Source organism: Micromonospora sp. NPDC023737 (assembly GCF_040639715.1).
Lineage (GTDB): Bacteria > Actinomycetota > Actinomycetes > Mycobacteriales > Micromonosporaceae > Micromonospora.
Genome location: NZ_JBFAAL010000006.1, coordinates 171,273 through 380,233 on the forward strand (window position 1 = coordinate 171,273; position 208,961 = coordinate 380,233).

General features: G+C 69.9%; 169 protein-coding genes, 2 tRNA genes, 3 pseudogenes and 1 riboswitch (1 of these 175 only partly in view). Of the genes and pseudogenes, 83 read left to right on the plus strand and 91 right to left on the minus strand.

Features of this window, described 5'->3' with window-relative positions:
• Positions 1-2,031, minus strand: partial view of a S8 family serine peptidase gene (locus AB0F98_RS16105; protein ID WP_357735182.1) — the 5' portion only. It extends 1,017 nt beyond the left edge of the window; only the first 2,031 of its 3,048 coding nucleotides appear in the window; its start codon is at positions 2,029-2,031; the stop codon falls past the left edge of the window.
• A gap of 397 nt (positions 2,032-2,428) precedes the next feature.
• Here AB0F98_RS16105 and AB0F98_RS16110 point away from each other — a divergent pair, with 397 nt between their 5' ends.
• Together AB0F98_RS16110 and AB0F98_RS16115 are read left to right on the plus strand one after the other, a co-directional pair.
• Entirely contained in the window at positions 2,429-2,776 is a 348-nt protein-coding gene (locus AB0F98_RS16110; RefSeq protein WP_357735185.1) for a hypothetical protein, read from the plus strand.
• A 189-nt stretch (positions 2,777-2,965) separates the two neighbouring features.
• Positions 2,966-3,787, plus strand: coding sequence for an alpha/beta hydrolase (locus AB0F98_RS16115; protein ID WP_357735188.1), 822 nt, complete (start codon positions 2,966-2,968; stop codon positions 3,785-3,787).
• 145 nt (positions 3,788-3,932) lie between these two features.
• Here AB0F98_RS16115 and AB0F98_RS16120 read toward each other — a convergent pair whose 3' ends face one another.
• Entirely contained in the window at positions 3,933-4,568 is a 636-nt protein-coding gene (locus AB0F98_RS16120; RefSeq protein ID WP_357735191.1) for a response regulator transcription factor, read from the minus strand.
• A complete protein-coding gene (locus tag AB0F98_RS16125; RefSeq protein WP_357735701.1) occupies positions 4,520-5,821 on the minus strand; it encodes a sensor domain-containing protein in 1,302 nt (433 codons plus the stop codon). The genes AB0F98_RS16120 and AB0F98_RS16125 overlap by 49 nt, the downstream gene beginning before the upstream one ends.
• Positions 5,822-5,936: 115 nt before the next feature.
• Between AB0F98_RS16125 and AB0F98_RS16130 the strand changes: the two genes are divergently transcribed.
• Positions 5,937-6,977 (plus strand): acyl-CoA desaturase, encoded by a 1,041-nt coding sequence (locus AB0F98_RS16130; protein WP_357735194.1) that lies wholly within the window; start codon positions 5,937-5,939, stop codon positions 6,975-6,977.
• Between the two features lie 404 nt (positions 6,978-7,381).
• Here AB0F98_RS16130 and AB0F98_RS16135 read toward each other — a convergent pair whose 3' ends face one another.
• The gene (locus AB0F98_RS16135; RefSeq protein ID WP_357735197.1) at positions 7,382-7,585 is read right to left on the minus strand and encodes a cold-shock protein; all 204 of its coding nucleotides are present in this window, start codon (positions 7,583-7,585) and stop codon (positions 7,382-7,384) included.
• A gap of 487 nt (positions 7,586-8,072) precedes the next feature.
• Here AB0F98_RS16135 and AB0F98_RS16140 point away from each other — a divergent pair, with 487 nt between their 5' ends.
• Positions 8,073-9,986, plus strand: a complete 1,914-nt coding sequence (locus tag AB0F98_RS16140; RefSeq protein ID WP_357735200.1) for a transketolase — start codon at positions 8,073-8,075, stop codon at positions 9,984-9,986.
• Positions 9,987-10,283: 297 nt separating this feature from the next.
• Here the strand turns inward: AB0F98_RS16140 and AB0F98_RS16145 are convergent, their stop codons facing one another.
• On the minus strand, positions 10,284-10,742 hold the full coding sequence (locus AB0F98_RS16145; RefSeq protein ID WP_357735203.1) for a hypothetical protein: 459 nt from the start codon (positions 10,740-10,742) through the stop codon (positions 10,284-10,286).
• A 185-nt stretch (positions 10,743-10,927) separates the two neighbouring features.
• A pseudogene (locus tag AB0F98_RS16150) lies at positions 10,928-11,026 on the minus strand (ATP-binding protein); the annotation flags it as partial.
• 154 nt (positions 11,027-11,180) lie between these two features.
• Between AB0F98_RS16150 and AB0F98_RS16155 the strand changes: the two are divergent.
• Positions 11,181-12,335 carry a serine hydrolase domain-containing protein gene (locus AB0F98_RS16155; RefSeq protein ID WP_357735206.1) on the plus strand — a complete coding sequence of 385 codons (1,155 nt, stop codon included), beginning with the start codon at positions 11,181-11,183 and terminating at the stop codon, positions 12,333-12,335.
• A gap of 86 nt (positions 12,336-12,421) precedes the next feature.
• Here the strand turns inward: AB0F98_RS16155 and AB0F98_RS16160 are convergent.
• A pseudogene (locus AB0F98_RS16160) lies at positions 12,422-12,725 on the minus strand (GNAT family N-acetyltransferase); the annotation flags it as partial.
• 136 nt (positions 12,726-12,861) lie between these two features.
• Between AB0F98_RS16160 and AB0F98_RS16165 the strand changes: the two are divergent.
• The 3 genes from AB0F98_RS16165 to AB0F98_RS16175 all read left to right on the plus strand — a co-directional run bounded on the left by AB0F98_RS16165 (position 12,862) and on the right by AB0F98_RS16175 (position 16,452).
• Positions 12,862-14,046 (plus strand): low temperature requirement protein A, encoded by a 1,185-nt coding sequence (locus AB0F98_RS16165; protein WP_357735209.1) that lies wholly within the window; start codon positions 12,862-12,864, stop codon positions 14,044-14,046.
• Positions 14,047-14,328: 282 nt separating this feature from the next.
• Positions 14,329-14,565, plus strand: a complete 237-nt coding sequence (locus tag AB0F98_RS16170; protein ID WP_357735212.1) for a hypothetical protein — start codon at positions 14,329-14,331, stop codon at positions 14,563-14,565.
• A gap of 408 nt (positions 14,566-14,973) precedes the next feature.
• Entirely contained in the window at positions 14,974-16,452 is a 1,479-nt protein-coding gene (locus tag AB0F98_RS16175) for a hypothetical protein (RefSeq protein ID WP_357735215.1), read from the plus strand.
• Positions 16,453-16,597: 145 nt separating this feature from the next.
• Here AB0F98_RS16175 and AB0F98_RS16180 read toward each other — a convergent pair whose 3' ends face one another.
• Positions 16,598-18,136 carry a TROVE domain-containing protein gene (locus AB0F98_RS16180; protein WP_357735218.1) on the minus strand — a complete coding sequence of 513 codons (1,539 nt, stop codon included), beginning with the start codon at positions 18,134-18,136 and terminating at the stop codon, positions 16,598-16,600.
• Between the two features lie 625 nt (positions 18,137-18,761).
• On the opposite strand from AB0F98_RS16180, the gene AB0F98_RS16185 reads away from it, so the two are divergent.
• On the plus strand, positions 18,762-19,715 hold the full coding sequence (locus AB0F98_RS16185; RefSeq protein WP_357735221.1) for a hypothetical protein: 954 nt from the start codon (positions 18,762-18,764) through the stop codon (positions 19,713-19,715).
• Positions 19,716-19,813: 98 nt separating this feature from the next.
• Here AB0F98_RS16185 and AB0F98_RS16190 read toward each other — a convergent pair whose 3' ends face one another.
• Together AB0F98_RS16190 and AB0F98_RS16195 are read right to left on the minus strand one after the other, a co-directional pair.
• Positions 19,814-20,389, minus strand: coding sequence for a DinB family protein (locus AB0F98_RS16190; RefSeq protein WP_357735224.1), 576 nt, complete (start codon positions 20,387-20,389; stop codon positions 19,814-19,816).
• 240 nt (positions 20,390-20,629) lie between these two features.
• Positions 20,630-21,292: a Crp/Fnr family transcriptional regulator gene (locus tag AB0F98_RS16195; protein ID WP_357735227.1), complete on the minus strand. Its 663-nt coding sequence runs from the start codon at positions 21,290-21,292 to the stop codon at positions 20,630-20,632.
• 60 nt (positions 21,293-21,352) lie between these two features.
• Here AB0F98_RS16195 and AB0F98_RS16200 point away from each other — a divergent pair, with 60 nt between their 5' ends.
• Complete coding sequence (locus AB0F98_RS16200) at positions 21,353-21,631, plus strand: YciI family protein (RefSeq protein ID WP_357735230.1); 279 nt, start codon at positions 21,353-21,355, stop codon at positions 21,629-21,631.
• 119 nt (positions 21,632-21,750) lie between these two features.
• On the opposite strand, the gene AB0F98_RS16205 is transcribed toward AB0F98_RS16200, so the two are convergent.
• The 3 genes from AB0F98_RS16205 to AB0F98_RS16215 all read right to left on the minus strand — a co-directional run bounded on the left by AB0F98_RS16205 (position 21,751) and on the right by AB0F98_RS16215 (position 24,463).
• Positions 21,751-22,449, minus strand: coding sequence for a class F sortase (locus AB0F98_RS16205; protein WP_357735233.1), 699 nt, complete (start codon positions 22,447-22,449; stop codon positions 21,751-21,753).
• Between the two features lie 25 nt (positions 22,450-22,474).
• A complete protein-coding gene (locus AB0F98_RS16210) occupies positions 22,475-23,770 on the minus strand; it encodes an endonuclease/exonuclease/phosphatase family protein (RefSeq protein ID WP_357735236.1) in 1,296 nt (431 codons plus the stop codon).
• A 324-nt stretch (positions 23,771-24,094) separates the two neighbouring features.
• Complete coding sequence (locus AB0F98_RS16215; protein WP_357735239.1) at positions 24,095-24,463, minus strand: hypothetical protein; 369 nt, start codon at positions 24,461-24,463, stop codon at positions 24,095-24,097.
• Positions 24,464-24,611: 148 nt separating this feature from the next.
• Between AB0F98_RS16215 and AB0F98_RS16220 the strand changes: the two genes are divergently transcribed.
• Both AB0F98_RS16220 and AB0F98_RS16225 read left to right on the plus strand, forming a co-directional pair.
• Positions 24,612-25,841, plus strand: coding sequence for an erythromycin esterase family protein (locus AB0F98_RS16220; RefSeq protein WP_357735242.1), 1,230 nt, complete (start codon positions 24,612-24,614; stop codon positions 25,839-25,841).
• Positions 25,842-26,129: 288 nt separating this feature from the next.
• Entirely contained in the window at positions 26,130-27,200 is a 1,071-nt protein-coding gene (locus tag AB0F98_RS16225; RefSeq protein WP_357735245.1) for a hypothetical protein, read from the plus strand.
• A 294-nt stretch (positions 27,201-27,494) separates the two neighbouring features.
• Here the strand turns inward: AB0F98_RS16225 and AB0F98_RS16230 are convergent, their stop codons facing one another.
• Both AB0F98_RS16230 and AB0F98_RS16235 read right to left on the minus strand, forming a co-directional pair.
• A complete protein-coding gene (locus tag AB0F98_RS16230) occupies positions 27,495-28,154 on the minus strand; it encodes a dihydrofolate reductase family protein (RefSeq protein ID WP_357735248.1) in 660 nt (219 codons plus the stop codon).
• A 57-nt stretch (positions 28,155-28,211) separates the two neighbouring features.
• Positions 28,212-28,958, minus strand: coding sequence for a helix-turn-helix domain-containing protein (locus AB0F98_RS16235; RefSeq protein ID WP_357735251.1), 747 nt, complete (start codon positions 28,956-28,958; stop codon positions 28,212-28,214).
• A 114-nt stretch (positions 28,959-29,072) separates the two neighbouring features.
• On the opposite strand from AB0F98_RS16235, the gene AB0F98_RS16240 reads away from it, so the two are divergent.
• Positions 29,073-29,966, plus strand: coding sequence for an AraC family transcriptional regulator (locus AB0F98_RS16240; RefSeq protein WP_357735254.1), 894 nt, complete (start codon positions 29,073-29,075; stop codon positions 29,964-29,966).
• On the opposite strand, the gene AB0F98_RS16245 is transcribed toward AB0F98_RS16240, so the two are convergent.
• Entirely contained in the window at positions 29,933-30,505 is a 573-nt protein-coding gene (locus AB0F98_RS16245; protein WP_357735257.1) for a winged helix-turn-helix domain-containing protein, read from the minus strand. The genes AB0F98_RS16240 and AB0F98_RS16245 overlap by 34 nt on opposite strands.
• 83 nt (positions 30,506-30,588) lie before the next feature.
• Here AB0F98_RS16245 and AB0F98_RS16250 point away from each other — a divergent pair, with 83 nt between their 5' ends.
• Positions 30,589-31,173, plus strand: a complete 585-nt coding sequence (locus tag AB0F98_RS16250) for an MFS transporter (RefSeq protein WP_357735260.1) — start codon at positions 30,589-30,591, stop codon at positions 31,171-31,173.
• Positions 31,122-31,499 (plus strand): MFS transporter, encoded by a 378-nt coding sequence (locus tag AB0F98_RS16255; RefSeq protein ID WP_357735263.1) that lies wholly within the window; start codon positions 31,122-31,124, stop codon positions 31,497-31,499. Before AB0F98_RS16250 ends, AB0F98_RS16255 begins: the two co-directional genes overlap by 52 nt.
• Before the next feature lie 120 nt (positions 31,500-31,619).
• Here AB0F98_RS16255 and AB0F98_RS16260 read toward each other — a convergent pair whose 3' ends face one another.
• From AB0F98_RS16260 to AB0F98_RS16280, 5 genes are all read right to left on the minus strand, one after another.
• Positions 31,620-32,456, minus strand: coding sequence for a carbohydrate ABC transporter permease (locus tag AB0F98_RS16260; protein ID WP_357735266.1), 837 nt, complete (start codon positions 32,454-32,456; stop codon positions 31,620-31,622).
• Positions 32,457-32,487: 31 nt separating this feature from the next.
• A complete protein-coding gene (locus AB0F98_RS16265; RefSeq protein WP_357735270.1) occupies positions 32,488-33,420 on the minus strand; it encodes a sugar ABC transporter permease in 933 nt (310 codons plus the stop codon).
• On the minus strand, positions 33,417-34,664 hold the full coding sequence (locus AB0F98_RS16270; RefSeq protein WP_357735274.1) for a sugar ABC transporter substrate-binding protein: 1,248 nt from the start codon (positions 34,662-34,664) through the stop codon (positions 33,417-33,419). Before AB0F98_RS16270 ends, AB0F98_RS16265 begins: the two co-directional genes overlap by 4 nt.
• Positions 34,665-34,691: 27 nt before the next feature.
• Positions 34,692-37,184 carry a glycoside hydrolase family 97 catalytic domain-containing protein gene (locus tag AB0F98_RS16275; protein WP_357735277.1) on the minus strand — a complete coding sequence of 831 codons (2,493 nt, stop codon included), beginning with the start codon at positions 37,182-37,184 and terminating at the stop codon, positions 34,692-34,694.
• 219 nt (positions 37,185-37,403) lie between these two features.
• Positions 37,404-38,030, minus strand: a complete 627-nt coding sequence (locus AB0F98_RS16280; protein WP_357735280.1) for a class I SAM-dependent methyltransferase — start codon at positions 38,028-38,030, stop codon at positions 37,404-37,406.
• A gap of 66 nt (positions 38,031-38,096) precedes the next feature.
• Here AB0F98_RS16280 and AB0F98_RS16285 point away from each other — a divergent pair, with 66 nt between their 5' ends.
• Positions 38,097-38,696: an XRE family transcriptional regulator gene (locus AB0F98_RS16285; protein WP_357735283.1), complete on the plus strand. Its 600-nt coding sequence runs from the start codon at positions 38,097-38,099 to the stop codon at positions 38,694-38,696.
• A gap of 248 nt (positions 38,697-38,944) precedes the next feature.
• Here AB0F98_RS16285 and AB0F98_RS16290 read toward each other — a convergent pair whose 3' ends face one another.
• Together AB0F98_RS16290 and AB0F98_RS16295 are read right to left on the minus strand one after the other, a co-directional pair.
• The gene (locus tag AB0F98_RS16290) at positions 38,945-39,823 is read right to left on the minus strand and encodes an oxidoreductase (protein WP_357735286.1); all 879 of its coding nucleotides are present in this window, start codon (positions 39,821-39,823) and stop codon (positions 38,945-38,947) included.
• Between the two features lie 428 nt (positions 39,824-40,251).
• On the minus strand, positions 40,252-40,620 hold the full coding sequence (locus AB0F98_RS16295; protein WP_357735289.1) for a VOC family protein: 369 nt from the start codon (positions 40,618-40,620) through the stop codon (positions 40,252-40,254).
• A gap of 92 nt (positions 40,621-40,712) precedes the next feature.
• Between AB0F98_RS16295 and AB0F98_RS16300 the strand changes: the two genes are divergently transcribed.
• Complete coding sequence (locus AB0F98_RS16300; RefSeq protein WP_357735292.1) at positions 40,713-41,678, plus strand: WYL domain-containing protein; 966 nt, start codon at positions 40,713-40,715, stop codon at positions 41,676-41,678.
• Positions 41,679-41,849: 171 nt separating this feature from the next.
• Positions 41,850-42,461 carry a DedA family protein gene (locus AB0F98_RS16305; protein ID WP_357735296.1) on the plus strand — a complete coding sequence of 204 codons (612 nt, stop codon included), beginning with the start codon at positions 41,850-41,852 and terminating at the stop codon, positions 42,459-42,461.
• A gap of 181 nt (positions 42,462-42,642) precedes the next feature.
• On the opposite strand, the gene AB0F98_RS16310 is transcribed toward AB0F98_RS16305, so the two are convergent.
• Both AB0F98_RS16310 and eno read right to left on the minus strand, forming a co-directional pair.
• A complete protein-coding gene (locus AB0F98_RS16310; protein ID WP_357735299.1) occupies positions 42,643-42,960 on the minus strand; it encodes a DUF6176 family protein in 318 nt (105 codons plus the stop codon).
• A gap of 314 nt (positions 42,961-43,274) precedes the next feature.
• Positions 43,275-44,582, minus strand: coding sequence for a phosphopyruvate hydratase (gene eno, locus AB0F98_RS16315; protein ID WP_357735302.1), 1,308 nt, complete (start codon positions 44,580-44,582; stop codon positions 43,275-43,277).
• A 144-nt stretch (positions 44,583-44,726) separates the two neighbouring features.
• Here eno and AB0F98_RS16320 point away from each other — a divergent pair, with 144 nt between their 5' ends.
• Positions 44,727-45,149, plus strand: coding sequence for a MarR family transcriptional regulator (locus AB0F98_RS16320; RefSeq protein ID WP_357735305.1), 423 nt, complete (start codon positions 44,727-44,729; stop codon positions 45,147-45,149).
• A gap of 101 nt (positions 45,150-45,250) precedes the next feature.
• On the plus strand, positions 45,251-46,063 hold the full coding sequence (locus AB0F98_RS16325) for an alpha/beta hydrolase (protein WP_357735308.1): 813 nt from the start codon (positions 45,251-45,253) through the stop codon (positions 46,061-46,063).
• 162 nt (positions 46,064-46,225) lie between these two features.
• Here AB0F98_RS16325 and AB0F98_RS16330 read toward each other — a convergent pair whose 3' ends face one another.
• From AB0F98_RS16330 to AB0F98_RS16340, 3 genes are all read right to left on the minus strand, one after another.
• Complete coding sequence (locus tag AB0F98_RS16330; protein WP_357735311.1) at positions 46,226-46,753, minus strand: HAD domain-containing protein; 528 nt, start codon at positions 46,751-46,753, stop codon at positions 46,226-46,228.
• Complete coding sequence (locus AB0F98_RS16335) at positions 46,723-47,298, minus strand: GNAT family N-acetyltransferase (RefSeq protein WP_357735704.1); 576 nt, start codon at positions 47,296-47,298, stop codon at positions 46,723-46,725. The genes AB0F98_RS16330 and AB0F98_RS16335 overlap by 31 nt, the downstream gene beginning before the upstream one ends.
• 365 nt (positions 47,299-47,663) lie before the next feature.
• Positions 47,664-48,320, minus strand: a complete 657-nt coding sequence (locus AB0F98_RS16340) for a nuclear transport factor 2 family protein (RefSeq protein ID WP_357735314.1) — start codon at positions 48,318-48,320, stop codon at positions 47,664-47,666.
• A gap of 591 nt (positions 48,321-48,911) precedes the next feature.
• Between AB0F98_RS16340 and AB0F98_RS16345 the strand changes: the two genes are divergently transcribed.
• The 5 genes from AB0F98_RS16345 (at position 48,912) to AB0F98_RS16365 (ending at position 53,056) form a co-directional block, all read left to right on the plus strand.
• Positions 48,912-49,373, plus strand: a complete 462-nt coding sequence (locus AB0F98_RS16345) for a nuclear transport factor 2 family protein (RefSeq protein WP_357735317.1) — start codon at positions 48,912-48,914, stop codon at positions 49,371-49,373.
• A gap of 10 nt (positions 49,374-49,383) precedes the next feature.
• Complete coding sequence (locus tag AB0F98_RS16350; RefSeq protein ID WP_357735321.1) at positions 49,384-50,061, plus strand: helix-turn-helix domain-containing protein; 678 nt, start codon at positions 49,384-49,386, stop codon at positions 50,059-50,061.
• A 309-nt stretch (positions 50,062-50,370) separates the two neighbouring features.
• Positions 50,371-51,120 (plus strand): DsbA family oxidoreductase, encoded by a 750-nt coding sequence (locus tag AB0F98_RS16355; protein ID WP_357735324.1) that lies wholly within the window; start codon positions 50,371-50,373, stop codon positions 51,118-51,120.
• 139 nt (positions 51,121-51,259) lie between these two features.
• Positions 51,260-52,243 carry an NADP-dependent oxidoreductase gene (locus AB0F98_RS16360; RefSeq protein ID WP_357735327.1) on the plus strand — a complete coding sequence of 328 codons (984 nt, stop codon included), beginning with the start codon at positions 51,260-51,262 and terminating at the stop codon, positions 52,241-52,243.
• Between the two features lie 48 nt (positions 52,244-52,291).
• Positions 52,292-53,056, plus strand: coding sequence for a glucose 1-dehydrogenase (locus tag AB0F98_RS16365; protein WP_357735330.1), 765 nt, complete (start codon positions 52,292-52,294; stop codon positions 53,054-53,056).
• 167 nt (positions 53,057-53,223) lie between these two features.
• On the opposite strand, the gene AB0F98_RS16370 is transcribed toward AB0F98_RS16365, so the two are convergent.
• Positions 53,224-53,571 (minus strand): transcriptional regulator, encoded by a 348-nt coding sequence (locus AB0F98_RS16370; protein ID WP_357735333.1) that lies wholly within the window; start codon positions 53,569-53,571, stop codon positions 53,224-53,226.
• Positions 53,568-54,266, minus strand: a complete 699-nt coding sequence (locus AB0F98_RS16375; RefSeq protein WP_357735336.1) for a hypothetical protein — start codon at positions 54,264-54,266, stop codon at positions 53,568-53,570. The genes AB0F98_RS16370 and AB0F98_RS16375 overlap by 4 nt, the downstream gene beginning before the upstream one ends.
• A 154-nt stretch (positions 54,267-54,420) precedes the next feature.
• Here AB0F98_RS16375 and AB0F98_RS16380 point away from each other — a divergent pair, with 154 nt between their 5' ends.
• A complete protein-coding gene (locus AB0F98_RS16380; RefSeq protein ID WP_357735339.1) occupies positions 54,421-55,155 on the plus strand; it encodes a GNAT family N-acetyltransferase in 735 nt (244 codons plus the stop codon).
• A 142-nt stretch (positions 55,156-55,297) separates the two neighbouring features.
• Here AB0F98_RS16380 and AB0F98_RS16385 read toward each other — a convergent pair whose 3' ends face one another.
• The 3 genes from AB0F98_RS16385 to AB0F98_RS16395 all read right to left on the minus strand — a co-directional run bounded on the left by AB0F98_RS16385 (position 55,298) and on the right by AB0F98_RS16395 (position 57,965).
• Positions 55,298-55,789, minus strand: coding sequence for a hypothetical protein (locus tag AB0F98_RS16385; protein WP_357735707.1), 492 nt, complete (start codon positions 55,787-55,789; stop codon positions 55,298-55,300).
• A 172-nt stretch (positions 55,790-55,961) separates the two neighbouring features.
• Complete coding sequence (locus AB0F98_RS16390) at positions 55,962-56,942, minus strand: nitroreductase (RefSeq protein ID WP_357735344.1); 981 nt, start codon at positions 56,940-56,942, stop codon at positions 55,962-55,964.
• 15 nt (positions 56,943-56,957) lie between these two features.
• Positions 56,958-57,965, minus strand: coding sequence for a nitroreductase (locus AB0F98_RS16395; protein ID WP_357735347.1), 1,008 nt, complete (start codon positions 57,963-57,965; stop codon positions 56,958-56,960).
• A 165-nt stretch (positions 57,966-58,130) separates the two neighbouring features.
• Between AB0F98_RS16395 and AB0F98_RS16400 the strand changes: the two genes are divergently transcribed.
• A complete protein-coding gene (locus AB0F98_RS16400) occupies positions 58,131-58,769 on the plus strand; it encodes a response regulator transcription factor (protein WP_357735350.1) in 639 nt (212 codons plus the stop codon).
• 23 nt (positions 58,770-58,792) lie between these two features.
• Here AB0F98_RS16400 and AB0F98_RS16405 read toward each other — a convergent pair whose 3' ends face one another.
• Together AB0F98_RS16405 and AB0F98_RS16410 are read right to left on the minus strand one after the other, a co-directional pair.
• Entirely contained in the window at positions 58,793-60,463 is a 1,671-nt protein-coding gene (locus tag AB0F98_RS16405; RefSeq protein WP_357735710.1) for a GAF domain-containing sensor histidine kinase, read from the minus strand.
• Between the two features lie 382 nt (positions 60,464-60,845).
• Positions 60,846-64,163 carry a glycoside hydrolase family 97 catalytic domain-containing protein gene (locus AB0F98_RS16410; protein WP_357735353.1) on the minus strand — a complete coding sequence of 1,106 codons (3,318 nt, stop codon included), beginning with the start codon at positions 64,161-64,163 and terminating at the stop codon, positions 60,846-60,848.
• Positions 64,164-64,462: 299 nt separating this feature from the next.
• Between AB0F98_RS16410 and AB0F98_RS16415 the strand changes: the two genes are divergently transcribed.
• From AB0F98_RS16415 to AB0F98_RS16435, 5 genes are all read left to right on the plus strand, one after another.
• Positions 64,463-64,660: a hypothetical protein gene (locus AB0F98_RS16415; RefSeq protein WP_357735356.1), complete on the plus strand. Its 198-nt coding sequence runs from the start codon at positions 64,463-64,465 to the stop codon at positions 64,658-64,660.
• A 168-nt stretch (positions 64,661-64,828) separates the two neighbouring features.
• Positions 64,829-65,593, plus strand: a complete 765-nt coding sequence (locus tag AB0F98_RS16420; protein WP_357735359.1) for a DUF427 domain-containing protein — start codon at positions 64,829-64,831, stop codon at positions 65,591-65,593.
• Positions 65,594-65,824: 231 nt separating this feature from the next.
• Positions 65,825-66,439, plus strand: coding sequence for a TMEM175 family protein (locus AB0F98_RS16425; protein ID WP_357735364.1), 615 nt, complete (start codon positions 65,825-65,827; stop codon positions 66,437-66,439).
• Positions 66,440-66,599: 160 nt separating this feature from the next.
• Entirely contained in the window at positions 66,600-67,355 is a 756-nt protein-coding gene (locus AB0F98_RS16430) for an SDR family oxidoreductase (protein ID WP_357735367.1), read from the plus strand.
• 169 nt (positions 67,356-67,524) lie between these two features.
• On the plus strand, positions 67,525-69,372 hold the full coding sequence (locus AB0F98_RS16435) for a glycoside hydrolase family 15 protein (RefSeq protein ID WP_357735369.1): 1,848 nt from the start codon (positions 67,525-67,527) through the stop codon (positions 69,370-69,372).
• A gap of 375 nt (positions 69,373-69,747) precedes the next feature.
• Here the strand turns inward: AB0F98_RS16435 and AB0F98_RS16440 are convergent, their stop codons facing one another.
• Positions 69,748-69,879 carry a hypothetical protein gene (locus tag AB0F98_RS16440; protein ID WP_357735372.1) on the minus strand — a complete coding sequence of 44 codons (132 nt, stop codon included), beginning with the start codon at positions 69,877-69,879 and terminating at the stop codon, positions 69,748-69,750.
• Between the two features lie 41 nt (positions 69,880-69,920).
• Here AB0F98_RS16440 and AB0F98_RS16445 point away from each other — a divergent pair, with 41 nt between their 5' ends.
• Positions 69,921-70,397: a hypothetical protein gene (locus AB0F98_RS16445; RefSeq protein WP_357735375.1), complete on the plus strand. Its 477-nt coding sequence runs from the start codon at positions 69,921-69,923 to the stop codon at positions 70,395-70,397.
• 33 nt (positions 70,398-70,430) lie between these two features.
• Positions 70,431-72,242 carry a glycoside hydrolase family 15 protein gene (locus tag AB0F98_RS16450; protein WP_357735378.1) on the plus strand — a complete coding sequence of 604 codons (1,812 nt, stop codon included), beginning with the start codon at positions 70,431-70,433 and terminating at the stop codon, positions 72,240-72,242.
• A 382-nt stretch (positions 72,243-72,624) separates the two neighbouring features.
• On the opposite strand, the gene AB0F98_RS16455 is transcribed toward AB0F98_RS16450, so the two are convergent.
• On the minus strand, positions 72,625-73,656 hold the full coding sequence (locus AB0F98_RS16455) for a questin oxidase family protein (RefSeq protein ID WP_357735381.1): 1,032 nt from the start codon (positions 73,654-73,656) through the stop codon (positions 72,625-72,627).
• Between the two features lie 186 nt (positions 73,657-73,842).
• Between AB0F98_RS16455 and AB0F98_RS16460 the strand changes: the two genes are divergently transcribed.
• Entirely contained in the window at positions 73,843-74,814 is a 972-nt protein-coding gene (locus tag AB0F98_RS16460) for an NADP-dependent oxidoreductase (protein ID WP_357735384.1), read from the plus strand.
• Between the two features lie 36 nt (positions 74,815-74,850).
• Here AB0F98_RS16460 and AB0F98_RS16465 read toward each other — a convergent pair whose 3' ends face one another.
• The 4 genes from AB0F98_RS16465 to AB0F98_RS16480 all read right to left on the minus strand — a co-directional run bounded on the left by AB0F98_RS16465 (position 74,851) and on the right by AB0F98_RS16480 (position 79,400).
• Entirely contained in the window at positions 74,851-75,312 is a 462-nt protein-coding gene (locus AB0F98_RS16465; RefSeq protein WP_357735388.1) for a hypothetical protein, read from the minus strand.
• A gap of 272 nt (positions 75,313-75,584) precedes the next feature.
• Positions 75,585-77,324 (minus strand): amidohydrolase, encoded by a 1,740-nt coding sequence (locus AB0F98_RS16470; RefSeq protein ID WP_357735391.1) that lies wholly within the window; start codon positions 77,322-77,324, stop codon positions 75,585-75,587.
• A gap of 179 nt (positions 77,325-77,503) precedes the next feature.
• Positions 77,504-78,358, minus strand: a complete 855-nt coding sequence (locus AB0F98_RS16475; RefSeq protein ID WP_357735394.1) for a nuclear transport factor 2 family protein — start codon at positions 78,356-78,358, stop codon at positions 77,504-77,506.
• A 73-nt stretch (positions 78,359-78,431) separates the two neighbouring features.
• A complete protein-coding gene (locus tag AB0F98_RS16480) occupies positions 78,432-79,400 on the minus strand; it encodes a sigma-70 family RNA polymerase sigma factor (protein ID WP_357735397.1) in 969 nt (322 codons plus the stop codon).
• 202 nt (positions 79,401-79,602) lie between these two features.
• Between AB0F98_RS16480 and AB0F98_RS16485 the strand changes: the two genes are divergently transcribed.
• The gene (locus AB0F98_RS16485; protein ID WP_357735400.1) at positions 79,603-80,058 is read left to right on the plus strand and encodes a GNAT family N-acetyltransferase; all 456 of its coding nucleotides are present in this window, start codon (positions 79,603-79,605) and stop codon (positions 80,056-80,058) included.
• 266 nt (positions 80,059-80,324) lie between these two features.
• Here the strand turns inward: AB0F98_RS16485 and AB0F98_RS16490 are convergent, their stop codons facing one another.
• The 9 genes from AB0F98_RS16490 to AB0F98_RS16530 form a co-directional block, all read right to left on the minus strand.
• The gene (locus AB0F98_RS16490; protein WP_357735403.1) at positions 80,325-81,374 is read right to left on the minus strand and encodes a hypothetical protein; all 1,050 of its coding nucleotides are present in this window, start codon (positions 81,372-81,374) and stop codon (positions 80,325-80,327) included.
• 64 nt (positions 81,375-81,438) lie between these two features.
• Positions 81,439-82,071 (minus strand): hypothetical protein, encoded by a 633-nt coding sequence (locus tag AB0F98_RS16495; protein WP_357735407.1) that lies wholly within the window; start codon positions 82,069-82,071, stop codon positions 81,439-81,441.
• Positions 82,072-82,112: 41 nt separating this feature from the next.
• Positions 82,113-85,292, minus strand: coding sequence for a family 43 glycosylhydrolase (locus tag AB0F98_RS16500; RefSeq protein ID WP_357735713.1), 3,180 nt, complete (start codon positions 85,290-85,292; stop codon positions 82,113-82,115).
• 58 nt (positions 85,293-85,350) lie between these two features.
• Positions 85,351-90,090 carry an Ig-like domain-containing protein gene (locus AB0F98_RS16505; RefSeq protein ID WP_357735409.1) on the minus strand — a complete coding sequence of 1,580 codons (4,740 nt, stop codon included), beginning with the start codon at positions 90,088-90,090 and terminating at the stop codon, positions 85,351-85,353.
• A 178-nt stretch (positions 90,091-90,268) separates the two neighbouring features.
• Positions 90,269-92,203, minus strand: coding sequence for a beta-L-arabinofuranosidase domain-containing protein (locus tag AB0F98_RS16510; protein ID WP_357735413.1), 1,935 nt, complete (start codon positions 92,201-92,203; stop codon positions 90,269-90,271).
• Positions 92,204-92,205: 2 nt separating this feature from the next.
• A complete protein-coding gene (locus AB0F98_RS16515; protein ID WP_357735416.1) occupies positions 92,206-93,117 on the minus strand; it encodes a carbohydrate ABC transporter permease in 912 nt (303 codons plus the stop codon).
• A 5-nt stretch (positions 93,118-93,122) separates the two neighbouring features.
• Positions 93,123-94,040 (minus strand): sugar ABC transporter permease, encoded by a 918-nt coding sequence (locus AB0F98_RS16520; protein ID WP_357735419.1) that lies wholly within the window; start codon positions 94,038-94,040, stop codon positions 93,123-93,125.
• A gap of 122 nt (positions 94,041-94,162) precedes the next feature.
• Positions 94,163-95,461, minus strand: coding sequence for a sugar ABC transporter substrate-binding protein (locus AB0F98_RS16525; RefSeq protein WP_357735422.1), 1,299 nt, complete (start codon positions 95,459-95,461; stop codon positions 94,163-94,165).
• A gap of 631 nt (positions 95,462-96,092) precedes the next feature.
• On the minus strand, positions 96,093-97,019 hold the full coding sequence (locus AB0F98_RS16530; RefSeq protein WP_357735425.1) for a LysR family transcriptional regulator: 927 nt from the start codon (positions 97,017-97,019) through the stop codon (positions 96,093-96,095).
• 72 nt (positions 97,020-97,091) lie between these two features.
• Between AB0F98_RS16530 and AB0F98_RS16535 the strand changes: the two genes are divergently transcribed.
• On the plus strand, positions 97,092-98,048 hold the full coding sequence (locus tag AB0F98_RS16535; protein WP_357735428.1) for an EamA family transporter: 957 nt from the start codon (positions 97,092-97,094) through the stop codon (positions 98,046-98,048).
• On the opposite strand, the gene AB0F98_RS16540 is transcribed toward AB0F98_RS16535, so the two are convergent.
• On the minus strand, positions 98,027-99,961 hold the full coding sequence (locus tag AB0F98_RS16540) for an ABC transporter ATP-binding protein (protein WP_357735431.1): 1,935 nt from the start codon (positions 99,959-99,961) through the stop codon (positions 98,027-98,029). The two genes, AB0F98_RS16535 and AB0F98_RS16540, sit on opposite strands and share 22 nt — an antisense overlap.
• A gap of 467 nt (positions 99,962-100,428) precedes the next feature.
• Here AB0F98_RS16540 and AB0F98_RS16545 point away from each other — a divergent pair, with 467 nt between their 5' ends.
• The 3 genes from AB0F98_RS16545 (at position 100,429) to AB0F98_RS16555 (ending at position 104,807) form a co-directional block, all read left to right on the plus strand.
• Positions 100,429-102,024 (plus strand): hypothetical protein, encoded by a 1,596-nt coding sequence (locus tag AB0F98_RS16545; protein ID WP_357735434.1) that lies wholly within the window; start codon positions 100,429-100,431, stop codon positions 102,022-102,024.
• A gap of 203 nt (positions 102,025-102,227) precedes the next feature.
• On the plus strand, positions 102,228-102,803 hold the full coding sequence (locus tag AB0F98_RS16550; protein ID WP_357735437.1) for an XRE family transcriptional regulator: 576 nt from the start codon (positions 102,228-102,230) through the stop codon (positions 102,801-102,803).
• Between the two features lie 486 nt (positions 102,804-103,289).
• The gene (locus AB0F98_RS16555; RefSeq protein ID WP_357735440.1) at positions 103,290-104,807 is read left to right on the plus strand and encodes an MFS transporter; all 1,518 of its coding nucleotides are present in this window, start codon (positions 103,290-103,292) and stop codon (positions 104,805-104,807) included.
• 173 nt (positions 104,808-104,980) lie between these two features.
• Here the strand turns inward: AB0F98_RS16555 and AB0F98_RS16560 are convergent, their stop codons facing one another.
• Positions 104,981-105,448, minus strand: coding sequence for a MarR family transcriptional regulator (locus tag AB0F98_RS16560; RefSeq protein ID WP_357735443.1), 468 nt, complete (start codon positions 105,446-105,448; stop codon positions 104,981-104,983).
• Between the two features lie 221 nt (positions 105,449-105,669).
• On the opposite strand from AB0F98_RS16560, the gene AB0F98_RS16565 reads away from it, so the two are divergent.
• Both AB0F98_RS16565 and nhaA read left to right on the plus strand, forming a co-directional pair.
• Positions 105,670-106,515 carry an SDR family oxidoreductase gene (locus tag AB0F98_RS16565; protein ID WP_357735446.1) on the plus strand — a complete coding sequence of 282 codons (846 nt, stop codon included), beginning with the start codon at positions 105,670-105,672 and terminating at the stop codon, positions 106,513-106,515.
• Positions 106,516-106,925: 410 nt separating this feature from the next.
• Positions 106,926-108,233, plus strand: a complete 1,308-nt coding sequence (nhaA, locus tag AB0F98_RS16570; RefSeq protein WP_357735449.1) for a Na+/H+ antiporter NhaA — start codon at positions 106,926-106,928, stop codon at positions 108,231-108,233.
• A 386-nt stretch (positions 108,234-108,619) separates the two neighbouring features.
• Here the strand turns inward: nhaA and AB0F98_RS16575 are convergent, their stop codons facing one another.
• On the minus strand, positions 108,620-109,480 hold the full coding sequence (locus AB0F98_RS16575) for an SAM-dependent methyltransferase (protein ID WP_357735452.1): 861 nt from the start codon (positions 109,478-109,480) through the stop codon (positions 108,620-108,622).
• A 317-nt stretch (positions 109,481-109,797) separates the two neighbouring features.
• Between AB0F98_RS16575 and wrbA the strand changes: the two genes are divergently transcribed.
• A complete protein-coding gene (gene wrbA / locus AB0F98_RS16580) occupies positions 109,798-110,397 on the plus strand; it encodes an NAD(P)H:quinone oxidoreductase (protein ID WP_357735455.1) in 600 nt (199 codons plus the stop codon).
• Positions 110,398-110,617: 220 nt separating this feature from the next.
• Here wrbA and AB0F98_RS16585 read toward each other — a convergent pair whose 3' ends face one another.
• Entirely contained in the window at positions 110,618-111,007 is a 390-nt protein-coding gene (locus tag AB0F98_RS16585) for a hypothetical protein (protein ID WP_357735459.1), read from the minus strand.
• Positions 111,008-111,782: 775 nt separating this feature from the next.
• Between AB0F98_RS16585 and AB0F98_RS16590 the strand changes: the two genes are divergently transcribed.
• The 6 genes from AB0F98_RS16590 to AB0F98_RS16615 all read left to right on the plus strand — a co-directional run bounded on the left by AB0F98_RS16590 (position 111,783) and on the right by AB0F98_RS16615 (position 117,791).
• Positions 111,783-112,973: a serine hydrolase domain-containing protein gene (locus AB0F98_RS16590; protein WP_357735462.1), complete on the plus strand. Its 1,191-nt coding sequence runs from the start codon at positions 111,783-111,785 to the stop codon at positions 112,971-112,973.
• A gap of 22 nt (positions 112,974-112,995) precedes the next feature.
• Positions 112,996-113,445, plus strand: a complete 450-nt coding sequence (locus tag AB0F98_RS16595; protein WP_357735465.1) for a hypothetical protein — start codon at positions 112,996-112,998, stop codon at positions 113,443-113,445.
• A gap of 210 nt (positions 113,446-113,655) precedes the next feature.
• Entirely contained in the window at positions 113,656-114,630 is a 975-nt protein-coding gene (locus AB0F98_RS16600) for a hypothetical protein (RefSeq protein WP_357735468.1), read from the plus strand.
• Between the two features lie 78 nt (positions 114,631-114,708).
• Positions 114,709-115,935: a histidine kinase gene (locus AB0F98_RS16605; RefSeq protein WP_357735471.1), complete on the plus strand. Its 1,227-nt coding sequence runs from the start codon at positions 114,709-114,711 to the stop codon at positions 115,933-115,935.
• The gene (locus AB0F98_RS16610; protein WP_357735474.1) at positions 115,932-116,585 is read left to right on the plus strand and encodes a response regulator transcription factor; all 654 of its coding nucleotides are present in this window, start codon (positions 115,932-115,934) and stop codon (positions 116,583-116,585) included. Before AB0F98_RS16605 ends, AB0F98_RS16610 begins: the two co-directional genes overlap by 4 nt.
• A gap of 177 nt (positions 116,586-116,762) precedes the next feature.
• A complete protein-coding gene (locus AB0F98_RS16615) occupies positions 116,763-117,791 on the plus strand; it encodes an SEC-C metal-binding domain-containing protein (protein ID WP_357735477.1) in 1,029 nt (342 codons plus the stop codon).
• Between the two features lie 215 nt (positions 117,792-118,006).
• Here AB0F98_RS16615 and AB0F98_RS16620 read toward each other — a convergent pair whose 3' ends face one another.
• A complete protein-coding gene (locus tag AB0F98_RS16620) occupies positions 118,007-118,675 on the minus strand; it encodes a hemerythrin domain-containing protein (protein ID WP_357735480.1) in 669 nt (222 codons plus the stop codon).
• 236 nt (positions 118,676-118,911) lie between these two features.
• Entirely contained in the window at positions 118,912-122,292 is a 3,381-nt protein-coding gene (locus AB0F98_RS16625; protein WP_357735483.1) for a BTAD domain-containing putative transcriptional regulator, read from the minus strand.
• Positions 122,293-122,721: 429 nt separating this feature from the next.
• Between AB0F98_RS16625 and AB0F98_RS16630 the strand changes: the two genes are divergently transcribed.
• Positions 122,722-123,555 (plus strand): aldo/keto reductase, encoded by an 834-nt coding sequence (locus AB0F98_RS16630; RefSeq protein WP_357735486.1) that lies wholly within the window; start codon positions 122,722-122,724, stop codon positions 123,553-123,555.
• Positions 123,556-123,876: 321 nt separating this feature from the next.
• Here AB0F98_RS16630 and katG read toward each other — a convergent pair whose 3' ends face one another.
• Positions 123,877-126,108 (minus strand): catalase/peroxidase HPI, encoded by a 2,232-nt coding sequence (gene katG / locus AB0F98_RS16635; protein WP_357735489.1) that lies wholly within the window; start codon positions 126,106-126,108, stop codon positions 123,877-123,879.
• 33 nt (positions 126,109-126,141) lie between these two features.
• Positions 126,142-126,573 carry a Fur family transcriptional regulator gene (locus tag AB0F98_RS16640; protein ID WP_357735492.1) on the minus strand — a complete coding sequence of 144 codons (432 nt, stop codon included), beginning with the start codon at positions 126,571-126,573 and terminating at the stop codon, positions 126,142-126,144.
• A 254-nt stretch (positions 126,574-126,827) separates the two neighbouring features.
• Here AB0F98_RS16640 and AB0F98_RS16645 point away from each other — a divergent pair, with 254 nt between their 5' ends.
• Entirely contained in the window at positions 126,828-128,324 is a 1,497-nt protein-coding gene (locus AB0F98_RS16645) for a hypothetical protein (RefSeq protein ID WP_357735495.1), read from the plus strand.
• Positions 128,325-128,528: 204 nt separating this feature from the next.
• Here AB0F98_RS16645 and AB0F98_RS16650 read toward each other — a convergent pair whose 3' ends face one another.
• Positions 128,529-129,161, minus strand: a complete 633-nt coding sequence (locus AB0F98_RS16650; RefSeq protein ID WP_357735498.1) for a transglycosylase family protein — start codon at positions 129,159-129,161, stop codon at positions 128,529-128,531.
• A riboswitch (cyclic di-AMP (ydaO/yuaA leader) is annotated at positions 129,159-129,360 on the minus strand. Its footprint overlaps the gene before it by 3 nt.
• A 295-nt stretch (positions 129,361-129,655) precedes the next feature.
• On the opposite strand from AB0F98_RS16650, the gene AB0F98_RS16655 reads away from it, so the two are divergent.
• The 5 genes from AB0F98_RS16655 to AB0F98_RS16675 all read left to right on the plus strand — a co-directional run bounded on the left by AB0F98_RS16655 (position 129,656) and on the right by AB0F98_RS16675 (position 133,228).
• On the plus strand, positions 129,656-130,672 hold the full coding sequence (locus AB0F98_RS16655) for a methyltransferase (RefSeq protein WP_357735501.1): 1,017 nt from the start codon (positions 129,656-129,658) through the stop codon (positions 130,670-130,672).
• A gap of 258 nt (positions 130,673-130,930) precedes the next feature.
• The gene (locus tag AB0F98_RS16660) at positions 130,931-131,233 is read left to right on the plus strand and encodes a hypothetical protein (RefSeq protein WP_357735504.1); all 303 of its coding nucleotides are present in this window, start codon (positions 130,931-130,933) and stop codon (positions 131,231-131,233) included.
• A gap of 259 nt (positions 131,234-131,492) precedes the next feature.
• Positions 131,493-132,251, plus strand: coding sequence for an N-acetyltransferase (locus AB0F98_RS16665; protein ID WP_357735507.1), 759 nt, complete (start codon positions 131,493-131,495; stop codon positions 132,249-132,251).
• Between the two features lie 42 nt (positions 132,252-132,293).
• Positions 132,294-132,899, plus strand: a complete 606-nt coding sequence (locus AB0F98_RS16670) for a GNAT family protein (RefSeq protein WP_357735510.1) — start codon at positions 132,294-132,296, stop codon at positions 132,897-132,899.
• Positions 132,896-133,228, plus strand: a complete 333-nt coding sequence (locus AB0F98_RS16675) for a putative quinol monooxygenase (protein WP_357735513.1) — start codon at positions 132,896-132,898, stop codon at positions 133,226-133,228. Before AB0F98_RS16670 ends, AB0F98_RS16675 begins: the two co-directional genes overlap by 4 nt.
• Before the next feature lie 125 nt (positions 133,229-133,353).
• Here the strand turns inward: AB0F98_RS16675 and AB0F98_RS16680 are convergent, their stop codons facing one another.
• Complete coding sequence (locus AB0F98_RS16680) at positions 133,354-135,726, minus strand: beta-N-acetylglucosaminidase domain-containing protein (protein WP_357735517.1); 2,373 nt, start codon at positions 135,724-135,726, stop codon at positions 133,354-133,356.
• A gap of 194 nt (positions 135,727-135,920) precedes the next feature.
• On the opposite strand from AB0F98_RS16680, the gene AB0F98_RS16685 reads away from it, so the two are divergent.
• Positions 135,921-138,113, plus strand: coding sequence for an FUSC family protein (locus AB0F98_RS16685; RefSeq protein WP_357735521.1), 2,193 nt, complete (start codon positions 135,921-135,923; stop codon positions 138,111-138,113).
• On the opposite strand, the gene AB0F98_RS16690 is transcribed toward AB0F98_RS16685, so the two are convergent.
• The 8 genes from AB0F98_RS16690 to AB0F98_RS16725 all read right to left on the minus strand — a co-directional run bounded on the left by AB0F98_RS16690 (position 138,046) and on the right by AB0F98_RS16725 (position 144,611).
• Complete coding sequence (locus tag AB0F98_RS16690) at positions 138,046-138,654, minus strand: TetR/AcrR family transcriptional regulator (protein WP_357735524.1); 609 nt, start codon at positions 138,652-138,654, stop codon at positions 138,046-138,048. The two genes, AB0F98_RS16685 and AB0F98_RS16690, sit on opposite strands and share 68 nt — an antisense overlap.
• The gene (locus AB0F98_RS16695) at positions 138,644-139,108 is read right to left on the minus strand and encodes an SRPBCC family protein (RefSeq protein ID WP_357735527.1); all 465 of its coding nucleotides are present in this window, start codon (positions 139,106-139,108) and stop codon (positions 138,644-138,646) included. Before AB0F98_RS16695 ends, AB0F98_RS16690 begins: the two co-directional genes overlap by 11 nt.
• A 28-nt stretch (positions 139,109-139,136) precedes the next feature.
• A complete protein-coding gene (locus tag AB0F98_RS16700; RefSeq protein WP_357735530.1) occupies positions 139,137-139,757 on the minus strand; it encodes an L-threonylcarbamoyladenylate synthase in 621 nt (206 codons plus the stop codon).
• A gap of 47 nt (positions 139,758-139,804) precedes the next feature.
• Positions 139,805-141,109: an MFS transporter gene (locus AB0F98_RS16705; RefSeq protein ID WP_357735533.1), complete on the minus strand. Its 1,305-nt coding sequence runs from the start codon at positions 141,107-141,109 to the stop codon at positions 139,805-139,807.
• A 337-nt stretch (positions 141,110-141,446) separates the two neighbouring features.
• Positions 141,447-142,034, minus strand: a complete 588-nt coding sequence (locus AB0F98_RS16710; RefSeq protein ID WP_357735536.1) for a TetR/AcrR family transcriptional regulator — start codon at positions 142,032-142,034, stop codon at positions 141,447-141,449.
• A gap of 71 nt (positions 142,035-142,105) precedes the next feature.
• Positions 142,106-143,305, minus strand: a complete 1,200-nt coding sequence (locus tag AB0F98_RS16715; RefSeq protein WP_357735540.1) for a hypothetical protein — start codon at positions 143,303-143,305, stop codon at positions 142,106-142,108.
• The gene (locus AB0F98_RS16720; protein ID WP_357735544.1) at positions 143,302-143,640 is read right to left on the minus strand and encodes a hypothetical protein; all 339 of its coding nucleotides are present in this window, start codon (positions 143,638-143,640) and stop codon (positions 143,302-143,304) included. The genes AB0F98_RS16715 and AB0F98_RS16720 overlap by 4 nt, the downstream gene beginning before the upstream one ends.
• Before the next feature lie 59 nt (positions 143,641-143,699).
• Positions 143,700-144,611, minus strand: a complete 912-nt coding sequence (locus tag AB0F98_RS16725) for a nucleoside hydrolase (RefSeq protein WP_357735547.1) — start codon at positions 144,609-144,611, stop codon at positions 143,700-143,702.
• A 466-nt stretch (positions 144,612-145,077) separates the two neighbouring features.
• On the opposite strand from AB0F98_RS16725, the gene AB0F98_RS16730 reads away from it, so the two are divergent.
• Both AB0F98_RS16730 and AB0F98_RS16735 read left to right on the plus strand, forming a co-directional pair.
• Positions 145,078-145,287 (plus strand): YbaB/EbfC family nucleoid-associated protein, encoded by a 210-nt coding sequence (locus AB0F98_RS16730; RefSeq protein WP_357735550.1) that lies wholly within the window; start codon positions 145,078-145,080, stop codon positions 145,285-145,287.
• Positions 145,288-145,298: 11 nt separating this feature from the next.
• Positions 145,299-145,634 (plus strand): annotated as a pseudogene (locus AB0F98_RS16735) (SDR family NAD(P)-dependent oxidoreductase); the annotation flags it as partial.
• Positions 145,635-145,643: 9 nt separating this feature from the next.
• Here AB0F98_RS16735 and AB0F98_RS16740 read toward each other — a convergent pair.
• Positions 145,644-148,763, minus strand: a complete 3,120-nt coding sequence (locus tag AB0F98_RS16740; RefSeq protein ID WP_357735553.1) for an amidohydrolase family protein — start codon at positions 148,761-148,763, stop codon at positions 145,644-145,646.
• A gap of 242 nt (positions 148,764-149,005) precedes the next feature.
• On the opposite strand from AB0F98_RS16740, the gene AB0F98_RS16745 reads away from it, so the two are divergent.
• The 11 genes from AB0F98_RS16745 to AB0F98_RS16795 all read left to right on the plus strand — a co-directional run bounded on the left by AB0F98_RS16745 (position 149,006) and on the right by AB0F98_RS16795 (position 159,465).
• Complete coding sequence (locus AB0F98_RS16745) at positions 149,006-149,797, plus strand: hypothetical protein (protein WP_357735556.1); 792 nt, start codon at positions 149,006-149,008, stop codon at positions 149,795-149,797.
• On the plus strand, positions 149,794-150,669 hold the full coding sequence (locus AB0F98_RS16750) for a maleylpyruvate isomerase family mycothiol-dependent enzyme (protein WP_357735559.1): 876 nt from the start codon (positions 149,794-149,796) through the stop codon (positions 150,667-150,669). Before AB0F98_RS16745 ends, AB0F98_RS16750 begins: the two co-directional genes overlap by 4 nt.
• Before the next feature lie 288 nt (positions 150,670-150,957).
• Positions 150,958-152,355 (plus strand): FAD-dependent oxidoreductase, encoded by a 1,398-nt coding sequence (locus tag AB0F98_RS16755; RefSeq protein WP_357735562.1) that lies wholly within the window; start codon positions 150,958-150,960, stop codon positions 152,353-152,355.
• Between the two features lie 116 nt (positions 152,356-152,471).
• Positions 152,472-153,632, plus strand: coding sequence for an FAD-dependent oxidoreductase (locus AB0F98_RS16760; RefSeq protein WP_357735565.1), 1,161 nt, complete (start codon positions 152,472-152,474; stop codon positions 153,630-153,632).
• On the plus strand, positions 153,629-154,528 hold the full coding sequence (locus AB0F98_RS16765; RefSeq protein WP_357735569.1) for an RNA polymerase sigma-70 factor: 900 nt from the start codon (positions 153,629-153,631) through the stop codon (positions 154,526-154,528). Before AB0F98_RS16760 ends, AB0F98_RS16765 begins: the two co-directional genes overlap by 4 nt.
• A gap of 563 nt (positions 154,529-155,091) precedes the next feature.
• A complete protein-coding gene (locus tag AB0F98_RS16770; RefSeq protein ID WP_357735572.1) occupies positions 155,092-155,754 on the plus strand; it encodes an ABC transporter permease in 663 nt (220 codons plus the stop codon).
• Entirely contained in the window at positions 155,754-156,950 is a 1,197-nt protein-coding gene (locus tag AB0F98_RS16775; RefSeq protein WP_357735575.1) for a betaine/proline/choline family ABC transporter ATP-binding protein, read from the plus strand. Before AB0F98_RS16770 ends, AB0F98_RS16775 begins: the two co-directional genes overlap by 1 nt.
• 1 nt (position 156,951) lies before the next feature.
• Positions 156,952-157,752 carry an ABC transporter permease gene (locus AB0F98_RS16780; protein ID WP_357735578.1) on the plus strand — a complete coding sequence of 267 codons (801 nt, stop codon included), beginning with the start codon at positions 156,952-156,954 and terminating at the stop codon, positions 157,750-157,752.
• A gap of 44 nt (positions 157,753-157,796) precedes the next feature.
• Positions 157,797-158,768 carry a glycine betaine ABC transporter substrate-binding protein gene (locus AB0F98_RS16785; protein WP_357735582.1) on the plus strand — a complete coding sequence of 324 codons (972 nt, stop codon included), beginning with the start codon at positions 157,797-157,799 and terminating at the stop codon, positions 158,766-158,768.
• A gap of 528 nt (positions 158,769-159,296) precedes the next feature.
• Positions 159,297-159,388: transfer RNA gene (locus AB0F98_RS16790), tRNA-Ser, on the plus strand.
• 1 nt (position 159,389) lies between these two features.
• Positions 159,390-159,465, plus strand: a tRNA-Arg gene (locus tag AB0F98_RS16795).
• A gap of 119 nt (positions 159,466-159,584) precedes the next feature.
• Here the strand turns inward: AB0F98_RS16795 and AB0F98_RS16800 are convergent.
• From AB0F98_RS16800 to AB0F98_RS16820, 5 genes are all read right to left on the minus strand, one after another.
• On the minus strand, positions 159,585-160,499 hold the full coding sequence (locus AB0F98_RS16800; RefSeq protein WP_357735585.1) for a serine hydrolase: 915 nt from the start codon (positions 160,497-160,499) through the stop codon (positions 159,585-159,587).
• A gap of 402 nt (positions 160,500-160,901) precedes the next feature.
• Complete coding sequence (locus AB0F98_RS16805) at positions 160,902-161,900, minus strand: GNAT family N-acetyltransferase (RefSeq protein WP_357735589.1); 999 nt, start codon at positions 161,898-161,900, stop codon at positions 160,902-160,904.
• A 220-nt stretch (positions 161,901-162,120) separates the two neighbouring features.
• On the minus strand, positions 162,121-163,125 hold the full coding sequence (locus AB0F98_RS16810) for an alpha/beta hydrolase family protein (RefSeq protein ID WP_357735592.1): 1,005 nt from the start codon (positions 163,123-163,125) through the stop codon (positions 162,121-162,123).
• Positions 163,126-163,139: 14 nt separating this feature from the next.
• Positions 163,140-164,369, minus strand: coding sequence for an SGNH/GDSL hydrolase family protein (locus tag AB0F98_RS16815; RefSeq protein ID WP_357735595.1), 1,230 nt, complete (start codon positions 164,367-164,369; stop codon positions 163,140-163,142).
• Between the two features lie 180 nt (positions 164,370-164,549).
• Positions 164,550-165,896, minus strand: coding sequence for a nicotinate phosphoribosyltransferase (locus tag AB0F98_RS16820; protein WP_357735598.1), 1,347 nt, complete (start codon positions 165,894-165,896; stop codon positions 164,550-164,552).
• Positions 165,897-166,156: 260 nt separating this feature from the next.
• Here AB0F98_RS16820 and AB0F98_RS16825 point away from each other — a divergent pair, with 260 nt between their 5' ends.
• On the plus strand, positions 166,157-167,383 hold the full coding sequence (locus AB0F98_RS16825) for a helix-turn-helix domain-containing protein (protein WP_357735601.1): 1,227 nt from the start codon (positions 166,157-166,159) through the stop codon (positions 167,381-167,383).
• A 17-nt stretch (positions 167,384-167,400) separates the two neighbouring features.
• Here AB0F98_RS16825 and AB0F98_RS16830 read toward each other — a convergent pair whose 3' ends face one another.
• The 3 genes from AB0F98_RS16830 to AB0F98_RS16840 form a co-directional block, all read right to left on the minus strand.
• On the minus strand, positions 167,401-167,574 hold the full coding sequence (locus tag AB0F98_RS16830; RefSeq protein WP_357735604.1) for a hypothetical protein: 174 nt from the start codon (positions 167,572-167,574) through the stop codon (positions 167,401-167,403).
• A 79-nt stretch (positions 167,575-167,653) separates the two neighbouring features.
• The gene (locus AB0F98_RS16835; protein WP_076472788.1) at positions 167,654-167,860 is read right to left on the minus strand and encodes a helix-turn-helix transcriptional regulator; all 207 of its coding nucleotides are present in this window, start codon (positions 167,858-167,860) and stop codon (positions 167,654-167,656) included.
• Positions 167,860-168,294, minus strand: coding sequence for a DUF2975 domain-containing protein (locus AB0F98_RS16840; RefSeq protein WP_357735607.1), 435 nt, complete (start codon positions 168,292-168,294; stop codon positions 167,860-167,862). The genes AB0F98_RS16835 and AB0F98_RS16840 overlap by 1 nt, the downstream gene beginning before the upstream one ends.
• A gap of 336 nt (positions 168,295-168,630) precedes the next feature.
• Between AB0F98_RS16840 and AB0F98_RS16845 the strand changes: the two genes are divergently transcribed.
• Positions 168,631-169,809: a Cmx/CmrA family chloramphenicol efflux MFS transporter gene (locus AB0F98_RS16845; RefSeq protein ID WP_357735610.1), complete on the plus strand. Its 1,179-nt coding sequence runs from the start codon at positions 168,631-168,633 to the stop codon at positions 169,807-169,809.
• Positions 169,810-169,953: 144 nt separating this feature from the next.
• Here the strand turns inward: AB0F98_RS16845 and AB0F98_RS16850 are convergent, their stop codons facing one another.
• Positions 169,954-170,184: a DUF2188 domain-containing protein gene (locus AB0F98_RS16850; RefSeq protein ID WP_357735613.1), complete on the minus strand. Its 231-nt coding sequence runs from the start codon at positions 170,182-170,184 to the stop codon at positions 169,954-169,956.
• Between the two features lie 240 nt (positions 170,185-170,424).
• Positions 170,425-171,732: an MFS transporter gene (locus tag AB0F98_RS16855; RefSeq protein ID WP_357735616.1), complete on the minus strand. Its 1,308-nt coding sequence runs from the start codon at positions 171,730-171,732 to the stop codon at positions 170,425-170,427.
• Between the two features lie 106 nt (positions 171,733-171,838).
• Here AB0F98_RS16855 and AB0F98_RS16860 point away from each other — a divergent pair, with 106 nt between their 5' ends.
• Positions 171,839-172,432, plus strand: coding sequence for a CGNR zinc finger domain-containing protein (locus tag AB0F98_RS16860; protein ID WP_357735619.1), 594 nt, complete (start codon positions 171,839-171,841; stop codon positions 172,430-172,432).
• Positions 172,433-172,582: 150 nt separating this feature from the next.
• Here the strand turns inward: AB0F98_RS16860 and AB0F98_RS16865 are convergent, their stop codons facing one another.
• Positions 172,583-174,496 (minus strand): Xaa-Pro dipeptidyl-peptidase, encoded by a 1,914-nt coding sequence (locus AB0F98_RS16865; RefSeq protein WP_357735622.1) that lies wholly within the window; start codon positions 174,494-174,496, stop codon positions 172,583-172,585.
• A 399-nt stretch (positions 174,497-174,895) separates the two neighbouring features.
• On the opposite strand from AB0F98_RS16865, the gene AB0F98_RS16870 reads away from it, so the two are divergent.
• Genes AB0F98_RS16870 through AB0F98_RS16890 form a run of 5 tightly spaced genes read left to right on the plus strand, consistent with a single transcriptional unit; the run spans position 174,896 to position 179,400 of the window.
• Positions 174,896-175,729 carry a carbohydrate ABC transporter permease gene (locus tag AB0F98_RS16870; protein WP_357735625.1) on the plus strand — a complete coding sequence of 278 codons (834 nt, stop codon included), beginning with the start codon at positions 174,896-174,898 and terminating at the stop codon, positions 175,727-175,729.
• Complete coding sequence (locus tag AB0F98_RS16875; RefSeq protein ID WP_357735628.1) at positions 175,726-177,018, plus strand: sugar ABC transporter substrate-binding protein; 1,293 nt, start codon at positions 175,726-175,728, stop codon at positions 177,016-177,018. Before AB0F98_RS16870 ends, AB0F98_RS16875 begins: the two co-directional genes overlap by 4 nt.
• A complete protein-coding gene (locus AB0F98_RS16880) occupies positions 177,011-178,021 on the plus strand; it encodes an ABC transporter ATP-binding protein (protein WP_357735631.1) in 1,011 nt (336 codons plus the stop codon). The genes AB0F98_RS16875 and AB0F98_RS16880 overlap by 8 nt, the downstream gene beginning before the upstream one ends.
• On the plus strand, positions 178,018-178,899 hold the full coding sequence (locus AB0F98_RS16885; protein WP_357735635.1) for a sugar ABC transporter permease: 882 nt from the start codon (positions 178,018-178,020) through the stop codon (positions 178,897-178,899). The genes AB0F98_RS16880 and AB0F98_RS16885 overlap by 4 nt, the downstream gene beginning before the upstream one ends.
• A gap of 18 nt (positions 178,900-178,917) precedes the next feature.
• The gene (locus AB0F98_RS16890) at positions 178,918-179,400 is read left to right on the plus strand and encodes a hypothetical protein (protein ID WP_357735638.1); all 483 of its coding nucleotides are present in this window, start codon (positions 178,918-178,920) and stop codon (positions 179,398-179,400) included.
• A gap of 26 nt (positions 179,401-179,426) precedes the next feature.
• Here the strand turns inward: AB0F98_RS16890 and AB0F98_RS16895 are convergent, their stop codons facing one another.
• The 4 genes from AB0F98_RS16895 to AB0F98_RS16910 form a co-directional block, all read right to left on the minus strand.
• Positions 179,427-180,398: a hypothetical protein gene (locus AB0F98_RS16895; RefSeq protein WP_357735641.1), complete on the minus strand. Its 972-nt coding sequence runs from the start codon at positions 180,396-180,398 to the stop codon at positions 179,427-179,429.
• The gene (locus AB0F98_RS16900; RefSeq protein ID WP_357735644.1) at positions 180,392-180,724 is read right to left on the minus strand and encodes a PadR family transcriptional regulator; all 333 of its coding nucleotides are present in this window, start codon (positions 180,722-180,724) and stop codon (positions 180,392-180,394) included. Before AB0F98_RS16900 ends, AB0F98_RS16895 begins: the two co-directional genes overlap by 7 nt.
• Before the next feature lie 444 nt (positions 180,725-181,168).
• Complete coding sequence (locus tag AB0F98_RS16905; RefSeq protein WP_357735648.1) at positions 181,169-182,179, minus strand: hypothetical protein; 1,011 nt, start codon at positions 182,177-182,179, stop codon at positions 181,169-181,171.
• 12 nt (positions 182,180-182,191) lie between these two features.
• Positions 182,192-182,758 (minus strand): helix-turn-helix transcriptional regulator, encoded by a 567-nt coding sequence (locus AB0F98_RS16910; protein ID WP_357735651.1) that lies wholly within the window; start codon positions 182,756-182,758, stop codon positions 182,192-182,194.
• A gap of 181 nt (positions 182,759-182,939) precedes the next feature.
• Between AB0F98_RS16910 and AB0F98_RS16915 the strand changes: the two genes are divergently transcribed.
• Positions 182,940-185,339 carry a glycosyl hydrolase gene (locus AB0F98_RS16915; protein WP_357735654.1) on the plus strand — a complete coding sequence of 800 codons (2,400 nt, stop codon included), beginning with the start codon at positions 182,940-182,942 and terminating at the stop codon, positions 185,337-185,339.
• 84 nt (positions 185,340-185,423) lie between these two features.
• On the opposite strand, the gene AB0F98_RS16920 is transcribed toward AB0F98_RS16915, so the two are convergent.
• A complete protein-coding gene (locus AB0F98_RS16920) occupies positions 185,424-188,819 on the minus strand; it encodes a S8 family serine peptidase (protein WP_357735657.1) in 3,396 nt (1,131 codons plus the stop codon).
• A 300-nt stretch (positions 188,820-189,119) separates the two neighbouring features.
• Positions 189,120-191,552: a M14 family metallopeptidase gene (locus tag AB0F98_RS16925; protein WP_357735660.1), complete on the minus strand. Its 2,433-nt coding sequence runs from the start codon at positions 191,550-191,552 to the stop codon at positions 189,120-189,122.
• A 1,083-nt stretch (positions 191,553-192,635) separates the two neighbouring features.
• On the opposite strand from AB0F98_RS16925, the gene AB0F98_RS16930 reads away from it, so the two are divergent.
• Complete coding sequence (locus AB0F98_RS16930) at positions 192,636-193,064, plus strand: hypothetical protein (RefSeq protein ID WP_357735662.1); 429 nt, start codon at positions 192,636-192,638, stop codon at positions 193,062-193,064.
• A gap of 104 nt (positions 193,065-193,168) precedes the next feature.
• Here AB0F98_RS16930 and AB0F98_RS16935 read toward each other — a convergent pair whose 3' ends face one another.
• From AB0F98_RS16935 to AB0F98_RS16950, 4 genes are all read right to left on the minus strand, one after another.
• A complete protein-coding gene (locus AB0F98_RS16935; RefSeq protein ID WP_357735665.1) occupies positions 193,169-197,137 on the minus strand; it encodes a ThuA domain-containing protein in 3,969 nt (1,322 codons plus the stop codon).
• A 97-nt stretch (positions 197,138-197,234) separates the two neighbouring features.
• Positions 197,235-198,434 carry a multicopper oxidase domain-containing protein gene (locus AB0F98_RS16940; protein WP_357735668.1) on the minus strand — a complete coding sequence of 400 codons (1,200 nt, stop codon included), beginning with the start codon at positions 198,432-198,434 and terminating at the stop codon, positions 197,235-197,237.
• Positions 198,431-199,390 (minus strand): sugar phosphate isomerase/epimerase, encoded by a 960-nt coding sequence (locus tag AB0F98_RS16945; protein WP_357735671.1) that lies wholly within the window; start codon positions 199,388-199,390, stop codon positions 198,431-198,433. The genes AB0F98_RS16940 and AB0F98_RS16945 overlap by 4 nt, the downstream gene beginning before the upstream one ends.
• 17 nt (positions 199,391-199,407) lie before the next feature.
• Positions 199,408-202,467, minus strand: a complete 3,060-nt coding sequence (locus AB0F98_RS16950) for a family 16 glycoside hydrolase (RefSeq protein WP_357735674.1) — start codon at positions 202,465-202,467, stop codon at positions 199,408-199,410.
• Positions 202,468-203,379: 912 nt separating this feature from the next.
• Here AB0F98_RS16950 and AB0F98_RS16955 point away from each other — a divergent pair.
• Positions 203,380-204,498, plus strand: a complete 1,119-nt coding sequence (locus tag AB0F98_RS16955) for a DUF4185 domain-containing protein (protein ID WP_357735677.1) — start codon at positions 203,380-203,382, stop codon at positions 204,496-204,498.
• A 62-nt stretch (positions 204,499-204,560) separates the two neighbouring features.
• On the opposite strand, the gene htpG is transcribed toward AB0F98_RS16955, so the two are convergent.
• Positions 204,561-206,474 carry a molecular chaperone HtpG gene (htpG, locus tag AB0F98_RS16960; RefSeq protein ID WP_357735680.1) on the minus strand — a complete coding sequence of 638 codons (1,914 nt, stop codon included), beginning with the start codon at positions 206,472-206,474 and terminating at the stop codon, positions 204,561-204,563.
• A gap of 213 nt (positions 206,475-206,687) precedes the next feature.
• Here htpG and AB0F98_RS16965 point away from each other — a divergent pair, with 213 nt between their 5' ends.
• Both AB0F98_RS16965 and AB0F98_RS16970 read left to right on the plus strand, forming a co-directional pair.
• Positions 206,688-207,173, plus strand: coding sequence for a helix-turn-helix domain-containing protein (locus AB0F98_RS16965; RefSeq protein WP_357735683.1), 486 nt, complete (start codon positions 206,688-206,690; stop codon positions 207,171-207,173).
• Between the two features lie 61 nt (positions 207,174-207,234).
• Entirely contained in the window at positions 207,235-207,933 is a 699-nt protein-coding gene (locus tag AB0F98_RS16970) for an SDR family oxidoreductase (RefSeq protein ID WP_357735686.1), read from the plus strand.
• Positions 207,934-208,961: the final 1,028 nt, after the last annotated feature.

The window sequence follows — 208,961 nt, forward strand, 5'->3', positions numbered from 1 at the left end:
CGTAGCGCAGTCGTCGGCGGGCACCGAGTAGCCCTTCGCGGCCAGCCCGCACAGGTACCTCTGCCAGTCCTGTTCGGTGGAGTCGTAGACGAGACCCGGATCGAACGCATCGCCCGGGTGGACCTCGCCGGCACCGTAGTTGAACGGCGTGGCGTCCGCGTCACCCAGCTTGATCGGGTTTCCCTTGTCCGTGGTGTCCACCGCGGTCGTCATGAGCGCCGACCGGATCGCCGACGGCGACCAACTCGGGTGCTGGGCCCGCAGCAGAGCGGCGATGCCCGCGATGTGCGGAGCAGCCATCGACGTACCTGATTCGAGGGCGAAGTCCTGCCCGCCGATCGCCGGGGAGAACGCCGCCGCGACGTTCACGCCGGGGGCGCTGATGTCCGGCTTGAGCAGGTCGCCGTCGTTGATGTTCGACGGTCCCGCCGAGGAGAAGCCGGCAATCTCCGGCGCTTCGACCGTGGTCAGGAAGCCCGCCGAGAGCGTCGCCGTCGCACCGCCCGCGGCGATGTAGTCGGCGATGGGGCGCGCGGCGGCGTCGGTGATGTGCACCGTGGGCACCGCGTGCAGGTCGGCGTCCAGGGAGTTCACGCCGTCGTTGTACAGCACCATCGCGATGCCGCCGGCCTCCGCCACGGCGGCGCTCTTCGCGACCCGGTCGGTGACCCCACGCTTGCAGAACACGATCGCACCCTTGACCTTCGCCGGGTCGAGGGTGCCGTCCTGGCACAGCTCCGCAGCCTGGCCGGCACCGGGATCCACCGCGCTGGCCTTGGCCGAGACCAGCGGGGCCGGTCCGACGCCGGCCGCGCCCACACCCACGCCCGTGATGGTCTTGCCGTTGCCGAGGGTGAGCGTCCGGCTGAACTGGCGATCGATGGTGCTGGCCGCCACAGTGGTCACCCACGGCGTGGAGTTGTCGATCGTGCCGGCCTCGGGGCCGGCGTTCCCCCCTGCCGCAGCCACGAAGACGCCGGCCGCGGCGGCGTTGAGGAACGCCTCCTCGATCGCGGTGAAGCTCTCCATGTCGTCGCCGACCGAGTAGTTGATGACGTCGACGCCGTCGGCCACCGCGTCGTCGATGGCGTGCACGATATCGACGCCGCTGCCGCTCGCCGAGCCGACGCCGTTGTCGTAGAGCGCCTTGTAGATCGCCAGGCGGGCGGCCGGCGCCACCCCGGAGATCGCACCCATGGACTGGCCGCCGATCGTGGCCGGCACCCCGTAGTCGCCCGCCGCGGTGCTCGCGGTGTGGGTACCATGCCCGTTGCGGTCACGCGGCGAGGAGTACTCGTCGGGGAAGAGCTCGGCGAGGCCGCTGTACCAGCGCGCCCCGATCACCTTGTTGTTGCAGGTGACCGGCGCCTCGATACCGACGTCGCAGGTGCCCTTCCACTTCGCGTCGATGGTCGCCTGGTCCGGGCGCGGAGTGGGCAGCGCAGCGAAACTGGCGCTCTCCGGCCAGAAGCCACTGTCGATGACGCCGATGATGACGCCCTCACCGGCACGGCCGGACCCACCGAACTGCTGCTGCCACACACCCTGTTGGCCGGTCAGCCCGAGGTAGTCCGATGTTCCCGCGGTGTTGGCGTGCACCTGCACGTCCTCGTAGACGGCTCGTACGCCTCGGGTGGCACGCAGCCGGGCGACCTGCGTACGGGTCAATTCGGCGGCGAAGCCGTTGAAGGCGGTGTCGAAGGCAACGTCCGCCTTGCCGGCGGGGACCCGCGCGCCGGTCAGCACGGTCTCGCGCTTCTGGCGCAGGTACTCCTTGTAGGCCCTGGCACTGCTGGACTTCCGGTCGAGCTTGCCACCGGGGGTCGCCTTGGTCGCCGCCAGGCCTGCTACGCCGCCGGCGTAGGTGGCCAACGGCGCCTCCGCGAGCTGGACGAGGTAGCGGGCGGTCGCTCCGCTGCCGGCCGGAGCAGTCTCCGCTGCCGCTGTCCCCGGCGCGCTCGCCAGGCCTGTCGCGGTCAGTGCGACGCCGGCCAGGATGCCGACGAGGCCGCGTCTGACCCGACCTGGCACGGATGGGTTTACTTGTGGCACGTAGTTGTCCTCCACATTCGATGCCGACTGCCACTGTGGTGACGGTCGCCGAAATCTAAGATCAACAACGCGTTGTTGAGAAGTGCCCGTTACGCGACTGTCACCTTGGGAGCACCTCGTGACACGTGGTCTCGGCGCGCTTCCGCTGCGGTGCCGGGCTCGGCAACACCACCCCACCGCGCTGAAATCGGCCCCTTGACGAGGCGGCGGAACCTGCATGCGGCGGGAGTTGGAGTCGGTGGCGGCAGTGCATTCAGGATGACCCCGATATGCGTGATGGAGACCCGCCGTTCGAACTGGTTGTCACGCTGTGGAACAGCCTGATCTCCGACACAGCCTGATCACACAGAGCCCCGCCCTTCGGACCGTCCCTGCCATGGTGGGCGCATGCGTCGTGGGCGGGGCACATGCCGAGATCTACGACGGTCTGCCCGGCTGCGCCAACGTCGGTTTCGTCGTCGACGGCACGGTCTACCACCCGGGCGACTCACCGTTCGTCCCGCCGTCGCCGGTCGCGACGCTGCTCGTGCCGGCTGCCGCACCCTGGCTCAAGCTCTGCGAGGCGTTGGACTTCGTGCGGGCAGTGCGGCCGACGCGGGCGTTCCCGATCCACGACGCCACGCTCAACGAGCTCGGCCAGGAGTACTTCGACGGCTGGTTGGACTTCAAGGGCGGCACCGAGTACGCGCGCACCCCGGTCGGGAAGTCGGTGACAATCCGCTAAGAGCGCGTGTCTCAGCAAGCGGCAATCCGCCCGTCAAGGACATGGCGAAGGTCAGTCGCACTCCCGCTCGTGAAAAGCCGGGCGGATGGGGAACCACCGCGTGGACGGGCTGAGTACGCCCGGCACGGCGTGAACCGATGGCGGAGGTCGTCGGACGTCGGTCACCGGCTCACCAGGTGGGGGGAAGGCATGGGGTTCATCACCGCGAAGGACGGCACGGAGATCTACTACAAGGACTGGGGCAGTGGGCCGGTCGTCACGTTCTCACACGGATGGCCGTTGAGCGCGGACGCGTGGGACGGCCAGATGCTGTTCCTGGCCCAGAACGGGTTCCGGGTCGTGGCCCACGACCGCCGGGGGCACGGCCGCTCCGGCCAGGCCTCGGCCGGCAACGACATGGACGGGTACGCCGACGACCTCGCCGCGGTGATCGAGGCCCTCGACCTGACCGATGCGACGCTCGTCGGGCATTCGACCGGCGGCGGCGAGGTGGCCCGCTACATCGGGAGACACGGCACCGGCCGAGTGGCGAAGGCGGTGCTCATCTCCGCAGTACCACCGATCATGGTGCAGGGCCCGGACAATCCCGAGGGCCTGCCGATCAGCGTCTTCGACGACCTGCGCGCGCAACTGTTCCAGGATCGGTCGCAGTTCTACCAGGACCTGGCGCAGATGTTCTACGGCGCCAACCGGTCCGGCGCCACCGTGTCGAAGGGCATCCTCGACCAGTTCTGGCTCTGGAGCATGCAGGCCGGGATGAAGAACGCGTACGAGAGCATCAAGGCGTTCTCGGAAACGGACTTCCGCGACGACCTCGCCAAGTTCGACATCCCCACCCTGGTGATGCACGGCGAGGACGACCAGATCGTCCCGGTGAAGGACTCGGCACACAAGACCGCCGAACTCGTCGCGAACGCCCAGGAGATCTACTACCCCGGCGCGCCGCACGGGATGACCGCCACGCTTCAGGACCGGATCAACAAGGATCTGCTCTCCTTCCTGCGCAGCTGACCCGCGACCTGTCCGACGGGACGCGTCGGAAAAGCCCGGACGGCCGTCAGCGGACGCCGTCCGGGACGACGCTCCCGTGGCGCCAACGGCGCCGGTCCCGCCGCCCGCCGCCGGTCGCCCGTCGTGCGGCGTCAGGCGGCGGGCGTCAGGCGTTGAGGTATGCCAGAACGGCGAGGACCCGACGGTTGTCGTCGTCGGAGGGCGGCATGTCCAGCTTGGCGAGGATGTTGTTGATGTGTTTGCTCACTGCCTTCTCGGTAATGCGGAGCTTGACCGCGATCGCGGCGTTGGAGCGCCCTTCAGCCATCTTGCCGAGCACTTCACGCTCGCGGGTGGTGAGCACCGCCAGTGGCTCGCGGCGGGCGAGTAGTTGCGAGATCACCTCGGGGTCCATGGCGGTGCCGCCGGCGGCGACCCGGCGGACGGCGTCGACGAACTCGCCGACGTTGGACACCCGATCCTTGAGGAGGTAGCCCAAACCCCCGTCCGGAGTGCTGAGTAGTTCGCGAGCGTACAGGGGCTCGACGTGCTGGGAGAGCATGAGGATCGGCAGGCCGGGCATCTGGGTGCGCGCCGCGATCGCGCATTGCAGACCCTCGTCGGTGAATGTCGGGGGAAGGCGGACGTCGATGACCGCCACCTCGGGCTTGTGTGTGATCAGGGCGGGCAGCAGGGCCGGACCGTTGTCGACGGCTGCGACGACGTCGAAGTCGAAGGCCTGCAGGAGCCGGGTCAGCCCGTCGCGGAGGAGGGCATGGTCCTCGGCGATGACAACGCGCACGGCAACTCCATGGTGATGACGGTCGGGCCCCCGGGCGGGCTGGACAGTGCGATCGTGCCATCGAACGCGGCGAGCCGACGTTCGATACCGCGCAGACCGGTGCCGGCGGCGGGGTCGGCGCCTCCTTCACCGTCGTCGGTGACCACCATGGTCAACGCACCGTGAGCGTGACGCATGGACACCGATGCGGTGTGGGCGCGGCTGTGCCGGATCATGTTGGCCAGCGCCTCGGCGACCGCGAAATACGCGGCCGACTCGACGGGCGTGTCGGGCCGTCCCGGCAGCTCGATGTCGACCGTGATCGGCACCGGCAGGCTGAGCGCGAGCGCACGGACCGCGCCGCCGAGTCCCCGTTCGGCGAGCACCGGTGGGTGAAGACCACGCACGAGGTGCCGCAGCTCGTCCAGCGCCGCGACCCCGGACTCACGCGCCTCGGCGAGCAGCTTGTGGGCCTCGGCCGGGTTCCGGTCGATGAGTGTGTCGGCCAGACCGATCACCATGCTCAGCGCGACCAGCCGGGCCTGGACGCCGTCGTGCAGGTCGCGTTCGATGCGGCGCAACTCGGCCGCTTGCGCATCAACGGTGCCGGCACGCGTCACCGTCAGCTGCATGACGCGCAGCCGGAGCTCGGCGGCCCTGGTGGGCGCGAGGAAGAGCCGGGCGAAGTGGGCATCGACGCGACGCAGCCACGGCGCCGCCCACAGGCCGGCGGCGAGGATGACGGCGCCCTGCGGTACGCAGAGCAAGCCGGCGCTGAACGTGTCGATGGACCAGATGCCGCCGTAGCCGTACCAGCCGGTGCCGAGCCAGATCCACAACGGTGTCAGTGTCAGACCCGCGAGCCCGTACAACGGCACGACCACACCGATCGTCCCGAGCGTGAACCCGACGATCGCGCCCGGCGCAAGCCAGGCGAGGTCGCGCCAGGTGGCCGGGTCCGTCACCGTCCACCGGAAGCGCCGCCAGCCACCGGCCACGGCCCGTTCCGGGGGCGGATGGTACGGACGGGTCACCAGTACACCGGCGCGCGAGGCACTTCTTCGCTCGAGATCGGCGCGCATCCGAACCAGCGTCATCGTCCAGGGCACCAGCGCCAGCCCGAGGAACGGCACCGGTGCCAGGGCCAGCGCGACGAGCGACACGACGAGCAGCGGGATGTTGGTGAGCGCCAGGCCGATCGCGGCCAGGCCGCCCAACCCCGAGCGCACACCGCGCCGAACCCATCGGCCCGTCCGTCCGCCCGCCACGACCATCTCCACAGATCATATTGTGCCCGCCAGTGCTTGGCTCGCATGGTGGTGCCAGCACCCCCATGCCGGAGGGCGTAGCGCTCCTGACGCATCCGATGTCAGGCGCTTTGATAGAAACATGACGATCACCATGGAGCCGCCGCGGACAGCGACCGGCAGTGATTTCGCCGTCCTGTCCCGCCGGATCAACGGCGAGGGGCTGATGCAGCGGCGACCCGCGTACTACGTCGCCCGGCTGAGCGTCGTCACGCTCATGTTGCTCGGCGGTTGGACGGCGTTCGTCGTCATCGGCTCGTCGTGGTGGCAGCTGGTGACGGCCGCGTTCCTCGCCGTCACATTCACCCAGGTCGCCCTCGTGGCGCACGACCTGGCGCACCGCCAGGTTTTCCGCACCAAACGTCCCAGCGAAGTCGCCGGGCGGATCGCCGGGAACCTCGGCGTCGGAATGAGCTACGGCTGGTGGATGGACAAGCACACCCGTCACCACAACAACCCCAATCATGATGACCTCGACCCTGACGTCGCGCCCGAGGTGCTCATCTGGGCCACCGAGTCGGCCCTGGGCCGGCGTGGGCTGAAGGGTTTCGTCACCCGGCATCAGGCCGCGCTGTTCTTCCCGCTGCTGACCCTGCTCGCCATCGACCTGAAGGTCTCCAGCATCAAGTCGCTGCGCAACGGCCTGGTGAAGCGCCCGCGCCTGGAAAGCGCGTTGCTGATCCTGCACGCCGTCGGCTACCTCTCGGCACTGCTGATCGTGCTCTCGCCGTTGCAGGCCATCGCTTTCCTGCTCGTTCACCAGGCGCTGTTCGGCGTCTACCTCGGCATGACCTTCGCACCCAATCACAAGGGGATGCCGCACCCGACCGGCGACGAGGACTACCTGCGCAAGCAGGTGCTGACCTCCCGCAACGTCCGTGGTGGCTGGCTGACCGACGCGGCGCTGGGCGGTTTGAACTACCAGATCGAGCACCACCTGTTCCCCGGCATGCCGACGCCCAACCTGCGCAAGGCCCAGCCGATCGTGCAGGCGTACTGCGCCGAGATCGGTGTCGCCTACGAACAGACCAGTCTGATCACCTCGTACCGCGAAGCCCTGCAGTACCTGCACCACGTGGGCGCACCGGCCCGCGCCGAACACGCCGCACGCCGGGCCGGCTGAACCGCACCAAAGGCTCCCCTGCTGCCCAGAGGGTCGGACGGTTGGGATGACCACCTCTCGCTGTCGGCACAACGAGGTGGTACCCGCACACCAAGCCCCTCCCTCGTACGGCGTTGGAGCCACGGTCGGCGAAGTCTCCTGGTCTCCCCGGCGGTGGCGTCGGGGAGACCATGGCACCACTCGCTCAAGCGGACAGGATCGCTCGTTGCGAAGGTGACCGGCGGCTACCGCTCAGGCGGCGGGGCGGCGGAGCGCAGGTCGACGGCGGTGTCCAGATAGCGGAGGCGGGCCGGCGCCCACCTGAATACCGAGGTTTTCCACTCCGCCTATCTGCGCGGAATTTTGCGATGAGACGCCAAACGGCGGCCTGCTGAACCAGTCAGGCCGCCGCGGCAGAACGTGAATCAGAGCGAGCGGATGTCCGACGCCTGCGGACCCTTCGGACCCTGGGTGATGTCGAACTCCACCCGCTGGTTCTCCTCAAGGCTGCGGAAGCCGCTCGCCGAGATCGCCGAGAAATGGGCGAAGACGTCGTCGCCGCCGCCGTCCTGGCTGATGAAGCCGAAGCCCTTGTCGCCGTTGAACCACTTCACGGTACCTGTAGCCATGTCTACTCCTTCGCAGGCTCTTGGAGACCGCACTATGCGGACTCGTACGCCGCCGCGTTGATCACCCGCGTCGGAAACGACACGAAAACGAGAACGAAAAAAGCGCCTGCGGGTTCTGGATGACCCATCAGGCGCCGAAACGTCAACGGAAATCAAAACTGCAACGCGGTAACCGTAGCACAAAATTCGCCGCGCGCTGCCAGATCCATGCGCGCGGCCTCCGCCACAGCACTTCACCCCGAGGCGCAACTCCGGTCGCTACGACACCTCGGCAGCAGAGTACGACGAGCCGATCCCGTGTGTCGTTGCCGTACTCCCGAATACTGCGAATCACTTTCGGCCTGCGCCGGACGTCCTCGAAGGCGATGTCGAAGGCGTTCAGGGCGGGTATCCCGGCGCGGGCACGGCAGGCCGATGGACGTCTGATCGAGGCCGTCGGGGGTAAGCGCGGCGGCAGCATCCGGTTCGCGCAGTAACAGGAGGCACCGTGACCCTCACCGCGCCCACCGCCACCATCGGCCTCGACACCGCCGCCGACGTGGCCGCCCAGCTCAGGGTCGATTCGATCCGGTCCAGCACCAGCGCCGGGTCCGGACACCCGACCTCCGGCATGTCCGCTGCCGACTTGTTCGCCGTCCTACTGACCCGGCACCTGCGCTACGACTGGGATGACCCCCGCTCGCCCGCGAACGACCACCTCATCCTGTCCAAGGGACACGCCTCCCCGCTGCTGTACTCGCTGTTCAAGGCGGCCGGGGCCATCTCCGACGACGAGCTGATGCAGGGCTACCGCCGGTTCGGGCAACGCCTGCAGGGCCACCCCACGCCCGCCCTGCCCTGGGTCGACGTCGCCACGGGCTCACTCGGCCAGGGGCTGCCCGACGGCGTCGGAATCGCCCTCGCCGGGAAGTACCTCGACAAGCTGCCCTACCGGGTATGGGTGCTCTGCGGCGACAGCGAAATGGCGGAGGGTTCCATCTGGGAGGCGCTGGACAAGGCCTCCTACTACCAGCTCGCCAACCTCGTGACCATGGTCGACGTCAACCGGCTCGGCCAGCGCGGCCCCACCGACCTGGGCTGGGACCTCGACACGTACGCACACCGGGCCGAGGCGTTCGGCGCCCGGGTACTCGTCGTCGACGGCCACGACCTTGCCGCCATCGACGACGCGATGGCCACGGCCGCGAACCCGAGCGGAGACCGACCCACGGTGATCCTGGCCCGGACGATCAAGGGGCGCGGATTCTCCGAGGTCGAGGACAGCAACGACTGGCACGGCAAGCCGTTCCCACCGGACATGGCGGAGCGGGCCATCCGCGAACTCGGAGGCGAACGCCACCTGACGGTGCGGGGGCCACGGCCCGAGCCGTCCTCCGTCGACGGTTCGAGCCCCACCAGCGGCCCGGCGGCCCGTCCCGTCACCACCCAACCGACCGAACCGGCGACGCCCGCCCGGTACGACCTGGGCCAGAAGGTGCCCACCCGCAAGGCGTACGGCGACGCCCTGGTCGCGCTCGGCGCCCAGAACCCGCGCATCGTCGCCCTCGACGGCGAGGTCAGCAACTCCACGTACGCCTTCGAGTTCGCGCGCGCCCACCCCGGACGGTACTTCGAGATGTTCATCGCCGAGCAGCAGATGGTGGCCGCGGCGACCGGGCTCGCGGTTCGCGGTTACCGCCCCTTCGCATCCACCTTCGCCGCGTTCCTGACCCGGGCGTACGACTTCATCCGGATGGGCACCGTCTCCGGGGTCGACCTGTGCCTGGTCGGTTCGCACGCCGGCGTCGAGATCGGCCCCGACGGACCGTCCCAGATGGGTCTCGAGGACCTCGCGATGATGCGCGCGCTGGACGGCTCGACGGTCCTCTACCCCAGCGACGCGACCAGCACAGTGGCCCTGACCCAGGCGATGGCCGTCCTTCCCGGGATCAGCTACCTGCGCACCACCCGCGGCAAGTACCCGGTGCTCTACCCCGACGGAGAGAGCTTCCCGGTCGGTGGGTCCAAGATGCTGCGCTCGTCCGACCAGGACGAGGTGACGCTGATCGGCGCCGGCGTCACCCTGCACGCCTGTCTCGCGGCCGCGGACACCCTGGCGGGCGACGGGATCCGGGCCCGGGTCATCGACTGCTACTCGGTCAAACCGATCGACAACGAGGCCATCGCCGCCGCGGCGGCCACCACCGGACGGATCGTCGTCGCGGAGGACCACCGCGCCGAGGGCGGCCTCGGCTCGGCGGTCAAGGACAGCCTCGTCGCCGACGGGCGCACCCTGCCGGCCCTCGCCCATCTCGCGGTACGCGGCATGCCGGGCTCCGGGTCGAGCAAGGAGCAGCTCGCCTGGGCAGGGATCGACGCCGACCACATCGCCTCCGCTGCCCGGCGCCTGGTGCACGACTGACGCAGCGCCACGCGGACGAGGATCCGTCGCGCCGATCAGGGGACGGACGTCGGACGAATCGGCACGCCGCGGCGCGGCAGCGTGCAGGCCGTGCACGAAAGGCTGACGCGGGCGGCAGGTGCTCGTGCCGGTCGACGGATGCGCCCGACGCGGCGGCAGGTTACCGCCATACTGCATGCGGAAGAGTACGGGTCGCCTACGGTGACGTCCTCTGGCGGCTACCTGGAGCGGCCCTGTTGTCTGCGGCGAGAGCTGTGAGCCTCGCCGGACCGGCCGTCTTTGATCAGCCGGAGCCGGTCACGGCTGGGGTAAGCGAGCAGCCAACTCCGTCGGCAGCACCCGTCGCAGGGCCTCCACCGTCGCCTTCGCTCCGAACCGCTCTGTGGCCAGCCGTTCAGCACGGGCGGACGCGCTGAAGATCTGGTCGACGGGTGCGGCCCGCAGCACGGCGACGATCCAGCCTTCCAGATCCATCACGTCGGCGGGCAGCTCCAGAGCCTCCGGTGTCGGTGCCGGCCGGGGCGCCTGGTCGGGGATCGGTTCGCCGGCTGAGGCGTACCGGCCGGGTGGAAGGCTCACCCGGTAAGGGTGGACGCAGACGGCGACGCCGTCGGTAGTGGCGCGCCACCCGAGGTTCGGGCGGTACGTGAAGTCGGGTCCGGGCCGGTCGGCCACGTCGAACTGACCCGGCCCGAGCTGCTGGCCGGGACACACGACGCAGGTCTCTTCACGCCAGCGCGGAAGCGGCTCGGACATGGCGCCGATCGTACGGCAACCAGGAGGTACCGGGGCATGACGCCCTGCCCCGCAGCCTCGACAATTCGGCGAGGCCAGCGACCATGGCGATTCCGGCAGCACGCAGGCTCGCCATCAGGTTGTCAGGGCTGCTGGACGAGAGGACGTCGCCTGTCAGCGTCTGCCCCGACTCGGAGGCGAGACGGGCGGGTGCCAGCGAGAACCACCGCGCCATGGGCACCGAGCGCCGGCTCGTCGCGGACGAACCAGAACCGGGCCTGTCCAGGAATGCCGAAGAGGTACAGGTAGGGGGGCTAGCCCCATGTCGGGCTTCGGGTTCTCCGGCTGGTGCAGCCATCGGCGACCTTCATACGGTCGAGGCACGCTTTTCCCCTCGGAAGGAGCCTCGACGTGAACGCACGTTCCGCAGTCCGAAGAACGGTGAGGTGGCGCAGGGCCGTGGCGGCCGCGACGGCCGGCGCGGTGCTGGCCGCGGCGATCGGCGGTGGGGTCGGGTGGGCCGCCCCGCCGGCCCCGGACCACCGATCCACGGTCACGGGGCTACAGCAAGGCCTCGACGAACTGCACGGCCTCGGCGTGTCCGGAACGCAGGGCCTGGTCCGCGACGGGGGCCGGACGACCGTGGCCCGCAGCGGCGTCGCCGACCTGGACACCGACGCACCGATGCCGGTCGACGGATACTTCCGTATCGGCAGCGAAACCAAGACCTTCGTCTCGGTGGTGCTGCTACAACTCGTCGGCGAGGGCCGGATCAGGCTGGACGACCCGATCGACCAGTGGCTGCCCGGTGTCGTCGACGGCAACGGCAACGACGGCCGTCGCGTCACCGTACGCCAGGTCCTGCAGCACACCAGCGGTCTCTACGACCCCACCGGTGACCTCCCCGCGCTGCAATCGGCCGACGAGTTCCTGGAGCACCGGTTCGACCACTACACCGCAGCGCAACTGGTGGCGATGGCGATGCAGCACCCGCCACTGTTCGCCGCCGGCACGCACTGGAGCTATTCGAACACCAACTATCTGGTAGCCGGGATGCTCATCGAACGGGTCACCGGACACCGGTGGTACACCGAGGTGCACGCCCGAATCCTGGTGCCGCTGCGCCTGACCCGTACCTTCTACCCCGGCGACCGGCCGACGCTGCCCCAGCCCCACGCCGAGGTATACCAGCAGTTCACCCCGGGCGGTTCGCTGGTCGACACGACCGTCTTCAATCCAACCGTGGCCGCCTCGGCCGGCGGCCTGGTCAGCACCACCAACGACCTGGCCCGCTTCTGGCAGGCATTGGGGCGCGGCCAGCTGTTGCGGCCGGGACAGATGGCCGAGCTGCACCGAACCGTGCTGGCCGAGACGGTCCAGCAAGTCCGGCCCGGAATCGCGTACGGGCTGGGCATCATGTGGATACCCAACCGGTGCGGCGGCTACTGGGCACACTTCGGCGACATGCCCGGGGTGAGCACTCTCAACGCGATCACGCCGGACGGGCACCGCTCGGCGGTCTTCTACCGGGCCACCGTGCTGGCCGACCCGGACCGGGCACCGGCGGTCATGCAGCGGGAGATGGCACTGTTGGACGACCTGATCTGCGCCTGACGGCCGGCGGGCAGGAACGGGGTCGGGGCACCCGGTCGACGGCGAGGATCTTCGTGGCGTCGTCGACCGGGCGAGGGATGTGTTGGGGGCGAAACGCCTGGCGGTTGATATCGCTCGCTGTGGTAGAGGTCGATGTTCCGCAGGCTCTTGGCCCCGGGACGAGCAGGATGCGACGGCAGTCGGGGGCGGCGGCGGCCTCGGCGGTGCGGGCAGCCACCAGCCCAGCCCCTGGCCTCCCAGGTAAGGCACGACGGCGCGCCTACTTACGTGCCGGTCGGTGTCGATGCGACGGGTCCGCACCATGCCCAGTAGTCGGTCGTCCAGCCAGATGCCTGTGGTGTGCCAGGTCGCCAGCCACCCGCGCACCTGCTCCGGCGATTCGTGCCGGGCGTGCTGCGTCCGCGCCACGAGCACGGCGCCGATCACGATTCGCACCATTCCGGGGCAGACCGTCGCAGAGGATGAGAGCATGCAGGACTCGCGATCCCGGCGCACCCGATCGGGGTTCTTCCGATCGAGGACGCCGGTGCTCACCGAGGAGACCCATCGGCCGACGCTCTTTGAGATCTTCTTCGATCTCGTCTTCGTTTTCGCGCTCACCCGGGTCATCGCGTTCATGGATGATCGACTCACGCCTCTCGGACTGGGTCAGGGTCTGATCGTCCTGGCGCTGCTGTGGGTGTGCTGGAGCAACTACACCTGGTTGGGCAACAGTGCCGTTGCCGATGTCGGGCGGATCCGCACCGGCACGACGATCGCGATGGGGGTCGTGTTCGTCGCCGCGCTGGTGATTCCAAACGCCTGGCCGTCGCGGGGTGGATCCGTGACCGGGCCGCTGTTGCTGGTCGGCGCTTACATAGCGCTGCGGGTCGTGCACTTCGTGGTGTTCTTCTCGATCGCCGAAGCGAACCGCAAGCACGCTCTGCTCATCTACCTCATTGTGTCGCTGATCGCTTGGGTGCCGCTGATCGCCGGCGCGTTGCTCGGTGCCACCGCGCAGATAGCGCTCTGGACGGCAGCGATCGTGATCGATTACGCCGGTGCTTTCCTGTCCTCCACCTTCGGCACGTGGACGCTACGCAGCCCCGGCCATTTCACGGAGCGGCACTGCCTGGTTCTGATCATCGCGTTGGGCGAGTCCCTGATCTCGGTGAACTCCGGCGTCGGCTTGGCAATTGTTCGCGGCTCTGTGATCCTCGCGGCGCTGCTGGGTCTCGTGGTCACGATCTGCATGTGGTGGCTGTACTACGAGAATTCGGCGGTGGGGGCCGCAGAGGTGTTGCAGAGGATTCACGGCGCCGCCCGTGATCGAATGGCGGTCAATGCGTACAGCTTGGTTCACTTCCCGATGGTCATCGGTGTCCTGTACATCGCCTTGGGCATCGAGCAAGTCCTTGATCAACTGGCGCACGAGCCGGTCCGGCGCGGGGCCGAGACGCAGCCGAGCTTGATCGACAGCGTGGCACTGTTCGGCGGGACCGCACTGTATTTCGGTGCCCGGCTGATCTTCCTGAAGGTGACTGTCGGCTACTCCATCTGGCGGCAGATCGTCGTGGTCGGCTTGGCCCTCCTCCTGATACCCGCCGCCGCGATTCTGCCCGCGCTCGCCGCGCTCGGCCTACTTACCGCCTTCGTGCTCGCCCTGGTCGTTCGGGAGTGGTTCAGCCCGCCCGGCCGCGACTTACCGCTCATGTCCCGGCGTGGCGCCTGAACAGGCTGCCAGCCTTCCGGCAGCCAGCTTCCACGGCTCCTTGACGAGCCCGTCACGCGAGGTCTCCTCCGCGTCGTACACCCGACGCGGGCCGAGCACTTTCCAGACAGTTAGGGGTTGGTCCGTGGGGGCCAGATGTTTCCCGAGAACCCTCGACCACAACCTCGAAGACCATGGCTGCAGACCCCTGATCTTCGCCACCAATCCGTCATGAGCGGCTTGTCAGAGCCACAAGGTTTCCCACGGTCGGGTTGGAAGCGAGGACCGGTCGCGACGGATGCAGTGCTGGTTGCGCTCATCGCGGGCTTCGTCGTCGAGCAGTGGGACGAGGTGCCCTTCGACCACCGGGCCGACCCGTCGAGCCGGTGGGAGAAGTCGTTCGACGAGATCCTCAACCAGTTCCAGGTACGCGTCTGCCTGGGCACCAGCAGAGAGGTGCAATCTGCCAGCCCAACCGCGGTGGGCCGGGTTCCGACACCGCAAGCGTCCGGCCAACGACTCACGGGTCTCGCGGGGTGAGCCGGGCGGTCAGGCGGTGCGAAACGCCCGCTTGGCGAGCGTCACGATGAGGCCCACCAGCACGCTGGCAAGGACCTCCACACCGATCTTGATGAGGATTGCGCTCATGTTGCTCTACTTTCCTGTGGATTTGGCCTGGTTCAGCGAAAGCTAGCCGAGGCCGGCCAACGGCAGGTGTACGGCCGGCGGCCGTTGGTCAGCAGGAGGGTTCACACCGGTTTGCCATCACCCGCCGCACAGAGCAGGCGGCTCGGGCAGCGGTTCCAGCGGGTACGCCAGCGCCCGCGGGAGACGAGAGACGGTCACGCGTACGTCGACTGAATTCCCCCGAGCAACAGCGGCCTGGTCAAGATCACCGGGACGAACAAGTCGCTGGCCTTCGATATGCGAGCGACGCATCATAGATAGATGCCGTTCGGCCGATGGCGAGCAAAGAAACGCGTGCAGGACGTGCTGGCTGCCGCCCTCTACGAGCGTGACAGACGGGCCCGTGAGCGGATCGACCGGTGGTGGGCGGCCGGTGGAGCCGAGCGCGAGGAGGTCTGGCGCGGTGCATGGTTCCTGCTGATCGAGGCGGACTTCAGGTTCGGCACCCATGAGCGGCCGGAGCGGGTAGCTCCGGTGCTGGAGTTCCTGCTCGAGGCCGACCCCACGTCCCCGTACCAGCCGCAGGTCCGGCTGACTGCCTGTCTCCCGCAGACCGCCGTGGACCCGCCGGTCGGCGTCTACACGGGTGAGCCGAAAGTTCAAGAACTGGTCGACGCCGCGCTGAGCTTCCCTGACCCCGAACTGTGTCAACGGTTGGCTGGCCTGCTGTCCGTCACCGACCAGCCCGGCCTGCTGGACGCCCTCGAAATAGAATTCCGGTTCCGGGCGCAGCCAGGCCCGACCTACGTCGGCGTGGCGCCGCCCGGCCACGAGACGCGGTGCGACCTGTGGCTGGGAGGCGAACCGAATTCCTTCCTGGAGATCGTCAGTGCCAACCCGAACCTGCCCCGGCCACCCGCCGCGCCGGACGACATCGACCTGGCTCTGCTCGCGCTGCTGAAGGACCGGCTCGACCTGCTGCCGGCATTCGACGAGCGCGCCTTGGCCCCGCGGCTGCTGGAGTATCTCGGCACCTGGCTGCCCGAACAGGTTCACGAACGGTGCCGCCGCGCGCTGCATGATCTGTCGTCCCGCGAGGGCGCCGCGGTGGTGTGTGTCCGGGCGCTGCACGGTGACCCCGAAGCCATTGCCGCAGCCCGCGATGCCGGGTACCGGCCGGCCAACCCCGCCTTGGTGCCTGCCTTCCTGCTGCTCACCCGGCAGTTCGCGGAATATCGCGAAGCCGATCCGGACGGGCGAGTCCTGCAACTGGCGTGCTCCGCCGGTGAGCCGAGAACCAAGCTGGACGTCGTCGTCCGCCGGGTCCTGGCGATCCTGAGTACGGACCTGCCGGACGACGTGGCCGCGGCCGTGCGGCGGTCGCTGCGCGACCTCGGCCCGGCAGACGACCCCTCCGTCGACGATCTCGAACGCCGATGGATGCGAAGGGCGATCCTGGATCGCGCTCTCAAGCTCAAGCGGGAGGCCGTCGCCGCCGTGGTCGACGCCGGCTACCTGCCCGAGGACGACGAGCAGGACCTGCTCCCGTTGCTGTTCCTCACCGAGCAGTTCGAACGGTACGACCGCGAAGACCCGGACGGCACGAAGCTACGCGCCGTCCTCGCGGAGCGAGGTCCCGAGTACAAGCGCAAGCATTTCCGGGTCGTCGCGAAACGGGCCGGCCGCCCCGATCCGTGGCCGCCCGAGGAGCCGTCGTCGCCGGGCGACCGGTCGCCGACCTGGCACCCCACCACCTGGCCGAGCAGCCTCACCGGCCACACCTTCGGCGGCCTTTTCTGAGCCAGGTCCCCGCATCGGCACACCCGTGAAAGCGCAGCACGTCGCGGCCGCCCAACGGGATCGCCCGACACAACGGCCAATGCCATCGACAACTGGTTGCGCCACGTGCGGCGTCGGCCTGCTCAGGCCGACGCCGCAACGGACGTCAGAACGGCCACTGGTCGCGGGACCCGGCCTCGATGAGCGGGACCATCGCGAACGCGGCGTCGGACAGACCGCCGAACGTGTGCCGGTTGCCGACTGCCGGCGTATGCCCGACCCGGTAGCCGGCCAGGTTCCAGGTGTAAACCGGCACCCGCGCGGGCACCGCCGCCGCCACATCCTCCGAGCCGTGCCAGTGCGCCTGCTCGTCGGTGAGGATGACCACCCGGTCATGCCGGTCGTAGTGCCACCGCACCGCCTTCTCGGTCTCGGTCCCGCCACCGTAGAAGTAGCCGCCGTCCTTGAACCGGCGCACCGCCGCCAGCACCGACTCACCCGCCACGGCAGGGAACACTCTGCTGGCATTGGAGAAGGACACCACCGTCGCGTCCTGCGCGCGGGCGGCCAGCGCGAGGCCGAACACCGTGGCCGCGTCCCAGCAGCGCAACGTGCCGTCCTTACTGAACGAGCTGGTCATCGACCCGGACGTGTCGATCAGGATCAGGGTCCGCCCGTCCAGGGCCGGCACGTTCACCAGCGCATGCTGCAACGCCTTCTCCAACGGGTACGCCCACCGCAAGTTCGGTGCGGCGTTGTACGCCGACAGGAAACGCATCGGCAGCACCCGTGACTTCGCGACCTCGCCCGGATCGGCCAGCTTCTGCGCGACCGTCTCGGCGACGGCGTCGCTCACACCGGCCTGGTCGAAGTTACGCAGGTTACGCAGCAGCGCGAGGTAACCCATGCTCGGGATTATCGCCTCCCACGCCGCAGCGTCCATGGCGGTCTGCCGCCAACCGGCGAGGGCCTCCCACGTCATCCCGGCTGCGCCGAGCACCGCCGGGTCGATGACAGCCCGGCGCCGCTCGACCGGCATACCCATCAGCTCGGCCCGGGCCGCCAACGTCGTCAGCGACGCCGGTGGCGGGTTGTCGCGCTTGTGACGCCGGTCCAGTGCGTGCCGGAACAGGTCGCCCTGCCGCTCGTCCTTCGCCGCCGGGTGGGTCAGGTCGATGACATCACCGAACCGCACCGCGCTGCCCTCGGAGTCGTACTTGAGCAGGCTGCGCTCGTGATACAGCCGCGCGACGGCATCGGCGATTCCCCGCTTGACCGGCTTCGGCAGCGCCCGACCATAACGGCCCAGCCAGTACGCCAGCGCCTCCCCCGGCTCGTCGGCACGCTGCAATGCTGCGTCCACGATCGTGCGTGAACCCGGAACACCCGCAGCGACCTGCGCACGAGCGCCCTCCAAGGCCGCCACCAGCGCCGCCGAACGCAGCATCGCACCAGTACGCAGCCAGGGTACGAACCGCGCAAACCAGTCGGGGTCGGTGACCGCGACGGCGGCGATCAAGTCACGAAACCGAGCATCCCGGCCGGCGGCGTCCTCGTAGAAAGTGTCCTCGCCGACCATGTTCGACACACTCAGCAGGAAGAGCTCGGCGCGCGGCTCGCGGGCGAACCCTGGCGCTCCCTCGGCGGTCACCATCTCATCGGCCTGGTGCCGGTTCTGGCGCAGCCTGAAGTTGAACTTGCCCATGACGCCCCCATGCCCGTCGAAGACGAGGAGACGCCACCACCGCGCACACCCGAGATCAGAAGTCGGCGACGGACTATGCCCGCTGCTCTGTCCGATTGAGCTATCAGCCCGAAGGCCTCGGGGGACTCGAACCCCCAACCCGCGGATCCGTGAAGTAACCGCTGCCTGCGCACCGGGTGTGCGGTGTGGTGGCGCCTCCCGAGATCAGAAGCCGGTGACGGACGCGCTCTTCACCGAGGCCGTGGGGCCCCTCCAAGATGTAACCGTCACCTTCGCACCGGGAAGTGCGTGCGTGACGCTAACCGCGGCGACTGTGGTCGGGCAACAGAGTTAGCCATCCCGTGATCATGGGCAGAGGTCACGCCGCGTGCCCGAGATCAAGAGTCGACGACGGAAGTGCCTATTGCTCTGCCATCTGAGCTACCAGCCCTTGCAGGCTGGAGGGGACTCGAACCCCTGACCCATAGATTAGAAGTATCCGTCTTCTGCGCACCGGGCTGCGGTGTGCGCGCCTCCCGAGATCGAAGCGGCGACGGAGACTGGCCCCTGCGGGCCAAGGTGACCTGGGCCGCTGGTCGACACCGCCAGAGGGCGGCGGCGGGATTTGAACCCGCGTCTCCCCGTTATGAGCGGAGTATCCGTTGCCTGCGCACCGGGAGGTGCCGAAGGCACGGTATGGGATCCCACGCGCGTCGGCAAGCCGAATTTCGTACGGACAACATGGTTCGAGGCAGCTGACCAGCGCGACCTTGCGATCCTCCACCCCACGCCGTCCGGGCCTTTCACCGGACGATGCTCGTTATCCACCGGTCAGGGCGGACACGCCGACGGGGCAGAGGACGATCCGCCGAACACCGTGACGAGTGCGCCGAGCATTGCCCGCCCCCTTGCCAACCACAGACGCCTGTCGTTGATCTGTCGTTGGGCGGCGATCGTTGCGCGGAGCACACTGACCTCTATGAACGGTCCGGCTTTCTTCCTCGCTGATCCACCGCATGGTCCGGCGGTCGCTGCCGCTTACGACGCCGATGTCATCTCCGACGGGTACGTCAACAACCTCACTCGTGTCTGGTGCTGGCGTCCTGACGTGCTCACGTCCTTCCAGGCTCTGCGTGCCGACCTGCTGGCCGAATCCGGCCTGTCGAGCCGGGAGGTAGCCGTGATGGTCACCGCCACCGCCGCCGCCCGTGGCGACGCATATTGTGCGCTCGCCTGGGGGTCCAGGCTCGCCGAGCTCAGCGACGAGGCCACCGCCGCAAGGGTCCTGCAAGGCGTCGACAGTGACCTGTCCGATCGGGAGGTCGCCCTGGCCGGTTGGTCCCGCCAGGTCGTCCACGATCCGAATGCCACGACCGAGGCCGACCTGGACCGCCTGCGCGATGCGGGTCTCAGCGAACAGGAGATCTTCGAGGCGACGACCTGGATCGCGTTCCGGCTGGCGTTCTCCACCATCAACGACGCGCTGGGTGCACGGCCGGACGCGCAGCTTGCGGAAAGGGCGCCGAAGCTCGTCCGCGAAGCCGTCACCTACGGCCGGCCTGTGGCGTGTCCTGCCGATCTTGTCGTGGACGATCGTTGACGATCTGCCGGTGGCGCATCGTGGTGAGTTGACCGATGAAGCGTGGGTGGTGACTTCGCCGCGGCTCCCTGAGCCGGGGCGGTGGCGGGATCACCGATCTAGATGCTGCGTTTGCTGGCGTCGAGGGCGGCCTGCTCCACTCGCTGGCGGTAATCCAGCCACCATGACTCGCCGGCGGGGGGCAGGTTGTCGTTCCGGGGCAGCAGCCCGGCCGCGCCGTCGATGAGTTCGCGCACGATGTCAGCATGGCCGGCGTGCCGTTGTGTTTCCGCTATGACGTGGACCATGACGTGGTGCAACGTGACCGCTGCGTCGCCCCACCACGGCACGCGGCCGACCTCGTCCAGTGCAAGGGCTTCGATGGTGGCGTCGGCGTGAGCGATCGCGCGACGGTACAGGGAGACGATCTCCTCGCGGGTTTCATCCGCGGTCGCCCACATGTCGGCGTTGGTCTCCGCTCCGTCGCCGACGTAAGGCAGCGCCTGCTCGAACGGCCGGCCGAACACGACACCGAAGTAGAGGGCCTCACTGACCGCCGAGTGTTTCACCAGACCGAGCAGGTTGGTGGCTGTCCGGGTCAGCGGGCGCCGAATGTCGTATTCGCTGAGCCCGTCGAGCTTCCACAGCAGCGCGTCGCGGCCGCCCTTCAGGTAGCTGCGTAGGTCAGCCTTCATGCCGGCACTATGGCATCCGTTGGGTGTCGGCGCTGCCCCGCACGGTCCACAGAGCTCATGATCGACAGTAGCTGCTCCCGGACGCACGCCGCCCCCGTCCCTCGGGCAGAGCAAAGGTTGCCCCCGGTGGCAACACGTCCGCCGGCCACTGTCAGCGGCATGGACCTGCTACCTCGACAGAACGGCCCTCGATTGACGCTCCGGCAGTTCCCCGCACCCGGGGGACGCCAACCGGCCCGCTCAGCCGGCCCGAACCGCGGCGAGCCCCGGCGGATCGAGCACCACCACCGATCCTGGTTCCACCCGGACCAGGCCGGACGCGGCGAGGTCCCGTAGCGCGCGGTTGACGCTCACCCGCGACAGGCCGATCTCCTCGCCGAGACCCTCCTGGGAGCCGGGTAACCCGACCCGGCCTGTGCTCCCCCGGCCGGTCTCGAGGAGCCAGGACGCGACCCGTACGACCGGGCGTCCGGAGGCCCGCCGGATCATGGCCCGCCGGTCCTGGTTCACCTGCTCGGACAGGTGGCGCAACACGTGGTCACGCAGCGACGGCACGGTGTCGATGAGGTGACGCAACAGACTCGCCGGGAGCCGGCGAACCCGGCACGGGGTGATCGTCGTCCAGGTCGCCGTGTGTCGGCCACCGGCCAGCACCGCCGCCTTGTCCACCACCGCTGGCCCGGTGACCGTCGCGAACCGTACCCGGGACCCGTCCCGGCCGTCATGGGCGGCGGACAGGCTGCCGCTCTCGACCACCAGAAGATGTTCGGCCGGGTCGCCGGCGCGGGTCAGCGGGACGCCGGCCGGAACCGACCGCGCCGGGTGCCGCCGGGCGATCTCGTCGAGCCGGGCGTCGTCGAGCGTACGGAACATCGGCGCCCTGGCCAGGCCCTGATCCGTCATTCCGGGGACTGTATCCCGCGATACAGCAGCGGCGACCGTCGGCCGCCTACCGTACGGGTCATGATCTGTGTCGAACTCAGCTTCACCGACGATCCGCGGCGCCTCGATGCCCGTCCGGCCCACCGGGAACGGCTGCACGCCCTCTACGCGGCGGGCGAAGTACTCGCCTCGGGCCCCTGGGCGGACGACTCGGGCGCCCTGCTCGTCTTCATCGCGGACCGGGCGCGGGTGGAGCAGATCCTCGCCGAGGACTCGTACTACACCACCCCCGGCGTCGAAGTGACGTCGGTACGTGAATGGTCGCCGGTGGTGGGGCCGAGCCGGCCGGGACGGCCCTGAGCGGCCGGCACCCGCGTCGCGCCCCCGCAAACGAAGACCCGAACACATCTGCCCTCTGGTGCCACGTCCTGAGGTCCGACGATTCTGGTGAGCGGGGCGGGGGGCAGGCTCCGCCGCGGTCAGTTCGGGTAGGCGATGACGATGCGGTTGAATTCGTAGCCGATCCTCGCACCGAGCCATCGACCACCGCAGGTGACCAGCACGACGCGGTGAGGTCCTTCTTCCCCGAACAGGGTGGGCGCGCGTTGGGGCAGGTCGTCTTTCGACAGTGTGTGTACCTCGCCGATCCGATACCGGCGGGTCTGCCCGTGCTCGTCGACGACGTCAAGGCTTTCACCAGGTTCGGCCCGCCAGAGTTCGGCGAACGGGCCGCTCGCCGACCGCCAGTCCACATGCCCGGCCAGGACCGCCGCTCCTGACCGGGCGCCCAGGCTCACCCCCCACCACGCAGCCTCGCCCACCGAGTCGGGCACGGGCAGGGTGCCGTCCGGACCGACATCACGGCGTACGAGTCGCGCCGTGCCACCCTGCGGCAGTCGCACGGCCGGGCCGGCCAGTTGCGATGGCGTGCTCGGCCGGTTGTCGGCGGTGGAGATCCCGCTGCCCGCCGCGGCCTCGGTGGTCGCCGGCGGTTCCTGCGGACGCACCGACGGCGAGTTCGGCGTGGCAACGGCTTGCGGTGTCACCGTCGGGTCTGCTGCCGGGGCATGGTGGGAGAGCGCCAACGACAGGACGGCGGCGGCGGTGAGGACCACCGCCGCCGCCAGTGCGTGTCCCCGGCGCGCGGTCCGCCGGGACCAGTTCAACGGGCTGTTCATCCGTCGTCGTGTTCCAGCATGACAGTCACTGGGTGGTCGCCTCCTGCTGACGGCTCGATCGCGCGCGTCGACAACTCAACAGGAGGACCAGAGCGGACAGTGCGATCGCCGACCCGGCAAGAGGGCCGGACGCGTTCTCGGGTCGGGTCTGCGCGACCCCGTCTGCCCGAACATCTGTCGGCGCCTGTTCGGCTTCAGGTACACCGGTCGGGGAATCACCAATCGCGTTCAGCGTGGAGCCGTTGCTTCCGTCACCGGCTGGGATCTTGGTGGGCACTTTGGGCTTGAGTCGCAGCAACGCCACCAGACCAGCGTGATCCGATGGCCACAGTCCGTTGGACGTGCGGTCCTGCACCTGCTCTCCAATCAGCCGGGCAGAGATCGCCGACAGGTGTGCCGGCTGATAGAAGACGTAGTCGATGCGCTCACTCAGCTTGGAAGGCAGGTTGCGGAGCTCGGGGTCCTGGGCAGAGGTGAAGCCACCCTTCGGACCGTGGATGATCCGCCAGGCATCGTCGTAACCCTCGGTGGTGAACGTGCCGTACGGGCCGGCCGCTTCAGTGGGCGGGGAATTGAAGTCACCGACAGCGACGACTGGATACGACGATCGTGCCAGCGCGGCATGCAACTCCTGCCCCTGCGCGTTGCGGACGGCCGGGTCCGCGAACTCCAGGTGCGTGGTGGCCACCCGAACCACCCGCTTCTTGGCCAGGCTCACGTCCACTGCCGCCCACCCGCTGGGGATCGTGAAGGTGACACCGAACGGGGTGTTGACAACGAGTTTCGCTGCGAAGACGCGCGACTGAGCGTTCGCGACCCGAACTCCCTCCTGCACGAGGACGACATTTCGGTCCGTGAAGCTCACCTGCTCCGTGGCGCTGATCGGCAGGGCGGTGCTGAACGTCGTGCCGGTCACGGCGGCACGGTAGTGAAGGCCGGCCTTGCGCAGCTCGCGAAGCAGAATGTCCAGGAAGTCGTAGGTGACCTTGAGAGAGCCGCTCAGTGGCCCCTTCTTCCACAAAGCCACCTCCTGCAGGCCGACAACGTGGGGCCGCTCCTGCTTGAGCAGACGCGAAATGGCTCGGGCGCGAGCTGGGAAGTCGGTCGCCACCACCTGGTCGTACGCGAGCCCGGCTCGCCTGACGAGTTCCTCTTGCGTTGGTGCAGTCGCCAAGGGCGCGAAATCGGCTCCGAAGTAGATGTTGTAGGTGGCGACCTTGAGCTGCTGATCGCCGCTGGCCTGGGCCGGTGTCGCCACGCCCACGGCCACTGCGGCGACCAGTCCGATGGCGGAGAGCAGCGCCATGAGTCTTCGTGTCATTGCCTTCTCCTCATCACAGGTTCCGGCCTCGTGCGGCGCGGCTGATGCCACCAGAACCTCCGGCACGACCGTAGCGCCATATCGCCCACTTGACACCGAATTGTGGTGATGAGGGAGCTTTCAGTCGAGCTGCTCTCGTGGCATGTCGAGTCGACTCGCGAGTGCGTGCGGCGGCACTCACCAACCGGTCAGACCGGCGCAGCCCTCACCGTCATCAGCCGCGCGCCCGGCGAGCCGAGGATGACCGTGGCCGACAGCGGGCCCCGGCGGCGATACGGCTCGATCATCTCGCGCGATCGCGCACTGCCCGGCGAGGGCGAGCAGTCACCGCCGGTAGCTGGTCGGGTCGGCGAGGTACCGATCGAGGTCCGGATCTTCATGCACCTCTTTGAAGTCGTTCGCTATGCGCCAACGGTCGCCCAGTTCGGCACACAGTCGGTCGAACACCCGCCGAACAGCTGCATTGAAGACCTGACACTCCGGCTCCCGCCACGGACCTGGGTCAGGCGGGTAGTCCCAGTTCAGGGAGGCGTCGTACCACTCGATCAACTGGGCCAGCTCATCCCGGAGCGCTGCGCTGATCGGCAGCGCCTCCAGGCGCGCCGGATACCCGAAGACCTGTTGGTCCTGCGCGCCAGATGGCCACAGGACCGCCCCAGATCCCGCATCGAAGAAGAACCGAGCGTGCGGCATGGACAGGATCTTGGCACGTGGTGCCGGAAGGCGGCATCGCGCGAGGTCAAGCGAACTCGGCTGCCCGTTACTTTGAGGGTTTCACCTAACTGACCTGAGGAGATTGGTCAAAAGTCTCCACCGGCGGTTCAACGATAGCGTTCATGGCATGACCACTGGCATCACAGAGACCACCCATGCCGTCGACGCCGCTACCGTCATGGGGCTGCTCCCAGCCAAGCCGCGACTGCTCGCCCTGGGCGAGCCCACCCACGGCGAGAACGATCTGCTCGAACTGCGAAACGATCTCTTCCGGCAACTCGTCGAACGGGAGGGCTACCGGACGATCGCGATCGAGAGCGACTGCATGGCGGGTCTGCTCGTCGACGATTACGTCACCTCGGGCGCCGGCAGCCTCGACCAGGTCATGCGCCACGGCTTCAGCCACGAGTGGGGCGTCTTCGCGGGCAACCGCGAGTTGGTGCGTTGGATGCGCGCGTACAACGACGGCCGGCCCACGCCGGAGCAGGTGCGCTTCGCCGGTTTCGACGGCCCGCTGGAGATCACCGCGGCGGCAAGCCCACGGCAGGCGCTCAACGCACTGCACACCTATCTCGCCGCCCGGGTCGACACCGACCTGCTTCCCTGCACCGCGGAAACGCTCGACCGCCTGCTCGGCTCCGACGACCGATGGACCAACAGCGCCGCGATGATGGACCCGACCCAGTCCGTGGGACAGGCAGCCGAGGCCGACCAGCTGCGACTGCTCGCCGACGACCTGGTGGCTCTGCTCGACGCGCAAACCCCATACCTGATCGCGATGTCCACTCCGGACGATTGGGACCGGGCACGCCTGTACGGTCGTACCGCCGTCGGGCTGCTGCGCTACCACTTCTGGATGGCCGACACGTCACCCGGGCGCCTCGCGCGGCTGGTCGGCCTGCGGGACTCGATGATGGCCGCCAACCTGCTCGCCCTCGCCGACCGAGGCCCAACACTGGTGAACGCCCACAACAGTCACCTCCAACGGGATGAGAGCACCATGCGGCTGGGCGATCTGTCGGTGCGATGGTGGAGTGCCGGCGCGATCGTCAGCGCCCGCATCAGCAACGAGTACGCCTTCCTCGCCACCGCGGTCGGCACGATCCCCCACCAGGGGGTCGACGCCCCACCGCCGGACACCGTCGAGGGCCGGCTGTACGCGCTCCCACAGCGGAATTGCCTGATCGACACCCGCCGGCTGGCAGCCGTGCTCGCCGGCACGACACCCGCCCACCGCGTCTCCCCCTGGTACGGCTACGCCCCACTGGACCCCGCCCACCTGGCCAACACCGACGGGCTCGTCTTCGTCAAGGACGCCCGACAGAACCCGATCCTCCAGAGTTCACCGAACACCTGACCACGAACCGGCTCTCGCTCCCGCACCGGCCGGCACAGCCTGCGACCACCCGACAATCTCCCTAGGAACGCGTGGCGAGGGGTGCCGGGCCGATGCTCGTGACAGCACCACGACGACGGTACGTCGGGCTCGGCCGAGCCCGACGTACCGATCTGCCGAGGGAGGCGTCAGAGGTCGGTCAACGTCTATTGACGACCGTACTTTCTCGACAGACCGCTCTCCTGGCGTGACGGCCTGGACTGTCGATCCGGCTATCGCGGTTTTCGATGTCCGCCATATCATTCGTGGATGGCAGCTCAAGGCAGCGCTTCCCAGCTCGTGCTCGTGAACGTCGACGGTCCGCAGCAGAGGACGACAACCTCCTTCGGAATGGATCTGGTCCAGGAGGTAGCCCGTCTGCTCGGTTCGGAGAACATCCGGTCCACCAGGCTCGGTGCTGACCTGACTCTGTGGCACGCCGAAGACAGCCCGGGCCGGCCCCGAGCCGGTCATCCCAACCCTGCCGCGAGCGGGCTCGCCGCCGAGTACGGCGCGCCTCCGATCACCGGCCCCGCAGTCATCACGGGTCCGATCATGAACAACACCATCTATCCCCTGGACACCGATCAGGCCGGGCAGGTCACGATCCGGCTGCGCGCCGGGCTGGAAAACAGGTCGCCGGAAACCGGTACCCCGGCAGCCCCGGCCGACGACTGTACGAGCCACAGCCCGTGCCGCGAGCTGCTGGCGATACCCGCCGCACAGCGTGACTCCCTGCTCCGCCTCATTCCTGCGAGGAGCTCGGACCTCGGCCCGGACGGGATATACGTCTACCTCAATGACGAGGTGGTCGCGCTCCTCGTCGCGATGGGGCCGGACGAATCCGGCCGATTTCAGCAGGCCTATCCCGTCCTCGGCCATCTGACGTCCCGCTGGAACACCTCGCATACCGACTTGATCAGGCGGGCGATCGACAACATGCGGCGCGACGACGTCGTGGTCGAGCCCTACGACCAGGGCGAGTACTCACCGCTGTACGTCATCGTCGATCAGGGCGTATCGGGGGTCGCGCAGCTGGTGCGGCTCAACGAGCTACTGGGCGACGATCTTCCGCACGGAGCGATCATCGGTGTCCCCCGTGAGCACCAGATCATCGCCGTCCCGATCCGCAAGGCTCGTGATCTCGCCACCATCGAGCCGGTACTGCGGCTGGTGCACAACGTCGGCTCGAATGCTCTCGATCGGGTCAGCCTCGACGTGCACTGGTTCCACCAGGGCCGTCTGCACCCTCTGCGTGCCGAGATGAAGAACGGGCAACTGGAGCAGATCTTCCCGCCGGACGAGTTCCACCAGCTCATCGAGCAGTTGCCACGCGACTAAGGCCTGTTTCATTAGGCTCGCCCGAGCGAGCCGAGGCCCAGGCGGCGGTCCGGCAAGGCGGAGGTTCGTCCGGATACCGGTGTTGTATCCGGACGAACCGACAAGACCGCCGGTCGTCGCCCGGGCCGGCACAGCCGGGCACGGTCTCCTGAGATAGGCCGAAGGACGCGTACCGAAGTCGACGTGGTGGTTGAGCTGGCCGGCGGGTTCGGGCGCGTCTGGATGATCGGAGACCGGTGCGGTGACCGACTTCGGCATATTCCTGAGGGCCTCGAATCCGGTCGGGCACCGATGTCAGTCGAGGACCGTCGCCGAGCGCCCTTCGGCCACCGTGTACGCGCCCGCAAAGATCGCGCCGAGGCTCGTGGGCTTGAGGGTCAGCGAGACGACGCCGCCCGGCAGTACGCGCGAGCCCTCCTCGACGGTTGCGAACGCCGCGGGCATCGATCCGTTCGGGAACAGGCGCTTCCCCGTGCCGACGACGACCGGGTACTGGAGCAGCCGGTAGACGTCGACGAGTCCCGCCTGGTACAGCGTCTGCGTCAGCCTCCAGCTCCCGTGAACCTGGAGTTCCTTGCCGGGAAGCTCCTTGAGGCGGCGTACCTCGGCAACGATGTCACCGCGTAGGACGGTCATCGGGCTCCAATCGGCCTCATCGTCGGTCAGCGTGGAGCTGACGACGTACTTCGGCAGCGCGTTGAGCTTGGCGGCAATCAGGTTGTCAGGGTCGGTGACCTTCGGCCAGTATCCGCCGAGTAGGCCGAAGCTGGTGCGGCCGAAGAGGAACGCGTCGGCCTCACGGAACCAGCCCTCCACGACCTCGTTGGTATGCGTCGACGCGTGCGGAACGAGCCACCCGCCGCGGTCGAAGCCGCCAGACCGGTCCTCGTCGGGGGCTCCGGGTCCTTGCATGACGCCGTCGAGACTGACGAAGGTGTTGACGCTGAGTAGCACGGTTCTCCTCTTGATTCGGGTCGCGGACAGCCGGCAAGGTCGGCTGGCAGACGCACGCTAGCTGCCGGCCCCAGGGCGCGTCTTGTACAGGAACGACATCGCGGCGAAGCGGCCCGCCTGCAGCTCGCGTGCGGTGCACCCGACGTAGCGACGCAGCGCATGCGCGAGGTGGGCTTGGTCGAAGTACCCCAACGTCTCGACGACCGTGCGCCAGTCAACGCCGTCACGCAGCATCGTCGCTGCGGCGTTCGCACGGTCGATCTGCCTCACGGCGGTTCGCGACAGTCCGATGATCGCTCGGTAGCGCCGCTGAAGGGTTCGCGCGGCCGGGCCGTCTCCGCGGTGCTCGGCCAACTGCTCCTCGTGCTCGAGACGTGAGCGCACCAGCAGACCCGTGTTCTGCAGCCGCCGGACGAAGTGCTCGACGTTATCGAACGTCGGCGCCTCCCAGCCCTCACCACCGATGACGATCCTGCCCGATTCCGTCACTGGTAACGGCACGTACCCGTCGACCACCGAGGCTGCGGGATGCGGCCGAAGAACCGCGCCGAACGCGAACCGTACCCCGAGGAACTCGGTACCCGGCGGGACCGGTGCAGTGGTCGCCCTCGTCTCAGGCCCGCGCAGGCTGGCGAGTAGGCGTCCCTGCGCCCGCGAGAAGATCAGATGCCAGCAGGTGCGTGCCGCGGAGGTCATCGTCTCCTCCGCGTTGGAGCGGGTGCGCCACACGCGGTCGACAAGGCTCACGTCGATCTCGGTTTCGCGATGCTTGAACCGCAGGGCCACGGCCTCCTCCGTCTTCAATCCGCCGAGGTTCCCTCCTGAGGCTAGCGACGGCGACTATCAGCACCGACACGGCCCCGATGCACAGGAAGTGCGGCATGGACAATCCGCCGGTGAGCGCGCACGATGGCTCCCGTGCCGCTTCAGGAGGGATTTCGGGGGCAACGGTTGGCCTCGGTGCCCCGTCCGCTCGTCGCCGAGGCGCTTCGACGCCCGATCACCGGGCGGCTCCTCGTCACTGACGCCGGGTACTACCCGGATGCCGCTGACCACCGCATGCAGCGCCCCCGAGGCACCCCCGAGGTGGTCCTGATCGTGTGCGCCTCCGGGATGGGCTGGGCGCGGGTCGGGTCGGGTATGCATCGGATCGGAGCCTGGCAGGCGTTGGTCATCCCCCGCGGCGTCCCACACGAGTACGGTGCCGACGATCGCGATCCCTGGACGATCTGGTGGGCGCATCTGATGGGATCCGATGTGTCGAAGCTCGCGGACTGCATGGAGGCCACGACCGAGCGGCCCGTGGTGCCGGTGCGGGCCATCGGTCGGGCGGTGGCGCTGCTGGACGAGATCGTCACCTGCATCGAGCGCGACCAGTCGCCCATCCGCCTGCTGGACGCGGCGGGCACCGCGTGGAAACTGTTGACGCAGATCAGCGTCGACCGGCTGCTTCCCGAACCCGGGGACCCGCTTCAGCGCGCCATGAGCTACCTGGCCGAGCGGCTGGACGGGAAGGTGAAGGTGCCGGAGTTGGCCCGGCTGGTGGGCGTGTCACCCTCGCACCTGAGCACCCTGTTCCGCAGGGCGACCGGAGGCGGGGTGCTCTCGCATCACACCGCGCTGCGGATGGCGAGGGCCCGGCAACTGCTCGACACGACGGACGCGACGGTCACCGAGGTCGCCTCCGAGATCGGCTTCGACGACGCGTTCTACTTCTCTCGGGTCTTTCGCAAGCACCACGGGATGAGCCCGAGTGGTTTCCGCCGCCGGCATGAGGGCTACCAGGTCGCCGATGCTGCCTTCGAGGTGTGACCGGTCGGAGCGTGGATCTGTTCCGACCGGTCAGTAGGGGGCGGCGCCGGCCACGAGCGCTCGGCCGCATCCGTCCACCAGTAGAGGACTTCCCGGCCCGACCGGCGTTTCCGAAGCAGACCGGCCTCCGTGAGGACGCGCAGGTGACCACCGACCGTGCCGAGCGGCAGTCCGGTCGCAGCGACAACCGCGGTCGTGCTAATCGGCTCGGCCGCCTGGACCAGAATTCTGCTCCGCGCGGTTCCCAGCAGGCGGCGCAGCGGGTGTGTGCTGATAGCCGCCTCGGTGAAGATCCCCGTCACCGGATAGACGATCCCGAAGCGGCTGGGCAACCTCCAGGAGATCCAGCCTCCCCGGCAGTGCGCCGCAAAGAACGTGAGTTCTCCGCCTCGCACGTCGCACGCTGGGTAAGGCCGCTCCTCGACCTGCAACCGGCCGTCACCGAGCCAACGGGTGCCCGGCCTGATGTCGTTGATGACCCCGGACCAGCCGCCTCTGCCCAGGCGGGAGATCCGGGACACCACATCGGCGCGCAGCACCGATTGCCGGCGCGGCTAGTCCGGCTCGATCGTGTGGTGCCAGGCCCAGCGCAACAGAGCGGCTGTCCGGCGCGCCGACGCGGATGTCGGTCGTGCCAATGGTGGTACCCGGCAATCGCATGGAATCCGCGTTCGCGAAGTTGACAGCGACCGAGACCGCGGCGAACGAGTTCATCGGACCGCCTCTGGGTGGCCTGCTGGCCGCCGCTGGACTGGCCGTCGCGCTCGGCGCGGGCGGGGTGGGCTACGCAGGCACGCTGCTCGCCTTGGCAACCATGACCGGCCACTACCGCAGCGGCCGCTACCCCGGATCGGCGGCGAGCGCGCTCGGCCTCCGCGCGGATATCCGGGAGGGCATCCAGTACGTGTGGCGGGAGAGAGTTCTACGGACGTTGCTGCTGGTGGCGGGCACGGCAAGCGGATGCTGGGCGGCCTGGACGGCGGTCATCGTCGTGTACGCGATCGTACCCGGACCGTTGGAGCTGAGCCGCTCGGAGTACGGACTGCTGATCGGCGCGCTGGGAGTGGATGGCGTCGTGGGCGCGTCCGCCGCACCCGCCCTCATTCGTCGGCTGGGACGGCAGGTCGTCCTCGTCACGTCGTGGCTTGTTTCGCCGTGCTGCTGGCAGCGCCGGCGCTCTCCTCGTCCGCTCCGCTCCTCGCCGTGACGGCCGTGCTGGGCGGTGCCGGCTCCGGCGCCTGGAACGTCACCTACAGCTCGCTGCGCGCGCTCGTCGTGCCCGACGAGATGATGGGGCGCTACAGCGGGGTCAGCCGGCTGACCAGTTGGGGATCGATGCCACTAGGGGCCCTGGTCGCCGGGTTGACCGCGGAACTGATCAGCGTACGAGCGGTCTTCTGGGGCGGAGCAGGAGTCTGTGTCCTCGTGCTTGCCGTGACGTTGCGGACGGTCACGTCGCCGGAGTTCCGGCGGGTGGAAGCCCGCGCGACTGCCTTTCACGAACCTGAGCCGGCCGAGTCGCGCCGGTCCTGAACGGTCGGGCCCGGGCCACGTTCGGGTCGAGGCAGCGCTGTGGGCGCCGGAGGTGCGCGGCGGCACTGTGAACCGACGACGTCGCCGGTCGGCGCCCGTCCGGCGCCGACCGACGACCGGTCAGCCTTTCAATCCGCTGCTGGCGATACCGGAGAAGAACTGCCGCTGAAGTGCCAGGAAGATGAGGATGAGCGGCAGCGACGCGACGAGTGCCCCGGCCATGAGCGTCGGGTAGTCGGTCCCGAACTGGCCCTGGAGGCCGGCCAGGCCGACGGTGATCGGGCGCCTGTCACCACGCGGGGTCACGATGAGCGGCCAGAGCAGGTCGTTCCAGGAGTAGAGCGAGGTGAGGACGGCCAGCGCCGCCATCGTCGGGCGGGCCATCGGCAACATGACGTACCAGAACGTGCGCAGGGGGCCCGCGCCGTCGAGGCGGGCAGCCTCTTCGAACCCGGCAGGGATCGACATGAACGCCTGCCGCATCAGGAAGATCCCGAACGCGGAGAACATACCCGGGATCGCCAGGGCGGGAATGGTGTCGAGCAGCTGAAAGTCCCGAATGATCTCGAACTGCCCGATGAGGAACAGCTGGCTGGGCACCATGAGCATGGCGATGAACAGCCCGAACAGGAGCCTGCGTCCGGGAAACCGGAGCCGGGCGAACGCGTAACCGGCGAGCGCCGAGACGACGAGCTGCCCGATCACGCGGAGCACGAGCGCGGACAGCGACACGGTGAGCTGCGCCCAGAACGGCACCGAGCCGAAGAACGTGGCGAAGGCGCCTGTGGTCGGGTCCTCCGGCAGCAGCGTCGGCGGCATCTGGGAGGCTTCGCGGTTGGACTTGAAGATGGTGAGCAGTTGCCAGACGAATGGCGCCACCATGACCACCGCCGCGGCGGCGAGGGCGAGATGGATGACCCACTCGCCGTGGCGGGAGGCCTTCGACCCGGCTGCCACGCGCTCCCTGCGCCTGCTTCGCGTCAGCTGATCAGTCATAGAACACCCACCGGCGTTGCAGGCGGAACTGGACGAGGGTGGCGGCCATGATCACCATGAGCAGCACGATCGCGATCGCCGCGCCGTAGCCCTGGTCGAACTCCACGAAGGCCTTCTCGTAGAAGAGGTAGACGATGGTCTTCGAGTCGGCGAGCGCGGTGTTGTTGACGCTGCGGAGCATGACGAAGATCAGGTCGAACATCTGCAGCGCGGAGATCACGGTCAGCACGGTCACCAGGAACACGCTGGGCGACAGCAGCGGCAGGGTGATCCTGAAGAACTGGCGGATCCGCCCCGCCCCGTCGAGCGAGGATGCCTCGTAGAGGTCCTGCGGGATCGACTGGAGTCCGGCGCCGAGGATGATGAGGTTGATGCCGAGACTCATCCAGATGCCGACGACGCCGACCGCGTAGATCGTGAAGGTCGCATCGGCGACCCAGTACTGCCCGGGAACGCCGACCAGGGACAGGACGTAGTTCAGCAGACCGAAGTCACCGTTGTAGATGAAGCGCCAAACCATGCTCACCGCGACGGGCAGGGTCACGACCGGCAGGAAGAACAGGACCCGGTAGAGGGCACGGCCGCGGCTGACCTGCTCGATGAGCGCGGCCAGGACGATCGCGACGGGTACGCCGAGCAGCAGGATCACGGTGTACAGCGCGGAGTTGCGCAGAGCCTGCCAGAACCGGTCGTCGCCGAGCAGTTCGGTGTAGTTGTCGACTCCGGTGAACGTCCCAGGTCCGAAGGCCGGAACGTCCATGAAGCTCTTGCCGAAGGTGGTGAGGAACGGCCACACGTAGAAGGCGACGAGGCCGATGAACGCCGGGGCGATCATCAGGTAGCCCCATCCGGGTGCGGGCAGCAGCCCTCCCCCGCGGCGGCGCGTACGCTGCCGCGTGGGAGGGCTGGCGACGTCGGTGGTCACTGTGCGAGGACCTCGTTGATCGCTGTGTTGTAGGCCCGGGCGGCCTCGGCGGCGCTCTGCTTGCCCTCCCACGCCGGACCGAGGTACTGGGTCTCGAGGCCGGTCCACTTGGCGGCGTCGCCGGCGATCGGCAGCGGCACCGAGTAGTCGACGGCGTCGACGAAGACCTTGAGGTTGAACTCGGGCATCGCGTCGAGCCAACCCTGCTGGGTGTCCTGGTAGGCGGGCAGCACGGCGCCGCTCTCGGCCTGGATGACGGCCGCGTCCTTGCCACTGGCGAAGATGAGGAACTCGGCGAGTTCCTTGGGGTGCTTGGTGCCGGCGTATCCGGCGTTGAGGATGCCGCTGATCATCGTGGCCCGCTGCTTCGCCTTCGGCAGCGGCGCGACACCGACGTTGGGGCGCAGCGCCTGGTCGCCGTAGAGACGCTGGGCCCAGAAGGAGCCGGAGAAGTACATGGCGACCTTCTGGTCCATGAACATCTGCACCGCTTCGGTGTCCGAGAGCTGCTTGAGCGTCGGTGAGAAGCCGTCGGCGTGCATCTGGGTCCAGAACTGCAGGCCGGAGATGGCCTCCGGGCTGTCGATGGCGGCCTTGCCGTCGTCACCGATCACCTTGCCGCCGGCCTGGTAGATGCTGTTGTAGTACCCGCCCTGGCGGTCGATCGGCGCGGCGATGCCCCACACGCCGGCGGCGGGGTTGGTCAGCTTCCGGGCCGCCTCGCGCGCGTCGTCCCAGGTCCAGCTGTCGTCCGGGTAGGCCACGCCGGCCTTGTCGAAGAGGGCCTTGTTGAACCAGATCGCGTTCGTGTCGAAGTCCTTCGGCAAGCCGTAGAGCTTGCCGTCGACGTCGTACAGGTCGAGCACGGCCTTGGGGTAGGCGGCCAGATCGACACCCGCCGCCTTGACCGCGTCGGTGATGTCGAGCAACTGATGACCCTCGGCGTAGGCCGGGAACTGGTCGGCGAGCATCCAGAACGCGTCCGGTGCCGTACGTCCGGCCGCGCCGACCTGCAGGGTCGACCAGTACTCGGGCCACGGCAGGACCTGCACCTGGACGTCGATGTTGGGGTGCTTGTCCTCGAAGGCCTTGGCGATCGCCTCCATGGCCGGCTTCTGGTCGTCGCTCCAGGTCGCGTAGCTCAACGTGACCTTGCCGTCTCCCCCGCCGCTGCTGCTGCAGCCGGTGGCGGTGAGGGTGGCCAGCACGGCCGCGGCGGCGATCCATCTCTTGCCGTGTCGCATGGTTTCTCCTTGGGGCAAGGCCGAGCTTCAGCGCTCGGCCGGGGTGGTGGCGGTGTCGTGGTGGAGGTGGAGGCGACCCGATGCCCAGTCGACGTGGGCCGGCTCCTGGTGGTTGAGCAGGGTGTCCGCGCGCAGGCTCAGCGCGGCGACGCCGCGGATGTCGACGTCGACGTCGAGCGGCGGCTCACCCGAGCGGACGTCGGCGCTGAACAGCTGCACACCGTCGGCGTGCACGCTCATCCGGGCGGCCGTGCCGGGGGTCTCGTCGTCGATTCCGATGCGGGCGGTGAAGCGGGCGGCCGAACCGCCGAGGTAGAGCTCGATCCGTGACGGCGTGGACGCGCCGAGCCCGTCGTCGAACTCCGTCCCCGCGATGCGCATACGGCGGCCGTCGCCCGGGTTACCGCCACCGTTGCTCTGGTCGCGTTCGATCGGGCCGCTCTCGTTGTCGAACGCGACCATCGTCAACGCCGACAGGCGGTGGGATCCGGGCGTCAGCGGCCGGAACAGGCGGGCGTGCGCCACGACCGGGACGCCGTCCTCGCCCGGCGTCTCGACGGTGACCACGCCGGCCCGGCCGGGTGCCAGGGCGGCGGGCGCGTTGACCTTCCAGCGGTCGCCGTCGAGGTGCTGCGCCGACCAGCCGGGCGGTAGCCGCAGGTGTCCGTCGGTCCGCAGGACGGCCGTGCCGTCCGGGCCGAGCAGCTGGACGGCCGGGTCCACCCGCGCGGCGGTGTACTCGGGCCGCTCGACTGCTCGGCGCAGTCGCGTACCGCGAGCGGCGACGATGGCGACGAAGCCGCCGTCGTCCGCCACGTCGACGACCAGTTTGTCGTCGACAGGCCGCCGGTCAGAGACCAGGCCACCCTCGGCGCCGTCGCCGACGACCCACGCGTCGGCCGGCCCGAGTGCCAGCCGGTCGAGCGGGACGGTGAGACGACGCGCCGGGCCGGTGGCGATGCAGCCGACGAACCAGCGGTCGCCGTAACGGCGGGCGATGACGGCCTCGTGGTCGGGGTCGCCGGCGAGCAGCACCGTCTCGTCCCATGCGGGCGCGAGTTCCGCGAGGAACCGCGCGGCGTCCGGTTTGGCGAGATACGCGTCGACGTCGTCGGCGAAGTGGGTGATGCCGCATTCGAACGCGACGCTGAGCGCGAGTTCGTGGCCGTCGCTCGTGGTCCGCCCCGGCGCGCCGAACGCGACCGGCGTGTAGTCCATCGCGCCGACGACGTTGCGGGTGAACGGCTGGATCACGTTGTGCGCGGCGGTCAGGGGCGTGTCCCGGTAGAAGACGTAGTACTCGCTGCCGCGAATGGCTTCGTACCCGATGACCTGCGGCCAGGTCCGCGACCACCCGCGCGGGATCACCGAGCCGTGGAAGTTCACATGCAGGCCGAGCCGGGCGGTCTCGGCGAGGACGGTGTCATACCAGCGGTAGCGGTCCTTCGACTCGGACTCCATGAAGTCGACCTTGATGCCGGCGACCCCCCACGACCGCCACAAGGCGAGCTTCGCCAGATTCTCCGGCCCGTCGAGGTCGTGCCAGACCACCCACAGGTGCACCTGGATGCCACGGCGACTCGCATACGCGACGATCTCGGGCACCCACGTCTCGTCCCAGCCACAGTCGATCAGGAGGTGCTCCCAGCCGAGCCGGGCGGCGACGTCGACGAAGTGCCGCTGCCGGTGCAGCTGCGCCCCCGAATAGAAGTCCGACCACCAGGACCAGGCAGCACGTCCCGGCCGCACCCACTGCGCGCCGGCGAACGAGTCGAGCGGGGCAGGCGCCAACTCGTCCACGAACCGGCTCTCGACGATCCCGGCAAGGTCCCCTATCATGAACACCCGCCAGGGGGTCACCGGGCCGCGGGTGATCTCGACCGGCTCGTCGGCCAGCGCGAACCTCACCTCGCCCCCTTCGTCGACCTCCGCGTGAGCGCCGCTGAACCGGCCGTCGATCGCCGCCTCGGTGAGCAGGACATACACCCCCGCTGCGGACGAGCGGACGAGCAGCGGAAAACCGTAGGCACCGGGACGCAGCTCGGCGACGTCGGCGCCGAAGCGCGGCGTCTCGTACCAGGTCTGATATTCGAGCGCCCAGACGCGGGCGTCGGGTTCGAAGGTGAGCCGGGTGCGGTCGGCGTCGAGGCGACCGTGGCCCTCCAACCGGGCGAGCGCGTAGCGGACGGCCACCCCGTCCCCACCGGCCCGGACGTGGACCTGCCACTCGACGCCGCTGTCGTGGCACAGCTCGTAGACCATCTCGCGGTGCACGTACCGATGGGTACCCGTTGCCTTACCGGAATGGGCGGTCCACTCGTCGGTGATCTCAAGGTCACGGGACCGCAGGAGGACCGCACCGCTGTCCAGGTCGACGCCGTCGACACGGATGCCCAGCCGGATCCCGTCGAGAACGGTCCGGCCGTCGCGCCGCACACGCAGGACGACACCGTCCGTCCGCGTCTCCACCTCAAGCTCGAAGCGCTCGGGCAGCGCCGTCGGGCCCATCTCGTTGACCACATCATCTCCGTGCCGTGCGGGGACCGAACGGGAGGATCCCCTGCTCGGCGGCTTCCGACGCTAAGGTCACGGCAGCCCGCCGGGAATGTTCAATCGAACTCGCGACCTGGACGATTCGCTGCTGTATGGAGGGCCACGCGGCAGCGAAACGCTGCAGGTGGCCTCCTCCACAGGGACGATCAGCGCGCGACGGCGTGGTTCACGTACATGGTGGTGTGATCAGGCGCGCCGGGTGGCGCGGACGACGACGTCGTGCAGCGGGACCGTTCGGCCGGCGACCGTACGGAGCTGTTCCTCGGCGGTGGTGATCTCCCACTGGGCGGGATCCAGGCGGGCGGTGATGTCCGCGAGGGTGATCGAGGCCTCGGCGGGCGGGTGGTGACCGTGCCCCACGGCTGCCGAGGTGTGCAGGTGCCCGACGATCAGCAGGGTGCCGCCGGGCGCCACCCATGCGGCGATCCGGTCGTAGAAGGCCAACTGCGGCATCGTGGGGTGCGCGTAGTGCGTCGTCACCAGATCGAACCGCGTGCCCGGGTCCCAGACGGTCAGGTCCGCCTCGATCCACTGCACGTGCCCGGCCATGCCGCTGTTCGCCGCGCGCTCGGTGGCGACGGCGAGGGCTTCGGCGGCGATGTCGACCGCGGTGACCCGCCAGCCGTGGGCGGCGAGCCAGATCGCCTCGGCGCCGGCACCGCACCCGGCGTCGAGCGCCCTGCCGACCGCCAGGTCGCCAGTTTCCCGTGGGAGGTAGGGGTTCGGCGGTTCGCTTGCCAGGGAGGCGGGCGAGTCGCCGTGTTGCTGGTGCCAGTGCTGGTTCCAGTAGTCCTTGTCGAATGCGTGGGTCATGGGGCGATCCTGACCGCGTACCGGACGTACCGGCAAAGTTCTTTGCCGAATGGAAAACTGGGGAGGATGAACGAGGACGTGGACCGAACGCTCGACGCCGTCGGCCCGAGGCTGAAGCAGCTTCGCGCCCGCCGCGACATCACGCTCACCGACCTGGCGAAGGAGACCGGCATCTCCGCCAGTACGCTCTCCCGGCTCGAGGCGGGCCTGCGGCGTCCCACGCTGGAGCAACTCCTCCCACTCGCCCGCGTCTACGGCGTCACCATCGACGAACTCGTCGGCGCGCCACCGACCGGTGATCCCCGTGTCAACCTGCGCCCCATCGCCACCGGCGACGGAGCGACCATCCTGCCGCTGACCCGCCGGCCCGGAGGAATCCAGGCCTACAAGTTCGTCCTCCCGGCCGGGCGCGACGACCGCGAACCGGACCTGCGCACCCACGAGGGCTACGACTGGGTGTACGTCCTCAACGGCACGCTACGGCTTGTCCTCGGCGAGTACGATCTCATCCTTCGAGCCGGCGAAGCCGCCGAGTTCGACACCCGCACCCCGCACTGGTTCGGGTCCACCAGCGCCGGTCCCGTCGAATACCTCAGCCTCATCGGCAGACAGGGCGAACGCGTGCACGTCCGCGCCGCACTGGGATCAGCTCCGAGACGGCAGTGATCGTGCGCCTGCCGGACAGCCAGCGGCGGTGCGGCAGGCGCACGATCATCAAACGAGGTGGATCAACACCGGGTTCCCGTCAGGGCACCGGCAGGAGCACCGGCAGAATCGTGCGGGTGTCCGGCTCGAGGTGGTTGGCTCGGACGCGCCCCAGGTGTGGGCGGCGCACAGCTCCCCGCGCCGTCGACGGGCAGGCGCCGCGCGAACGCAGCGTCGACCTCGGCCAGGTCGCAACCGCCCGGCGGCCGCTAGTCCAGGCTCGCCAGCTCATCCGCGGACAGGCGAAGCGCCCCGGCGGCCACGTTCTCGACCAGGTGCTCCGGGTTTCCCGTACCCGGAATGGCCAACACGTGCGGCCCGCGAGCCAGCGTCCAGGCGATGCGGACCTGCGCCGGCGTGGCGCCGTGCGCACGTGCGATGGCGAGGACCGCTTCGTTGTCGGCGACACCGCCGGAGTCACGTCCGTCACCGGCGATCGAGTAGAACGGAACGAACGCGATGCCCTGCTCGCCGCACGTGCGGAGGGTCTTGTCGCTGACCCGCTTGTCGATGCCGTATGCGTTCTGCACGCACACGACGGGAGCGATCGCCTGGGCCTGTGCGAGATGTTGCGGGCGGACATTGGAAATGCCCAGATGCCGGATCAGGCCGGCGTCGCGCAGTTCGGCGAGCGCGCCGAAGTGTTCGGCGATCGAGTCGAGGCCGTGCTGGCGCAGGTTCACCACGTCGAGGTGGTCGCGGCCGAGCTGGCGGAGGTTCTCCTCGACGTGCCCCCGTAGTTGTTCCGGCCGGGCCAGCGGCAACCACTCGCCGGACGGATCCCGGCCGGGACCGACCTTCGTGGCGATGACCAGATCGTCGGGGTACGGCGCCAGCGCCCGGTTGATGAGCTCGTTGGCCGAACGCAGCCGGGAGAAGTAGAACGCCGCGGTGTCGATGTGGTTCACACCCAACTCGACGGCACGGCGCAACACGCCGATGACCCGGTCGCGGTCGCTCGGCCTGTCGGCGAGGTCGAACGCGGCGCCGCCCGTCAATCGCATCGCGCCGAACCCGATCCGGTTGACGGTCATGTCGCCGAGCATCCACGTACCCGCAGACGCCGCAGTGATCTCATGAGTAGGCATCGGACGAACATAGCCACGCCCGCTGACCTGCGCAGTCGGTCGCGCGCCCGATGGCGCCACACCAAGATCGCTGTTACGTTACTTATGGGCAGGGAGTGCAGGACGTAGAACATGACGGGCCCCACCGGTTCCCGATGGGCCGATACCGCGACATGAATCGCCAATCAGTGCGCCTTTTCATCGTGACGGCGCGGGTACGGCCCAGTGCAGACCCCAGGTGTCGATACAGGACGAGGCCCAGCCGGCAAGAAAGCGATCGGCCAAGATCGAAAAGCCCCGACCGAGGTGTTTCGGCGGCGGGCCGGTACGGCGGACCTGCGACGTGCGGGTACCCCTGACGTCGGCGGCGACCCGGGCACGGTGTGGGGGCGAAGTTGGACGACGGCAGGCGCGACACCTATCGTGCGCGCCTGTCGCATGGTGGCTGTTCAGTCCTTCGGTGCGACCCGGATACGGTTCCCGTCAGGATCGGCTGCGAGGAAGGTCAGCCCGAACCCCGCATCGCGAGGCTGGTCCAGGATCCTGACGCCCTTGGACTGCCACTGCTTGAAGATCGCGTTGATCTCGTCGGGTCCACCGCCGCTGATGGCCAGGCACACCTCACTGGTACGCGGGACGTCCGGCGACAGGTCCTCGAACTGGCCGGACCACAGAGCGAGGTCAGCGCCTGGTCCGAGGGCGAAGGTGATGTATCCCGGAGTCTCGAGCGAGGGGCTCATGCCGAGGAGGTCGCCGTAGAAACGGGCCGCGGCGGGAGCGTCGTTCACATAGACGATGGACACGACGGATGTGGTCATGGTTGTTCCTTCTCGCGAGTCGTAGGTACGCATCCACCAGCCTGGCCGGAATATGTGCCGCATCGTGTCGCAATTCCTGGAAAACTCGGTGGGTGACCCCGGACCGCTTCTTCGCCCTGATGCTGCTCCTGGAGTCGAGGGATGGCGCGACCACAAAGGAACTTGCCTCGGCGCTCGGGGTTTCCCTGCGAACCATCACCCGGGACCTGAACTGGCTCCGCGACGCCGGTCTGCCGGTGACCGCACACCGGGGCCGCCTCGGCGGCGTGACCATGCTGCCCGGGTCCGGGCTCGACCTCACGCGGCTCACGGCTGACGAGCGTGATCACCTCTCGCTCATTGGGCTGGATGAAAGGCAACGCGCGGAGCTCGACGCATCGGTCGAAAGCCGCCGCGCGCTCGCCAAGATCGCAGCGAAACAGTCACGCCGAGATCAGGAACTCCTGCCGCTCACCGACGTAGTGCACGTGGACAGCCGTCCCTGGCTCCAGACATCAGCATCCGGCACGACTCCGGCTTCGCTGATCGGCTCGGTGCGGCGAGGTCGCCGGCTACGGATCGAGTACGACAGCTCACGCGAGTCATGTCCACGCGACCTGATCGTGGATCCCTACGGGCTGTTCGCCAAGGCCGGCGTCTGGTATCTCATCGCCGACTGTGCCCGGGTGCCACGGATGTACCGACTCGAACGGATCACGACGTGGAAGGAAGTCGATCAGCCACGACGGATCCGCGAGAACCAGACCCTGGCCACCGTCGCTGCCGCGCTCATTGATCAGTGGGCACACAACCACGCGATAGAGGTCAGCGCCACCATCGACCAGTCCCAGATCGAGCGGGCGGAACGGATTTTCGGCCCACGACTCGTCCGGGACGACCGGGAGGAATCCGCCACCGGCCACAAGGTGACAATTCGCTTCCTGCATCTGGAGGACGTGCGAGCATTGCTGCCTTTCGGGGACGCCATCACTGTGCACGGCCCCACCGAAGCCCGGGCTCACCTCCGCGCCCTCGCCACCAACCTTGCCCACCACTATGCGACGTCACCAACGTTCTGACCACCAACACCTAGCCAGCGGGATGAAAGGAACCTGGTTAAGGAGCCTAGCAATATGATTTCTGGGTCTTCCGTCCTCTGTAAAGACGACGTCGCTGTGGTACAGCAGACGGCCGAACGCCGAACGGGATTCTTGCCTGATCGTCGACCCGTTCGGGGCGACAATCAGCGGATGGACAGGGTGGTCACGGTGCTCGCTGGGCTACCACCGCTGCTCGTCCTGGCGTTGGTGCTCGTCCTACCGGCCCTGGAGTCGTCGACCCTGCTCGGGCTGGTCGTACCGGGAGAGACAGCGATCCTCATCGGCGGCCTGGTGGCCCACCACGGCGCGCTGCCGCTCTGGGCGGTGGCCGCCGCCGGGACTGTCGGAGCGTGCCTCGGCGACCAGGCCGGCTACGCCCTCGGGCGACGGTACGGGCCGGGTGTGCTGGCCCACGTCCCTGGGCCGCTGCGGCGTCACCTCGACATCGCGCGGGTCCGCCGCCTGTTCGTCCGGCATGGGACATGGGTGGTGGTGTTCGGCCGTTGGCTCGCGGTCCTGCGGGTGCTGGTGCCCCTGACCGCCGGCACGGGCGGGATGCGCCGGCGGACGTTTCTGTGGGCGAATCTGTCCGGGGCCCTGGTGTGGGCGACCGGAGTCGCCCTGCTCGGCTATCTCGCCTCCGCCTCCTACCACTACCTCGAACGAGAGTTCGGGATCGGCCAGTGGGTGTTGTTGACCCTGATCGGCGTCGCTGCCGCCTTGCGGGTGTGGTGGCATCGACGCCAGGCGCAGACCCGCTGACCCCTCCGGTCATTCCCGCACGAGCAGCGTGGCGGGGCCGCTAGCGTCGCCTCCGGGAGTGGGCGCGACAACCGGACAGCGATTTTCGCAGCCGACGAGGCGGGCGCCGCGGCACTGCCGCGCCAGAGTTCCACCTGCCGTGACCCGCACCGTCACGATGAAAGGGCTCAGTGACAACCGATCAGAGCCGCACATCGATAAGCAGTGGCACGTTCACCTCGCCATCGAGCACCTCGGCCAGGACCGCCTTGTGCTCGGCGTCGATCGGGAACGGCGACTCCTGGAAAGCCCGCACGGCCGCCTCGTAGTCGGCCGATTCCACGGCGTAGACAAAGACCGGCCCATCCGTCGTTTCAAGGATGAAACCCTGTTCGTGGGTGACGCCCTCGTTGACGAACGTCTCCCGGATCTCGTCGGCCCGCCGCGTAGCCTCGGCGAGCCAGGCCTTGAGCTGCTCGACCTTGTCCCGTCGCACCCGGGACACCTTGATCTTGAGCATTGACATCTCCCCCTACTGAGCCCTCACGAGCAACGTTCTGTCTGTCTCACGAGCCCGCCGCGAAACGGTACCCGGGTGTTGCCGTGCCGGGACCAGGCCGTCCTGCTGCTGCCCTCGACGGCCCCCGGGATGCGCCGACCCGTCCGCGACAACCGGATCAGCAACTCGACCGGCTACGACGGCATGAGGCGACGGTCCGGGAAGGCGGACGTGGAACAGGGCGAACAGCCCAGGAAGGCTTGCCTCCACGGCACGGGAGTGGAGCCCCCGATCGTGCTCGGGGGCTCCGCGCAGCCTCCACCTCTACCTGGCGTTCACGCCAGCGGCAGTGCGGAGCGGCCTGCGAAGCGGGCCGAGTCGCCCAACTCCTCTTCGATCCGGATCAGTTGGTTGTACTTCGCCGTGCGGTCGGAGCGGGAGAGTGAGCCGGTCTTGATCTGACCGCAGCCGGTCGCCACCGCCAGATCCGCGATGGTGGTGTCCTCCGTCTCGCCCGAGCGGTGCGACATGACAGCCGTCCAGCCCGCCTGGTGGGCCGTGGCGACCGCGGCCAGCGCCTCGGTCAGGGTCCCGATCTGATTGACCTTGACCAGAACCGAGTTGCCGACGCCGGTACGGATGCCCTCGCGCAGCAACGTCTCGTTGGTGCAGAAGACGTCGTCGCCGGTGAGCTGGCAGCGGTCGCCCACGCGGGCGGTCAGCTCGCGCCAGCCGTCCAGGTCGTTTTCCGCCATCGGGTCCTCGATGGAGACGACCGGGTAGGCGTCGATGAGCTTGGCCAGGTAGTCGGCGTGCTGGGCGGAGGTACGGCGCACTCCCTCGCCCGCGTAGCCGTACACCCCGTCGCGGAAGAACTCCGACGACGCCGGATCCATGACCAGGCCGATGTCCGTGCCGGGACGGTAGCCGGTCCGCTCGATGGCGGCCATCACGAAGTCGAGCGCCTCCTCCGCGGTACGCAGCGCGGGTGCGAAACCCCCTTCGTCGCCGACGCCCGTGGAGTGCCCGGCGGCCAGCAGATCGCGGCGCAGGGTGTGGAAGACCTCGCTGCCCATGCGGACGGCTTCGGCGAAGGTTTCCGCGCCCACCGGCGCGATCATGAACTCCTGGAAGTCCAGCGGATTGTCGGCGTGGGCGCCGCCGTTGACGATGTTCATCATCGGCAGCGGCAGAAGGTGGGCGTCGGCGCCGCCGAGGTAACGGTAGAGAGGCTGGCGGTGGGCCGCCGCGGCGGCCTTCGCGGCGGCGAGGGAGACGCCGAGGATCGCGTTCGCGCCGAGCCGGGACTTCGTGGCGGTGCCGTCGAGTGCGACCAGAGCAAAGTCGAGACCTGCCTGGTCCGCTGCGTTCCGGCCACGCACGGACACCGCGATCTCCCCGTTGACGTGGGCCACCGCGCGGTCGACGCCCTTGCCGTGCCAGCGCGCGGGGTCTCCGTCGCGCAGTTCCAGGGCCTCCCGGGCACCGGTGGAGGCGCCCGAGGGGACAGCCGCGCGCCCCAGGGATCCGTCGGCCAGGACGACGTCGACCTCGACCGTGGGGTTTCCACGGCTGTCGATGATCCGGCGGGCCGTGACGGTCTCGATGGCTGCGTCGACGGTTCCCACTGCCTCTGCGGACATGGGTGTTCCTCCCCGTTGCCGTGTGCCGTGGCCCGGCTGCGACAACGCTGGCGCTGAGCCCGACAGCCGCAAACCCTACAGCAGTGCTGTTCAGTGTTGCTGTACAGGTCAGCTGCACAAACGGCCAGCGAGGTAAAGTGCCGCATGCCCACCCCGGAAGCCGCCACCGTCGCCGCCGAACTGCGCACCGCGATGGGCAAGCTCACCCGACGTGTCAAACACGAGGACCGCATCCCGCTGGGCCAGGTCGCCGTGCTCGGCGTACTCGACCGCGACGGCGCCATGACCACCAGCGACCTCGCCGCCGATCAGCGCGTACGCCCCCAGTCGATGGCCCGGACGGTGGGGCTGCTCATAGAACAGAACCTGATCACCCGCCGGGCGCACCCCACCGACGGCCGCAAGTCGCTGGTCGAACTGTCGGACGCCGGCCGCGCCGCGCTCGAAGCGGAGCGCGGCCGCAGGGCCGGTTGGCTCGCGCAGGCCATCGAGGCCGATCTCACCGATGAAGAGCGGGCATTGCTGGCGCGGAGCGCCGGCCTGCTGGAGCGGCTCGCCGCACACTAGCGGGCCGGAATCCTTTCCTGTCACACCTCACCGGGCTGTTCGGTCTAATGGGTGCAACTCGGCAACTCGGCAACTCGAATGCTCCGCAGGAAAGGCCCCACATGAAGACAATCGTTCTCGTCCACGGTTTCTGGGTGACCCCACGCAGCTGGGAACACTGGATCGACCGCTACCAACGGGCCGGCTACCACGTGGTCGCGCCCGCCTACCCCGGGTTCGAGGTGGAGGTCGAGGCACTCAACGCCGACCCGACGCCGATCGAGGAGGTGACGGCACCGGCGATCATCTCGCACCTTGAGTCGGTGGTGGGCACCCTCGACGAGCCGCCGATCATCATCGGCCACTCCGCGGGTGGCGCGTTCACGCAGGTCCTGCTGGACCACGGTTTCGGCGCTGCCGGCGTGGCGATCAATTCCGCAGCGACCGAGGGCGTGCTCGTCACGCCGCTGACCCAGATCAAGTCGACGTTCCCGGTGTTGAAGAACCCGGCGAACCGGCACAAGGCCGTCGGCCTGACGCCCGAGCAGTGGAAGTACACGTTCGCCAACACCTGCACCGAGGAAGAGTCCCTCGAGCTCTACCAGCGGTACCACGTCCCGGCATCCGGGCGGATCCTCTGGAACAGCGTGCTCGCGAACTTCCAGCCCGGCCCGCAGGACGTCCACGTCGACTACCACAACGACAACCGGGCGCCGCTGCTGTTCGTCTCCGGCAGCGAGGACCACCTCATGCCGCCAAGCGTGCAGCGGTCCAACGCCAAGCACTACAAGTCGTCGAAGACCATCACCGAGATCAAAGAATATGAAGGCATGGCGCACCTGCTGCCCGCGCAGAAGGGGTGGGAGGAGGTCGCCGACGACGTCCTGGCGTGGGCTGTGGAACACGCCGGCTGGCCGGCCGTGCCCGGAGCGTGAAGGACGTCGACGTCCGTTCGACGTCGGACGAACCATCGCGATGACCCACGCGTCGCATCATCCGACGCCAAGTTCCCCTGATGACACTCCATGACGGGTGGTCTGGAGTTGGCCGTCAGGGGACATACGGGAACACTCGATTCGGGGTGAAGGTGCAGGTGATCAAGCTGCGCCTTCGTCCTGCACCAGCCAATGACGGACGGCCGAGAAATCGGCTTCGGTGAGACCCACGTAGGGGTCGATACGGCGTAGCAGCGCCCGCTCCGGGTGATGCGCGGCCACCCATCGGCGGTCGACATCGGTCGTCTCGTCATCGAGCCACACGAATCGGCGCCCAGCTGCCCAGCGGACCAGATGCATGGTCTTCCAGTGCAGGCCGTGCTTCGGATCCTCGTCGCTGTCGGGCCATTCGACAACCGGCAGATCCGGAAGCCCGATCCGTGGTGAGACGACCTCGTTCGCTTCCGCCATCCACGTCGTCGCCCAGACCAGCTGACCTCCGAGAGCCGAGAGCCGGCGCCCGTCATCCGGGTCAAGCCGATCGAGAAGTGGGTTGCCCGCATCGGCCAGCGGCTGCGTGACGGCACGGCGGAAGGAATGCTTGCGGCCGACCAGCCGGGCCTTGAACGGGATCAGCGGCCCGTCCACATCGAGGAATATCAAGGGGCGTCGGGCCGGGCCGGGCAGCACCGGTCGAACGTACCGTGGAACGCGTAACACCGGACGGCGACCGTCTGCTCGGGGCTCCACTGCTGTTCGACCGTGGCCAGCAACTGCCAGCCGAGCCTCTCGTACAGATCCACCGCCGCAGCGTCAGAAGCCACCACGTCGAGCACCGGATGCAAGCCACGATTCTGTGCTTCTCTGACAGCCCGCGCCATCAGCAGCGCACCGATGCCGAGGCCGCGAGCCGACGGAGCGACGAACAGCCGGTTGACCACGACGGCCCCGTCGACACTCACGCCTGCACGGACGGCCCAAAGCCCAGGTGCCGCGTCTCTCGCGTCGCTGCGGGACAAGCCGATGTGGCCGGCTATGCGGCCATCCAGTTCCGCCACCCACGAGGCCATGAGCGTAGGCGGCGTGAGCCATGCGTCCGGGAGATCGGGCCAGTTCATCGGATAGCCGTCGCGCTCATGAACCCCCGCCAACACCCGCACACAGTCACCGAGGTCGCGATCAGTGCGCTGTCGGACACTCGGGTGTACGTCCGCGCCGGACACGTCCTCGTTCATCACCGCGGCATGGAAACACAGCCCAAGGCGGGTGACCAGCGAATTGCACCACAGACCCCAGTTGCGTCGGGGCGGCCCCGAGCACGGGCGGGCGGCAAGCCCGCTCGACACCTGCCAGCCGTGGTCCGCCTTCGTGTGGATCAGCTCGTCGGCGGTGATCCGGGCATCGGTCAGGAATCACGCCGAGCGTTTCGACATGCACCTTCGCCTGCAAAGCGGCGCCCTCGAAGCCCGGCATCAACCAGGTCAATGCAACCGAGCCTGCGCCGCGTCGGGAAGTCCCAGCTGTGCGGCGGCGGCCGTTGAGGTGTGCGGCACGGAAGGTGGTGGCGTGTCAGGCTCGGCAGCCGGACACGCCACGCGCCTCACTTGCCGTTCGTGGTTGCCGGCAGGGTCGTCGTGTTCGAAGGCGTTGTGGTGCTCGGAGGTGTCCAGGCGGGTAGCGGGTCCATCCAGAAGCGGGTCAGCAGCACCGAGTCGATCAGCCACCGCCCGTCGACCTTCCGGTAGGTCTCGCGGTACTGCCCGTAGCCGTTGTGCCCCTCCGGAGCGTCCGGCCCGGCCGGGAAGGTCAGGATGTCTTCCATCGACCAGATCCCGGTTGCGGTGTTCGGCCCCGTGATCGTGATCTCCGGCATGGCTCCCGAGTGGGCCGACGGTGCGGCGCCGGTGAGGTCGCGGATCGTGTACGCGAACTCCTTCGGCGACTTCCACGTGATTCCGTCGGTCACGAGCTTGGCGTCGGGCGTGAACAGCGCGGCCAGCTCATCGTGCTTCTTCTCGTCGACGAAGCGGAAGTAGCGGGCTTTGAGCTGGTGAATCTCCTCGATGTCCTCCAGGCGCTGCACCCGCTCGGCAAGGGACCTGGCGGAGGTGCTCGTCGTCTGGTCGTGCGCGCTGGCGGACGGGGAGGTGAGGGTTACTGCGCCCACCCCGCCGCCGACCAGCAGTGCGGCCGCCGCAACCGCCCCGGCCAGCCGGGAGTGCAGCGTGCTCGCCTTCCGGGTTTCCGGCTTGTTCATGACTTGGTTCCTTTCGTCGCCGCCGTTGATGCCGGAGCATCCGCTGACTTGTCCGCTCCTGAGATGGGGAGTCGCAGACCGGCCCGCGCGACGCTCTCGGCCGTGTGACGCCCGGTGTCCGGGCACTTTTAGACGGACGATGACCGTCCGCTTATTCGACAGTACTCCAAGAGGACGATGGTCGTCCGCTTCCACGGCGGTCAGGCGAAGTGACCCTGACCACCGCCTCGCGGGAGGGCTAAGCAACCCGCGGCGGCCACCACCTCGACGGCCCGGCCCGGCCGCCCGGAAGAGGTGCGGCGCGCAACCCCGGATGGGATCTGAACCCTCGTGGCGGGGCATTGAGTGCCCCGACTCCTGCAGCGCGGTGGGCGACCCGCCAAGCGAGCCCTGGTTTCAGCCCCGAATGCAACTCGCACCCACCAGGCTGATATGTGAGCTTCTGTCCCGAATTGCTCAATGACAGGGATCACATCGGCCAGCCGCGGGAGAAGCGGACGACAGCCGTCCTCTTGGGGTACCTTTCTGCAAGCGGACGACCGCCGTCCGCCCCAGGGTCGGAAAGGGCGCTGAGAGCAAGGAGGCTCGATCATGAATGATCTCGACGACGTCGTCCGACGCCTGGCCGCGCTGGAAGCGATCGAGAGCATCAAGAAGTTGAAGGCCCGTTACTTCCGCTTCGTCGACGAGAAGAAGCACGATGAGCTGGCCGCGCTGTTCACGCCCGACGCCAAGCTCGTGACCGACGGAATCTCGTGGAAGTCGTCGAAGGAGTTCGCGTACACGATCCGCGATCTGACCGGCGCCGCACCGTCCGTCCATCACGGGCACATGCCGGAGATCGAGATCACCGGACCGGGCACGGCGTCCGGGATCTGGTCGATGGAAAACCTGTTGACCTTCCCGGCCGCGCCGGAGGCTCCGGAGGGGCACAACGGCTACGGGCAGTACCGCGAGACCTACCGGAAGGTCGACGGGCGGTGGCTGATCGACTCGCTGCTGCTGACCCGCCTCCGGATGGACCCGCTGGAGAACTGGACTCCCGATGCCTGAGTTGGACTGCGTGCCCGATGCCCGCGGGAGCGCGCCGCGCAGCCGGGGCGAGCCGAACACCACGACGTCTCCGGAGGGCATGCGTGCCGCGCGAGCGGACGCGCGGCGCAACCGACGCCAGTTGGTCGCGACACGTGAGGCGATTGCCTCCCGTGGGCTCGACGTCTCGGCTCTGGACATCGCTACCGGGGCGGGTGTCGGGGTCGGCACGTTGTATCGGCGCTTCGGCAGCAAGGAGGCGCTGTTGGCCTCCGTGGTACTCGGCCTCTACGACGAGTTGCTGGACGTCGCGCAGATGTGCCTCCGGCGGGCAGATGCGTGGGACGGGTTGGCGGAGTTCGTGATGGAACGGGCCGGGGCGCACCGGGACAGCCGCGGCCTGGCTGAGGTAACCGCTGGGTGCGAAGGGCCGCTGTCGCCCGAACGCGCGCAGCGGATCGCGGCACTGCAGGACGCGGTCATCCGGCTGACCGAGCGAGCGCGCACCGCAGGTTACCTGCGCGAGGACGTGACCTGGCAAGACATCCTGATCTGCCCGCGCGCCGGGCTGGACACCGACCACTGCCTGGGGGTCGACGCGGGGCCCGACGGGTGGCGGCGCGTCATCACCATTCTGCTCGACGGGATGCGCGCCCCCGGGCATATCCCACTTGTGGCGCCGAGCCCGCAGGTCTGCCGGACGGAATGACCGAACCCGCGATGGGCGGGGGATTTCCGGATCCTCCGGCCGACCTGAGCACAGGCCACATCAAGCGGGAGAGCCGTTCCTGTTGCGTGGGCTCTCGGGTTGCGTGGGCTCGGGCAAGAGCCGATGCCGGGCGGGCCGCGCGGCCGAACGGGCCGGGGTCGGCTGCCGGGGCTCGTGCGTCTACGCACGGCTGAGGCAAACGCACCGTCCGCTGCCGTGGGAATCGAGGAGAGTCCAGTCGACTTCCTGCGTCACGGAAACGCAATTCAGCTGCAGAAGACAACCCTCTTCCTCGAAGGGAGGAAAATTATGCGCGTCGAAATCTGGTCCGACATTTCCTGCCCATGGTGCTTCATTGGGAAGGCCCGGTTCAAGAAGGCACTCGCCGGGTTTCCTCACCGGGACCACGTCGAGGTGGTGCACCGTTCCTTCGAACTCGACCCGCACCTGGCCCACACTCGCCCGACGACCGGGGCGGCGCATGCGAAGAAGTACGGCATGACCCCGGCACAGGCACGGGCCGCCGAGGAGAACCTCGCGCACATCGCAAGGAAGGAAGGGCTCGAGTACCTCGTCGACTTTCGGGACCACGGCAACACGTTCGACCTGCACCGGCTGCTACACCTGGCCGGAGCGCGGGGCCTGCAGGATGAACTGTTGACGCTGTTCTACGAGGGCAACTTCGCCGCGGAGCGGAGCATCTACGACCTTGAACATCAGGTAGACCTCGCCGTCCGCGCCGGACTCGACGAGGTCGAGGTGCGCGCCGTGCTCGCCGACAAGCGGGCGTACGCCAACAAGGTCCGCAAGGACGAGGCCGAGGCCGCCCAACTGGACGTCACCGGTGTGCCGTTCTTCCTGATCGACCGGAAGTACGGGCTGTCCGGCGCCCAGCCGACCGAGGTCGTCTCCGAGGTGCTGGAGCGGGCCTGGGCCGAGCGTCAACCCGAACTGGTGATCATCGGCGCGGACGACCAGGCCGGGTGCGATGCGGATGGCGCCTGTGACGTGCCGGGCGCGGGCGCGGACGGAACCACCAGGAGACCCGCACTGGCCTAGGCCCCCGGGACGCCTACCCGGCGGCAGCGCGTTCGGACACCCGCCGGACCGCACTCCACACACCGCGAACCTACGGCATTTTCGCCGGCCCGCTACGGGTTCGGCACCACGTAACGAGAGACCACGAGAGGAACAAGTCGTGCGAGCTGTTGGTCTGTATGAGTTCGGAGGGCCGGAGGTGTTGCGGGTCATCGAACTGCCGGAACCGCATGCCGGCCCTGGCGAGGTGCGGATGCGGGTACGGGCGGCCGCTGTGAATCCCTCCGACACGCTGCTGCGATCCGGCACCCACGCCGAGGCGCTGTCCGGAATCCCGGGGCCGTACGTGCCAGGCATGGACGCCGCGGGTGTCATCGACGAAATCGGGCCGGGAACGCAGACCGAGTTGTCGATCGGTGACCCGGCGATGGCGATGCTCCTGCCCGTCACCCCGAAGCCGGATGGCACGCTGGAGAACAGCGGCGGCGGTTACGTGGAGTACGTGGTGCTCCCGGCCAACTGGGTCGTCCGCGCGCCGGCGGGCGCGAGTCACGAGGCTGCGGCAACCCTGCCGATGAACGGACTGACCGCGCTGTTGGCGCTCGATCAGCTAGCCCTCACGCCAGGCTCGACCCTGGCCGTGGTCGGGGCCGCCGGGACACTCGGTAGCTACCTGGTCCAGATGGCCAGCCACGCCGGCCTGAACGTGGTCGCCGACGCCGCCCCGACCGACGAGGCACTGGTCCGCGAGTCCGGCGCGACCCACGTTGTGACCCGGGGCCCCGACCTCGCCGAACGCATCAGGGCCCGCTTTCCCGGTGGCGTGGACGCAGTCGCGGACGTGGCACTGGCCGGACCGCAGCTGATGGACGCCATCCGCGACGGCGGCACTCTGGTCCGGTTCCGCCATCCTGGCGAACCGGGCGGTTATCAAGCCACCAGCACGCGAGGGATCGCGGTACAGGCGCCGTTCGTGCCCGACTATGCCGGCCGGGCAGACAAGCTGGACGAGATCCGCCGTCTCGCCGAGTCCGGTGTACTCATCCCGCGGGTCGCGGAAGCCCTGCCCGCCGCCGAGGCACCCGACGCGCACCGCCGATTCGCGGCCGGCGGCGTCCGCGGCCGGCTCGTGCTCACCTTCTGAGCCACCCTCTCAAACCATCCTGCTTAGAAGACATAGAAGGAATCGACGATGTCCATGCGTTTCACGAACAAGGTCATTCTGGTCACCGGCGCCACCTCCGGAATGGGGCGGGCCGTCGCAGAACGGGTCGCCGCCGAGGGCGCGAAGGTCGTGCTCGCGGCACGCGGCAAGGATGCCGGCGAAGCGTTCGCCGCGGAACTGAACGCCGACGGGCGGGAGGCGATCTTCGTGCCGACTGATGTGACGGTCGGCCACGAAGTGGAGCAGCTGGTCCGGCAGGCGGTCGACCACTACGGCCGGCTCGACGGCGCCTTCAACAACGTGGGCGCGGCCACCGCGTACGGGCCGGTCACCGAGGTCAGCCACGACGCATGGGCTGCCGAACTGGCGCTCAACCTCAACAGCGTCTTCTTCGGACTGAAGTACCAGATTCCCGCGCTGCAGGCGTCCGGCGGCGGCGCGATCGTGAACAACGCCTCCAACGTCGGAGTCACCGGTGCGGCCGGCATGGCCGCCTACAGTGCCGCCAAGCACGGGGTCGTCGGGCTCACCCGTTCGGCGGCACTCGACGTGGCCGCCACCGGGGTACGAATCAACGCGCTCATCACCGGCGGCGTCGACACCCCGCTCCTGCGCGGCGCGATGGGCCCGAACCCGGAGGAGGCCCTCCGTGCCGCCGGAGCGATGCACCCGGTGGGCCGAATCGGCCAGCCTGAAGAGATCGCTGCCTTCGCGGCCTTCCTGCTGAGCGAGGAAGCCAAGTTCGTCACCGGAGCGGCGCTCGCAATCGACGGCGGCCTGACCGCCGCCTGACGACCGACCTGCCGATCCCTGGCGCGTGCAACGTCGTACCGACGACGCCATGGCGTTGCACGCGCCAGAGGTCCCCGCCGGCCTCGCATCACCGGCAGACCAACGACGCAGATGCGAGGCATCGAGCGATGGACACGCGGCGGTGCGTTCAACGGGTGCCGTGGGCGCTACCGGCCGTCGGCCGTCTCGACGCGGACGATGAGCTGCTTGAGCCGGGCGATCTCCTCGGCGAGCGCGGCCTGCCCGGCGCGGGTGAGTGTGATCCAGGTGCGGGCGCGCCGGCCCGCGTAGCCCTTCTCGACCTCGATCAGGCCGGCCGACTCGAGGACGCCGAGGTGTTGGGACAGGTTGCCGGCGGTCAGCGCCAATTGGGTACGCAGGAAACCGAACTCGACCCGCCGCGCCTCGTGGGCGATGGTGAGGATGCCCAGCCGGACCCGCTGGTGCACCACGTCGTCGAGCCCGTTGGCGGGGTGGGTGGCGGTGGTCTCCGGCTCGTCGAGCGGGTCGCTCATCGGTGCTGCCACGGTCGTTGCGCCAGGGCGAAGCCGAGGCCGCCGAGCAGGAGCACGACGCCCTGGATGACCAGCGGTGGCAGGAATTGCCAGTTCCCTCCCCAGTGGGTGCCCCAGCCGAAGTTGACCGGCACCAGCAGCACCGCCAGGTATCCGGCGGTGAACAGCAGCAGCGCGAGGTGGCGTTCCAGCCACGCCAGGACCAGCAGCGCCACGCCGATCGCGGGGCCCCAGTCGATGAGGCGGGTCAGGAACATCGCCAGCCCGTCGGCCCGTTCCAACCCTTCGGGCATTCCCCATCCCTCATTCGCGATGAGCAGCGCCACGACCTGGACCAGGACGTTCAACGCGATGCCCGTGACGACGTATGGCATCACCCGGCCGCCCAGCCCCCGTGCCCGGGCGGACCGCAGGTAGCCATAGGCGATCGCCACGTAGGCCACCGCCGTCGCGACCTGCCAGTAGACGATCAGCACGAGATTGCGTCCGTGGCACAGTTCGCCGTCGGCGACCGGCACGCAGGTGACCTGCCAGCCGTAGCGGTGGGCCGGGACAGCCGCGAACGTGACCGCGGCCAGCACCAGCAGCGGCAGCCAGGTCACCCGCTGGGCGACCCGGACTCGACGCGCGAGGTGCCGCACCTGTGCGAGCAACCGGTGAGGGTCGCCCCCCGCAGCCACTGGGTGAGTAGTCATGCCAACAGGTTTGCATAACAAACCAGTTGGCGCCAGCACTAATCCTGGCTGCGGCCTGAATGCCCCGGACCGACCCCGGCACCCGAGGGCCGCCTCCTGCGGGAGTTGCCCCAGGTCACACCGGTCGCCAGCGGAATCCCGATAAGATCAACTCGTGGAGTCGATTGACACGTTGCTCGCGGCGCACCGGGCGTACATGCTCGGTTGGAACATCGGTGAGGCCGGCGACGCCGACCTGGTCACGTACCGCAGCGACGTGCCGCACCCACCGCTCAACGGGGTGCTCCGCCTGCTCGGGCGCGACCCGGCGGACGCCCTCGCCGAGGCCCGACGCCGCCTCGACGGCGTACCGCGGGTCTGGTGGGTCGGACCGGACAGCGACGCCGGCACGGCCGACGCCCTGGCATCCCTCGGGGCCGTCCCGATCATGTCCCTGCCGATCATGGCGGTGCCGATCGACCAGACCTCCCCCGCCCCCACCCCCACCGGTGTCCGCATCGCGGAGACCACCGACGTGGACGAGTTCGTCACGGCGTACGCCCGGGTGTCCGGCATCCCGGCGGCCGGCGTGCCGACGGCGATCAGCCGAGAGCGGTCGTTCGCCGGGGACGGCTCGCTGGTCAGGCTGGCCGGCCGCCTCGACGACGGCCGGATCGTCGGAACTGCCGTCGCCTGGCTCAGCCACAGCCTGCTCACGCTCTACTACGTGGGCACCCAGCCGGAGTATCGGCGACAGGGCATCGGCGCCGCGATGAGCCGCGCGGCACTCGACCTGGCCCGCGAACGCGGCGTACGCATCGCCGCCCTCACCTCGACCGCCCTCGGCGAGCCCGTCTACCGCAACCTGGGCTTCCGCACCGTGGGCACCTTCCAACTGCTGTCGTTCTGACCACCAGTGGTGCCGATGACGACCGTTGGTGAGCCGAACACCGAGGTCGCTTGGCTGCCCGATGCGGCCGCGGTGTCGGCGCACAGGCCGGCGTTGGCACCACCTGTTGGTGGTGCCAACGCCGGCCTGACGGGACGTCTCGCTACTTGAGCCAGGGACGACGCCGGACGATCGGGAGGCGAGCCCACATCCGACCGAGTCCCCAGGTGTTGCCCGCGCCGGTGAGGGCGAGCCCGGCCAGCATGGCCGCGTTGATGAGGTGGTCGTCGAGGAAGGGATTGTTCTCGGGGGGCAGGACGACCGTCCACATCATGACGTACAGGATTCCGCCGGCCACCGCGGCGACGCGCAGGCCGATCCCGGCGAGCAGTGCGACGGCGATGGCGGCCAGGCCGAGCATGAACAGCGCGTCGACCCAGGCAGTGCCGGCGATGGCGTTGTAGAACCCGGCGAAGGGGCCCTCCGCGCCGAACGCCAGGAATCCCTTGGTCGGGCTGCCGCCGTTGATCCAGGCGGCCTTGCTCTCGGTCTCGTGGCCGAGCCCGAACGTCTTGTCCAGGAACGCCCACAGGAAGGTCCAGCCCAGGGCCAGCCGGATGCCGGCGAAGACGTACCGGGTGGCCTTCTGGGCCATGGTCTCGATACCCGCCTGAGGGGTCTCCGGGACGGTCCGGCGGGTGACGGGCGGCTGGCTGATCGCGGTCATTGTGGCCACGTCCTTTCTGGTCCTCCGCGGTGTTCCCTCGCGGCTGTCTTCATTCGACATCTGCGGCCACCGGTCGGGGCAGGGCCGCCGGACCGTTCGCTCATGGGACCTTGGACCTGTCCTCGCGGGACGTACGGGTCGGGTCGGCGACTGCCGTGGCCGCGGGTGGCTCGCAGGCCGGGCCGGCGTATCCGACCCGGAGCACCATCTGGGGCGTGCCGGAGCGTCCGAGCGCCAGACGGAGCTGCTCCCGCGCCGCCGGCACGTCGATCACCTGAGGTAGCAGATAGGCCGCCAGGTGAACATCGGCGACGGTCAGCAGTACGCGTTGAAGCGCCTGGCCCGCCCGCAGGTCATCGGTGGGAGTGTCCATCGGGCTGCCGAGCACCACCGCCAACGGGTCGCACTCCAACTGGCCGCCGCCAGCCGGGACGAATCCGCGCGCGGACCAGGCCCCGTTCGGCCTGCCCGGTAGCGCGGGGCAGGGATCACGGCCCGGAACCGGGTGTGAGGACACGACGCTCCCCTGTTCGGGCCCGGTCGGGCGTACCCGGGAATGGGCACCGGCCAGAACCTGGTGGGCGGCCACGGCCATCTGGGTCACGGCAGCCACCGCCGAGCGCCCGGTGATGAAGTCCAGCCAACCGTGTTCGGCCCCGGCCACGCCGGCCAGACGCCGCCGGACCTCGATAGGCACGGGAGCCGGGCCGAACGGCACGGGCAGGACCGAGCAACGCGGCACCGCCGCGAGGAGGTTCTGCTCGACCTGGGTAGGCGCTCGGGCAGGGCCGGGTCGTAGCCGGGCTAGCAGGTCCGGTTCGTCGCGGTGCGGACGTAACCGCACGAGCGGCGGCCGGCCGCGCACCGCCAGCGCGAGCCGGGCGTTGAGGATGCCGGCGCCGGCGGCGAGCCGGCCGGCATGCGCGGCGGATTCGGGGTTGACTGCCGCCCAGCGCTGGTCGACGAGCACGTCGATGCCGCCGTCGTGCAGTCGGTACGCCGGCCCGCCGTCGCCCGGTCCGGGCGCCTGTGCGGCGGCGGCTGCCGCGTAGGCCAGGTCCGCCCGCCCGTATCCCGCCACCGTCGGCTCCGAGGTTCAGTTCGGGTCGGTGTACTCGATGACGTCGGCTGCCTGCCGACGCGGCGTGCCCGGCAGCGGACTGCTGTCGGCGCAGAACCCCACCCGGACGACCAGATACGGTTCACCGACGTCGGCCAGCAGGTTGCGCAGGAGCCACCGCGGCCAGTCCAGTTCGATCGGGTCGCTCAGCGGTGCGGTGGCCAGGCCCTCGGCGACCGCGGTGAGCAGCAGCGCGGACAACGCCTCACCACCGGTCAGCAGGTCGCCGGGGCTGTCGTCGCGACCGAAGAGGATGAGGTAGGCGGCACCGCGATCCGTGCCGCGACCCGCTTCCACTCCGGGCGTGCCGCCCAGAGTGTGGTCGCGGATCGGCACCCGACGCGGTACGGGGCGGACCACCACCGAGGCGGGTACCCCGTCACGTCGCTCCGGCGGCCGCGTGGTCCACTGCCGAAGCTCGCCGCGGTATGCCGGGTCATCGAGTTCGGCCGCGGCGGCGTTGGCGGTCGCGACGGCCAGCATCGGTATCTGGTCGGGACGGACCAGATGCAGATACGCGCCCTCGGCCTCCACGACCTGGCGGAGCCGGTGCAGGATCGTCTCGGGCACGGGCCGGTCGTCGAAGGCACGCCGATCGGTACGTCGAAGGCCGGCCGCCTGGTGCTGGCGCAGCTGCTCCGGATCGGGCTCCTGCTGCCCGCTGATCGTGATCTCCGCCAGCAGGTCCGGGTCGGCGTCGTCCGGGAACCGCACGACGTCCGTGCGGTATCCCGCCACCGCCAGCGCCAACCGCGCGTGGTGCAGGGCAGCCCCACAGCTGACCAGCAGCAGCCGGCGATGCGGGTCGGTACGGCGCAACTGCCGGCCGGCGTCGGCCCGCAGCGCCAGCATGCCTCCGGAACTGATCCGCCAGCGCCAGGGTTGGGTATTGAAGACCGACGGCGCGGACAGGGCGTACTCGGCGGCGGCAGCGAGCACGGGCCGAACCTCGCTCGGCTCGGCGCCCGGGTTTGGTGCGATCATCGTCGTTCCTCCTCGCCGGTTGTCTTCAGCAACACTGCGCCGCCGCGAGGTCGCACCGTCAGGGCCGCAGGTCCCGCCACGACAGGCCACATTTCCCGCGCCGCACCCGCCGGCTCGGGACTTTCGGCCCTGCCGCCCGACGGCAACGACGGGTAGGAAGGAGGAGTGATTCGTGTCTTCCTGCTCGACGACCACGAAGTGGTCCGACGTGGCCTGGCCGGCCTGCTCCAGAGCGACGGTGACATAGAGGTGGTCGGCGAGTCCGGCTCGGCGCGGGAGGCCGCGAGCCGCATTCCGGCGCTCCGTCCCGACGTGGCGATCCTCGACGCCCGGCTACCGGACGGCAACGGCATCGACGTGTGCCGGGACGTGCGTGCGGTCGACTCCACGATCAAGGGCCTGATCCTCACCTCGTACGAGGACGACGAGGCGCTGTTCGCGGCGATCATGGCGGGAGCGGCGGGATACGTGCTCAAGCAGATCCGCGGCACCGACCTGGTCGACGCGGTCCGCCGGGTGGCGGCCGGACAGTCGCTGCTCGACCCCGCCGTCACCGCCCGGGTACTCGAACGCATCCGCACCGGTGTGGAGCAGCCCCGGGAGTTCCAATCCCTGACCGAGCAGGAGCGGCGGATCCTGGAGTACGTGGCGCAGGGGCTCACCAACCGGGAGATCGCCGGGAAGATGTTCCTCGCCGAGAAGACCGTGAAGAACTACGTCTCCAGCCTGCTCGCCAAGCTCGGCCTGGAGCGGCGTACCCAGGCCGCGGTGCTGGCCACCCGCCTGCTCGGCGAACGGCACTGACTCCACCCGCGCGCCCCGGGGGATCAGTCGCGCAGCGGCACTCGCCAGATGAGAACCGTACCGCTCGGGTCCGCCTGCTCGATCCGCAGCGTGCCACCGTGCCGTTCCGCGCGTTCCCGCAGGTTGACCAGGCCGCCGCGGGCTCGCGCCGGATCGGTGCCGACACCGTCGTCGGCCACCTGTACGACGAGTTCGCCGTCCCGGACGTCGACAGTGACCGCGATCCGGCTCGCCCGCGCGTGCCGTACCGCGTTCGACAGGGCCTCGTTGAGCACCGCGAGCAGGTCGGGGCGCAGCCCGTCGGGTACAGCGCTGTCGACCGGGCCGGATAGCTCCAACTCCGGACGGAAGCCCAACGCCTCGGCGGCCCCGGCGACCAAGTCCCGGATCTCGGTGCGAAGCGCGGCCGTCATCGGGGTACGCAGCTCGAAGATCGCCCGCCGGATGTCCCGGATCGTGGAGTCCAAGTCGTCGACGGTCGCGTTGAGTCGCTGCCGTACGTCCGGCCGGCTTGCCAGCGGCGCCACCGTCTGCAGCTGAAGGCCCATCGCGAAGAGCCGCTGGATCACCACGTCGTGCAGGTCCCGGGCGATCCGCTCCCGGTCCTCCAGGACCACCAGCAGCTCCCGTTCCTCCTGCGCCCGGGCCCGCTCCAGAGCCAGCGCAGCCTGCCCGGCGAACGTCGCCAGCAGCGCGCCCTCCACATCGCTGCCCGCCTGCTGTCCTGGCGGGTAGGCGATGACGAGGACACCGTGCAGGGCGTCGCCGGCGGTCAGCGGTGAGATCAATGCCGGGCCTGTACCGACCGGCGACGGCCATGGCGCCGCCTTGGCGAGGCTCTCCAACACGGCCTGCCGGCGCCGGGTCACCGGGTCGACGAAATCGGTGTCCGCCGCGGCCAGCACCGCGCCGACCAACTCGCCGGACGCCGCGGCCCCGTCGACGACCTCCACCGTAAACACTCCGGCTTCGTCGTCATAGAGCAGGACCATCGCCACCTCGGCCTCGGCGACCTCCCGGGCCCGCCGCGCGATCAGCCGCAGCGCGTCGGTACGGCGCACCTCGCCCAGCAGGACACCGGTGATCTCGGCGGCAGCGGCCAACCATCGTTCGCGACGATGTGCCACCGCGAACAGGCGGGCATTCTCGATGATCACCCCGGCGGCGGCGGCGAGCGCGGCGACGATCTCCTCGTCGTCGTCGGTGAACTCCGCCGCGCCCTGCTTCTCGGCCAGGTAGAGATTGCCGAACACCTGGTCGCGGATCCGTACCGGAACCCCGAGGAAGCTGTGCATCGGCGGGTGGTTGGGTGGGAAGCCGTACGACTGCGGATGCCGGGTGATGTCCGGCATCCGGACCGGGCGAGGGTCGGCGATCAGCAGGCCGAGCACGCCGCGCCCGTGTGGCAGGTCACCGATCCGCGCCCTCGTCCCGGCGTCGATGCCGTGCGTGATGAAGTCGGTCAGCTCCCGGTCGGCGCCGATGATGCCCAGCGCGCCGTACCGGGCACCGGCCAGCCGGCAGGCCGCGGCCACGATCCGGTCCAGGGTGCTGTGCAGATCCAGGTCGGTGCTGATTCCGACCACCGCGTCCAGCAGCGCACGTAGCCGCTCCCGGCTGGTGACCACCTCGCCGACCCGGTCCAGCGTCTCCTGAAGCAGTTCGTCGAGCCGGACCCGGGACAGTGGGGTGATGCCCAGCGACAGAGGCGAGAAGCCTTCCTCGGCCGGTGGCGTCGACTCGGTCACGCGCTGATGGTATCGGCGGCCCAGGTCGGTCCGGCAGCCCCGATGAGGCACTTCCTGGTCCAGGCGCCACCACGAGCGACGACAGAAGGCCAGCCACCGGCGTCAGCACGGATGTTCACGGACCGCCAGCCCTTCAGTCCGTACTGGAACCGGCCGGGTGGTGAACCTTCCGCCGACGATTGGCACGCTTGGTCAATCACAGCGTCGTCGAAGCCCGTGGCTCGGGACACGCTCTCCTCTGCGTTGGTGGCCGGCGCCTTCGGCCGACCAGCGGGTAGAAACGGCGGGGAGGGCGGACCCGACGGGCCAGCCCTCCCCACCTTGAACCTCATGCTCGCTTGACGACCCCCAGGTCTGGTTCGAGGGTGATCGAGTCGACGTTGACGTTGCCGTCGTCGTTGGGCCCGAACACGATGTCCACGGCGTCGCCGGCGGTGATCGGGAGTGTGACGGTGTGCTCGGACCAGGTGTCCCAGTTCGCGAGGGTCGGCAACTGGAGCACGAGCGACTCGGTTCCGCTGCTCAGGGTCATGGTTCGGGTGTTACCCATGGCGTTGGCGTACCGGATTCGCAGCGTGTAGTCGCCGTCCACCGCCACGGCGGCGTTGAATCGTAGGCCGCTGTCCTTGGTCTTGAGACAGGCCACGAAGCCGCTGCCGGTGTATCCGGTGTGATCGGTACGCCGGCAGGCCGCACCGAGCAGTTGCGCGGCCTCCGCCTCGTGGGTACGGGGACCGGCGGCGATCACGTCGACGGACGCGAGCAGGTCCGCTGCGACGTCAGGGTCGACCTGTCCGGCCGGAGCGGCCGTGATGAGGGCATCGAACCGGTCGAGCGCGTCCCGCATCGCCGCGTTGTCGTTCTCGGATGCCGACCGGGCCGCAGCGGCAATCTCGTCGAGGAGCCGCTGCGACAGTGCTGGGGCGATGCTCCCCTGGTCGGTTGCCAGTCGTACGTTCCCGGCGATCGAGAGCAACCCGCGAGGCGAGCCGAGCCGGATGCTGAGCAGCTCGTCGATCGCGGTCCGCGCCTGCGCACCGACCTGCGGCACCGGCAGACGGTAGAGGTCCATGCGCAGGTCCTGAAGCGCGAGCAGCCGTCCCGTCACGTCTCCGTGACGCAGCTCGGACTCGGCATCGTTGACTTGGCGTTGCAGCGTCGTGAACGCCGTCCGCGTCACCGCGCCCGACTTGTGCAGCTGACGGATCAGCTGCGACATCGACCGCGTCTGCGTGACCCGGGCCGGCTTACCGCGTTCGCCGTTCGGTGAGCCGACGGCGACCGTGAAATCCTGGTCGGGGACCTGGCTCGCCGGCAGGGTCAGCTCGACGGTGCTGCTTCCAGCTCCGGCGATCCGTACGGTCCGCGGTTCGCCGACGGCGCGCCCGTCGAGGACCAGTTGGGTGGGGACAGCCGCCACGGTGCTTCCGGGGTTGGTGAGCGGCGCGGTCACGGTCAGGCGTTGCGTGTCCGCGTCCAGGGTGGCTTGGGCGGATCCGAAGCCGGGGCGGGGTGGGGTGTACCGGTGGAGCGTGCGTCGGTCCTCCTTGGTCGCCGGCCGGATCCGGACCGCTTGCCCGCCTCCGCCGACCAGCGACATGCTGAGCACGGTCGACGGGCGGACGAGCACCTTACTGGTCTCGATCGGCAGTGGACTCCCGCGCCAGGTCGTCTCGGCCGCATCGGCGTAGATTTCGGCCACGTACTCGCCGTGCGCCAGGAACGACAGGGGCATCTGGAGGGTGCGGTCGTTCTCGTCGGTGATCGCGCTGAGGTACCAGGTGTCGCCGTGACGTCGGGCCGCCGTCGTGTAGTCGCCGATCGCGCTGTCGAGGATCCGGCTCTCGTCCCACGTGGTGGGCATGTCCTTCAGGAACGCGAAGCCCGGATGCGCGGCGTAGTTCTCAGGGGTGTCCGCGAGCATCTGCATCGGGCTGTAGAAGAGCGTGGACAGCGCCAACTGGGCAGCCGAGGTGGTCTGGACGCGGGTGCCGAGCTTGGCCGGGTCCCAGGTCACGTTCAGGACACCGGGGGTGTAGTCGGCCGGGCCACCCATGAACCGGGTGAACGGCAGAATGGTGGCCTGCGCCGGTGGGTTGCCGTTCACGCCCTTGTGGTTCTGCTGCTCCATCCCGGCGACGCCCTCACCGGTCATCATGTTGGGGTACGTGCGGGCAAGCCCGGTCGGCTTGATCGCCTCGTGGGCGTCGATCGTGATGTGGTGGCGGGCCGCCGCATCGATCACGCGCTGGTAGTGCCGCACGGCTTCCTGATCGAAGTGGCTGCGATTCACCCCACCCAGCAGGAACTTGGTGGCGTAGCCGGTCTTGATCGCGTGGATCCCGAGTTCCTCGTACCGGGAGAAGATCTCCTCGATGTGCGCGTCGTAGTAGTCGACGTCGCCCCGCGTCTCGTTGTGCGCGACGAACCCGACACCGTTCTGCTCGGCGTACTCGAGCACCGCGGGAAGATCGAAGTCGGGCTGCGGGGTGAGGAAATCCTGGTTCGCCCAGGTGCCGCCGGCGTTCGTGTTCCAACCCTCGGCGAGTACGTACTTGGAACCTGCCCGCTTCGCCAGATCGATGTACTGCTTCACGCGAGCGGTGGTGGCACCGTGGTTCGGTCCGTAGTTCCAGGTGGTCTGGCGGCGCTGAAGCTCCCACCACACACCGACGTACGTGGCAGGCTTGATCCAGGACGTGTCCCCGGCGCAGATCTGGCACGGGTCGTTGAGGTTTTCGATCAGGTGGGACTCGGCCAGGTCACCCGGCCGCTCACCGATGGTCAGGGTGCGCCACGGGGTGGAGAACTCGCCGCGCAGCTTCGCCTTCGTGCCGTCCGGCAGACTGATCAGGTCGCTCGTGAACCGGCCCGGCTGGCCCGGCACCGCCTTCAGCGTCATGCTCGGGTAGTCGGTCAGGTCGGCTTCGTGCACCACCATGTAGGTGTTGCCAGCCGCCAGAGTGATGGGCGTCTGGGCGGTCGGTACGGCCGACAGTGGCTGGTCGCGGTAGTGCTGCTCGTCGGCGTTCCAGTCCGTGCCGGCGGCCAGCGACCAGCTTCGCGAGGCAGGGTCCAAACCGAACTCGGTTCGCTCAGCGGTCACCGTGTAGGCGTCGAGTCCCGGCTGGGCCGGGATGTGGTAGCGAAACCCGACGCCGTCGTCGAAGACGCGAACGATGACGTCCAGACGGAACCCGGTGTCAGCCTGCACGGCGTGGACCGTGAGTTCACCAGCGTGGTTGCGAACCTTGCTGTCAGTCCCCCAAAGCGGCTTCCACGTCTCGTCGATGGTGCGGCGTTGGACGGACTCGATGCTCATGGCCTGGGTCAGGCTGGGTCGTCCCGCGAGGTCGATGCCGAGCCCGGAAGCACCGACGACCACCTTGCCGCGATTCGTGACGCTGTAGGTGAGCCGCCCGCCGTCAACGCTGATCACAACGCCCAGCGATCCGTCAGGAGACTTCACCACCTGCCCAGCGCTCTCAGGCACCGCGACCATAGCTGCCGGTACGACTGGAGCCAGTGGCTCGTTCGCGCGCGCAGGCGCCGCGAGGAGCCCGGCTGAGAGTGCGAGGGCTGTCGTTGCCACCAAAGCGGTCCTCAGCGTCGGCCTTCGGCCAGCACTGTTCATTGTCTGTCCCATCCTCGCCCGAAGCGGCCGTAACCCGACCGAAACAATCAGGGACCCTAGGGATGACGTGCGCCGGTGGTCAACACACAGAATTCCGAGGATTCAGGGCCCTTTACGCTGGAAATGCCGGGCTGCCTGTTGTTATGCGCGTCACCAATCGGCGGGCTGCGCACGGAGAATCGACAATCCGCAAAGGACGGTGGCAGCCGCCTGCGCGACCGCGCGACGTGGCACGTCCACAGTCGCGTCGGCGGGGCGCCGGCAGCGCGGCCGAACCGCGGGCCGCCCTGGCCCCTGACACACTCAGCGGCGTGTTCATCACCGTGACCCTGCGGAACGTCGGTACCGCGGCCATCGTCGTCGGGCTGCTCATCGCCATGCTCACCCTCGGCACGACCACCGACCGTCCATTCATCCTGGCCCTGTTGTTCGTCGTCATCGGTCTCGGCCTGCGGTTGGAGGCAGCCATTCGCGGTCGCAACGGGCCGGACCGAGGCAACGGGCACTGACCTTCCTGGCGGTACATCATCGTTGAGCGGCACGCGCGACACGTCGGCGCGACCACGGCGCCGCTCCAACGTCGGGTGGTCAGCGGTCGACCGGCGCGAGACGTCAAAGGCCTCTTGATCGTTGAGCCGGTGCCACCCCAACCAGGCCCGTCGTGAACTGGAGGAAAGGTGCGAGATTATCCGCAGGCGATCGGCCCGGACGACCGCGTCGAGCCGGTGCCCCGCCGGATCCGCGCGTACCTCGCCGGCGAGCTGGTGCTGGACACGACACGGGCCCAGTACGTGTGGGAGTGGCCCTTCTACCCCCACTACTACATCCCGCTCAATGACGTGAACCGAAGCCTGCTGGTCGATGAACACCGCACGGAGCGGATCCCGTGCGGGACCGGACAGGTGTACGGGCTGCAGGTCGGTCAGACGTCCCGCCCGTCGTCCGCTCGATGCTACGAAGACGACGCGCTGCCCGGACTGGCGGACACGGTTCGATTCGACTGGGCCGCCATGGACAGCTGGTTCGAGGAGGACGAAGAGGTCTTCGTGCACCCCCGCAACCCGTACTCCCGGGTCGATGCACTGCGGTCCACCCGGCACGTCCGGGTGGAACTCGACGGGCTCGTACTGGCCGAGTCGGCGTCACCGGTACTGGTCTTCGAAACCGGGCTGCCCACCCGTTACTACCTCAACCGGACCGAGGTGAACTTCGAGCACCTCGTGGCGTCGAAGACGACGACCGCCTGCCCGTACAAGGGCCGCACGAGCCGCTACTGGTCGGTACGCGTCGGCGACACCGCCCACCCGGACCTGGCCTGGTCGTACGAGTTCCCCACCAGCGCGCTCATCCCGATCGCCGGGTTGGTCGCCTTCTACAACGAGAAAGTCGACCTGGTCGTGGACGGGGAGCGGCTCACCCGGCCGAAGACGCACTTCTCCTGACGACGACCGTCGGCCGGCCGAGCGCGCAGCTCCCAGCGGCGGGTACCCACCGGGTCGCCGGCGCGGCTCGGCCACGTCGTGCCTGCTACACGCGGCCGCATCCCGGCCCGGCCGCTGTGACGGCGAGCACACCTCGTCACGGCCGGCGCCGCAATCCTGTCTCGGCTGCTGGAGAAATCCCCGAAGCCACGACGGCGTCGAGTATCAGCAGGAGAAGGACGGGGTGCCGCGGTGAGGACCGGTCGGCTTGAGGCGTTCAGTGATGGCGTGCTCGCCATCATCATCACGATCATGGTGCTGGAGCTGAAGGTCCCGGAGGGGCACAGCTACTCCGACCTCCTCCACACCAGCGGAGTCGGGCTGCTGGTGTATCTGCTCAGCTTCGTGTTCGTGGGTATCTACTGGAACACCCACCATCAGATGTTCCACCTGGTTCGGCAGGTCAGCGGCGGTGTGCTGTGGGCGAACCTGGGGCTGTTGTTCTGCCTGTCGCTCGTCCCGTTCACGACCGCCTGGGTCTCCGAATCGAGGTTCGAACAGACTCCGGTCGTCATCTACGGCCTGAACCTGCTCAGCGCCGCCATCGCCTACGTCGTACTCCAGACGGTGATCATCCGGCAGGAGGGACCGGACTCACCGCTGCACCGGGCCGTCGGAGCCGACCTCAAGGGCAAGCTCTCCATAGCGTTCGACATCGCCGGCGTCCTCAGTGCCCTGACGATCGACCGGGACGGGCATGTCGGTGTCTGGATCGCCATGACGTGCTTCGTCCTCATCGTGATCATGTGGGTCGTCCCCGACCGCCGCATCTACCGTGCGCTGCATCAGAACGAGGCTCCCGCCTGAGGGCCCACGGCCGGTGAGGCAGGACCCCGCTCACACCGCCGGGACACCGGTAGCGCGCCTATGGGCGGCATTTTTCGGGAGATGTCACAGGCCGGGAGGTTCCCGGTCTTAACTAGTGACCGGATGGCAACTGGTGCCCCGGTCAACAGGAAGGATCGACATGAAGATCGTGGTAATCGGCGGCACCGGCCTTATCGGGTCGAAGCTCGTGACGAAGCTCCGCGAGCACGGCCACGAGGCGGTGCCCGCGTCGCCGAAGACCGGCGTCAACACCATCACCGGCGAGGGCCTGGCCGAGGCGCTGGCCGGCGCGTCCGTGGTGGTCGACGTGGCGAACGCCCCCTCGTGGGAGGACAATGCGGTGCTCGAGTTCTTCAAGACCTCCACCCGGAATCTGCTCGCCGCGGAAGCGGCGGCCGGGGTCGGGCACCATGTGGCCCTGTCGATCGTTGGAACCGATCGACTGCCCGAGAACGGCTACTTCCGGGCGAAGCTCGCACAGGAGAAGCTGATCGAAGAGTCGTCGATCCCGTTCTCGATCGTGCACGCGACGCAGTTCTTCGAGTTCGTCAAGGGCATCGCCGACTCCGCCGCGGACGGCGACACGGTCCGGATGGCACCGGTGCTCTTCCAACCCATGGCCGGCGACGAGGTGGCCCAGGCTCTCGGCCGGGTGTCGATGGGTTCGCCCGTGAACGGTCGGGTCGAGATCGCCGGGCCTGAGCGGCTCCGGATGGACGAGTTCTTCCGGAGCGCCCTGGTTGCTCTGGGTGATCCGCGTGAGGTGGTCACCGACCCGCACGCGCGCTACTTCGGCTCCGAGTTGGACGAGCGGAGTCTGGTGCCGGACGACGGGGCGGTGCTCGGGGAGATCACGTACGCCGACTGGCTGGGCCGCACCGGGTCCGGTAGGTAACGCGACGCCCAGCTGCGCGACCGTCTCGCGGCAGCGGCACGGTCAACCGGGTGTCTCCGGGCTCGGACGCCACCCGGATGCTCCCGTGCTGCTCGTCGAAGACGAACAGGTAGGAGCCGTCCGAGTCGACGCGGTGTGTCACTGCGTTCCGCTCGGGTAGTCCCCGCCCATGAAGGGCGGACGGATCGCGGAGCACGGCTTCCTGGCCGATGGCCGCAGCGCGGTGCTGGTGGACCGCAACGGCTCGGTGAACTGGTGGTGCCCCGCACGGTTCGACGCTCCGTCGGTCTTCGCCAACCTGCTCGACGAGGACGCCGGGCACTGGGAGATCCGCCCGGAAGGCAGGTTCAGCACGGAACGTGCCTACCTGACCGACACGCTCGTGCTTCGTACCGTCTTCACCACCGCGACCGGCCGCGTGGCGGTGACCGACGCGCTCGCCCTGGAACCCGGCGCGCGTGGCCACGAGGTGGGCCTGCGCTCGCCGAGGGTGCTGGCCCGGGTGGTGCGCGGGCTCACCGGCGAGGTGCCGCTACGGATGCACTACCGGCCACGGTTCGAGTACGGCCGGATGGTCCCGCAGCTGGTACAGCAGAACGACGCGCTGGTCGCCACCGCCGCGTCGGCCCAGTTGGATCTGCGCGTGACGATCCCACTGGTCTGCGACGTCGGCGAGGCGATCGGGTCGTTCACCGTGCGGGCCGGCGAGACGCAACGCTTCACCCTGGCGTACGCGCCCGCCTACGACGCGGGCCCCCCGGCGGTGCTCGACGCCGAACAGGTGATCGAGAATGCCGCTGCGGGGTGGCGCTCCTGGATGAGGATGCACGACTACCGGGGCCTCTACCACGACCAGGTGCGACGCAGCGCCCTGGTGGTGCAGGGCATGACCTACCGGCCCAGCGGCGCGGTGGTGGCCGCCCCGACGATGTCCCTGCCCGAGGAACTGGGCGGTGACCGCAACTACGACTACCGCTACGCCTGGGTACGCGACTTCAGCTTCACCCTCGAGGCGCTCTGGCGCGTGACCTGCGTCGACGAGCTCGAACTGCACATCGGATGGCTGGTCCATTCGATGGGCATGAACGAGGGCATCGTACCGATCATGTACGGGGTGGAGGGGGAACGGGACCTCACCGAACACCACCTCGACCACCTGGCCGGCTACGCCGGCAGCCACCCGGTGCTGGTGGGCAACGACGCGTGGCGGCAACGGCAGAACGATGTGCTCGGCGAGCCGCTCAGCGCCTCCTGGCTGATGCGGGAGCATCTCGACCCGATGCCGCCGGGTATCCGCCAACTGCTGCGCGCGATAACCGAGCGGGCCGCGCGGGACTGGCACCTGCCGGACGCCGGCATGTGGGAGGCACGCGACGCCGAACGCCACTACGTGTCGTCGAAGGTGCAGTGCTGGACGGCGCTGGACCGAGCCGTCCGCTTCGGGTCCGATCTGGGTTCCGAAGCGGAGATCGCCGGCTGGGCGGCGGCACGGGACGAGGTGCGACGAGCCGTGCTGAGCCAAGGCTGGAGCGACCGGCTGCAGGCCTTCACCGGGGCGTTCGACAGCGAAGAGCTCGACGCGTCGGTGCTACTGATGCCGTTGGTCGGCTTCCTTCCCGCCGACGACCCGAGAATGCGTTCCACCATCCGCAAGATCGAGGAGAGGCTGTCCGAGAACGGCCTGCTGCGCCGCTGGGAGGGCGACCCCGCCGGCTTCGTGATCTGCTCCTTCTGGATGGTCAGCTGTCTGGCGCTGGCCGGCGAGCGCGACCGGGCCGGGCAGCTCTTCGAGCACCTCGCCGACCAGGTGAACGACCTCGGCCTGCTCGCCGAACAGGTCGATCCACGCAGCGGGCAAGCTCTCGGCAACTTCCCCCAGGCGCTCTCGCACATCGGGCTCATCAACGCCGCCGGAGACCTCACCGACCTGGACGCCGGGCATCAGGACCTGCCACCGGCTCCTGACCGGCGCATCCCCGCAGGGCACGAGAACGAGCGACCGGTGAACGACGGCTGACGACGGTCGGCGGCCACCGTGGGCGGCCCGGCCTCCGGGAAACCAGACGACGCCGTCAGAGGCCCTGCCCGACCTCCACCAGGTATCCGTCAGGGTCACGCAGATAGCAGCGGATCTCCGTGCCGTGATCCTTCGGCTCGAGTCGGGAGCCGGGTTAACCAAGGCCATGACCACCCCCGTGGAAATTCAAGGGGGCGGTGTCCCCGATGCGGATCTGGGGTGACCGTGCTGTCCGCCTCGTGGGTACCGCCATGGCCCGGTTGCGCCGGAAGCAGACCACAGGTCGAAGCTCCGTGGCCTATGGTGAAAAACCGGCGCGCCCGCCGTCGGCCCACGGGCGGCGCGACGCGAGCATTCCGATCACGGCCGTTGACTTCACCTCGTCCAGCCGGAGGGCGGACCGATGACCAAGCTGACGTCGCGGTGCCGGGTGCCGACGGACAACCCCTCCCGCGCCAGCAGGTCGCCCGCCGAGGCCGCCGTCGCCAGCGCCTGCCCGGCCGACACCGGGCCGACACCGCACGCGCCAGTCGTCCACCACTGCTGAGATGGACTGGGCCGGGTGGGCATTGTTCGGGCTGGTCGCCACCACGGCGCTCACCGCGGCGCTGACCGCCGCTCAACTGGCCGGCCTCACTCGTATCGATTTTCCCCTGCTACTCGGAACCCTCGTCACCGAGGACCCCGACCGCGCCCGCATCGTCGGCTTCTTCATGCACCTCGGCGCCGGTCAGGGCTTCGCCCTCGGCTACACGGCCACGTTCGCTCTGCTGCACCACGCCACCTGGTGGATCGGGGCGCTGCTCGGGACCGTTCACGTCGGGATCGCGCTGACGGTGCTCCTGCCGCTGCTTCCGGGCGTACACCCGCGCATCGCCTCCCAGCGGGCCGGCCCGGCCAGCACGGCCGTGCTGGAGCCGCCCGGTCTGTTCGCCCTCAACTACGGCAACCAGACCCCGGCGGTCGCGGCCGTCGTCCACATCATGTACGGGGTGGTCCTCGGAGTGCTTCTCCAGCCGCACTGACCCGCGTTCGGCGACTCCTCAGGAGGCGATCCCATGACCGGCCGGTCCGACACGACCAGTCCCCGATCCCCCACGCCGATCAGCGACTACGGCCTGCTGGGAGACACCCGCACCGCCGCCCTCGTCGCCGGCGACGGCGCCATCGACTGGCTCTGCGTTCCCCGTTTCGACGGCGAGCCCCTGTTCGGCCGGCTGGTCGGAGGCCCGGATGCGGGAACGTACCGGGTCGGCCCGGCCCGACCGGCCACCATCGTGAAACGGCACTACCGCCGGCACAGCGCCACCCTGGAGACGACCTGGGCGGTGGGCAGCAGCCGACTCACCCTCACCGAGGCCATGATCGCCGAGGTCAGCGGCCGCCTGCTGCCCACGACACTGATCGTGCGGCGGCTCTCGGCCGAGGAAGCGGCGGTCGACGCGGTCGTCGACTTCGACCCCCGCGTCGGCGTACGGCACCGCCGACCCCGAGTCCACCACCGGCACCAGGCCCTGGTGTGTCAGTGGGGTTCGCTCGCCGTCTCGCTGAGCAGCAGCCCCACGCTCGCCATCGAACCCGGCCGGCCTACCCTGATCACGGTTCGGCCCGGCCAACCGATCACCCTCGTGCTGGCCGTGGCCCACCGCGAACCGCTGATCCACGTCGAGCCGGCAGCCGCCTGGAAACTGCTCAACGAGGACGAGGACCGCTGGCAAGCCTGGAGCGCCGAGATCGACGAGTCACTGCCCTTCCGGGAACACGTCATACGAAGCCTGCTCACCATGCGGCTGCTGACCTACTCGCCCTCGCGGGCCCCGGTGGCCGCACCCACGACGTCGCTCCCCGAGGATCCCGGCGGAGTGCGCAACTGGGACTACCGCTATGTCTGGCCCCGGGACGCCAGCATCGGTGTCAGCGCCTTCCTCAGCGTCGGCAAACCCGACGAGGCCCGCGGATTCCTCGCCTGGCTGCTGCACGCCAGCCGGCTGCAGCGGCCACGCCTGCCGGCAGTGCTCACCCTGCACGGCCGGCACGTACCGCGGGAACGGGAACTGCCCGGGTGGCCCGGCTACCTCGACAGCGTCCCCGTACGGATCGGCAACGCCGCCGCCGGGCAACACCAACTCGACGGCTACGGCTGGGTGATCGACGCCGCCTGGACGTTCGTGCAGGCCGGGCAGCGCCTCTACAGCGAGACGTGGCGGGCGGTGCGCGGCTTCGCCGACGTGGTCGCCCGATGCTGGCAGGAGCCCGACGCCGGCATCTGGGAGGTCCGCGAACCCGCCCAACACATACATTCCAAGCTCATGGGCTGGCTCGCCCTGGACCGGGCCCTGCGCATCGCCGACACTCACCCCCTGCCCGGCCGGCAACGCCGACGCTGGCAGGAAACACGAGACGCCATCGCCGCCGAGGTCCGGGTATCCGGCTTCGACCCGACAGCGGCCAGCTACGTCCGCGGCTACGGATCCCGGGACCTCGACGCGGCCCTGCTCGTCCTGCCGTTGCTGGGCATGGACAGCGCCGATTCGACCCGGGTGCGGGGCACCATCGACGCCATCCGGGACCGGCTCTCCGCCGGCGGCCCGCTGCTGTACCGCTACCCCCCGGGACGCGACGGCCTCCCCGGTACCGAGGGCGCGTTCCTGCCCTGTTCGTTCTGGCTCGTCCAGGCTCTGGCGAGCACCGGACGCCGCAGCGAGGCGGTCGAGCTGTTCCGGACCATGCTCGACCTCGCCAGCCCACTCGGCCTCTACCCCGAGGAGATGGACCCCGCGACCGGAGCCCACCTCGGCAACTACCCGCAGACACTGACCCACGCCGCGCTCGTCCAAGCTGCACTCGCCATTCGCGACGCACCGTTGTGAGCGAGTGCACTCTGGTGAGCACCCACGTTCACAGTCCGCCGTTACCAGCAGACGCTCCTCGTCTGACCCGCTGACGCGGTGCAAGGTTGACGCTTCACCGACCACAGCCAAGACACGTCCTGGTCTTACACGGTCTCCACGTCCATTCGACCCCGAGCAGGGGTCTGGCTCCCGAGGCACTCCCGGTACCCGCGCATTTCACCTGCCGCCGCAGGGCTCACATGCGTCGGGCAAGTTTGGTTTTCGCCCGCCCGGCGGCCACTACTCTACCCAACGCTTACTTGGGTGTACTAGCGCGCACTCAGACGGCAGTAGCTGACTGCCCCGTTAGCCGGTCGGGAGCCGCCGCCGGCTGCTTGGCGTGACGCGACGAACGAGAACGTCACTCGGCGATCTGCGCCACCGACTGGGCGGCAATGGCGGGCAGGGCCGGATCTCCGGTGCGGGCGTACGCGTCGATGGCGGTGTCGACGAACTTGATCGCGTGAGCGTCCCCGCTGTCCACCGCACGGAGCATGATCTCGTCGAGGTTCAGCCCGCTGCCGACGGTCGGGACAGGTCGCGCCTCGGCCGGGGCGTAGGCGGCGGTGACCGCGGCCGTCGCGGCCCAAGCGGCGGCGAGGCTCGGCTGCCGAAGGGCGGACGGCAGAGCCGGCAGGGCCCGCAGGACGGCGTTCGGCGCGGTGGCGGCGTGTACGAGCATGACCGGGTTGGCGTACCCGTGCGTGCCGTGCCGGGCGACGGCGGCGTCCACGACCTCGGCGAGTCGGGTCGACACGTCGTCGCTGGAACTGCCGGGCACCGCGCCGGCCGCTGCCGGCCAGGCGGCCAGGTCCGCCAGTTGAGCGAGGCGAGCCCGGATGCCGGACCGCTGGTCAGGTACGCGCGGGACCGCGTCGAGCGCGGACCGCGCGTCGGTCGCCCGGTACGGTCCGGCGCCGGGCGGTGCGAGCGGCTGCCACCGCGCGGCCCAGTAGGCCAAACCCTGGCCCAGTTCGGCGACCCGCGGCTCGGTCTCGCCGTCGAGCAGGGCCCGCACGGCGTGGCCGACGCGGATCACTCCGTGGGTGGCGCCCGCGGCGATGCCGGGCAGCAACCGCGGCCACCACCGAACGAGGACCGTTCGCCACTGTTCACCGGCGAGCGCACGGTCGAAGAAGTTCAGCCAGTCACCGGTACGTACCGGGTCGCCGAGCGGATCACGCCACTCGTCCTCCGGGATGGTGCGGATTCCTCGTGGCCGCTCTTCCAACTGGTGGGCGTAGGAGTCGAACCACCGGTGAACGGCCCGCTCGTGGCCGCGCTGCACCAGCGCCTCGGCCGCCATCGGCGCGTGGTTGGACAGCCAGCCGTTCCGCTCCGGGCCGGTGTGGTGCACCCGCTCGTACACCTCGTCAAGCACTGAATCCGTCATGTGAACGACCTTGCAAGCTAAACAATGCTTGAAGTCAAGCCGAGGTCGTCGACCGATCCCCAGGACGCTCCCGGCACCACCCCGTGGGCGGTAGCCCGACCGGGTGAACGGCGCTCAGCACGGACCAGCCGGGATGGGCTTACGGCATGCTGCGATCGACGATGCCGGGGCGGAGAGGAATTCCAGATGGCAGACGGCGACGTGCCCGACCGGATGCAGGCGGCGGCCCTCGACGAGTTCGGCGGTCCGGAGGTGATCACTCCGCGCATCCTGCCCGTGCCGCAGATCGCCGACGACGAGATCCTGATCAAGGTCTGGAGTGCCGGCGTGGGGGTGTGGGACGCCCTCGAACGTGAGGGCATGCTGGTGCCCGAAGGCGCCTCGTTTCCGATCGTGCCCGGCACCGACGGCGCGGGGACGGTCGTCGCCGCGGGCGGTCAGGTGACCAACGTGGCCGTGGGCGACCTGGTCTACGTGTACGACGCCACCCGCCCGAAGGGCGGCTTCTACGCCGAGTACGCGGCGACCAAGGCGCAGTACGCCGCGAAGTTACCGGCGGGAGTGCCGGTGGAACATGCGGGGGCGATGCCCACCGACGCGCTGACCGCGTTGACGGGGTTGGACGTCCTCGGCCTGCCGGCCGGAGCGTGGCTGCTGATCTTCGGCGCGAGCGGCGGTCAGGGACATCTGGCCGTGCAGTTGGCCAAACGGCAGGACCTCAAGGTGATCGCCGTGGCGTCCGGAGCCGAGGGCGTGGGACTGGTGACCCGGCTCGGCGCCGACGTGGCCCTCGATGGCCACGGCGACATCGCCGACGTGCTGGCGCGGATCCGCGAGGTCGCGCCGAACGGCGTCGACGGCCTGCTCGCCATGGCGGGCGGCGAGACGGTGGACCGGCTCAGCGAGACGCTGCGCGACGGCGGCGTGCTCGCGTACGCCAACGGAGTGCAACCGGTGCCGAGCGAGCGGCCCGGCATGACGGTCCAGGCGTACGACGGCCAGACCGGCCCCGATCAGCTGCAGCGCCTCAACCAGCTGATCGAGGCCGGTCCGTTCCAGGTGCACGTCGCCGAGAAGTTCCCGTTGGGACGGGCGGCGGAGGCGCATCGACGCCTGCAGACCTCCTTCCCGGGCAAGCTGCTGCTCACCGTGCGCTGAGAGCGCGTGGGCTGCACCCGGGCCGGATCTGACGGATCAGATCGGTTCTTCGAAGTTCTGCCGCATGGTCATGTCCACGTCCGCACAGACCGGCTGATCATGCGGACAGACAGCGCCGGCTAGCGCAGTCTGCACGATGCTCAGCCCGCCCTTGTCGTACGTCCAGCAGGCCACGCCGCTGCTGTTCAGACAGGATCCCTTCGGCCTGCGCGTCCACCCGGCCGCCGTAATGCGATTGTCCAACTCGCGAACCGCCGCATCCGGGTCGGTGTCGACCCGATAATCGCGTTCCCAGCGGAGCTTGCCTCGCGACCTCTCCCCTTGTCTGCCGCCTCTCAGCTGCCAGCCCGCCGGGATTGTGATCTCGTCGAGTCGGGCCTGCCCGATGGCGAGCAACTCCGCCGTCGAACGCTTTTCGGGCGGCGGGCCGCCGCACCCCGACACGATCGTGACAGCCGCGAGCACCAGGGCCACCAGCCGTCGCCCGTCGGACCCCATCACATGCCTCTTCCCCTGACGCCGCCGGTGCCGGTGCCAGCAGCGCGAGGATTTTGGCACAGCCGGCGTCGGACCACCGGCCCGGCGAGGCGGGGCCGCTCATACCCCCATGCGCTGAGCTTCCCGGAACGAAAGACCGCATGCGCAGCGGTCGAGGCAGCCTCGCGTGGCACCCGCGGCGAGAGAAGCAGTCTGTGGCGTCGTCGAAGGCAGTCCGGAGGCCGGCGGACGAACCGCCGGCCTCTCGGCGCGAACACCGCCGGCCGTACGGCTCAGAGGTCGCCGTAGTCGCCGACCTGCCGTCCACCGACCCAGGTCCGCAGGATCCCGGTCTGCCACATCGCCCGGCTGGCCGGCAGGTGGAACGGGTCCAGGTCGGTGATCACGAAATCGGCCCACTTACCCGGCTCGAGGGTGCCGATCACCCGCTCCTGATGGGCGGCGTACGCGGCGTCCAGGGTGAACGACCGCAGCGCCTCGACCGGCGTCATGGCCTCCTCGGAGTACCACCCGCCGGCCGGTCGACCCTCCCGGTCGGTGCGGGTCACGGCGGCGTGCATGCCCTCGAAGGGCAGGGCCGAGGAGACCGGCAGGTCGGAGCCGGAGGCGATGACGGTGCCCTGGTCGAGCAGCTTGCGCCACGCGTACGCGCCCTTGATGCGCTCCGGTCCCACCCGGTCCTCGGCCATGTTCATGTCGTCGGTCGCGTGTACCGGCTGCATCGACGCGATGAGGTCCAGCTTCTTGAACCGCGGGATGTCGTCGAGCGCGACGACCTGGGCGTGTTCGATCCGGTGCCGCAGCCCCCGGTCCCCGACCTGGCGGAACGCCTTCTCATACGCGTCGAGCACGAGCCGGTTGCCGCGGTCGCCGATGGCGTGGACCGCCACCTGGTAACCCTGGCGGAGGATCGCCAGGACCCGCCGGTCCAACTCCTCGGGCTCGATGCGCAGCAGGCCGGTGTTGGCGGGGTCGTCGCTGTACGGCTGGAGCAGGGCGGCGCCCCGACTGCCCAACGCCCCGTCGACGTAGAGCTTCACGGTGCGTACGCGAAGCATGTCGGCCGCGAACGAGTCCGTGCGGACGTCGGCGCCGATCTCGGTGAACGCGTCCCAGCTCAGGAAGGCGTTCACCCGCATCGTCAGCGTGCCCGCGCCGGCCAGCTCGCGCAGGATCAGGTAGCCGGCGGCGTCGGTCCCGGCGTCGGAGATGGAGGTGATGCCGACGGCGTTGAGCTTCTGCTGTGCGGTGAGGGCGCGCTGGCGTACGTCCTCGATGGTCGGCGCGGGAAGCTCCGAGGAGACCAGCCCCATCGCGTTGTCGATGAACGTCCCGGTCGGGTTCCCGTCCGCGTCGCGGATGATTTGACCGCCGGCAGGGTCCGGGGTGTCCTGGGTGACGCCGGCGAGAGTCAGCGCCGCGGTGTTGGCCACGCCCGCGTGGCCGTCGACCCGGGTCAGCCACACCGGCCGGTCGCTGACGACCACGTCGAGGTCGGCCGCGGTCGGGAATCGCCCCAGTCCCCAGATGACCTGGTTCCAGCCCCGCCCGGTGATCCAGGTCAGGTCCGGGTGGGCGGCGGCGTACGCGGCGAGGGCCTGCTGCGCCTCGGCGAGGGACCGGGTGCCGCTGAGGTCCAGCTCCGAGGCGAGGGCGCCGTAGCTCCACAGGTGGCCGTGGGCGTCGTGCATGCCGGGGAGCAGGACGCGGCCCTTGCCGTTGACGCGTCGTACGCCCCGGCCCGCGTGGGCGTCGAGCCCGGCGACCTTTCCGTCCGGCGCGATCAGGATGCTGGAGAACTCCCGCAGCCGCCCCTTGCGGGTGAGGGTGTAGCCGCGGACGTTCTCCACCAGGACCGGCCCTCGGCCGGTGCCGTGCGACGTGGCGGCCTGGGCCGCGCTGCCGGGCAGTGCCGGGAGCACGGCGGCGCCGACACCGACGCCGAGCAGTCTCAGGAGCTGGGCGCGGGTGAGGGTCGGGCTGGGGGGCGGGGTGGCGCAGGCCTCACACACGGGGACTCCTCGGCGGTTTCGAGCAGCGTGAGTCGTCCACGTGACGGGCGGGCGTTGCAGCCCGGCAGAGGTCCGTCACATCGACGGCTTCCTTCGCGCCGACGCTATCAGCGATCGAAATCGATGGTCAAGATCGGCGGAGGCGGGGCGGGCGGCCTGCCCGGCCCGCCTCCGCGGCGCTACGGCCACGGACTGAGATCGGTGCGGGCGACGCCGTTCTGCGGATCGCAGGGGTACGACAGATGCTGGTGCACCATCAACCAGTCGTTCCCGGTACGGCGGAATACGCGCGTACCTCGGGACCACGTCTCGGTCGCCTGTCCGTCCAGGGTCCTGACTTGGATCCGATTGAGTCCCCACACAACGGCGAGGTCGTCCTTGGCGACGACGGTCATGTCGGGCACCTGCCAGCTCACGTCGCCGGTGCCTGCGTCGAGGCCGCGCTCACATACCCGCCGCACCTGCGCCAGGCCGACATGCTGCAGCGGCGTGACGTGCTCGTAAGAGATGACATCGTCGGCGATGTTCGCCATCAGTCCGTCGAGATCCGCCGCCGCCGTGGCGTCGAACCAACGCTCGTGCAGGGACCTGATCTCCTGCTCCGTCGCCGTGCCGTCGGGCGCTTCCGCCAGGGGGAACGAGTGATGCTCATGGGCGACGACCCACCGCTCGGCTTCCTTGCGCAGGCCGAGTGTGATCCGCAGTCGATGGTCGGCACGGCGGGCGAGATCCTCGGGTGTCCCGCATCGTAGAAGCACCTGAGCGAAAGCCACGCCCACCCCGGCGGTCACCTGAAGGTCGACGATCTCAAAGATCGCGCCGTCGGCGAGCCACCGGAAGAACGGCGGCCAGCTGTCGCGGTAGGCGTCGATGCCCCGAACTCCGTCCTGTGGCGGCGGCACGTCGAACATCACGATGTCGTCGGCGTGGTCGGCGAGAACGCTCTGCAAGTCTGCTGCTCGGATCGCCGCCGCCCACCGCTGTACCAGGTCTGTGATGAGCTTCTCGTCGTCTCGGTGTTTCTGCACAACCATGTGTGCCTCCCTTCACCGGTACAACCCGGCGGCGGAGGCGAATCCATCGCAGTCCGGCAACCGGATTCGCGCCTCATCCCGGGAGGCGGGACGGCAGGCCGAATGCGGTGAAGTCGGCGTCGAGGAAGGACACCACTTCCGCGATGCGATCTCCGCGCAGGGTGAGCACGTCCAGACCCCCAGGCGCGTACCCTGCGTGGTCCTCGCTCCAGCGGTACGTGCCGAACGCCAGCTGACCGTTCGCGCCGGTGGGGACGAACCGCCAGTGACAGGTCAGGGGGCCGTCGAGGAGGAACTCGCGGATGGCATCCCGACCGGCGAACCAGGCCCGCACCGGCGGCATGGAGTATCTCGCGTCCTCGGTGAGCATCGTGACGATGGCGTCGACGTCGCCTGCTTCCCATGCCCGCGCGTACCGTCGGGCCAGGTCACGGACCGCCGAGTCGCCCAGCTCGTGCATCGTCGCCCGCTGCGTCATGGCCGGCAGCGCCGGACGGAGCTGTCTGCGCGCCCGCTGCATGGCGCTGTTGACCGCCGGCACGCTCGTGCCGAGCTGCTCGGCCACCTCGCCGGCCGTGAAACCGAGCACCTCGCGCAGCAGCAACACGGCACGCTGCGTACCGGGCAGTCGCTGCAACGCCGCGACGAAGGACAGTTCGATGCTCTCCCGCATGAGGGCCCGCGGTTCGGGGCCCATCAGGTCGTTCGTGCAGGGCTGCAACCAGGCCACCTCGGCGTCGTCGCCGGCGTCAAGGTCGGTGGGCAGTTCTCGGCGTCCCCGCCGTTCCAGCATCGACAGGCAGCGGTTCGTTGCGATCCGGTACAGCCACGGCCGTATCGATCCGCGCGCCTCGAATCGGTCGAGCGCCTGCCAGGCCCGGACGAGCGTTTCCTGAACGGCGTCCTCGGCGTCGTGGACCGAGCCCAGCATGCGGTAGCAGTGCGCGTGCAGCTCGCCGCGGAACGGGCCCACCACGGCAGCGAACGCGTCCGCGTCTCCAGCCTGCGCCGCCAGCAGGACCGGGTGGGAGCCCGACACCATGGGCCGATCCTTCCACAGATGCTCACCGTGGCTCCCGAGCTGCCAGCTTGGGGATCGGGACGAGATCGGGCCCCGGTACGGCGGTTCTCCCGCTCGGCCTGATCATTGGCGGGCTGGTTGGCGTCCCGCGGCACCGGCTTGTGGCCCACGGGTGCCCCGCCCAAACTGACGCGGATCCTTCTGACTCGGTAGGTTGTCGATCATGGCGGACGTACGGCTGGAGCCGATGACCGAGGATCAGTACAAGCCGTGGCGGGCCGAGGCCGAGGCGCACTACGCGCAGAGCGTCGCCGCGTTGGGCCAGTCGGCGCAGGACGCGGCCCGCGAGGCCGCCGACACCTACGCGCAGCTGCTTCCCGACGAGTTCGCCACTCCTGACCACCATTTCTGGTACGCCTACGACGGCGACCGCCAGGTCGGTTTCATATGGGTCAAAGTCACCCGCGACACCGCGTTCGTCTACAACGTCGCCGTGGAACCCGACGTACGCCGTCAGGGCTACGGCCGCGCGATCATGCTGGCCGCCGAGCGCTGGTGCCGCGACAACGCGCTGACCAGAATCGGGCTGCGCGTCTTCGCCCACAACACCGGTGCCCGGGCCCTCTACGAGCAGCTGGGCTTCACCGAGACCGCCCGCAACATGGCCAAAGACCTGTAACCGCGAGCCGCCCGCCAGCCCGGTCAATCGACCTCCTGCGACCCGTCGGAGGTACTGATTCCCGGTAGTGGACTCGTGCGGCTCCGAGGTCGCGTCGTACTCCTCAGCCCGCCTCTGCCGAAAATCCCCGCGCGGAGGTCAGCGGGGAACTGGTGAAGGGCACGCCGAGGAATCACCAGGACCGGTCAATACCGATTCCGCGCTTCCTCGTGGCCAGCTGGCCGCGCACCGAGCCGCCTGACGGAATCGAACCGTCGACTTACGCATCACGAGGTCTTCGGCGAACCGCCGGTGAGCGCGAAGTCCCGGGCCTCGGCCCGTCCCTCGTCCCTGGCCTGGGCGAGGAGTTGCGCGAGACGCCGCCGACGTCGCCGGGCGATGGTCCGGTACGCGAGGACGAGCACAGCCAGGATCACCAGAAGGGCCACCTGCGGCCAGGGCACGGCCCAGACTGTCACAGTGGCCGAGCCGCGCCGGATCTCGGCGCCCGCCGGATCGCCGGCGAGCACGAAGGGATTGGCCTCGACGGTCGTCCGGACCGGCCCCAGCCCCCACACCCCGGCCACCTGGGCTTCGGATTTCCTGCTGCCACCGGGCAGCAGCTCCTCGACAGCGGTGCGCGCCTTCGGTTCGGTCAGGCCGAACAGTTCGGCGGCGGTCACCCGGCCGCTTCCGGTCACCGCGACGTTGCCCTCGTTCGTCGCGGTGTACGTGACGTGGACGGTGCCCGGCGAGAACGGATTCCACGAACGCTCGTACCTGGCCGCGGCGTCGCCGATCGCCAGGGCCGCCGTGACCGTGCCGGTGGCGCGCATCATGACCCGGAAGCCGACCCGACTCTCGACGGCGACCGTGCCTCCGCTGCTGGTCACCGTCGCCGCGATACCGGCCGGGTGATCGCCCGGGGTGGCATCGTGCGGCACGGTGATCGTGAACGGCACCACCTTCGTCTGCTTGGGCCCGACGGTGACCGAGTCCTGCACCTCGATCCAGGTCCCGCCGTCCACCGACGCGCGGTGGGACGGGAGCATGTTGAACCGTCCCTTGTCGGTGAGGTAGCCGTCGGCCGCCTTCAACGCGAAGACCACCGGCCCGTCGCTGAAGTTGCGCACGGCCAGGTGCTCGGTAACCACCTGCCCGGGATCGAGGGCCACCTCGACCCAGCGGCGGCCGTCCGGCCCCTTCTCGTCGGCCGGTTGCACCGCCCAGGTCAGGGTGGGACTCGTCGGCTGTGCCCGCGCGCCGGCAGGCGCGAGCGGCACGGCGACGAGCACCGCGGCCAGCACGGTGAGCAACCGCGACGCGATTCGGGTCATGACGAGTCCTCCGGGGCAGCGGGGTGGCGGTGGGGGCCGCTGCCGCGCGGCCCCCACCATGCTTCTACTCGAAGAGGGACAGGGTCAACGTCGAGGTGTACGAGCCGGCCGCGACGTCCGCCGGGGTACGCAGGAACAGGTCGGCGTCGACCGTGTAGGCGTCACCGGCCACCGCCCCGGAGTCGAACGTCGACACCAGCAGCTCCTGGTCGACGAGACCCACGTTGTTTCCGGGCTGGGTCGGCTCGTCGAGGACGGTGACGACCTCCTCGCCCTCGGTGACGAGACCGGTGTCGCCGCCGTCGATCAGCTGCGGCTTCCAGCCCAGGTGGCCGGCGCTGATCGGTGCCTGGCCGGCACCGCCGACGAAGTCGGTGGCGCTCCCGAGCACCGCCCACGCCGCGTTGTCGGGCACCTCCTCGGGAGTACGGGTGTCCGTGACCGTCACCGTCGGCAGGGTGCCGACGAACTGACGTACCAACAGGGTCGAGCCGTCCTCCGCCAGCGCGACCGAGTCACCGGCGACCGACATGGCCAGCACCCCCGGTTCCTCGATCTCCTCGATGTCGACCGTCACCTGCACGTCTGTGCTGTCGCCGGGCTCGGCGACGGCCGGCGACTGCAACGCCACGCTTCCTGCCAGGACAGCACCCGCGGCACCCGCCGCGACCCACCGCTTACGACTCCACGTTCTCATTCGACGCTCCGTTGTCGTTGTCGTTACTGGGTTTGAGGGGATCAGCTGGCGCAGTCGACGCCGGGATACTCGGCGGTGCGGACCGTCGTCACGTCGTCGCCGTCGATCGACCCGCTGACGCGGATCGTCGCCGAACCCGCCGCCACTGAGGTCGCCCGGGTGGCGAACGACTGGTACGCGTTCGCGCCCGCGGCGACGTCCGCGAAGGACCGCTCGCCGTACGCGGTCTCCAGCGCGACGTCCATGGGCGCGTCGTGGTCGTTACGGGCCTGCACCGCGACGTACGCCTTGCCGGCGACACACCGGGCCTGCGCGGTCACGGTCACCGGCAGCTCTGGTGGGGCGCCCGGGTCGTCGGCGAAGACCCGCCATTCGGTGATTGCCACCGCCGAGTAGGTGGTGCCGTTGCCGTTGGCCCGGACCGTGGCGCGCACCCGCGGCGTGACGACGGGCTCGAACGTGACGGTGTTGAACGCGGTGGTGCTCGTGCCGTAGGGGGATGCGCCGGGAACGTCGTGCCAGGCCGATACGGCCTCGTCCCAGTACTGCAGCACCCACCCGTCGGGCTCGGCGACGCCGTCGCCGGTGCCGCGGTTGGTGTCCCGCCAGAACTTCAGCTCGGTGCCGGTGAGCCGCACCGGACGGGACCAGTCGTACTGGACCCACTGGGTCGCCGGACGGTTCCCCGACCAGGTGCCCCAGATCTGCGCCTGGCTGGGGTTCGACGGGTCGGTGCCGTCGTTGAGTGCGGTGACGCTGTTCCAGCCCGCCGTGTAGGAGGCGGTAGGCGTCGCGACGGGCCCGATATTGCCGGTGAGCGGCCCGGACAGGTCCGCCGGGATGGTGACCGTCCTGGCGGTCTCCAGGTTCCCGGCCACGTCGAGCGCGCGGAACGCCACGGTCTGCCGGTTGGCGTCGGGTGCCGCCACCGGACCGGTGTAGGCCGTCCACGCCCCGGCGCCGATGGCGTACTCGATTCCGGCGACCCCGGACGTCGCGTCGCTCGCGGTCACCGTGACCGTCCGGGTGTCGGCGTTCAACGTGGCCGCGCTGACCGGTGCCGTGGCGTCGATGCGTACGGCGAGGCCGGCTGGCGCGGAGGTGTTGCCTGCCCGGTCGGTCGCGGTCGCCGTCACCGTGTGCCGGCCGTCCCCGGCGACGTCGACGTCGACCGACCGCACGTCGCGCGCGACGACCGGTTCGCCGTCGTCCACCCGCGACTCGATGGTCATCCGGCCGCCGCGGTCGTCGACGCCGGCGACGCGTACCCGTACCGGGGACCGGAACCAGCCGGCGCCACCGGCGCTGCCGAGTGCGGTGAGCGTCAGCGCCGGCGGGGTCTCGTCGCCGTCGGTGTCGTCCGGTGAGACGACGGTGACCTGCGCGACGACACGTTCGGCGGCGTACCCGAGCACGGTGCCCCGGGTGTCGAACGTGCGAGGCGCCGCGACGTCCTCCGGCCGCACCGGGTCCCAGAGGACCGGTACCCGCAGCGTCTCCGCGCCGAAGGACACCGGAATGCTGTCGGGCAGTTCGGTCTCCCCCACCTCCACCTTGATGGCCGGCGCGGTGACGGCGGACTCCGGCTGCGCGGCGAGGATCTTCCATTCCTCGACCGCCACCGCGGAGTAGGTGCTGCCGTTGGTGGACGCGTCGAACACCGCGCGGACCTGCGTGGTGGTCACCGGGTCGAAGCCGGTGTCCTGGAACCCCCGTGTGCCGGTCGGGAAACCGCTCGGGTCGGGCACGTCGGCCCACTGCCCGGCGTCGAGATCCCAGTACTGGATGCGCCAGCTCGCGGGTGCGGCCACCCCCACTCCGCTGCCCTGCGGGCTGTCGTTCCAGAACTCGATCTGCGAGCCGGAGATCCGCATCGGCTGGTCCCAGGTGTACTGCACCCACTGCTGGGGCGGGTTGTTGCCGGTCCAGGTCCCCCACATGTCCGGCGGCAGCGGGTTGAGCCGGACGATCTCGTCGTTGAGCGCCTTCACCCAGTACTGGGTGGGCACCGGCTCGTTGGAGACGGTGACCTTCGCCGCCTGGGCGATGTTCGGTCGTGGGGTGAGGTCGGGTCCCCGGACCGGTGTCGTGGTGACGGGCTTCATCCGCGGCGGGCTCTGCGTGTCGTCCCACTCGATCGGGTCGATCGCCACGGACCGGCGGAAGTGACCGCCGCCCACGGCGTCGGCCGTGTGGTAGGTGATGTACCACGATCCGTCGAACTCCAGGATGCCCGGGTGGCTCGTCGTCGAGGAGACCGGCGCCAGGACGGTCCCCCGGTAGGTCCACGGCCCCTGCGGCGACGACGCCGTGGCGTACGCGATGCAGGCGTGGTAGTTCGCCGGCGTGCACTGCGACGTCGGCCCGGCGTTGTTCCCGGCGTACGCCAGGTAGTAGGTGTCGTTGCGCTTGAACGCCCAGGCCGCCTCGAAGAAGCCGGTCAGCCCGGTGACGGAGCGCTGAGTGGTGACCGGGGTCTTCATGTCCTGCTGGAGTTCGATCATCCGCAGTTGGCTGAACGAGCCCCACCAGAGGTACACCCGCTGGTTCGGGGCCGTGCCGTCGATCAGGATCGTCGGGTCGATGTTGTGGATGGTGTTCGGGGTGGGCACGCGCTGGGAGATGATCGGCCCGCCCGCGTGGTCGGTCCACGGGCCGGTCGGGGTGTCCGAGACGGCCACGCCGATCGCGAACTTGTCGGACGCCGGGCTGTCCCGCTCGTTGATCGGGACGTACCAGTAGTAGCGGCCGTCCACACCCCGGACCACCTGGCCGGCGTACGCGCGCCCGGAGGTGGCCCAGGCGAAGACCTGCTCCGGCCGCATCAGCGACGGGTAGTGGGTCCACTCGCCGGCCTCGACGTCGGTGGTACGGAACGCGCCCCACTCGTTCATGACGAAGTCGTTGGTGGATGGACCGGCCTCATCGTGGCCGGTGTAGATGTACAGCTGGTCCTTGCCGCTGTCGTTGCCCGCAGCGCCGGCCGGCACGACGACCGGCGCCGGATCGGCCGAGTAGTAGCTGCCGTCGCCGAGGATCGGATTGGTCGTGTTGGTGAACGTGTACGAGTCGGCGGCGTGGGCCGGCGCGGCGACGCCGACCAGGCCGCCGGCGACGAGCCCGGCGACCGCGGCCACGGCGACCGCCCTGCCGAACCGGCGCGACGTCCGGGGGGTTGGTGGGGCGCCGCCGCGCACCACGCTGGTGTTCACGGTGTCGATCTCCTCACTGTCGGGCCGGGGGTGGCGGCGTCGGTACGGCGCCGCCACCCGTGACGGGCTACTCGCAGCTGAGTGCGCCGAACGGCGCTTCGATCTGCTCAGTGACCGGCGCACCGTCGACGGTCCCGGTGACCTTCACCGTGGCGGTCCCGGCCGGCACCGCCACGGCCCGGCTGGTGAACGCCTGGTAGGCGGACTTGCCGGGGGCGACGTCGGAGACCGTGCGCGATCCGTAGGGCGTGACGAGTTCGATGGTGAGCGGCACGTCGTCGGCGTTGCGCGCGGTCACCAGCACGTAGACCTTGCCGCCGGTGCACTGGGTGCGGGCCTGCGCCTCGACGTTCCAGGTGGGGGCCGGTGGCGGGTCACCCACGGTCAGGGTCAACGTGGTCCGGGTGGTGCCGGCCTCGCTGACGTATTCGGGCAGGATCAGGTTGCCGATGACGGTGTAGCGACCGGGTGTGTCGACGATGGTCTCGTCGAAGTCCCAGTCGACGCCGATGGCCTGGTTGTCCCGGGAGCCGTCGTTGTACGACACCTCCACCTTGTCAGGCAGGTAGGGCAGCTCACCCACCTCGACGGCCTGCTCGAACGTCTCGGCTCCCTGGATGGAGATGCCGCCCGGGGCGGTCTCGGGCCGCACGTAGACGCGCGCCTCGGCGATCAGGCCGTACGCGTCGTTCGTGCCGTAGACCACGAACGGTTCGACGTTGGTCTCGGCGACCATCTCGGGCGTGATCTGCTGCCAGTTGAACGCGACGTCGCCGCGGGCGCCGCTGGCGTAGACCGCGTCGAGCGTGCTCGGCAGCGTCGGCACCTGGCCCACTGTGGTGCGGACGAGCACCGGCGAGCGCACCGAGTCGACGGTTTCGCCGTTGGCGCGCCAACGCAGCACGCCCGTGCCCGCGCCCGCACCCATCAGGCCGAAGATGCGGATACGCAGGTAGCTGGTCGAGACCGGCTCGAACTCGAGGTGGTTGTACCTGTTGATGGCCAGCGCGTCGGCGTACGCCGATCCGCCGGTGAGCGTGACCGGAGTCCAGGTGGTGCCGTCCGCGGAGCTCTCGACGGCGTACGTCGTGGCGGTGGGCCGGCGGGTGCCGCCGTTGTCGTCGTACCAGTAGATGTCGGTCGAGGAGAGCCGCACGGGCGCGTCCCACCGGTACTGGATCCACGCCGCCCGTTCGGGGCTGGTGCCGTTCTGCGGCTGGCCCCAGTTGCCCCAGCCGTTCCCGGTGCCCGGGTTCGAGCTGTTCGGCGTGCTGCTCTCGTTGACCCGCTGGTGGTTCTCCCACGACGCGGTACCGCTGGTGGTGATCGTCGCCGAGCGGCCGAACTCCGCGACGACCTCCCGCTCGGCGAGGGTCACCGCGACGGTCGCCTCCGACCGCTTCTCACCGTCGTCGGCGTGGAAGCGGAACACGTAGTCGCCGGGGACCGTGCCCGTCACCCGGGTCGCCAGCGCCGTCGCGTCGGCGAAGATCACGCCGGCGCCGGGCGGCGCCGACACGGTCTCCCAGCCGAAGGTGAGCTCGCTGTCGTAGGGGATGCCGTCGTCGGTCGCCGTGCCGACCAGCCTGGTGGAAAGGTTGCCGTCCGCCGAGCCGTCCCGCACGGCGGTGACGACCGGCGCCTGGTTGCTGACGTCCGGTACGTCGCGACCGGAGTCGAACACCTGGATCTCGGAGATGGCGGTGAAGAAGGTCGGGTTGTTGGTGAACGCGATGCGCAGCTTGTTCGACGTCGTGGTGTGGAACAGCGCCTCGTTGAACTTCGCCGACGGGACGGTGGGGTTCTTGAACTGGTTCGGCACTTCCTTCCAGCCGCCGTCGCCGTCGGGCGCCTGGATCCACCAGCGGGCGGGTTCGCGGTAGCCGCCGGCCTGCCGGTCGCTGACGAAGAACACCTTCACGTTGTCGAAGGACCTGGCCGAGCCCAGATCCAGCTCGACGTAGCCGTTGCGGTCGGTCGTGCCGTAGTTGCCCCAGTACGGCTCGTTGGCGGTGACACCGTCGGTCACCGCGCCCAGCGACACCGGCCGCTCGGTCTCCTTGATCGCGCCGGGGGTGTAGTTCATCGAGGTGGTGCTCCAGCCGGGCGTGTGGAACTGCCGCCACGGCGTCGGCCGCGCACCCTGCTGGGTGTACGACGAGCTGAGCTCGGCCCCCGCCGCCAGGTTCGGCGCGTCCTCGGTCAGGTCGATGCCGGCCGTCTTGAGGTACGCGACGACCCGGTCGTCGGAGATCGGGGTGTTCACGGCGCTCGGGAACTGGCTGGCGCCGTCAGCGGTGAAGGTTACGGTCAGGCCCTCCTCGGCCTGGACCTGGTTGGTGTTCGGGTCGTAGGTGACCCTGCCCAGCCGGTCGGTGCTGACCTTCTTCTCACCGTTGAGGAACAGGCTGTAGCCGACGCCCAGGCCGTACTGGCTGCCGTCGGGGTCCCAGACGATGGTGACGTCCTGCCCGTGGTAACGCAGGTTGTTGACCATGAAGTGGTCGTAACCGAACTGGATCGGCCAGAGTTCGATCTTGTCGTCGGAGCGCGGCTGGATGCCCGCCATGTCCTCGACGAAGATGTAGTTCATGTTCCCGAGCATCACGTGGTTCGGGTTGTTGCGGTTGTAGGTCTTCGTGGCGGCGTTCCAGTTGGAGTAGTACTCCGCCTGGTTCGGGGCGCGCAGGTCCGCGTTCGGGTAGATGCTCCACGCCATCCAGTCGAGCAGCCGCTTGGCGTAGGCCGGAGTGATGTACTTCTGCTCCGGGTCGTAGTGGCGAAGCGCCGACCGGACGCCGCGGTACTGCACCGTGAAGTTGATGTTGGAGAAGTTGTTGGAGCCGCCGATCCCGTAGGCGCTCCGGTCGTACTGGTTGGCGGTGTAGAACGGGAAGATCGGGAAGTTGTCGCCGTAGGTGAGGAAGCGGAACCCGTCGACGTAGTTCTGCCACTGGTCGAACGGGATGAGGTTCTCGGCGTAGACGTCGTAGAGGTTCGACTCCCGGGCCGGGATCAGGTCACGGGCCGACGCGGGCAGCGGGTTGGGCCGACCGTTGGCGCTGGCCGCGCTGGTGGCGCCGTGGGACGTGCCGGCGAGGAACATCCGCATGTCGGGGCTCCACAGCCGGTCGAGGATCGCGTCGCGGATCGAGTTGGCCCCGGCCGCCATCTGGTCGACCTTGGCCTGGTCGCCCCCGGCGATCTGGTAGAGCTGGCGGGCGGCGTCGAACGCGCCCCACACGTACGCCGACTCGGGACGCTCGATGGTCCGCGCCCCGGGCGCGCCGGCGTTGGACTTCGGGAAACCGAAGGTGATGGCGTCGGCGTCGTTGCCCGGCATGTAGTTGGTGTCGTACGCGATCAGGTTGTCGTCGTTGCCGTCGTAGTGTTCGAGCTGGCCGACGCCGTCGCCCTCGAAGTATCCGGCGAACTTCCGGGCGATCTCCTTACCACCGCCGTGCACGTTGTACGCCTCGAGGCCGGCCGTGCCGATGTACTGCGAGTAGTGGTTGTTCCAGCTGGTGTGCCCGGGACTGTCCAGGAAGGCCGACGAACCGGACAACTCGCCGATGTTGAGCACTTGGCCGTACGGCAGGTACGGCGTACGCAGCCACTTGGTGTCCTGCAGGTGCATCGGCTGGGTCAGCGCGACGGCGTTCTGGTAGAGGTTCACCCCCTCGATCGTCGTCGGGTACTGGTACACGTGACCGGACGCGTTGGCGTCGAGGGTGTTGTACCGCTCGCCCCACCAGCGGTAGACGATGGCCTTCTCCAGCGCGGGGTCCGGGACGTCGATGTAGGGAACGTCCTGCGCCCAGCGGCGGTGGAACGCCGTGATGCCGGTCCGCACCGCCTCGGCCGGCGACAGCCCGGCGTACTCCTGGTAGCTGGCGACCGTCTCGGGCAGCGTGGCCGAGGAGACCGCGCCGACCACCGACAGCGACACCGAGCCGCCGGCGGGCACGGTGACCTCGCGGTCGAGGTTGGTGCCGGTCCTGGTGAACCCCGCGCCGGTGAGGTCGACCTTGATCGAGTTCCACGCGGTGTCGACGAGGCCGTTGTTGGATCCGCTGGTGATGGTGCGGGTGCCGGTGAGTTCGGCCGCATTCCTTCCAGCCTGGGTGGCCAGCGGCGCGGCGGCGCGGACGGTGAACGTGGCCGGGTCGTCACCGGGGTTGCTGAAGTCGATGGCGGTGACGGCGACGTTGTCGTACGTGATGAGCTTGGTCAGGTCGGCGATGACCCCGGTCGCGCCGATGGTGTACCGGCTCTTCGCGTGGCTGGGCGCGTTGAACCGGTTCGCGTTCACCTCGGTGACGGTCTGCCCCGGCACGGTGACGGTGTAGAGGTTGCCGAGGTTGTTGGGGCCGCCGACGTACGCGCTGCCGGCGAAGCCCATGACGGTGAAGTTGTTGTTGCTCGCGCCGCGCATGTACAGGGACCGGCCTCGGGTCATCAGCACCGCTGAGCCGATCGTTCCCTCGACGCCCAGGACGCGGTCGAGGTAGTAGTCCGTGCCGCCGGCGGCCAGGTCCTTCTCGAAGATGGACTGGTGCATGTTCACCGCCGTGAACGGCACGCCGGGCTTGAGCCGGTCGGCGACGTCGGCGACGTTGCTGTAGACCGGGTCGCCGATGTCCATGACGTGGCTCTGCCCGTCGGTGTAGACCCCGACGTCACCCTCGTTGCCGGGCAGGACGGGGCCGTCGGCGTGGGCCGCGGATCCCACGCCGACCGTCCCTCCCACCACGAGCGCGGCCAGGGCGGCCCAGAGGGGTGCCCTTCTCACGCGTCTACGGGTCATGTTCCTTCCTCCTTGTCGTCGGTGCTGCGGGGCTGCTGAGGAGGCACCGTGCTGCACCTCGGTGATCGGTCGGGCGGACCGGTGTTGTCGTGGCCGGAGGGAGCGGACGTCGCTGTTAGCGTTAACATCAAGGAGCGCGAGAACCGGGCAGGTCAGGCGGTGACATCAGGCCGGCCCGTCAATCCAGTTCGGTGCGGTCGGTGATCGTGGGAAGCCAGACCCGCATCGTCGAGGGCCCACGGTTCGCCCACGCGTGGTACTCCACCAGGGCCACGCCGTCGAGCACCTCACCGACGACCGGCGCCGCGCCGGCCCGGTCCGGCCGATAGGGCCATTCATGATCGCCGGGGTGCACCCGACGGCACCGGACGGTGACCCGGCCGTCTACCAGACGGGGCGGTTCGCCGACGTCGACGCGAAGCTCGTCGACGGTGTCCACGCCGGGCACGTCCACGGACTCCAGGGCGAGCACGAGGGGGCCGCGCTCCACCGCCACGCAGCCCCGCACCGCGTCGATCCGCTCGTCCGGGAAGGTGAACCGGGGCGCCACCGGCAGCGACAGCACGACCTCGTCGCCGCGTCGCCACGTCCGGCGCTCGGTGACGAATCCGGGGCCGACCGGCCGGACCTCTCCGTCGATGGTCACCGTCGCGCCGTTGTCGGCCCAGGCCGGCACCCGCAACGACAGCGACCAGGGACGATCCTCGTCGCTGTCGATGCGCACCCGGATCTCCCCGTCGTGCGGGTAGCCGGTCGCGACGGTCACACTCACGTCCCGCCCGTCCGCGAGCCGGTGCTCGACGGTGGCAGGCATGTACTGGTGAAGCTGAAGTCCCTCGTCGTCGCAGGTGGCGACGTACGCCGCCAGGCTGGCCAGCGTACGGGCGACGTTCGTCGGGCAGCAGGAGACCTCGAACCAGGGCGCCCGCAGCGACGACGCCGCGCGGAGGCTGGGCCGATCGGCGTCGGGAAGGGTGCCCAGCTCACGGCGGTGCAGGGTGTTCGTGTAGAAGAAGCTCCGCCCGTCCGCCGACGGCGAGGTCGACACCACGTTGAACAACGTCCGCTCGATGAGGTCCGCGTATCGGGGATCACCGTCGGCGAGCAGCAGCCGCCACGCGAACATCACCGAACCGATCGAGGCGCAGGTCTCCGAGTAGGCACGGTCCGCCGGCAGCACCCAGTCCTCGCCGAACGCCTCGTCCTGGTGACGCGAGCCCTGCCCGCCGGTGACGTACGTGCGGCTCGCCACAGTGTTGCTCCACTGGTTGCGTGCCGCCTCCAGCAGGCCGGCGTCCTTCAGTTCGACCGCGACGTCCACCGTGCCCGCGGCGAGATAGTTCGCCCGGACCGCGTGCCCGCGCAGCACCGTCGCCTCCCGGACGGGACGCTCGTCCTGGAAGTACTCCCGGCCGAACTCCACATCGCTGAGCCGGCCGTGGCCCCGGCGGTCGACGAAGAGCGCCGCCTGCGCCAGGTAGCGGTCCTCGCCGGTGGTCCGGGCGAGCTCCACCAACGCCGTCTCGATGACCGGGTGCCCACAGACGCCGTCGATGCCGTCCGGCCCGAACGTCGCGCACACGTTGTCGGCGGCGCGACAGGCGACCTCGAGCAGTCCGTCGTCCGCACCCGGACGCGTGCGCGCTCGGGCGACCGCGGCCTGGAGGAGGTGCCCGACGCAGTAGAGCTCGTGGCCCCATTCGAGGTCGGACCACCGCGGCGCCTGCCCCGGCCGACCGAATCTGGTGTTGAGGTAACCGTCGGGCTCCTGAGCCGCGGCCACCCGCCGGACGATGCCGCGGAAGCTCGACTCGAGTTCGGCGTCCGCGGTCCGCCCGATCTCCCACGCCAGCGCCTCCAGGAACTTGTAGATCTCCGAGTCCGAGAACTCGCGCCCACGGCGGCCACCGGGAAGGTCGCCCCGCGCGGCCAGGTCGAAGTTCCGGAGCCAGCCGGCGCGCTCGAGCCACTGCTCGATGTGCGCGAGGGTCGCGGTCGCGTTGATCGACTGACGCTCGGCCCAGAAGCCGCCCGTGATCCGGACGTCGTCCAGCCCCAGCGGCCGTAGCCGGCCACGGGCGGGCAGGACGGGCGCGGCCATGGGTGCGCTCATGGTCATCCCTTCAGCGCGCCGGACATGAAGCCGCGCACGTAGTGTCGTTGGAGCAGCAGGAACAGGACGATGCACGGAAGGGCGAGAACGACGACGCCCGCTTCGGTCGCCCCGTAGTCAACGACTCCTTGGACCTGGCCGCGCAGGTTGGACACCGCGAGCGGCAGCGTCATCCGCTCGCTGTCGTTGATGAGGATCAGTGGCGCCATGAAGTCGTTCCACGCGGCGAGGAACGCGAACAGTCCCACGGTGATCAGACCCGGTTTCACCGCGGGCAACAACACCCGCCACAGCGCGCCGAACGAGGAGCAACCGTCGACCATCGCTGCCTCGTCGAGCTCCCGTGGCACCGCCTCGAAGGAGATGCGCATCAGAAAGGTGGCGAACGGCAGCTGGAACATCGTGAGTACGAGAGCCACGCCGACCAGAGAGTTCTGCAGCCCGACCTCGTTGAGCAGGACGTAGAGCGGAATCAGCAGCGTCGCGTAGGGAACCATGAGGATGGCGAGCGTGAGCAGGAACAGGATGTTCCGGCCGGGAAAGCGGAACCGGGCGAACGCGTAACCGCCGAGCAGCGACACCAGCAGGGTCAGCACGACCGTCAGCAGCGACACGACCGTCGAGTTCGCCAGGTACCGCCAGATGCCGGCCTGGTAGTTCGCCAGCGTCTCGTAGTTGCCGAGCCCCCAGCCGTCCACCTGGTTCGTGCCGGCCTGCGGGGCGACCGAGGCGACCGCCGTCCAGAGCAGCGGAGCCAGGAAGATCAGGCCCACCGCCCCGGTGAACACCCAGTACGGCGTACGCAGCGCGATGCCGGCGATGGTGACGCCGCGCGATCTGGTCGGACCGGCCGACGCGCCGTGTGGAGTCGGTCCGCCGGCGGCGCTCGAGCGGGAACGGGAAACCGTGACCATCGGCGTCACCTCTCCTCGGCTCGGAAGGCGCGCAGTTGCAGGGCGTTCACGACGATCAGGGCCAGCAGCACGACGACCGAGAGAGCGGCCGCCACACCGAGATCGTTCTGACCTTGGAACGCCACCATGTAGATGAGCTGCACGACGGTGATCGTGCTGTTGTCCGGTCCGCCCTTCGTGAGGATGTAGAACTGCTCGAACGCGAGCAGCGAACCGGTCACGCAGAGCACTGTCGTCAGCGCCAGCGTCGGACGCAGCAACGGCAGGGTGATCTTCCGGAAGGTCTGCCACCGGCTGGCGCCGTCCGAGCGGGCGGCTTCGTACACGTCCGCCGGTATGCCCTGCAGGCCGACGAGCATGAGCACCATGTAGAAGCCGGCGTACCGCCACACGATGAGGAAGGTCGTGGACAGCAGCGCGGCGGTCGGTGAACCGAGGAAGGTGAAGCCCAGACTGTCCATCACGGGCGCCAGCGGACTCGCGTACGGCGAGTAGAGCACGTAGAACAGCAGCGACGCCGAAGCCAGGCCGAGGGCGCTGGGGATCAGGAACGACGCGCGCAGCAGACTGTTCCACCGGCTCGACTCCTGGACGAGCAGGGCCAGTCCCAGCCCGAGGGCCAGCAGCAGCACGGTGGCCAGCACGGTGTACTTGACGGTGAACACCATCGAGTCGGTGAAGAACCGGTGGTCGACGGCCTTCGTGAAGTTGGCCGGAGCGTTGATCCCCTGGTCCCCGGTCAGCAGCGGCCATCTCGACAACGACATCTTGACGACCAGCAGCAACGGCACCACGAACAACGCCACGACGAAGACCGCCGTCGGTGTCGCGTAGAGCCAGCCGAGCAGCCCTCGACGGCCGGGGCGACGGGCGCGGCCCCGCATCGCCGCACTGGGCGGGCGAGACGGTGCGGTGACTGTCATCGGGGAACCTCTCGTTTCTCCGGCGATACGGGCAGGTCGTCCAGCGCGTCGGGGTCGCGGCCACGCCGCGGGTGTGTGCCGATCCGGCCTGCTCGTCGGCACCCACCCGCGACGGCCGTCGGCTACTGCTTGAGTACGGCGGTGATCTCGCCGTTGTCCTTCTGCAGATCGCCGCTGCCGGTGAGCACCTGGTTGCGGATGAGGGTCAGCCAGGGGCTGTTCGGCGCGTTGAACGCCTGCTGGAAGTTCAGCGCGACGGGAGTCTCACCCTTGCCGGCCACCTCGTTGATGGTTACCAGCCGCGGGTCCTCGGCGGCGTACTTGTTGTTCGCGAGGTCGACGCGGGAAACCACGTCCTTGTTCTTCGCCAACACCTCGACCTGCGCCTGCTCGGACATCATCCAGTTCAGGAAGTTCCAGGCCTGCGCCGCCTTCTTCGAGTCCTTCGACACACCGATACCGTCGCCGCCGACGAAGGTGGAGGCGCCCCCCTTCGGGCCGGGGATGCCGGCCACGCCGACGTCGAACGGGGTCGAGGAGAGCAGCGTCGCCGGGTAGAACATCAAACCGACCTTGCCCTCGGTGAACGCCGCGGTCCAGGTCGGACCCGTCTCCCCCTCCGAGGCGGGCAGCACCGCGCCGGACTTCCACAGGTCGTTCCAGGTGCGGTAGACCTGCTGCGCGATGGGGTCGGCGAGCTTGGACTCGGTGCCGTCCTCGCTGAGCACCTGGCCGCCGTCGGCCCAGACGGAGGGGAACCAGGTGAAGACCAGGCAGCCACCGCAGTTGAGGCCGGCCGCCGTGCCGTAGACGCCCTCCTTCTTCAACCCCTGCACCGCCTTCGCGGCGGCGGCGTACTCCTCGAGCGACGCCGGGGCCTTCTCCGGGTCGAGCCCGGCCTCCTTGAACAACTGCTTGTTCCAGAACAGCATCGACAGGTCCAGCACGAACGGCAGAACGTGCGCCTTGCCGTCGACCGTGCCGGCCGAGAGGTGCCCCTTGTTGATCGAGTCCTTGAAGGCGAGACCGTCGATGTTCGCGCTGATGTCCTGGAACAGTCCCTGGTTCACCCAGTTCGGCACGTAGACGATGTCCGCGGCGAAGAGGTCCGGAAGACCGTCCGCCCCGGCCGCCGCACCGACCTTCGCCACGTAGTCGTCGTTCGGTACGACGGTCAACTTGACCTTGTTCTGATGACTGGAGTTGTACGCCTCGACCAGGAGCTTCGCCTGCTTCTCCAGCGGAGCGCGGGTCCACATGGTGAGTTCGCTGCCGTCATCGACACCGTCCGGTCCCGCCTCGGCGGCGGTCGAGCCCTCCGGCTCGTCACCGCTGCACGCGGCCGCGCCGATGGTCAACGCCGCCACCAGGACCGCTGCCATCGAACGCAGGGCAGTGCGCCTGCCCAGGGCTTTCCTCATGATTCCTCTCCTCGGGTCTATCGATCGGAGGGAACCGCTACGCGGTCCCTGCGAGTGGAGGCTCGATCCGGTGGTGCGGGTGGTGCTTTCCGATCGGGCGGGACCGAACCGCTGCGTGAGTCGGCGGTAGGCGCTGCTGCAGTGAGGACGGGCGAACGACCGCTTCTCGCACGGTCGCCGCGCGATGCCTCGTACCTCGCCATCGCGCATCCGCCTCCCGCCGGATCCGGCGCGGCTCGCGCATCGATCGTCTCCGCCGCGCCCGAGGTGGTGAGTATCACTGTCCGCCGATAGCGTGTCGCACGAAAACGATTTCGGCAAGGTGTCCAACGGGTAAAACCAGAGCGGCTTTCGGCGGCCGGCGCCACCTGCTCGGTGTCGAGTCTGGGCACTACGCCTGTGCGGAGTGCAGGCCCGGGAGCGGCGCTCGTGTGCCTGAAATCTTTGCGAAAGACTTTCGGCGCGCCGGGTCCCGGCCCATCGTGCGGGCCGTCACGGTCGATCTCGGCCCAGTCCGCGTGATGCTCGGCTGCTCCGCCTGTCCTGCGGTGACGTCTGGGCGCGACGCGCCACCGGCACATCGTCGACCATCAACCACTGCGAAAGCCACGAGACACACCGTCGTTACGGATCAACGAATCGCGGCCACGGGCTCCAGATCGCAACGATGGGTGGCGGTGAGCTCGGCGAGGAACGCGTCGATCGCAGGGCGCCGTGGCCCCGCGCCCCGGGAGCGGGTCACCGCGAAGATCCGCCGCTCGGTAACCGGGTCCGTCAGCGGTTGGATGTGCACACCGGATGGCACGTTGCGCAGCGCCAGCTCCGGCACGAGCGCCGCGCCGAGGCCCGCGTCGACGAGGTCGAGGGTGAGCGCGAAGTCGATGGCCCGATGGCGGATGTCCGGCTCGAACCCGGCCAGGCGGCAGGCGTGCAACGTCGAGCGTAGGCACGGGGTGCCCTCGCCGCTGGCAATCCACCGCGCGTCACGCAGGTCACCCAGTCGGCCCGAGTGGCTGCCCCAGCCGACCGGCGTGATCAGGTGCATCGGATCGTGGGCGATCGAGTGTCGGTCCAGGTCGGACGCCAATGGCGTGGGCACGTGGTCGTACTCCTGCAGCACGATCACGTCGAGCGTGCCGGAGCGCAGGTCCAGCCGGCTCTGCTGGTCCTCCGCCTCGACGATCCGGATGTCCAAATCGGGGTATCGGGCGATGGCTCGAGCGGCGGCCGGCGCGACGAGGGCGCCCGCCGCCGAGGGGAAGGCACCCACCCGTACGGTTCCGTTGACGTCGCGCCGCAGCGCGGCCAGACCCGCCTGGGCCTGCTCGACCGCGCCGATGATCCGCTTCGCGTGGTCGGCGAGCACGTGGCCGGCCGGGGTGAGCACAACTCCTCGGCCGGATCGTTCGAGCAGCTCGCAGCCGGCCTCACGGGCCAGTTGCCCGAGCTGCTGGGAGACCGCGGACGGGGTGACGTGCAGGGCCGCCGCGGCGGCGGTGATCCCGCCACGCAGGGCCACCTCGTAGAGCACGCGAAGCCGTCGCACGTCGAGATCCATGAAGCGATGCTACAAGGAGACTTAAGAACTATGAGATTGTGCTAATAGGTCAGCCCGTTCAGGGTTGGACACATGAGAACGTCGCACCGGCTCCAGGCAGTCGTGGTCGCCGCCATCTGGGGCGTGAACTTCGTGGCCATCGAGATGGGCCTGCGGGACCTGCCACCGCTGGTGCTCACCGCCCTGCGGTTCGCCGTGGTCACCGTACCGCTGGTCTTCCTCGTACCGAGGCCGACCGCCCGGGCGCGGTACGTCGTCGCCTACGGCCTGATCCTCGGAGTGCTCAAGTTCGGGGCGCTGTTCACCGCGCTGGCGCTCGGCATGGGCGCGGGGCTGGGCTCCCTGGTGCTGCAGGCCCAGGCTCTGGTGTCGGTGCTGCTCGCGGCGCTGCTGCTGCGGGAGCGTCCGACCCGGCGACAGCTCGCCGGGGTGCTGGTCGGTTCGGCCGGAATCGGCCTGATCGCCGTCGCCGGTGGCGGCCACACCACCGCGATCGGCTTCGCGCTCACCCTCTTCGCGGCGGCGAGCTGGGCCGTCGCCAACGTCGTGGTGAGGGTCAGCGGGGAGACCCGACCGCTCTCCCTGCTCGTCTGGTCCAGCCTGGTGCCCCCACTGCCCCTGCTCGGCCTGGCGGCCGTCGTCGACGGGCCGGACGCGGTACGGGATTCGGTGGCCGGCCTCTCCTGGACCGGGCTGGCGGCGCTCGGCTACGTCGCGTACCTGTCGACCCTGGTCGGGTTCGGCATCTGGAACCGGCTCATCGGCCACTACTCGCTCGCCCGGGTCGCGCCGTTCAGCCTGCTCGTGCCCGTCTTCGGGCTCGGCGCGTCGTGGCTCTTCCTGGACGAGCGGATGACGCGCGGTGAGGTGCTGGCGGCTCTGATCGTGCTGGTCGGGCTCGCGCTGGTGGTCAGGGGCGCCCGTCAGCCCGCCACCGCGCCGGCGGACGCCGAGCTTCCGCCGGCGCCCCCACGGCCCTGGGCGTCACGAGCCCTGCCGACCAACGCCTACGACGACTCGGCCAGATAGCCGGCCGCCTGCAGGTCGAACAGCTCGCGGTAGAGACCGTCCTGCGCCATCAACTGGTCATGGTTGCCCTGCTGGACCAGTCGTCCGCCGTGCATGACGAAGATCTGGTCGGCATGCCGGACGTTGGCGAGCCGGTGGGTGATCAGGATGACCAGACGGTCGGGTTGCCGGCGCAGGTGCTGGAACATGGCGTGCTCGGCGCGGGCATCGAGCGCGGCTGACGGTTCGTCGCAGACGAGGAGTTTCGCGTGCCGGTAGAGGCTGCGGGCGGCGACAAGTCGTTGCCACTGACCACCGGACAGGTCCTGGCCGTCCTTGAACTCGCGGTCGAGCAAGGTGTCGTAGCCGTACGGGAGGTCAAGGATCATGTCGTGCGCGGCGCCGGCGCGGGCGGCGTCCTCCACGCTCGGCCCGGACGAGTGCCGTGCCCGGTCGTGCCGGCCGATGAGGATGTTCTGGCGCGCGGTGAACGGAAACCTCCACCAGTCCTGACTCATGACCGCGACGTGCGAGCCGAGGCTGGTCGGGTCGAGGGCGGTGATGTCGGTGCCGTCCCATCGGATGGTGCCGGAGGTGGGCCGGTAGAGGCCCGCGATGAGTTTGGCGAGTGTGGTCTTGCCGGAACCGTTCTCGCCGACCAACGCGACGACCTGCCCGCGATGCAGGTTGAGGCTGACCTCGTCGACGGCGAGGCTGTCCGTACCCGGGTAGCGGAGGCTGACCTTGTCGAGTTCGATGGTGTCGAAGCCGGTGGTGGAGTCGCCGCCACCGGGCGAGGTGCGGAGCCGGGCCCGGTCGAGGAAGTCGCGGTAGTCCTGGTAGTAGAGGGCCTCCTCGTAGAGGGAGTTGGTGGCGAAGACGGCCATACCGAGGCTGGTGTGGGCGGCCTGCAACGCCAGCAGCGCGGTCGCGGCGGCGGCGAGAGCCACCCAACCGACCAGGAGCAGACCGCCGAGAACGCCGTAGACGGCGAAGGTGGCCAGCCCGGCGGCGGAGGCGCCGAGCACTCGGGTGATGGTCTGCGAACGGACGAGATCGAAGTCGGCGCGGATCTCGGCGCGCATCATCCGCCGGTACTCGTCGAGCAGGAACTCGCGCATCTGGTAAGTGCGGACCTCGACTGCGGTCTGCCGGTTGGCCATGAGGTTGGCGAGCATCCGCATGCGCCGTCGTTGGGTGATGCGGGCCAGCATGTTCAGGTACTGCCCGCGGGCGATCCGCACCGCGGTGATCGCCTGAGGGATGGCCGCGAGGAGCAGGCAGGGCAGCAGGATCGGCTGGATGACGGTTACCGCGGCGGCGGTGGCGAGGACGCCGACGACTCCGGTGATCAGGTTGACGGTGCTGTCGACTATCGACGCCGCCTCGTTCATCCCTCGATCACGGACCCGGTCCATCTCCTCGGCGAAGCCGGCGTCGTCGAACGCGGCGAGGTCGACCGCGGTGGTGGCCTCGAACATGCGCAACTCGACGCGATAGTTGATCTGCGGCACCAGCCGGGCCTGTGCCCAGCCGGCGGCTATGGTCAACCCGCCGCGTGCCATCACGGCTGCCGCGGCGAGTAGCAGCGCCGGCAGGGCGGCGCGGACGCGGTCCGGTGTGGGGCCGGCGGCGAACAGCTCGGTGAGCACGGTGGTCGTGGCCAGCAGCCCGAAGGTGGTCATGACTCCGGCGGCGACGTTGAGGCCGATGGACGCGATCGTGTCGAACCGGTTGGTCGCCCAGGCCACGCCGATCGCTTCCCTGACCAGCCTGGGCAGGCGGCGGGCCACCGCCCAGAACCCGGTCTGGGCGACCTCCCGGGCATGGTGCATCCAATCCGGATCTTGCAGCTCCGGCAGCATCGGCTCGGCATCGTCGCCGGCCGTGTCTCCGTGGCTGGAGGACTTGGTCTGGCGGGTCACAGTCTCCACGGCAGCCTCCTCGATCGGTGGATGGCGCCCGAACGAAGCGGTCGGTCGGACGGATTCGGACACGGACCGTCACCGATCGCACGGCCATGGCGATCGGGCGAGAGAAGTGCAGAGGTCGTTACGGGGCTGGCGGGAGGCATTCACGCATCGAAAAGCTTACGGTGCGCAACCAGATCGAGTCACGTAGTCACGGCGCGTCGAACAGACGTGTCAACCGCCGAAAAGCGATCACGCGCCGCTGCCCGGCTTCGGCCCGATGTGGCGGCGGTGTGGTCGAAGCGTCTCCGGCTGGTACGCACGGCTGGTGACGAGAAGGCCCCACGCGCCGGAATTCCCAGCATCGGCGAGAGGCCATATTCGCGTTTCCCACTGCGGTGACCATTCACTACGCTGCGCGCAGTTCGCTGTACGGCGTCCCGCACGACCGGACCCATCTCGGACCGGCCGCACGTCAACGGGGAGGACACATGGCTGGTGCGCACCTTCGCGCAGTCTCACGAACCCTGGCCGCTGCCACTGTGGCCACCGCGCTGCTCGTGGCGGCGGCCGCACCGGCCGTCGCGGCCGCGAGACCGAAGATCACCTTCTCCGGCGTCGCCTTCTCGACCGACCAGGTCGACAGCACCACCGGCGGCACGACCGCCATCCTCAACTGGACGGTGACCGACACGTCGACCACCGCCCGCGATCTCAGTGGCAGCATCTACGTGCAGCGGTACAGCGGCACCGCCGCGGTCGGGCCGGTCGAGCAGATCCGGTTCAGCCTCGGTGGCGGCTGGCCCACCGTCGGGCCGTACGAGGGCGGGATAGCCAGCTCGTCATACGCGTACGAACTCCTCGTGACCGAGTACGGCCCGGCCGCGCCGGTGACCTACCGGGTCACGAAGATCACCGCGACCGACGACCAGGGCACCACGCGGACGCTGTCCGGCGACAAGATCAGACCGGCCGCCGTGCTCGCCGCCACCCAGACCCCCGACACCGCACCGCCGATGGTCGAGCAGGTCTGGCTCGATTCGCCGACCAGGACCCAGGTGTACGACGACGGCTCCGGCGCGACCCTGCGCTACGGCCTGTACGTCAAGGACGAACCGGGCGCGGGCTTGTGGAAGGGGCGCCTCGTGCTGAACGGTCCCGGCCGCGCCGAGGTCGTCGCCCCGATCACCCTGGCGTACGACAATCAGGGCGACCTGCTCTGCGGTGACATGCAGGCCTGGTCGATCTGGTTCGTCGAGTGCCACGTGCCGGTGACCCTGCCGGCCGGCAGTCCGACCGGAGACTGGACGGTGAAGGCGGTCAGCCTGACCGATCGGGCCGGCAACACCGAGCGCTACACCGACCTTGGCGCGCCAACGGTGCGGGTCACCCGCAACGAGGTGATAGGTGCCAGCGGGTTCGCGCTGAATCCCACCCAGGTGAACAACTGGCGCGAGTCGGCGACGACCACGCTGACGTTCGCCGCGAGCGGCGTGCAGGGCGAGCTGCAGGCCACGGTCGAGACCCTCGGCTGCTCGACCTGGAACCAGGTGCTGACCGAAGGGCCGGCGGACACCTACTCAATACCGATGGTGATGAGCACGCTGACCAGTTCCTGCACCGTGAACGGGATCCTGCTGACCGATACGGCAGGTTCGGTCTCGGTGTACGGCGCCCACTACGGCGCGCCCGAACTCGACCTGCGGGCGACCCGGATGCCCGACACGACCAAGCCCGTGGCGATCGCGGCGGCGCTGAGCCGCACCGAGGCCGCTCCAGGTGACATCTTCAACGGCATCAGTGTCGACGTCACCATCGACGACGTCACGCTGGCTCCTGTCGACGGCTTCTCAACCACCATCTACGACTCTCTCGGCCATTCGGTCGGCGGCGCGTACGGCGGCATCCATGTCGGACCCGACGGGCACGTCTCGCTGCCGGTCAGCTTCTCCGACCTGCCGCCGGGGACGTACACGGTGGGCTTCACGCTGAGCACCTCGGCGGGCAACAGGTCGCTGTGGGGTTACCCCAACGGCACGCCCGCACCGTCCGGGCCGCTGGTGTTCACCAGCCTGCCGGCCGCCTGACGTACCGCGTGGCAGACGGGTGCGGCCCTCTCCTGGTTCGGGAGGGGCCGCACCTTTGTCGTCGGACAGCTCAGGTCTGCGACGGCCCACCGGAGGCGGGCGGACACTTCCGCTGGAGCGGCTCACGGGTGAGGCTCGTCGCGTCCGCATCGGGCCAGACCGCAAGTAGACTTGCCATCTCCGCAAAGGGTAGGTGCATCGAGATGACCGACGAGGACGTGGACGCGGCGCTGGCCGGGGTCGGGCCGCGCCTGCGGCACCTGAGGAGCCGGCGCCGGTTGACGCTCACAGACGTCAGCGAGCGCACCGGCATCTCGGTGAGCACTCTCTCCCGGCTGGAGTCCGGTGTCCGGCGCCCCTCGCTCGACCTGCTCCTCCCCCTTGCCAAGGCGTACCGGGTACCGCTCGACGACCTGGTCGGAGCGCCCCAGTCGGGCGACCCCCGGATCCACCCCAAGCCCGTCCGCCGCGACGGAATGATCTACATCCCGCTGACCCGTCAAACCTCCGGCGTGCAGGCGTTCAAGCTGATCCTCCCGCCCCGGCAGGAGGACGCGCGGATCGTGCAGCGGGTCCACGAGGGCTACGAGTGGATCTACGTGCTCAGCGGGACCCTGCACCTCGCCCTCGGCGACAACCTCACCACGCTCGTGGCGGGAGAGGCCGCGGAGTTCGACACCCGCACGCCGCACGCCATCGCCAGCGCCGATCAGCAGCCCGTCGAGGTAATGGCGCTCTTCAGCCCGCAGGGCGAACGGATCCACATCCGGGACTCGTGACCTCGCCGCCACTTTTGCGGAAATCGCAACACAATTTGCGAACCGTCGCGCGGCTGAGGACAGTGGGACGCGTGAACACCGATCGCCGAGACGCCGAGGGGCTGCGAAAACACAAAACGCCTCGACGCGGGCGACGCACCGCTCAACCCGCAGAACGACCTACCTGACGGGCACCGCCACCGCGCCGCCCACATATCTCACCTCGACGAGCTCGTCGCGCAACGGCTGACCGCGTCAACGACGCCCGTCAGCCCGCGACGACGTACGCCAGCAACCGGGCGGCCGCCACGACGGCCGGTGACCTCATCGCCCCGCCTGCGGGGCACCCGCGCGTGCCGACTCCCGGCAGCCGCGCCGGTCGATGGTCACCGGCGGCTTCTGCGCGCCCGCGGCCGACCACTCGCTCCCGCTCGAATCCCAAGTCACGGCTGCCGTCGCACTCCGCGTGTCACGAGCCGCCCTCGCCACACCGAAGGAACGCCTCCGATGTCCGTCCATCCGACGACCACGGGCCGCGCCCCGCACACCAGTGCCGGACGACCCGACCCACGCCGCTGGCTCGCGTTGGGCGTGATCGCCCTCTCCACCCTCATGGTGGTGCTGGACGCCTCGGTCATCAACATCGCCCTCCCGCAGGCACAGCACTCGCTACACATCTCCGACGCCAACCGGCACTGGGCCGTCACCGCGTACGCGGTCACCTTCGGCGGCCTGCTGCTGCTCGGCGGCCGCGTGGCCGACATCGCCGGCCGCAAACGGACCATGCTCGTCACCCTGACCGGCTTCGCTCTCGCCTCCGTCCTCGGCGGGTTCGCGGTCGATCCCGCCATGCTGATCACCGCCCGCGCGCTGCAGGGCGTCTTCGCCGCCGCGCTCGCGCCCGCAGCACTGTCCCTGGTCACCGTCACGTTCGTCAATCCCGCCGAACGTGCCCGCGCGTTCGGCGTCTACGGGGCCGTACAGGGCCTCGGCGGCGCGATCGGGCTCCTCCTCGGCGGCACCCTCACCGAATACCTCGACTGGCGGTGGTGTCTGTTCATCAACGTCCCGATCGCGGTCGTCGCCGTCCTCGGCGCGGTCCCGACGGTGCGGGAGAGCCGCGTCGCCGGTGACCGCCGCTACGACATCCCCGGCGCCGTGCTGGCCACCACGGGCTCCGTGGCCCTGGTCGTCGGCTTCACCATCGCCGGCGAGAGCGACGGCGGCTGGCTCCGCCCCACCACGCTCCTCACCCTCGGCGCCGCCCTGGTGCTGCTGGTCTCCTTCGTGCTCCGGCAGTCCCGCACCGACCATCCGATGCTGCCGCTGCGCGTACTGACGGACCGGAACCGCGCCGGCTCGTTCCTCACCGCCGTGTTCTCCGGCGCCGGCATGTTCGGCATGTTCCTGTTCCTGACCTACTACCTGCAGGTCAACCTCGGCTACCAGCCGATCCGGGCGGGGCTGGCCTTCCTGCCCTTCACCGCCGGGATCATCCTCGTGGCGCTGGCGATGCCCGCGATCCTGCCCCGGACAGGCCCGAAGGTGCTCATGGCCTTCGGCATGGCCCTGGCGACGATCGGCATGTTCACACTGACCACGATCGACGGAACCCCGGCCTGGCTGGGTGGCACCCTGCTGCCGGAACTGCTCATGGGCGTGGGCCTCGGACTCGTGTTCACTCCGATGAACAGCGCCGCGCTGACCGGCGTCGACCCCGCTGACGCGGGTGTGGCGAGCGCGGTGCTCAACGCCACGCAGCAGCTCGGCGGAGCGTTCGGAGTGGCCCTGCTCAACACCTTCTACACCACCACCACGCGAGCCCGTCTCGGCGAGGACCCGAGCGACCAGCTCGGCGCCTACCTGGCCGGGTACCGGTCCGCGTTCCTCGCCGCGGGAGTCCTCTTCATCGCCGCCACCATCACCAGCCTCACCGTCCTACGAGGCAGGAGCGCCCGGGTCAGCAGCGCTCCGCCGGACGCGAACCAGGGCGCCGGCGGACCGACCCCGTCCCTGGCCCCGTAGCCCTCGACAGCGTCCGAGGTCCCCATCCGCGCGCACCGGGGTGGGGACCCATCGGCCTGCTGGTCGTCGCCGTTCAATCACACCGTCGCCTGCGTACGTCCACCGCGACAAGCTGATCGGCTACGCCACAGGACCGGGCACGCGAGGTACCCCAGGTGGCGCCTGCTCTGTCCTCAGCCCTCCGTGTCGCGGCCGGTCGCCGGGAGGCTCGCCACCCCACGGCGCAGCCCGTCTCTGAACTTTCCGTAGAGGTCCGAGCCGAGCACGTCGGAGAGGTCCTGCTCGATCTGGCTCACGAGGACGTCGGAGAGCTCCATGAACTGCAGGCCGCGTTCCGTCGGCATGATCAGCCGTGCCCGGCGGTCGACCGGATCGGGGGCGCGCCGAACGTAGCCCAGGCGCTCCAGCTCGTCCAGGATCGCGCCCATCGTCTGCTTGTTGCGGCCGGCCAGTCGGGCCAGTTCGCCGGGGCGGGTGCCCTCCGCGTCCAGGTACGCGAGCACCGCACCGTGCCGGGGCCTGACGTCTTCGAAGCCGTGCTGGGCAGCGCGGGCGAAGATCTCGCGCTGGACGCGCCCCGAGAGCTGGACGGCCAGGATGCCGAGGTCGGGATCCTGTTCCTTACGTGTGCTACGCCTCATCTTTAGTCCAATCATTGGACGGTCTCAGTTTTGGACTATATCGTCTGTGGCGGCACCACCGCCCCGGACCTGACTGACAGTAGGGCCGACCGGTGCACGCGACAGCAGCCACCCACTCGCCACAGGTCAACTCTCGACCAGGAGAGCGCCGGCGAAGTCGCGCAGCCTGTCGTGGAACAGCCGCAGCAGGATCACACCCCTTTTGATCGTTGAGGAGAGTCATGACCATTCTGGTGACCGGTTCGACCGGCATGGTGTCGAGCGAGGTGCTGCGCGAGCTGGCCGGCAAGGCGCAGGTGCGTGCCCTCGTACGGGACAGCTCCCGCGCACCCCGGATCGACGGCGTCGAGTACGTCGAGGGCGACCTGAACCGGCCGAGCACGCTGGGGTCCGCGTTCGACGGCGTGACGACGCTGTGGCTGCTGACGCCGATGGGCCCGCTCGCGCCGGCCCAGAGCTCGAACGCGGTATGGGCCGCCCGGCAGGCCGGCGTACGGCACGTCGTCCGGCTCTCCGCGATCGGGGCCGCCCATGACGCCCCCACCCGCAACGGGCGGCTGCACGCGCTCTCCGACGCCGAACTGCAGAACTCGGGCATGGGCTGGACGATCCTGCGACCCTCCAACTTCATGCAGAACCTGCTCTTCACTTTGAACGGCGAGGAGCTGTACGGGGTCTTCGGAGAGGGCCGGGTCGGCGGCATCGACGTACGGGACATCGCCGCGGTCGCGGCCGAGATCCTCACCGCACCCGAGCGACACGCGGGCAAGATCTACACGCTCACCGGCCCGGAGAGCATCACCCTGCACCAGGCGGCAGAGGAGATCAGCCGTACGGTCGGACGGCCGGTACGGTACGTGCCGCAGACACCGGACGAGACCCGCGACGGCCTGCTGCAGGCAGGGCTCGACGAGTGGATGGCGGAGGCCCTCGCCGAATACCGGGTCGCCTACGGCTCCGGGTTCGGCGACTTCACCAACGACCATGTCGCCAGCATTCTCGGGCGATCGCCGCGGAGCATCGAGGAGTTCGTCCGCGACCACCGCGAGCACTTCACCGCCGCCTGACCAGACCTCGGCTGCGGACAGTCCTTCGGTGTGGGGGCGAGCACCGAAGGGCCGGCCGCGCTCACGGGACCACCGTCCCGTGAGCGCGGCGACGGCGGCGGGTCATCGGAAGCGGCTCGCCTCAGCCGCCTCGCTTCCCCTGCCTGAAGGCGGCAACCAGCCAGGCCACGTAGCCGACGACGGCAAGGACGACCAGCAGTACAGCGATGTGCCAGGGCTTCATGGTCCGGGGCACCCTTCTCGGCGATGCCGCCGCACCGAGGGTCTTCGCGCGGCCGGCAGACAGCAGCGTACGGGACCGTCCGGCCTGCGGCCCGGCCTGATGATCGTCGAACGGGTAGGGTTGACGGCGGTGTGCCGGGAAGTCTGGTCGGCGGTGCAATCAGCGACCCCAGCCAGAGGAGCTCCCCATGACCACCCCCACCGACCGCACGCCGCGCCTGCTCAGCCGCGGCAGCTGGCCGGAGGTACGCCGCATCGGCGACATCCTGCGTACCGAGACCGTGGGCGGGATTTTGCTGCTGGCCGCCGCGGTGCTCGCGCTCGCCTGGGCGAACTCGCCGTGGTCGGAGGGGTACCGGCGGATCAGCGACCTCGAGATCGGGCCGGCGGGGCTGCACCTGGACCTCTCGTTGGCGCAGTGGGCCGCCGACGGCCTCCTGGCGATCTTCTTCTTCGTCGCCGGCCTGGAGCTCAAACGCGAGTTCGTCGCCGGTGACCTGCGCGAACCGCGGCGAGCGCTCCTGCCGGTCGCCGCGGCCCTCGGCGGCATGACGGTGCCGGCGGTCATCTACACGATCTTCAACGCGCGGGCGGGCGACGGTGCGCTGGTGGGTTGGGCGATTCCGACGGCCACGGACATCGCGTTCGCCCTCGCGGTGCTCGGTGTGATCAACACGCACCTGCCGGCGGCGATGCGGACGTTCCTGCTGACCCTCGCGGTGGTCGACGACCTGCTGGCCATCGTGATCATCGCGGTGTTCTATACCGGTTCGCTGCACTTCGGGCCGCTGCTGCTCGCGCTCGCACCGTTGGCGGTGTTCGGGCTGCTGGTGCAGCGCCGCATCCGTTCTTGGTGGCTGCTGCTGCCGTTGGCCGTGGTCACGTGGGCCCTCGTGCACGCCTCCGGGGTGCACGCCACGGTCGCCGGGGTGGCCCTCGCGTTCACCGTGCCGGTGCTACGCCGCAAGGCTGGGCCCGGTCCCGGCCTGGCCGAGCACTTCGAGCACCGGTTCCGTCCGCTGTCGGCGGGCCTGGCGGTGCCGGTGTTCGCGTTCTTCGCCGCGGGCGTGTCGATCGCCGGCGCGGGCGGCCTGGGCGCGACGCTGACCGACTCGGTCGCCATGGGGGTGATCGTCGGGCTGGTCGTCGGCAAGGCCGTCGGGGTCTTCGGCGCCACCTGGCTGGTGCAGCGATTCAGCCGGGCCCGACTCGCCGAGGGAATCGACTGGTGGGACGTGTTCGGGCTGGCACTGCTGGCCGGGGTCGGCTTCACCGTCTCGCTGCTGATCGGCGAACTGGCGTTCGGCACCGGCAGCGAGCGCGACGACCACACCAAGATCGGCGTCCTGCTCGGGTCGGTGCTGGCGGCGCTGCTGGCCACCGTCGTGCTGCGCGCGCGCAACCGCCACTACCGGCGGCTGTGCACGGTCGAAGAGCGTGACAGCGACGCCGACGGCGTGCCCGACGTCTACCAGGAGCGCCCCGGTCTGGCCTGATCCGACTCCACCCCTCACCAGGGGCGGGCTGCGGGCTGCGGGCTGCGGGCTGCGGGCTGCGGGCTGCGGGCTGCGGGCTGCGGGCTGCGGGCTGCGGGCTGCGGGCTGCGGGCTGCGGGGATGTTACGGCATGGGGCCGATACCTCAGAGGTATAAATATGCCTCTGAGGTATCAGGCTCACCGGGCAACGTGGCCGCTAGGGCGCGGCCAGAAGCTCGACTCGCGCGCGTCTACCGAGGCCGACAGCTGAAGGAATCCCGAGATCCTCAGCCGCTTCGCGGTGCCGAACGGGACGGGGCGCCCAGGGCTGGCATGACAGCCGAAAGCCGGCCCCGCCATACGCGGGGCAGGCTTTCGTAGTAAGTCGGGCCGGCCTTCCTCGTGTTCAGCGCGCCGCGCGCACCGCCGAGACCAATCCTCCGGCGCCCTCGTCCTGCTGCGGCGGGGTGAGCATCGGACGTCCGTAGGCCTCGCCGCGCTCACGCAGGGTGAAGGTCTCTGCCTTCCAGCCGAGGCCGTTCAGCCAGCCGACCGGGTCCTCCGGCATCTCCGAGACCCACATCGACGCTGCCGATCCCGGAGCGGCGTCCTCACGGAAGCGTTCGACCACACCGCGCGAGCCCAGTGTCAGGCCCATCCTGCTGCCCGCGGCTGACAGCGCACCCACTCGTTCGAGCAGCGACTGCACCGCGTCCTCGGGCAGATAGATCAGCAGTCCCTCCGCGATCCACACCGTCGGCTGCGCCAGATCGTGCCCGGCTGCGGCCAGTGCGCCGGCCCAGTCCTCGCGTAGGTCGACCGGAACGGTGATCCGCTCGCAGCGCGCAACGGCCCGCTCCTGGCGCAGCACCGAGGCCTTGAACTCCAGCGGTTCGGCCGTGTCGACCTCGAACAGCCGGGTCCCCGCAGGCCAGTCCATCCGGAAGGCCCTGCTGTCCATCCCGGCTCCGAGCAGCACGACCTGCCGGACACCGGACGCGACCGCCCGGTACAGCAGGTCGTCCAGGAACTTCGTCCGGATGACGATCGAGAAGGCCACACCGAGCCAGCGGCGCCGTGCCGCCTCGTCCGCACGCGGGGGCGGCGGCGTCCCGGGGCCTCTCCCGCCGGCCGTGGCGAAGGCCAGCGCCAGCGGGTCCCGGAACAGCGGTTGCTCACGAGCGGTCTCCATCGCCCTCACCCGGGCCACGCCCACGGCTGTGGCCCACACCCCGGACGGCTCGCCCCGTCCCGCCGCATCAATCATGCGTTCAACCTAGCGACGCCACCGCGGCGGCACACCTGAGCGCCGCGCCAGCACCGGCCGACCACCTCGGACGCAGGTCGGTGATGAGCACGGTGGCGAAGGTCACGGAGGGCCTCGAAGGACTGCCACACCAGCCCTGATTCCTGACGGCAGGCGTCCTGCGACGCGTACCTCCGGGTCCGCACGTCAGGTGGTGGGCGGATCGGACGTACGAGCGTCGGGTGGGCAGTGGCATCGGCGGAACCATCGGCTAGACTCCTTGATTGTTGCTGGCGCAAATATCACGTCGGCAACTATCCAATGAAAGGACCTCTTCGATGACTAAGCTCGCCGTCATCTACTACTCCTCCACCGGCACCATCCACTCGATGGCCAAGCGGCTCGCCGAGGCCGGCGAGAAGGCCGGCGCCGAGGTGCGGCTGCGTCAGGTTCCGGAGCTCGCCCCGGCGGAGGCCATCGCCTCCAACGCCGCCTGGAGCCAGCACTTCGACGCCACCAAGAACGAGCCGAAGGCGACCGCCGACGACGTCGTCTGGGCCGATGCGGTGCTGTTCGGCAGCCCGACCCGCTACGGCAACGTCTCCAGCCAGCTCAAGCAGTTCCTCGACACCCTCGGCCCGCAGTGGAGCCAGGGCCTGCTGGCCAACAAGGTGTACGCCGGGTTCACCTCGAGCATGACCGCTCACGGCGGCCAGGAGTCGACGCTCCTTGCCCTCTACAACACGATCTACCACTTCGGTGGCCTGATCGTTCCCCCGGGCTACACCGACCCGCTGAAGTTCGCCGACGGCAACCCGTACGGTGTCTCGCACGTCACCGGCGGCAACAACGATGCCCCGCTGGGCGACGCTCAGATCGCCGCGCTCGACCACATGGCCGAGCGGGTCGTCACCATCGCCGGCAAGCTCAGCGCCTGACCCATTCGCGTGTCGCCCGGCTCGCGGCACCGCGAGCCGGGCGACACGTGCTGGTCGAGCCCCACGTACTTCAGGCCGAGTGCGACAGCCTCGGCAGTGACCTGTCCGCCCTCGTCATCTCCGCCGCCCCGGTCTGGTCGCGCTACCAGCAACAGGGCTGCGCGGCTCCTCGTGGCGGGAGGATCTCGGTGCCTCTGCGGAGAGAAGAGTGGTCCTTCGGTCAGTGGGCCCTGTGGAACTCGATCAGGTCACAACTGTCGGCGTCGCCCTCAAATCGGTACAGCCAGGGCTCCTCTCGGTCGCCGGAGATCCACACCTGGAGGTCTCCAAGCATCAGGTCCTCGGTGCTCTCTGATTCGAGATCGAGCGTCCACGTGCCCTCTTCCGAACGACCCGTGCCTCCCGGCAGATTGCCAGCGCTGTAGCGCCCATTTTCGTCTAGCTCGATTCTTCCGCCTTCAGGCCTGGTGTAGACACCTGCCAGGTCCGCCACGGTGATGCCGTCGGGAGGCTGGGGTACGCACCCAAGAAATCGAGAACATCCCGCAACGGTCGCCGGCACGAGCATGCTGAACGCCAGGGCGGCGGCAAATCGCCGGGCTCTTCCCATCAAAGGCTCCGTCCTACCCAGCGGACATGAGCCGGGCGGCAGTGGACCTTAGCAGCGCCTTACCTGCCTGCTCGTGGGCTTGGCTGCTCACGTCCTGATTCGCACGGATTGGTCAGCGAGCTCTGGACCCGAACCCGGTCCGGCGACGGCATCGACATCGGCTCGCCCCAGGAGTACACCTCTAGCTCTGCCAGTCGACCCTCATGAACGAACAATAGAATTCCACCGACCGCGTTGCCTCGCTTGTCGAATACCGTGCCTTCGGCTGGAACCGGACTCGTCGCGCGTGAGGGCGGTAGGTGTAGGCCTTGTGGCAGGAGCCAGATGGTCCCGCAGCCGCATCCACAGCTGGACTGAGCCAGGACCTCCTGCGATTGCAGTCGCAGTTCGTCCACGCCGGGGAAATCCTGGGCCAGCAGGGCCTGGAGAACTCCAGCCTCCTCTGCTGACAGAGGCCGGGCTGTCGGCCGTGGTTCATCCACAGCCCGGAGCTTACGTCGACACCTCAGCTACAGGCCCTGTGCCCCGAGCCACGGCGCCAGTGAGGTACCGGCGGGGGCTCTCGGAACCAGTGCTCGGCGGAGCACCCATTCATCAGCGAGCGAAGCCACTACCGGGTCGTCCTGTTCGAACCGCACTCGGACACGGCTCCGCGGCGCCGGCGAACCTGTTCCCCAGCCGACGTGGGCGGCGTTTCACTTCCCAACCTCCTCGCGGGACGTGCGGTCGTCGCGCGGCGGGTAGCTTGCGAACAGACGAGTTGAGGAGGGCGCTGGTGACTGCTGATGGCTTTTCGTCGAAACGGCTGACCCGGGTGCGAGAGCTGTTGGAGCGTCACGTGGACTCCGGATCCGTCCCGGGTGCGGTGGCCGTTCTCGCCCGCAAGGGCGCGGTGCACATGGAAGCGGTGGGCCATCTCGCGTTCGAGGGCCAAGGGTCGAAGACGCCGATGGCCAGCGACACGATCTGCCGCTTGGGCTCGATGACGAAGCCGGTCGTCGCCGCGTGCGCGATGACGCTCGTCGAAGACCTCACCCTCCGCCTCGATGACCCGGTCGACGACCTCCTCCCGGAACTGGGGGGCATGACCGTGCTCGCCGATCCGCACGGGCCGCTGGAAGACACCGTCGTGGCGAAACGGCCCATCACCCTGCGTGATCTGCTGACCGGCACCCTCGGCACCGGCATGGTCCCTGCCGAGCCGGGAACGGTCCCGATCGCCGACGCGCTGGACGCGCTCGACTATTCGTCGCCGGACGAGTGGATGCGTCAACTCGGCGCGCTTCCGCTCGTTCACCAGCCAGGCGAGCGTTGGATGTATGACATCGCCGCCAACGTGACCGGCGTGCTCATCGCCCGGGCCACTGGAATGTCCTTCGGGGAGGCTCTGCGCGAGCGGATCTGCGGTCCACTCGGCATGAAGGACACCGCATTCAGCGTGAGCGGTGAGAGCATCGGCCGGCTGGCGACGGCGTACGAGCACGACAACGCCACCACCGGTGAGCCGGTCGTCGAAGACGGCCCCGACGGGCGGTTCAGCCGACCGCGAGCGTTCCAATCAGGGGGTGGCGGGCTCGTCTCGACGGCCGACGACTACCTTGCCTTCGCCTCGGCTCTGCTCGCCGGTGGCACCCACCACGGCGAACGGGTGCTCTCCCGACCGTCCGTGGCACTGATGACCAGCGACCACCTGACCCCGGAGCAGAAGGCGATCTCCGGGTTCTGGCCCGGGTACTTCGACGCCATCGGGTGGGGTTTCGGGATGTCGATCCGCACCCGCCGCACGCACCTGGGCCCCTCGGTCGGGAGCTACGGATGGCCCGGCTTCTACGGCACCGCCTGGTACAACGATCCCGCCGAGGACCTGACGGCGATCTTCATGATGCAGCGGGCGCACGCGGGCGACCAGAGACTGCCGATGTGGCACGACCTCTGGACCGCTGTCTACCAAGCGATCGACGACTGACAGCGCGGGCGATACTCCCGGCATGGGCACGCCGTACACCGCCGCAGCCAGGTTCCGCCGTACGCAAGCCGAACGCGTCGATCAGTTGCTGGCTTGGCACCGGACGGACCAGGCGTTCTTCGCGGCTGGCGCGTGCCATGTGCTCGCCTGGGTCGCCGCCGAGCGGTACGCCGCCGCAGGCTTCGGCATCACGGGACTACGTCAGCACCTTGAGCCCTACGTCAGCCACGTGATCATCAGCAACGGCCGCTGGGCCTTCGACCACGATGGCTGGACACCCTTGCCCGAGCTGCTACGCGCCACCGCCGAGTACGAACCAGAGCCGAGCTGGGAACTGTTGCCGATCACGTCGACGCTTCGGGACTTCTGCGCCGCGCAGAACCACCGGCTGCCGGAGCAGTACGCGCACGACCCGCTGCCACGTGCCCGGAGATATCTGCAACAGCGGCCCCGCCCACCGGAGGCGGTCTGAGCCGGCCCTGACAGGTGGGCGAGGGTCCCTTCCAGACGCCTCCGGCGGAGGACGGAGCCTGCTCGTACGCCTACTCTCGCTCGATCGACCCCGGCGATGACGGAGACGACGCCGGCCTCCTACCGCGGTAGGAGGACCGCTCGTACCGGAGGCCGGGGTTCGGGACCGCGGGCGGGCGCTTCGACGCCCCGGTTCGGCGACCGTGAGTGCATGACGTACTCACCAGTCTCGTTGCGGCAGGCGTACCACTGGCACCGGCCGCTGATGTTCGTGGCCGCCACGATGGTGGCGCTCGGGCTCGTCTCCCTGGTCGGCCTCGTCGTCGACGACCGGATGCTGGTCGGGGCGCCGATCTGGCTGAAGCCGTTCAAGTTCGCCCTGTCGTTCTTCGTCTACGTCGTGACCCTGTCCTGGCTGATCTCGCTGATGCGGCGCGGCCGGCGGATCGCTTGGTGGGCCGGAACCATCGTCGCCGTGACCGGGCTCGTCGAGGTCGGGCTGATCGCGGTACAGGCGGGCCGGGGTCAGCAGAGCCACTTCAACGTCGCCACCCCGCTGGACACGGCGATCTTCGGGCTGATGGCCCTGCTGATCGCCGTGCTGTACAGCGCCTCGCTGGTGCTCGTCGTACTGCTGATGGTCCAGCGGATGCCCGACCGGGCGATCGCCTGGACCCTGCGCCTGGGTCTGCTCATCGCGCTCGTCGGGATGGGCCTCGGCTACCTGATGGTGCTGCCGACGCCCGGGCAGGAGGCGGCCGACCCGGTCACCCTGGTGGGGGCGCACAGCGTCGGGGTCCCCGACGGAGGACCGGGAATGCCGGTCACCGGCTGGAGCACCACCGGCGGCGATCTGCGGATCCCGCACTTCGTGGGCATGCACGCCCTGCAGGTGCTGCCGCTGCTCGCGATCGGGATCGGTCTGCTGGCCGGGCGGCTCCCCCGGCTGCGCGACGGTCGGGTACGGCTCCGGCTGATGGTGGTGGCCGCCGGCGCGTACGCCGGTCTGGTCGTACTGGTGACCTGGCAGGCGCTGCGCGGTCAGCCGCTGATCCACCCGGACGGCGTGACGCTGGTCGCGGCCGGGACGCTCGCCACGGTCACGGCCGCCGGCGTCCTGCTCGCGCTGCGCCGGCCCGCGCCGGCACCGTCGATTCAGGACGAGCGTCCCGAGGTGTACGCGTGATCAGCCCGGCCGCGGAAGCCACGTCGGTCCGGTCCGGTGGTATCCCCGCCGCCGGGCCGGCGGGCCTACGCTGACATGGTGGTCACACGCTGGGTGTCGCGGTTGTTCGACGACCGGTACGCGTGGCTGCGGCTGACCCTGCTTTCCCTGAGCGGCGTCGGTTACCTGCTGATCCGCCCGGTTGCCACCGACCCCTACACGCCGGTCGACTGGGCGTTCGCGGCGGCCGCTCTCGCGTTGTGCCCGGTCGGCGTGCGGTGGCCGTTCCCGGGCGCGCTCAGCGCGGCGTTGGTGTTCGCCCTCGCGGTCTGGTTCGGTCAGGCCGAGCCGATCGTGCCGCAGGTGGGTGCCACCTGGGCGGTCCTGGAGCTGACCCTGCGGGTGCCGATGCGGCAGGTGGCCGTCGGCACCGGGGCCCTGCTCGTGGGTTACCTCGCCGACTCCCTGGACGAGTTGCCGTGGGGCCTGCCGAAGTGGCTGTACGGCGTGGTGACCGTGGTGGGGGTGCCGCTGCTGTTGGGTTTGAACATCCGGGCCGGGCGCGAGCTGGCCCGGCAGGCCGAACAGCGGGTAGCGGTCGAGGCGCGGGCCGCCCGGACCGGTGAACGTGCCGCCATCGCCCGCGAACTGCACGACCTCGTGGCGCACCACGTCGCGTCGATGGTGCTGCGGGTCGGCGTGGCCCGACATGTCCTGCGGGACACCGACCCACGGGTCGGCGAGGTCTTCGACGACCTGCACGCCAGCGGCAGCACCGCGCTGACGGACCTGCGGCGGCTGGTGGCGGTGCTGCGGAACCCGGCTCTGGTGGCTGACGGTTCGGGGTACGTGCCGATCGAGCCGGGGGCCCTGCCCGAGGCGCTCGCGGAGACGGTGGACCGGGCCGTGAAGACCGGCCTGACGGTGGAGGCGACGATCGACCCGGAGGTGGCGACGTTGGACGCCGTACGCGGGTTGGCGGTTCTTCGATTGACGCAGGAGGGACTGGCCAACGTGGCCCGGCACGCCGGGCCGGCGGCGCGGGCGCGGGTGTGCGTACGGATGCGCGACGGGGACGTGCACTGGGAGGTCAGCGACGACGGAGGCGGTCGTGGCACGGACGTCGGCGCTCGCCGCGATGTGGACGGCGGCGGAGCCCGTCGGGGCCCACGGCGCGCGGAGGCACGGCCGGCGGTGGCCGAGGCCGGGCACGGGCTGACCGGGATGCGGGAGCGAGTCGAGCTGCTCGGCGGCAGCCTCGTCGCCGGGCCGGACGGTTCCGGGTGGCGGTTGCGGACCGTCCTGCCGGCGGGGGCCGGCCGATGATCCGCGTGCTGCTCGTCGACGACCAGCGGCTGGTCCGGGCGGGCCTGCGCATGCTCTGCGACTCGGCGCCGGACCTGACGGTGGTCGGTGAGGCGGAGAACGGGCAGCAGGCGATCCGGCTGGCCGAGCAGGTCACGCCCGACGTGGTGCTGATGGACCTGCGGATGCCGCTCGTGGACGGAACCGCCGCGACAGCACGGATCCTCGCCAACCGGCCCGCCGTCCGGGTGGTGGTGCTGACCACCTTCGACGACGACGATCACCTGTTCCCGGCGCTCGCCGCCGGCGCCTGCGGTTTCCTGGTCAAGGACGCCTCCCCGGACGAGCTGCTGGCCGCGATACGCCAGGCGGCGGCCGGCGACACCCCGTTCAGCCCGGCGGTGTTGCGTCGCCTGGTCGACCAGGCGGTCCGGGCGCGGATCGGTGCGGCGCCAGGCGCGTCGCTGCCGGCGACCCTGACGGCCCGGGAGCGGGACGTACTCGCCTGCGTCGGAGCGGGGCTCTCCAACCGGGAGATCGCCGATCGGCTGCATCTCGGGGTGACCACGGTGAAGACCCACGTGACGAGCCTGCTGGCCAAGACGGGCGCGGGGAACCGGATCCGGTTGGCGCTGCTGGCCGCGCAGTCCGGCCTGACCGTCGAGGGCTGAACCACCTACCGGGTCGGGCGCGGCGTCACATCACTCGGCAGCGCCCCATCTGTCCCGTGGTGTCGGAATGCGGAACACCGGACCGGCGCCACGATCCGGCGCTCCGCCACCTTCGTGAGAGCGGCGTAACAGGTGATCATGCGGCGGTTACGGCCGTTCCGGACGTACCGTGAGATCGTGCCGAAAGACGTGATCACAACCGCCGACCTCGCCGAAATCCGCCGCACCGCGCTCGGGGCGGCCGACCCGCTCGGCGTGGCCGCCGACCTGGCCGACGCGGTGGAGCAGGGCCGGCTGGCGGAACCCGACAGCGCCGGGGACGCGCTGACCCTCGCCGCCGAGATCGCCGAGATCCGGTCGCGGCTCGACGCCGCGCTGCGCTACGCCGACCGGGCCGTCAAGGCGTTCCCCGCCACCGACGACCCGCGGGCCGGAATCGCCCGGGCGGTGCGGGCGCGGATCCTGTTCCGCACCGGCGGCCGTGAGGACGAGGCGATGGCCGAACTCACCGCGCTGCGCCCGCTCCTCACCGAACAGCCCGACGCCCCCGCGTACGTCAGCGCCGCGCTGGAGACTGGCGGCCACGCGAAGACCTCCGAGGAATGGCTGAGCGAAGCCCTCGACACCCTCCTCGGCCAGCGCGCCAAGGCCGCCGAGGCGATCACCGCCACCGAACCCGTGGTGGAGGTCGGCCCGCCCGAGGCCCCGGGCGTGACGTTCTTCCTGTTGCAGCAGCGCCACCGGGTACGCCGCAACCTGAACCTGCCGCACGACCGCAACGACGACCTCGCCGACCGGCTGGAGGCGCAGCTCGTCCGCCGCGCCCAGCAGACCGGGGAGACCGACCTGCTGTTCTTCCCGCAGGCCGAGTTCGACCGTCTGCTCACCGAGCAGGCCACGCTCACCGAGACCTACGGGGCGAACTGGGACGAGCACCGGGCCCGGCTGGAGAAGGAGCTGGTCCGGCAGGCCGACGCCGGCGGTCTCGGCCTGCACGTGCTGCGCGCGTCGGTGGCCGGGCTGACCGGCTACGCCGACCGGCAGGGCAGCGAACCGGCGGATCAGCGGACCCGGGCCGGGTACGCGGGTGAGCTGTCGACGCGGCCCGACGCGCGGATCCCCTGGCCGCCGGAGCGCAACGACGCCTGCTGGTGCGGCTCGGGCCTCAAGTACAAGAAGTGCTGCCTGCCGCGCTCGCGCAGCTGACGCGGAGCCGCCAGGTCCCACCGACCGCGAGCCGCCCGAGGTGGACGTCCACCTCGGGCGGCTCTTGCTGCCGGGCGACGTCCCGGCGGCAACTACCCCGAGACGACATCGGCCGGCATCGAGCGCCGGGCGCTCATCGCGGCACCGGGATGACGTCTCCCCCTTTCACAGCGCGGCAGGTGGGCGTTGGTCGCGAGCCCAGGGACCGGGCTCGCTCAACGCGCGTGCGCGCCGATGCGCGGCGGCGTGGCGGTTCCGTGGATCCGCCGAGCGTGGGCGGCGTAGCGACGGCGTCCGATGATCGGCATGAGCAGCCGGACCGGTAGCGGCGCGTCCGCGAGCACCTCGTTGACCACCTCGCGGTCCCCCTCGTACATCACCATGCCGAGGACCAGCGGGATGTCCTTCTTCGGCGTGCTCGCCATCCCGTGCTCACCGAGCTTCTTCCACTCGGCCGCGGTCACGTACTTCTCGGCCAACGGGAGGATCTCCTTCTCCTCCATGGCCATGTGCTCGACCAGAGCGGCACGCAGGCGCTCCAGGGCGTCGGCGAGTTCGGTGCCGCCCTGCGCGGTGCCCCGCCAGCCGGGCAGCAGCCGGACCACCTCCGCGTGGGCTTCCTCGATGGCGTGGTGCTGCGTCTCCATGGTCGAGACGATGGCCTCGGCCGCCGCACCGGCACGCTCGTGCAGTCGCGGCCACAACTCCAGGTCCTCGCCCTCGTGGTGCCGGTGCAGGACGTGGCACAGCAGCTCGGCGTGTTCGCCGACGAGAGCGGCGCGTCCGGTGTCCCCGGGCGTGACCTCGCGGACGAGCTGTGGAAGCAGGTCGAACTCGCGACGCAACGCGGCGTGCGCCATGTACATGTCACGGATATCGGCCATGGCTTCGTGCTGGTTCCGGTTCACGGCGACCTTTCGAACGGGATTCAACTGCGTTCACCCGTGCGTGCCTCGGCGCCCCCGCTCCGGAACGACGGCTCCGGACATCGGACACCGCCGCAGGCACACACGGGTTGATCTTCTCGGGCGTCACTTGGGGTCGGCTTGGAATCCACCAACCGCCGCCGCACCGGTGGCGACCGCCATGGACGCCCCGCCCGGCGTCGGCCCGGCCGAGGTCAGGCCGTCAACGCCTCCGTCGCCTCCGCCAACCAGTGCGGCGAGCCCCACCGGCGGGCCACCGTGGCCGCGAGCGTGAAGTGCCGCGTCGCCTCCTCGGTACGCCCGAGCAGGCGGAACAGCTCCCCGAGCGTCAACGCGACCGGACGCACCACGAAGTTCGTGGTGCAGAATCCGGCCAGTTGGTCGCGTACCGGGAGCAGGTCGTCGATCAGCGGTTGCGCCAGGTCCCTGCGGTCCAGGGCGACGACGGCCAGCGCGCGCACCGTGAGCAGCAGGGAGCGGACGTAGTCGGGACGGTAGGTGTGCTCGCCGAGCGGCATCGCCCGCGCCTCGTCGGCCCGTCCACTCTCGATCAGCGCCAGCGCCAGCAGGTCGTCGACCATCGGCCCGAACACCTCGCGTGCCCGCCGGGTCGCCTCCAGATGCTCGCCGAGACGCCCCTGGCTGAGCAGCAGGGTCGCCCCGGCGAAGTAGTCGAGGCTGTCGCCGTGCAACGAGCCCTGCCGCCGCATCTCGGCCGCGGCGTCGCCGTAGTACCGCTGTGCGGCGGCGAAATCGCCGGCCACGTGCGCGAGACCGGCCCGGGAGGTGAGGTGGATCGCCCATGCCTCGTTGAGCTGGTACGTGCGGGCCATCTCCCCCTGCCGGGCGACGCTGGCGCGTACCTCCGCCGGCTCGTTCAGCGCGGCGGCGGCCTGGCCGATCACCTGCTCGGCGAGCCACCGGTACGCCACCAGCCCGTGTTCGTCGGCGAGGTCGCGCAGCTCCAAGGCCAGTTCCCGCCGCTGCGCCGCCTCCAACTCGTACGACAGGGTACGGACCCGGGCGGCCAGCCCGAGGGCCCGCAGTTCCGGGTCGTCCAGCCCGCGCGAGATCGTCAGCGCCTCCCGCCCGGCCTGCGGACCGCGGGGGTCCGCCTCACCGTCGAGCTCGACGGTCAGCGCCTCCAGGAGCCGGCAGCGAACCACCGGTTCCAGGTCGCGCCGACGCAGCAGCCGGGCGAGCAGGTCGACGATCCGCTGGTCCAGCACACCGTACGGACGGGTGAGCCACGGCGTGGGCACCGTCCACGCGGTGAACGCCGCGACGAGCAGCTCGTCCCGGCCGGACGCGACCGCGACGTCGACCACATCGGCCCGGATCTGCCGGGCGGCGGCCAACGCACCGGCCCGCGCCTGCGCACGCAGCAGCCGGCCCAGCAGGTCGACCCGCAGCGCGTCCCGGTCCCCGTCGACGGCTGCGGACGCCTCCACCGCGTGGGTGAGCAGCTCGACCGCCGTGTCGTACGCGTACCGCCGCTGCGCCAGCTCGGCCGCGCGGACCGCGTGGTCGACGGCCAGCGGCGCGGTGTCGGCCGACGCGGCACGCCCGTAATGGTGGGCCAACGCCGCATGGTCGTCGGGACGCGACCGGCGGGTGACGGCGGCGACGCGGGCGTGCATCCGGGCCCGCCGCAGTTGGGACAGATCCTGGTAGATGGTGTCGCGTACCAGGCCGTGCACGAACCGCACCCGCCCGAGCGCCGGCTCGACGAGCAGTCCGGCGGCGAGGCCCGCCTCCAGCCCGTCGACGACCGTGGTCTCGTCGGTGTCGGCGGCTTCCACGAGCGTCGCCACGTCCGCCTCCCGCCCGACGACCGCGGCGAGCCGCAGCACCGCCACCGCCGCTGGTGGCAGCCGGGCGAGACGGCGACGCAACACATCGCGTACGCCCTCCGGCACGTCACTCGTCGCGACGAGGGTGCCTTCGGCAGCGAGCAACCGTGCCGACTCGCGGAGGTAGAACGGGTTGCCGCCGGTACGCTCCGCCAGCGCGGCGACCGTGGCCGCGTCGACGGCCGCGCGGGCGACGCTGCTGACGAGCCGCCCGGCTTCAGCCGGCGACAGCCCGCCCAGGTGGATCCGGCGCGGTGACCGGCGGGCCAGCGCCGCCATCGCCTCGGCGAGCCGCTCGCGGTTCTCTGCCGGCCGCAATGCCGCGACGAACAGGATGGCCCCGTCGGTCAACTCGGTGACGCTGCGGACCAGCAGCAGCGTCTCGATATCGGCCGCGTGCAGGTCGTCGAGAACGACGGCGACGGGACGACTGGCGGCGGCAGCCCGCAGCCAGGCAACGACTGCCCGGTGCAGCCGGAACCGGCCGGCCGCCACGTCCCCGCCCAGCTCACCCTCGCCCAGCAGCGGAGCGAGGGTCGGCTCCAGGTCCCCGGGCGGTGCTGCCCCGGCGAGCTGCCGCAGCGCCTCGACCCACGCCCACGCCGGTGGGGCACCCTCGACCTCGGGACAGCGGCCGACCGTGACCAGCCAACCCTGGGCGGCCAACTCGTCCCGGAGGCGAGCGAGCAGGCTGGTCTTGCCGGCGCCGGCCTCCCCGTTGACCAGCACGATCCGCGGGCCGACGCCCGTTGCTTCGGTGGCCGCCCGCCGCAACGTGGCGAGTTCCGCCTCGCGCCCGACGAACAGCTCGTCGGGAACCGCCTCGGGACGATGCGACGTCTCTGGCGTCGCCTCCGCCGTCGCGGTGCCGGAGGACGTCGCGGCGGGCCCGGTCGGCGGAGCCGACGCCCCGTCAGCCGGCGAACCGACCGCCGCAGGGGCCGGGGCGACCGGCGGCGGGAGCAGGTCGAGACGCTGACCGAGGATCGCCATCTCCAACTGGACCAGTGCCGGACCCGGGTCCAGGCCCAACTCCTCCGCCAGGGTCTCCCGTGCCCGCCGCAGCGCGGCAAGCGCGTCACCCTGCCGGCCCGCACGCCACAACGCCAACGCCAGCAGCCGCCAGCTCTCCTCGCGCAGCGGCGCCTGCCTCGTCAACACCTCCGCCTCCGCCACCGCCTCGGCGGCGGCGCCCGAACGCAGGGTCACGTCGAGCAGCAGCTCCCGAGCGGCGAAACGCAGCTCCTCCAGCCGGGTCACCTCCGGCTGGGCCCACGGCTCCCCGGCGAACTCGGCGTACGCCGGGCCGCGCCACAGGTCGAGACCACCGGTCAGCAGCAGGCGGGCGCGGCCCGGATCCGCGGAGCTGACCGAACGCGCCTCGGCGAGCATCGCCTCGAAGCGCCCCGCGTCGACGGCGTCGGCGGGTAGCCGCAGCGCGTAGCCGGGCGGCGCGGTCACCAGCAACCGGGCCGGCACCCGACGCTCCCGGCCTGGCTCCAGCAGGCGGCGCAGATTCGACACGTACGCCTGGAGGGAGGCGATCGCCCGGGGCGGCGGATCACCCCGCCACAGGTCGTTGATCATTCGACCGACGGAGACGACCTCGCCGCGGGCCGACAGCAGCAGCGCGAGTACCGCACGCTGGCGGGGGCCACCGAGGTCGACCGTTCCGCCCGTGTTGACCTCGACCTCGAGGGGCCCGAGCACCCGCAGCAGCATGACGACGTCGATCGTATCGGCGTCGTACCGACCCCCGGACCTTCCGCCCGGGGAGGTCACCCAAGTCACCGAAAGGGGCGAGCCGCTCAGGCCACGCCCCCGGCACCGTGACGGCGGAGAGGCGGGAGGTGCCACGCGACGTGGACGGCCTACGCGCGTGGCTGCTGGCCCACCGGCGGTACGAGGGCGTCGTCTGGCACCATCCGGACGGCGGCCGAGCCAAGTTGAAGCACCGCGACCTCGCCTGACACCGGCAACGCCGGGCGTCGAACCCGAGCCGGGGCACGTTGGCGGCGTCCCGTTCCCTCCGGCCCGACCAGGTCAGCTACGAGCGGTAGGGTCACGAGACCGGTACCGAGGACCCGAGCCGCCCGGCGGGCGGCCACCCCGGGGCCGGTCGATCAGGCTCGAAGGGAAGGCACCTCGACGATGGCGATTCCGCATCTGACCGCCGCCGACGGCACCGCGTTGCCGGCGATCGGGCTGGGCACGTACAAGCTGACCGGCGCCGAGGGGGTCGACGCGATCGGCCACGCGATCCGAGCCGGCTACCGGCTGATCGACTCGGCGGTGAACTACGAGAACGAGGGTGCGGTGGGCCGGGCCACCCGCGCCGCCGGCGGCCGGGACGAACTCGTCGTCACCTCGAAGCTGCCGGGGCGGCACCACCGCCACGCCGAGGCGTTGACCACGATCGAGGAGAGCGTCTACCGCACCGGTCTCGACCAGATCGACCTGTACCTGATCCACTGGCCCAACCCGAAGGTCGGCCTGTACGTGGAGGCGTGGCGGGCGTTGATCGAGGCGCGCGAGCGTGGCCTCGTCCGGCACATCGGCCTGTCGAACTTCCTGCCCGAGCACATCGATCGGCTGCTGTCCGAAACCGGCGTGGCCCCGGTCGTCAACCAGATCGAGATCCACCCGTACTTCCCGCAGCAGGAGGCCATCGACTACCACCGCGCCCACGGAATCCTCGTGCAGGCGTGGAGTCCACTCGGCCGGGGCAACGACCTGCAGGAGAACCCGGCGATCATGGAGATCGCGACCGCCCACGGCGTCACCCCGGCGCAGACCATCCTCGCCTGGCACGTGGCCCGTCAGGTGATTCCGCTGCCCAAGGCCGCCTCGCCGCAGCGGCAGCAGGAGAACCTCGACATCTTCGGCATCAAGCTCACCGACGCCGAGGTCGAGGCCATCACCGCGCTGGGCCGGCCCGACGGTCGCCTCAAGGATCAGGACCCGGCGGAGTACGAGGAGTTCTGAGCCGGCGGGCGGCGCCGGGACGCCCGCCCGCCGAGTGGCGGCGAACCACGGGCGGGTCTACGCGGACACCGGCTCCGCCGACTCGGCGAAGTGACAGGCCGCGGCCCGCCCACCGCCGACGTCGGGCGAGCAGCGGCGCGAAGATCGCGATCAGGATGTAGATCGCGCAAACCATCGCCACCTTGTCCCGACGCAGGCGACCCAGGGCGATACGGGTCGGCGACTTGCTGAGCGTCCGGACCGTCGCCGTCGAACCCGCCGGACGCAGAAGCGGCCAGGCCGGCCCCCACACGGGAGGCCGGCCTGGCCGTCGCGGATCGATCAGACGAGGTCGAACCGGTCCAGGTTCATGACCTTGACCCACGCCTTCACGAAGTCCTGCGCGAACTTCTCCCGCGCGTCGTCGCTGGCGTAGACCTCCGCGACCGCCCGCAGCTCCGAGTTGGAGCCGAAGACGAGGTCGGCGCGGCTACCGGTCCACTTGACCTCGCCCGTGGCGTTGTCGCGACCCTCGAAGGTGTTCGCGTCCTCGGACGTCGCCTTCCACGTCGTACGCAGGTCGAGCAGGTTGACGAAGAAGTCGTTGGTCAGCGCACCCGGCTTGTCGGTGAAGACACCCACCGGCGACTGCGCGTGGTTGGCACCGAGGACGCGGAGACCACCGACGAGGACGGTCATCTCGGGCGCGCTCAGGGTCAGCAGGTTCGCCCTGTCGATCAGGAGGAACTCGGCCGGCAGGCGGTGGCCCTTGCCCAGGTAGTTACGGAACCCGTCCGCGGTCGGCTCCATCGCCGCGAACGACTCGACGTCGGTCTGCTCCTGCGACGCGTCCGTACGGCCCGGGGTGAACGGCACCTCGACGTCGAAGCCGGCGGCACGGGCGGCCTGCTCGACGGCGACGCCACCGGCGAGGACGATCAGGTCGGCCAGCGAGACCTTCTTCCCACCGGTCTGGGCGGCGTTGAACGTCTCCTGGATGCCCTCCAGGGTGCGCAGCACCGTGGCCAGCTCGTCGGGGTTGTTGACCTCCCAGTTCCGCTGCGGCTCGAGCCGGATGCGGGCGCCGTTGGCGCCGCCGCGCTTGTCGCCGCCGCGGAACGTCGACGCGGACGCCCACGCGGTGGAGACCAGCTGAGACACGGTCAGGCCGGAGGCGAGGATCTGCGCCTTGAGGGCAGCGACGTCCTCGACGTCGACGAGCTCGTGGTCCACCGCGGGGATCGGGTCCTGCCAGACCTGCGTTTCGGCGGGGACCTCCGGGCCGAGGTAGCGGGCGATCGGACCCATGTCGCGGTGGGTCAGCTTGAACCAGGCCCGGGCGAACGCGTCGGCGAACTCGTCCGGGTTCTCCATGAAGCGCCGCGAGATCTGCTCGTAGATCGGGTCGACGCGCAGCGCGATGTCACTCGTCAACATGCCCGGGGCGTGCCGCTTCGACGGGTCGTGGGCGTCCGGGACGGTCCCGGCCCCGCCGTTGTGCTTCGGCGTCCACTGGTGCGCGCCGGCCGGGCTCTTGGTCAGCTCCCACTCGAAACCGAAGAGGTTCCAGAAGAAGTTGGTGGTCCACTTGGTCGGCGTCGAGGTCCAGGTGACCTCCAGGCCACTGGTGATGGTGTCCGCGCCCTTACCGGTGCCGAAGCTGTTCTTCCAGCCCAGACCCTGCTGCTCGATCGGGGCGCCCTCGGGCTCTGGGCCGACGTGGTCGGTCGGACCCGCACCGTGGGTCTTGCCGAAGGTGTGGCCACCGGCGATCAGGGCGACGGTCTCCTCGTCGTTCATCCCCATCCGGGCGAACGTCTCGCGGATGTCCCGCGCCGAGGCCAGCGGGTCGGGGTTGCCGTTCGGGCCCTCCGGGTTGACGTAGATGAGGCCCATCTGGACCGCGGCGAGCGGCTGCTCGAGGTCCCGGTCACCGGTGTAGCGCTCGTCACCGAGCCAGGTGGTCTCGGGGCCCCAGTAGACGTCCTCGTCGGGCTCCCAGACGTCCACCCGGCCACCGGCGTAGCCGAAGGTCTTGAAGCCCATCGACTCGAGGGCGACGTTGCCGGCGAGGATCATGAGGTCGGCCCACGAGAGGCTCTTGCCGTACTTCTTCTTGACCGGCCAGAGCAGCCGGCGGGCCTTGTCGAGGTTGCCGTTGTCCGGCCAGCTGTTCAGCGGCGCGAAGCGCTGCTGACCGGCGCCGGCGCCGCCCCGACCGTCGCTGACGCGATAGGTGCCGGCGCTGTGCCACGCCATCCGGATGATGAACGGGCCGTAGTGGCCGAAGTCCGCCGGCCACCAGTCCTGCGAGGTGGTCAGCACCTCCGCGATGTCCTGCTTGACGGCGGCCAGGTCGAGGGACTTGAACGCCTCGGCGTAGTTGAACTCCTCGCCGAGCGGGTTCGCCACGGCGGGGTTCTTGGCGAGGATCTTCAGGTTGAGCCGGTTCGGCCACCAGCCGCGGTTACCGCCGCCCTGAGTCGGGTGCGGGGCACGTCCGTGCGCGACCGGGCAGCGCGACTCGCTTCCCGCTTCCGCGTCGTGGACGACGGCGTCGTGGTTCTCGGACATCGGGTTCCTTCCGTGCTTCTTTTATCAGGGGGATCAGGAGATACGTGTGGCGGAACAGTCGGGGCACCGGCCCCAGTAGACGACCTCGGCCTCGTCGATCGAGAAGCCGTGGTCGTCGGATGCGGTCAGACAGGGTGCCTCGCCGACGGCGCAGTCGACATCGGCGATCAGGCCGCAGTTCCGGCACACGACGTGGTGGTGGTTGTCCCCGATCCGGGACTCGTAGCGAGCCACGGAGCCGGCCGGCTGGATCCGCCGCACCAGACCTGTCGCCGTCAGCGCGTGCAGCGAGTCGTACACGGTCTGGTGGGACACCTCGGGAAGGTCGCTGCGGACGGCACCGATGATCGAGTCGGTGTCGGCGTGCGGGTGCGCGTACACCGCGGTCAGCACCGCCACACGCGGACGGGTCACGCGTAACGCGGCCCCGCGCAGCAGTTGCTGGAAGTCCGGAGTCGTGGACACGGCACGCAGTCTTCTTCGTTTTTTGGAATCAGTCAAGATTATGGGCTGGACGTCACCCTGGCCCGCCCGAGGCCAGGTGCCACCCGCCGATTCCGCAGGTGACTCAGATCACCCGTCCGGCGTGCGCAACCTGCGGCCCATGGGGTCGGCACTCTCGCCCGCCGCCCACTGCCCGCGCACGACGCCGGCACCGCGGGGGTTCTTCCGCCACGCGGACACCCGCCATAGGGTGAACGCCGGCGGGAGGATCACGCATGGACGCGGCGCAAGCGATCTCGTTGGTGGCGAACTGGATCCGGTCCAACGGCCTGGACTATCCCACCGAAGAGTTGACGGCGGATCGCTTCGAGTCGGGTTGGAGCGTCTACGCGCCGGTCACCGTCGACGAGACCGACCCCATGGCGTTCCTCGACATGCCGGTGGGACGCTCGGTGTTCCTGGTGGGAGACTCCGGGCGCATCGAGGAGGTTTCCTCCTCGATCCCCCCGCAGCACTCACAGGACCGGTTCACCGTGCAGGAGATCGCGAACGGGCACGCCTCCGCCGGATCGGACGAGTCACAGTTCATGGCCGAGTTCGAGCGGGCCTTCCACCAGGCCGCGGCCGGACAGCCATCGGCCGTCAGCAGCTTCACCGTCGTCGACAACCCACCCGACGACGCCCGAACCGCCGCGGAGGCCTCGCAGCTGCTCGAACCGATCGTGCAGCGGCTGGCTCAACTCGGGCCTCCCGGATGGCAGCGGTTCTCGGCCGAGTTCGCGTTCACCGTCTCCGCCGAGATCGCCCACCTCGTGTTCTGGTCCGGCGACCGGTCGCTGCCGGTGCCCGTCCCGTCGCGGGTCGGCGAGTTGGTCCGTCATCAACGAGACGTCGCCGCGCGGATGCCGGCCGGGCCGTGGTGGCGACTGCTGTTGACCGTCACCAGCAGTGGCGAGATGGCCGTGGACTACGACTACGGCGACGAGCCCTTTCCCGACGGCCAACTCATGCCGCCCGAGCACTACCGCAACGACCTGGCGGCCTATCCCCGCTCGCAGATACCGGTATGGCTCGCCGGGTATGTCGCCGGGCCCGCCGCACAGGGCCGCGACCCGCGACGAGCGGCGGCCGCGGCAGCAGCCGACGCCGCGGCCGGCCGCACGGCCACCGTCGTGGACGATGTCCCCTCCCTGCCGGACGTCTGGACGCGGTGGGCGGCGCTCTCGGCGGTGTACGCCGGCGTCAGGTCGGATTGGGGACCACGTATCTTCCCCGGGCACGGCTGGTACGAGAGCGACCGCCGCAGCGGATCGGTCCTCTACCTGCTCCCGGGTGAACGCGCGGTCCTCTCCGGCGGGAAGTGGAACTCGGAGCTGCTCGACGCCGCCTACAACGGCGGCCGGCCCCTGCCCGACCTCTACGCCGGAGCACCCGCCTGGGTCACCGACAGCGTCCTCAACACCCGTAACCGCAACGGCCTGTTGACGTTCTGCCTCTGGTGGGATGGCGGCCGGTGGTACCGGGGCGCCACGAACACGTCCGGCGAACTCGACGTTCCCCTCCCCCAGATCTGGACCCCGGACGAGACCGTGCGAGCGATGACCAGCCAGACCGGTCCCGGCACCGCCGCCGCGTGCGGGGGCTTGCTGACCGCGCTCAACGCGCACCGGGGCACCACCCGCGAGGTGGCCGCCCTCTTTACCCGCGTGCTCGGTGCCGACATCGACGCCGCCGTCAACCAACTCAGCCTCGCCGGACTACTGGCCGTCTGAGCGCGGGCCCGGGCGACCGATGCCGGTGCCGCGGGGGATGGACCGCACGCCGATCCGGAACTCGATCACCGCGACCCGGACGCACCGCCATCGGCAAGCGGCCTCCGGGACGGAAGAACCTTCCGCCCCGGAGGCCGCTCAGGCCGACGACGACCCGGGCCGGAACGTGCTCGAAGGCTCGGGTCGCTTCGGAAGCGTGCTCGGTCAGAGGCTGAGCCGCTGACCCGGGAAGATCAGGCCCGGGTCGGCCCCGACCACGCGCTTGTTGCGCTCGTAGAGGGCGTGCCAGCCGCCGGCCACGTGGTGCGTCCCGGCGATCTCCGACAGGGTGTCACCCGACTTCACGACATAGGTGCCGCCGGTCGAGGTCGAGGTGCTGTGCCGCTGGGTGTGGGTGGTCGACTTCGACCCGCCGCCCGAGGAGCGCTTCGACCCGCCGGTCGACTTCGACCCGCCAGTCGACTTCGACGACGTCGAGCCACCCTCCTTGCCGCAGGTAGGCCACGCTCCGATGCCCTGGCCGTCGAGCACCTTCTCGGCGATCGCGATCTGCTCGTCACGGGTGGCGAGGTCGGCGCGGGCGGCGTACTTCGTGCCGCCGTACCCCTCCCAGGTGCTCTGGGAGAACTGGAGCCCGCCGTAATAGCCGTTGCCGGTGTTGATGTGCCAGTTGCCGCTGGACTCGCACTGAGCGATGGCGTCCCAGTTGACCGCGGCCTGGGCGGGGGCGGCGCCGAAGAGCGCGACGGCGCCTGTCACCGCTCCGGCGGCCAGGGCGCCGACGGCGACGCGACGCGCGGTAACGGCACGGTGACGGGCGTGGTACGCAGATGTCATGGATTTCCTCCACGCCGACGAGGTGAGCTGTCGGGTTCGGGCTGAGGTGCCCGGCCGCGGAATGGGCGGCTTCACCCCGAGGCGCCCCTGACGCGGGAAGCCGGTGACTTCGCCGGTGGGCGCCGGGAAACGGTGGGTCCCCCGCTCCTGCCTGGGTGATGTTCCGACGATCGGCGGCAGGATTTGGCGTTACCGGTCGCGGTGTTCACGTTGGCGAACTCGACCGACGCTAGGCAGGATTCGGGGCGATTGCCCACTTCCTGTGAAGTTGTTCACCGGGCCACGCGTGGCGGCCGGCGCTCGAGTTGCGCGCCCGCCTGAGCCGTGCATCGGTGGCACGCGGCCTGGACCGCCCAATCTGGACGATGACGGGTGGCGCGAGGTCACGGACCGTCGAACGAGCCACTACCGGATTCCGGCCTCGCCGTACGTACCGCGGGGACCCCATCGGGCCCGGCGAAATCCGCCACATATGCGCATGCTCTGATGTGCCCATGATCAGTCCAACTCCTCTGATGAGTCTCGTCGCCGGCGTGTGGGGCTTCAAAACCCTCGCCGTCGGCGTCGAACTCGGCCTGTTCACCCGGCTCGCCGGTGGGCGCGCCATCACCGTCGACCAGGCAGCCACCGAGTTCGGCCTGGCCGAACGCCCGGCAGACATGCTGCTGGCGGCGAGCGCCTCCCTCGGCCTGCTCGAGCGGGCGGGCGACGGCTACCGCAACTCAGAGCTCGCCGAACAGTTCCTGGTCGAGGGCCGCCCGTACTACTTCGGCGGGCAGATCCGCTACTCGGACCTGCGCACGTACCTGCCGTGGCATCGCATCGCCGACGCGTTGCGCACCGACCGGCCGCTGACCTGGGATCCGCAGAGCCAGCAGTCGATGTTCGACACCAGCGACCCGGAGATGATCAGCCAGTTCTGGGACGCCATGTACTCCACGTCGAGCTTCACCGCCAGGGCGCTGGCCGGCGCGTACGACTTCGGCGCGCACCGATCGCTGCTCGACGTCGGGGGCGGGGCGGCGGCGTTCCCGATCGAGTTGTGTCGGCACCTGCCGGACCTGCGGGCGACCGTGCTCGATCTGCCGCACGTCCTCGTACGCGCCGACCAGCGGATCGCGGCCGCCGACCTGACCGATCGGATCAGCACCGTCGCCGGCGACTTCCTCGCCGACTCCGCGCTGCCGCGGGGACACGACGTCATCCTGCTGAGCATGATCCTGCACGACTGGGACGAGTCCACGAACCGGGCACTGCTGACGAAGTGCCACGCCGCGCTGCCGCCCGGCGGGGCGATCGTCATCTGCGAGCTCCTGCTGAACGACGAGCGCACCGGCCCGCCGGAGGCGGCGCTGATGGGCATGAACATGCTGGTCGAGACGGAGGGCGGCCGGAACTACTCCGGAGCCGAGTACGCCGCCTGGCTCGCGGCGAGCGGTTTCGTCGACATCCGTACCGTGCCGTTCGATGCTCCGGGCGCCAACGGCGCGGTGGTGGCCCGCCGTCCCTGAACGGACGCCGCCGGCGCAGACCCCGACGACGGTGACCGTACGACGTCATGACACTGCGGACAGTGATCTCGGGTGGCTATTGGGGCGAACGTCCCGTGACGACTGCGACACGTCGACGCGCAGGGCTGGGTGGATCGGGCCTGGTGGGCCACAATCCGGAGCGGAGACCTCGGCAACTCAGTCCGCCCAGCCGCCGGGGTTTACCGGGGGGAGGCAGTGGTGAAGGTAGGGCGGACACGAATCCCAGGGGGGATAGCCATGTCCGAAACACACCGCAGTGACGCCGTCACAGATCGCCCTGACGAGGTGACCGACCCGCTGTTGTGGAAGCTCGCCCTCGAGGTGGCCGACGCGCACGAGCCCGACGGCCAGGGCGGCTGCGACAACCTGCTGTGCGCCGGTGAACCGTGGCCGTGCACCGCGTGGAACAACGCCCAGCGGGCGCTACGCGCCGCGCGGGGTGACGTCAACGCCGACGCCCCGGCGCCGGTCACACTCAACGTCCCCACCGGCTGGTCCGCCGCCCCGATGCTGCCGGCAACCCGCCGCACGGCGGCGTGACGAAGGACCGCGCGGCCTCGTGACGCGACCGGGCGGCACGCCCGGCACGGGTACCAGCCGCGGCCCAGATGGGCCGGCCGGCGCGTGGCCACTTCGGGTACGGCTGCGGGTGGTCCGGTGGCGCAGGAGCTGAGCGACGCCGGACACCGCAGCCCGCCGGGGCGGTGACCGCCACGCCTCCGAGCGACGGACCGTGCCCGCGAAGCCGGCGATCGAATATGGGGTGCGTACCGCCACGCGAGCGCTCTACCGTGCGGCCGTGACTCTCGACATCGCGAGCCTCGCCGAGCGCCCGGACTTCGCTTCCCTGCTCGAGGAGGACTTCGACGGGGCGTGGCCGCCGTTCATGCTCTGGGACCCGATGGGTTCGGTGTACTACAGCGTCGCCCACGACCTGTATCCGGAGTTCGTGTTCGCCGCCGTCGACCCGGCGGAGCCGGGACGCGCGGTCGCCCGGGCGTACGCGGTGCCGCTGCGCTGGACCGAGCCGGAACTGCCCGACGGCGGCTGGGACCGGATGATCCAGCGGGCCACCATCGACCGGCTCACCGGCACCGAGAGCAACATCGTCTCCGCGTTGGAGATCTGCATCCGACCCGACCGGCGCGGCAGCGGGCTGTCCGCGCTGATGCTGGACGCCATGCGCCGGGCCACCGTGCGGCAGGGTTACGACACCCTGGTCGCGCCGGTGCGCCCGAACGGCAAGCACACCCGGCCGGACCTGTCGATGACCGAGTACGCGGCCCAGGTCCGCGCGGACGGTCTACCGGTCGATCCGTGGCTGCGGGTGCACGTACGGGCGGGTGGACGTATCGAACGGGTGGCGCCCCGGTCGATGACGATCGCCGGCACGCTGGCCGACTGGCGGCGCTGGACCGGCCTGCCCTTCGACGTCAGCGGGCCGGTACGCGTGCCGGATGCGCTAGTGCCGGTGCACTGCGACGTGACGCACGATCAGGCGGTCTACGTCGAGCCCAACGTCTGGGTGCGGCACCGGCTCTCGTACGCCGTCGGCTGACGTCCGACGGGTCTTCCCGGCACCTGTGATGGATCTTCGCCGATGGGCGAGCAGCGCGGGGCACCGAAGTCGGCCGGGCTGGCCGATCATTGGAAGATGTTTCCCGTGCAGATCAGCGGTCGGCGGCTGACGCTACGCGAGCTGACCGAGGCGGATGCCGACGCGTTGCACATGATCCTCGCCGACCCACGAGTGGCCGACCGAGTCCTTGACGAGGCGCCCCCGTCACCGTCGGAGATCCGCGACGCGATCCCCGCCTGGCAGGCGGATGCGACCAGCCGGCAGCGTGAACTCTACAAACTCGCCGCGGTCGCGGACGGCCAGTTGGTGGGACTGGGCACGCTGGCCGTCGTCGACGCCCAGCACCGGCGCGGCGAGATCGGGTACCTCATCCATCCGGACCGGTGGGGGCAGGGGCTCGCCACCGAACTCGCCGCCCTCCTGGTGGAGCTGGGGTTCCGAACGGCCGGGCTGCACCGGATCCAGGCGACCACCTCGCCGGACAATCCCGCCTCGTACCGGGTGCTGGAGAAGATCGGGATGCGAGCGGAGGGCAGGTTCCGCGAGCACCTGTTTGTCCGGGGCGCCTGGTGGGATTCACTGTGTTACGCGATCCTGGCTACTGACCAGCCGAAAGGAACCAAATGATCTTCATTACCGCGAAGTTCCGGGTGCTGCCGGAGCACGCCGACCGGTGGCCCGAGATCGTCGACGACTTCACCCGCGCGACCCGCGCCGAGGCGGGTTGCCTGTGGTTCGAGTGGTCCCGCAGCCTCGACGACCCGACGGAGTACGTCCTGGTCGAGGCGTTCCGGGACGCCGACGCCGGCGGAGCACACGTGCAGTCGGCGCACTTCCAGGCCGCACAGCAGACCCTGCCGCCGCACCTCGCCGAGACGCCGAAGATCGTCAACGTGACGGTCCCGCAGGACGACTGGTCCGAACTCGGCGAGATGGCCGTGCCGGAGCGCCCCTGACACCGCCGGGCACGGCAGGCGGGAGCCCGCCGCGGAGCCGGATCGGCAGGACACGACCTCGGTCGTGTCCTGCCGATCACTGAGGACCGGCCGGCGATCCCGCGCCCGCGAGGGTCGGTGTGCCGTCAGCCGGCCGCGCCGTAGACACCCAGCTCGTAGATCGAGTAGCCCCAGGTCGTCTTACGGTCGACGCCCTGCATCCGCACGAAGCGGACCGGCGTGTCATCACTGAGCCGCACGACGTCGAGGGCGCAGCTGGAGTCCGTCACGTCCTGCACGGTCTGCCAGTCGGCCCCGTCCGTCGAGGTCTGGATCCGGTACGCCGTGGCGCAGGCGGACTCCCAGTTGACCGTCACAGCACTGACCACTGCCGGTTCGGCCAGTTCGACCTGAACCCACTCGGTGTCGGAGTACCCGGACGCCCACCGGGTGCCGTTGTCGCCGTCGTTGACGAACCGCGCCGCCAGCCGGTCGAGATCCTGCTCGACGCTGGAGGCGGTCGCCGTGCCGTCGATGGCGAGGTTCTCCACGTCGCCGAGTTCCCACAGGTCGAGGGCGAACTGGGCACGCATCAGAAAGGTGTCGAGCACCCCGTCGGCGATGCGTACCGGTGCCCGGCCCCACGTGTTGTCGGGCGGATCGACCACCACCGCCCGCGCCCGATCCTGCAGTTCCTGCGACTGTACGGCCAGCGCGTCCGAGCCCGGCTCGTCACCGTCGAGCCTGGCCCGCAGCGCGTCCAGCATCCGCTGCGCCGACTGTCCCCACAGCTCGGTCGCGTCGAGCCACGGCCGGGCGTCGGAGACGAAGCCGGAATCGACCGCACCGGCGCGGATGACGGCGGGCGCGGTGGTGATCCGGTCGACGTAGCGGTGCAGGTCGCTGAGCGCGGCGGCACGGTCACCGGCCTGCCAGGCCGTCCAGAACGCCTGGATCGCCGCGTCCAGGACCGGTGCCTGCGGCTGCCATGGGGCGCCGAAGCTCGGCGCCAGGTGGTTGAGGTCGCCGAAGACGAGCAGAGCCTGGGTGGCGGCGGGGTCACCGCCGCTGAGGTGACGCATCGCCTCCCGCCAGTTCCGTGCCGGGTCGTAGTCGCGGTCGTTCCAGGTGAAGTCGGCGAAGCCGAAGATCGCGATCTTGCTCGCCGCGGCCTGGTTCATCGGATTCGACACGATGCCGGCCAGGTGCTCGGACAGTCCCGCTTCGCGTTTGTCGTACGGCGCGAGCAGCAGCCGGCCACTGGTGTTGCCGTAGTCGTTGACCGGGTAGTTGTCCCAGACGAACACCTTGCGGCCGAACAGCTGCGAGACCTGCTCGGCCTGGCTGATCGTGATGCTCGGCGGTACGACGGCGGTGCCGGTCCACATCACCACGACCTCGGGATCGAGGTAGGTACGCCAGGACTGCTTGTACGACGTCTCGGTCAGGTCGCCGTACTGCGTCGGGACGGTCTGCAACGCCTGCGTGCCCTCGTGGGCGTCGACGAACGCGTCCTGGACGTAGCTCAGCAGCTCGGCCTGGGCCCGGCCGACGCTGCCCTGGTTGGCGGCGCCGTAGCGGGCGCTGTCCTCCGGGCAGTTGAAACGTAGGGAGATGTCGTCCAGCGGGATGGAGTAGGCGCGTACTCCGATGTCGTACATCGACTGGAACTTGGTGAGCAGGGCGGAACGGTCGGCCGCACCGCTGTAACAGATCGTGTTGCCGGGCGACAGCGCGAAGGTGAAGCGGACGTGATGGGCGGCCGCCTGGCCGACCAGTTCGCTCAGCTCGGCCAGCTTCGGCGCCGGGTACGCCTCACGCCACCGCTCCCGGTGGTACGGGTCGTCCTTCGGTGCGTAGATGTAGGTGTTCGCCTTGACCGCCCCGTAGAACGCGAGCTGGTTGAGCCGCTCCTGGTGGCTCCACGGCTCGCCGTAGAAGCCCTCGATCGTGCCCCGCAGCGGCATGGCCGGGTAGTCCCGCACCGTGGCACCGGCGATCCGCCAGCCGCCGTCGCCGCCGGGCACGAAGAGCTGCCGCAGCGTCTGCACGGCGTAGTACTGGCCGGCGGCGTCCGCGCCGCCGAGGGCGACCCGGCCGAGCGGCGCGCCGGAGCGGGTGACGTTCAGCGCGTACGCCTCGGCGTGCTCGGGCGCGGCGGTCTGCAGCGCGGCCGCGACGTCCGCGCGGTCCGCCGGGCCGAGCCGGATCGACAGCGGCGCCCGGCCCGACGGCTCGCTCACCACGTCGACCCGGTCGACGCCGTGGCCGCGCAGTAGATCGACGAGGAGCTGCCGCGCGGCCGCGTCGGTACCCGAACCGGCGACCAGCTCGACCCGGCCGGGGACGACGACGTCCGGTCCGGCCCGGTTGATGTGTTGCGGCGCGGGGGTGACCTGGGGTAACGGGCCGGCCGGCGGCGCGCCGGTGACCGGTGCCGGCACGGCCAGCAGCGCGGCGGTCAGCCCGGCGGTGGCGACGCCGGCCAACCTACGCGACAGGCGGGGGTGGGTCCTCACTGGTTCCTCCCGGCACGGATACCGGCGGAAGCGGATCGGGTACGGCAATCATCGATGTCCATGCCGGCAACCTACCGCTATGGAGGCCGGGCGGCACGACCTCCGCAGGCACGATTTGCACCGAAAGCCGGCCCTGCTGCGTCTGCCGGATGGACAATGGGCCGGGACTGAGGTGCATGCGACGGGGGTCCAGGGTGCACGGAACCGGCCTCCTGGCCTGGGTGCATCACCGCGACCCGGGGTACGTCGTCCTCCGACGTGCCGCCCGGCTGACCCTTGTCGCGTCCGCCGGCTTCTACGGCGGTCGCTACGGTGCGGGTGACCCGACCCTCGCCACGTACGCCCTCTTCGGCGCGGTCTCCATGGGCGCCTTCACCCAACTTCCCGGCCCGCCCGGCGAGCGCGCCCGGATCCTGCTCCTGGCACTACCGGCGGCCTGGGTGCTGATCTCCGTGGGCACCTTGCTGGCGGGAAACGTCTGGGCGGCATCGGGTGGAATGCTGGTCATCGGATTCACCGTGGCGTTCGCCGGCACCGGTGGGCCGCGCCTGGCCGGCCTGGTCGGCGCGTTGCAGCTGTTCTACATACTCGCCTCCTTCCCCCCGTTTCAGCCGGCCACCCTGCCGCAACGGCTGATCGGCGTGACGATCGCGGTGGTGCTGCTCGCCATCGCCGAGGTGCTGCTCTGGCCGGATCCGGTCCCCATCTCGTACCGCCAGCGGGTCGCCCGTGCCGCGGACCGCGTGGCGGCGCTGCTGGGCGGCACCGCGCAGTTGCTCACCGGCGCCGGTGGCGATCCCCACGAGCGGACGGTGTGGCAGCAACGGGCCGCTGAGTCTGTGGCCGCGCTCAGACTGGCGGATTTTCCGGCGGCGGAGCGACCGACCGGCGCCGCCCTACACGACCGTGGGCTGCGGGGATGCGAGGCGGCTCTACGGGGGGCGCTCGTCAAGGTACGGCGGATCCTGGCGGAGGTGCCGGCGCAGCCGCCTCCCGTTCTGTCGGCGGCGCGGCTGCTTCGGACGTGCGCCGACACGACCCGGGGCGTCGTCCTGACCCTGCGGCGCGAGGAGCCACCCGTGTCCCTCGACCGTCTGGACGCCGCGATCGGCGAGTCCGAGCGGGCGTTCCCCGCGACCTCGGCGGACCTGCGGCGGCTGTGCCTGGAGGCCGGGGCACTGGGCCTCGCCGACCAGGTGAACATCCTGGCCATCTCCGGCCGAGCCGCCGCCGGTTTCCCGACCTCCAACGAGCATCCCGCGGTGGCTGCCTACCAGGGGGTGATCGGCAGTGCGCGGCAGCGTGGGTGGCGGCTGTACTGGCGGCAGTTCCGCGCGCACCTGACGTTTCGCTCCGCCCTGTTCCAGACGGCGCTGCGGCTCGCCGTAGCGCTGGCGTTCGCCCGGATGATCGCCGGTGTGTTGCCCCTGCAGCACGGCTTCTGGGTGCTGTTGGCGACGCTCACCGTGCTGCGCACCTCGGCCGTGGACACGCGCACGGCGCTGCGGCCGGCCGTGCTGGGCACCATCGCCGGTGCGCTCGCCAGCGGTGTACTGATGCTCTTCGTCAACCTCTCGATCGTCTACATCGTCGCGCTGCCGGTCACCATGGTGCTGGCGTTCACCGTCGGCCGGCTGCTGGGCCCGACCTGGGCGCAGGCGCTGTTCACCCTGCTGCTCACTTTCGTCTTCGCCCAGCTCGCGCCCTCCGGCCCTCAACTCGCCGAGGCTCGCCTCGTGAACGTCCTGGTCGGTGCGGCTGTCGGAATCCTCGCCGGCGTCCTCGTGTGGCCCCGTGGCGCCCGCCACGACCTGCGCAAGAACACCGCCAGCTATCTGCGGGCGATCGGGGACCTGGTCGAACAGGCCGTCGAGGCGACGCTCGGCGGTCCGCGACCGGATGGCGCGCTCGTCCGGGCCACCCGGGCGGCGGCGCTCGCCGACGCCTCCTACGCCCAGTACCACTCCGAACGCCACGACCCGCGCTCCGCCGGGGTGGACTGGCAGGCCGTCCTGGCCGTCGGGCACCACGCGTTGCACGGCATCCCGGCGACGCTGGACCGGAATTCACCCGGCTGCCTGGCCAACTGGCCGGAGACGGCTCCGCATCTGCGCGGCACCGCCGCTCGCGTGCGATCGGCGTACGACGAGATCGCCGACCAGATCGCTCACGGCGACGTGCCGCACTCCGCGCTCATCTCGACCAGCTGCCTGGACGAGCTGAACCGCATCCGCCCGTTGCTCGACGAACGCGGCGCCGGTCAACAGATCCGGCACCTCGTCGAGCTGAACTTCATGCTCGCCAACCTCGTCGATCACATCACGCAGACCAGTTCGTCCGACCGTCCGCAGCCGGGACGGGGTTCGTCACCGGAGGTGGCGAGGTGATGATCCGCGCGAACAGCTCGGCTGCGGCGTCGAGTGTTTCCCGGTCGTCGGTGATGAGCAGGTCGAGCAGGAGGCCGCGGGTCGCGGCGAGCCCGAGCCGGGCTCGCCGGCGGGCCTCCGCGCCGTCGAACCCGAGCCGGACGAACAGCTCCTCGACCGGCCCGGTCCAAGCGGCGATGACCGAGGCGCGGAACGGCTCGGTCCAGGACCGGTCGTAGAGCGCGTGCACGTAGATCTCGAAGAAGAGCCGTTCCGCCGGTGCCAGTGCCGGGTCGGCCAGGCGTCGCCAGAAGTCCCGGCTGACCTCGGCCGGGTCGTCCGAGCCGGTCGCGAGCGTGCTGAGCGCTGTCCGCTGCTCCGCCTCGATCCGCCCGACGACCTGGGCGAGCAGGCCCTCCCGGCTGCCGAAGTGGTAGAGCAGCATGCGGTGACTGGTGCCCGCACCGGCGGCGATCTCACGCAGGCTCAGCTGGCTGAAGCCGCCCTCCTTCAGGAACGCGACGCAGCGGTCGAGCAGCGCGGCGTGCGGGTCAACGACCATCGGCTGTCGCCGTGTCGCCCGCGCCCGGCACAGCGCGGGACTCGGCGGCGGCCTTGAGGCCGGCGGCCTCCAGCCGCACGTACCGCCGGGTCTTCGCCGAGATCAGCAACGCGATCAGTCCGGCGAGTAGACCGGTCTGCCGGATGCCGATGCTGATCCGGGTCGCCCCGCCCGCCTCGCTCTCCAGGCGGTGGTACGCGACGGTGCGCACGCCGGGCGCCTGCGCCTCCCAGACGTACGACTCCCCCTCGCGTACCTCGCGTACCTGCCAGATGTTGACCGGGAGGCCGGGCTGCCGGACGCGGAAACGGTTGCCCACGGCGAGCGCCGGACCGTCGAGGGGCTCGACGGACGTCATCGACGCCGTCCAGCGTGGATACGCCGTAACGTCCGCGAGCGCGGCCCAGGCACTGTCGCGTCCGGCCGTCGTGACAACAGTCTCCGCATAGTCCATGTACCAGATGGTACATCGACGACTGGCTCTATTCGAAGCGGGCGGTGTCTCCCGCGCCGTGGCGCAGGATCTCCGGCTCGTCCTCGGACAGGTCGATCACGGTGGTCGGTTCCTTGCCGCACTCACCGGCGTCGAGCACCGCGTCGACGAGATGGTCGAGCCGTTCCTTGATCTCCCAACCCTGGGTCATCGGCTCGTCGTCGCCGGGCAGGATCAACGTGCTCGACACCAGCGGCTCGCCGAGTTCGGCGAGGAGCGCCTGGGTGACCGCGTGGTCCGGCACGCGCACCCCGACGGTGCGCTTGCGGGGATGCAGCATCCGACGCGGCACCTCCCGGGTGGCCGGCAGGATGAACGTGTAACTGCCGGGAGTCGACGCCTTCACGAGGCGGAAGACCGAGTTGCTGACCTTGACGAACTGGCCGAGCTGCGCGAAGTCCCGGCACACCAATGTGAAGTGGTGTCGCTCGTCGAGCTGCCGGATCTGACGGATCCGGTCGAGGCCGTCCTGGTTGCCGAGCCGGCATCCGAGGGCATAGCACGAGTCGGTGGGGTAGGCGATGAGGCCGCCGCCACGGACCAGGTCGACGACCTGGCCGATGGCTCGGGGCTGCGGGTTGTCCGGGTGCACGTCGTAGTACCTCGCCATGCGTCGAGACTAGTGCGCCAGGAAAGCCCGCAGCCCGCGCGCCGTCGTCAACTCGCGGTGACCTCGCGCGAGGCGTACCGGTCACGGGCCGAGCCGAGCCCGCAGACGATCGTGGGCACGCCCAGGGCGACCAGCACCGCCAGGGGAACCGCCCAACTGCCGGTGGTGTCGTGCAGGGCGCCGAGGGCGAAGGGGCCGACGGCCGCGAGGATGTACCCGGAGCACTGCGCCATGCTCGACAGTTGTGCGGCGTGCCGGGCGTCCGGCGCGCGCAACACGATGAACATCACCGACAGGCTCAGACCGGCGCCCTGCCCCACACCCATCAACGCCATCCACAGATAGGTGTTCGCTCCCGGCTCCACCAGGAGGCCGGCAAAAGCGATCATGGTCAGCAGGGCGCTCAGCAGCACAAGCACGCCGGGGTGGAGCCAACGGTTGGCCAGCATCGGGGTGAACAACGCTCCGACGATGGCGGCCAGGCTGGAGAAGGAGAGCATCCAGCCGGCCGTGCCGGACGACATCCCCGTGCCGGTGAGGACGGTCGGCAGCCACGCCGCCGCGGAATAGAAGACCAGCGACTGGGCCGCGAAGTAGAACGCCACGAACCACGCCACGGGATGCGTCCAGAGCCCGCGCACCAACTGGTCATTGACGTCGCCACCGCGCGACCGGGACATACCCGCGCGCTCGCCGGCCGTCCGGCGCCGCAGCTGCGGCAGCCACACGAGCACAGCCAGCACGGCGAGGACACCCCACATCGCCAGGGCCGACCGCCAGCCGAAGTGCAGGGCGTTCTGGATCGGCAGGGTCACGCCGGCCGCGAGCGCCGCACCGAGGAAGAGCGACATGGTGTAGATGCCCGACATGAGGGCGACCCGGGACCGGAACTCCTGCTTGATCACGCCGGGGAGCAGCACGTTGGCCACGGCGATCGCCGCGCCGACGACGAGGGTGCCGATCAGCAGCATGCTCGTGGGGTGCAGCAGCCGCAGGACGGTTCCGGCGGCCAGCAGCACCATCATGATCAGAAGTACGGGGTTCACCCCGAACCGGCGTCCGAGGCGGGGCGCGAGCGGGGCGAGCAGGCCGAAACAGAGCAGTGGAAGGGTGGTGAGCAGACCAGCCATCCCGGTCGACATGCCGGTGTCGGCACGCATGGCGTCGAGCAGCGGCGCAACGGCCACCACCCCGGGACGGAGGTTCACCGCCAGCAGTACCAGACCGACCGCGAGCAGGGCCGCCGATCGTCGGCGGGCCGCCCGGCGGTGCCCGGCGCCGAGGTCAGTCGGCGCCGCCCCCTCAACGAGCGGCGTACCAGGCCGCACAGCCACTGGTGGGTCGATGGACATTCGGGTTCTCCTCAAGCCATGGCCGCCGGCCCGTACGCCGGCCCATTAATAGATGCACGTAAATTGGTCAGGTGGGACGGATCCCACTTCCGCAGCGTTTCCTGTGACAGGCACACCCGGACGGCGCGACGATTCCGGGCACGACGAAGCGCGGCGCGTCCGAGAGGACGGCGGGACACGCCGGGAGGGCGGAGGCGAACGTGTGCTTCCGCCGGAAGTTGCCGGGCGCGACGGCGCGCCTCACCGAGGGAGCCTTCAGCCAGGAACAGCGGCCGCCCGCCGCGGCACCCCGCCGAGGTGCTGGCCGGGTCGCTTCACCGCCCCTTCGGCGCTGCGCTCACCCGGCGCTGGGCGCGGAAGCCTTGAGCAGCGCCAGCGCGCCCCGGACAGCACGTTCGTACGGCAGGACCGACTGCTCCGCCCGCGCCAGGGCGTATCCGCCCTGGACCACCGCCGCCAGCATGGCGGCCGTCTCCTCGGCGTCGAGTGCCGGAGCGAGTTCACCGGCCGCCTTGCCCTCCTCGATCACCTCGGCGAGAAACCGGTGCAGGAGCGCGAAGGTCTCCCGGACCGGCTCGCGGAGCTGATCGTTGACGACCACCTCCGGGTCGGCGACCAGCCGGCCCACCCGGCACCCGCGGAGCGCGTCGCGTTCCCGCAACAGGTACGCGGCGATCCGGTCGAACGCCGTCCCGTCGCCGGTGAGGACTGACCTCAGCTCCTCCTGCATCAACGCGGCGCTGCGTTGCTCGGCGGCCAGAACGAGATCCCCCTTGCCCTGGAAGTGGTGGTACATGCTGCCCTGTCCGACTCCGGACCGGCGCAGGATGGCCGCCGGGCTGACGCCCACGTACCCACGCTCCCAGAGCAGCTCGGAGGTTCCCTCGATCAGACGCTCACGCGCGTCGTCCTGTTGTCTGGCCACCCCACGACCATACCTACTAGTACGTATGGCGGCCACGTGACGTACCTCGCGGCCGGATTGGGCACCCTGCCCTAACCCGCGAACCTGGTGATCGACGGCGGCTCGTTGACGTCCGGGCCGAAGAACTTGAAGACCACCAGGTCGGTGTCGCCGGTGTTCTCCACCGCGTGCGGGGCCGCTGCCACCGCGTGACTCACCAGCAACTCGTCCCGGTCGGCGTCGCCGCCGCGCACGTCGAGCCCGCAATACCGCCCGGCGCCCGACCAGACCAGGATCGAGTACACCCCGTTCTCGGTCGCCGTGTGCCGTCCACCGGGCGGCACGACGAGCTTCTTCCCGCTGAATTTCGCGGTGTTGTAGAAGATCCACCACTCGTCGCCGCCGCCCTCGGTGGCGATCGCCTGCGGGCTCAGGTGGTTGTTCTCGTAGAAATACGGATCACCGTTGAGCTCCCACTCCACGAAGTTGAGCGGGAAGCGTTCGCCGTGCGCCTCGCGGTCGGCCGGGCGCACGTCATGGAAGAGCAGTTCCTTGGAGATGATCCGGCCGGCGTTGAGCGCCTGGAACATCGCGAAGACGTCCGAGTCCTCCTGCAACTCCACGGTGAGCGCCGTACCCGGCCCGTGCAGCACCCCGGAGGGCACCTGGAACCCGTCGTCCGGCACCTGCAACTCGGCACGCGAATGCCGCAGGATCAGGTCGCTGTCCCAGTCGACCAGGTACGGCAGGAGCACGTCGTACGCGCCCTCACGCACGATCCACGGATGCACCCCGAAGAACGTCTCCGGGTGCGGGCCGGCATCGACACCGGACGGGAAGTAGTACGCCTCGTCCTTCGACCGGCGGCCCAGCAGCTCGGCGAACCGTTGCGGCGGGTGGATGTGGTACGGAATCCGCGCGCCGTAGTCGAGCAGCTTCGCCAGCCGCCCGAGACCTTGCGGATGGCTCGCCGCGTACTCCTCCCCCATGATCGCACCGGGATCGGCCGCCACCGCGTCCCGCAACGTCATCCGGGGCCGGCCCGACGAGTCGACCACGCGGCTGAGCCCCTCGTCGTCCGGGCCGATCCGGTTGTCCGCCTTCGTCGTCGAGCCCAGCCACCGCTCGCAGAGGAAGCCCCGCTCCCCCAGGTCGTACGCGTCCTCGGGCAGACCGAACCGCCGGCCGGGCGGCACCAGGTCCCGCGCCACGAACGCCGGCGCGAGCCGTAGCACTCCCCCACCGTCGTTCAACAACTCCTCGACCAGCTGGCGGGGCGACGAGACGCTCATCCCTTGAGTCCACGCATCAAGGTGCCCTGGACGAACCGGCGCTGGAACACCGGGAACGCGACGATCATGGGAAGCGCGGCGACGGCCGAGCCGGCCGTCGGCAGATTCCAGGACGTCCGATTCTTGACCACGAACAATGCTAGGCCGAGCGGCGCGGTGTATTCGCCGGAACAGGCGAGGACGATCAGCGGCCGGAGGAAGCCTTCCCAGGCGTGCGTGAAGGTGAAGAGCGTGCTGGCCGCGAGCGCGGCCGTGCACAGCGGCGGAACCACCCGCCAGAAGAGCCGGAACCAGCCGGCGCCGTCGATGCGGACCGACCGCGCGGCTGCTCGCACCCACCTACCGTGGTCGACGGTGCAACCGACGACCTGCACGTCCAACGGAGGCGGGCCGGTCAGCGGCGATCGACTCGCGCGCCGTACGGCGCGGCGTCGAGGATCGTCAGGTAGTGATCGAGGAAAGCCTCCGGGCGTACCCCTACCGCCACCTCGTGCGGTCCGCGCCCGCCCTGCACCGCGGGCCGCCATGTCGTCACTCCCGCCGCCGGCCAGGCCGCCGGGTCGACCGTCACCTCACCGGGGGCGAACACGCACAGCGCGGGGTCGAACAGCGTCGCCGCGGCCAGCGGGTCGTGGAACGTGACCTCGCGACGCTCGGCGAACCAGGACGCGGCCATGTCCGCGACCGGACGCAGCAGCGGAGTGGTGCAGTGCTCCAGGAACGCGTCGGCCTCCATCCGCACCCGAGTCGTCACGTCGAGACCGAGCGAGCGGTGCACCGGCACCCGGGCCGCGTACACGCGGGCCGCCGCGTGCGGGTCGCAGCGGATGTTCCACTCCGGGCCCGGCACCGTGGCGAACGCCCCACCCATCAGCACCAGCGCCCCCAGCAACGACGGGATCTCCGGGTCCACGGCGAAGAGCAGCGCGACGTTCGTCAGCGGGCCGATCGCCAGCAACGTGACCTCACCCGGCCGCGCCCGGATCGTCCGCCGCAGGAACTCCACCGCCTCACCCGCGGGAAACGAGACCTCGTGGTCCCACCTGGCCAGGGCGGCCGCCTGCGGCGGTGGACCCTGCACCGGCGGGCCGGCCAGCGGCTCGGCGGCCCCCGGATAGATCGGCACCGTACGCTCCGCCGCCCGGCAGAGCACGCTCGCGAGAGCGGCGCGCCGCGCCGGCTCGGCGGTCACCGTGGTGATGCCGAGAAGTTCACAGCGCGGCTGCGCAAGCAGGTACGCGAGGCAGGCGGCATCGTCGATGTCGTTGCCGATGTCGGTGTCCAACAGGACCGGAGTGCGCTCCATGGCCTGTCGATTATCCGAGCCGGCGGGCCGTCAGGCAGCAGAGCTTCGGCCGGTCTCCGCAGCCCGCTCGGCCAATGTACGGCTCGCTGCGACGAGTGGACGGTTCCCCACGATGAGCGGCACACCAGTCCGCCTTCCCGGCAGGTGTCCGACGTATCGGTGGCGTGAAAAACCGGTCCCGGCGCGTACCGAGGGCGTCAAGATCCTTGCTCACGGCCAGGTGGCCGAGGTGTGCTGGTCACGTCGGGGCAATCGAACCCCGACGGGGTGAAAGGACGACGTCGGTCCCCTCGAAACGGCGAGTCTCTTCAATTGTTCGAGGCGGGTCGGTGCGGTCCAGACAGCGCAGCGACACCGCCTCGGCAGAGAAGAGACCCGCCACCGGGCCCTTTCAGCCTCCACGCGGCAGGTCCCCGCCGGTTCGGCCGGGACCTGCCGCGGCCCCATCCGGCAGAAAGCAACGACCGTGTACGACATCATCGAATCGGGCATCACCGCCGCCGATCCCGCCGGGTACGTCGAGGCCACCGTACGTCCGGACGGACGCCTCGCAGCCCTGCGGATCGACCCCCGCGCCATGTACGACCTCACCGCCGCCGAGCTGGCCGGCGCCTGCATCGAGGCGATCCAGCAAGCCTGCTCGGCGCTGCCCGATACCAGCCATCACCCGCGCTGAGCCGCGAGACCATGCCCACCATCATCGCCGACCCCGTACCCACCGGCACCGCGCTACCCGGGCGGAGCCGCAGCGCGCTACGGCACCCGCCCCGCCGCGGGACAGCGCTCGTCACCGGCGCCGCCGAGGGCATCGGCTACGCCGTCGGCGCACGGCGGACCGCCATGGGATGGCGGGTGCTGCTGCACGCCCGTACCGCCGCCGAGGGTGCGGTGGCCGTCGACCGGCTGATCAGTCAGGGCGCCGACCCGGAACGGCTACTGCCGATCGCGGCCGACCTCACCCGGTTGGCCGAGGTACGCGCCCTCGCCGACCAGGTCACGTCCCCACTGGACCTGCTGGTCAACAACGCGTCCTCAGCCCTCGGCGCAGCACGAATGGCGACCGGCTTCGACGTAGTGCGGGTCGTGCCACCAGTACCGGGCGTTGTCCGGGTGCGCGGGCAGCGGCGGGAGCACTCTGCTCGCCGCAGCGGCCGGCACCGCACGTTCGGCCGCGAACGGGGCGAGCAGATCGTCCACACGGTGCAGCACCCCGTTGGTCATGGTCTGCCGCACGTTGGCCGCCTGGTCGATGTCGGTGAGCGGATCACCGCCGAGCACCACCAGGTCCGCGTACCTGCCCGGCGAGAGCTGCCCGATCGGCTCCTCCAGGAACTCCCCCGGCGTCCGGGTCGCGGTCGTCAACGCCTCGTACGGGGTGAGCCCGTACTTCACCATCGCCCGCAGGTTGAGGTGCAGGCTGACCGCGTTGAACGCGATCGGTGAATCGGTGCCGGTGAGCACCCGCCCGCCACCGCGGATCATCGCCGCCGCCTGCGCGACCTGCCGGGCCAGGTTCTGCCGGTTGGCCGTCTGGTCCGTGGTCTGCGCGGCGACGGCCGCGGCCTGCAACGCGGCGTACTGCCAGGACGGGTAGAGGGTGCGCACCCGCCGGTCGGTGACCAGCGACGTGTCCTCACGCAGCAGCGTGTTCGCGCCGAACAGGGTCGGTGTGCGGGCCGCCCGCGAGATGTTGAAGATGTCGATGACGTCCTGGTACCCGGCGCCGATCGCCGTGACGGTGCGGGAGTAACCGAACCGGTTCGTCGCGCCGGTGTGCTCCATGCCGTCGCTGCCGAACGCGAACGCCGGGTAGTGGTAGTGCGAGGTGGAGTGCACACCCCGCCGGTGCGACCACGCGATCACCGCCCGCTGCCACACCACCGGCAGCCGGACGTACGCCTTCATCAGGTCGTAGTCCAGCGCCTCGGCCCGCTCCAGCTCCAACTCCAACTGCCGCTCGTCGAAGGTCGGGCGCATGAAGTTGTAGTAGATCCGCGGCCCGTCGACGGCCTCACCGGTGCCGAAGTACCGCGGCCCGATCCGGGCGCCGGACTGGATCGACTCCCGCTCCTCCACCATGTGATAGGCGGGGCTGCCGGGCGATCGGGTGGTGGTCACGCCGAGGGAGAGCCACAGGCGGTTCTGCCGAGCGCCGTAGGCGTAGCCCTGCATCTCCCGGTGGTGGTGCATGTCGACCAGGCCCGGGATCACCACCCCGTCGCGGGCGTCGACGATCCGCCCGTCCCGGCCCGGCCGGGACCGCTCGACCGCGGCGATCCGATGTCCCTCGACCACCACGTCGACGTCCGCGCGCAGCTGCCGGCTGACGCCGTCCCACAGGCGTCCGGCCCGGATCACTGTACGCCCGCGTGGGCGACTGTTTGCCCAGCTCAGACCGACCGGCACGGTACGGGGTGCGCCGCCGTCGGCCGACACCAGCCGCAGCCGCCCGTTGTTCAGGTAGAGCAGCCGGGTCGAGTCGCCGCTCCAGCTCGGCGCGTCGGTCACCTCGTGGGTCACCTGCCGGGGCGGGCCGGCGAAGGTTCCGTCGGGGTGGACGTCGACCACCCACAGGACGCTGCCCACCACGAAGGCCATCCGCCGGCCGTCGGGCGACCAGACCGGCCCGTCGTCGCCACGCGTCTGGATCGACCGGTGCGGCATGGGGTCGACGTAGCGGGCGGCGCCGGAGATCCGGTCGACCAGCAGGATCTTGCTGAGTCCCTCCCGGTAACGGGCGGAGTAGGGCACGACCGCGGCGAGGGCGATCACCCGCCCGTCGGCCGACCAGGTGGGACGGCCGGGTTCGAAGGTCGCGCCGAAGACCGGCTGTACCTGCCCCGAGGCCACCTCGACGGTGTAGAGGGCGCCGTTCTGGTCGAGGAACGCCAGGTGGGTGCTCTCCGGCGACCAGGTCCCGGACAGCGCCGCGGCGTCCGGCAGGTCGGTCAGCTGCCGCTCCGCGCCGGTCCGCAGGTCACGCAGCCAGATGTCCAGCTTTCCGCCCCGGTCCGTGGAGTACGACAGGTACCGCCCGTCGGGCGACCACGCCGGGTCGCACTTCCACCACTGGTCGCGAGTGAGCGGGCGGGGCGACTGCCCGATCGTCAGCAGGTAGATGTCGTTGAGCGCGCGGAAGGCCACCTGTCGGCCGTCCGGCGAGAGCACCGGACTACCGATGCCCACCACCGGTCTGCGGGTGGTCGAATCGAAGTCCCGCCGCCGCTTGCGGTAGCGGGGCGTGGCGACGGTCACCGACGCGACGAAACCGATGTCGTGACGGCGGTCGCCGTCGAGCCGGCGGCGCCGGATCCGACCGTCCGCCGTGTAGACGAATTCCCGGTCCGAACGCCAGGAGATCCGGAACGGGTAGGCGTCCTCGCCGGTGACCAGCGGCGCGTCGTTCCGCCACAGCTCGCTGCGGCCGTCGAGCAGCCGGTGGTAGACCAGGTCGCGGCCGTCCGGGGTCCACGCCGGGCTGTGCAGGACGGCCGCGGTGGGTGCGGTGACCGCGGTGCTCCGGACGCCGCTGGCCAGGTCGATCACGTCGATTCGGGTGTTCGCGACCACGAACGCGATGCGGGTCCCGTCCGGCGACCAGGCCGGCTCGTACTCCTCCAGCTCGCTGTCGGCGACGACCCGGGTCTGCCCGGTGTCCAGGTCGAGCAGGTGGATTCCGTAGCTGCCGGACCGGTCGGAGGAGAAGGCGATGCGTCGCCCGTCCGGGGAGAAGCGGGGCTCCCGGTGGTCGTACGGGCCGCGGGTGAGCTGCCGCAGCCCGGAGCCGTCCGGCCGGATCAGCCACAGGTTGAAGTTGCCGTCGCGATAGGACTGGAAGGTGATCGACGAGCTGTCCGGAGCCCACTCCGGCTGCGCGATGTCGAACAGGTCGCTCGTGAGCCGGCGCGCCGGACCGCCTGAAGCCGGTAACACCCACAACACGCTGACCAGGTCCATCGCGATCATCCGGCCGTCCGGGGAGAGCTGGGCCGCCATGTCGGTGCCCTGCCGCAGCGAGACCCGCCGCTCCCGATCCTCGGTCTCGTGACGATCCCCCGCCAGAGCCGGCGTCGCGACCGCGATCCCGCTCCCCGCCAACGCCGCCGCGCCGGCCGTTCCCGCCAGCAGATCCCGCCTCCGTACGCCCGTCATGCTGCCTCCCCGTCGAAGCTTCGATCGAACATCTCCGATCCTTATGGCCGCGCTGAGGACGACGCAGCTGTTGGCGGTCGGCGAGCGGTAAGCGGACAGGCACGAGCGGTGACCGGTCGGGTCCGGCCGTTCAGCGGCACGCGACCGACGTGGAACTGCCCGGGTGTCCGTCGGCACAGCGTGAACCGTTCACCGGCACCGGCCGTGCTGATCACGAAGCCAGTTCGGAGATGGAGTCACCGATGTCGCAGCCAGTCGATCCGCACCAGAGCCCGTACCCCGCGCCGTTTCCCGCGCCCGGCAGCCCGGCACAGTTCCCGCCCGCGACCGGCGCTCCGACGAATGGACGGGTCTACCCGAGCCGGAAACCTTGGCTCCGGATCGGTCTGATCACCGTCGCCGCGGTGGTGGCACTGTGCGCCGCGGTGGTCGGCGTGTCGTTCGCCATCGCGCCGAACGGGACCGCCGGCTCGTCCGGCGGCGCGACGAAGCAGGCGGCGGGACCGCAGAGCAGCACGTCGGCGACGGCGGGCACCCCCGGAGGCGGCGGCGCCGAGGCCTCCGCACCAGCCGGCTCGGCAGCTCCCGGCGGCGCCGGAGGCATCACCGTGGTGGCTCCGGCAACGCTGGGCGGCCAGCCGCGGATCGACACCACCGGCAGTGGCGTGACCACCGACCCCGCGGAACCCGAAGTGACCGCGGCCGCGCAAGGCGCCTACGGCGACACGGCCACTGAGGACATCACCTTCTTCACCGCGTTCGCCTCGACCAGCGAAACCCCGGAGGCTCGGCTCGACCTGCTCACCTCGGAACTGAGCAAGGAGTTCAGCGCCCAGAACTTCGTCGAGGCGGACCCCGGACCACTGGGCGGGCTGGGCCGATGCAGCGACGGCCTGTTCAACGGAGTGCTGGCCGGAGTCTGCGTGTGGTCCGACGCGGGCAGCAGCGGAGCGTTCATCCGCACGAGGCAGAGCGCCCAGGTCTTCGCACCGGACTTCCCGGCGCTCCGGGCGGAGGTCGAGCAGCGGTCGTGAGGCTGCCCGGCGGCCAGAAGTTCTCCTTATGGCCGCCCTCGGTGATCCCGCGGATCCTGGGGAAAGACAACCCCGCCATCCCGCCGTTGCAACGCAGCATGAACACCACGACCTGGCTCGACGCCTTGAACACCAGCTCCGAACGGCTGCTCAAGACCGTCCGCGACCTGCCCGACGACGTTCTCGCCCGGCCGTCCTTCGCCGACCGCTGGAGCGTCGCACAGGTGCTGTCCCATCTCGGCAGCGGCGCCGAGGTCTCCACCATGCTGGTGCAGCGCGGAATCGACGGCGACACCACCACGCTGACCGTTGACGACGTCCGGCCGATCTGGCAACGCTGGGACGCGCTTCCCGCCGCCGCTCAGCGCGAGGCCTGGCTCGGCGCCGATCGACGCCACCGGGCACTGCTGGCCTCGCTCGACGCCCAGCAGCTCGAAGCGGTCCGGGTGCCGTACTTCGCCGGCCTGCTCAGCCTTCCGACCTACCTCGGGTACCGGCTCTCCGAGCAGTCGGTCCACGCGTGGGACATCGAGGTCGCTCTCGACCCCGCCGCGACGATCCCGGCGGCGGAGGTCGAGCTGCTCTGGGACCGCCTGGATCTCGTCGCCACCCGGTTCCGGGACGCGGACATCCTCCAGCGCCTCGCCCCGAGGCAGCTCGCGCTCGAACTGCCGGACCGGACCCGGACGCTCGACCTGCACGACGAGCTGCACCTGATCGACAGCGCGCCGCAGGACCCGGCCGCCACCGTGACCGGCTCGGCCGAGGCGCTCCTGCGGCTGATCTACGGCCGCAACCGGCCCGAGGACGGCGTCAATGTGACCGGCGACGTGGTTCTCGACGACCTGCGCCGGCTCTTCCCCGGCTTCTAGGCCTCCCGTCCCGCCGGCGGGGATGAACCCGCCGGCGGGACGCCGCCTGGTCATCCTCCTTATGGGTGCCATAAGTGCGGCCGATACCCGACCACCGGGCTTGCCGACTACCGTGAGCCGGGCCATCTGACCGGGTGGCGGCGGGGCAACGCGCCGACATGACGCGCGGGGCCCGGTCGAGCGCCTCCCCACGTGCCGGCGAGGCCGTGCCTTCCGGAGATCGGCGTGCCTACCACCTCGTGTCGGGTCCGCCGCTGATCGACATCGCACTTCTCAGGAGCCGCAGCCATGGACAGCACGCGCAGCACACTGAGGGCCGACGTCCTCATCATCGGTTTCGGCAAGGGCGGCAAGACCGCCGCGGCCACGTTGGGCCGCTCCGGCAAACGAGTCGTGCTGGTGGAGCAGTCGGAGCGCATGTACGGCGGCACCTGCCCGAACGTGGGGTGCGTGCCGACGAAGGGACTCGTGCACCGGTCCCAGCGGCGCCGCCCCGAGGATCCGGCGCAGGACTGGTACGCACGGTCGGTCCAGGAGGTCCAGGAGACCCGGGAGATGATGCGCCGTGGCAATTTCGACACGTTGAGCAGCATCGACACCGTAACCGTGATCACCGGTCGCGCCACCTTCGCCGACCCGCACACGGTCACCGTCGTCACCCGCGACGAGCAGCTCAGCGTCACCGCCGACACCATTCTGATCAACACCGGGTCCGAACCGGTCGTCCCCGACATCCCCGGCCTCGCCACGAGCAGGTTCCTCGTGTCCAGCACCGAGCTGATCGAGACGGCCACCCTGCCGGAACGGCTGGCGATCGTCGGCGGCGGTTACCTGGGTATCGAGTTCGCCGCCATCTACCGCCGGTTCGGTTCGCAGGTCACCCTGTTGGAGCGCACCGACCGGATCTTCGGTCACGAGGACGACGACGTCGCCGCGGTGGCCACGCACATCCTGGTCGACGAGGGCATCCACATCGTCACGGCGGCGCGGGTGACGGAGGTACGCGACGGTGGCAGCGCCGCCACGATCGTGTACGACAAGGACGGTGAGCAGCACACCGTCGAGGTTGACGCCGTCCTGGCCGCCGCCGGCCGCGCACCGGCGACCCGTGATCTCAACCTCGAAGCCGCCGGTGTCCGTACCACCCGGGCCGGCGCGATCGAGGTCGACGAACATCTGCGGACGAGCCGACCCCACATCTTCGCCCTGGGCGACGTACGCGGCGGACCACAGTTCACCTACCTGTCGCTCGACGACAGCCGGGTCGTTCTCGACCAGCTCACCGGCGAAGGCCTCCGATCGACGGCCGACCGGGTCGTTCCCCGCACCCTGTTCATGACCCCGCCGCTGGCGACCGTGGGCATGACCGAGCGGGAGGCCCGGGAGGCGGGTCACCGGGTGAAGATCGCGCGCGCGGCCGTGGCGGAGATCGTGGCGATGCCCCGCGCGTACGCCGTCGAGGAGACCCGCGGGGTCATGAAGTTCGTGATCGACGCCGAAACTGACCGGATCCTCGGCGCCGCCCTGCTGAGCATCGACGCGCAGGAGCTCGTCAACACGGTCGCGCTCGCCATGCGGCACGGCGTCACGGCGGCCGAACTCCGCGACGCCGTCTACACCCACCCGAGTTCGACCGAGGCGTTCAACGAGGTGCTGGCCACCATCGTGCGCACCGACGAGCCGTAGGACTCCCTGGCCCAACGGCCGGCATCGGCCCAGATGTGATCCAGGTCACTCAAGCTCACGATCCGGCCGCACCGCCCCGTCTCGTGTTCGTCGTCAACACGAAAGAGGGCGGACACATGAACAAGATCGTGATCCTCGGCGCCGGGTACGCGGGCCTCACCGCGGCGGTCAGCCTCGCCGGGCGCACCCGGCGCCGCGGGGACGTACAGATCACCATCGTCAACGGCGAGGAACGGTTCACCGAACGGCTGCGGCTGCACCAGACCGCATCGGGGCAGCGCCTGGCCGAACTGCGCATCCCGGCACTGCTGGCCGGCACCCCGGTGGAGTTCGTCCGCGGCTGGGTAACCGGCATCGACGTCGCCGCCGGCCGCATCCGGATCGACGACGAGCGGGAGCTCGAGTACGACCGGCTCGTCTACGCGCTGGGCGCCACCGCCGACACCACTGCCGTTACCGGTGTGGACGAGCACGCGTACACGCTCGACAGCGCCCACAACGCCGAGATGCTGGCGCGAAGGTTGGCGAGCCTCGACAGCGGCACCGTGGCGGTGTGCGGAAGCGGATTGACCGGGGTCGAGACCGCAGCCGAGATCGCCGAGCAGCACCCCGGCCTGGACGTGGTACTGCTCGGCAAGCAGGAGCCGGGGGCGACCATGGGGCCGAAGGCCAAGGCGTACCTCCACAATGCTCTCGCCCGACTCGGCGTACGCGTCGTCAGCGGTGTGGAAATCGTCAAGGTGCGCCCCGGATCGGTGGACCTCGTCGACGGGGCGAGCATTGCGGCAGACATCGTGCTCTGGACCAGCGGCGTGCGGGTCCCGCCGCTGGCGGCTGCAGCGGGTCTGCGGGTCGACGAGCGAGGTCGCATCGTCACCGACCCGGGCTTGCGGTCGGTGTCGCATCCGCAGGTGTACGTGATCGGCGATGCCGCCGCGATCCAACAGGGTTACGGCGTCATGCACGGCACCTGCCAGAGTGGCATGCCGACCGGTGTGCACGCGGCGACGTCGATCGTGCGGGAGCTCGACGGCAAGCGGCCCCGGCCCTTCCGGTTCGGATACCTGCACACCCCGGTCAGCCTCGGCCGCCGTGACGCGGTGGTCCAGTTCACCCGTCCCGACGACAGCCCCAAGCGGCTCTTCCTGAGCGGCCGTACGGCGGTCTGGTACAAGGAGACGGTGAGTTCAGCACCGTGGCCGTCGTTCCAGCGGCTGAAGGCATTCCCCGCCATGGGATCCTTCGCCTGGCGCCGGGGCGGGCGGTTCACCCGGTGACGGGCGAGCCGAGCGACGCCTTCGACGACCACCGGAGGCTGTTGTTCCACGTCGCGTACCGCATCCTCGGCAGCGTGGCCGACGCCGAGGATGCGGTGCAGGACACCTGGCTGAAATGGTCGGCAGCCGACCGCTCGCAGGTGGCCGACCCGAAGTCGTACCTGGTGCGGATCGTGTCGAACCTGGCGATGGACCGGCTGCGTTCGGCGCAGGCCCGACGCGAGACCTATGTCGGTCCGTGGCTGCCCGAGCCGATCCTGACAAGCGGCGACACGGCCGACGCGGTGGCCAGCGCCGACGCGCTGTCGATGGGGCTGCTGGTGGTGCTGGAGACGCTGACCCCGCTCGAACGCGCGGTCTTCGTGCTCAAGGAGGCCTTCGGCTTCACCTATGCCGAGATCGCCCACGCGGTCGAGCGTTCCGAGGAGGCGGTACGGCAGGCCGCCCACCGCGCCCGTGAGCATGTGCAGGCCCGGCGGCCGCGTTTCCAGGCCGATCACAACCGGCAGCGGGCAGTCACCGAGCGCTTCCTCGCCGCCGCCACCGGCGGCGACATCAACACGTTGATGCAACTGCTCGCGCCCGATGTGACGCTGTGGACCGACGGTGGCGGCAAGGTACGACAGGCGATCCGGCCGATCACCGGCGCGGACCGGGTGGCGACCTGGTTCGCGGGCATCGCCGCCCGGCCCTACCAGGGCATCGAACCCGCCCACATGATCGTCGAGATGGTCGAGCTCAACGGGCAGGCGGGGATAGTGTTCCGCGGCGTCGGCCGGGTCATCGCCACCCTCTCCCTCGACCTGGATGACGACGGCGCCATCATCGGCGTTCACAATGTCGCCAATCCCGACAAGCTCCGCGCCGTCGCCACCGGGACCATCCACCACTTCTAGCCGTGTCTGCACGGGGTCGCACCGGTGGTCGGGCGGCGACGGTGACCGTGGCTTGCGGGCGGTGCGGCCCTGTCGCAGCCGCTGTCGACTCGGCTTGACCTGCTTCATTCGCCATTCGGGGATCACGTCACATTCCTGGCGCCGGCTGCGGCCGACCGGCGACACCCCGCGCCTTCCCGATCGCACGATCAGAGGCATTTCGCAATGACCAGAGCCACTGTCGGCAAACATTGCTTGTCGGATGTAAAGAACCGACCCACTGCTATCGGTTGTCCGTTTCCCGCACGAAGTGGGAGTATTTGAGCAACTCGATCCAGCCATTTAGGCATGCCTGGACCTGCTCTACAGCCGACCCGTAGCACGAGGTCGCGGGGCTACCACCGCCCGCTGCACAGGTCCTCGACGCTACACCGAGACCCCGCGGACGGCAATTGGCGTGATCCCTTCACGAGGGTTCAGCGGCACCAAACGGGGCAGCTGACAGCAGTTGCGCGACGGGAATCCCGACACCGGCGAGGGCCCCTCGTCAAACGTGAAACTCCATCCGTTAGGGTGGCTTGCCAATGACCTTCCTCGACTACATCTCCGGCGTGCCCGCATATCTGGAACGAGAGTGGTCTGACCTGCTCGAGCTGACCTTCGAGCATTTGCTCGTGGTGCTCGTCACGATCGTCTTGGCGACTGTGATCGCGCTCGGGTTGGGCCTGGCGACTTATCGCAATCAGAGCGGAGCCAGAGCAGTACTCACGGTGACCGGCACGTTCCTGACCGTCCCATCGTTCGCCCTGTTCGGACTGTTCATTCCAATCTTCGGTCTCGGGGCGGTTCCCACGGTCGTCGCGTTGGTGCTGTACGCACTGCTCCCCATCGCACGCAACACGATCACCGGGCTGCGTTCCATCGATCCCGCCGTCGTCGAATCGGCACAGGGCATGGGACTCTCCCGCCGCCAGCGGCTGCTCCGCGTCGAGCTACCGCTCGCCTGGCCGATCATCATGACCGGCGTACGCGTGTCGACCCTGATGATCGTTGGGATCGCCGCCATCGCGGCCATCGTCAACGGGCCGGGCCTCGGCGGACCGATCTTCCAGGGGCTCTCGGCGATCGGCACCCAACGCGGGTTCAACCTCGCCTTCAGCGGAACCCTCTTCGTGGCGGTGCTGGCGCTGCTGCTGGACGGCGTCCTCGGCGTGTTCTCCAAGTTGACGACATCGAAGGGGCTGTGATGCCTGCGCATGAACAAAAGACCGCTACCGCGGCGTCCATCCGCCTCGAGTCGCTGACCAAGCGCTATCCGGGTCAGGCCGAACCGGCCGTGGACAACATCACAATGGACATACCGGCGGGCGAGATCGTGGTTCTCGTCGGCCCCTCCGGCTGCGGCAAGACCACCAGCCTGAAGATGATCAACCGGATCATCGAGCCGACCTCCGGACGCATCTTCATCGACGGCGAGGACGTGACCCACGTCAACGCCGACCAGCTGCGCCGCCGGATCGGCTACGTCATCCAACAGATCGGCCTGTTCCCGCACATGACGATCGCCGAGAACATCGGCATGGTGCCCAGGCTGCTCGGATGGAACCGGACCCGGATCTCCGAGCGGGTCGACGAACTGCTGGACCTGGTAGGCATGGAGCCGTCCGCCTACCGCGCGCGGTACCCGAAGGAACTGTCCGGCGGCCAGCGCCAACGGGTCGGGGTCGCCCGGGCGATGAGCGCCGACCCTCCGCTGCTGCTGATGGACGAGCCGTTCGGCGCCATCGACCCGATCACCCGCGAACGCCTCCAGAACGAGTTCCTCCGCCTGCAGAGCAACATTCGGAAGACCATCGTCTTCGTCACCCACGACATCGACGAGGCGATCAAGCTCGGCGACCGGATCGCGATCCTCACGAAGGGATCGAAGATCGCACAGTACGACACTCCCGAAGCGATCCTGACAGCTCCGGCCAACGACTTCGTCGCGGACTTCATCGGCTCGGGGGCGTCGCTCAAGCGCCTGAGCCTCAGCCGGGTCCGAGACGTGGAGCTCAACCAGTGGGCAGTCGGCCGGCTCGACGACGACCGGGCACAGCTGCGGCGGGCCCTCACGGAAAGCGATCACGGGTCACTGCTGCTGCTCGACGAGAACCAGCGGCCGGTCCGCTGGGTCACCGGCCACGACCTGAGCCGGTCCGGTGAATCCCTCGACCGGGTGGGGCTTCCTGCGACGGCCACTGTGGAACCGCACGCCACACTGCACGACGCGCTGAACGAGATGGTCACCTCGCGGGTCGGATGCGCGATCGTCGTCGACGACCAGCGGCGGTACCAGGGGATCGTCGACATGCGTACGGTGATGCGGGCCATCGACGAGATGCGGGAGAGTTCCCAGGCCCGCGACCGGCACGCGGCGGTCCAGCCGATGGAGGCCGGTTAAGGTGGCCATCCCAGCAATCGGAGTCAGGGCCCGCGAGGCCGGGCCCGACGCCGACGACGTACTCGCCGAACTCGGCGGACCATCCCGGTTCTGGCACCGGCTGGGCACTCCGGCCCTCCTCGCCGCCGTCTGCGTGGCCCTGTACCTCTATGTGCGAAACCAGGATCTCGACCGGATCTCCCAGGCGAGTCTCAACGCCGACACGATCCGCGCGAAGCTGATCGAGCATGTGGAGCTCACCTTCGTCTCGACGCTGATCGTCGTCCTCCTGGCGGTGCCCCTGGGGGTGGTGCTGACCCGGCCGGCGGTGCGCAGGTTCTCCCCGGTGGTGCTCGCCGTCGCCAACATCGGACAGGCGATACCGTCGATCGGGGTCCTGGTGCTGATGGCGATCACCGTCGGCATCGGCTTCGACCAGGCCGTCTATGCGTTGGTCATCTACGCCGCGCTGCCGGTGCTCCGTAACACCATCGTCGGCCTGAACCAGGTCGATCGCATGCTCGTCGAGGCGGGCCGGGGCATCGGCCTGAGCGGCTGGCAGGTGCTCCGCCGCATCGAGCTACCGCTGAGCGTGCCGGTTCTGCTCGCCGGCATCCGTACGGCACTCATCATCAACGTCGGCACCGCCACCCTGGCGACCTTCGTCGGTGCCGGCGGCCTCGGCTTCCTTATCGACCAGGGGATCCGCTTCGACCGGATGCCCGTTCTCGTCACCGGAAGTGTCCTCACCGCAGTGCTGGCGCTGCTCCTTGACTGGGTGGCCGGCATGGTCGAGGACGCTCTTCGCCCCAAGGGGCTATGACCTCCGCGGCTACATCCCAAGCCGCCAGATATCAGAGGGGGAACATGAGGAACACGAAGAAGCGCGGCCGTTGGCCGGTGCTCACCGGCGCGCTGACGCTGGTGATGCTCGTCGCCGCGTGCGGCAGCGACGGCAACGACGATGTCGCGGGCAGCGGAAGCATCGGTGAGAAGTTCGACCTCTCCGGCGCGGCAGTCACCGTCGGCTCCAAGGAGTTCACCGAGCAACTCATCCTCGGAAACCTGACCAAGCTCGCGCTCACCGCCGCGGGCGCCAAGGTGGACGACCAGATCGGGTTGCAGGGAAGCACGACCGTCCGCGCCGCGCTGACCTCCGGCGAGATCGACCTCTACTGGGAGTACCTCGGCACCGGCTGGGTCACCTACCTGCAGAAGGAAAAGGGCATCCCCGGGGCCAAGGCGCAGTTCGAGGCCGTCCGTGACGCCGACGCCGCCAACGGTGTCACCTGGCTCGACCCGGCGCCGTTCAACGACACCTACGCGATCGCGGCGAGCAGCGAGACCGCCGAGCGGCTCGGCGTCACCTCGATCTCCGACGTCGCCGCACTGGTCGCCAGCAACCCCGCGGACGCGACCTTCTGCGTCGGCGGCGAGTTCTCCACACGTCCGGACGGCCTGCCCGGCCTCGAGAAGGCGTACGGCTTCAAGCTCGCGCCGGCCAACGTCTCCAACGTGCAGGACGCTCTCGTCTACAACCAGGTCGACAAGGGCGAATGCGCTTTCGGCTCGATCACCTCCACCGACGGTCGGGTGGCTTCGCTCGGTCTCACCGTGTTGACCGACGACAAGCAGTTCTTCCCGCCCTTCAACGGATCGATGAACGTCCGGACCGACGTACTGAAGGAGCACCCCGAGATCAAGGAGATCTTCGCACCGATCGCCGCGGAGCTCGACGACACGACCATGGTCGGACTCAACGCGAAGGTCGATGTGGACGGTGAGGATCCGGCGGACGTCGCGAAGGACTGGCTGACGGAAAAGGGCTACATCGGCTGACAGCCGAGCCGTGCCAGGGTTCGGGTGCCTTCGGGCCCGCGAACGATCAAGGTCGTGACCCGTGGAACCGCGGGTCACGGCCTTGACCGTTCTGGTGACCGAAACGGACGCCCCCGGTTTCCGGACCTGACGCCCATCACCTCGCGTGCACCGCGCACCGCCGAAGGTAAATGAATTTCCTGCGCGATCACCCCGCGCCTACCGTCTACGTCAACCGATCAGGAAGGAGCAAGCCGGTCATGACGCGCCAGCCGAGCCCCGCGCCGCAGCAGCGTTCTTCGCAGCGCGGCGGACGGCGCCCAGCCGTCACCGCCTCCTCCGTTCCCAGCCGCCGAAGCCGATGGAGTGGCTGACCGCGATCGAACGCGCGCAGCCGCCCACCCAGCGAAGGGACCGGGCGGCTTTTTCGTACCCGCACACGGTCGTTGACAACTCCACAGCGGATGGCAAGGGAAACCTGGCCGACGGCCTTCCACGCCCGCCGCCGGAGTTCCACCCTCGATGCCGGAGACGGTGCGAGGAGATCATGAAGGGTTGGCCGAGTCTGGTCTATGGCACCGCGTTGCTAGCGCGGAGCGGGTTCGACCCCGCCGGGAGTTCGAATCTCCCACCCTTCGCCAAGCCCCTGTAGCTCAGCGGAGAGAGCGCTTGACTACGAATCAAGAGGCCGGACGTTCGAATCGTCCCAGGGGCGCCACGCATTTCCGGCGTCGAGTCCCACCCTCACCGCGCGTGACACTCGACGACCCGAACGAGCCGCCCCGCATGATCGCGTGCCCGAGTGGTCAGGGGTTCGCCTGCAAAGCGAATGACCGATCAGGACGTCGCCGCGGTAGGGATCTTCCGCAACTCGCCGAGGGCGTACTTGGCCACGGCCTCCACCTTCCGGACACCCGCCGCCTGCGTCTTGTGATGGTTGGAGAGCACGGCCACGAGCCAGTCGTGTCCCGGTTCGACGAGCCGCCCGATCGTGTTGACCTGCCAGAGCCCGTCGTCGGCGCTGATCGTGTCCCACCCGTTCTTGACGTAGACCTCGGTGGTCCCCGAGTCGGCGGCGGCCGGGACTCCCCAGTCCTGGTCCTCTTCGACCTGGCTCATCAGGTCGAAGAGGTAGGCCCGGCCGTCCTCGTCCAGTGGGCCGTCCTCGTAGGCGAGCGAGGAGAGCAGACGGATCTGGTCGGCTGCGGTGGTGGTGGTCATTCCCCACGACGCGTTGACGGCGGTCTCCTTCATGCCGAAGGTCCTGTTCGCCGTGGTCAGCCCCGATTTCTCGCCGATCCGGCGGTACAACGCGGTCGCGGCGTCATTGTCGCTCGCGGTGATCATGCGCTTGGCGTTGCGCCGATCGGTGTCCGTGATCTTCTGGTTCCCCAGCTGCGCCCGCAGCAGCAGGGCCGCCAGGATGTCGACCTTGACGATGCTGGCCGTCTGGAATCGGGTGGTACCGACAGTGAGCGCGATGTCGGACTCCCGGTCTTTCACTGCCAGCGCCACCTGGCCGTTGCCGACCCGCTGCACGTACGCCGCGATCTTCACCCGAGCTGCGGCAAGGTAGTCGGGAGTGGGACTGGGTGTGGGCGAGGCGGAAGCTCCTCGACCCCGCGCATCGGGCGTCGACTCGCCGCCACTGGTCAGGTGCCAGACGGCACTCGCGCCGGCCGCGCCGCCGCCCGTGATGGCCAGCACCGCCGCGGCCAGCAAGCCGCGACGTGACGGTCCGCGCCCGGTCATGCGGCGCGCTCCGACAGCGCGTCGCCAACGACCCGTACGCGCCCAGCTCGGCGAAGGACGTGCCGGTCGCCGGGGGCGGATGACCTCTGGTTGTTCGCCGGCCGGGTTCGCGCAGTGTTCATCAGGGTCCCCAATCGCGTGGCGCCAGGAACGGCGCAGTCGTGAAATGGGGACGGCACGGCAAGAGGTTGCACGTCGTGACTCACCTAACTTGGCCAGGACCACGTACGTGCTCCGGAAGGCAGTACGAAGGCAGCCTGGGCGAGGAACCGGCAGGCAGCATCGCCGTCCCACCGGTAGCACTGCCGGCCCCAACTACGAATCAAGTGGCCGGACGTTCGAATCGTGCCCGGGAGAGGTACGCGAATCACCAGTTGTACCGCCCTGACCTACACCAGCAGATCAGCTGGTCAGGGCTAGCACCAGTACCGCGATCCAGCACGCCGCAACGAGCAACGGCAGCAGGACCATGACGAGTCCGGTAGGCGAGCGGTGCAACCAGGAGTTTCCCGGCTCGTCCAACTCACGGCTGACGATTCGCTGGCCGCCATGCCACGCTATGTGCTCCTCCAGCGCTATCACAGCGTCTTTGCGTGAGTGCAGGTACCGGCGCCCCCATCTCAGCATCTGAAAGAACGCCAGCGACACTCCGAGTCCAATAATCGAGATCACCAGCGCGAGATGGTTGGACTGACTGACGGCCGAACCCTGCGCATTACTGAATGCAAAGCCAGTGGCGGCCGCGAGGGCCGCTGTTATGTAGAAAAAGTTGTTCAGCTTGTGCCAGTTCGTGCCGTCCTCATGCTTATAGAGGTCCACGGCGACCGCGTACTGTGATTGCAGTAGCGCCTCATCGGCCCTGCGCCATACCCAGACCGTACGCAGACGCCGATCCGGCGGCCTCAACTCCGCCAACTTCTCAAAGCCGAGCCGGCGATGAAAGGCCGTGGATGCGTGGTTGGCAGGTTCCGCGACGACGGCGGCGACGACGGGGCTAGTCGTCCATTGTTCCATTACGTGGTGGTACAACTGCGAGGCAATACCCTGGCGTGCGGCTTCTCGCGCGACGCACACCTGCTTGATCACGAGGAAGCTCCCGAGCGCCACCTTGATCCGGTGATTGAGCCACTCGTCGGGTCCGATTCGTTGGTCGCTGTAGGCAAGCAGGAACCCCACCAGGCTGTCGCCTTCGACGGCTACGTAGAAATGCTCGGCTGTGGTCAAACGATCGCGGTAGGTGTCCTCGCCGTAGTTTGAGACCAGAAATCCGTCGCGCCCCAATGTCGCGGCGTCGGCCCCCGCCAAGCTCCGGGATTCCGCTAGTTCCATGATCCCTAGCAGATGCTCTTCTCGTGCGCGCACAATCTTTATCGACTGCGCCCGTTCGCCCACTCGCTGCACCGCCTTTCACCGTACGAGATCTCCCCCGGAGCACTTCTCATCCGCGACGCCGGGTCACGTTGATCAGTTCGCCGAACCCGGTGGCTGCTCAACTCGAGTGGCGAACTGTCGTTGATCGTTATCCATCCATCGCACTCTAGTCACCTCGGAGTGCGAGCGGGAGGCACGAAGCCGGCGGCGTAGGGCACCCGCCGCCGGTCGGCGGGTGCCCCTGGATCCACTACTCGACGGGGTTGGCCGCCACGCCGCGTCCCGTCGTCAGCGCGTCCAACAGCATGGGCAGCGCCCGGTGCAGCTCGCGCTGCCAGTACGGCCAGCTGTGCGTGCCGGGACCGTAGAAGTCGGTCTCGACGGAGACGCCGACCTCGCGGAGCCGGTCGACGGTGTCGACGTTCTCCTGGTAGATGAGCGCCTCGAGGCTGTTCGTCACACCGGGCGGGTCGAACGGTCCGCCCGCGGTGCCGTCACCACTGGCCACGAAGAGCGCCGTGTGGCGCAGCCGCTTCGCGAGGTGGTACGGATCGTGCGCCTCCCAGATCCGCCGCTGTGCCACCGGGTCACCCCAGAGGTCGTACGGGTCGAGCCCGGTGCGCCCGAAGAACGGCAACCAGTACGACGCGTCCTTCAACGGGTGCAGGACACCACTGAACGATGCTGCCGCCCGGAACATCCCCGGGTTGCGGGCCGCGTACGACAGTGCCCCGAACCCGCCCATCGACAGTCCGGCCACCGCCCGCTTCGGGCCTGCGCCGTATCCCCGCTCGATGATCTGGCGTACCTCGCGCAGGTGGAACGTCTCCCACGCCGGGGCGTCACCCCGGCCGCCGTTCCACCAGTCGCTGTACCAGCCGGCGGCGCCGGCCTCCGGCATGACGACGAGGACGTCCCGAAGTTCAGGGATGCTGGCGACGTCGGTCGACCGGGTCCAGCTCAGGTACGAGTCGCAGCAGCCGTGCAGCAGGTAGAGCACGGGCCATTTGTCGCCGCGCTTGCGCTGCTCCCACCCGTCCGGGGTGAGCAGCCGTACGTTCGCCGCCGTGCCGAGCGCCGGCGACTGGATCGTGAGGTCGACCAGGCGCGGGCCGACGACGGTCTCCTGCGCCACGTACGCCCCGTCGGCGGCTCGGCTGGTCCCGGGTGCCGCGACGGCGGCTTCCGGCGCGGTGAGCCCGGCCAGCACGAGCCCGACCGCGAGAGCGGCACGGAGCACCGAGGATCTCTTCATGTCGTTTCCCGCTCTCAGCAGACGTCGTGCAGGTTCACGGCTCCCGCCATGGCCGTGAAGCCGACGTCGCCGGGGTGCAGGTGGTCTCCCGAGTCGTACGCGGGGTTGAGCCGGCCGGGGTGGGCCGGGTCACGGGTCGCGGCGTCGAGGTCGACCACCGCGTCGAACTCGCCGGAGGTGCGGATCCACTGGTTGACGGCCTGCCGATCGGCTTCGCCGGCATCGCTGTAGTAGCCGGCTCCCTCGTACGGCGTGATCGTGGCGCCCACGGCACGGATACCCGCCTGGTGCGCCCTGGCGATGAACTGCCGGTACACCGCGATGAGCTGCTCCGGTTCGAGGGCGCCGCGGCTGTTGCCGATGTCGTTGATGCCCTCCAGCAGCACGACCGAGCGGACGCCGGCCTGCCCGAGCACGTCACGGTCGAACCTCGCGAGGGCGGAGTCGCCGGCCGAACCCGCGTTGGCCAGCAACCGGTTGCCGCTGATGCCGGCGTTCAGTACGCCGCACCGTCGGGGCTCGGGTCCTTGCACCAGCCGGTCGGCCACCTGGTCCGGGTAGCGCAGGTTCGCGTCGACGGTCGAGACGACCCCGTCGGTGATGGAGTCACCGAAGAAGATCACCGATCCGGCCGCCCGCGAGACGACGTCCACGCCGGAGAGGAAGTACCGCGCGGTGTCCAGCCGGGTGTAGGCGCCGCCGGTGTCCGAGGTGGCGTCGCCCGTGGCGCGGAAGGAGGTGGCGTAGCCGGCCGGGTGCCAGGTCGTCGGACCGGTCGGGCCGGGCAGGTAGGTGCTCACGACCAGGTCGGAGTTCGCGGCGACCTTGATCCGCAGGGGGTCGGACCACCATTCGGTCCCGACGGGGATCGTCACCGACCGTTCGCCGTCGAACGTCACCGGGCGCAGGGAACGCCCGTCGACCTGCGGCGTTCCCGACCCATCGGCGCGCGGGGCCACCGTGACGGCGCCGACGGTCAGGGGCGTGGTTCCGTAGACGTTGCTGATCCGTACGCGGACGCTGTCGCCGCCGATCGACAGGTGCGCCACCTGCCGCAGCGTGGTGTCCGTGAAGCCGGTCGCCGACGTGCCGGTGGTCCTCGGTTCGGCCACCGCCGCCATCCAGCTGCCGATCCAGTCGGCCCGGCCTTGGGGGTGCGCCGTGGCGCTCGCGGGCAGCAGGCCGATCGCCGTGGTGATCGCTGCGGCGGCGGCCAGACGTACTCGTAGACGTTTCGATGTCACGCTCAGCTCCTCGTCCCGAGTTCCTGATGGGGTGGCCGGCCGGCGCGGGTGATGAAATCACGTTCCGTGATCATCTGACAGCGCATCGACGATCGTCGGTGACGTTGGCGCGATGAGCGGGCGACCTGCTGAGCCGAGCGGTGAGTGCGACTGCGACCAACGGTCATCGAGATACGCCGATCAACTGGGGCTACCGCCGCCCCGGCCCGCCCGCGCGGCCACCTGCGCGTGCAGCGCCGCCAGCGCCGGGCTGACCGTCGCGGTCAGCGGCTCCGGATCCGCCAGCCGCCGCGCCGGCTCGGGCAACCAGGTGAGTTCGGCGTCGAAACGGCGACGGGCGGCACGTACCGCCTCGGCGGGGTCGGCCGGGTCGAGCCGGCGGCCGTCGCGCATCACCTGAACGAGCAGCGGCTCCCGGTCGGCCGGTACCGGCTCGTCGCGCAACCCGACCACGTCACCGGCGGCGCCGGCCGGGTCCCGGAACACCTGCTTCGGGGCGGGCAGCGTGGCTTTGCCGGGGGAAAGCTTCAGCACCGGCCGGTCGCCGACGGAGACCAGCTTGTACGCGCTGTCCAACGAGGGCGCGTCGTACGCCACGCCCATCTTCGTCCCCACCCCGTACCCGTCGATGGGTGCGCCCGCCTCGACGAGTCCGGCGATGACGTTCTCGTCGAGGCTGCCACTCGCCACGATCTGAGCCCGGGGCAGCCCGGCCTCGTCGAGGATCGCCCGGGTCTGCCGGGCCAGCGCGGCGAGGTCGCCGGAGTCGAGCCGCACTCCGAGCGGCCCGGTCAACCCAAGTTCCCTGACCACGTCGACGGCGGCCCACACGCCGGCCGGCGTGTCGTACGTGTCCACCAGGAAGATCGGATTGACCGGGAAGTCGGTGGCGAACGCCCGGAACGCGGACCGCTCGTCCGGGAACGCCTCCACGTAGGAGTGCGCCATCGTGCCGGACGGGACGAGCCCGTAACGGTGGGCCGCCTCGACGTCGCTGGTCGCGGCGAAGCCGGCGATGGCCGACGCCCGGGCGACACCGGCACCGGCCTCGATTCCGTGCGTACGCCGGAACGCGAAGTCGATCAGTTGGGCGTCGCCGGCGGCGATGCGGCAGCGGGCGGCCTTGCTGGCGATCGTGGTGTGGAAGGTGATCAGGTTGAGCACGCCGGTCTCCACCAGCTGCGCCTCCGCGATCGGCGCGGTAACCTCGAGCAGCGGCTCGTCGGCGAACACCACCCGGCCCTCCGGCACGGCCCAGACGTCACCGGTGAATCGCATGGTCGACAGCGCGGTCAGCGTCGACTGGTCGAAGCCGCCGACGTCGCGCAGGTAGCTGAGGTCGTCGGCGTCGAACGCGAACTGCTCCAGGAACGTCAGCGCCTCGGCCAGCCCGGCCGCCACCAGGAAGCCGCGCCGCGGTGGTAGGCGGCGGGCGAAGAGGCTGAACGTCGCCCGCTCGGTCATGCCGCACCGCAGGTAGCTGCCGGCCATGCGCAACTCGTACAGGTCGGTGCGCAGCCCGCTCATGTCGCCTCCTCAACCACGGCACCACTGTGGTGGATGCGGCGCCGGGATGTGTGGGAAACGGGAGAACCCGGACGGCAGCGCCTCGATCAGCGGCCGGCGCGCCCAGCTACGGGCCGGTAGGCGGTTGTCCCGGTCGATGCCGACCAGCATGATCGTTCTGTGCGGCCTTGGCGCGGCCGGGCCAGGAGGCTCGGTAGGTCGCACCGGTGGGTACCTGTACACCGTGAGAGGTCCAGCGAGGGGGTGACCGGAGGGATCCCATGCAGGATGAGTTGCAACGTCTCGTCGACGCGCTCGCCGCGTACGCGGGGCGACCCGCGCTGATCGAGGACCGGCGCCAACGGGTGGTGGTCTACAGCGAACACACCGGCCCGATGGACGACGTGCGCCGCGCCTCGATCCTCCGCCGGCAGACCACCCCGGAGGTGATGGCCTGGTTCCGCAACGTCGGCATCATGGACGCCCGCGAGCCGGTACGCACACCAGCCTCCACGGAGCTGGACCTGCTGCCCCGGATCTGCGTGCCGATCCGCCACCAGGACCTGCTGCTCGGCTTCGTCTGGTTCATCGACCCGGACGGCACCATGGCCGACGCGGACATCGCCGCCACCGGACTGATGAGCGAGCTGTCACTGGCGCTCTACCGGGAGAACCTGCTCGGCGAGCTGGCCTCGCAGCGGGAGACCGAGGCGGCGCGCACGCTGCTCTCCGACAACGAGCCGACCCGCGTCCGGTCGGTACGCGCCCTGCGCGAGGCCGGCATGATCGCCGACGGGTCGGCCACCGCCCTGGTGGCGCAGCTCGTTCCTCCCGGCGAGGAGCCGCTCGACGAGCTCGCCCGGCTCGCCCTGGAGCAGGCGCTGGTCACCACCCGCCGCTGGGTCGGCACCCGGGAGGCGCTGCACCTGGTCCGCGACGACCACGGGGTGCTGCTGCTCGCGGGCGGCCGGGGTGCCGGACGGCCCGGCCCCGAGGTCGCGGCGAAACTTCTCGACGACAACCTGCGGCACACGACCCGCGGCCTCGGCTCGGTGGAGCGTGCCGTCGTCGGGATCGGGCAGACGCGCTCCGGCCTGGCCGAGGCCTTCGGGTCGTACGGGGAGGCGCTTCAGGCCGCCCGGGTCGGCGTACGGCTTCCCGCTCTCGGAGCGCTGGTCTCCTGGTCGGGCCTGGGCGTCTACCGGGTGCTCTCCCGGCTGGAGGGGCGGCACCTCGACATCGCCGACGTACACCCGGGCCTCGAACGGTTGCTGCGCGAGCAGCCGAACCCGGTGCTGTTGCGGACCCTGGAGCGCTACCTCGACCTGGCCGGCAACGCCCACGCCACCGCCGAGCAGCTCCGGCTGCACCGGACCACCCTCTACTACCGCCTACAGCGGATCGAGGAGCTTGCCGAGACCGACCTGAAGGACGGCAACGAGCGGCTCTGCCTGCACCTGGCACTCAAGCTGGGCCGGCTGACCGGCGCGTACCGCCCGGAGGACTGACGCCGCGCTCCGGTCGCTCACCGGCGTCGGCGGCGGAGGACCATCCGTACGCCGAACACGATCGTGGCGATCACGAGCGCGGCGCCCAGGGCCTGCAGGCCCGGCGAGTCGTCGGCCTCACCGAGCACGACGCCGGCGACCCCGATCGCGATGGCGAGGAGGGCGACGGCCGCGGGGATGACGTACCTCATCGGGTCTCCTTTCGCTGGCCGGGCCCGCCGCCCAGCTCGCGGGTGCGGGCGTCGGCGGTCGGCAGCTGCGGCCGGACGGTCATTCCTCGACCCACTCGAGCAGGTCACCGGGTTGGCAGTCGAGCACCCGGCACATGGCTTCGAGCGTGCTGAACCGGACGGCCTTGGCGCGGCCGTTCTTCAGCACCGCGACGTTCGCGGGCGTCAGCCCGACACGTTCGGCGAACTCACCGACGCTCATCTTGCGTTTGGCCAGCTGGACGTCGATGCGCACGACGATCGGCATCAGATCACCGCTTCCATGTCGGCGCGCAGGGTGGTGGCCTGGCGCAGCAGCGCGCGCATCACCACAATCAGCAGCCCGAACACCGCGACGCCGATCAACAGCAGGAACAGCAGCAGTGGTGCGCCGGGATCGTCCGCCCTGAAACCGACGTAGAGGAACACGCCCAGCAGCACCACCCACGCGGCGGCGATGGCCCACACGATGGCGTCGACCCACGCGAGGGACGCCTGGGTGAAGATCTGATCCTTCTTGACCATGGTGAGCAGCTTCCAGGTGGCCACGACCACCACCTGGACGCACAGCACCCAGAACACCGTCACGGCCGTCAACGGCCACCGGAGATAGGCCTGGTCCGGGTTCTCCTTGGCCATGTGCGCGAACTGTCCCGGCAACGACATGGTCTGGAACAGAACCAGGATGCCGAACAGCAACACGAGGAAGACTCTGAGAGCGGCTACCGCTCGACGCTCCGTAAGCATGTATCGACTATCGCTCGTAACCTATCGAAAGTCAATAGGCCCGGGGTGCGACGGCGAGACCACGGATGAAATCCGGTTGCGCGCTGACCGGCGGGTCTGAGTAACGTCTGCGGCATGTCGAGCCAAGAGGCGTCCAAGGCGGGGGCTTTCGGTCACCCCGTCAGCCCCCTGAACCACTGAGTTCCAGCCCCGCTCCCCAGCAGCCCACGCTGCGTGGGGCAGTCGCGCGCCCCCGGACGCTGACCGCGGTGACGAGACGTCTCCTCGTTCTCCCTCACCTCGGAGCACTCGATGCCTCTGCCGCTGTACCTGCTTGCCGTGGCGATCTTCGCCATGGGCACCTCGGAATTCATGCTCGCCGGCCTGGTGCCGGACATCGCCACAAGCCTCGATGTGCCGGTCGGAGCCGCCGGGCTGCTGACCACGGCGTTCGCCGCCGGAATGGTCGTCGGCGCGCCACTGACGGCGGCCCTCGCGCGCCGCTGGCAGGCCCGGGCCAGCCTGCTCGGCTTCGTGCTGGCCTTTGCCGTCGCCCACGTCGCGGGCGCCCTCACCACGAGTTTCGCGGTGCTGCTCGGCACCCGGGCACTCGCCGCCCTCGCCAACGCGGGTTTCCTCGCTGTCGCACTGAGCACGGCGGCCGCGCTCGTCGCATCCGATCAGAAGGGGCGCGCGCTGGCGGTGCTGCTCTCGGGTACGACGGTGGCCACCATCGCCGGAGTTCCCGGCGGCGCGGCGCTCGGCACGGTTCTCGGCTGGCGGGCAACCTTCTGGGCGATCGCCCTGCTCTGCCTCCCCGCTGCCGTCGGCGTCGTGAAGCGCGTCCCCGCCCGGGTGGGGCCGCCGCCTCGGGACAGTCCGGCCCGGTCATCGCTACGCGACGAGATCGCCCAGCTCGCGATGCCCAGGCTGCTCCTGGTCATGCTGCTCGGCGCCCTCGTCAACGCCGCCACCTTCGCCACATTCACCTTCCTGGCACCGATCGTGACCAACACCGCCGGCCTGAGCCAGCTGTGGGTCCCGGTCGCGCTGGTGCTCTTCGGTGTCGGCTCCCTCGTCGGCGTCACCCTCGCGGGACGGCTCTCCGATCAGCGTCCCGGCCTCGTGGTCGCGGTCGGCGGCCCGCTGCTGTCACTCGGCTGGGTCGCGTTGGCAGCCCTGGCTACCCGGCCGGTGGCGCTCCTCCTCCTCGTGTTCGTGCAGGGCGCGCTCTCCTTCGCGCTGGGCAGCACTCTGATCGCCAGGGTGCTGCATGAGGCAGCAGGCGCAACCACCATGGGAGGGTCGTACGCGACCGCGGCGCTGAACATCGGTGCTGCCGGTGGTCCCGTCGTTGCGGCAGCGACCCTGGAGGCCGGAGCCGGCGACCTCGGCCCGGTGTGGGTCAGCGGTCTCCTGGTCGCGGCCGCACTGCTCGTCGCCCTGCCGCTCCGGCGAGTCATCGCACTCCGCTTCCGGGCGATCCGATGACCACGCGGAAGCCCGCGGGACGCCGGGCGAGCAACCAGCACCCACCCGGCTAGGTCCTACCTGGACCCACCTTCTGCCGATCGGCCACGGCCAGCGGTGGCGTCCGGAGGTCCGGACGCCACCGAACCGTGAGCGGCACCGGGGTCAGCCCTCGATTTCGCGCGGGTCGCGGCTGCGCGGATACGTGTTCTTCTCGCCGATGGTGCCGTCCTGCTTCTTGATCACGTGCTCGGCGTCGCGCTGAACGGCAGTCTGCCGGCCCGCGGCCTCCGCTTCCACCTTGCTGCCGTGGGTGCTGCTTGCGCGCTGGTTGCCCTCGGGACGGTTCTTCCACTGCCCGTCCTCGTGGTACGTCTCGATGTCGCCCTTCGACATGATTCGTGGCCTCCCTGATTCGCATGGTCGGTCACGAATATCTGCCCGGGGCGTACCCCCTCAAACGTCCCTCGCTTCGTCACGAGGTTTCGCCACGGCGGCGGTCAGCGTCTACTCCCACTGCGCCTCGCTGGGCAGCCGTAACGGCAACAGCCGGGTGAGCCCGTGCGCAGCGACGATGGAACCCCAGTCCGGAGACGGCAACCTAGGGCGATTTGAACGGCGCCGAGGCTGTTGTTGTCAGTGGGAACGAGGTCGAAGCCGGCGCGGTTCTTGACGGCCCCGAGGTCGGTGCCGTTGAGGAAGAGCAGGGTGGTGATCGGTTGTTTCGGCGTCACGAAGGGCCTGGGTGGTGACGCGGGTCGCGAGCAGGCGCGCGGCGAGCACGAGTCCGAAGGCCGCGGCGACAAAGGGCGCGCGGATTCCCAGGCTGCGTCCGAACAATCCGCCGGAGAGGGCTCCGAGGGGGACGACACCCAGGACGACCAGGCGGTAGGCGGCGGTGACGCGGCCGAGGAGTCCGTCGGGGACTGCTGCTTGGCGCAGGGTGCTGACGACGATCTGGTTCAGAGAACTGGCAACGGCAGCGCAAAACATCCCGGCAAGGGCGAGCGGCGCGTTGTCACCCAGACCGAGGATGGCATAGCTGGCGGCGGGGACGAGAGCGGCGAGCCAGGTGATGGGGCCGCCGCCGATGCGGGGCACGACGTGTTCGGCGAGCAGCGAGCCGGCGATCGCACCGGCGGCGGGAACGGCGATGAAGAGGCCGTAATACGCCATGGGCACGTGGTACGGGCCGGTGATCAGCAGTACGAGCAGCCCGCCGGTGGCCGCACCGAAGAAGTTGATTGCCGCCGAGATGAAGGCGACTCGGCGCAGCAGGTCGTGGCGCCAGAAGTGTGCCCATCCGGAGCGGATGTCCTGGGTGATGGTGGACGGGGTCGAACGGCCGCGCTCCTGTTCCACGCTGGTGGGGCGCAGCGCGGGCAGCAGCAGAGCCGCCAGGCCGGCGAGGGCGAATGCCGCCGCGCCGGTGTAGAAGGCCGCTGATGCCGCCAGCGCGAACAACGCCGCCCCGGCAGGTGGACCGATGAAGGTGTTGATGACGGACTGGGTCGCGAACAACCGGCCGTTGGCGCGCTCGAGTTGCTCGCGTGGCAGCAGACGGGGCGGGATGGTCAGGGCGGCGTTGTCGACCATCGTCTCGGCACAACCGGCCAGGAACACTGCGGCGTAGAGCAGGGCGATGTGGTGCCATCCGTTCGCCAGGGTCACGGCGAGCAGCGTGAACCCGGCCGCGCGCAGCCAATTGCCGGCGGTGACTATCCGACGCCTGTCCAGCCGGTCGGCCATCACGCCGGCAGGGAGAGTTGCGACCAGCCAGGGCAGGAACTGCACCACCGTCATGCCCGCCACCACGAGCGGGTCCCGGGTCAGCGTGGCGACGAGCAGCGGCGCTGCGGCCTGCAGCAGCCCGTCGGCGAGGTTCGAGGACGCTTGGGACGCCCACAGGGCAGTGAACGATCTGCGGGGGGCGGCGGCAGGCACGATCAGCCTCCTGGTGAATTTCTCATGGGTGATCGAGTGATCGGGGGTGAGCATGCCAGTGGGCCTGTCTCACATGCAACAATGCTTTTAGCCATGAGAGGAGCTGATGGTGAGGTTCGGTCACATCGCGGGCGACAGCCTGCTCGACCTGGTGAACACCGTTGACTGGCGCCTCGGCGGGCGCGACCGCGTCGAGAACCTGAAAACCTTTTCCGACGTCATCGACTGGTGCATCGAGTCCGACCTGATCAGCGGAGACGAGGCGGTGGCCCTGCGCGCTCTCGCCGACGAGGACGGCGCCCGGGCCGACCGGGAACGGCGACAGGTCATCGATGCGCGCGAGCGGATCTACCAAGCCCTCTTCGAGGATGACCCCGCAGCCGCCGCAGACCTCGCGGGAATGTACCGGGCGGCGATCGCCGCAGCCGATCTGGTCCGTACGGGCGACCGCTGGCTATGGCGAGACCGGGAGACCGACCTCCACCTGCCCCGCAATCGCATCGTCCGCGGACTCGTGGCTCTCATTCAGCGCGACGACCTCGACCGCCTGCACCAGTGCGAAGACGCCAAGTGCGGCTGGGTTTACCTCGACACGTCACCGCGGCGGAACCGCCGCTGGTGCAACACGAAGGACTGCGGCGACCGCAACCGCGCCCGCACCTACTACGCGCGACAGAAGGCGAAGGGCGGCCAGCCCTGATTCACTCGCCGCTTGTGATCGGGCCGCCACCGGAGTTGGTGCGCCCGGGAGGCTCATGACGATTCGCAGGTCGGACATGTCGAGCGACACGGCGCGGGCGGGGCGACCTCGTCGCCCCGCCCGCCCATCACTCGGCCTGATGTACCGATGTCACAGGCCGGCCTTCTCGGCCGCCTTCCGGCCGCCGACCACCGGCAGCTCGATCCGGCTGCTGTCGAAGTGGACGGTGATCTCGGCCTGGTTCTGCTTGGCCCGGCTGCTGTAGCCGGAGTACGAACCGAGCAGCACCACACCGATCTGGTTGCCGGCGTCGAAGACGTAGTCCTCGGGCAGCAGCGGCACGTCCACGGCGTTCTTCTTCCCCGGCACCAGCGGCGTCGAGGTGGACAGCGAGTCGATGTTCAACCCGTCGAGGATGCCCTTGGTGACGAGCGCCTGCGGATCGGTCGCCACGTTCTTGGCGGTCTCCCGGTAGCATGCCTCCTCGGCGTACCCGCCCCAGGTGGCCTGCTCGCCCCAGCAGTCCTCCTCGGTCAGGGTCCGGATGCCGTCGCCGGCGGTGCCGAACCGGGTCTTGGTGCCGTAGTCGACGAGCAGGCCGGCGAAGCTGGTGTCCTCGCCGTTCACCGACGCCTTGATCCGCACGACGGGAGTGCCGGAGATGTGCAGCGGCGCCCGCAGCGGCTGGGACAGGAACACCAGCCGGTTGGCCGTGTTCGCCTGCGGGTCCGACGGGTGCCGGATCGCGTTGGTCTGGCTCATCGACGGCGTGTCCTGGAAGGTGCGGGACTCCTTGCCGTGCTGCGGACGGACCGAGAGGGCACCCGCGGCACCCTCGGCGCCGGGCTGCAGGAACACCTGGGTCTTCTGGGCGGCGGGGATCGGCCAGTCGCGGTGGGTCTCCCAGACGTCCGGAGCCCGCTCGATGTCGGCCCGGGGCTCCTTCATGATGTCGTTCTTGACGTCGTACAGCCAGAAGTCGAACCAGCGGTGCAGGGTGTCGACCCACTCGCCACGGCGGAAGTCGAACGGGTCGACGTGCCCGGTGCCGGTCATCCAGAGCTTGCGCGGCACGTTGTGCTCGGCGAGGGCGTCCCACCACTTGCTGAAGTGGTCCGCACGGACGTTGTCGTCGTTGATCCCGTGCACGACGAAGACGCTGGCCCGTACCCGGTCGGCGTGCGGAACGTAGTCGCGCTCGGCCCAGAAGTCGTTGTAGTCGCCGGTGGTGTCGTCGCTCGCCACACCCATCTGCTCGCGCACCGGCGCGCAGTACGCCCGCCGCTCCCGGTTGGTGACGGTGTTGGCCAGGCTGCCCGAGTAGTTGTTGCCGCGGGTGATCAGGCCGTTGCTCCGCGAGTAGTCGTACCAGCTGGAGATGGCCGAGATCGGCACGATCGTGGAGAGCCCCTTGACGCCGGTGGCGGCGGCCGCGTTGGCCAGGGTCCCGTCGTACGACTTGCCGATCATCCCGGTACGGCCGTTGTGCCAGTCGGCCACAACCTGCTCGCCGGCGGCGTTGGTGCCCTTCCTACGACCGTTGAGCCAGTCGATGGCCGTCGGGGCGCTGATGTTGTCGGCGGTCCCGCCGGTGACCGGGCAGCCGGTCGAGTTGTTGGTCCCGATCATGTCGAGCAGGACCACCGCGTAGCCGCGCGGGACGAAGTAGTTGTCGTAGAAGAGCGGCCACTTGTCGTTGAGGCCGTCGCCGTCGACGTCTTCCTTGCACTCGCTCTCGTTGCCTCGGCAGACGGTCGAGTAGTACGGGCTCGCGTCCATGATGACCGGTACGCGAAGACCCTCTTCGCTGGCCTTGGGACGGATGATGTCCATGGCGACGACGTCGCGCTTGCCGTCGCTGTCGGTGTCGACGTCGGAGGTGACGAATACCCGTTCGCGGATCGCGTCGGCGTACCCGAACACCGGTTGGGTGACTCCGTCCCGGACAACCGGCCGGAGATGATCCGCGGACGGCTTCGCCGTCGCGGCAGCCGCCGGCAGGCCCACGGCGACGGTCAGCCCGACCACCACCGACGCCCGCCACCAGCTCCTCGTGGTTCGCATGGTGCTCCTCCCCTTGTCCGGCACCGGCGCCGTCCCAGCCGTCCCGGGCAGGGGCGGCGGGCCGCCGGTGCGGCTGCATCGAACCCTAGGAATCCGGCCGGGACCGGTCATCGGACAGGTGCGGGAGCTGATCGTCTTCACCTCCTACGTCTGTCGTAGACGTTCGTTACCGACCGTGACCGGCTGCCGCCCACACATCGCCGGGCGGCCGACCTGCAACAGGCGTAGGAGCACTCGGCCCCTGATTTCAACAGGTGCCCGATGACGCACACGTCGTACGGCCTTAGGTTCGGCCGCAGCAGCACGCCGATCGGCCGGCCAGGCACGGCCGCCGTCGGCGGGACCCGAACGAGGCACGCCGATCGGCGAGAAGGGCGGGACGTGCGGCCCGGAGGCACCGTGATTCCCCGATTCATCGGGCGGTTCGTGGTGCCGGCACTGCTCGCGGCACTCTTCGCCGCTCCACTGTGGTTCATGGTGGTCGGTTCGCTCCGGCCCGCCGGAGAGCCACCGCCGCGAACGCTGGAGTTGCTGCCGCCGGACCCGACCCTGGCCGCGTACGCCCGGCTGCCGGAGCTGATCCCCCTGTTCCGCTACCTGGCGAACTCGGCGCTGGTCGTCGCGATCGCCGTACCGGTGACCGTGGTCGTCGCGTCGCTGACCGGATTCGGGCTACGACTGCTCACCCCGACCGCCCGCCGTCGCGCCGTTCTCGGCCTGCTGGCGGTGCTGCTCGTACCGGTCACCGCCGTCTGGGCCACCCGCTTCGAACTGTTCCGGCTCGCCGGCGTCGTGGACACGTACGTGCCGCTGCTCGCCCCGGCGCTGCTCGCCGGCAGCCCGTTCCTCGTGCTGCTGTACGCGTGGGCGTTCGGCGGCGTACCGGACAGCCAGCTCGGCGCCGCCCGGCTCGAAGGGGCCGGCTGGTTGACGATATGGCGGCGCGTGGCGCTGCCGCAGGTGCGCCCGGCGACCCTCGCGGTGGCCGTGCTCGCCTTCACCTTCCACTGGTCCAACCTGATCGACCCGCTGCTGTACCTGCACAGCGGCGACCGCTACACGTACCCGCTGGGCCTGCAGTTCCTGCGGCTGCTGAACCCGACCGACTGGCCGCTGCTGATGGCCGGCTGCGTCGTGGCGACCGCGCCGTGCGTGGTGGTGTTCCTGCTGGCCCAGCGGATCCTGCTGAACGACGATCCGCTGGCCGCACTCAGATCTGGAGGTCGTAGGTGAGCCGATTCCGACGGTACGCCGCCCTGGTCACCGCCGCTCTGCTGCTCGGCGTCACCGCCTGCGACAGCGGCGGCGAAGCAACCGACGACGACGGGATCACCGTCGTGCTCTTCGGCGACGCCGAGGAGATCGCCGGTTACCGGAGCATGATCGACGCGTTCGCCGAAACCAATCCCGACGTCCCCGTCACACTCTCCCCGGTCGCCACCCAGGACGAACTGATGGCCCGGCTGACCACCTCGTTCGCCGGCGGCCAACCACCCGACGTGTTCCTGCTCAACTACCGCCGGTACGGCCAGTTCGCCGCCCAACAGGCGATCGAGCCGGCCCAGTCGTACCTCGACCGCAGCACCACCCTCAAGGAGAGCGACTTCAGCCCGCGGGCGCTGGACGCCTTCCGCTACGACGGGAAGGCCCTGACCTGCCTGCCGCAGAACATGTCCTCCCTCGTCGTCTACTACAACGCCGACCTCTTCGCGAAGGCCGGCGTACCGCTGCCGAAGGCGGGCTGGACCTGGGACGACTTCCTCACCGCGGCCCGCGCCCTGACCGGCGACGGGAAGTACGGCGTCGGCGTCGAGCCGTCCATCCCCCGGCTCGCCCCGTTCGTCTGGTCCAACCGCGGCGACCTCGTCGACGACCCCACCCGACCGACCGCGCTGACCCTCACCGGGAGCCCGGCCACCCGCAAGGCCGTCGACTGGTTCCTCGACCTGCAACTGAAGCACCACGTCGTACCGCCCGACGCCGAGGAGCAGAGCGAGTCGAGCGAGGCCCGGTTCCTGCGCGGCACGCTCGGCATGTACCTCAACAGCCGGGTCGCCGTACCCACCCTGCGCACCATCGACGGCTTCACCTGGGACGCGGCGCCGCTGCCGGTCGCGCCCGGCGGAGTGCCCGCGTCGATCCTGCACAGCGACGCCTACTGCATGAGCGCCGGCCCGACCGACCACGACCGGGCGTGGCGGTTCATCGAGTTCGCGATGGGTGAGCAGGGGCAGCAGATCCTCGCCGGCTCCGGCCGTACCGTGCCGTCCCGTCTCGACGTGGCCAACTCCCCCACCTTCCTCGACCCGCAGGAGCCACCGCGGTCGTCCCGGGTCTACCTCGACGCCGAGCCGCACCTGCGCGCCACCCCGCGCACCGGCACCTGGTCCCGCGTCGAACGGGAGGCGGGCGCCCTGCTCGAGGAGGTCTTCTACGGCCGGGTCGACCGCGAGGAGGGGCTGCGCACCCTGGAGGAGAAGATCAACCCACTCTTCAACCTGCCGGTGGGCGCGGGTGGGTGAGCACGGCGCCATCCGGCTCGAGTCGCTGACCAGATCGTACGGACGAGTGGTCGCCCTCGACGACGTCGACCTGGAGGTACGGGCCGGGGAGATGATCACCCTCGTCGGCCCGTCCGGCTCGGGCAAGTCCACCATCCTGCGGCTGATCGCCGGGCTCGACCGCCCCGACGGCGGCCGGATCCTCGTCGACGGGCGGGACGTCTCCCAGGTCCCCCCGCACCGGCGGGCCGTCGCGATGGTCTTCCAGGACTTCGCGCTGTACCCGCACCTCACCGTCCTCGGCAACCTGCTGTTCGGACTGCGGGTACGCCGGGTCCGCCGCGACGAGGCCGAACGCAGGGCCCGCTCCGCGGCTGAACGACTGGGCATCGGCGACCTGCTCGACCGCTACCCCGACCAGACCTCCGGGGGACAACGCCAGCGGATCGCCCTGGCCCGCGCCCTGTTACGCGAGCCCACCGTCTACCTGCTCGACGAGCCGCTGGCCAGCCTCGACGCGCCGCTGCGCTTCGCCACCCGCGCCGACCTGCTCGCCCTGCACCGGGACCTCGGCACCACCACCGTCCATGTCACCCACGACCAGGCGGAGGCCATGACCCTCGGCGACCGGGTCGCCGTCCTCGACCGCGGCCGGATCCGCCAGGTGGGGCCACCCCAACAGGTGTACGACGAACCGGCCGACACGTTCGTCGCCGGCTTCCTGGGCAGCCCACCGATGAACCTGGTACCCGGCTGCGGTGTGCTCGGTGGTTCCTCCGGCCTGACGGTCGGCATCCGTCCGGAGGACCTGACGCTCGACGTCGACGGGCCGATCGAGGTCACCGTCGACGCGGTGGAGGCGCTCGGCAGCGAGAGCATCCTGCTGACCCGTAGCGCCGACGGCACACGGCTGACGGTACGCGCCGGGCCGCGCTGCGGCGCGCGGCCCGGCGAGACGGTACGACTGCGGCCGAACCCGGATCGCGTGCACCACTTCGACGCCGAGACGGGACGGCGGAGGTGAGATCGGATCGCGGCCGGAAGCCACTGACCGCGTGGGCGTTCCTCGCCCCGTACGCGATAGCGGTCGGGCTGCTGATCGTGCTGCCGGCCCTGCTCAACCTCGGCTACGCGTTCACCGACCACACCGGCCTCACCCGCGACCCGCAGTTCGTCGGCCTGTCCAACGTCCGTCGGATGCTCGCCGACGGGTTCCTGCTCGACAGCGTACGGGCGTCCGCGATCCACCTGGCGCTGGCCGTACCGCTGCGGCTGCTCGCCGCCGTCGGCCTCGGCCTGCTGCTCGCCGCGCCCCGACCGGGTGGGCGGTGGTTCCGCGTGGCCGTGTACCTGCCGACGGTCGTGCCGGACGTGGCCCTCGCCGTGCTCTTCCTGTGGGTGCTGAACCCGCTCTACGGCCCGCTGAACCAACTGCTCGGCCTCTTCGGGCACTCCGGTTTCACCTGGCTCTCCGACCCCGGGACGGCACGGGTCGGGGTGGCGCTGATGCTGATGTTCCCCATCGGCGAGGGCTTCCTCGTCGTCCTCGCCGCCCGGCGGTTGCTGGACGGCCGGCTCTACGAGGCGGCGGCGTTGGAAGGCTGCGGCCCGTTCGGCCAACTGCGCCGGCTCACCCTGCCGCTGCTCGCGCCCGTCCTGCTGCTGCTCGCCGTGCGTGACACGATCCTGACGTTGCAGGTCAACTTCGTGCCCGCCTACGTCCTCACCGACGGCCGACCCGGCAACGCCACCCTCTACCTGCCGGTCTACATCTTCGACCAGGCTTTCGAGTTCTCCGGATTCGCGTACGGCGCGCTCATCACGAGCGTCCTCATGGTGGTTACCACGATCGTCATCACCGCGCTGCTGCTCGTCGTACGACGGTGGCGGGTACTGCGCTGAGCGTGCCATGCTGCGACGGTGAGACTCCGGATGCTCGCCGTCGTCGTCACCGTCCCGCTGTTGGTCGCCTCCTGCGGCACCGACTCCGACTCCGGCTCGGGGCAGCGGGCGGGCGGCCGAGGAGCGGACATGCTGGCGAACCTGCCCAGCTGTGACCGGGTGCCGCTGGACGCCGACGCCGAGGTGGACACCCCCGTCACCGGCCTGCTTCTGCCCGAGGACGCGCGGGTGACGTCGGTCGTCGAACAGGGGGCGCTCACGACCGTCGAGGCCACCGTCCGGATGACCCCGCTGGACGTTCGCGCCCACTACGAACAACGCGGCGACATCGACCTGCTCCGCGCCGAGGATGAGGTCTTCGAGACCGAGGTGCTGATGCGGGCGCAGCAGCGGCGGACGTATCTACGTGCCACAGCCCTCTGCGCCGACGGCACGACGCTGACCGCTGTGGTGGGTCCGGACTCGGACGACGCGGGGCTACCCGAGTTCCAGGGCCGCTGAGCGCCGCCCGCGCGGATGGCCGCCCGTCAGGCGATCGACGCCCGTGGCGGGCGGGCGGTACCAGGTTCGTCCCGCGACGACCGTGCGGCGCTGATCACGTACGCGAGCGCGTACGGAGTGACCGCCAGGTAGAGGACAGCCTCCGTCACCACCACATCCGTGATCAGGAAGATCTCCCACGGCGTCGGCCTCGGCAGGCCGAACGACCAGTCGGTCCAGGTGACGAAGAGCCAGAGCGGCGCGGACACCCGGTCGACGGTGTCGAACTGCGGCGCGCCGCCGACGATCGTGCCCGGGTCGGCGGGAATCTGGTTGACCACGGTGAGGACGACGGCCAGATCGGCGGCGAGGAGCGCACCGACGACGCCGAACCACCACGCCGCACGGATCCGGCCCCGGCCGGCGAGCGAGGACGCGCCCCACAGGACGAGCGTCAGGAAGGTAAGCCAGCTCAGCAGACCGGGTGCGGCGCGGACGAGACCTTCGGCGCTCATCGCGTACTCGATTCCGACGATGACGACGCCGACCGGAAGCATGATGCCGAGCGCCGTGCGCAGCGGCCCGATCAACGCGGACCGGCTGCCCCACCGGGCCGCGAACCGGGCCAGGACAACCGCCAGCCCGGCCGTCATCGCCGTCCACAGCGGCATCTGCGCCTGCGTCCCCCAACCGACGGCGGTGAGCAGGAACTGGCCCACCACGACGTTCATCACGATCGCGCTGAGCAACACGATCGCCACACCAACCACAGGGGCGAGCAGCAACGCGGCGGCGGTGCGGCCGACCGGTCCGCGTACCGGCCGCCGGCCCGCTAGCGGTCCGTCGTTCCTGCGTAACGCGAGACTCGCCGCGAAGCCCAGCATCCGCAGCCGCCGCCGCTCCGTGGCGAGAACGTGCAGTTCGGCACTCCACTCCCGCCGCAGATCCTCACGGAGTTCGACCGGCCAGCGCCGGACGGCCGCGCTGAGCATGACCTCGGCGACCCGCCGGGTCACCATGCCGGCGCTCCCGTCGGTTCGGCACCGCCGCGGACCGGCCGCGCATCCCGGCTCAGGACGCGCAGCTCGGCGAGCGCCTGACGGGCGGCTGTGGCGCCGTCCGCGGTGAGCCGGTAGTAGCGGCGGGCGGGTCGGCCCTCGACGGCGGGATCGATCGTCTCCCAGTCGGCCTCGAGCCAACCGGCCTCCTGTAGCCGGTGCAGCACCGGGTATAGCGTGCCGCTCGGCAGGTTGGTCAGCTTCATGAGGTCCAGCCCGTACCGTTCGGTGTCGGGCTCGGCCAGCAGGGCCGAGAGCACCTTCACGACCGGAAGCGTCAACCGCACGAGGCAACTATATCGAAACTCTACATAGGGATTACTCGACACGCCGCCGGTGGGCCGTCACTCTGCGCAGTACTCAGGCGCGTGACGCTCGGTCACGCGGGCCGGATCCCTCCGGGATCCCACCTCCGGGCCCTTTGCTCTGCACCCTTATACGCGCCACGGCGCTGAGCTGCCGTTGTCGAAAAAGGGCGGCGAACCTCGCCCTCACCATCGGTCGCGGACCGTAACTGGCGCGTCCGCGGGTGCAGAGCAAAGGACGCGGAACGAGTGGCAGCGAAGGCGGAAGGCCGTCGCGGTACGTGACCGACCAGTCCGGTGGTCGACCAGCGGGAACGACGACGCATCGCCTGCCCAGAGGCCCGGGCGTGATCGTCGACGGCCTCGGCTATGCCATCAGGAGAGCCGACGGCATAGCCGAACGCCGGCGCGATCGGCCGAACACGCTCACGGGTGCGTGGTGGCGGACTCTTCGCCGGCGGCACGGACGACGTCGCGGTAGACGGCGAGGGCGGGCTTGGGCCGGTAGGTGTCCGTGACGATCCCGAGTGTTCCGGTGGGCTGAGTGGAGCCGCTGTCCGCATCCCGGAGGCCGAACAACTCGTACTGGGCGATGTTCAATGACTCCGCACAGGCGAGGATGGCGCCGAGCATGTCGGACAGCGAGTCGCATTGCGCCTGCTCGGTGCGCGGCGCCCCGCTGGGGGTGCCGTTCTCCACGATGTGGATCGGAACATCGAGCGGGATGTGCGCGCGAGGTAGCGAATGCTCACGCAAGTGGTGGAGGGCGTGCGTGGTGAGGGACGCGGTGTCCCCTGGCGTGCCACGCGGGGCGACCGGCGAGAAGGCGTCGGGATACAGACCGAGGCCGACGTAGTCGACGTGGGCCGCGAAATCCTGGCGCGGCAGAGCGGCGAGGTGCCGCCAGAACTCGTCGTCGCCGCCCAACCATTCCGGCGGTTCGGCGACGGAGAAGCCGACCCGCACGTCGTGGAGGCCCCGGCGGTCCAGCGCGGCGCGTGCGTACGGGATGCCCAAGGTCAGGGCTTCGACGACGCCCGGAGCACTTCCGTCGATGAACGGAATGGGGAAGTTGGGCTCGAGCGTCACCTGGAGAAACCGCGTCATTTGCCCATAGCGCTCGATCACCGTGTCGAGGAAGCGCAACCATCCGCCCATGTCGGCCACCGCGGGGATGTAGCTGACCACGAGGTCCAGTTCACGGCCGCCCTCGACGTACCACTGATCGGGCATCGTGAGCTGGGCGAGCTCGTTCTCGGCCCCGAGCGAGGCCACGACGTCCGGGTTAGTGGCGTCACCGAAGAAGTGCACGTACTCGCGGACGACGAAGGGAGTACCGCCCGCGAGCATGTCGACGAGGTCGCGGATGGCGACACGGTCGGGCGGGTGCGAGCAGACGGTGCCCGCCCTCCCACCAGGATAGATGCCGAACCTCACGCGTCAGTCCCTTCAATCCGTCAGGCTGCTGTCTGGCCAGGCGATGTCCTGCGATCGGATCCGCCGCGCCAACGTCCTGATCCAGGCGACTTCGGCGGCGACGACGGTGCGCCAGTAGGCGACTTCGAGCATGTGCGCCTCGAGTACGCCGTCCGGTTGTGCCCGCAGCGCCGCCAGCTCCCGGTCGAGTCGGTCGGCGCGGTCGTTCAGGATGGAGGTCGCCCGGTCGGCCGGGACGACCGCCACGTACGCGATTGCCATGACGAAGTCCGCGGAGGCTGCCGGAGCGTCGCGCAGCCTCGCCTCGACTCTGTGGCGGAACTCGGCCACGCCCGCGTCGGTCAGCTGGTACGTCGTACGTGGCGGCCGGTTTCCCGACCGTTCGGGCAGGCAAGCGGAGACCAGGCCGGCCCGATCGAGCGTTTTCAGCAGCGTGGTGACCGTGCTGCGGGTGGCCGGCAGCTGCTGCTCGTACCGCTCGTGGAGGCGTCTCGTGAGGTCGTAGGCGTGTGCCGGCTGCTCTAGAAGGAGCCCGAGCATCGGCAGGACCAGGCTGTTCCGGGAGGCGTCCAGAGGCACCGGCCCAACTTATAGGCGTATACGCCTAATCGCAAGGCCGATGATCGACCTCGACAGCTGTCCTAACCAGAGGGGGCCATTCACAACAGATGCTTGGTGACCCAGGTCACTCGACTGTCTACCGTGGCTCGTTGGAGACCGCTTTCCCGGTCGTCACGACGCGTGGACAGGGAGACACCGCATGAAGCTCACGCTCGTCCGAAGATTCCGAAGATCTCGCGGCCTCACGCTGACAGCGGCGGTCGCGCTGCTGGCCACGGTCGCACTGACCGCGTCCTCGACACCTCGGCCCCTCGAAGAGGTGTCGCTCGCCACCAGCACCCCCACCGGACCGATGGAACTACCCGACGAGTGGATGACCGCCCAGCGGATGAGCGACGGCAGCACCGAGCTCTCCACGGCCAAGTACGCCAGCGCCCGTGGCGAGGCCGACCGGATCGCCGGGCACACCCGCACGGCGTACCGCCACCTGGCCGAGCGGAAGTGGAACTTCTTCGGGCCGAGCAACATCGGCGGCCGGGTTGTCGACATCGCCGTCGACCCGCAGGTGCCCGACCAGGTCTTCATCGCCGCCGCCTCCGGCGGCGTCTGGCGCTCCAGCGACGCCGGTGCCACGTTCGAGACGGCCTGGCCGGACGGCTGGACGCAGAGCATGGGCGCGGTCGCGATGACGAGCCAAGGCGTCCTGCTCGCCGGCACCGGCGAGGCCCAGCCCGGCGGGGGTTCGATCACCTTCGGCGGCGACGGCATCTACCGCTCCACCGACCGTGGCGAGACCTGGCGGCACGTCGGCCTGAAGGACAGCCACGCCATCGCCCGCTTCGCCATCGACCCCAGCAACGAGAACCGCATCTTCGCCGCCGCCGCCGGCAACCTCTTCGTACCCGGCGGTGAGCGGGGCGTCTACCTGTCCGAGGACGGTGGGCAGACCTGGCGTCGGGCACTCGCACCGCCGAACGCGACCACCGGCGCGACCGAGGTCGTCATCGACCCGAGCAACCCCCGCCGGGTGTACGCGGCGATGTGGGACCACCTGCGCGAGCCGCACCAGCGCACGTACGGTGGCCCCGGCTCCAGCCTGTGGCGATCCGACGACGGTGGCCGGAACTGGCAGCGGATGACGAACGGCCTGCCCACCGACGCCGACCAGGGACGCTGGGGCCTCGCGCTCGCGCCGAACGACCCGCAGCGGCTCTACGCGTACGTCGGCACCGCACTCGGCCCGTTCCGCGCGTTCTTCCGCTCCGACGACGGTGGTGACAGTTGGACGCAGACGCCGGTGACCGCCGGCCAGGCGTCCCAGTCCACGTTCAGCTGGTGGTTCGGGAAGCTCTTCGTCGACCCCAGCGACGCCGACCACGTCTTCCTGACCGGCGTGAACCTGATGCGCTCCACCAACGGCGCGCAGAGCTTCTCCTCGGTGGGTGGGGTGCACGCCGACCAGCACACGATGCGCTGGGATCCGAAGGTGCCCGGCCGGGTCTACCTCGGCAACGACGGCGGCTTCTACCGGTCGCAGGCCAACGGTGCGAGCGGCTGGGTGAAGTCCACCTACGAGCCGTACACGCAGTTCTACACAGTCGATGTTGCCGAGACCGACCCGGTGCTCAAGGTGGGTGGCGCGCAGGACAACGGCTGCAACCGCGGCTACACCGGCGTCGGCGGCCCGTGGAGCGCCATCGGCTGCGGTGACGGCCTCCAGGTGATCATCCATCCGGAGCAGTCGAACATCGTCTTCGGGTGCAGCCAGTACGGATCCTGCTACCGCTCGGAGAACTCCGGCGCCGCGCCGCGCCAGAACATCGGGGCCGGGCAGACGACCTCCGACCGGCGCAACTGGCTCACGCCGCTGCAGTTCGACCCCAGCGACCCGAACGTCATGTACTACGCCGGCAACATCGTCAACCGCTCCACCGACAACGGCCGCACCTGGACGCCGATCAGCCCCGACCTCACCGGTGGCGGCCCCAACGACCCGTCCGGCTACCCGTGGGGCACCGTCACCACCATCGCCGCCGCGCCCAGCGACGGCAACAAGCTGTACGTCGGCACCGACGACGGCCGGCTGTGGTGGACCGACGACCTCGGTGGCACCTGGCACCGGGTTGACCCGGGACAGCTGCCCGGCACCTGGGTGACCCGGGTGGCGGTACACCCCACCGACAAGAACATCGCGTACGCCACGTTCTCCGGCTTCCGTTCCGGCAGCGACCGCGCCCACGTGATGATCACCCGCGACGGTGGTCGGACGTGGGGGGACATCGGTCGGGGCCTGCCGGACGCCCCGGTGAACTTCATCGCTCCGACCGCGGACGGGCTCCTGCTGGTCGGCACCGACGTCGGGGTGTTCATGTCGGCGTGGAACGGCGGCGAGTGGGCGGCGCTGGGCACGAACCTGCCGCAGACCGCCGTGATGTACCTGCGCTACCACGAGAACAGCCGGCAGCTGACCTCGGCCACGTTCGGCCGCGGCGTCTACGACCTCACCGTCCCGAAGTGCCCCGCGGCGTCGACCAGGTTGCCGCTGAAGCCCACCGGGGTCGGTGTGGTCGGCGTGCTCGCCTCCTGCGGCAAGCGCTGACCGTACGCCAAGACGATTGACCGACCGGAACGACAGTGCGGCCCCGGCACGATGTGCCGGGGCCGCACTGTCTGCGCGGGACGGTCAGTCGGCCTTGTAGGCCCGGATGATCGTCTGGTCGATGCCACTACCGCCGCTGGCGTCGGCCTTCACCCGCAGGGAGACGGTCTGACCCGCCGCGGGCGACGGCAGCTCGACGTTGTAGGTGTCGCCGTCCGGGGTCGCCCGGGCGATCTGCCACGTCTTGCCGTCGTCGGTCGACGTCCACACCTGGAAGGAGGTCACCTTCTGCGCCGGCACACCCTGGGTCTGCCGGATCGTGAACTCGCCGGTGCCACCGGTGAGGTGGTTCCCGGCGTCCATCGGCAGCGCGTAGTCGACCGCGAGCAGCGGCAACGGCACGCTCTCCGTGCCGGACGGACCGGCGGAGCGGAACGTCCAGGAGGTGTTGACCTTCGTCGAGATGGGCAGGATCAGGCTCGTGTCGAGGTCGAAGGTCACCCGGTAGTCCGCCGCCTGCTGCGGCACCGTGAAGTCGGCCCGCGAAGCGTCGCGCTCCTCGACCAGCTTGCCGTCGCGGTAGAGCGACATCTTCCGCTTCAGACCGATGCCGCCGCCCTGGAGGCAGTCCGACCGACCGTGCCGGTCGGTGAGCATGACCAGATCGAGATGCAGGTTGCCCCGCGTCCGCGACGGCGCGGTGGCGCAGGGAAGCGCGTCACCCTTGGTCACGATCCCGTCGACCCAGTCGGAGTGCAGCGGCTGCCGCGCCCAGATCTTCGAATCCCGGCTACCGGGCTGGTAGCTGCGCACCTGCTCCTGGGCGGGCAGACCACCGTAGACGGCCTCATCCATGTAGAAGTAGCCCGGCGAGAGGTAGGAGGTGCGGTTCGTCGGCAGGTCGAAGTTGCGGAGCTGGGTGAGGTACACCCCGTCGGGCGCGAACATGGCACGCCGCAGCGAGGTGTACATCTCCGGCGAGTCCATCTGGTTGAACCGCTCGTCGACGCGCGCGAGCTTGGCCCGCTCGGCCTTGCTCACCCGGTACGTCGGGTCGGCCGGAACACCGCCGGTGTACTCGTGGGCCAGGTCGTACGCGTACGGGTCCGCCGTGCCCTTCGGCGACTGGAGGAAGAAGGCGGAGTACGCCCGCAGCGACCCGATGCTCGGCTCACGCAGCGGCGACACCGAGACCTTCGCCCCGCCACCGAGGCCGGTGACGCTGTTCCACCAGAACTGGCCGTTCTTCGTGGTCTGCTGGTAGATGAACGACGTGAGAAGCGGCGTGGTGGGCGCCCCGTCGACGATCGCCGTCACCGGCCGGGCCGTCGCCGGGTCGAGGGTGATGCTCCAGTCACCGTTGATCGCCACGTCGGTGTCGCCGACGTACGCGCCCTGCTGTGCGTCGGTCGCCGGGTCGTACGAGCTGTATCCACCGGTGATCGCGTAGTGGCCCGCCGCGACCCGCACCGTCACCGACTCGCCCTGTTTAAAGAAGGCGCCGCCGGCGGAGATGAGCGGGTCGTCGAGGTTGGTCACCAGGACACCGACGTAGTTCTCCGCGCCCTCAGCGGTGCCGGCCATCGGCTTGGTGTTCACCGTCAGGTCGAAGCTGCGCGGCTCGACGTAGAAGCTGACCGGCGTGGTAGCCACCGGCTTGTGCCCGGAGGTCCGGGCCGTGACGGTGGCGAGGTGGTAGCCCGGACTCGCGGCCAGCGCGGCACGGTTGATCCGCAGCGTGGTGCTGGCGGTGGAGCCTCGCTTGACCTTCACCTTGCTCGTGGTCAGGGTGACCGCGCCGCGCGGCGCTGCCGTGCCGTCGTGGTTCACGGCGGTGACGTCGAGGTCGAGGTTGACGGTGGCCGGCGTGCTGTCGCCGGTCCAGGTCAGCGTCGCCGTCTCGGTGCCCGACTGCGGGTAGCTGAAGGTACCGAGGTCGACCGTCGGCTGGTCGCTGGTCGGGCCGGAGAGCGCACGCTCGGCGTTGAGCCGGCCGGCGCCGACGGCGTACGGGTCGACACCGGTCATCGGGTCGGCGGCGCCGACGAGCGCCGCCTTGAGCCGGTCGGCCTTCCAGTCGGGGTGCCGCTGGGCCAGCAGCGCCGCGGCGCCGGCCACGTGCGGGGCGGCCATCGACGTGCCGGTGGAGCCCTCGTAGTACTGGTCGATCGGGTCCTGCAGGTTCGTACCGGCCGCCCGGGCGGCCACGATGTCGACGCCCGGCGCCACGAGCTCCGGCTTCGCCACCGACGTGTCCACCAGCGGCCCCCGGCTGGAGAACGCCGCCAGATCGCCGTTGCGGTCGACCGCGCCGACGGTCAGGGCCGTCGAAGCCGATCCCGGCGCGGAGATCGGGCCACCGCTGTTGCCGGAGGAGACCACGAACAGGGCACCGGTCTTGCGGCTGGCGGCGTCGACGGCCAGTGCCAGCGGGTCGTTGCCGTCGTCCGGGGCCTCACCGCCGAGGCTCATGTTGATGACGTCGGCCCGCTCCGCCGCCCACTCGACCGCCTTGATGATCTGCGAGTCGTCGCCGAAGCCGTTGTCGTCGAGGACCTTCCCGATGACCAGGTTCGCGTCCGGGGCGACACCACGCCGATCCCCGTGCGCGGCGGCGCCGGTGCCGGCGATCGTGGACGCGGTGTGCGTACCGTGCCCGTTGTGGTCGACGGCGTCGCCGCCCTCGACCGTGAAGTCGGCCTTGTCCACCACGCGCCCGGCCAGGTCCGGGTGGGTGAAGTCCGCACCCGTGTCGAGCACCGCGACCCGGACGCCCTTGCCTGTGTAACCGGACTTCCACGCGTCGGGCGCGGAGATCTGGTCCAGGTTCCAGTCGAGGTCACTGCCGCCGGGCTTGCCGGCCTTCGGCGCGGCGGTGATCGGCGCGGCATTGGTGGCGAGCCCGGTGGCCCGGACCTTCCGGTCCAGCCACACCTTCTTCGCCCCGGCCAGCAACGAGTTCGTCGCCAGCTTCGCGGTCGCCTCGTTCTTCTTCGGTACGTGACCGGCGACCGCCCCGATGAGCGGCAGCTGCTGCACGTCGGCCAGCGCGGCCACCCGCGCCGCCTGCACTGCCGGTTGCACGATCAGCGGCAGCGTCGGGGTGCTCTCGTCGTCGAAGCCCTCGGCGATCAGCGTGGTCACGTCGAACAGATCCGGATCGAGGATCGCGCCGACCTTGGACGCAACGCTCGCGGGGATGACGTGCAGATGTCCGTCCGGGCCACACGACTGGTGGAACACCGCGTTCGGCTTCGCCGGCTCCACCGAAACCTGTGGGCAGCCGGGGCCGTTGCTTCGTACGGTCACCACGTCACCGGTCAGCAACGTGATCGTGTGTGCCGCGCCGCCGACCTTGGCGTCCTCCGCGCCCGCGGGGACGGCGTTGCTCGGCTCGGCTGACGCCGGTCCGCCTGGCACTGCGCCCAGTGCCGTCGCCGTCACAGCGACAGCCACCAGCCACCGTGTTCTTCTGAGCATCTCGCTCCTTACTGGACCTGACACCGGTCCCCACCAACGGGGACGGGAATTTGATCTCCACGCTAATCCCAGAAGTGATCTTGGGGAACAGCTGAAACCCAAACGTCACCTGTGGCAGTCCAGGCTGGAAATACGTTCGGCTCGATCGCTGACGCAGGGGCGCGTGAGCACGGTGGTGGCGCCAGCCGAAGGCGCGGTGGTCGCAGACGTCGACTCACCCGCCTCGCGTGACGCCGGTGGCCGGGCACACGACGGCCGCGGCGCCGAAGTTGACGCCGCGGCCGTCCGTGGACCGTACGGTCAGCTGGTGGGCAGGACCGCCCGACCCTTGCGGTGGTTGTCGCCCTTGCCGTCGGGGCGGTAGTTCTGCTCCACGTTGCCCGCGGCGTCGACGGAGAACCAGTTGACCTGGGTGCCGGCCGGGACGGTCAACGTCTCACCGCCCTCCCGGATGCCCGCCGAGCCGTAAAGCGTGGACTCGTACGTCGGCTTGGCACCGTCGAGGGTGTAGAAGACCGCCGCCGGCTCGGAGACGTCGAACGTCACGTTCACCATGCCCGGGCTCGAGCTCGGCGCGACGGTCAACGTGCTCGTCGGACGCTTCTTGTCGGCTTCGAAGTCCCGCGCGACCCGCATGAGCTCGACCAGGCCGTTGGAGAACTCCATCGTCTCGGCGTGCGCCTCCTCCCACGAGGGCTGGAAGGAGGTGCCGACCTCGAAGTTCCAGGCATAGATGCCGTACTTGTACCAGAGCATGTCGCCGGAGTTGCCCGCCGCCGAGTAGAGCACGTCGGAGATCGGACCGGTACGGGCCGGAGTGACCGCCATGTTCCGGTGCTGCTTGATCGCGGTGAGGATCCGCGAGGAGGCGCCCCAGAAGAACGACTCGTCGGCGAGCGACGGCCGCGGCGCCGACGTCCGGTCCGGCAGAGCGTACGCCCCCGGCGACCACATGAAGTAGTTGCCGGACGAGTGCAGGTTCATCGAGAACTTGATGTTCGGCCGGGAGGCCAGCCAGTCGAGGTTGCGGTTCTCCGGCTCGGAGAGCTCACTCGGGCCGGCGTACGTGCCGCTGGTGCAGCTCGACGAGGCACCCGAGTAGCCGTCGAAGAGGCTGTACTCGGTGTAGTTGCGGTTGTTGTCGACGCCCCACGAGTCACGGCCGAGGAAGTCGGCCGCCCCGGTCAACGGGCAGTGGTTGGTCATGTTCTTGCGCTGGGAGTTGAAGTCGTAGAACGAGTAGTGCCCGCCGTCCGGGTTGATCGACGGCGCGATCCAGATGTCCAGGTTGTTCAGCAGCTGCTTGGTCCCGCCGTCGTGGGCGTAGTTGCGCAGGAGCCGCTCGGCGGTCTCGACGCTGACCAGCGGCGGCACCCACTCCCGGGCGTGCTCCTGGGCGTACGCGAGCACACCCGTCTTCGAACCGTCGCGGTGCTTGCCGATGCGGATCGCGTACACCGGGTGAGGGTCGCGGGAGACGGAGGCCGGCGCGCTCAGGTCGTCGGTGAGCTGGGTCCGCGCGGCTGGCGCGACCACACCGTCGCCGGCGCTCCCCCGATAGGTGTACGCCCGCAGCAACGTTCCGGCGCCACTGTTGAGCACGGCGACGACCTGGGCTGCGGTGCTGGTCACCGCACCCGAACCGTTGGTGGCGAGGCTCACCCGGACGTGCTTGCCGGTGACCGTCACTCCGAGCGCCGCGTTGCTGGCACCGGGGTCGACCAGCTCTACGGAGATGTCGTTGCCGCCCTGGTGCCCCCAGGCGAGCGAGTCCACGGCGACCCGGCTGGCGTTGGCCGTGCCGAGCACTGCCTGGGCGTGCCGCCGGTAGCCGTTGGTCTTGTACGGCAGCTCGACGACCTCGGCCAGGTCGGGGAACTCGGCGGCGAGCTGGTGGATCCGTGAGTACAGCTCGGTCGGCGTCAGGTAGCTCGTGACGAAGTCCTTCTCGTAGCCCGGTCCCTCCGGGTTGGTCCCCGGCGTGGGCAGCCACTCGCTCACCTTTGCGACGGCGACGTCGCCGGTCGGACTGGTGATCCGGACGTACTCCGGCCGGCTGGTCACCGTCGCGGCACCCCGGTGGTAGAGGTAGACCCCCGCATCCACGAAACGGGAGATGGTCTGGGTGCCACCGGAGCCGATGGCGGTGCCCGGCCCGCTGTCCCGTTCGACGGTGAGCGTGTTCGTCGCGGTCTGACCCTGCGCCCACTTCGCCTCGACCGAGAGGATCTGGCTGGTCCCGGACGTGTAGTAGTCCGCACGAATGATCTTGACGTCGGAGACGTCGGATGCGGTCTGGCCGGCCGCGGCGGCGGCGAACTCGCGGTTCTCCGACCTGTGCTCGGCGATGGTCGCCTCACGCTCGGCCACGCGGGCACGCGCGTCCTCAGGCCGGTACAGCACATCCCCGAGCGTGAACCCGGCCGCGGTCAGCCGGTCCGCCTCGCTCGGTGTGATCACCGCGCGCGCGACGACGCCGTTCTCCGTACGTTCGACTCCGTGGTCGAGGTCGACGCCGGTGGCGACGAGTGCGTCCAGCTCTGCGGTGCCGTCGAGCAGCACCTCGACGACACTCGCCTGCTGGCCGGCGATCGGATCGGCCTCGATGGACGCGGTGGCCTGCGGCGTGGTCGCCGACGCCGGGCTCACCAGCAGCATGACCGCTGTGGCCGCGGCCAGGACCGTCGGTACGGGAAGGCGGCGTCTCCACCGCGGGGACAGGGGATACGACATTGTTCTCTGCCCTTCTGGCTGTTCGGTCGGCCGGATGGCCGAAGGTGATTGCCGAGGGGCCCGCCCGGGGTGTGCGGCGCCACGATGGTTCGCGCGCGGCCGTTGCGGTGACCAGGCGCACGACAGTGAATGGAACAGTGGTGGGGGATCCGACCGCCGGGTGGACACCGCGCATCGCCGAAGTGCGACAGCGTCACGAGATGGTGATGATGTGGTGGCGGTCGGTGATCTGAGATCATCCTCAGCGTCACAACATGATCTGTCAATCCCTCGATGGTCCGCGCCATCCACGCCTCATGCCCGGCCGTCCACGAACCGACCCCCGGCTGCTGCCGGACCGGTCGACGGCGATCGACGCATCGACATTCTGCCGGTCACCAACACCCGCCCGGAGGGGCTGACCGAGCTGCACCAGCTCGCCGGCCGGGAAGAGGAAGGTGGGCTCCCCGGTGCCGGGAAAGACCATTGCGGGGGCGCCCCTGCGCCCTGCCGTGTAGACCAGTACCGCCGTCGCTGTCGAGCTGCCCCATCTCTGGGGCGGCCGGGACAAAGGTTGCCAACACCCTCGTTGCTGCCGGTAGCGCTCGCACGGATGCCGGCCCATGGCGCACGCGTGGATGCCGGCGGCGCTCGTGCGTTGCCAGCCAACGGCGCTCGCGCGGATGCCAGCCGGCGGCGCTCGCGCGTTGCCAGCCGCCGGCGCTCGCACGGATGCCAGCCCATAGCGCTCGCGCGCTGCCAGCCGCCGGCGCTCGTGCGGATGCCAGCCGCCGGCGCCGTCTGCCCCATATCCGGGGCAGCTCGACAGCGTCTGAACCGCACACCGAGGGCCGACCGAGGCGGTGCCGGAGTAGCGACCTCCGGGGTGACCGTCGACCCGGAGATCGCGCTCGTCCTCGGCGTGGGCGGTTCCGGCCCGAGTCGGACTCGATCGCCGGGAACGAGCAGAACGCCGCTCTCGCGTTTGCCCGCTCGGGTCGCGGGAAGACCGCGGCCGACCCGGCCGACCGCGCCGATGGGACCCGTCGCGGCCGGCGTTCGGTAGAACCGGGGAAGCCGGGGCAGACCTGAGGAGGAGCGAGGATGACCGCAGGCAGGAGTTCCGTCCCGCCGGGCAGCCGCCCGACCGGGGCCCGGAAGGCCACCGGGGCGAAGAAGGCGCCGATGAACCGGAAGGCAGCGGCGAAGAAGGCCGCCACCGCCACGAAGCGGGCGACCGGCGCGAGCCTGGCGAAGTCACCCGGCGGGAAGCCCACGACGACCACGACCCGCGTCGCGCGGAAGAAGGACACCTCCGCCACCACCGCGATGCCCACGCGCAGGCCGACGGCGAAGGCGGCCGCGGCGAAGAACGCGCCGCCGAAGAAGGCGCCGGCCACGAGGGCAGCCGCGAAGAAGGCCGCGAAGAAGGCGCCGGCACGCGCCCGGACCACGTCCGCCACCCGGGCGCCGGCGAAGAAGGCCACCACCATGGAGTCGTTCGGCAACCGGCGTACGGCCCGCAAGGCCTGACCGACGTCGCCGCCCGCCACGACCGGGCGCCGGGCCGGGTCGCCGGTGAACACGGCAGTGCCGGGTACGGAGGGTGGGTCCTCCGTACCCGGCACGCTCCGGGGTTACAGCGAGCGGACCCTCACGTCACGGAACTCGATCAGGTCGTTGTTGCTGTGGTTCTGCAATCCGATGAACCCGCTGAGGAACTGCCGCAGGTCCGTGGGCGGGTCACCCGCGCGCGAGGAGTTCTTGCCCGGGGTGTTGTCGAACTCGTTGATCACCACTCCGTTCCGGATGATCGTGTAGTGCTGGCCGACCACCCGAACCTCGTAGTCGTTCCACTGGCCCTTCGGGGTCACCCTCGCCTGGTCCAGCGTGACCGGGTCGAAGTTGTAGATCGAACCGGTCTTCTGCGGCTCACCGGTCGGTCCGTCGTAGATCTGGATCTCATGGCCGCAGTAGATCGCCACCCAGGCCTGCGAGCCCGCGGCCGAGCCGACCCTGCCGCACTCCGGGCGCTGCTCGACCGGCAGGCGCGGGTCCGGGAAGCGGGTGAACAGGCCGGTGTTGGCGTACGAGCCGGCCGGTGAGACGTCCCGGAACTTCACTCGGACGGAGAAGTCAGCGAACTCCTTGCCCGCGTACCAGAGCATGCCCAGGCCGCCGGAGCTGCGAATCGAACCGTCGGTGCGCAGCGAGAACGATCCGCCGGGTGCCTGCCGCCAGTCGACGAGGGATTGCGCGGTCCCGTCGAAGATGGCCTGGTAGCCGGCGGTGTTGCCGACCTCCGAGTTCCGGGCCGCCCGGTTCAACCGGTTGGCGTCCTGCTTGTCGATCTCACCGTCGGCAAGCAGCTGCGCGACCACGTCCTCGACGTGACCGACGAACTGGGCGTGGTTGCCCCAGTTGCGCTCGTCGTCGATCAGGTCGTTGACGGTGCACCCGCCGCCGACCGCGTAGTTGGGGACTCCGGTGTCGGTGTCGAGCATCCGTACGGTCGACCGGGCGTCGGGTGCGTCGCAGCCGACGTTCACCGGCAGGACCGAGACCGCCACCTCCCCGTTGGCGTAGGTCACCTTGAGAGTGACGTTGAAGGTGCCGTAGTCCGCGTACCGGTGGGTGGGGTTCGCCTCGCGCGACGCCGGGCTGCCGTCGCCGAAGTTCCACTCCCAGGCCACACCGCCGACCTTGGCGCTGGAGAACTGGACGTTCTTCGGGTCGCTCTGCGCGACGGCCCGGGCGCCCGCGTCACTCGGGTTCGGCGTGGCCGGTCCACCGGTGTAGGCGATCCGGATCAGCTTCTGGTTCGAGTGCAGGCTGAAGAAGCCGCCCGCGTAGTCCAGCATGTACAGCGCGCCGTCCGGGCCGAACTTCGCGTCCATCCAGGACTGGAGCTGGTTGGCGCCGCTGCCGGACCGGATGATGGAGCGCAGGTCCTCGGCGAACGCCGGCGGGCCGTGGCTGTCGACCTTACTCTTGTCGACGGTCACCGCGATGCGGTTGCTGGCGTTCGACTGGTCACCGATGAACCACTTGTCGTCCCAGTACTCCGGCCACGCCACTCCGCTGGTGGTGTCGACGTTCTCCCGGTGGTAGGTCGGACCGTCCATGATGGCCTGGCCGCCGCCCTTGAGGTACGGCTCGGTGAACGTCTCGTCGCCGGGCTCGTACGTCGGCAGGCCGCTGCCGTCGGTGCGCTTCGGGAAGACCGGACCGCCACCCTGCGGCGAGTACCAGATCATGTTGTCCCGCACCGGCGGCAGGTTGACCAGACCGGTGTTGCGCGGCGACTCGTTCTTCGGGTGGTCGCAGTCGTACCAGCCGGTGAGCTCGGTCGCGTCGGTGTTGCTGCGGTCGCGGTACGGCTGCCGGTTACCCATGCAGTACGGCCAGCCCTGGTTGCCCGCGGACTTGATGATCGTGGCCGTCTCGTACTTGGCCGGGCCGAGCTCCGGGTTCGGACCACCGGCGTCCGGGCCGACCCACGCGGCGGTCAGCCAGTCGTTGACCGGGTCCCAGGCGATCCGGGCGATGTTGCGCACGCCCATCACGTAGATCTCCGGGCGGGTCTTGCCTCCACCCTCCTCCTGGCCGGTGAACAGGTTGCCCTCGGGGATGGTGTAGGTGCCGTCCGGCTCCGGGTGGATCCGAATGATCTTGCCGTTGAGGTCGTTGGTGTTGCCGGCCGTACGGCGGGCGTCCTGGAACGAGACACCCTTGTAGTCCTGGGTCCAGTTGTTGCCGGAGTAGCCGTCCGAGCCACCGGAGGAGTTGCTGTCACCGGCGCCGATGTAGAGGTTGCCCGACTCGTCGAAGGTCATGCCACCGCCGGCGTGGCAGCAGCTGTGGATCTGCGTGTCCCAGCTCAGCAGGTCCTTGCGGGTGGACTGGTCGATCGTCTGGTTCGCGGCGTCGTAGGTGAACCGCGAGACGGTGCGCTTGCCGATGCGCCGGTCGCGGTCGATCGACTCGTGCGGCATCCAGTAGACGTAGACCCAGCCGTTCTGCGCGAACTTCGGGTCCAGCGTGATACCGACGAGGCCCTCCTCATTCTTGACCAGCTCGCTGCCGCTGCCCCGGTTGCCCATCACGGCGAGGGTGGTGAGCAGCTTGACCTGCTTGGTCTTCGGGTCCCACTGGTGGATCGTGCCGCAGCCGAGGCCCACGTTGGGGTCGTCCCAGCTGGCGATCGGCCCGGTGGCGCAGGCCGCCTTGCCGATGTAGAAGACCTTGCCGTCCGGGGCGATGGTCAGGCCGTGCGGCTCACCGATCTGGTCGAGCTGCCCGGGCTGGTTGGTGGCGGTGAGTCGCTCGATGCGGTAGTTCGAGGCGATGGTCGCCTGGCAGTCACCGCGCACCATGCCGGCGGTCCACTTGATGGCCCCGACCAGGTGGTTCTGGAACCGCGTGTCGGTGCTCCAGCTGTCCGCCGTGCGGCCCATGCCGGTGTAGAACGACCGGCCGCCGTCGTAGTCCTGGCACCACGAGATCGGGTGGAAGGCGCCGTTGCCGCTGAGGCCGGGGTTGTAGGTGCCCTCCTCGACCTGGGCGACGGTGTGCACCCGGCCGATCGGGCTCGGGTCCCAGTTGATCCACTGATCGGACCGCTTGACGGTCAGCGGCATCCCCTTGTTGGCCGGGTGCTGACGGTCGGTGAAGTCGACCACCGCCTCCTGCACCTGGGTGTCCGGGGTCGGCCCGGCGTCCGGGCCGATGAGCCACAGCTCGGCGAGCTGGAGCAGCGGCTCACCGCTGTTCGCGGTGATGTTGAGCCGGTAGTGCTGGTAGGCGGTGGTGTTGGTGAAGCTGTACTGCTTGGTCTGGAACCGCTGCGGGAAGGTCTCGTCGGCACGGGTGTCCAGGTCGGTCCAGGTGCTGCCGTCCTGCGAGCCCTGCAGGGTCCAGTTCTTCGGGTCCCGGCCCGGGAAGTCGTTGGCCGAGGTGAGGGCGTACCGGCTCACCACCACCGGCTCCGCGAGCTTCGCCGAGAGCCAGCCGGTCGGCGTCCGGGCGAGCCACTTGGTGCTGGTCGATCCGTCGATGGCCATCGCCGCGGTCTCGCTCGGCGGGTTCTCGCCGCTGGCCGCGGCCGAGACCGGCTTCTCGGCGTTGGGCAGACCGGCCGCCGGGCGGGTGCCGATCAGGCCGGTGAACCAGGAGGAGTCCGGCTGCGCGCGTACCGCGTCGTGCACGCCGACGAAACCGCCACCGCCCTTGACGTACGCCTGGAACGCCGCCTCCTGGGCGTCGTTGAGCGTCACGCCGTTGGCGGAGAGGAACACCACGCCGCGGTAGCGGGCGAGGTTGTCGAAGTTGAACACGCTGGGGTCGGTGGAGACGTCCACCGTGAAGCCGTTCTGCCGACCCAGCTTCTTGATCGCGGTGGCGGCCCCGCCGACCGGGTCGTCCTGCTTGGCGGCCGGACCGTGGAAGACCAGCACCCGCACCGACGCGGCGGCGGCGGGAGCGGCGGTGGGCGCCGCGGCGCCGGCAGGTACGGCCAGCGTGCCGAGCGCGAGCACGGCGCCGCTGGCCAGGGCGAGGAGCCGGCGATGTACGCCGGCGCGTCGCCAGAGGGGTCTGTGAGCCATCTCGACTCCTTCTCAGGTTGAGGCGGACCTGCGTTGACGGGTTCGGGGGCGTGGGGCGGTCACTCCACTGGCAGCGGCCACCCCACGCCGTCGACGGTTACTTGTGCTGGTGCACCGTGGCGCCGCTGCCCGCCGGAGCCGCGCCGCTGCTGGTCGAGGTGGCGCCGCTGCTGGTCGCGCTGTGGTCGTGGTCGCCGCCGGGCGGCATGTTGCCGTTCTCGTCCAGGACGTGCATGGTCGTGTACATGCCGGCGTCCGAGTGGAACTGCATGTGGCAGTGGATCATCCAGTGGCCCGGACCGACCGAGTCGCCGGCGACGATCTGGACACCGAACGAGTCGCCCGGTCCGAGCGTCTTGTTGTCGACCGTCGGTATCTGATCGACCTCGGCGTTGGTGCCGGTCGCCACCCCGGTCCGGGTGTCCGCCCAGGAGTGCCCGTGGATGTGGAACGTGTGCATGTCGTTGCCGATGCCGACGACGATGAACTCGACCCGCTCCCCCTTCTTGGCGACGATGCAGGTCGGGCCCGGCTGCGGGTTCTCCTGGTCACAGGTGTCGGCGGCCGCGCCGCGGCGCAGGTTGATGCTCTGCTGGTCACCGAAGACGGTCATGTAGGTGCGGTCCGGCCGCAGATCACCCGGTCGCCGTACGACCAGACCGCCGAAGAGTCCGGAGCCGATGCCCTTGGTGCCGTGCGGGCCACCCACCACGTGGTCGTGGTACCACCAGTAGCCGGCCGTGCCGGCGGTCCCGGCGGTGCGGTCGCGCTTCTTGGCGTACCAGGTGTAGGTGCGCGACTGGCCGGGCGGGACGTACGAGAAGCTCTGCGCCGTACCGTCGGACAGCTGTGTGTACTTCACTCCGTGCACGTGCAGCGAGACACCCAGCGGATGGGTCGGGTCGGTGCGCAGCTGCTCCAGGGTCTCGGCGGGCACCTGGTTGTGCAGGGTGACGGCGAGGCACTCCCCCTCGATCATCTCCATGGTGGGGCCGGGGTAGGAGGCCGTCTCCGGCGTGAGGCCGTAGCCGAGCCGGATCTGGTTGCCGTCGCGCGGCAGTTCGACCGCGTACAGCTGGACGCTGCGGTCGGGCTGGTCGCAGCCCTCCGGCCGTTCGGGAAGCAGGGCTGCGGCTCCGCCCGCGACGGCGAATCCACCCGCGCCGACGAGGCTCAGCACCACGATCGCGGCGACCACCAGCATCCGGCGGGCGGTGGAGCCGGAGCGGACCGGCTGCTCCGGCCCGGACTCCGGCACCGGACCGTCGTCGGTCAACCGCCAGGCCGAGGCGCTCACTTGGCCCTCCGCAGGTTCCGCATCCGCCGGTAGCTACGCTCGGCGGCGCCGAGCGAGCCGGGTGGGTTCGGTTGGGCGCTGGGCGCGCTGTCCTGCTCCCACAGGTACTCGAACTGGCCCCGGTGCTTCAGCTCGGTGAAGAACTCGGTGAACGGGATCACGCCGGCGCCGAACTCCACATCCAGGTAGGAGTTGCCCTGCTGCGGGTCGGGCAGCGGGACGCCGTCCTTGACGTGGAACAACGGGTACCGGTGCGGGTAGGCGTTGACGTAGTCCACCGGCCGGAAACCGGGGTACTTGCGGGCGCCGCCGAACGCCCACAGGAGGTCCATCTCCAGGTACACGTACCGCGGGTCGGTGAGCTCCAGGAACAGGTCGTACAGCCGGACGTCCGGCCGGTCGACGGCGAAGCTGAACTCGATGGTGTGGTTGTGCTGGTAGAGCTTGAGGCCGCGGGCGGTCGCGGCGGCGCCCCACGTGTTGAACTCCTCCGCCGCCTTCTGGTAACCGGCGATGGTGCGATCGCCGGTGGGCGCCTCGGCGGTGCCGACGGTCGGCATGCCGAGAATCTCGGCGATGTCGAGTTCCTGTTCGAGGTTGTTGCGGAAGTCGCCCAGGCCGCGGTGGCTGCCGACCGCCTTGAGCCCGTTGTCGTCGAGCAGCCGGCGGATCTGCTGCGGGGTGATCGTGCCGACGTTGCCCTGGGTGTAGCCGGCGAACTCGACCTGCCGGTAGCCGATCCGGGACAGCTCGTCGAAGACGTACGCGAACCCGAACTCGTTGATCTTGTCCCGGACGCTGTAGAGCTGGATGCCCATGTGCCCCTGCGGGATCAGCCGGCCCCCGCCGCCCGCCGAGGCGGGAAGCGCTCCGGTCAGGCTGGCCGCGCCGACCGCGATCGTCGAACCGGCGAGGCCGCGCAGGAGGGCTCGGCGGTCGATCTTCTGCTTTGCCATGGTGGTGTTCCCTTCGCTCAGTTGCCGGCGGCGGAGGCCGGGGTCAGCGGGGCGATCCGGACGTTCCGGAAGCTGATGACGTCACCCTCGCTGTGGTTCTGCAGGCCGATGTATCCGCTGGCGCTCTGCCGTCCGGCCCCACCCGGATCGTCCGATCGGGGCGGGCTGAAGACGGCGTCCGGCGTGTTGACGTACTCGTTGATCAGCTCGCCGTTGCGGAAGATCGACCAGTGCTGGCCGACCACCCGGATCTCGTAGTCGTTCCAGGTGCCCTTGGGCGTGACCCGCGCACCGGACAGCCCGACCTCGTCGAAGCCGTACACCGAACCGGACTTGTACTGGTCGCCGTCGGGGTGGTCGTAGATCTGCAGCTCGTGGCCGTACTTGATGGCCACCCACTCGGGCCGGGACTCGTCCGGGTGATCGTGGACCTGCGGGAAGCGGGCGAAGATCCCGCTGTTGGCGCGGCCGTCGCCGGGCGCGTCGTCACGCCACTGCAGCTTCAGCGAGAAGTCCTGGAACTCCTGCTTGGGGAACCAGAGCATGCCCATGCCCGGTACGGCCCTGCTGGTGATCGATCCATCGGCGTTACGGACGAAGCCGCCCCCGCCGACGTGCTCCCACTGGTTGAACGACGCCTTGCTGGAGTCGAGCAGCGACTGGTATCCGCTCTTGGACTCCGGCTTGCCGACGCCCGAGTCGCGGGCGGCAGCGATGAGCTGGCTGCGCTCCTTCTTGGTGAGCACCTCGAGGTCACCCAGGTGCTCGGCGACCACCTTGACGTGCGCGACGAACTCCGCGTGGTCGAGCCAGCTCTGCTGCCCCTCGAAGAGGTTGTTGATGGTGCACTCGCCGTAGACCGGCCGGTTGGGTACGCCGCTGTCGAGCGTGCCGAACCAGACCGTCGCCCGGGTGTCGGGCACCAGGCAGTTCGCTCCGGACCCGTTCCCGATCACGGTGAAGGTGAGCGAGCCGGTGCCGGAGGTGTTGCCGACCTTGTCGGTGGCCCGGAAGCTGAGCGTGTAGTCGCCCGGCTGGTCGATGGTGACCGGTCGGGTGTAGCGGGCGTACTCGGCGCCGTCGAGGGCGTACTCGATCCGGTCGACCCCGGAACCGCTGTCGAAGGCGAACAGCGTCACGCTGGCGCTGCCGAGGTACGCGCCCTCGCCGTCGACCTGGCCGGTCACCGACGCGGTCACGATGGGCGCGGTGGTGTCGTCCGACGGGGGCGCGACGACGGTGAAGGAGACGGTCTTCACCGCCGAGGTGTTGCCCGCCTTGTCGGTGGCCCGGTAGCCGACCGTGTGCGCACCCGGCTGGTTCACCGTCACCGGCGCCGAGTAGACCGCGTACGGCTGCCCGTCGAGCGAGTACTCGATCTTGTCGATGCCCGATCCGGTGTCGGTCGCCGTCACCACCACCGTGGCGCTGCTGACGAACGCGCCCTCGGCGTTCTTCTGACCGTGCAACACGGCCGACGTGGTCGGCGCGGTGGTGTCCTGCGGCGGAGGCGCGACCACGGTGAACGACACCGACTGCACCGCGGAGGTGTTGCCGGCCTTGTCGGTCGCCCGATAGTCGACGGTGTGCTGGCCGAGCGCGTTGACGCTCACCGGCGCGGAGTAGACGGCATAGGCGCCGCCGTCGAGGGAGTACTCGATCTTGTCGACCCCGGACTCGGTGTCCGTCGCGGACACGGTCACCGTGGCACTGCCCACGTACGCGCCCTCGTCATCCTGCTGACCGGTGACCGCCGCCGACGTGGTGGGTGCCGTGGTGTCGGCCGGCTCGCTCTCCGCCACGGTGAACGACTCGGTCTTCACCTCGGAGGTGTTGCCCGCCTTGTCGGTGGCCCGGTAGCCGACCGTGTGCGCACCCGGCTGGTTCACCGTCACCGGCGCCGAGTAGACCGCGAACGGCTGCCCGTCGAGCGAGTATTCAATGGTGTCCACGCCCGATTCGGCGTCGGTCGCCGACAGCATCACCATCACGCTGCCGATGTACGCGCCGTCGCCGTTCTGCTCACCGTGCAGCATCGCGGACGTGGTCGGCGCGGTGGTGTCCTCGACCGAGGGCGGAACGACCGTGAACGACACGGACTGCGGCGCCGACGTGTTGCCGGCCTTGTCGGTCGCCCGGTAGGTCACCGTGTGCTGACCGACGGAGTTGACGCTCACCGGGGCGGTGTACTCGGCGTACTCGCCGCCGTCGAGGGAGTACTCGATCTTGTCGACCCCGGACTCGGTGTCGGTCGCGGACACGGTCACCGTGGCGTTTCCGACGTACGCGCCCTCGTCGTCCTGCTGACCGGTCACCGACGCGGTCGCGGTGGGGGCGGTGGTGTCGTCCGACTGAGGCTCGGCCACGGTGAACGACGCGGTCTTCACCTCCGAGGTGTTGCCCGCGTTGTCGGTGGCCCGATAGCTGACCGTGTGCGCGCCGGGCTGGCTCACCGTCACCGGCGCCGAGTAAACGCCGTAGGGACCGCCGTCCAGCGAGTACTCGACCTTGTCGACGCCCGATCCGCTGTCCGTCGCCGACAGGTTCACGGTGGCGCTGCCCACGTACGCGCCGTTGTCGTCCTGTTCCCCGGTCACCTCGGCGGTCACGGTCGGCGCCGTGGTGTCCGAGCTGTCGCCCGTGACGACCAGCAGCCCGGTCATGTTGCCGTGGCCGGGAATCGCGCAGAAGTACCGGTACGTGCCCGGCGAGAGCACGACGTCGACGGTCCACCGGCCGCCGTTGGCGTCGTTCGGGTCGGCCAGGATGTTCACGTCGACGTCGCTGTTGTACGCCGGATTGCCGGTGTCGAAGGTCAGGGTGTGCTGCATCCCGGTGGTGTTCCCGGTCGCGGCACTGTTCTCGAAGACGAGCGTCGCCGGTCCGGCGACCGCGGTGGTGGGCGCGGAGCGGTAGGCCAGGAAGTTGTCGCCGGCGGTCCAGGTGAGCACCTGGGCCTGCAACTGGCGAGGTTGTGCCGCCGCAGGGGCGGTGGACCGTTCGGTGTCGACCGGCTTCGCGTTCGCCGGCGCCGCCACCAGTCCGGCGGTCAGCCACACCAGGGCGGCCGTGGCCACGGCCGTGATCGATCTCCGGAGCCGTCCCGCCGTGAGCCGGCCAGGGGGTGAGTAGCCGTTCATCAATGCCTCTCTCCCAGGTCCGAGGCGCGCACGCCGGGGCCAGGCATCCCCCGTCGATGTCAGGTCGCCTCTTGTCCAGATAGGTCGCCGATCGGCGGTACCGTGGGCCCCTCCTTGGCCGCACGGAATCCCCGGCCGTGGCGATGCCGCGGCCGTCCTGTGTGAGGTTTTGGGACCCGCCCGGCCAAGGCTGGACGAGCCGGATCGCCCACGTCACCGGGCAGGGTTCAGCGCGAAGCCGAACGGGTGGTCGGGCCGCCTCGGAGCTCGCGAGGTGGCATCGGGAGCGAATCGGTCACGCCCTTCGCACCCCTCGGCGCGGGGTCGCAGGGCGTACGCCGACCCGGGGTGGTGTCGTCCCTGGCCGGGCCGGTGACCGCCGGACGTGCTGCGCCGCCTGGGGCCACCGTTCGAGACTCACCGCGCCGCCGGTTCATCCCGCTGAAACATATCGATGGATCCCGACACTACTAACTTGGCCCGAACGTGTCCAGAGCTTTCGTTGCCCCCGGCTGTACTTTCCTACAAACAAACGAAAGTCACCGGCGTATCGCGCCTCTGAAACGCCACAGCTGTCTTGTCAGTCCGATGAGGAGAGCGCCGGGAGCCACCGCGCTTGGCCGTTGACCAGCCAGAACGGGGCCCAACCTCAGTGCGACAGAGCGCGGCCCCGACGAACAGGTTCGGGTCCACCGGCGTCGCTCGCGGCACGAGCATGCGGCCAGGTATTGACACACGTCGAGCGGCGGGACTTGACTTCGGGGTACGCACACCGTCCGGCAACGGCAGTCACCGTGGTTGGAACCGACGTCACCCGTCGTTGGAACCGGCGATACCAGGAGGGCAGACATGGCGCTGAGTCGTCGAACCTTCCTCCTCAGGACGGGAGCGGTCGGGATGGCCTCCGCCGTCGCCCCGACCCTCGCCCTCGGCGGCGAGGCTCAGGCCGCCACCTGGCGGAAGCGCCTCACCGGCGCCGACCTCGACACCAACAGCCGATGGCAGGTGGCGGGCACCGATCTCGGCATCCCGTACATGTTGGAGAACGGCTCCATCGGCTACCTGTTCGGCGACACCTTCAACACGCCGTGGCCCGAGGGCCCGCCACTCCCCAACGACTGGCGGTCACCGGTGATGCTGCGCTCCAACGTCCACCCGGGCGCCTCCGGCGGGGTGGTCTTCGACAGCGCCGCGCGGGTCGCCGGCAACGGTCGCGCCCCGGAGCTGATGCACAACGGCCACAACGGCATCGGCATCGACGGCCTCTGGGAAGTCACCGTCATCCCGAACGACGGCATCAGCTTCCCGGAGACCGGCCGGCAGCTGATCTCGTACATGAGCATCGAGAACTGGAACTCCGCCGGCCCCGCCGGCCCGCACTGGCGGTCGCGCTACGCCGGCCTGGCGTACAGCGACAACGGCAACGACTTCGTCCGCACCCCGCTCAAGTGGTGGAACGACGCCACCAACACCGATCCGTTCCAGATGTGGACGATGCAGCGCGACGGCGACTGGGTCTACGTGTTCTCGGTCCGCGCGGGAAGGCAGAACGGCCCGATGATGCTGCGCCGCGTCCGGTGGGACCGGCTGTTCTTTCCCGAGTCGTACGAGGGGTGGGGCTGGAACGGCAGCAACTGGGGCTGGGGCCGCCCGTGCACACCCATCCTGACCGGGCGCTTCGGCGAACCGTCCGTACGCCGGCTCGCCGACGGCACCTGGGTGATGTCGTATCTCAACGGCGCCAACGGCTGCATCGTCACCCGCACCGCCGCCGGGCCGGACCAGGTATGGACCGCCGAGAAGGTGCAGGTCACCTCCTGGCAGGAGCCCGGCCTCTACGGCGGCTTCATCCACCCCTGGTCGAGCCGCCAGCCCAACGACCTGCACCTGATGGTGTCGAAGTGGACCCGGACGCTCGACGGCCGCAGCACCGCCTACCACATGAGCCAGTTCGTCGGCTCGGTCTAGCTCACCGCCGCCACCGGTCGGCGGCACGCCCGCTCACGGGCGCGCCGCCAACCGGAGGTCTCTCAGAGCGTCCGGGAGAGGCGATCGGCGAGGAGCCGGGTGAACCGGGACGGGTCGGCCAGCTCACCGCCCTCGGCGAGCAGCGCCATCCCGTACAGCAGCTCGGCGGTCTCCCGCAGCTCGGCCTGGTCGCCGCCCTGCTCGTGCGCCTTGCGCAGCCCCGCGACCAGCGGGTGCCCCGGGTTCAGCTCAAGGATCCGCTTGACCGACGGCACCTCGTGCCCCATCGCCCGGTACATCTTCTCCAGCGTCGGGGTGAGGTCGTGCGCGTCACCGACCACGCAGGCCGGCGAGGTGGTCAGCCGGGAGGAGAGCCGGACCTCCTTCACGTTGTCGGCCAGCGTGCTCCCCATCCAGGTCAACAGGTCGGCGTGGTCCTTGCGCTGCTGCTCCCGTTCTACCTCGGCCTGCTGGCGCTCCTCGTCGGTGTCCAGGTCGACCTCGCCCTTGGCGATCGAACGCAGCGGCTTGCCGTCGTACTCGCCGACCCGCTCGACCCACACCTCGTCGACCGGGTCGGTGAGCAGCAGCACCTCGAGCCCCTTGGCCCGGAACGCCTCCATGTGCGGGGAATTCTCCAGCATGGCGCGGGAATCGCCGGTGGCGTACCAGATCTCGCTCTGCCCGTCCTTCATCCGCTCGACGTAACCGCGCAGGTCGGTCGGCTCGGCCGGATCGTGGGTGGAGGCGGCGCTGACCAACTCCAGCAGCGTGTCCCGGTTCTCCGCGTCGTCGATCAGGCCTTCCTTGACGACCGCGCCGAACTCGGCCCAGAAGGTGCGGTACCGCTCGGCGTGGTTGGCCTTCAGGTCCTTCACCGTGGCGAGGATCTTCTTGACCAGGCGGCGCCGGACGACCTGGATCTGCCGGTCCTGCTGCAGGATCTCCCGGGAGATGTTCAACGACAGGTCGTGCGCGTCCACCACGCCCTTGACGAAGCGCAGGTAGTTCGGCATCAACGCCTCGCAGTCGTCCATGATGAACACCCGCTTGACGTACAGCTGGACGCCGCGACGGCCCTGCGGAGCGAAGAGGTCCAGAGGCGCGTGGGCCGGGATGAAGAGCAGCGCCTCGTACTCGAAGGTGCCCTCGCCCCGCATGTGCACGATCTCCAGCGGATCGGCCCAGTCGTGCGCGACGTGCTTGTAGAACTCGTGGTACTCGGCCTGGTCGACCTCGTCGCGGGGACGCGCCCAGAGCGCCTTCATCGAGTTGAGCGTCTGCTCCTCGCGCGTGGTCGCGCCGTCCTCGCCCGGCCGCTCGACAGTCATCCGGATGGGCCAGGCGATGAAGTCGGAGTAGCGCTTGACGATCTCCCGGATCGTCCACTCGGCCGTGTAGTCGTGCAGGCTGTCCTCGGTGTCGGCGGGCTTGAGGTGCAGGGTGACCGAGGTGCCCTGCGGTGCCGTGTCGACCGACTCGACCGAGTAGGTGCCCTCACCGCTGGACGACCAACGGGTGCCGCCCTGCTCGCCGGCCTTCCGGGTGAGCAGCTCCACCCGGTCGGCGACCATGAACGCGGCGTAGAACCCGACGCCGAACTGCCCGATCAGTTCCTGCGAGGCGGCGGAGTCGGCGGACTCGCGCAACGTACGCAGCAGCTCGGCGGTGCCCGACTTGGCGATGGTGCCGATCACCGAGACCACCTCGTCGCGGGTCATCCCGATGCCGTTGTCCCGGACGGTCAGCGTGCGCGCGTCCCGGTCGACCTCCAGCTCGATGCGCAGGTCGGAGGTGTCGACGTCGAGGTCCTTGTCGACCAGGGAAGCCAGCCGCAGCTTGTCCAGCGCGTCCGAGGCGTTCGAGATGAGCTCGCGGAGGAAGACGTCCTTGTTCGAGTAGATCGAGTGAACCATCAGCTGTAGCAGCTGACGTGCCTCGGCTTGGAACTCCAACGTCTCGACCTGGGTGGCCACGCCGTCTCCCTTCTGCTTCACATCGGCTTTCGGGCACAGGATACGGACCGTCACCCGGCCGGCCGTGCCGGTGTCCCGCCCCCGCCGACACGGCCCGTACGTCTGCCGCACGGGCCCGGACAGCGCGGGCGGACGTATTCCCGCTTCCGGGAAACGCCGACGTGACCCCCCTGACTTTGCTTTGCCTAAGTCAGCTCGGGTAGCGTGCCTGCCATGACGGATCTCCTCGCCAACCGGGACGCCTGGCTGATGACCAACTGCTCGATCGCACGGACGCTCGACGTGGTCGGCAACCGCTCGACGCTCCTACTGCTGCGCGAGGCGTCCCTCGGCACCCGACGGTTCGACGACTTCGCCGCCCGGGTGGGCATCAGCGAGCCGGTCGCCGCAGCCCGGCTCAAGCAGCTCGTCGCCGACGGGCTGCTCGAACGGCGCCCCTACCAGGAACCCGGGAAACGCACCCGCGACGAGTACGTACTGACCGAAAAGGGCGCGCAACTGGTCCCGGTACTGGTCGCGCTGCGGCAGTGGGGCGACACCTGGGCGGCCGACCCCGCCGGGCCGTCGGTGTGGCTCGCGCACCACGACTGCGGCGCCGAGGTGCACGCGGTGCTGCGCTGCGCCGCCGGGCACGACGTCGATCCGGACGGCCTCGACGTACGTCCGGGGCCGGGCCTGCTCCTCGCCGACACCGAATGACCTGTCCGGGCGGCACCACGCCGACCCGTCCCATCCCCTCAGATGCTCCAGGAGTAACCGCATGAAGATCGCCGGAAGCACCGCCCTCGTCACCGGTGCCAACCGGGGCCTCGGCCGGCAGTTCGCCGCCGAACTCGTCGCCCGGGGCGCCACCGTCTACGCCGGCGCCCGCAACCCGGACAGCGTCGACCTGCCCGGCGTCAAGCCGGTCCGACTCGACATCACCGATCCCACCTCGGTCGCCGCCGCCGCCGAACTGGCGCACGACGTGAACCTACTGATCAACAACGCCGGCAGCGCGGTCGGCGGCGACCTGCTCACCGGAGAGCTGGACCTGATCCGGCAGGACATGGAGACCCACTACTTCGGCACCCTGTCCATGGTGCGGGCCTTCACGCCGATCATCGCCGGTAACGGCGGAGGCGGCGTCCTCAACGTGCTCTCCGTCGTCTCCTGGGTCACCCTGCAGGAACTGCCGGCGTACAGCGCGGCGAAGTCGGCCCAGTGGGGCCTCAGCAACGCGCTCCGCGGCCCCCTCGCCGAACGCGACATCCGGCTCTCGAGCCTGCACGTCGGGTTCATGGAGACCGAAATGGCCGAACAGTTCGACGCGCCGAAGGCCGACCCGGCGGACATCGCCCGGATCGCCGTCGACGGCATCGAGGCGGGGTCCTACGAGATCCTGGCCGACGACGTCAGCCGCCACGTCCAGGCGGGGCTGGCCGGCGGGGTGGCCGCGCTCTACCCCAACCTGCCCTGACGCGGATGGTGCGAGCGGGCGTGGCCGTGACCGCGTCCGCTCGCACCAGAACGCCGGAACGTGTCGGCACTCGGTCGGCCCCGCATCCGGTAGATGAGGCAGCGCCGCCGAGACCTGTTTCATAAGGCTCACCCGAGCGACCCGAGGCCGAGGCCGTTTCCTGTCGATCATGTCGAGCCGAGGCGGGATCCAGGGGCGGCCGGGCGAGACGGAGGTGCGTCCGGATACCGGTGTTGTATCCGGACACACCGGCAACGCCACCGTTCGTCGCCCAGGTTGGCGAGTCGGCGCGATCGGCGCAGGCGATGCGGTCGGCGCACGCGGCGCGGTCGGCCCAGGCTGCGCGGTCGACGAGATCGGCACGGACGGCGGGATCGGCGAGATCGGTGCGGTCGGCGCAGGCCGGCACGGTCGGCGCAGGCGACGCAGGCGGTGCGATCGGCCCAGGCTGCGCGGTCGACGAGATCGGCACGGCGGCGAGATCGGCGCATGGGACTCCTCGGCCGTCATGATCTTGTCGCGGGTCGACGCAGGCTGGCACGGTCGGCGCAGGGCGGGCACGGTCGGCACGGTCGGGCACGGTCGGCGCAGGGCGGGCACGGTCGGCACGGTCGGGCACGGTCGGCGCAGGGCGGGCACGATCGGCACGGTCGGGCACGGTCGGCGCAGGGCGGGCACGATCGGCACGGTCGGGCACGGTCGGCGCGTCGTCCGGGACCGGCACGGTCGGCGGGAACCGGGGCGATCGGCCGGCCCGATCCGCGTGGTCGGCAGGATCGGCCCGATCGGCGGGGATCGGCGGGATCGGCGGGATGATCAACTCGGGTTCATTGATGTCGGGGTGTCCCAGACGCTGGGTTACCGCGACTTCATTGAAGGCGAGTCGATCACGTCACGCGCCGACCTCACCAGGTCGGTTTGTCCGGGTCGGCAGGCGGCTGGGCGCGTGGAATATCCGGTATCGGGGTGGGCGTCCCGTGCCCGAGGCCACCCCCGCCGCGGAATCATGCCGGGGGCCGGGTCGTTGA

Bases quoted from the DNA above. Each gene is read 5' to 3' on its own strand.
- AB0F98_RS16290 (WP_357735286.1), bottom strand. From the start codon at position 39,823: ATGCCTACTCATGAGATCACTGCGGCGTCTGCGGGTACGTGGATGCTC.
- AB0F98_RS16125 (WP_357735701.1), bottom strand. From the start codon at position 5,821: ATGGTCGTGGCGGGCGGACGGACGGGCCGATGGGTTCGGCGCGGTGTG.
- AB0F98_RS16190 (WP_357735224.1), bottom strand. From the start codon at position 20,389: ATGAAGGCTGACCTACGCAGCTACCTGAAGGGCGGCCGCGACGCGCTG.
- AB0F98_RS16535 (WP_357735428.1), top strand. From the start codon at position 97,092: ATGAGAACGTCGCACCGGCTCCAGGCAGTCGTGGTCGCCGCCATCTGG.
- AB0F98_RS16205 (WP_357735233.1), bottom strand. From the start codon at position 22,449: ATGAACAGCCCGTTGAACTGGTCCCGGCGGACCGCGCGCCGGGGACAC.
- AB0F98_RS16800 (WP_357735585.1), bottom strand. From the start codon at position 160,499: ATGACCGGGCGCGGACCGTCACGTCGCGGCTTGCTGGCCGCGGCGGTG.
- AB0F98_RS16130 (WP_357735194.1), top strand. From the start codon at position 5,937: ATGACGATCACCATGGAGCCGCCGCGGACAGCGACCGGCAGTGATTTC.
- AB0F98_RS16515 (WP_357735416.1), bottom strand. From the start codon at position 93,117: ATGGTCACGGTTTCCCGTTCCCGCTCGAGCGCCGCCGGCGGACCGACT.
- AB0F98_RS16760 (WP_357735565.1), top strand. From the start codon at position 152,472: ATGAACAAGATCGTGATCCTCGGCGCCGGGTACGCGGGCCTCACCGCG.
- AB0F98_RS16675 (WP_357735513.1), top strand. From the start codon at position 132,896: ATGATCTTCATTACCGCGAAGTTCCGGGTGCTGCCGGAGCACGCCGAC.
- AB0F98_RS16610 (WP_357735474.1), top strand. From the start codon at position 115,932: ATGATCCGCGTGCTGCTCGTCGACGACCAGCGGCTGGTCCGGGCGGGC.
- AB0F98_RS16135 (WP_357735197.1), bottom strand. From the start codon at position 7,585: ATGGCTACAGGTACCGTGAAGTGGTTCAACGGCGACAAGGGCTTCGGC.
- AB0F98_RS16110 (WP_357735185.1), top strand. From the start codon at position 2,429: ATGGTGGGCGCATGCGTCGTGGGCGGGGCACATGCCGAGATCTACGAC.
- AB0F98_RS16220 (WP_357735242.1), top strand. From the start codon at position 24,612: ATGACCACTGGCATCACAGAGACCACCCATGCCGTCGACGCCGCTACC.
- AB0F98_RS16835 (WP_076472788.1), bottom strand. From the start codon at position 167,860: ATGCCGATCGTCGTGCGCATCGACGTCCAGCTGGCCAAACGCAAGATG.
- AB0F98_RS16915 (WP_357735654.1), top strand. From the start codon at position 182,940: ATGAAGCTCACGCTCGTCCGAAGATTCCGAAGATCTCGCGGCCTCACG.
- AB0F98_RS16335 (WP_357735704.1), bottom strand. From the start codon at position 47,298: ATGAACGAGGACGTGTCCGGCGCGGACGTACACCCGAGTGTCCGACAG.
- AB0F98_RS16850 (WP_357735613.1), bottom strand. From the start codon at position 170,184: ATGTCGAAGGGCGACATCGAGACGTACCACGAGGACGGGCAGTGGAAG.
- AB0F98_RS16895 (WP_357735641.1), bottom strand. From the start codon at position 180,398: ATGGTGACCCGGCGGGTCGCCGAGGTCATGCTCAGCGCGGCCGTCCGG.
- AB0F98_RS16325 (WP_357735308.1), top strand. From the start codon at position 45,251: ATGAAGACAATCGTTCTCGTCCACGGTTTCTGGGTGACCCCACGCAGC.
- AB0F98_RS16770 (WP_357735572.1), top strand. From the start codon at position 155,092: ATGACCTTCCTCGACTACATCTCCGGCGTGCCCGCATATCTGGAACGA.
- AB0F98_RS16465 (WP_357735388.1), bottom strand. From the start codon at position 75,312: ATGGGGTCCGACGGGCGACGGCTGGTGGCCCTGGTGCTCGCGGCTGTC.
- AB0F98_RS16345 (WP_357735317.1), top strand. From the start codon at position 48,912: ATGAATGATCTCGACGACGTCGTCCGACGCCTGGCCGCGCTGGAAGCG.
- AB0F98_RS16505 (WP_357735409.1), bottom strand. From the start codon at position 90,090: ATGACCCGTAGACGCGTGAGAAGGGCACCCCTCTGGGCCGCCCTGGCC.
- AB0F98_RS16555 (WP_357735440.1), top strand. From the start codon at position 103,290: ATGTCCGTCCATCCGACGACCACGGGCCGCGCCCCGCACACCAGTGCC.
- AB0F98_RS16600 (WP_357735468.1), top strand. From the start codon at position 113,656: ATGACGTACTCACCAGTCTCGTTGCGGCAGGCGTACCACTGGCACCGG.
- AB0F98_RS16740 (WP_357735553.1), bottom strand. From the start codon at position 148,763: ATGACGGGCGTACGGAGGCGGGATCTGCTGGCGGGAACGGCCGGCGCG.
- AB0F98_RS16655 (WP_357735501.1), top strand. From the start codon at position 129,656: ATGATCAGTCCAACTCCTCTGATGAGTCTCGTCGCCGGCGTGTGGGGC.
- AB0F98_RS16785 (WP_357735582.1), top strand. From the start codon at position 157,797: ATGAGGAACACGAAGAAGCGCGGCCGTTGGCCGGTGCTCACCGGCGCG.
- AB0F98_RS16700 (WP_357735530.1), bottom strand. From the start codon at position 139,757: ATGGCGAGGTACTACGACGTGCACCCGGACAACCCGCAGCCCCGAGCC.
- AB0F98_RS16175 (WP_357735215.1), top strand. From the start codon at position 14,974: ATGCCGTTCGGCCGATGGCGAGCAAAGAAACGCGTGCAGGACGTGCTG.
- AB0F98_RS16810 (WP_357735592.1), bottom strand. From the start codon at position 163,125: ATGAAGAGATCCTCGGTGCTCCGTGCCGCTCTCGCGGTCGGGCTCGTG.
- AB0F98_RS16865 (WP_357735622.1), bottom strand. From the start codon at position 174,496: ATGCGAACCACGAGGAGCTGGTGGCGGGCGTCGGTGGTGGTCGGGCTG.
- AB0F98_RS16845 (WP_357735610.1), top strand. From the start codon at position 168,631: ATGCCTCTGCCGCTGTACCTGCTTGCCGTGGCGATCTTCGCCATGGGC.
- AB0F98_RS16550 (WP_357735437.1), top strand. From the start codon at position 102,228: ATGACCGACGAGGACGTGGACGCGGCGCTGGCCGGGGTCGGGCCGCGC.
- AB0F98_RS16825 (WP_357735601.1), top strand. From the start codon at position 166,157: ATGCAGGATGAGTTGCAACGTCTCGTCGACGCGCTCGCCGCGTACGCG.
- AB0F98_RS16625 (WP_357735483.1), bottom strand. From the start codon at position 122,292: ATGCTGCTGCGGGTGCTCGGGCCCCTCGAGGTCGAGGTCAACACGGGC.
- AB0F98_RS16965 (WP_357735683.1), top strand. From the start codon at position 206,688: ATGACGGATCTCCTCGCCAACCGGGACGCCTGGCTGATGACCAACTGC.
- AB0F98_RS16650 (WP_357735498.1), bottom strand. From the start codon at position 129,161: ATGACATCTGCGTACCACGCCCGTCACCGTGCCGTTACCGCGCGTCGC.
- AB0F98_RS16450 (WP_357735378.1), top strand. From the start codon at position 70,431: ATGACCGGCCGGTCCGACACGACCAGTCCCCGATCCCCCACGCCGATC.
- AB0F98_RS16375 (WP_357735336.1), bottom strand. From the start codon at position 54,266: ATGACTACTCACCCAGTGGCTGCGGGGGGCGACCCTCACCGGTTGCTC.
- AB0F98_RS16250 (WP_357735260.1), top strand. From the start codon at position 30,589: ATGTCGGTCGTGCCAATGGTGGTACCCGGCAATCGCATGGAATCCGCG.
- AB0F98_RS16715 (WP_357735540.1), bottom strand. From the start codon at position 143,305: ATGAGCGTCTCGTCGCCCCGCCAGCTGGTCGAGGAGTTGTTGAACGAC.
- AB0F98_RS16560 (WP_357735443.1), bottom strand. From the start codon at position 105,448: ATGAGGCGTAGCACACGTAAGGAACAGGATCCCGACCTCGGCATCCTG.
- AB0F98_RS16410 (WP_357735353.1), bottom strand. From the start codon at position 64,163: ATGGGACAGACAATGAACAGTGCTGGCCGAAGGCCGACGCTGAGGACC.
- AB0F98_RS16565 (WP_357735446.1), top strand. From the start codon at position 105,670: ATGACCATTCTGGTGACCGGTTCGACCGGCATGGTGTCGAGCGAGGTG.
- AB0F98_RS16520 (WP_357735419.1), bottom strand. From the start codon at position 94,040: ATGACAGTCACCGCACCGTCTCGCCCGCCCAGTGCGGCGATGCGGGGC.
- AB0F98_RS16920 (WP_357735657.1), bottom strand. From the start codon at position 188,819: ATGCTCAGAAGAACACGGTGGCTGGTGGCTGTCGCTGTGACGGCGACG.
- AB0F98_RS16525 (WP_357735422.1), bottom strand. From the start codon at position 95,461: ATGAGGAAAGCCCTGGGCAGGCGCACTGCCCTGCGTTCGATGGCAGCG.
- AB0F98_RS16495 (WP_357735407.1), bottom strand. From the start codon at position 82,071: ATGAGAACGTGGAGTCGTAAGCGGTGGGTCGCGGCGGGTGCCGCGGGT.
- AB0F98_RS16925 (WP_357735660.1), bottom strand. From the start codon at position 191,552: ATGTCGTATCCCCTGTCCCCGCGGTGGAGACGCCGCCTTCCCGTACCG.
- AB0F98_RS16180 (WP_357735218.1), bottom strand. From the start codon at position 18,136: ATGGGCAAGTTCAACTTCAGGCTGCGCCAGAACCGGCACCAGGCCGAT.
- AB0F98_RS16970 (WP_357735686.1), top strand. From the start codon at position 207,235: ATGAAGATCGCCGGAAGCACCGCCCTCGTCACCGGTGCCAACCGGGGC.
- AB0F98_RS16210 (WP_357735236.1), bottom strand. From the start codon at position 23,770: ATGACACGAAGACTCATGGCGCTGCTCTCCGCCATCGGACTGGTCGCC.
- AB0F98_RS16460 (WP_357735384.1), top strand. From the start codon at position 73,843: ATGGCAGACGGCGACGTGCCCGACCGGATGCAGGCGGCGGCCCTCGAC.
- AB0F98_RS16340 (WP_357735314.1), bottom strand. From the start codon at position 48,320: ATGAACAAGCCGGAAACCCGGAAGGCGAGCACGCTGCACTCCCGGCTG.
- AB0F98_RS16445 (WP_357735375.1), top strand. From the start codon at position 69,921: ATGGACTGGGCCGGGTGGGCATTGTTCGGGCTGGTCGCCACCACGGCG.
- AB0F98_RS16820 (WP_357735598.1), bottom strand. From the start codon at position 165,896: ATGAGCGGGCTGCGCACCGACCTGTACGAGTTGCGCATGGCCGGCAGC.
- AB0F98_RS16830 (WP_357735604.1), bottom strand. From the start codon at position 167,574: ATGAGGTACGTCATCCCCGCGGCCGTCGCCCTCCTCGCCATCGCGATC.
- AB0F98_RS16490 (WP_357735403.1), bottom strand. From the start codon at position 81,374: ATGACCCGAATCGCGTCGCGGTTGCTCACCGTGCTGGCCGCGGTGCTC.
- AB0F98_RS16280 (WP_357735280.1), bottom strand. From the start codon at position 38,030: ATGACCCACGCATTCGACAAGGACTACTGGAACCAGCACTGGCACCAG.
- eno (WP_357735302.1), bottom strand. From the start codon at position 44,582: ATGTCCGCAGAGGCAGTGGGAACCGTCGACGCAGCCATCGAGACCGTC.
- AB0F98_RS16545 (WP_357735434.1), top strand. From the start codon at position 100,429: ATGGCTGGTGCGCACCTTCGCGCAGTCTCACGAACCCTGGCCGCTGCC.
- AB0F98_RS16355 (WP_357735324.1), top strand. From the start codon at position 50,371: ATGCGCGTCGAAATCTGGTCCGACATTTCCTGCCCATGGTGCTTCATT.
- AB0F98_RS16725 (WP_357735547.1), bottom strand. From the start codon at position 144,611: ATGGAGCGCACTCCGGTCCTGTTGGACACCGACATCGGCAACGACATC.
- AB0F98_RS16705 (WP_357735533.1), bottom strand. From the start codon at position 141,109: ATGTCCATCGACCCACCAGTGGCTGTGCGGCCTGGTACGCCGCTCGTT.
- AB0F98_RS16690 (WP_357735524.1), bottom strand. From the start codon at position 138,654: ATGGTCGTTGACCCGCACGCCGCGCTGCTCGACCGCTGCGTCGCGTTC.
- AB0F98_RS16365 (WP_357735330.1), top strand. From the start codon at position 52,292: ATGTCCATGCGTTTCACGAACAAGGTCATTCTGGTCACCGGCGCCACC.
- AB0F98_RS16620 (WP_357735480.1), bottom strand. From the start codon at position 118,675: ATGGCCGATATCCGTGACATGTACATGGCGCACGCCGCGTTGCGTCGC.
- AB0F98_RS16305 (WP_357735296.1), top strand. From the start codon at position 41,850: ATGGACAGGGTGGTCACGGTGCTCGCTGGGCTACCACCGCTGCTCGTC.
- AB0F98_RS16385 (WP_357735707.1), bottom strand. From the start codon at position 55,789: ATGGCCCAGAAGGCCACCCGGTACGTCTTCGCCGGCATCCGGCTGGCC.
- AB0F98_RS16775 (WP_357735575.1), top strand. From the start codon at position 155,754: ATGCCTGCGCATGAACAAAAGACCGCTACCGCGGCGTCCATCCGCCTC.
- AB0F98_RS16695 (WP_357735527.1), bottom strand. From the start codon at position 139,108: ATGGACTATGCGGAGACTGTTGTCACGACGGCCGGACGCGACAGTGCC.
- AB0F98_RS16755 (WP_357735562.1), top strand. From the start codon at position 150,958: ATGGACAGCACGCGCAGCACACTGAGGGCCGACGTCCTCATCATCGGT.
- AB0F98_RS16195 (WP_357735227.1), bottom strand. From the start codon at position 21,292: ATGACGGATCAGGGCCTGGCCAGGGCGCCGATGTTCCGTACGCTCGAC.
- AB0F98_RS16645 (WP_357735495.1), top strand. From the start codon at position 126,828: ATGGACGCGGCGCAAGCGATCTCGTTGGTGGCGAACTGGATCCGGTCC.
- AB0F98_RS16630 (WP_357735486.1), top strand. From the start codon at position 122,722: ATGGCGATTCCGCATCTGACCGCCGCCGACGGCACCGCGTTGCCGGCG.
- AB0F98_RS16935 (WP_357735665.1), bottom strand. From the start codon at position 197,137: ATGGCTCACAGACCCCTCTGGCGACGCGCCGGCGTACATCGCCGGCTC.
- AB0F98_RS16295 (WP_357735289.1), bottom strand. From the start codon at position 40,620: ATGACCACATCCGTCGTGTCCATCGTCTATGTGAACGACGCTCCCGCC.
- AB0F98_RS16115 (WP_357735188.1), top strand. From the start codon at position 2,966: ATGGGGTTCATCACCGCGAAGGACGGCACGGAGATCTACTACAAGGAC.
- AB0F98_RS16320 (WP_357735305.1), top strand. From the start codon at position 44,727: ATGCCCACCCCGGAAGCCGCCACCGTCGCCGCCGAACTGCGCACCGCG.
- wrbA (WP_357735455.1), top strand. From the start codon at position 109,798: ATGACTAAGCTCGCCGTCATCTACTACTCCTCCACCGGCACCATCCAC.
- AB0F98_RS16435 (WP_357735369.1), top strand. From the start codon at position 67,525: ATGAAGGGCGGACGGATCGCGGAGCACGGCTTCCTGGCCGATGGCCGC.
- AB0F98_RS16575 (WP_357735452.1), bottom strand. From the start codon at position 109,480: ATGATTGATGCGGCGGGACGGGGCGAGCCGTCCGGGGTGTGGGCCACA.
- AB0F98_RS16200 (WP_357735230.1), top strand. From the start codon at position 21,353: ATGATCTGTGTCGAACTCAGCTTCACCGACGATCCGCGGCGCCTCGAT.
- katG (WP_357735489.1), bottom strand. From the start codon at position 126,108: ATGTCCGAGAACCACGACGCCGTCGTCCACGACGCGGAAGCGGGAAGC.
- AB0F98_RS16585 (WP_357735459.1), bottom strand. From the start codon at position 111,007: ATGGGAAGAGCCCGGCGATTTGCCGCCGCCCTGGCGTTCAGCATGCTC.
- AB0F98_RS16310 (WP_357735299.1), bottom strand. From the start codon at position 42,960: ATGCTCAAGATCAAGGTGTCCCGGGTGCGACGGGACAAGGTCGAGCAG.
- nhaA (WP_357735449.1), top strand. From the start codon at position 106,926: ATGACCACCCCCACCGACCGCACGCCGCGCCTGCTCAGCCGCGGCAGC.
- AB0F98_RS16285 (WP_357735283.1), top strand. From the start codon at position 38,097: ATGAACGAGGACGTGGACCGAACGCTCGACGCCGTCGGCCCGAGGCTG.
- AB0F98_RS16395 (WP_357735347.1), bottom strand. From the start codon at position 57,965: ATGATCGCACCAAACCCGGGCGCCGAGCCGAGCGAGGTTCGGCCCGTG.
- AB0F98_RS16860 (WP_357735619.1), top strand. From the start codon at position 171,839: ATGGTGAGGTTCGGTCACATCGCGGGCGACAGCCTGCTCGACCTGGTG.
- AB0F98_RS16945 (WP_357735671.1), bottom strand. From the start codon at position 199,390: ATGGCAAAGCAGAAGATCGACCGCCGAGCCCTCCTGCGCGGCCTCGCC.
- AB0F98_RS16745 (WP_357735556.1), top strand. From the start codon at position 149,006: ATGTCGCAGCCAGTCGATCCGCACCAGAGCCCGTACCCCGCGCCGTTT.
- AB0F98_RS16595 (WP_357735465.1), top strand. From the start codon at position 112,996: ATGGGCACGCCGTACACCGCCGCAGCCAGGTTCCGCCGTACGCAAGCC.
- AB0F98_RS16670 (WP_357735510.1), top strand. From the start codon at position 132,294: ATGGGCGAGCAGCGCGGGGCACCGAAGTCGGCCGGGCTGGCCGATCAT.
- AB0F98_RS16430 (WP_357735367.1), top strand. From the start codon at position 66,600: ATGAAGATCGTGGTAATCGGCGGCACCGGCCTTATCGGGTCGAAGCTC.
- AB0F98_RS16270 (WP_357735274.1), bottom strand. From the start codon at position 34,664: ATGCGACACGGCAAGAGATGGATCGCCGCCGCGGCCGTGCTGGCCACC.
- AB0F98_RS16510 (WP_357735413.1), bottom strand. From the start codon at position 92,203: ATGAGCGCACCCATGGCCGCGCCCGTCCTGCCCGCCCGTGGCCGGCTA.
- AB0F98_RS16485 (WP_357735400.1), top strand. From the start codon at position 79,603: ATGGCGGACGTACGGCTGGAGCCGATGACCGAGGATCAGTACAAGCCG.
- AB0F98_RS16480 (WP_357735397.1), bottom strand. From the start codon at position 79,400: ATGGTGTCGGGCTCCCACCCGGTCCTGCTGGCGGCGCAGGCTGGAGAC.
- AB0F98_RS16370 (WP_357735333.1), bottom strand. From the start codon at position 53,571: ATGAGCGACCCGCTCGACGAGCCGGAGACCACCGCCACCCACCCCGCC.
- AB0F98_RS16225 (WP_357735245.1), top strand. From the start codon at position 26,130: ATGGCAGCTCAAGGCAGCGCTTCCCAGCTCGTGCTCGTGAACGTCGAC.
- AB0F98_RS16955 (WP_357735677.1), top strand. From the start codon at position 203,380: ATGGCGCTGAGTCGTCGAACCTTCCTCCTCAGGACGGGAGCGGTCGGG.
- AB0F98_RS16455 (WP_357735381.1), bottom strand. From the start codon at position 73,656: ATGACGGATTCAGTGCTTGACGAGGTGTACGAGCGGGTGCACCACACC.
- AB0F98_RS16475 (WP_357735394.1), bottom strand. From the start codon at position 78,358: ATGGTTGTGCAGAAACACCGAGACGACGAGAAGCTCATCACAGACCTG.
- AB0F98_RS16185 (WP_357735221.1), top strand. From the start codon at position 18,762: ATGAGCGGAGTATCCGTTGCCTGCGCACCGGGAGGTGCCGAAGGCACG.
- AB0F98_RS16530 (WP_357735425.1), bottom strand. From the start codon at position 97,019: ATGGATCTCGACGTGCGACGGCTTCGCGTGCTCTACGAGGTGGCCCTG.
- AB0F98_RS16930 (WP_357735662.1), top strand. From the start codon at position 192,636: ATGACCGCAGGCAGGAGTTCCGTCCCGCCGGGCAGCCGCCCGACCGGG.
- AB0F98_RS16145 (WP_357735203.1), bottom strand. From the start codon at position 10,742: ATGTCCGAGCCGCTTCCGCGCTGGCGTGAAGAGACCTGCGTCGTGTGT.
- AB0F98_RS16660 (WP_357735504.1), top strand. From the start codon at position 130,931: ATGTCCGAAACACACCGCAGTGACGCCGTCACAGATCGCCCTGACGAG.
- AB0F98_RS16215 (WP_357735239.1), bottom strand. From the start codon at position 24,463: ATGCCGCACGCTCGGTTCTTCTTCGATGCGGGATCTGGGGCGGTCCTG.